The 230,686-nt window shown below is 35.8% G+C and carries 235 protein-coding genes, 2 pseudogenes and 2 other annotated features (2 of these 239 cut by a window edge); of the genes and pseudogenes, 163 read left to right on the top strand and 74 right to left on the bottom strand.

Features of this window, described 5'->3' with window-relative positions; translation table 11 throughout:
• From MKZ17_RS13060 to MKZ17_RS13045, 4 genes are all read left to right on the top strand, one after another.
• On the top strand, positions 1-94 hold the 3' end of the coding sequence (locus MKZ17_RS13060) for a LytTR family DNA-binding domain-containing protein (RefSeq protein WP_340724171.1). 350 nt of this gene lie to the left of the window's left edge; the window shows 94 of its 444 coding nt (coding positions 351-444); its start codon lies beyond the left edge, outside the window; the stop codon is at positions 92-94.
• A 3-nt stretch (positions 95-97) separates the two neighbouring features.
• Positions 98-520 (top strand): DUF3021 family protein, encoded by a 423-nt coding sequence (locus MKZ17_RS13055; protein WP_340724170.1) that lies wholly within the window; start codon positions 98-100, stop codon positions 518-520.
• Positions 521-604: 84 nt separating this feature from the next.
• Positions 605-1,144 (top strand): ATP-dependent exonuclease, encoded by a 540-nt coding sequence (locus MKZ17_RS13050; protein WP_340724169.1) that lies wholly within the window; start codon positions 605-607, stop codon positions 1,142-1,144.
• Between the two features lie 20 nt (positions 1,145-1,164).
• Positions 1,165-2,127 (top strand): phosphotransferase, encoded by a 963-nt coding sequence (locus MKZ17_RS13045; protein ID WP_340724168.1) that lies wholly within the window; start codon positions 1,165-1,167, stop codon positions 2,125-2,127.
• Positions 2,128-2,437: 310 nt separating this feature from the next.
• Here the strand turns inward: MKZ17_RS13045 and MKZ17_RS13040 are convergent, their stop codons facing one another.
• Both MKZ17_RS13040 and MKZ17_RS13035 read right to left on the bottom strand, forming a co-directional pair.
• On the bottom strand, positions 2,438-3,721 hold the full coding sequence (locus tag MKZ17_RS13040; RefSeq protein ID WP_340724167.1) for an alkaline phosphatase family protein: 1,284 nt from the start codon (positions 3,719-3,721) through the stop codon (positions 2,438-2,440).
• A 4-nt stretch (positions 3,722-3,725) separates the two neighbouring features.
• Positions 3,726-4,973 (bottom strand): MFS transporter, encoded by a 1,248-nt coding sequence (locus MKZ17_RS13035; RefSeq protein ID WP_340724166.1) that lies wholly within the window; start codon positions 4,971-4,973, stop codon positions 3,726-3,728.
• 169 nt (positions 4,974-5,142) lie between these two features.
• Here MKZ17_RS13035 and MKZ17_RS13030 point away from each other — a divergent pair, with 169 nt between their 5' ends.
• The gene (locus tag MKZ17_RS13030) at positions 5,143-7,170 is read left to right on the top strand and encodes a HelD family protein (protein WP_340724165.1); all 2,028 of its coding nucleotides are present in this window, start codon (positions 5,143-5,145) and stop codon (positions 7,168-7,170) included.
• On the opposite strand, the gene MKZ17_RS13025 is transcribed toward MKZ17_RS13030, so the two are convergent.
• Complete coding sequence (locus MKZ17_RS13025; protein WP_340724164.1) at positions 7,159-7,881, bottom strand: MerR family transcriptional regulator; 723 nt, start codon at positions 7,879-7,881, stop codon at positions 7,159-7,161. The genes MKZ17_RS13030 and MKZ17_RS13025 overlap by 12 nt on opposite strands.
• A 111-nt stretch (positions 7,882-7,992) precedes the next feature.
• Between MKZ17_RS13025 and MKZ17_RS13020 the strand changes: the two genes are divergently transcribed.
• The 7 genes from MKZ17_RS13020 to MKZ17_RS12990 all read left to right on the top strand — a co-directional run bounded on the left by MKZ17_RS13020 (position 7,993) and on the right by MKZ17_RS12990 (position 15,054).
• Positions 7,993-8,274, top strand: a complete 282-nt coding sequence (locus MKZ17_RS13020; protein ID WP_340724163.1) for a hypothetical protein — start codon at positions 7,993-7,995, stop codon at positions 8,272-8,274.
• Positions 8,275-8,280: 6 nt separating this feature from the next.
• The gene (locus tag MKZ17_RS13015) at positions 8,281-8,787 is read left to right on the top strand and encodes a DUF5412 family protein (protein ID WP_340724162.1); all 507 of its coding nucleotides are present in this window, start codon (positions 8,281-8,283) and stop codon (positions 8,785-8,787) included.
• A gap of 348 nt (positions 8,788-9,135) precedes the next feature.
• On the top strand, positions 9,136-10,041 hold the full coding sequence (locus MKZ17_RS13010) for a GNAT family N-acetyltransferase (RefSeq protein WP_340724161.1): 906 nt from the start codon (positions 9,136-9,138) through the stop codon (positions 10,039-10,041).
• 101 nt (positions 10,042-10,142) lie between these two features.
• Positions 10,143-11,090 carry a M23 family metallopeptidase gene (locus MKZ17_RS13005; protein ID WP_340724160.1) on the top strand — a complete coding sequence of 316 codons (948 nt, stop codon included), beginning with the start codon at positions 10,143-10,145 and terminating at the stop codon, positions 11,088-11,090.
• A 43-nt stretch (positions 11,091-11,133) separates the two neighbouring features.
• Entirely contained in the window at positions 11,134-11,886 is a 753-nt protein-coding gene (locus MKZ17_RS13000) for a polysaccharide deacetylase family protein (protein ID WP_340724159.1), read from the top strand.
• A 246-nt stretch (positions 11,887-12,132) separates the two neighbouring features.
• A complete protein-coding gene (locus tag MKZ17_RS12995; RefSeq protein ID WP_340724158.1) occupies positions 12,133-13,314 on the top strand; it encodes an endonuclease Q family protein in 1,182 nt (393 codons plus the stop codon).
• 249 nt (positions 13,315-13,563) lie between these two features.
• Positions 13,564-15,054 (top strand): methyl-accepting chemotaxis protein, encoded by a 1,491-nt coding sequence (locus MKZ17_RS12990; RefSeq protein ID WP_340724157.1) that lies wholly within the window; start codon positions 13,564-13,566, stop codon positions 15,052-15,054.
• A gap of 65 nt (positions 15,055-15,119) precedes the next feature.
• On the opposite strand, the gene MKZ17_RS20610 is transcribed toward MKZ17_RS12990, so the two are convergent.
• Together MKZ17_RS20610 and MKZ17_RS12985 are read right to left on the bottom strand one after the other, a co-directional pair.
• Positions 15,120-15,236 carry a TetR-like C-terminal domain-containing protein gene (locus MKZ17_RS20610; RefSeq protein ID WP_445326951.1) on the bottom strand — a complete coding sequence of 39 codons (117 nt, stop codon included), beginning with the start codon at positions 15,234-15,236 and terminating at the stop codon, positions 15,120-15,122.
• Between the two features lie 286 nt (positions 15,237-15,522).
• The gene (locus tag MKZ17_RS12985; RefSeq protein WP_445326916.1) at positions 15,523-17,274 is read right to left on the bottom strand and encodes a multicopper oxidase family protein; all 1,752 of its coding nucleotides are present in this window, start codon (positions 17,272-17,274) and stop codon (positions 15,523-15,525) included.
• 247 nt (positions 17,275-17,521) lie between these two features.
• Between MKZ17_RS12985 and MKZ17_RS12980 the strand changes: the two genes are divergently transcribed.
• The 6 genes from MKZ17_RS12980 to MKZ17_RS12955 all read left to right on the top strand — a co-directional run bounded on the left by MKZ17_RS12980 (position 17,522) and on the right by MKZ17_RS12955 (position 20,844).
• Positions 17,522-18,082: a GNAT family N-acetyltransferase gene (locus MKZ17_RS12980; RefSeq protein ID WP_340724155.1), complete on the top strand. Its 561-nt coding sequence runs from the start codon at positions 17,522-17,524 to the stop codon at positions 18,080-18,082.
• 65 nt (positions 18,083-18,147) lie between these two features.
• Entirely contained in the window at positions 18,148-18,447 is a 300-nt protein-coding gene (locus MKZ17_RS12975) for a hypothetical protein (RefSeq protein ID WP_340724154.1), read from the top strand.
• Between the two features lie 230 nt (positions 18,448-18,677).
• Positions 18,678-19,052: a GntR family transcriptional regulator gene (locus MKZ17_RS12970; protein WP_340724153.1), complete on the top strand. Its 375-nt coding sequence runs from the start codon at positions 18,678-18,680 to the stop codon at positions 19,050-19,052.
• Position 19,053: 1 nt separating this feature from the next.
• Positions 19,054-19,911 carry an ABC transporter ATP-binding protein gene (locus tag MKZ17_RS12965; RefSeq protein WP_340724152.1) on the top strand — a complete coding sequence of 286 codons (858 nt, stop codon included), beginning with the start codon at positions 19,054-19,056 and terminating at the stop codon, positions 19,909-19,911.
• Positions 19,912-19,915: 4 nt separating this feature from the next.
• Positions 19,916-20,524: an ABC-2 transporter permease gene (locus tag MKZ17_RS12960; protein WP_340724151.1), complete on the top strand. Its 609-nt coding sequence runs from the start codon at positions 19,916-19,918 to the stop codon at positions 20,522-20,524.
• A gap of 11 nt (positions 20,525-20,535) precedes the next feature.
• Positions 20,536-20,844: a YfzA family protein gene (locus MKZ17_RS12955; protein ID WP_340724150.1), complete on the top strand. Its 309-nt coding sequence runs from the start codon at positions 20,536-20,538 to the stop codon at positions 20,842-20,844.
• A gap of 95 nt (positions 20,845-20,939) precedes the next feature.
• Here MKZ17_RS12955 and MKZ17_RS12950 read toward each other — a convergent pair whose 3' ends face one another.
• The gene (locus MKZ17_RS12950) at positions 20,940-22,331 is read right to left on the bottom strand and encodes a DHA2 family efflux MFS transporter permease subunit (RefSeq protein WP_340724149.1); all 1,392 of its coding nucleotides are present in this window, start codon (positions 22,329-22,331) and stop codon (positions 20,940-20,942) included.
• Positions 22,332-22,541: 210 nt separating this feature from the next.
• Here MKZ17_RS12950 and MKZ17_RS12945 point away from each other — a divergent pair, with 210 nt between their 5' ends.
• Together MKZ17_RS12945 and MKZ17_RS12940 are read left to right on the top strand one after the other, a co-directional pair.
• Positions 22,542-23,039: a TetR-like C-terminal domain-containing protein gene (locus tag MKZ17_RS12945; protein ID WP_340725556.1), complete on the top strand. Its 498-nt coding sequence runs from the start codon at positions 22,542-22,544 to the stop codon at positions 23,037-23,039.
• A 35-nt stretch (positions 23,040-23,074) separates the two neighbouring features.
• A complete protein-coding gene (locus MKZ17_RS12940) occupies positions 23,075-23,596 on the top strand; it encodes an NUDIX hydrolase (RefSeq protein ID WP_340724148.1) in 522 nt (173 codons plus the stop codon).
• Between the two features lie 65 nt (positions 23,597-23,661).
• On the opposite strand, the gene MKZ17_RS12935 is transcribed toward MKZ17_RS12940, so the two are convergent.
• From MKZ17_RS12935 to MKZ17_RS12925, 3 genes are read right to left on the bottom strand one after another with little or no spacing between them, the layout of a single operon-like run.
• A complete protein-coding gene (locus MKZ17_RS12935; protein WP_340724147.1) occupies positions 23,662-24,054 on the bottom strand; it encodes a hypothetical protein in 393 nt (130 codons plus the stop codon).
• A 53-nt stretch (positions 24,055-24,107) separates the two neighbouring features.
• Positions 24,108-24,551 carry a hypothetical protein gene (locus MKZ17_RS12930; protein WP_340724146.1) on the bottom strand — a complete coding sequence of 148 codons (444 nt, stop codon included), beginning with the start codon at positions 24,549-24,551 and terminating at the stop codon, positions 24,108-24,110.
• Between the two features lie 22 nt (positions 24,552-24,573).
• On the bottom strand, positions 24,574-25,026 hold the full coding sequence (locus MKZ17_RS12925; RefSeq protein WP_340724145.1) for a helix-turn-helix transcriptional regulator: 453 nt from the start codon (positions 25,024-25,026) through the stop codon (positions 24,574-24,576).
• Positions 25,027-25,175: 149 nt separating this feature from the next.
• Positions 25,176-25,414 (top strand) — a binding site (T-box leader).
• 101 nt (positions 25,415-25,515) lie between these two features.
• On the opposite strand from MKZ17_RS12925, the gene metG reads away from it, so the two are divergent.
• On the top strand, positions 25,516-27,150 hold the full coding sequence (gene metG / locus MKZ17_RS12920; RefSeq protein WP_445326915.1) for a methionine--tRNA ligase: 1,635 nt from the start codon (positions 25,516-25,518) through the stop codon (positions 27,148-27,150).
• 462 nt (positions 27,151-27,612) lie between these two features.
• On the opposite strand, the gene MKZ17_RS12915 is transcribed toward metG, so the two are convergent.
• Entirely contained in the window at positions 27,613-28,782 is a 1,170-nt protein-coding gene (locus tag MKZ17_RS12915) for a DUF418 domain-containing protein (RefSeq protein ID WP_340724143.1), read from the bottom strand.
• 157 nt (positions 28,783-28,939) lie between these two features.
• Positions 28,940-29,776 (bottom strand): MerR family transcriptional regulator, encoded by an 837-nt coding sequence (locus MKZ17_RS12910; RefSeq protein WP_340724142.1) that lies wholly within the window; start codon positions 29,774-29,776, stop codon positions 28,940-28,942.
• A gap of 136 nt (positions 29,777-29,912) precedes the next feature.
• On the opposite strand from MKZ17_RS12910, the gene pssA reads away from it, so the two are divergent.
• The 7 genes from pssA (at position 29,913) to MKZ17_RS12875 (ending at position 35,646) form a co-directional block, all read left to right on the top strand.
• Entirely contained in the window at positions 29,913-30,464 is a 552-nt protein-coding gene (pssA, locus tag MKZ17_RS12905) for a CDP-diacylglycerol--serine O-phosphatidyltransferase (protein WP_340724141.1), read from the top strand.
• Positions 30,439-30,915 carry a DedA family protein gene (locus tag MKZ17_RS12900; protein WP_340724140.1) on the top strand — a complete coding sequence of 159 codons (477 nt, stop codon included), beginning with the start codon at positions 30,439-30,441 and terminating at the stop codon, positions 30,913-30,915. Before pssA ends, MKZ17_RS12900 begins: the two co-directional genes overlap by 26 nt.
• A gap of 20 nt (positions 30,916-30,935) precedes the next feature.
• The gene (locus MKZ17_RS12895; protein ID WP_340724139.1) at positions 30,936-31,490 is read left to right on the top strand and encodes a GNAT family N-acetyltransferase; all 555 of its coding nucleotides are present in this window, start codon (positions 30,936-30,938) and stop codon (positions 31,488-31,490) included.
• Positions 31,491-31,658: 168 nt separating this feature from the next.
• A complete protein-coding gene (locus MKZ17_RS12890) occupies positions 31,659-32,873 on the top strand; it encodes an MFS transporter (protein WP_340724138.1) in 1,215 nt (404 codons plus the stop codon).
• A 287-nt stretch (positions 32,874-33,160) separates the two neighbouring features.
• A complete protein-coding gene (locus tag MKZ17_RS12885) occupies positions 33,161-33,478 on the top strand; it encodes a hypothetical protein (RefSeq protein ID WP_340724137.1) in 318 nt (105 codons plus the stop codon).
• Between the two features lie 3 nt (positions 33,479-33,481).
• A complete protein-coding gene (locus MKZ17_RS12880) occupies positions 33,482-33,910 on the top strand; it encodes a DUF4279 domain-containing protein (protein WP_340724136.1) in 429 nt (142 codons plus the stop codon).
• A gap of 353 nt (positions 33,911-34,263) precedes the next feature.
• Positions 34,264-35,646, top strand: coding sequence for a methyl-accepting chemotaxis protein (locus MKZ17_RS12875; protein ID WP_340724135.1), 1,383 nt, complete (start codon positions 34,264-34,266; stop codon positions 35,644-35,646).
• Between the two features lie 109 nt (positions 35,647-35,755).
• Here the strand turns inward: MKZ17_RS12875 and MKZ17_RS12870 are convergent, their stop codons facing one another.
• Positions 35,756-37,129 carry an aminotransferase-like domain-containing protein gene (locus MKZ17_RS12870; protein ID WP_340724134.1) on the bottom strand — a complete coding sequence of 458 codons (1,374 nt, stop codon included), beginning with the start codon at positions 37,127-37,129 and terminating at the stop codon, positions 35,756-35,758.
• 148 nt (positions 37,130-37,277) lie between these two features.
• On the opposite strand from MKZ17_RS12870, the gene MKZ17_RS12865 reads away from it, so the two are divergent.
• The 15 genes from MKZ17_RS12865 to MKZ17_RS12795 all read left to right on the top strand — a co-directional run bounded on the left by MKZ17_RS12865 (position 37,278) and on the right by MKZ17_RS12795 (position 50,731).
• Positions 37,278-38,156, top strand: a complete 879-nt coding sequence (locus MKZ17_RS12865) for a DMT family transporter (protein WP_340724133.1) — start codon at positions 37,278-37,280, stop codon at positions 38,154-38,156.
• A 520-nt stretch (positions 38,157-38,676) separates the two neighbouring features.
• Positions 38,677-39,123 (top strand): GNAT family N-acetyltransferase, encoded by a 447-nt coding sequence (locus tag MKZ17_RS12860; RefSeq protein WP_340724132.1) that lies wholly within the window; start codon positions 38,677-38,679, stop codon positions 39,121-39,123.
• Between the two features lie 409 nt (positions 39,124-39,532).
• Positions 39,533-40,234 carry a GntR family transcriptional regulator gene (locus MKZ17_RS12855; RefSeq protein ID WP_340724131.1) on the top strand — a complete coding sequence of 234 codons (702 nt, stop codon included), beginning with the start codon at positions 39,533-39,535 and terminating at the stop codon, positions 40,232-40,234.
• Between the two features lie 193 nt (positions 40,235-40,427).
• Entirely contained in the window at positions 40,428-40,850 is a 423-nt protein-coding gene (gene phnG, locus MKZ17_RS12850; protein WP_340724130.1) for a phosphonate C-P lyase system protein PhnG, read from the top strand.
• A gap of 10 nt (positions 40,851-40,860) precedes the next feature.
• Complete coding sequence (phnH, locus tag MKZ17_RS12845) at positions 40,861-41,424, top strand: phosphonate C-P lyase system protein PhnH (RefSeq protein ID WP_340724129.1); 564 nt, start codon at positions 40,861-40,863, stop codon at positions 41,422-41,424.
• A complete protein-coding gene (locus MKZ17_RS12840; protein ID WP_340724128.1) occupies positions 41,424-42,506 on the top strand; it encodes a carbon-phosphorus lyase complex subunit PhnI in 1,083 nt (360 codons plus the stop codon). Before phnH ends, MKZ17_RS12840 begins: the two co-directional genes overlap by 1 nt.
• On the top strand, positions 42,506-43,351 hold the full coding sequence (locus tag MKZ17_RS12835; RefSeq protein ID WP_340724127.1) for an alpha-D-ribose 1-methylphosphonate 5-phosphate C-P-lyase PhnJ: 846 nt from the start codon (positions 42,506-42,508) through the stop codon (positions 43,349-43,351). The genes MKZ17_RS12840 and MKZ17_RS12835 overlap by 1 nt, the downstream gene beginning before the upstream one ends.
• Positions 43,348-44,187, top strand: coding sequence for an ATP-binding cassette domain-containing protein (locus MKZ17_RS12830; RefSeq protein WP_340724126.1), 840 nt, complete (start codon positions 43,348-43,350; stop codon positions 44,185-44,187). Before MKZ17_RS12835 ends, MKZ17_RS12830 begins: the two co-directional genes overlap by 4 nt.
• A 12-nt stretch (positions 44,188-44,199) precedes the next feature.
• Complete coding sequence (gene phnM, locus MKZ17_RS12825; RefSeq protein ID WP_340724125.1) at positions 44,200-45,372, top strand: phosphonate metabolism protein PhnM; 1,173 nt, start codon at positions 44,200-44,202, stop codon at positions 45,370-45,372.
• 12 nt (positions 45,373-45,384) lie between these two features.
• Positions 45,385-46,083, top strand: coding sequence for a phosphonate C-P lyase system protein PhnL (gene phnL / locus MKZ17_RS12820; protein ID WP_340724124.1), 699 nt, complete (start codon positions 45,385-45,387; stop codon positions 46,081-46,083).
• Positions 46,080-46,901: a PHP domain-containing protein gene (locus MKZ17_RS12815; RefSeq protein ID WP_340724123.1), complete on the top strand. Its 822-nt coding sequence runs from the start codon at positions 46,080-46,082 to the stop codon at positions 46,899-46,901. The genes phnL and MKZ17_RS12815 overlap by 4 nt, the downstream gene beginning before the upstream one ends.
• A 117-nt stretch (positions 46,902-47,018) precedes the next feature.
• Complete coding sequence (locus MKZ17_RS12810; RefSeq protein WP_340724122.1) at positions 47,019-48,065, top strand: PhnD/SsuA/transferrin family substrate-binding protein; 1,047 nt, start codon at positions 47,019-47,021, stop codon at positions 48,063-48,065.
• A gap of 210 nt (positions 48,066-48,275) precedes the next feature.
• Positions 48,276-49,085, top strand: a complete 810-nt coding sequence (gene phnC, locus MKZ17_RS12805; RefSeq protein ID WP_340725555.1) for a phosphonate ABC transporter ATP-binding protein — start codon at positions 48,276-48,278, stop codon at positions 49,083-49,085.
• 12 nt (positions 49,086-49,097) lie between these two features.
• Entirely contained in the window at positions 49,098-49,886 is a 789-nt protein-coding gene (phnE, locus tag MKZ17_RS12800; RefSeq protein ID WP_340724121.1) for a phosphonate ABC transporter, permease protein PhnE, read from the top strand.
• Positions 49,886-50,731: an ABC transporter permease subunit gene (locus tag MKZ17_RS12795; protein WP_340724120.1), complete on the top strand. Its 846-nt coding sequence runs from the start codon at positions 49,886-49,888 to the stop codon at positions 50,729-50,731. Before phnE ends, MKZ17_RS12795 begins: the two co-directional genes overlap by 1 nt.
• A gap of 141 nt (positions 50,732-50,872) precedes the next feature.
• On the opposite strand, the gene MKZ17_RS12790 is transcribed toward MKZ17_RS12795, so the two are convergent.
• Complete coding sequence (locus MKZ17_RS12790) at positions 50,873-51,736, bottom strand: DMT family transporter (protein WP_340724119.1); 864 nt, start codon at positions 51,734-51,736, stop codon at positions 50,873-50,875.
• A gap of 351 nt (positions 51,737-52,087) precedes the next feature.
• On the opposite strand from MKZ17_RS12790, the gene MKZ17_RS12785 reads away from it, so the two are divergent.
• The 3 genes from MKZ17_RS12785 (at position 52,088) to MKZ17_RS12775 (ending at position 54,562) form a co-directional block, all read left to right on the top strand.
• Entirely contained in the window at positions 52,088-53,023 is a 936-nt protein-coding gene (locus tag MKZ17_RS12785) for an ATP-grasp domain-containing protein (protein WP_340724118.1), read from the top strand.
• A gap of 143 nt (positions 53,024-53,166) precedes the next feature.
• On the top strand, positions 53,167-53,316 hold the full coding sequence (gene rpmG / locus MKZ17_RS12780; RefSeq protein ID WP_340724117.1) for a 50S ribosomal protein L33: 150 nt from the start codon (positions 53,167-53,169) through the stop codon (positions 53,314-53,316).
• Positions 53,317-53,395: 79 nt separating this feature from the next.
• The gene (locus MKZ17_RS12775; RefSeq protein ID WP_340724116.1) at positions 53,396-54,562 is read left to right on the top strand and encodes a GTP-binding protein; all 1,167 of its coding nucleotides are present in this window, start codon (positions 53,396-53,398) and stop codon (positions 54,560-54,562) included.
• Between the two features lie 199 nt (positions 54,563-54,761).
• Here the strand turns inward: MKZ17_RS12775 and ssuC are convergent, their stop codons facing one another.
• From ssuC to MKZ17_RS12760, 3 genes are read right to left on the bottom strand one after another with little or no spacing between them, the layout of a single operon-like run.
• The gene (ssuC, locus tag MKZ17_RS12770; RefSeq protein ID WP_340724115.1) at positions 54,762-55,535 is read right to left on the bottom strand and encodes an aliphatic sulfonate ABC transporter permease SsuC; all 774 of its coding nucleotides are present in this window, start codon (positions 55,533-55,535) and stop codon (positions 54,762-54,764) included.
• Positions 55,536-55,547: 12 nt separating this feature from the next.
• Positions 55,548-56,486 (bottom strand): aliphatic sulfonate ABC transporter substrate-binding protein, encoded by a 939-nt coding sequence (locus tag MKZ17_RS12765; protein WP_340724114.1) that lies wholly within the window; start codon positions 56,484-56,486, stop codon positions 55,548-55,550.
• A gap of 37 nt (positions 56,487-56,523) precedes the next feature.
• Positions 56,524-57,303 carry an ATP-binding cassette domain-containing protein gene (locus MKZ17_RS12760; RefSeq protein WP_340724113.1) on the bottom strand — a complete coding sequence of 260 codons (780 nt, stop codon included), beginning with the start codon at positions 57,301-57,303 and terminating at the stop codon, positions 56,524-56,526.
• 239 nt (positions 57,304-57,542) lie between these two features.
• On the opposite strand from MKZ17_RS12760, the gene MKZ17_RS12755 reads away from it, so the two are divergent.
• From MKZ17_RS12755 to MKZ17_RS12745, 3 genes are all read left to right on the top strand, one after another.
• On the top strand, positions 57,543-57,989 hold the full coding sequence (locus MKZ17_RS12755; RefSeq protein ID WP_340724112.1) for a GNAT family N-acetyltransferase: 447 nt from the start codon (positions 57,543-57,545) through the stop codon (positions 57,987-57,989).
• A gap of 121 nt (positions 57,990-58,110) precedes the next feature.
• On the top strand, positions 58,111-58,629 hold the full coding sequence (locus MKZ17_RS12750) for a sigma-70 family RNA polymerase sigma factor (protein WP_340724111.1): 519 nt from the start codon (positions 58,111-58,113) through the stop codon (positions 58,627-58,629).
• Positions 58,622-59,746 (top strand): hypothetical protein, encoded by a 1,125-nt coding sequence (locus MKZ17_RS12745; protein ID WP_340724110.1) that lies wholly within the window; start codon positions 58,622-58,624, stop codon positions 59,744-59,746. Before MKZ17_RS12750 ends, MKZ17_RS12745 begins: the two co-directional genes overlap by 8 nt.
• A gap of 125 nt (positions 59,747-59,871) precedes the next feature.
• On the opposite strand, the gene MKZ17_RS12740 is transcribed toward MKZ17_RS12745, so the two are convergent.
• The 3 genes from MKZ17_RS12740 to MKZ17_RS12730 all read right to left on the bottom strand — a co-directional run bounded on the left by MKZ17_RS12740 (position 59,872) and on the right by MKZ17_RS12730 (position 61,982).
• On the bottom strand, positions 59,872-60,372 hold the full coding sequence (locus tag MKZ17_RS12740; protein ID WP_340725554.1) for a DUF3231 family protein: 501 nt from the start codon (positions 60,370-60,372) through the stop codon (positions 59,872-59,874).
• Positions 60,373-60,516: 144 nt separating this feature from the next.
• Entirely contained in the window at positions 60,517-61,470 is a 954-nt protein-coding gene (locus MKZ17_RS12735; RefSeq protein WP_340724109.1) for a hypothetical protein, read from the bottom strand.
• Positions 61,467-61,982 (bottom strand): RNA polymerase sigma factor, encoded by a 516-nt coding sequence (locus tag MKZ17_RS12730; RefSeq protein WP_340724108.1) that lies wholly within the window; start codon positions 61,980-61,982, stop codon positions 61,467-61,469. Before MKZ17_RS12730 ends, MKZ17_RS12735 begins: the two co-directional genes overlap by 4 nt.
• A 95-nt stretch (positions 61,983-62,077) precedes the next feature.
• On the opposite strand from MKZ17_RS12730, the gene MKZ17_RS12725 reads away from it, so the two are divergent.
• The 4 genes from MKZ17_RS12725 (at position 62,078) to MKZ17_RS12710 (ending at position 64,964) form a co-directional block, all read left to right on the top strand.
• Positions 62,078-62,590 (top strand): hypothetical protein, encoded by a 513-nt coding sequence (locus tag MKZ17_RS12725; protein ID WP_340724107.1) that lies wholly within the window; start codon positions 62,078-62,080, stop codon positions 62,588-62,590.
• A 143-nt stretch (positions 62,591-62,733) separates the two neighbouring features.
• Positions 62,734-63,480, top strand: coding sequence for a methionine ABC transporter ATP-binding protein (locus MKZ17_RS12720; RefSeq protein ID WP_340724106.1), 747 nt, complete (start codon positions 62,734-62,736; stop codon positions 63,478-63,480).
• Positions 63,473-64,135: a methionine ABC transporter permease gene (locus tag MKZ17_RS12715; protein ID WP_340724105.1), complete on the top strand. Its 663-nt coding sequence runs from the start codon at positions 63,473-63,475 to the stop codon at positions 64,133-64,135. The genes MKZ17_RS12720 and MKZ17_RS12715 overlap by 8 nt, the downstream gene beginning before the upstream one ends.
• A gap of 10 nt (positions 64,136-64,145) precedes the next feature.
• On the top strand, positions 64,146-64,964 hold the full coding sequence (locus tag MKZ17_RS12710; protein ID WP_340724104.1) for a MetQ/NlpA family ABC transporter substrate-binding protein: 819 nt from the start codon (positions 64,146-64,148) through the stop codon (positions 64,962-64,964).
• Positions 64,965-65,151: 187 nt separating this feature from the next.
• Here MKZ17_RS12710 and MKZ17_RS12705 read toward each other — a convergent pair whose 3' ends face one another.
• Positions 65,152-65,559, bottom strand: a complete 408-nt coding sequence (locus MKZ17_RS12705) for a VOC family protein (RefSeq protein ID WP_340724103.1) — start codon at positions 65,557-65,559, stop codon at positions 65,152-65,154.
• 135 nt (positions 65,560-65,694) lie between these two features.
• Between MKZ17_RS12705 and MKZ17_RS12700 the strand changes: the two genes are divergently transcribed.
• Positions 65,695-65,862, top strand: coding sequence for a hypothetical protein (locus tag MKZ17_RS12700; RefSeq protein WP_340724102.1), 168 nt, complete (start codon positions 65,695-65,697; stop codon positions 65,860-65,862).
• Between the two features lie 76 nt (positions 65,863-65,938).
• Here MKZ17_RS12700 and MKZ17_RS12695 read toward each other — a convergent pair whose 3' ends face one another.
• Positions 65,939-66,505 carry a GNAT family N-acetyltransferase gene (locus MKZ17_RS12695; RefSeq protein WP_340725553.1) on the bottom strand — a complete coding sequence of 189 codons (567 nt, stop codon included), beginning with the start codon at positions 66,503-66,505 and terminating at the stop codon, positions 65,939-65,941.
• Positions 66,506-66,818: 313 nt separating this feature from the next.
• Here MKZ17_RS12695 and MKZ17_RS12690 point away from each other — a divergent pair, with 313 nt between their 5' ends.
• Positions 66,819-68,030 (top strand): ABC transporter permease, encoded by a 1,212-nt coding sequence (locus tag MKZ17_RS12690; RefSeq protein ID WP_340724101.1) that lies wholly within the window; start codon positions 66,819-66,821, stop codon positions 68,028-68,030.
• A 115-nt stretch (positions 68,031-68,145) separates the two neighbouring features.
• Here the strand turns inward: MKZ17_RS12690 and MKZ17_RS12685 are convergent, their stop codons facing one another.
• Positions 68,146-68,955, bottom strand: coding sequence for a zinc-dependent metalloprotease (locus MKZ17_RS12685; RefSeq protein ID WP_340724100.1), 810 nt, complete (start codon positions 68,953-68,955; stop codon positions 68,146-68,148).
• A 145-nt stretch (positions 68,956-69,100) separates the two neighbouring features.
• Positions 69,101-69,538, bottom strand: coding sequence for a FosM family fosfomycin resistance protein (gene fosM / locus MKZ17_RS12680; RefSeq protein ID WP_445326914.1), 438 nt, complete (start codon positions 69,536-69,538; stop codon positions 69,101-69,103).
• Between the two features lie 122 nt (positions 69,539-69,660).
• On the opposite strand from fosM, the gene MKZ17_RS12675 reads away from it, so the two are divergent.
• The 13 genes from MKZ17_RS12675 (at position 69,661) to MKZ17_RS12615 (ending at position 79,855) form a co-directional block, all read left to right on the top strand.
• A complete protein-coding gene (locus MKZ17_RS12675; RefSeq protein ID WP_340724098.1) occupies positions 69,661-70,278 on the top strand; it encodes a stalk domain-containing protein in 618 nt (205 codons plus the stop codon).
• A gap of 181 nt (positions 70,279-70,459) precedes the next feature.
• The gene (locus MKZ17_RS12670) at positions 70,460-70,918 is read left to right on the top strand and encodes a hypothetical protein (RefSeq protein WP_340724097.1); all 459 of its coding nucleotides are present in this window, start codon (positions 70,460-70,462) and stop codon (positions 70,916-70,918) included.
• A gap of 992 nt (positions 70,919-71,910) precedes the next feature.
• Positions 71,911-72,279 carry a hypothetical protein gene (locus tag MKZ17_RS12665; protein WP_340724096.1) on the top strand — a complete coding sequence of 123 codons (369 nt, stop codon included), beginning with the start codon at positions 71,911-71,913 and terminating at the stop codon, positions 72,277-72,279.
• Positions 72,280-72,302: 23 nt separating this feature from the next.
• Positions 72,303-72,644 (top strand): hypothetical protein, encoded by a 342-nt coding sequence (locus MKZ17_RS12660; RefSeq protein ID WP_340724095.1) that lies wholly within the window; start codon positions 72,303-72,305, stop codon positions 72,642-72,644.
• 850 nt (positions 72,645-73,494) lie between these two features.
• Complete coding sequence (locus tag MKZ17_RS12655) at positions 73,495-73,893, top strand: MarR family winged helix-turn-helix transcriptional regulator (protein WP_340724094.1); 399 nt, start codon at positions 73,495-73,497, stop codon at positions 73,891-73,893.
• Positions 73,893-74,234, top strand: a complete 342-nt coding sequence (locus tag MKZ17_RS12650) for a DUF3147 family protein (protein WP_340724093.1) — start codon at positions 73,893-73,895, stop codon at positions 74,232-74,234. The genes MKZ17_RS12655 and MKZ17_RS12650 overlap by 1 nt, the downstream gene beginning before the upstream one ends.
• A 197-nt stretch (positions 74,235-74,431) precedes the next feature.
• Positions 74,432-74,698, top strand: a complete 267-nt coding sequence (locus MKZ17_RS12645) for a YesK family protein (RefSeq protein ID WP_340724092.1) — start codon at positions 74,432-74,434, stop codon at positions 74,696-74,698.
• Between the two features lie 256 nt (positions 74,699-74,954).
• Positions 74,955-75,176: a transcriptional regulator gene (locus MKZ17_RS12640; RefSeq protein WP_340724091.1), complete on the top strand. Its 222-nt coding sequence runs from the start codon at positions 74,955-74,957 to the stop codon at positions 75,174-75,176.
• 1 nt (position 75,177) lies between these two features.
• Positions 75,178-75,546, top strand: a complete 369-nt coding sequence (locus MKZ17_RS12635) for a hypothetical protein (protein ID WP_340724090.1) — start codon at positions 75,178-75,180, stop codon at positions 75,544-75,546.
• 144 nt (positions 75,547-75,690) lie between these two features.
• Positions 75,691-76,125, top strand: a complete 435-nt coding sequence (locus tag MKZ17_RS12630) for a BrxA/BrxB family bacilliredoxin (RefSeq protein WP_340724089.1) — start codon at positions 75,691-75,693, stop codon at positions 76,123-76,125.
• A complete protein-coding gene (locus tag MKZ17_RS12625; protein WP_340724088.1) occupies positions 76,113-76,898 on the top strand; it encodes a class I SAM-dependent methyltransferase in 786 nt (261 codons plus the stop codon). The genes MKZ17_RS12630 and MKZ17_RS12625 overlap by 13 nt, the downstream gene beginning before the upstream one ends.
• 169 nt (positions 76,899-77,067) lie before the next feature.
• The gene (locus MKZ17_RS12620; RefSeq protein WP_340724087.1) at positions 77,068-78,759 is read left to right on the top strand and encodes an FAD-dependent oxidoreductase; all 1,692 of its coding nucleotides are present in this window, start codon (positions 77,068-77,070) and stop codon (positions 78,757-78,759) included.
• 61 nt (positions 78,760-78,820) lie between these two features.
• Entirely contained in the window at positions 78,821-79,855 is a 1,035-nt protein-coding gene (locus MKZ17_RS12615; protein ID WP_340724086.1) for a TlpA family protein disulfide reductase, read from the top strand.
• A 99-nt stretch (positions 79,856-79,954) separates the two neighbouring features.
• Here MKZ17_RS12615 and MKZ17_RS12610 read toward each other — a convergent pair whose 3' ends face one another.
• The 3 genes from MKZ17_RS12610 to MKZ17_RS12600 form a co-directional block, all read right to left on the bottom strand.
• Complete coding sequence (locus MKZ17_RS12610; RefSeq protein ID WP_340724085.1) at positions 79,955-81,631, bottom strand: S-layer homology domain-containing protein; 1,677 nt, start codon at positions 81,629-81,631, stop codon at positions 79,955-79,957.
• Between the two features lie 407 nt (positions 81,632-82,038).
• Positions 82,039-82,215 (bottom strand): hypothetical protein, encoded by a 177-nt coding sequence (locus MKZ17_RS12605; RefSeq protein ID WP_340724084.1) that lies wholly within the window; start codon positions 82,213-82,215, stop codon positions 82,039-82,041.
• Positions 82,216-82,416: 201 nt separating this feature from the next.
• Positions 82,417-83,331 (bottom strand): M23 family metallopeptidase, encoded by a 915-nt coding sequence (locus MKZ17_RS12600; RefSeq protein ID WP_340724083.1) that lies wholly within the window; start codon positions 83,329-83,331, stop codon positions 82,417-82,419.
• A 465-nt stretch (positions 83,332-83,796) separates the two neighbouring features.
• Between MKZ17_RS12600 and MKZ17_RS12595 the strand changes: the two genes are divergently transcribed.
• From MKZ17_RS12595 to MKZ17_RS12580, 4 genes and pseudogenes are all read left to right on the top strand, one after another.
• Positions 83,797-83,991 (top strand): hypothetical protein, encoded by a 195-nt coding sequence (locus MKZ17_RS12595; protein WP_340724082.1) that lies wholly within the window; start codon positions 83,797-83,799, stop codon positions 83,989-83,991.
• A gap of 102 nt (positions 83,992-84,093) precedes the next feature.
• Positions 84,094-85,134 (top strand): DUF1835 domain-containing protein, encoded by a 1,041-nt coding sequence (locus MKZ17_RS12590; RefSeq protein ID WP_340724081.1) that lies wholly within the window; start codon positions 84,094-84,096, stop codon positions 85,132-85,134.
• A 504-nt stretch (positions 85,135-85,638) separates the two neighbouring features.
• Positions 85,639-86,022: pseudogene (locus tag MKZ17_RS12585) on the top strand (GNAT family N-acetyltransferase); the annotation flags it as partial.
• Positions 86,023-86,082: 60 nt separating this feature from the next.
• The gene (locus MKZ17_RS12580) at positions 86,083-86,484 is read left to right on the top strand and encodes a YybH family protein (RefSeq protein ID WP_340725552.1); all 402 of its coding nucleotides are present in this window, start codon (positions 86,083-86,085) and stop codon (positions 86,482-86,484) included.
• A 129-nt stretch (positions 86,485-86,613) separates the two neighbouring features.
• Here the strand turns inward: MKZ17_RS12580 and MKZ17_RS12575 are convergent, their stop codons facing one another.
• Together MKZ17_RS12575 and MKZ17_RS12570 are read right to left on the bottom strand one after the other, a co-directional pair.
• Positions 86,614-87,318, bottom strand: a complete 705-nt coding sequence (locus MKZ17_RS12575; protein ID WP_340724080.1) for a DUF3169 family protein — start codon at positions 87,316-87,318, stop codon at positions 86,614-86,616.
• Positions 87,315-87,521, bottom strand: coding sequence for a helix-turn-helix transcriptional regulator (locus tag MKZ17_RS12570; RefSeq protein ID WP_340724079.1), 207 nt, complete (start codon positions 87,519-87,521; stop codon positions 87,315-87,317). The genes MKZ17_RS12575 and MKZ17_RS12570 overlap by 4 nt, the downstream gene beginning before the upstream one ends.
• Before the next feature lie 190 nt (positions 87,522-87,711).
• Here MKZ17_RS12570 and MKZ17_RS12565 point away from each other — a divergent pair, with 190 nt between their 5' ends.
• The 3 genes from MKZ17_RS12565 (at position 87,712) to MKZ17_RS12555 (ending at position 90,746) form a co-directional block, all read left to right on the top strand.
• Positions 87,712-88,035, top strand: a complete 324-nt coding sequence (locus MKZ17_RS12565; protein WP_340724078.1) for a metal-sensing transcriptional repressor — start codon at positions 87,712-87,714, stop codon at positions 88,033-88,035.
• A gap of 19 nt (positions 88,036-88,054) precedes the next feature.
• Positions 88,055-88,261 carry a copper chaperone CopZ gene (gene copZ / locus MKZ17_RS12560; RefSeq protein ID WP_340724077.1) on the top strand — a complete coding sequence of 69 codons (207 nt, stop codon included), beginning with the start codon at positions 88,055-88,057 and terminating at the stop codon, positions 88,259-88,261.
• A 79-nt stretch (positions 88,262-88,340) separates the two neighbouring features.
• Positions 88,341-90,746: a heavy metal translocating P-type ATPase gene (locus MKZ17_RS12555; RefSeq protein ID WP_340724076.1), complete on the top strand. Its 2,406-nt coding sequence runs from the start codon at positions 88,341-88,343 to the stop codon at positions 90,744-90,746.
• A gap of 89 nt (positions 90,747-90,835) precedes the next feature.
• Here the strand turns inward: MKZ17_RS12555 and MKZ17_RS12550 are convergent, their stop codons facing one another.
• Together MKZ17_RS12550 and pgeF are read right to left on the bottom strand one after the other, a co-directional pair.
• Positions 90,836-91,444 (bottom strand): copper amine oxidase N-terminal domain-containing protein, encoded by a 609-nt coding sequence (locus MKZ17_RS12550; RefSeq protein WP_340724075.1) that lies wholly within the window; start codon positions 91,442-91,444, stop codon positions 90,836-90,838.
• 175 nt (positions 91,445-91,619) lie between these two features.
• Positions 91,620-92,378: a peptidoglycan editing factor PgeF gene (pgeF, locus tag MKZ17_RS12545; RefSeq protein WP_340724074.1), complete on the bottom strand. Its 759-nt coding sequence runs from the start codon at positions 92,376-92,378 to the stop codon at positions 91,620-91,622.
• Positions 92,379-92,470: 92 nt separating this feature from the next.
• Between pgeF and MKZ17_RS12540 the strand changes: the two genes are divergently transcribed.
• The 7 genes from MKZ17_RS12540 to MKZ17_RS12510 all read left to right on the top strand — a co-directional run bounded on the left by MKZ17_RS12540 (position 92,471) and on the right by MKZ17_RS12510 (position 97,672).
• Positions 92,471-92,872, top strand: a complete 402-nt coding sequence (locus MKZ17_RS12540; RefSeq protein WP_340724073.1) for a hypothetical protein — start codon at positions 92,471-92,473, stop codon at positions 92,870-92,872.
• 64 nt (positions 92,873-92,936) lie between these two features.
• A complete protein-coding gene (locus tag MKZ17_RS12535; RefSeq protein ID WP_340724072.1) occupies positions 92,937-93,197 on the top strand; it encodes a metal-sensitive transcriptional regulator in 261 nt (86 codons plus the stop codon).
• Positions 93,198-93,267: 70 nt separating this feature from the next.
• Entirely contained in the window at positions 93,268-93,939 is a 672-nt protein-coding gene (locus MKZ17_RS12530; RefSeq protein ID WP_340724071.1) for a reverse transcriptase-like protein, read from the top strand.
• A gap of 180 nt (positions 93,940-94,119) precedes the next feature.
• The gene (locus tag MKZ17_RS12525) at positions 94,120-94,713 is read left to right on the top strand and encodes a biotin transporter BioY (protein ID WP_340724070.1); all 594 of its coding nucleotides are present in this window, start codon (positions 94,120-94,122) and stop codon (positions 94,711-94,713) included.
• A gap of 14 nt (positions 94,714-94,727) precedes the next feature.
• Positions 94,728-95,723: a biotin synthase BioB gene (bioB, locus tag MKZ17_RS12520; protein WP_340724069.1), complete on the top strand. Its 996-nt coding sequence runs from the start codon at positions 94,728-94,730 to the stop codon at positions 95,721-95,723.
• A gap of 163 nt (positions 95,724-95,886) precedes the next feature.
• Positions 95,887-96,186, top strand: coding sequence for a DNA primase (locus tag MKZ17_RS12515; RefSeq protein ID WP_340724068.1), 300 nt, complete (start codon positions 95,887-95,889; stop codon positions 96,184-96,186).
• 304 nt (positions 96,187-96,490) lie between these two features.
• Complete coding sequence (locus MKZ17_RS12510; RefSeq protein ID WP_340724067.1) at positions 96,491-97,672, top strand: MFS transporter; 1,182 nt, start codon at positions 96,491-96,493, stop codon at positions 97,670-97,672.
• A gap of 120 nt (positions 97,673-97,792) precedes the next feature.
• On the opposite strand, the gene MKZ17_RS12505 is transcribed toward MKZ17_RS12510, so the two are convergent.
• The gene (locus MKZ17_RS12505; protein WP_340724066.1) at positions 97,793-98,008 is read right to left on the bottom strand and encodes a hypothetical protein; all 216 of its coding nucleotides are present in this window, start codon (positions 98,006-98,008) and stop codon (positions 97,793-97,795) included.
• A 172-nt stretch (positions 98,009-98,180) separates the two neighbouring features.
• Here MKZ17_RS12505 and MKZ17_RS12500 point away from each other — a divergent pair, with 172 nt between their 5' ends.
• The 5 genes from MKZ17_RS12500 to MKZ17_RS12480 all read left to right on the top strand — a co-directional run bounded on the left by MKZ17_RS12500 (position 98,181) and on the right by MKZ17_RS12480 (position 105,108).
• Positions 98,181-99,449: a M48 family metallopeptidase gene (locus MKZ17_RS12500; RefSeq protein WP_340724065.1), complete on the top strand. Its 1,269-nt coding sequence runs from the start codon at positions 98,181-98,183 to the stop codon at positions 99,447-99,449.
• Positions 99,450-99,718: 269 nt separating this feature from the next.
• A complete protein-coding gene (locus MKZ17_RS12495; RefSeq protein ID WP_340724064.1) occupies positions 99,719-100,336 on the top strand; it encodes a class I SAM-dependent methyltransferase in 618 nt (205 codons plus the stop codon).
• A gap of 104 nt (positions 100,337-100,440) precedes the next feature.
• Entirely contained in the window at positions 100,441-101,286 is an 846-nt protein-coding gene (locus MKZ17_RS12490; RefSeq protein WP_340724063.1) for a DUF2785 domain-containing protein, read from the top strand.
• Between the two features lie 336 nt (positions 101,287-101,622).
• Positions 101,623-103,239 (top strand): S-layer homology domain-containing protein, encoded by a 1,617-nt coding sequence (locus tag MKZ17_RS12485; RefSeq protein WP_340724062.1) that lies wholly within the window; start codon positions 101,623-101,625, stop codon positions 103,237-103,239.
• The gene (locus MKZ17_RS12480; protein WP_340724061.1) at positions 103,240-105,108 is read left to right on the top strand and encodes a FecR domain-containing protein; all 1,869 of its coding nucleotides are present in this window, start codon (positions 103,240-103,242) and stop codon (positions 105,106-105,108) included.
• A gap of 257 nt (positions 105,109-105,365) precedes the next feature.
• On the opposite strand, the gene MKZ17_RS12475 is transcribed toward MKZ17_RS12480, so the two are convergent.
• The gene (locus tag MKZ17_RS12475; RefSeq protein WP_340724060.1) at positions 105,366-106,520 is read right to left on the bottom strand and encodes a tyrosine-type recombinase/integrase; all 1,155 of its coding nucleotides are present in this window, start codon (positions 106,518-106,520) and stop codon (positions 105,366-105,368) included.
• 215 nt (positions 106,521-106,735) lie between these two features.
• Between MKZ17_RS12475 and MKZ17_RS12470 the strand changes: the two genes are divergently transcribed.
• Together MKZ17_RS12470 and MKZ17_RS12465 are read left to right on the top strand one after the other, a co-directional pair.
• Positions 106,736-107,545 carry a hypothetical protein gene (locus tag MKZ17_RS12470; RefSeq protein WP_340724059.1) on the top strand — a complete coding sequence of 270 codons (810 nt, stop codon included), beginning with the start codon at positions 106,736-106,738 and terminating at the stop codon, positions 107,543-107,545.
• Positions 107,546-107,564: 19 nt separating this feature from the next.
• Positions 107,565-108,092: a hypothetical protein gene (locus MKZ17_RS12465; RefSeq protein ID WP_340724058.1), complete on the top strand. Its 528-nt coding sequence runs from the start codon at positions 107,565-107,567 to the stop codon at positions 108,090-108,092.
• Positions 108,093-108,243: 151 nt separating this feature from the next.
• On the opposite strand, the gene MKZ17_RS12460 is transcribed toward MKZ17_RS12465, so the two are convergent.
• Positions 108,244-109,374: a tyrosine-type recombinase/integrase gene (locus MKZ17_RS12460; RefSeq protein ID WP_340724057.1), complete on the bottom strand. Its 1,131-nt coding sequence runs from the start codon at positions 109,372-109,374 to the stop codon at positions 108,244-108,246.
• 18 nt (positions 109,375-109,392) lie between these two features.
• A complete protein-coding gene (locus MKZ17_RS12455; protein WP_340724056.1) occupies positions 109,393-109,641 on the bottom strand; it encodes a helix-turn-helix domain-containing protein in 249 nt (82 codons plus the stop codon).
• Positions 109,642-109,831: 190 nt separating this feature from the next.
• On the opposite strand from MKZ17_RS12455, the gene MKZ17_RS12450 reads away from it, so the two are divergent.
• Positions 109,832-111,829 carry a hypothetical protein gene (locus MKZ17_RS12450; RefSeq protein ID WP_340724055.1) on the top strand — a complete coding sequence of 666 codons (1,998 nt, stop codon included), beginning with the start codon at positions 109,832-109,834 and terminating at the stop codon, positions 111,827-111,829.
• 997 nt (positions 111,830-112,826) lie between these two features.
• On the opposite strand, the gene MKZ17_RS12445 is transcribed toward MKZ17_RS12450, so the two are convergent.
• A complete protein-coding gene (locus tag MKZ17_RS12445; protein ID WP_340724054.1) occupies positions 112,827-113,237 on the bottom strand; it encodes a hypothetical protein in 411 nt (136 codons plus the stop codon).
• Between the two features lie 270 nt (positions 113,238-113,507).
• Complete coding sequence (locus MKZ17_RS12440) at positions 113,508-113,969, bottom strand: hypothetical protein (RefSeq protein ID WP_340724053.1); 462 nt, start codon at positions 113,967-113,969, stop codon at positions 113,508-113,510.
• Positions 113,970-114,326: 357 nt separating this feature from the next.
• Between MKZ17_RS12440 and MKZ17_RS12435 the strand changes: the two genes are divergently transcribed.
• Positions 114,327-115,568, top strand: coding sequence for a replication-relaxation family protein (locus tag MKZ17_RS12435; protein ID WP_340724052.1), 1,242 nt, complete (start codon positions 114,327-114,329; stop codon positions 115,566-115,568).
• A gap of 44 nt (positions 115,569-115,612) precedes the next feature.
• On the opposite strand, the gene MKZ17_RS12430 is transcribed toward MKZ17_RS12435, so the two are convergent.
• Positions 115,613-115,852, bottom strand: coding sequence for a hypothetical protein (locus tag MKZ17_RS12430; RefSeq protein WP_340724051.1), 240 nt, complete (start codon positions 115,850-115,852; stop codon positions 115,613-115,615).
• 299 nt (positions 115,853-116,151) lie between these two features.
• Positions 116,152-116,619, bottom strand: a complete 468-nt coding sequence (locus tag MKZ17_RS12425) for a tyrosine-type recombinase/integrase (protein ID WP_340725551.1) — start codon at positions 116,617-116,619, stop codon at positions 116,152-116,154.
• A 344-nt stretch (positions 116,620-116,963) separates the two neighbouring features.
• On the opposite strand from MKZ17_RS12425, the gene MKZ17_RS12420 reads away from it, so the two are divergent.
• The 6 genes from MKZ17_RS12420 (at position 116,964) to MKZ17_RS12395 (ending at position 127,848) form a co-directional block, all read left to right on the top strand.
• Positions 116,964-117,893: an LAGLIDADG family homing endonuclease gene (locus MKZ17_RS12420; protein WP_340724050.1), complete on the top strand. Its 930-nt coding sequence runs from the start codon at positions 116,964-116,966 to the stop codon at positions 117,891-117,893.
• Positions 117,886-118,188 carry a hypothetical protein gene (locus MKZ17_RS12415; RefSeq protein WP_340724049.1) on the top strand — a complete coding sequence of 101 codons (303 nt, stop codon included), beginning with the start codon at positions 117,886-117,888 and terminating at the stop codon, positions 118,186-118,188. Before MKZ17_RS12420 ends, MKZ17_RS12415 begins: the two co-directional genes overlap by 8 nt.
• Positions 118,189-118,922: 734 nt before the next feature.
• Positions 118,923-120,791 (top strand): N-6 DNA methylase, encoded by a 1,869-nt coding sequence (locus tag MKZ17_RS12410; protein WP_340724048.1) that lies wholly within the window; start codon positions 118,923-118,925, stop codon positions 120,789-120,791.
• Positions 120,792-120,964: 173 nt separating this feature from the next.
• Positions 120,965-123,529 (top strand): type I restriction-modification system subunit M, encoded by a 2,565-nt coding sequence (locus MKZ17_RS12405; RefSeq protein ID WP_340724047.1) that lies wholly within the window; start codon positions 120,965-120,967, stop codon positions 123,527-123,529.
• A complete protein-coding gene (locus MKZ17_RS12400; RefSeq protein WP_340724046.1) occupies positions 123,526-124,749 on the top strand; it encodes a restriction endonuclease subunit S in 1,224 nt (407 codons plus the stop codon). Before MKZ17_RS12405 ends, MKZ17_RS12400 begins: the two co-directional genes overlap by 4 nt.
• A 15-nt stretch (positions 124,750-124,764) precedes the next feature.
• Positions 124,765-127,848: a type I restriction endonuclease subunit R, EcoR124 family gene (locus MKZ17_RS12395; RefSeq protein ID WP_340724045.1), complete on the top strand. Its 3,084-nt coding sequence runs from the start codon at positions 124,765-124,767 to the stop codon at positions 127,846-127,848.
• A gap of 78 nt (positions 127,849-127,926) precedes the next feature.
• Here the strand turns inward: MKZ17_RS12395 and MKZ17_RS12390 are convergent, their stop codons facing one another.
• Complete coding sequence (locus tag MKZ17_RS12390; protein WP_340724044.1) at positions 127,927-128,304, bottom strand: hypothetical protein; 378 nt, start codon at positions 128,302-128,304, stop codon at positions 127,927-127,929.
• 80 nt (positions 128,305-128,384) lie between these two features.
• Positions 128,385-129,431 (bottom strand): hypothetical protein, encoded by a 1,047-nt coding sequence (locus tag MKZ17_RS12385; protein ID WP_340724043.1) that lies wholly within the window; start codon positions 129,429-129,431, stop codon positions 128,385-128,387.
• A gap of 162 nt (positions 129,432-129,593) precedes the next feature.
• Between MKZ17_RS12385 and MKZ17_RS12380 the strand changes: the two genes are divergently transcribed.
• The 5 genes from MKZ17_RS12380 to MKZ17_RS12360 all read left to right on the top strand — a co-directional run bounded on the left by MKZ17_RS12380 (position 129,594) and on the right by MKZ17_RS12360 (position 135,776).
• On the top strand, positions 129,594-130,700 hold the full coding sequence (locus MKZ17_RS12380; protein WP_340724042.1) for a nucleotidyltransferase: 1,107 nt from the start codon (positions 129,594-129,596) through the stop codon (positions 130,698-130,700).
• The gene (locus tag MKZ17_RS12375) at positions 130,693-131,550 is read left to right on the top strand and encodes an S-4TM family putative pore-forming effector (protein WP_340724041.1); all 858 of its coding nucleotides are present in this window, start codon (positions 130,693-130,695) and stop codon (positions 131,548-131,550) included. The genes MKZ17_RS12380 and MKZ17_RS12375 overlap by 8 nt, the downstream gene beginning before the upstream one ends.
• A 689-nt stretch (positions 131,551-132,239) precedes the next feature.
• A complete protein-coding gene (locus MKZ17_RS12370; RefSeq protein ID WP_340724040.1) occupies positions 132,240-133,736 on the top strand; it encodes a phytoene desaturase family protein in 1,497 nt (498 codons plus the stop codon).
• 351 nt (positions 133,737-134,087) lie between these two features.
• Positions 134,088-135,257 (top strand): glycosyltransferase, encoded by a 1,170-nt coding sequence (locus MKZ17_RS12365; RefSeq protein ID WP_340724039.1) that lies wholly within the window; start codon positions 134,088-134,090, stop codon positions 135,255-135,257.
• Positions 135,258-135,269: 12 nt separating this feature from the next.
• Positions 135,270-135,776 (top strand): glycosyl-4,4'-diaponeurosporenoate acyltransferase CrtO family protein, encoded by a 507-nt coding sequence (locus tag MKZ17_RS12360; protein ID WP_340724038.1) that lies wholly within the window; start codon positions 135,270-135,272, stop codon positions 135,774-135,776.
• A gap of 160 nt (positions 135,777-135,936) precedes the next feature.
• On the opposite strand, the pseudogene MKZ17_RS12355 reads toward MKZ17_RS12360, so the two are convergent.
• The 4 genes and pseudogenes from MKZ17_RS12355 to proS all read right to left on the bottom strand — a co-directional run.
• Positions 135,937-136,128, bottom strand: a pseudogene (locus MKZ17_RS12355) (alkyl hydroperoxide reductase subunit F); the annotation flags it as partial.
• A gap of 41 nt (positions 136,129-136,169) precedes the next feature.
• Positions 136,170-136,622, bottom strand: a complete 453-nt coding sequence (locus MKZ17_RS12350; RefSeq protein WP_340724037.1) for a HEAT repeat domain-containing protein — start codon at positions 136,620-136,622, stop codon at positions 136,170-136,172.
• Positions 136,623-136,865: 243 nt separating this feature from the next.
• Positions 136,866-139,739 carry an InlB B-repeat-containing protein gene (locus MKZ17_RS12345; RefSeq protein ID WP_340724036.1) on the bottom strand — a complete coding sequence of 958 codons (2,874 nt, stop codon included), beginning with the start codon at positions 139,737-139,739 and terminating at the stop codon, positions 136,866-136,868.
• A 334-nt stretch (positions 139,740-140,073) separates the two neighbouring features.
• Positions 140,074-141,510: a proline--tRNA ligase gene (proS, locus tag MKZ17_RS12340; protein ID WP_340724035.1), complete on the bottom strand. Its 1,437-nt coding sequence runs from the start codon at positions 141,508-141,510 to the stop codon at positions 140,074-140,076.
• 55 nt (positions 141,511-141,565) lie between these two features.
• Positions 141,566-141,778 (bottom strand) — a binding site (T-box leader).
• 178 nt (positions 141,779-141,956) lie between these two features.
• Here proS and MKZ17_RS12335 point away from each other — a divergent pair.
• From MKZ17_RS12335 to MKZ17_RS12320, 4 genes are all read left to right on the top strand, one after another.
• Positions 141,957-142,241: a hypothetical protein gene (locus MKZ17_RS12335; protein WP_340724034.1), complete on the top strand. Its 285-nt coding sequence runs from the start codon at positions 141,957-141,959 to the stop codon at positions 142,239-142,241.
• Positions 142,242-142,352: 111 nt separating this feature from the next.
• Positions 142,353-142,832, top strand: a complete 480-nt coding sequence (locus MKZ17_RS12330; RefSeq protein WP_340724033.1) for a hypothetical protein — start codon at positions 142,353-142,355, stop codon at positions 142,830-142,832.
• A gap of 1,213 nt (positions 142,833-144,045) precedes the next feature.
• Positions 144,046-144,867 carry an MBL fold metallo-hydrolase gene (locus tag MKZ17_RS12325; protein WP_340724032.1) on the top strand — a complete coding sequence of 274 codons (822 nt, stop codon included), beginning with the start codon at positions 144,046-144,048 and terminating at the stop codon, positions 144,865-144,867.
• Positions 144,868-145,338: 471 nt separating this feature from the next.
• Positions 145,339-146,187: an MBL fold metallo-hydrolase gene (locus MKZ17_RS12320; RefSeq protein ID WP_340724031.1), complete on the top strand. Its 849-nt coding sequence runs from the start codon at positions 145,339-145,341 to the stop codon at positions 146,185-146,187.
• 153 nt (positions 146,188-146,340) lie between these two features.
• Here the strand turns inward: MKZ17_RS12320 and MKZ17_RS12315 are convergent, their stop codons facing one another.
• Both MKZ17_RS12315 and MKZ17_RS12310 read right to left on the bottom strand, forming a co-directional pair.
• Positions 146,341-147,438, bottom strand: a complete 1,098-nt coding sequence (locus MKZ17_RS12315) for a DUF4179 domain-containing protein (RefSeq protein ID WP_340724030.1) — start codon at positions 147,436-147,438, stop codon at positions 146,341-146,343.
• Positions 147,435-148,001 (bottom strand): sigma-70 family RNA polymerase sigma factor, encoded by a 567-nt coding sequence (locus tag MKZ17_RS12310; RefSeq protein WP_340724029.1) that lies wholly within the window; start codon positions 147,999-148,001, stop codon positions 147,435-147,437. The genes MKZ17_RS12315 and MKZ17_RS12310 overlap by 4 nt, the downstream gene beginning before the upstream one ends.
• Positions 148,002-148,306: 305 nt before the next feature.
• Between MKZ17_RS12310 and MKZ17_RS12305 the strand changes: the two genes are divergently transcribed.
• Together MKZ17_RS12305 and MKZ17_RS12300 are read left to right on the top strand one after the other, a co-directional pair.
• Positions 148,307-149,323 carry a serine hydrolase domain-containing protein gene (locus MKZ17_RS12305; protein ID WP_340724028.1) on the top strand — a complete coding sequence of 339 codons (1,017 nt, stop codon included), beginning with the start codon at positions 148,307-148,309 and terminating at the stop codon, positions 149,321-149,323.
• Between the two features lie 165 nt (positions 149,324-149,488).
• The gene (locus MKZ17_RS12300; protein ID WP_340724027.1) at positions 149,489-149,959 is read left to right on the top strand and encodes a hypothetical protein; all 471 of its coding nucleotides are present in this window, start codon (positions 149,489-149,491) and stop codon (positions 149,957-149,959) included.
• A gap of 256 nt (positions 149,960-150,215) precedes the next feature.
• Here the strand turns inward: MKZ17_RS12300 and aspA are convergent, their stop codons facing one another.
• Positions 150,216-151,628, bottom strand: a complete 1,413-nt coding sequence (aspA, locus tag MKZ17_RS12295) for an aspartate ammonia-lyase (RefSeq protein WP_340724026.1) — start codon at positions 151,626-151,628, stop codon at positions 150,216-150,218.
• A 296-nt stretch (positions 151,629-151,924) separates the two neighbouring features.
• Between aspA and MKZ17_RS12290 the strand changes: the two genes are divergently transcribed.
• Positions 151,925-152,683, top strand: coding sequence for a GNAT family N-acetyltransferase (locus MKZ17_RS12290; RefSeq protein ID WP_340724025.1), 759 nt, complete (start codon positions 151,925-151,927; stop codon positions 152,681-152,683).
• 52 nt (positions 152,684-152,735) lie between these two features.
• Here the strand turns inward: MKZ17_RS12290 and MKZ17_RS12285 are convergent, their stop codons facing one another.
• Together MKZ17_RS12285 and MKZ17_RS12280 are read right to left on the bottom strand one after the other, a co-directional pair.
• Positions 152,736-153,578, bottom strand: coding sequence for a hypothetical protein (locus MKZ17_RS12285; RefSeq protein WP_340724024.1), 843 nt, complete (start codon positions 153,576-153,578; stop codon positions 152,736-152,738).
• Between the two features lie 263 nt (positions 153,579-153,841).
• Entirely contained in the window at positions 153,842-154,636 is a 795-nt protein-coding gene (locus MKZ17_RS12280) for an alpha/beta fold hydrolase (RefSeq protein ID WP_340724023.1), read from the bottom strand.
• Between the two features lie 212 nt (positions 154,637-154,848).
• On the opposite strand from MKZ17_RS12280, the gene MKZ17_RS12275 reads away from it, so the two are divergent.
• From MKZ17_RS12275 to MKZ17_RS12265, 3 genes are all read left to right on the top strand, one after another.
• The gene (locus MKZ17_RS12275) at positions 154,849-155,463 is read left to right on the top strand and encodes a DUF5052 family protein (RefSeq protein WP_340724022.1); all 615 of its coding nucleotides are present in this window, start codon (positions 154,849-154,851) and stop codon (positions 155,461-155,463) included.
• Between the two features lie 76 nt (positions 155,464-155,539).
• Complete coding sequence (locus MKZ17_RS12270; RefSeq protein ID WP_340724021.1) at positions 155,540-155,902, top strand: rhodanese-like domain-containing protein; 363 nt, start codon at positions 155,540-155,542, stop codon at positions 155,900-155,902.
• Between the two features lie 71 nt (positions 155,903-155,973).
• Positions 155,974-156,705: an alpha/beta hydrolase gene (locus tag MKZ17_RS12265; RefSeq protein ID WP_340724020.1), complete on the top strand. Its 732-nt coding sequence runs from the start codon at positions 155,974-155,976 to the stop codon at positions 156,703-156,705.
• Between the two features lie 75 nt (positions 156,706-156,780).
• On the opposite strand, the gene MKZ17_RS12260 is transcribed toward MKZ17_RS12265, so the two are convergent.
• Positions 156,781-157,164, bottom strand: a complete 384-nt coding sequence (locus MKZ17_RS12260) for an SET domain-containing protein (RefSeq protein WP_340724019.1) — start codon at positions 157,162-157,164, stop codon at positions 156,781-156,783.
• Positions 157,165-157,289: 125 nt separating this feature from the next.
• On the opposite strand from MKZ17_RS12260, the gene MKZ17_RS12255 reads away from it, so the two are divergent.
• Positions 157,290-157,670, top strand: coding sequence for an SLAP domain-containing protein (locus MKZ17_RS12255; RefSeq protein ID WP_340724018.1), 381 nt, complete (start codon positions 157,290-157,292; stop codon positions 157,668-157,670).
• Between the two features lie 26 nt (positions 157,671-157,696).
• Here MKZ17_RS12255 and MKZ17_RS12250 read toward each other — a convergent pair whose 3' ends face one another.
• Positions 157,697-158,782: a LuxR C-terminal-related transcriptional regulator gene (locus tag MKZ17_RS12250; RefSeq protein WP_340724017.1), complete on the bottom strand. Its 1,086-nt coding sequence runs from the start codon at positions 158,780-158,782 to the stop codon at positions 157,697-157,699.
• A 155-nt stretch (positions 158,783-158,937) separates the two neighbouring features.
• On the opposite strand from MKZ17_RS12250, the gene MKZ17_RS12245 reads away from it, so the two are divergent.
• On the top strand, positions 158,938-159,831 hold the full coding sequence (locus MKZ17_RS12245) for a 3-hydroxyacyl-CoA dehydrogenase (protein ID WP_340724016.1): 894 nt from the start codon (positions 158,938-158,940) through the stop codon (positions 159,829-159,831).
• A gap of 105 nt (positions 159,832-159,936) precedes the next feature.
• Here MKZ17_RS12245 and MKZ17_RS12240 read toward each other — a convergent pair whose 3' ends face one another.
• The 3 genes from MKZ17_RS12240 to MKZ17_RS12230 form a co-directional block, all read right to left on the bottom strand.
• Positions 159,937-160,503 (bottom strand): TetR family transcriptional regulator, encoded by a 567-nt coding sequence (locus tag MKZ17_RS12240; RefSeq protein ID WP_340724015.1) that lies wholly within the window; start codon positions 160,501-160,503, stop codon positions 159,937-159,939.
• A gap of 147 nt (positions 160,504-160,650) precedes the next feature.
• Positions 160,651-160,965: a DMT family transporter gene (locus tag MKZ17_RS12235; RefSeq protein WP_340724014.1), complete on the bottom strand. Its 315-nt coding sequence runs from the start codon at positions 160,963-160,965 to the stop codon at positions 160,651-160,653.
• Positions 160,966-161,313: a DMT family transporter gene (locus tag MKZ17_RS12230; protein WP_340724013.1), complete on the bottom strand. Its 348-nt coding sequence runs from the start codon at positions 161,311-161,313 to the stop codon at positions 160,966-160,968.
• Positions 161,314-161,752: 439 nt separating this feature from the next.
• Between MKZ17_RS12230 and MKZ17_RS12225 the strand changes: the two genes are divergently transcribed.
• The 23 genes from MKZ17_RS12225 to MKZ17_RS12115 all read left to right on the top strand — a co-directional run bounded on the left by MKZ17_RS12225 (position 161,753) and on the right by MKZ17_RS12115 (position 180,740).
• Positions 161,753-162,118: a DUF2089 domain-containing protein gene (locus MKZ17_RS12225; RefSeq protein ID WP_340724012.1), complete on the top strand. Its 366-nt coding sequence runs from the start codon at positions 161,753-161,755 to the stop codon at positions 162,116-162,118.
• Positions 162,119-162,131: 13 nt separating this feature from the next.
• On the top strand, positions 162,132-162,521 hold the full coding sequence (locus tag MKZ17_RS12220; RefSeq protein ID WP_340724011.1) for a hypothetical protein: 390 nt from the start codon (positions 162,132-162,134) through the stop codon (positions 162,519-162,521).
• Between the two features lie 10 nt (positions 162,522-162,531).
• The gene (locus MKZ17_RS12215) at positions 162,532-162,813 is read left to right on the top strand and encodes a hypothetical protein (protein WP_340724010.1); all 282 of its coding nucleotides are present in this window, start codon (positions 162,532-162,534) and stop codon (positions 162,811-162,813) included.
• Between the two features lie 270 nt (positions 162,814-163,083).
• Positions 163,084-163,470 (top strand): hypothetical protein, encoded by a 387-nt coding sequence (locus tag MKZ17_RS12210; RefSeq protein WP_340724009.1) that lies wholly within the window; start codon positions 163,084-163,086, stop codon positions 163,468-163,470.
• 222 nt (positions 163,471-163,692) lie between these two features.
• Positions 163,693-164,388 carry a response regulator transcription factor gene (locus MKZ17_RS12205; protein WP_340724008.1) on the top strand — a complete coding sequence of 232 codons (696 nt, stop codon included), beginning with the start codon at positions 163,693-163,695 and terminating at the stop codon, positions 164,386-164,388.
• Entirely contained in the window at positions 164,385-165,653 is a 1,269-nt protein-coding gene (locus MKZ17_RS12200; protein ID WP_340724007.1) for a sensor histidine kinase, read from the top strand. Before MKZ17_RS12205 ends, MKZ17_RS12200 begins: the two co-directional genes overlap by 4 nt.
• Before the next feature lie 137 nt (positions 165,654-165,790).
• On the top strand, positions 165,791-166,552 hold the full coding sequence (locus tag MKZ17_RS12195) for an ABC transporter ATP-binding protein (protein WP_340724006.1): 762 nt from the start codon (positions 165,791-165,793) through the stop codon (positions 166,550-166,552).
• Between the two features lies 1 nt (position 166,553).
• Positions 166,554-167,273, top strand: coding sequence for a hypothetical protein (locus tag MKZ17_RS12190; protein ID WP_340724005.1), 720 nt, complete (start codon positions 166,554-166,556; stop codon positions 167,271-167,273).
• A gap of 21 nt (positions 167,274-167,294) precedes the next feature.
• Positions 167,295-168,896, top strand: a complete 1,602-nt coding sequence (locus MKZ17_RS12185; protein ID WP_340724004.1) for an ABC transporter permease — start codon at positions 167,295-167,297, stop codon at positions 168,894-168,896.
• 139 nt (positions 168,897-169,035) lie between these two features.
• Positions 169,036-169,401, top strand: a complete 366-nt coding sequence (locus MKZ17_RS12180) for a VOC family protein (RefSeq protein ID WP_340724003.1) — start codon at positions 169,036-169,038, stop codon at positions 169,399-169,401.
• Positions 169,402-169,768: 367 nt separating this feature from the next.
• On the top strand, positions 169,769-170,908 hold the full coding sequence (locus tag MKZ17_RS12175; protein ID WP_340724002.1) for an acyl-CoA dehydrogenase family protein: 1,140 nt from the start codon (positions 169,769-169,771) through the stop codon (positions 170,906-170,908).
• Between the two features lie 14 nt (positions 170,909-170,922).
• Complete coding sequence (locus tag MKZ17_RS12170) at positions 170,923-171,792, top strand: ABC transporter ATP-binding protein (protein ID WP_340724001.1); 870 nt, start codon at positions 170,923-170,925, stop codon at positions 171,790-171,792.
• A gap of 11 nt (positions 171,793-171,803) precedes the next feature.
• Entirely contained in the window at positions 171,804-172,877 is a 1,074-nt protein-coding gene (locus MKZ17_RS12165; protein WP_340724000.1) for an ABC transporter substrate-binding protein, read from the top strand.
• Between the two features lie 17 nt (positions 172,878-172,894).
• Positions 172,895-173,665 (top strand): ABC transporter permease, encoded by a 771-nt coding sequence (locus MKZ17_RS12160; protein ID WP_340723999.1) that lies wholly within the window; start codon positions 172,895-172,897, stop codon positions 173,663-173,665.
• Positions 173,662-174,021, top strand: a complete 360-nt coding sequence (locus tag MKZ17_RS12155; protein ID WP_340723998.1) for a FixH family protein — start codon at positions 173,662-173,664, stop codon at positions 174,019-174,021. The genes MKZ17_RS12160 and MKZ17_RS12155 overlap by 4 nt, the downstream gene beginning before the upstream one ends.
• The gene (locus MKZ17_RS12150; RefSeq protein ID WP_340723997.1) at positions 174,018-174,512 is read left to right on the top strand and encodes a redoxin domain-containing protein; all 495 of its coding nucleotides are present in this window, start codon (positions 174,018-174,020) and stop codon (positions 174,510-174,512) included. The genes MKZ17_RS12155 and MKZ17_RS12150 overlap by 4 nt, the downstream gene beginning before the upstream one ends.
• 14 nt (positions 174,513-174,526) lie before the next feature.
• Positions 174,527-175,825: an O-acetylhomoserine aminocarboxypropyltransferase/cysteine synthase family protein gene (locus MKZ17_RS12145; RefSeq protein ID WP_340723996.1), complete on the top strand. Its 1,299-nt coding sequence runs from the start codon at positions 174,527-174,529 to the stop codon at positions 175,823-175,825.
• 14 nt (positions 175,826-175,839) lie between these two features.
• Complete coding sequence (locus tag MKZ17_RS12140; protein WP_340723995.1) at positions 175,840-176,211, top strand: chemotaxis protein CheY; 372 nt, start codon at positions 175,840-175,842, stop codon at positions 176,209-176,211.
• Positions 176,212-176,223: 12 nt separating this feature from the next.
• On the top strand, positions 176,224-177,351 hold the full coding sequence (locus MKZ17_RS12135; RefSeq protein WP_340723994.1) for an LLM class flavin-dependent oxidoreductase: 1,128 nt from the start codon (positions 176,224-176,226) through the stop codon (positions 177,349-177,351).
• A 12-nt stretch (positions 177,352-177,363) separates the two neighbouring features.
• Positions 177,364-178,686 (top strand): LLM class flavin-dependent oxidoreductase, encoded by a 1,323-nt coding sequence (locus MKZ17_RS12130; protein ID WP_340723993.1) that lies wholly within the window; start codon positions 177,364-177,366, stop codon positions 178,684-178,686.
• Positions 178,687-178,697: 11 nt separating this feature from the next.
• Complete coding sequence (gene ssuE, locus MKZ17_RS12125) at positions 178,698-179,231, top strand: NADPH-dependent FMN reductase (protein ID WP_340723992.1); 534 nt, start codon at positions 178,698-178,700, stop codon at positions 179,229-179,231.
• 121 nt (positions 179,232-179,352) lie between these two features.
• Positions 179,353-180,171 carry a hypothetical protein gene (locus MKZ17_RS12120; protein WP_340723991.1) on the top strand — a complete coding sequence of 273 codons (819 nt, stop codon included), beginning with the start codon at positions 179,353-179,355 and terminating at the stop codon, positions 180,169-180,171.
• Positions 180,168-180,740, top strand: a complete 573-nt coding sequence (locus MKZ17_RS12115; RefSeq protein WP_340723990.1) for a hypothetical protein — start codon at positions 180,168-180,170, stop codon at positions 180,738-180,740. The genes MKZ17_RS12120 and MKZ17_RS12115 overlap by 4 nt, the downstream gene beginning before the upstream one ends.
• Positions 180,741-180,767: 27 nt before the next feature.
• Here MKZ17_RS12115 and MKZ17_RS12110 read toward each other — a convergent pair whose 3' ends face one another.
• The 4 genes from MKZ17_RS12110 to MKZ17_RS12095 all read right to left on the bottom strand — a co-directional run bounded on the left by MKZ17_RS12110 (position 180,768) and on the right by MKZ17_RS12095 (position 184,626).
• Complete coding sequence (locus MKZ17_RS12110) at positions 180,768-181,826, bottom strand: LLM class flavin-dependent oxidoreductase (RefSeq protein WP_340723989.1); 1,059 nt, start codon at positions 181,824-181,826, stop codon at positions 180,768-180,770.
• A gap of 12 nt (positions 181,827-181,838) precedes the next feature.
• Positions 181,839-182,777 (bottom strand): ring-cleaving dioxygenase, encoded by a 939-nt coding sequence (locus MKZ17_RS12105; RefSeq protein ID WP_340723988.1) that lies wholly within the window; start codon positions 182,775-182,777, stop codon positions 181,839-181,841.
• Positions 182,778-182,798: 21 nt separating this feature from the next.
• The gene (locus MKZ17_RS12100; RefSeq protein ID WP_340723987.1) at positions 182,799-183,236 is read right to left on the bottom strand and encodes a MarR family winged helix-turn-helix transcriptional regulator; all 438 of its coding nucleotides are present in this window, start codon (positions 183,234-183,236) and stop codon (positions 182,799-182,801) included.
• 202 nt (positions 183,237-183,438) lie between these two features.
• Complete coding sequence (locus MKZ17_RS12095) at positions 183,439-184,626, bottom strand: MFS transporter (protein ID WP_340723986.1); 1,188 nt, start codon at positions 184,624-184,626, stop codon at positions 183,439-183,441.
• A 180-nt stretch (positions 184,627-184,806) separates the two neighbouring features.
• Here MKZ17_RS12095 and MKZ17_RS12090 point away from each other — a divergent pair, with 180 nt between their 5' ends.
• Positions 184,807-186,453 carry an SgrR family transcriptional regulator gene (locus tag MKZ17_RS12090; RefSeq protein WP_340723985.1) on the top strand — a complete coding sequence of 549 codons (1,647 nt, stop codon included), beginning with the start codon at positions 184,807-184,809 and terminating at the stop codon, positions 186,451-186,453.
• A 131-nt stretch (positions 186,454-186,584) separates the two neighbouring features.
• Here the strand turns inward: MKZ17_RS12090 and MKZ17_RS12085 are convergent, their stop codons facing one another.
• From MKZ17_RS12085 to mscL, 6 genes are all read right to left on the bottom strand, one after another.
• The gene (locus MKZ17_RS12085) at positions 186,585-187,001 is read right to left on the bottom strand and encodes a hypothetical protein (RefSeq protein ID WP_340723984.1); all 417 of its coding nucleotides are present in this window, start codon (positions 186,999-187,001) and stop codon (positions 186,585-186,587) included.
• A 27-nt stretch (positions 187,002-187,028) separates the two neighbouring features.
• The gene (gene cydC / locus MKZ17_RS12080) at positions 187,029-188,696 is read right to left on the bottom strand and encodes a thiol reductant ABC exporter subunit CydC (RefSeq protein ID WP_340723983.1); all 1,668 of its coding nucleotides are present in this window, start codon (positions 188,694-188,696) and stop codon (positions 187,029-187,031) included.
• Positions 188,680-190,395 carry a thiol reductant ABC exporter subunit CydD gene (gene cydD / locus MKZ17_RS12075; RefSeq protein WP_340723982.1) on the bottom strand — a complete coding sequence of 572 codons (1,716 nt, stop codon included), beginning with the start codon at positions 190,393-190,395 and terminating at the stop codon, positions 188,680-188,682. The genes cydC and cydD overlap by 17 nt, the downstream gene beginning before the upstream one ends.
• Before the next feature lie 106 nt (positions 190,396-190,501).
• Positions 190,502-191,665 (bottom strand): aminotransferase class I/II-fold pyridoxal phosphate-dependent enzyme, encoded by a 1,164-nt coding sequence (locus tag MKZ17_RS12070; RefSeq protein WP_340723981.1) that lies wholly within the window; start codon positions 191,663-191,665, stop codon positions 190,502-190,504.
• Positions 191,662-192,777 (bottom strand): methionine biosynthesis PLP-dependent protein, encoded by a 1,116-nt coding sequence (locus MKZ17_RS12065; protein WP_340723980.1) that lies wholly within the window; start codon positions 192,775-192,777, stop codon positions 191,662-191,664. Before MKZ17_RS12065 ends, MKZ17_RS12070 begins: the two co-directional genes overlap by 4 nt.
• Positions 192,778-192,907: 130 nt before the next feature.
• A complete protein-coding gene (gene mscL / locus MKZ17_RS12060; protein ID WP_340723979.1) occupies positions 192,908-193,303 on the bottom strand; it encodes a large conductance mechanosensitive channel protein MscL in 396 nt (131 codons plus the stop codon).
• 168 nt (positions 193,304-193,471) lie between these two features.
• Here mscL and MKZ17_RS12055 point away from each other — a divergent pair, with 168 nt between their 5' ends.
• On the top strand, positions 193,472-194,158 hold the full coding sequence (locus MKZ17_RS12055) for a lytic transglycosylase domain-containing protein (protein WP_340723978.1): 687 nt from the start codon (positions 193,472-193,474) through the stop codon (positions 194,156-194,158).
• A 67-nt stretch (positions 194,159-194,225) separates the two neighbouring features.
• Here the strand turns inward: MKZ17_RS12055 and MKZ17_RS12050 are convergent, their stop codons facing one another.
• Together MKZ17_RS12050 and MKZ17_RS12045 are read right to left on the bottom strand one after the other, a co-directional pair.
• Positions 194,226-194,483 carry a GlsB/YeaQ/YmgE family stress response membrane protein gene (locus MKZ17_RS12050; RefSeq protein WP_340723977.1) on the bottom strand — a complete coding sequence of 86 codons (258 nt, stop codon included), beginning with the start codon at positions 194,481-194,483 and terminating at the stop codon, positions 194,226-194,228.
• 112 nt (positions 194,484-194,595) lie between these two features.
• A complete protein-coding gene (locus MKZ17_RS12045; RefSeq protein WP_340723976.1) occupies positions 194,596-195,141 on the bottom strand; it encodes a cysteine hydrolase family protein in 546 nt (181 codons plus the stop codon).
• A gap of 376 nt (positions 195,142-195,517) precedes the next feature.
• Here MKZ17_RS12045 and MKZ17_RS12040 point away from each other — a divergent pair, with 376 nt between their 5' ends.
• From MKZ17_RS12040 to MKZ17_RS11990, 11 genes are all read left to right on the top strand, one after another.
• Positions 195,518-196,693, top strand: a complete 1,176-nt coding sequence (locus MKZ17_RS12040; RefSeq protein ID WP_340723975.1) for an alanine racemase — start codon at positions 195,518-195,520, stop codon at positions 196,691-196,693.
• Entirely contained in the window at positions 196,681-198,003 is a 1,323-nt protein-coding gene (locus tag MKZ17_RS12035) for a D-arabinono-1,4-lactone oxidase (RefSeq protein WP_340723974.1), read from the top strand. The genes MKZ17_RS12040 and MKZ17_RS12035 overlap by 13 nt, the downstream gene beginning before the upstream one ends.
• A gap of 338 nt (positions 198,004-198,341) precedes the next feature.
• Positions 198,342-200,012, top strand: coding sequence for a dihydroxy-acid dehydratase (gene ilvD / locus MKZ17_RS12030; RefSeq protein ID WP_340723973.1), 1,671 nt, complete (start codon positions 198,342-198,344; stop codon positions 200,010-200,012).
• A gap of 471 nt (positions 200,013-200,483) precedes the next feature.
• Positions 200,484-202,235: a biosynthetic-type acetolactate synthase large subunit gene (gene ilvB / locus MKZ17_RS12025; protein ID WP_340725550.1), complete on the top strand. Its 1,752-nt coding sequence runs from the start codon at positions 200,484-200,486 to the stop codon at positions 202,233-202,235.
• Positions 202,232-202,747 carry an acetolactate synthase small subunit gene (gene ilvN / locus MKZ17_RS12020; protein WP_340723972.1) on the top strand — a complete coding sequence of 172 codons (516 nt, stop codon included), beginning with the start codon at positions 202,232-202,234 and terminating at the stop codon, positions 202,745-202,747. Before ilvB ends, ilvN begins: the two co-directional genes overlap by 4 nt.
• A gap of 86 nt (positions 202,748-202,833) precedes the next feature.
• Complete coding sequence (gene ilvC / locus MKZ17_RS12015) at positions 202,834-203,847, top strand: ketol-acid reductoisomerase (RefSeq protein ID WP_340723971.1); 1,014 nt, start codon at positions 202,834-202,836, stop codon at positions 203,845-203,847.
• Position 203,848: 1 nt separating this feature from the next.
• Complete coding sequence (locus tag MKZ17_RS12010; RefSeq protein ID WP_340723970.1) at positions 203,849-205,393, top strand: 2-isopropylmalate synthase; 1,545 nt, start codon at positions 203,849-203,851, stop codon at positions 205,391-205,393.
• Positions 205,394-205,506: 113 nt separating this feature from the next.
• The gene (gene leuB, locus MKZ17_RS12005) at positions 205,507-206,607 is read left to right on the top strand and encodes a 3-isopropylmalate dehydrogenase (RefSeq protein ID WP_340723969.1); all 1,101 of its coding nucleotides are present in this window, start codon (positions 205,507-205,509) and stop codon (positions 206,605-206,607) included.
• 15 nt (positions 206,608-206,622) lie between these two features.
• Entirely contained in the window at positions 206,623-208,032 is a 1,410-nt protein-coding gene (leuC, locus tag MKZ17_RS12000; RefSeq protein ID WP_340723968.1) for a 3-isopropylmalate dehydratase large subunit, read from the top strand.
• A gap of 13 nt (positions 208,033-208,045) precedes the next feature.
• Positions 208,046-208,636, top strand: coding sequence for a 3-isopropylmalate dehydratase small subunit (leuD, locus tag MKZ17_RS11995; RefSeq protein ID WP_340723967.1), 591 nt, complete (start codon positions 208,046-208,048; stop codon positions 208,634-208,636).
• Between the two features lie 123 nt (positions 208,637-208,759).
• Positions 208,760-209,332, top strand: coding sequence for an ABC transporter substrate-binding protein (locus tag MKZ17_RS11990; protein ID WP_340723966.1), 573 nt, complete (start codon positions 208,760-208,762; stop codon positions 209,330-209,332).
• Between the two features lie 161 nt (positions 209,333-209,493).
• Here MKZ17_RS11990 and MKZ17_RS11985 read toward each other — a convergent pair whose 3' ends face one another.
• Positions 209,494-211,443 carry a helix-turn-helix domain-containing protein gene (locus tag MKZ17_RS11985; protein WP_340723965.1) on the bottom strand — a complete coding sequence of 650 codons (1,950 nt, stop codon included), beginning with the start codon at positions 211,441-211,443 and terminating at the stop codon, positions 209,494-209,496.
• Between the two features lie 132 nt (positions 211,444-211,575).
• Between MKZ17_RS11985 and MKZ17_RS11980 the strand changes: the two genes are divergently transcribed.
• Positions 211,576-212,793, top strand: a complete 1,218-nt coding sequence (locus MKZ17_RS11980; RefSeq protein ID WP_340723964.1) for an MFS transporter — start codon at positions 211,576-211,578, stop codon at positions 212,791-212,793.
• 1 nt (position 212,794) lies between these two features.
• A complete protein-coding gene (locus MKZ17_RS11975; RefSeq protein WP_340723963.1) occupies positions 212,795-214,213 on the top strand; it encodes an amidohydrolase in 1,419 nt (472 codons plus the stop codon).
• 68 nt (positions 214,214-214,281) lie between these two features.
• Here MKZ17_RS11975 and MKZ17_RS11970 read toward each other — a convergent pair whose 3' ends face one another.
• Positions 214,282-216,018, bottom strand: coding sequence for an ABC transporter ATP-binding protein (locus tag MKZ17_RS11970; protein ID WP_340723962.1), 1,737 nt, complete (start codon positions 216,016-216,018; stop codon positions 214,282-214,284).
• Positions 216,019-216,167: 149 nt separating this feature from the next.
• Between MKZ17_RS11970 and MKZ17_RS11965 the strand changes: the two genes are divergently transcribed.
• From MKZ17_RS11965 to MKZ17_RS11925, 9 genes are all read left to right on the top strand, one after another.
• Positions 216,168-217,571, top strand: coding sequence for an ABC transporter permease (locus MKZ17_RS11965; protein ID WP_340723961.1), 1,404 nt, complete (start codon positions 216,168-216,170; stop codon positions 217,569-217,571).
• A 13-nt stretch (positions 217,572-217,584) separates the two neighbouring features.
• Positions 217,585-219,081, top strand: a complete 1,497-nt coding sequence (locus MKZ17_RS11960) for an ABC transporter permease (protein WP_340723960.1) — start codon at positions 217,585-217,587, stop codon at positions 219,079-219,081.
• A gap of 19 nt (positions 219,082-219,100) precedes the next feature.
• Positions 219,101-220,915, top strand: a complete 1,815-nt coding sequence (locus MKZ17_RS11955; RefSeq protein WP_340723959.1) for an ABC transporter substrate-binding protein — start codon at positions 219,101-219,103, stop codon at positions 220,913-220,915.
• A 161-nt stretch (positions 220,916-221,076) separates the two neighbouring features.
• Positions 221,077-221,796 (top strand): ABC transporter ATP-binding protein, encoded by a 720-nt coding sequence (locus MKZ17_RS11950; protein WP_340723958.1) that lies wholly within the window; start codon positions 221,077-221,079, stop codon positions 221,794-221,796.
• Positions 221,777-222,535, top strand: a complete 759-nt coding sequence (locus MKZ17_RS11945; RefSeq protein WP_340723957.1) for an ABC transporter permease — start codon at positions 221,777-221,779, stop codon at positions 222,533-222,535. The genes MKZ17_RS11950 and MKZ17_RS11945 overlap by 20 nt, the downstream gene beginning before the upstream one ends.
• Before the next feature lie 71 nt (positions 222,536-222,606).
• On the top strand, positions 222,607-223,137 hold the full coding sequence (locus MKZ17_RS11940; protein ID WP_340723956.1) for a PadR family transcriptional regulator: 531 nt from the start codon (positions 222,607-222,609) through the stop codon (positions 223,135-223,137).
• 176 nt (positions 223,138-223,313) lie between these two features.
• Positions 223,314-223,763 carry a MerR family transcriptional regulator gene (locus tag MKZ17_RS11935; RefSeq protein WP_340723955.1) on the top strand — a complete coding sequence of 150 codons (450 nt, stop codon included), beginning with the start codon at positions 223,314-223,316 and terminating at the stop codon, positions 223,761-223,763.
• Positions 223,741-224,094: a DUF4260 domain-containing protein gene (locus MKZ17_RS11930; RefSeq protein WP_340723954.1), complete on the top strand. Its 354-nt coding sequence runs from the start codon at positions 223,741-223,743 to the stop codon at positions 224,092-224,094. The genes MKZ17_RS11935 and MKZ17_RS11930 overlap by 23 nt, the downstream gene beginning before the upstream one ends.
• Positions 224,095-224,114: 20 nt before the next feature.
• On the top strand, positions 224,115-224,429 hold the full coding sequence (locus MKZ17_RS11925; RefSeq protein WP_340723953.1) for a YrdB family protein: 315 nt from the start codon (positions 224,115-224,117) through the stop codon (positions 224,427-224,429).
• Positions 224,430-224,442: 13 nt separating this feature from the next.
• On the opposite strand, the gene MKZ17_RS11920 is transcribed toward MKZ17_RS11925, so the two are convergent.
• The 6 genes from MKZ17_RS11920 to MKZ17_RS11895 all read right to left on the bottom strand — a co-directional run bounded on the left by MKZ17_RS11920 (position 224,443) and on the right by MKZ17_RS11895 (position 229,100).
• Complete coding sequence (locus tag MKZ17_RS11920; protein WP_340723952.1) at positions 224,443-225,141, bottom strand: Type 1 glutamine amidotransferase-like domain-containing protein; 699 nt, start codon at positions 225,139-225,141, stop codon at positions 224,443-224,445.
• A 111-nt stretch (positions 225,142-225,252) separates the two neighbouring features.
• Positions 225,253-225,735 carry a GNAT family N-acetyltransferase gene (locus MKZ17_RS11915; protein WP_340723951.1) on the bottom strand — a complete coding sequence of 161 codons (483 nt, stop codon included), beginning with the start codon at positions 225,733-225,735 and terminating at the stop codon, positions 225,253-225,255.
• 13 nt (positions 225,736-225,748) lie between these two features.
• Positions 225,749-227,050, bottom strand: a complete 1,302-nt coding sequence (locus tag MKZ17_RS11910) for an NAD(P)-binding domain-containing protein (protein ID WP_340723950.1) — start codon at positions 227,048-227,050, stop codon at positions 225,749-225,751.
• 25 nt (positions 227,051-227,075) lie between these two features.
• Complete coding sequence (gene arsC / locus MKZ17_RS11905) at positions 227,076-227,507, bottom strand: arsenate reductase (thioredoxin) (RefSeq protein WP_340723949.1); 432 nt, start codon at positions 227,505-227,507, stop codon at positions 227,076-227,078.
• A gap of 7 nt (positions 227,508-227,514) precedes the next feature.
• Complete coding sequence (locus MKZ17_RS11900) at positions 227,515-228,804, bottom strand: arsenic transporter (RefSeq protein ID WP_340723948.1); 1,290 nt, start codon at positions 228,802-228,804, stop codon at positions 227,515-227,517.
• Positions 228,792-229,100, bottom strand: coding sequence for an ArsR/SmtB family transcription factor (locus MKZ17_RS11895; RefSeq protein WP_340723947.1), 309 nt, complete (start codon positions 229,098-229,100; stop codon positions 228,792-228,794). Before MKZ17_RS11895 ends, MKZ17_RS11900 begins: the two co-directional genes overlap by 13 nt.
• Before the next feature lie 211 nt (positions 229,101-229,311).
• On the opposite strand from MKZ17_RS11895, the gene MKZ17_RS11890 reads away from it, so the two are divergent.
• A complete protein-coding gene (locus MKZ17_RS11890; protein WP_340723946.1) occupies positions 229,312-229,632 on the top strand; it encodes a PadR family transcriptional regulator in 321 nt (106 codons plus the stop codon).
• Positions 229,625-230,686, top strand: partial view of a DUF2812 domain-containing protein gene (locus MKZ17_RS11885; protein ID WP_340723945.1) — the 5' portion only. The gene runs 132 nt beyond the window's last position; 1,062 of the gene's 1,194 nt are visible here — the first part of the coding sequence; it begins with the start codon at positions 229,625-229,627; the stop codon falls past the right edge of the window. Before MKZ17_RS11890 ends, MKZ17_RS11885 begins: the two co-directional genes overlap by 8 nt.

Here is a 230,686-nt window from a genome sequence, read left to right as displayed (position 1 = left end):
TAGCGGAACGTTGGACATTACGTTAGAGAATGGGCTAGAGGATGTAATTAGTCGTAAATATCGACCAAATTTTAAAAAGAAAATAGGGGTGTAACGTATGCAAAACGCAATTTCGTCGATTATTCAGTCCTTTGCAGTGGGGTGCATGATTTTTATGTTATCGCTATGTGTACCATATTGGAAAAATGGTGAAGTAATCTTTGATCAAATTAAAATGAACTATGATTTAATTGTATTGGGAATCTTTTTAGTAGCACTCGTTGCTGGGGGATTTGGAAGCATTATTTATCGGACAAGATTACATTACGAAAAAAAGATGTTTATTCATTATTTGACGACAATAGTGGTCCTTTTTATTGTTTCAATTTGGCTCAAAATTGTATCAATAACATCAAAGGATTTGATGACATATTTTCTATATACGAGTGTTATATTCTTTATTATTTGGTATGCAAATTATGTGAAATTGAAAAGGGAAGCAGAATTAATTAATGAGGCTATATTAAGAAGGAAAAATTAGTGAATTGAAGTTTAAATATAAATAAATTTAAAAATATACTAATATTGTTATATAATGGAAGTGTACTGGATAAGGGGGAGTTGTATGTTTAAAAATTTTTCACCACGCTTATTTTTTTCAATGGCAGCAATTGCATGCTTAATTATTTCACCACTTTTTGCAATTTTTGTACCAATTATACTCATTGACACTTTGTTTAAAGATGATACGAAATTATTTGTCTATTCCTTTGGAACAAGTGCATCAATAATTATTATTGCCTTTGCTGTATTTGCAGGGGCGAGTATGCTGCAATTTTGGAAACGGACAGCTTTGACAGCAGTAGCTAGTATTTTAATTGTACTTTTAGGATTTACTTTACTTTATAGTACGTCGCAAATCTATACGGTTATTGATTCAGAAAAAATTGTTTTTAAGAAGTTTATAACTGAAAAATCTTTAGATTGGGCAGATGTGAAGGAAGTTACGTTAGAATTTGTACCAAACGATCTTGGGGAACATATTTTTACTACAGTCGATGGTAAGGAAATTGTAATGAAGGAAAATAAATTTCACGTTACAAGCTATATTTACAATACGGCTCGAGAAAAAAATATTCCTTACAATGAAAGGCCAAAAAAATGATAGAGATAGAGGAGTAGAACATGGCATTTACTATTCCGATAAATCAAATACTCGATCACTGGAATATAGATATACAACAGTTTCGTGTCATACGAGATTCTGATAAGAAATTAATTGAGATTGAAAGTATTAATGGAGAACAGTTTATTTTAAAAGCTGAGAAATATACAAATTATCGTATAAATGATGTTTGTATATTTGCAAATCAATTGGCAAATATTCTACCTTGTACTAGCTTTTTAAAAACAACTGCCAATTCTTTTGTAGTACAGTTTGGAACGTTTATATACACATTAGAAAGAAGAGTCTATGGGGCAGAATTGCAATATGTTAATGATAGGGTTCTTACTAATATTGCAACTGCATTAGGAAAAATGCATCAGCTTTCTCTCCAACAAAATATTAGGCTATTTCAATCAACATCTTGGGCAATGTTTGGAGGTAATCAAACAGAAAAGCTTGGCGATTATGATGAAAATGAATTAAGCTTTTTAAAATTACAAGAGAGTTACCCCAAAGAAGAAATTACAGCACTCATTTCAACTTATTATAATGCTCATAGAGAAAAATTGAGGCTAATGTGGCCGTCTTTACCAAAAGCAGCTACACAGGGTGATTTTTGCTATTATAATATGTTGTTTAATGAAAAATATGAAATTAGTGGTCTGTTTGATTTTAATATAGCGGGGGATGAAGTGCTTGTTAATGAATGTATAGCTGTCGGCATTTATTTATGCTGGCATGTTGAATATAAAGGGCATAAGACACCTGAAGAGAGATTTATAAGTTTTATAAATCAGTATTGTACACAAAGAGAGTTTAATGCAATAGAAAAAGAAGCTGTGCTACATTTATTTGCTATTATTCGCGCATTTCGCTTTGATCGAATAGAAGAAGGTATTGCGAATGCTAGTACGATAACAAATTTTTTAGAAGAAACATTAAATTTACTAATGAAGCCTTTCGCATTATTTAGTGATTAAACAATCATATATTTGTACGATAACTGAGACTGGGACAGAAGTGAAAATTTCTCTATTTACGGTAAAATACAGTATTAAAAATTGGATACTTAATAAATTGGTTGTAGTGGAGGGGCGGCTCCTGGGGGAATAGTGTGACGCCTGAGACTACAGGCTCTGGCACGCCTCCGGAAAACGTCCCGCAACGGAAACCAATTACAAAAAACATCATTTTTCTCACTCGAGAAAAATGATGTTTTGGTTTTGTCCCACCCTAATTTTCCTTGCATTATATATAGGCGATACATTTTAATTTCAAGCGTCTCATATTTTAATTAAATATTTCAAATAATGTACGTCCATCGGTTTTGTTAAACGGAATATCTAAAATATGTGCAATTGTTGGTGCAATATCAACAACACTTACTTCCCCTATAGTCATGCCCGTTTTAATAGAATTACCTGAAACAATTAGATTACTTGTATAATTAGGTTTTTCAGGAGAGTAGCCATGGGTCGCGTATTTTTTACCGATGGCATGTAAATCCACAATAGCTTCTTTTTTGTAGTCATCTTCAAAGCAATAGCCTTCTTTCGCCTCAATCATATAGTCAAATGCATCATCTACATGTAATTGCTGAAGATCCTTTTTCTTATAAATTGCTTCTAGTCCATATTCCGCTTTTTGTAATGCTTCCTCTAATAGTGTTAGTGCTGCAGCCTTTGCTAATTCATCCCCTTGTTGTACATGTAAATAAGCTGCTCCACCCGCACCTTGCACATAGGCGCGCCATTTTAGCGTTCCCTTTTCCTCGTAAATTAAATTATTCTCATAAAATAAACGATTTAAATGTATTTTATAGCGGACATCTAGTTGACCATGATCTCCAACAATGATAAATGTTGTTTCATCCATAATGCCTGCATCTTTTACAGCTTCAACAATATCACCAATCCGACGATCCATTCGTTCGATAACATTGTTAATATGAGGTCCTTTCGTTCCGTATAAATGTTTTGAGTCATCTAAATCAATAAGGTGCATCAATAGAAGATTTGGCTTTTTTGTTTTAATTGTATCTACGGCACAAAGGGTAATGAAGTCATCCAAATGCGGCTGAGCAATACCTTGGCGTACTTTGCCATGTTTCAATTCCATAGCAAGGGTAAATAATTTACTTCCATTTTTTAGGATTTTCAATGCTTGGTTTTCGTTTTTTACCGCTTTTATTTCAGGTATATTAAAATCAATTTTTGCCTTTCCAGTGACAGGCCATAAAATACCTGCTGTTTTAAATCCTTTTTTCCTAGCTGCTTCATAAATCGTAGGAACCTTAATATTTTTTCTAAACCAATGCCAATTTTGATCTTCTTCCGGAATGAACGGTTGAAACGGATTATTATGAAAGACACCGTGTTTATTTGGATAAAGTCCTGTTACGTAGGAGCTGTGAACGACATATGTCAGTGTTGGATATACACTCTTTACACGGTTTGTTGAAGCACCATTTGCAATTAATTTTGCTAAATTCGGTTGGCTTTTGGCACTTTCCCAGTTATCTTTTGAAAAGGCATCGTAAGAAATGACGATGCAATATTTTTGTTTTTTAACCATCATTTTACCTCACAGTTTTTGCTCGATAGGTAGGGTCCTTTGGTAATAGTAAAAATACAACTAACCCGATTATGAACAAAGGAATAATCGATAAAATACTATATTTTGCTTCACCAGTCATAGTTGTCGTTAAGGCCATTAAAAAGGGTCCGACGATGGCTGCAAATTTCCCAAAAATATTATAGAACCCGAAAAATTCATTGGACCGCTCTTTCGGAATGATCTTTCCATAATAAGAGCGACTTAATGCTTGAATTCCGCCTTGAGCTGAACCAATCATTGCACCAAGGATGAAGATATGCCACATTTCAGAAATAAAGAATGCGGCAATACAGGAAATGATATAAGTTGTAATACCAATGATAATCATAAGTCTTGTTGAATATTTTTTCGCTAACGTCCCGTAAATAAGCGCACATGGAAACGCGATAATTTGAATTACTAATAAAATGGCGAGGAGCATAAATGTATTTAGACCATCACTACCTAACACACTTGTAGCATATGGTACGACCATTTTAATGATAGTATCAACTCCATCTATATAGAAAAAATATGCGATTAAAAAAATAAATACTACTTTATAATTTTTAATTTCCAAAAAAGTTGTTCCTAATCGTTTAAAGCTGTTACCAATTGGATTTGGCTCTGGCTCAATATAATGACGCTGTTGTACATCTTTAATCATTGGAATTGTTAATAACCCCCACCAAAGTGCGGTAATAAAGAACCCAATTTGATAGCCAATTGCCACATCCATCCCCATAAACAATATAACGCCCAAGCTAATCCCGAATGGTATAACACTTGAAATATAGCCAAATGCAAATCCACTTGTAGATACTTTATCCATTCGCTGGTCTGAAGCTACATCAACTAAAAATGAGTCATAAAAAATATTAGCACCTGCAAAGCCGATACAAGATAAAACATAAAGTACGATTAGTAACTGCCATTGCCCACTATCTGGAGAAATGAAGGCAAAGGAAAACGTCGTTAAAATTCCAAGTAATGCAAAGAAAGTGAAGAACCGCTTCTTTTTGTCTTTATAATCGGCAAATGCCCCAAGAATAGGGCTAAGCACGGCAACTAGTATACTAGCTAAGGAATTAAAATAACCTAAATCCATACTATTGACCCCATCAAACATACCGAAAACGATCGGGAAAAGTGCAGTTGTGATCGCCAAGGAATAAGCCGAGTTGCCACAATCATAAAGAATCCAAGATTTTTCTTCTTTCGTAAGCTTCAAGGGAATCCTCCTCAAAATGTAGAATTTTCTGTCATTATATCATTTCCAGAACAAATAAATAATATTGATAGTGTAAATTTTAGGTAATTAATATTGAAAACCCTCTACTGATACACCAGCCAGATTTAGTTCGTTAAAATAAGTTTTACTGTATAAAGGAGGGCTATTTATGTTGGACTCAAAAGAGATGAATTATTTTCAAAAAACGATAACGAAACTAAACGAAGCGTATGAACAACTAACAAAAGATATTAGTATTAAGGATCGAAGCTATAAAGATTTACAAAAATTTATGATTGACTACAATAGCGAGCTAGATAAATTTGAAGTATATGATTACCAGCAAACATTAAGCATGATAGACAAACGAGGTTTTGCACAAGTAAATGAGCGTCAGCAACTTGCAAAGTTGATCGATTCTCCCTATTTCGGGAAATTCAATTTTGTTTATGCAGGTGAAGCTATAAAGGATGCAGAAGCCTTCTATATTGGACGCTTTGGCTTTTCTGATGAAGAAGGGAATGCGCTCATTTATGATTGGCGAGCGCCAGTTTGTAATATGTACTATGAATTTGAACTAGGAGAAGCATCCTATGAAGCAAAGGGTCGACGATTTTATGGTGAAATAATTGCTAAAAAGCAATTTAAAATAGAACGTTCAAAAATTGAATATATAGTGGATAGTTCCATAACTATTCAAGATGAAGTATTACAGCAAACATTAAATCAGCATGCCAACGACAAAATGAAAACAATTGTCACATCAATCCAGCGGGAGCAAAATAAAATTGTCCGTAATGAATCCGCTTCTAATGTTATTATTCAAGGGGTTGCAGGTTCAGGAAAAACAGCGGTTGCATTACACCGAATTGCGTACTTATTATATAAATATCGTGAGACATTAAAGGCCGAAAGAATTTTTATTTTATCTCCGAATAAAGTGTTTGGGGATTATATTTCTTCGGTATTACCTGAATTAGGGGAGCAACCTATCCGTTCTTTAACAATGGATGAATTAACCGCGCAACTTATGCCTTCTTCGCTAAAATTTATGTCCTTTGAACAAGAAGTGTCGTATATTTTAGCAAATCCTACAAGCGACTATGCGAAACGTACCGCTATCAAATCGAATTATCAATTTGTAAAAAGGCTGCAGCGGTTTTTACAGGAACAAAGTAAAACAATGCTAAAGAATCAATCGGTGACAATTGCAGACTATGATTTTACAGATGAGTATTTACAAAGACGCTTTATGAATTATGTAAATGAACCCGTCTTAAATAGACTCGAATTAATGGCCGATGATATTCTTCAAGTTTTAAAAGGGAAGCGAAATGGTGAGCTAAAGCTTCCGAGTAAAAATGAAATTGTGAAACGTTTAAAGAAACGTTTGCAGCACAATTCTGCACTTTCACTTTATGAAGCCTTTATGGAACAGGTAGGACAGGAAGGTTTCCATTTCAAAAATAAGTGTTTTGAGTTTAATGATGTATACCCATATTTATATTGCCAACTATTTTTTGAAGGAATCAAAACTTATGAGCTCGTACAGCATTTTGTATTAGATGAAATGCAGGATTATACACCAATTCAATACGCCGTTCTTGAAAAAGTATTTGCTTGTAAAAGAACAATTATTGGCGATTTTAGCCAGGCATTACTCCCTTTTGAAACGATTACAAAGGAAGCGTTCTTGGATATTTTAATGAATTCAGAATATGTTGAGCTAACGACAAGCTATCGTTCATCCTATGAAATTGCTATATATGCCAAACAGTTTATGCGAAATTCCACAATCAATCCGATTGAGCGTCACGGCGAAAAGCCTGTTGAAATGTATTACAACTCAACGGAAGAAATGCTACAGCAAATTCGACAAGCTATAAAAAATTCCTTTAAAACGACTGCGATTATTTGTAAAACAGTAGAGGATTTGAGCATCATTAAACAGCATTTACACGATCAAGCATTCCACGTATTAGATGGACAGAGTGAAGTATTTGAAGCGGGTGTAGTTTTGACAACAATTCAGTATGCAAAAGGACTCGAATTTGATGCCGTAATTGTCCCGTTTGTTACAAATTCAAACTATATGACGACATTTGATCAAGGCCTTTTGTATATTGCTACAACACGAGCAATGCACAATTTAACGATGCTTGTGGATGCGAAAGATCCTTCCACTTTACTTATGTGATTGGATTAAGGTAATGATGGATTTAACATCCTTCATTGCCTTTTTTAAATTGATTTCGAGTTCATCAGTTACATGGAGAAAATCATCTACAAATTTCGGTGTATTTAAAAGTGTATGAATATCTTGAACATCTTCAACTTTATGAATGGATTGTAAAAATTGATAAATTGATGCAATGGAAAAATGAGCACTTCTTAATGTGCGAATAATATAAAGTGTTTGGATATCAGCTTCTGTATATTGACGTCGATTTTGTGCATCTCGTTTAATTGAATAAAGACCATTCCGTTCCCAATTGCGAAGTGTTTCTTCTGATAATTGTAATTTTTGCGCGATTTCCTTGTGGGTGTAGTTATAATCCGTAGTTAATTGGATGTGTAAGAAATTTTGTACGAGATGAACAGCCTTTATCGTATAGCTATGTTCATTATTCAAAAAGGATAAATAATTTTTTGCTTCTTCTAAAGCTTCACTGAATTTTTCTTTCCCGCTTAGCTGGACAATCCGAGTTGCCATTTTTCGTAAATTATTTTGAATAAATTCCTGCTTAAAGGCTAGTCTAGCGATTTGCATTTGCAAAAGGTGCATTTCTGAGTAATTGCGATAGCCATTTGCTTGTCTTGGAACGGAAGATATGTAACCCCATTCTTCATAAAGTCGAACCGTGTTTGGATGTACGTTCGTTAATTTTGCAATTTCATTTGTTCGCATGTTGTACCTCCCTAAATATTGATTAAGTTTATCAAAATTAAAATTGTTTAGGCAACTCGTTATAAAGGAGTGGCGTCAATTGTAAAAACTTTCAAGTGAAAAGGTGAAATAATGAAAAAAATAGGGCTCCTTATTTCGATTGTTTTGTTAAGTATTGTTTTTAGTTTCTTAATGATGAATTTTTGGCTACATCAAAAAATGAACGATGTTAAACAAAGTGTATTAGCTAAAAATACCGAAATAGAAAAAATTGAAATCATTAATAGGATTGGGGGTTGGGGGGAATGGTTTTCTGAATATACGTTGATCGTTATAATAAATGACCAAAAATATCGAATTTGGGTGAATGGAGCTGGAGAAGTTACTGATAGAGAGTTTACAGAGAGGAAGTGATATTTAATGGCTAAATTCGTTCATTATTTTACATTCTATTTCACATTGTTTTGTATTGGGGTATTCGTTTATTCAATTTATGCATGGATCGAGAAAACTTGGTTAATTGCTCCTTCCATTTTTATTTCACTAATCTTTAGTGTTGGTACATTTATTTTAAGTCTCATAGGTTTCTCCTATGCGAGTAATGGATGGGGATTAGTACGAAGTTGGTTAACCATTCTATTATCCTTCGCACTTTCAACAACTTTATTTTTCATGTTGCTATTTTCCTCTTTTGCTTCTTGGTTTGGTGGACATGAACTTATTAAGACAGTGGAGTATCCAAATAATAAATTTACGATTGATTTTATACGTTGGGATCAAGGTGCGACAGGAACATTTGGAATTAGAGGTGTATTAAATGGTCCACTTTGGTTTAAAAAACAAATTTATAATGAAGCAAGGGTAGAAGAAGTGAAAATTGAATGGAATGGAAATAATATTATTATTAATGGAATGGAAATAAAATGAAACTTATTTAGCAATGTATTGTTTTGAGAGTTAAAATTTTGTTGATTTATAATTTACAATAATTTGAAATTGAAAACACGAAATGCTATAATCATTTCAATCTATTAGAAGGGATGATGAATGGACGATGAGTAAATAATTCTATTTTTAAGAGAAAAATGTATATACATTTTCAAACAAAAATAGGATTAGTCTGCCCATTTATTATACCTCGATTGAGCTTACGATTTTTGTAAGTTTATTTCTACATAATAAATTTTAAATTCTAGTCCTTCTGATTTTCAGAGGGGCTTTTTGTTTGGAAAAGTATAGTGATAAACAATCATTATTTGTTGAGGAGAATGCGAGATGAATTACACAATCGAAAGAATGATGCCTACACAACTTAGAGAGGCTGCAAAGTTTATTGCTGCGCATAATAACATTAAAGAACACCACATTGGCTATTGTGGTCAACAGGAGCAGGAAATTTTTAATACACTAAACGAGGATTTTATCGATGGAGAAATGACTTCTTTATTTGTTGCTTATCAAGATGGGAAGATTGTTGCGTTAATTGGATTAGATATTGATGAAGATTGTGCAGAAGTTTGGGGACCGTTCTCTATTCCATTTAATGTACTGTTACAAGAAGAATTATTTTTTGAATTACTGCAATCATATGAAGAAATCCGAACATTTTATTTTTTTATTAATGAATTAAATAGTGAACAATCATCTTTTATGAATCATGTTCAAGCTCAACAAACAGGGAGACATTTAATACTGGAGGCAACAAGAGAAACGTTAATACCTAGTAAGAAAATGAGTTGTAGCCCTTATTTGCCAATAGACTTTGAACAGTTTGAAAAGATTCATTTAGCTGCTTTTCCTAATACCTATTATGATGCACAAACAATAGTCAGGCGATTACAGCAATCTAACGAGCATTTTTTAAAAATTTTAAAACAGGGGGAAATAGTTCAAGGCTATGCTTATTTTGAATTAGATTTACAGGAGAATGAAGCGCATATCGAGTATATTGCCATTGACCCAGCTTATCAAGGAACAGGGTTAGGAAAACGATTGCTTATAGAAGTGCTAACAGAAATTTTCAGTTTTGAAAATATCCCAAAAATTGTTCTTTGTGTAGAGAATGAAAATGATGTTGCAAACGCACTTTACTTTAAGGTTGGCTTTATAAAAAAGGATACGTTAGTAAGTTTCAAGCTTGAAAAAAATGATGAAAAACATTCCACTTCTTCCTATAGTTAATTTCATGAAAAACATGATTTCGGTCAAACTAAAGAGGGAAGAGAGGAGGTTAAATCATATTGTATCGGTTGGCCCTTTTTTCATGTTTCTTGTGTTTCAGTATGGTTTGTTCTACGACTGTATTTGCAAATGATAAGCCGTCTAAAGAACAAATTTTTCAGGAGCGTTTGTCCCTGTACAAGCAATATGAAAATGTGCTTGTCCCTTGGTATTGGCTTGCAGCAGTAGATCAATATGAGCGAAACATTCAAACTGTGCGGTCTGATATACCAAAACGTGATGGGATTACTGCTATTCAATTTGCTCCCGAATATTGGGTAGGTGAATTAAACCCGAACATTGAAGACGAAAACCCAGCCTCTATTCAGTATTTTGGAGGCTTTGGATTAGATGGAAATGGTGACGGTGTAGCAAGTTCTCAACAGGATGAAGATGCTTTGTTATCTCTGGCAAGTTATGTAAGCAGTTTTGGTACAACGGAAGAAGATTTTGAATTAGCTTTATGGTCTTATTATAAAAGTGAAGAAGCAGTTAAGCAAATAAGTACAATTTCAAAGCTATACGAGCATTTCAAAACAATTAATCTTGATAAGCATTATTTTCCCCTTCCTTTAAATTACGATTACAGTTACCGTGGAACATGGGGAGCGAACCGGGGATGGGGAGGAAGGCGTATTCATGAAGGGACAGATCTTTTTGCTCGGTATGGTACGCAAGTTTATTCAACATCCTATGGCGTTATAGAAATAATGGGGTGGAATGATTATGGTGGCTGGCGCATCGGCATTCGGGACCATTTAAATACGTACCATTATTATGCCCACCTCAATAGTTTTCATGAAGGTGTCAAATTGGGGGATATTGTAGAACCGGGTACGCTAATTGGCTATGTTGGCAGTAGTGGGTATGGTAAAGAAGGAACATCCGGTAAATTTGCCCCACATTTACATTATGGAATGTATAAATTCAATGGACGTGTTGAATGGGCATTTGATCCATATCCATCATTGCAACTTTGGGAAAAACAAACAAAAGCTTTAAAAGAGTAACGATACATGTATGCTATCTGTATGGGTGAAAGGTGGTGAACAGTTGAAACGCAATCATATTGTATTGTTAACGGCTTGTATCGCCATTATTTTTTTAGGGTATGCTTTTGAATCCAAGAGTGCAGCAGCTGATAAGGGCAGACAATATTATGAAAAAACCGGTCAAATTGTTTGGGATATTAAAACAGAGGAAAAAATAGTAGCATTGACATTTGATGATGGGCCACATCCAAAATACACAAAAGAAGTACTTGATTTGTTGAATAAATATGATGCAAAAGCCACCTTTTTTGTTGTAGGAGAGCATGCTGAAAAAAATGCGGACATTATATTTCGTATGCATGAAGACGGGCATGAACTCGCCAATCATACGTACACACATCCGTTTAATGGAAAAGTGCCACAGCTTATGAAAGAAATTAAGCAAACGAACGATGTGATTTTTAGTATTACTGGTTATGCACCTGTATTATTCCGGCCAGTAGAGGGACAATATACAGATGCTTTAATTGACGCTGTTACAAAAGAAGGTTTTAAAGTTGTAATGTGGTCTTGGCATCAGGATACGTTAGATTGGAAAAATCCGGGAGTAAAAAAGATAGTTAATAACGTTTTAAAAGGTACAAGGCAAGGAGATGTTATTTTATTTCATGATGGCGGAGGTAATCGCCAACAAACCGTCCAGGCATTGGCAGAAATATTGCCACAGTTACAAAAGGAAGGTTATGAATTCGTAACTATTTCTGAGCTGCTAAAAGTTCAGAAAGCAAATCAGAGTAAAGAAGCTGGTTCATAATGGTACAGCAAGATACAAATACACCTGAGATTTTTGTATAGGGTTGTTCGTAGTGGAATGTAACAATCTTGAGAAAAATACCATTTTTCCCTCGAGGAAAATGGTATTTTGTGCATTTTAATTTTACAGAGTATGGTAATGGTAATTGACGAGAGTAACTTATGGGGAAAGGGTAAAGGGAGTTACATCTAAGCGTCTGACTGTATCGAATGATTTTAAAAGCGCTAAAGGAGAGGGTGATGATAGATGAAGGATTTTTATGTGGATCTACATATACATATCGGAAGAACGGCAAGTGGAAAGCCAGTAAAAATTACGGGTAGTAAAACGCTAACATTGCAAGCCATATTACAATATGCAAGTAATCAAAAAGGGCTTGATATGATTGGAGTAATCGATTGTCATTCACCAGAAATATTAATGGAGATTGAGGACTTACTAAATAGAGGAGATATGATCGAACTAGCTGAAGGGGGTCTTCGTTTTCAAAAAATTACGTTGCTTTTAGGTTCTGAAATTGAGGTGTATGATTCATCATGCAATGGTCCAATTCATGTGTTAGCATACTTTCCTACAATAGAGAAGATGAGGGCTTTTTCGCAATGGATGAGCAACTATGTAAAAAATATAACACTTAGTTCGCAGCGCATTTATGTAGGGGGAAGAGAACTTCAATATAAGGTGAATGAATTGGATGGTTTGTTTGTGCCGGCCCATGTATTTACACCATTTAAAAGTCTTTATGGGAAAGGGGTTAAAAGAAGCTTAACAGAAGTATTTGACCCAAACTATATTGATGCGATTGAGCTAGGGCTAAGTTCAGATACGCAAATGGTTCGTAACATAAAAGAGCTACAGCTATATCCTTTTTTAACAAATTCCGATGCTCATTCTCTTGGGAAAATAGCAAGGGAATATCAAAAGTGTACACTGAAAGATGCTAATTTTAATGAATTAAAATTAGCACTTCTTCAACAGGATGGACGTAGAATTCGTGCTAATTATGGATTAAACCCGCTCCTTGGAAAATATTATCAAACAGTTTGCATAAATTGCGGTTATCAAATAACGAGTAAGCTGAAAACATGCCCTCATTGTGGAAGTGAATCGTTTATTAATGGTGTTTCTTCTAGAATCCAGGAATTATCTGATCAGGATGTAGCCATTGTTTCAAGGCCACCTTATATTCATCAAGTGCCACTCGATTTTATTCCAGGTTTAGGTCCGAAAACATTTGAACAGTTATTACATCATTTCGCAACCGAAATGAATATTTTACACAAAGTCACAAAAGAGGAACTTTTAAATGTTGTCCCAGAAAAATTAGCGCACTTAATTGATCAGGCAAGAAATGGTGAATTATCGATTGTACGAGGGGGTGGCGGAAAATACGGAAAAGTAGTTGAAGAGCGAGAGCGGGGATTGTGAAAATGGCTTTGTCCATATTGTAATTAATAAAAGTTTGTGGTAATTTCTGCGAAAATTAATGGCCTTGAAATGGAGGTGAATATTTTAAAACCATAGTGAAGCTTAATAGATAGTGGTGTGTAACAACCAAATAATATACTTGTTAAAAAAATCTATTTTTTAATTATTTTTTCCTATCTAAAGGTTTTTATTTGTAGTAGAATTGGTTTACAAAATAGAAAAAAGTAGGAGAGGGGTTGTTGTAAAAGTATGGATTCATCTACTTATAACACAAAAAAAGTACATAATATTAATTTGCTACTAACATATATAATTGTTGTATTAGTAGTAGCCCCATTAGTTTTATCGCGTGGTATAGAAAATACAAGTTTCTACATGATTGTTGGATTAGGGGTAGCTAGTATTTCAACAATTGTATACTTTATTCGTTTACCAGAGTTTTTAAAAAGTTTTTTATTTGCTTTCATTCCATTATTGGTCATTTGTAGTTTATTCTTTGTAGATGACTATGCACTTAATAAGCACTATATTTTATTTTTCTCACTAATTATGATCTCTCTTTACTTTAACGAGAAGTTAATTTTACTTTTTTCATTTTTTCAAGCAATATTTGTGTTAAGTATTTATTTAATTGTTCCTCACAAGTTTTTGGGTGAAAATGTAAGTGTATCTAACTTTGTTACAGTATTTGTTGTTTTATTAGGTGCATCCACTGCACTTTACTTTTTAACAAAGTCTGGAAAGAAATTATTGGAGCAAAGTTCCAAAAAAGAAAAAGAAGCCGAGGAATTGGCGCTACAATTGTCTGAGATTTTAGGAGGAGTAAAAACGGGCGCACTGCAATTAGATGCGAATGCCCATGAAGTGTTAACTCATGCTAGCGGAGTTAAAGAAGGCAGTGAAGTAATTTTGAATAGCGTCCATCAAATTATGGATTCAATTAGTGATGAAAACGATAAAGTCCGCGCTATTGATAGCATAATGGAAAATACAGCAGTCATAATGGAACAAACTGTACAAAATTCTGAACAAAACTTACAGGAGTCTCAAGTTCTACATGGACAAATGGAGGACAATTGGCAACGAGTTAGTCGGGTGAATCAGCACATGGAGACCGTAAACAGTGCTATTAATTTAACGACTTCTACAGTGGATCAGCTACAAGATAGCTTTACGCATGTTCAAAATTTATTAGGTGGTATCCAAGATATTGCGAATCAAACGAATTTACTAGCACTTAATGCAGCAATTGAAGCAGCAAGAGCAGGTGAGCACGGAAAAGGTTTTGCCATTGTAGCAGATGAAGTTCGAAAGCTTGCAGAACAAAGTAGTCAAATTGCAACTGAAATTACGGAAGTAACTCAACAACTAGTCGAGCAATCATTAGCCGCTCAAAAACAATCGCACGATGGGAATAATTCTGTTCAAGAAGGTCAACAGTTGTTATTAGAAATCGCCGAAACTTTCCAATCGATGAAAGAACGTTTTACTCAGTCAAATGAAAACTTATTAAAAAACGTAGCTATGATTCAGGAAACAACATCAGAAGTGACTGCTACACGTCAACATGTACAACAACTCTCAATTATTTCTGAACAAAATGCTGCTGCAACAGAAGAAATAGTTTCGACTTTAATGGTAGAAAATGAAGCAATTCATATGATTACAAGTTCAATTGAAGAATTAAAAGATTTAAGTACAGAACTTTTAGCTATTTGTGAAAAACCCAAATCTATTTAATAAGTATTTAAAAGCCGGTTAATGAATTTTCATTGAACTGGCTTTTTTCATTATTGGGAGCGATACTAAAGCCCACCGATGTTTCGTAAACCAGTTGCCATTTCTTCGATAGGATGTGCGCAATCTTCTTCAATCCATTTTGTTAAGTAACCAATTGTTCCGTATGCTGTAAATGTAAATATTCAATTGGTGATACAACATTCCAAATATAGCTTTATGGAACAAATGGAAGGCATTACTCAAGGGCAAAACAATAGTTCATACCTCATTTCAAAAATATCTGCGATCGTAATGGTATAGGATCGTGCTTGGGATTGGGGAGAAAAGGGTGCTCGTATTGTATCCATTTCTAATTAACACAATTGCCAATATGGCACGTTTGCGAAAAGCAATGCAACGATAAAAAAATGAAAGCTAGGAAGAAAAAAATGAGCTTCCTAGCTTTTTTATATTCACGCTTAATTTTTCCTAACTCGTTGTATCAAAATCAGTTTTGATAGTATTGTCTTCCGTAGGGGAGTCTGGGCTATTCGAAACCTCGACTTGAAGTCTTTCCTCTAATTTTGGTTCATTCAATAAACTTTCTTGTGATTGATGAGGTTCACTAGCATGTGGCGTTTGGACAGGATGCGCATCATTAATAACCGTTATCGGTCGCATCATATCATGATCTTCATGTTCTAAGAAGTGACAATGCCAAATGTAATTACCTGTGAACTCCTTCCAATGCATAATGATTTTCGTCACCATACCCCCATCTGTTCTAACGACGTCTTTCCAACCCCGCTCATATTCATGAGGAGGTATAGGGTCTCCTGTATATTCGAGCACACCTTCATTTTGATAGCGTTCTACATTAAACGGTCTTCGTTCTAATATTTTAAATTGAACTAAGTGTACGTGAATTGGATGAATAAATGGAGTAAGGTTAATAAAATTCCATGTTTCAATACTGTCTACAGCTGGTTTTTCTGTAGCTGGTTCATGATACATGCGATCATTTAAAAGTAACATCGGCCTTCCATATTGATCTAAAGTAAATGATAATGGTAAGTCTCTCGAAATATGGGCGTGGTCCTCATGTAGATCCATTTCAGGATAAAGCTCTTCTGGAATATCTGGACTATCACAGTCCTTTAGCTTAAGATCTACTCTAAATTGCATAATTACATTTGTATGTTCATCTGGAAACTCATCATCGGTGTTCATCAATGAAATGACTTCCCCTTTGTGCTGAGAGAAATCGATCACAAGATCTAATCTTTCTGCTGGGAGGAGACCAATTGAAGCGACATCTACACGTTTCGATAATAATCCTCCATCTGTCCCAATTTGTATGAAAGATTGATTATTTGAAAGTTCTAATCTATATCCTCTTCTGTTTGAAGCATTGACGACTCTAAATCTATATTTTCTTGGCTCTACTCGCATATAGGGCCATACTTTACCATTAACTAGGATTGTATTTCCAACAACTCCTGGTGTAATCGACGGGTGAACAGGTACTGGGAATGGTGGAGCATCCGGATAGAAGATAGATCCATCTTCGTTAAAGGATTTATCTTGAATCATTAAGGGCATTTCATAAGCTCCACTTGGAAGCTGCAACCTCTTTTCAAGAGTATCCCTAAGTAAGTAAAACCCTGCCAGACCAGCATAAACATTTAAACGTGTCAAAGCCATCGCATGGTCATGATACCATAATGTTGCGCCGGGTTGATGATTTGTGTAATGGTGGACTTCCTTCCTAAATTTAGGGCCAGTGAACTCAAAGTTATTCGTGTACCATGCTTCAGGGTGACCGTCACTTTCCCAATCAACATGAGCGCCATGAAGATGGACAACTGTTCGTACTTCTTGTGAATCTGTAGAGCTATGCAATGTATGATCAACTGGTAAAAAATGCTTAGTCGGGAGGTTATTAATGTATTTTACATAGGTAGGCTTATCTTTCGTTGCTTCGATGGTAGGACCGGGAACTATTCCGTTATAACCCCAAACTTTAGAGAGTGGAAAATGCCGATGAAAACGATGATAGGCAACTTGCATATCTAATTCGAAATAGGAATTAGGAGGGTATGATTTGTTAGGTGTAGGCTTTGCTACTGGGGGTTTTGATAATTTATCAACAAACTTCGGTATTGTAGCTGGGTCAGCTGGATTGACATGTTGCTCCACTAGGATCAACCTTTCTTTTATGTTTAAAACTAGAATATTCATTTCGTTTTTACATAGAAAGGGCAATTGTGTAGAAGAATTTAGTTATTTTATATGAACGACTTATTACCTATAAAATGCGTGTGATTAAATGAATATTAAAGAAGAGTCTTCCCAAATATGATTAAGTGTGTATTAGGAAATGTGTATAAGTGGTTGATTATCGGTTGCGTTTTGACATAAAATGGTTATTGCGGCGATGAAAATTAGAACAAATCAATAATAATAGTTTAAAAAAGGGAGTTAATCTATGTATAAAGATAATGAAATTACTATTCGACCTATGCAAGATGTTGATTTACCACGTGTGTGGGAACTAGAGTTTAAAGATGAAAATCCAGAATGGAAAAAATGGAATGCACCTTATTTTCCTTATCAATCAAAAAGCTATGAAGAATTTTTACCAACCGGTCAACAGTGGGTGTGCTCTGATAATAATTGGATAATTGAAGTGGATGGCATTGTTTGTGGCATCGTTTCATATTATTGGGAGCATGAACCTTCTAAGTGGCTAGAAATGGGTATTTGCTTACACCAATCGAACTCTTGGGGAAAAGGGATAGGAACACGTGTATTAAAGCTTTGGATTCAGCATCTATTTACAACTTTGCCAATTGTACGAGTAGGATTCACAACATGGTCTGGCAATGAACGAATGATTGCTGTTGGACAGAAGTTAGGTATGCAACTAGAGGCACGTATTCGTCGAGTGCGGTTGTATGAAGGTAACTATTATGATTCAATATGGATGGGGATTTTACGAGAAGAATGGGAACACGAGTATAAAAAAATACATAGTAATCAAATCTAATGAAGGCAAAGATATTTTTTAAATTAATTCACCAACAGTTAACTTTTAATAAAGGGAGGGTTTAAATGTTTGAATGCACCTTACTTGGAATTATTTTAGTACTTACAATTGTAAAGTTTTCTAAAAATAGAACGCTATTTTCTAAGTTAAATGCAAAAGAGTGGATGCAATACATAGTTGTGGTTCTTACTTCGATAGCAATTTGTATAAGTATCGTTATTGCTGGTAAGGGTTATGTTTCTAATTTGAACATAGGGGTCAGTGTGATAATAATAAATATCGTTTTTGTATTGATAGGGCTAATAGTAGCTGGTTTTATAATGAAAAAATTTTTGCCAGAGAAGGTGAAGTCATTTTATTTATAATTAATGGAGGTTGGATCGAACAGCTGTCCAACCTTTCATTTATATAGCGTTTCAAAACCATTTTGCCGATAGATCACTTAAATTAAATAAACTGTTCCTAATGAGCTTGGTATAGTACCTTGCTCATTTTTTTATGGCTAAAGTTTTTTGGGAATAGTTGACATTAAATGGTCGTTTGTATATATTGTATATAAAGTGTATATACAAAGAATATAAAGAGGGGTTCGATAATGCAAATTTTAATTTCACATAATTCGAAGGAGCCAATCTATGAACAAATTGTCCTCCAAATTAAACAGGGCATTTTATCGGGGGAAATAACCGCAGGCTATGCTCTTCCTTCGATGCGTCAGCTAGCAAAGGATTTGGATGTTAGTCTCATCACAACAAAGCGTTCCTATGAAGAGCTCGAAAAACAAGGTCTTATTTATTCCGTTGTTGGAAAAGGATCATTTGTCGTCGAGCAAAACAAGGAAATGATTATTGACCGCAAGCAAAAAGCAATTGAAGAGCAATTGCTCACGGCTATTCGAAATGGAAAAGAAATCGGTTTAGATATAGGGGATTTAACAGAATTATTAATGCTACTGTATGAGGAGGAGTAAGATGAAGAATGTTATTGAGCTTCAGCATGTACACAAAAAGTTTAAAGGCTTCGAGCTAAATGATTTATCTTTTAATGTGAAAAAAGGATATATTACAGGTTTTATCGGTGGGAATGGCGCGGGCAAATCAACTACGATTAAGCTCATGATGAATCTCCTCCAACCAAATGAAGGAGATATCACAGTATTTGGCTTAAAGTATAAAGAACACGAAAAAGAAATTAAAAACCGGATAGGCTTTGTTTTTGATGAGGATGTCTTTTATGAAGAGCTGACACTGAAGAAAATGAAAAAAATCGTCAGTCTTTCGTATTCAAGGTGGAATGAAGAGCTATTTCAACACTATGTAAAAATTTTTGAGTTGCCATTAAATAAACGTTTAAAGCAACTATCAAAAGGAATGAAAATGAAGGCATCATTAGCTATTGCACTTTCCCACGAGGCGGAGCTGATCATTATGGACGAACCAACTTCGGGCCTTGATCCAGTATTTCGTCGGGAACTTCTTCAATTATTACATGACATTATGCAGGACGGAGATAAAACGATTTTCTTTTCTACACACAATACGACAGATTTAGACCGGATTGCAGACTATATTACCTTTGTTCACAAGGGCAGTCACGTATTTACCAAGGATATGACGGAAATCGAGGAAAGCTATGTCGTTGTAAAAGGCGAGTTAGCGCTTCTTGATGAAGACATCGTACAAGAATTTATTGGACTTGAAAAATCACGTCACGGCTTTGTTGGACTATCAGATAATAAAGCAAGTGTAGAAGCACTTTTTGGAAATATGGCACTAATTGAGAAAGCGACATTGGAAGATATTATGTATTACACAAAAAAGGGGAGATAGGAGTATGCTGACGTTATTAAAAAAGGATTTTATTTTACATCAAAAGGTGCTTGCTGGGACATTTATTTTACTAATCCTATGTATGGTTTTTGATTTATCCGCTTTGTTTGTTGCTATTATTTTTATAATAACAACAAGTCATAGCTTTTTAAGTGTAGATGACAGGTCAAACATTCAAATACTCCTTAGTGCCTTGCCCTATACAAGAAAAGAAATTGTTACGTATCGTTATCTTTCGGTACTAGTCATAGCTTTTTTATATATTGGCTGTATCTTTATAGGGGATTGGCTATTTAATGCGCAGCTCATGTACTGGAAGGAAATATTTTTTGTTGTTTCAATTGTATGCATAATAATGTCCGTTATTTTCCCTTTTTCCTATCTGTTTAAAAGCATGTTTATTCATTATCTCTTTGGTGGTTTACTTGTGTTGTATTTGATTCTGGTCAGTACATTTATTCCGAATTTGAACGACCTGTTTAGAGAGGGAACAAAGAAAATAATGCAAACTTCAGATAGTCAACTTTTCGCATGGGGAAGTATTATTCTTTTAATTTTATATATAACTTCATGGTATATATCATTCCGAATATATGAGAAGAAAGTGTTTTAGGAGTTGTTATTATGAGAAAAAAATCCGTTGAATTGTTGAAATCTTCAGTTTTTGGTTCGTTTTTAGCGTTAGTACTTTCACAAATTCTATTTTGGGGTATGGAGGAAACAGGGTGGATACCTAATATGAGGGATATTGATGGGAAGCTAATCAATAAAATTATGAATCAGCCATTTGTAAAGGAATGGTTTGATAGTTACGAAACACCATATTTTAATTTAGTTACACTCGTTTTAGTTTTTGCTTTACTTGTTCAAGTAATTGTAGCCTGTATTCAAATGATTAGAGTGAATCGTCGTGGTGAAAAGAATACTTTATAATGGTTAGAGAGGATTATCCTAAGGTGCAGAAATAGGGGACATTTTTAAATTAAACTAAGCCAGCTACACATACGCAGCTGGCTTGATTGTATGAACTATTCATTTTTCTTCGTCTTTGGTACAAACCAAACAATGAGAAAGGCAATAATTGCAACGATTAACATATAGAAATAAGTTGTATTGGCAGCTAATGCATAGCTCTCCATAGAAATAATGGAATATTTTGTTAATTGCATCGAATAAATTGTGACAATTACTGCTGTTCCTACTGCTCCAGCTAATTGACGAACAGTATTATTAATTGCTGAACCATGAGATGCTATTTCTTTTGGTAGAGCATTTAATGCTGCCGTATTAAGTGGCATTGTAATAAATGCTAGACCAATCCGTAAAACAATTGTGCGAACTAGTAAATACGTATAGGAGGTTGTTTCGGATAAATCAATTACAGCCCACATCGAAGCAACAATAAATAGCATACCAACGATAAATAATGGTTTTGCTCCGTACTTATCAAACATCTTTCCTGTCACTGGTGAGAGCATTGCATTAATTATTGCCCCTGGTAGTAAAAGCAGCCCCGCTTCAAACGCTGTAAACCCACGCCCGCTTTGTAAAAACATTGGTAATAAAATTAAATCCGCATACATTAAAATTGTAATGGCGATATTCACGATCGTTGTCATCGAAAACATCTTATATTTAAATGCTGTTAAATTTAATAATGGCTCTTTAGATGTAAGTTGACGATGGCAAAACAGGATCGTTCCAACAATACCTAACACTATGGAAGTTAAAACAACCCAGTCGTCCCATCCACGATTACCAGCACTACTAAAGCCAAACAATAAGAAGCCAAAGCCAATTGTTGAATACGTGACGCTAAGCATATCTAATTTTGCTTTTGTCACTTCAGAAACATTCATTAAATATTTATAGGCTATTAGAATAATGATAAGTACAAAAGGAATTAGTCCTATAAATAGCCAGCGCCAAGATACATATTCAATAATAAAACCAGCTACAGTGGGGGCTATAGCCGGTGCAAAAATAATGGCAAAGCCTACTTTACCCATCATTGCCCCCCGCTGCTCAACTGGATATAAATAGACGATAACCGTCATCATTAAAGGGATAATAATGCCTGCCCCGACGGCTTGAATCATACGGCCTGTTAACATCATCGGAAAATTCATAGAACTAGCAGCAATTATCGAGCCTACTAATAAGAATAGCATCGAGCTAATAAATAATTGGCGCGTTGAAAAGCGTTTCATTAAAAAAGCAGTAATCGGCACTAATACCCCGTTTACTAACATAAAGCCTGTGGCTAACCATTGTATGGTCGTTGGTGACACATTAAAAATTACCATTAAATCGCTTAAGGCAACATTTAATAATGTTTGATTTAATGTTGAAAAGAAGCATCCTGCAATCATTACAATAAGCAACAGCTTCTTTGTTTTATCGGTTATTTCATTTTGCATACAGAAACTCCTCGCGTTAAAATAGTTTATAGACATATTGTCTACGAAATAGTTTAACAAGAAAATTCAATAATTGACCATGAACAGTTTAGGACATTTTGTATGCTAGTAGACAGAATAGTATATAACTGTCTAAAAAAATTATGATTATAGACAGGAGTTTGAAAATTGACGAAAAAAGTAGACCCCCGTACGATTCGGACTCAGGAAATGTTGAAAAACGGCTTATTAAATCTTTTAATCGAGGGCTATACATTGAATGAATTATCCGTCCAAAAGGTAACAGAAAAAGCCTTATTAAATCGAACGACCTTTTATTTACATTACGAGGATATTAATGCATTAATACACCAATTAACAGAAGAAGTACTTCAAGAAATAACGGGGAAAATAGAGGTTCTTAAGACGGAAAATAACATAAATAAAGAATACCCATTAGTTGAATTATTGGATTACTTATATACAAAAAGGCATTATTTGCTTGTTCTATTTCAGTTAGAACAATTTGAAAAGCATTTGTTCCAACTGATGAAGGAATTAATCGAAACGCGTCGAATTCATAGTATAAATCCAAGTAGAAAAATACTTGTCGATCTTGAAATCAAAACAGCTTCCCTTGTTGGCATCATTATGTGGTGGCTAAAGGATGGCTCGCATTTAAGCTCAGATTATATTGCTGGGCAAATCCAACAGTTATACCGATCTTAAGTACTAAACTGAAAAGCATCGAGAAGAGGAGACCTATGAAAACAATTTATGCGTATTGGGGCGGGGGCAAGCACTATGTCAAACTGACATGGCTGCCACAATTCCCTGTAAAGCAAACGGAGGTAACTAGTGCTCATTGTGTTTGTGTAAACGATGGGAAAGTGCTACTTAGCTATATTAAAGGCCGAGGCTTTAATCTTCCAGGAGGGCATATTGATGAAGATGAAACGGTCGATGCAGCTGTTCATCGTGAAGTATTGGAAGAGGCTTATGTGGAAGGAGAAATTTACTATTTAGGCTGCATAGAAGTAAGTCATGAAGAAAATAGTAATTTTGACCCGAACGGAAAATACCCTAAAATCGGCTATCAAGCCTTTTATCGTATGGATGTTACAGCGTGTTTGCCATTTTTACGAGAATACGAAGCAACAACAAGGGTATGGGTCGAGCCAGCGGAATTACCATTTGTGCTAGATGATCATGAATTAGCAATACATATTGTAAACGCGGCATTTGAAGGAAGCTTTGAAGTGAACGAGAAACTGGAGTTTAGTTGACAAGTACAGGACATTAAAAAGAGGCATAGCTTCATGGATTTTCCTAGCTTTTGCCTCTTTTACATTCAATCCCTGTTTAGTCGATGTAATAAATACTGGATGCTGTCTAGTACGAAGCCATAAAACGCACCAACTACGACACGTGCGATAACCCCAATAGTTGTTAGACGCTCATCCATTAAATTAATGTCTTCTAAATATAACAGCTTCACAAATAAAATATCCGTTCCGAAAAACGTTATTAAAAGCCCTTTATCATCTTGACCGATTACATTTAATAGACTCAAACCAAAACATAAAGCTGCAATACAAAAAGTAAAATTATTAAAGGGCTTTGGTAAGAATTTAATTCCGCTGAACACCAATGTAAAGGGAATTCCAATTAATGAAATGATACCAAGAAATATTAAACTTGGATGCCAAAACATATTCATCCCAATTATCGTGATTATATACAATAAGATAAATCCAATAAGCCAATAAAAATATGCAGATTTGAAGTACAGTGAAATTACCTCCTATTTGAAAGAGTCCATTTTTTGAATAGTGAGAATGCAAAGAGCAGTAAATAAAACAATGATGTACCGATTGAGAACATTTCGTAACGCACATCAAACCAATAGTTTATACCGAATAGTGGTACGACAAATACTATGTATAGTGGATTTACAATGCCCTGAATTACATCTAAAACTGCATACTCATAAGCTAGCCATTCTATTTTAGTTAATATAAAAATAACAATGCCAGCTATCATACCTCCAAGTGACAAAATCGAAGTAAGATTCTGATAGAGAACTGAAAGTATAAGACAGGCTATAATAAAAATTAAAGATGAAATAAAATGTGTCATTTCAATCGTTGTGTCTGGATGCTTTATCGCTGGTATAACATTGAGCGGAAGGACAAATAGATAAACAGCTATAAAGCTAATGGAAACAATTCTTTTTTTCATATTGAAGCCTCCACAGCCATTATTAATTTTTCGTTAACTCCTTTAGCCTAGTTAATGCTTCATTTTTGTCAAAGGTGCTAAACCAACGATAATTTTCGCTATCTAAAATGCGGTAATGATTACTAATTAAATTTTGCTGTAGTCGAAAATCACCGTCATGATCAATTTCTTTCCACCAAATTTTCCCGCCAAGTGTTTTTTCCCTAGAGGTCGCATCAATTTTTTCTGCAATCATTTGTGCAAAATCGACCGGATGATCCCCAAGTGTAGAAACTAAAATTTCACTTTCATTAAACAGTGCACAAAACGCTAAAACGGTTGTCCAGCTTGCTGGCATACGTCCTTTTTCGATTTGTACAAGGGTTTTCTTAGAAATGCCTAAAATTTCAGCCATCTTTTCTTGGGAAAAGCCTTGCTCAGTACGAACAATTTTCATTTTATTCGAAATTAATTGAATGAAATCTTCTTTTACCATGCCGTATATAAACCTGCCTTTTTAGTGTAATTTTACACAAAAGTTGTAAAATGTCAAAATTTAATTGTGAAATTGAGCAATCTTTTCTGTTGTATTAGAAATTAACTTGATAAGGAAATGATTAAATGCTAGGATAAATTTGTTATAATATTCAAGCATTGATAAGGAAGAGTAAGTAAGCAGCGTTTTGTAGAGAGCTTCTGATGGTGGAAATGAAGCAAACAAACCTTACCGAATATGACCTTTGAGCTTCGTACCGAAATTTTAGTAGGCTACGACGAGGTGGCACTCGTTACAACTGCGGCAGTATGAACACGTACTGGTGAAGGCAAATAGTGTGAGCTATTTGTGAATTTAGGTGGTAACACGAAATGTATTCGTCCTAATCGTTCTTTTACGATTAGGGCGTTTTTTGTGTTTTAAAACAAGAAGGCTTCCACATGCATTTATATTTAACAAGGTTACATTAAAAAGATGGAGGAATTGAAGATGAATATTTTAATTGGAGGGGCTTGGCCATATGCCAATGGCTCATTGCATTTAGGGCATATTGCAGCACTACTACCTGGGGATATTTTAGCCCGATATTACCGGTTAAAAGGGGACAATGTACTGTATGTGTCTGGAAGTGACTGTAATGGAACGCCGATTTCCATTCGTGCCAATCAAGAAAATACAACCGTCACGGCAATTGCCGATCGCTATCACGAAGAGTTTACTGAAACATTTCAACGCCTTGGTTTTACGTATGATTTTTATACGCGCACAGATGCAAAACATCATCATGAATCGGTGAAAAGTATTTTTCTGCAATTATTAAAAAATGGGCATTTATATACAAAGAAAATTGAACAAGCGTATTGCTCAATTGATCAGCAGTTTTTACCGGACCGTTTTGTAGAAGGCATTTGTCCTAATTGCGGGGCAAAAGCGCGTGGTGACCAATGTGATAATTGTTCGGAAATATTAGACCCATTAGATTTGCTAGAAAAACGCTGTAAAATATGTGGGAATGAACCAGAGATAAAAGAAACGGAACATTTTTATTTTGCTTTTAGCAAATTTCAAAAGCAACTAGAAACATTTGTTGAACAAGCACATCACGAAAAAAGATGGCACGAAAATGCGATTAATTTAACGCAACGATATTTACAGGAAGGCTTACCGGACCGTGCTGTTACGAGAGATTTACCTAATGGCATTGATGTACCAGTTGCGGGCTTTGACGGGAAGAAAATTTATGTTTGGATTGAAGCAGTTTCCGGTTATTATACCGCGAGCATCGAATGGGGCAAGTTGCATCAACAAGACGTATCGAATTGGTGGAATGAGCAAACGAAGGCGTATTATGTACATGGCAAGGATAATATTCCATTCCATAGTGTGATTTGGCCGGCTATTTTAATGGGAATCGAAAACAAAGGACTGCCAACAAATATTGTATCCAATGAATACTTAACGCTTGAGAAGCGGAAAATTTCTACTAGTCAAAATTGGGCAGTGTGGGCGCCATATATGTTAGAAAACTACCACCCCGATTCATTGCGCTATTTTTTAACAATTAATGCGCCAGAAAGTCGAGATGCCGATTTTTCATGGAGAGAATTTATTTATAGTCACAATAGTGAACTTTTAGGTGCATTTGCCAACTTTGTGAACCGCAATTTGAAATTTATTGAAAAATCTTTCGCAGGTCAAGTACCTCAAGTGGCAATTAACGCTAAAATGGAAAAGCTTGTTCAACAACAATATGAGCTTGTAGGTGAATTCATTGAACAAGGAAATAGTAAACCAGCCTTGGAATCCATTTTTGAATTAATTCGAGCATCTAATCGTTATTTTGATGATGAAAAACCTTGGATCACGATCAATGAACAACCTGAAAAATGCGAAGAAACACTAGCAACTTGTGTTTTTGTAATCCAAAACTTAGCACAATTATTGCAACCATTTTTACCATTTGCTTGTGCGGAAATTCAACAAATGTTGGATACTTCATTAGATACTTGGACTGTAAAAACGAAACTACCACAAGCTATTAACAACATACAGCCACTATATGAGCGTATTGATGTGAAGCGAATTGAAGAAGAATTATTGAAAATGCAAGAGAATGAAAGATAGATTATGAAGGGAAGTCATCATTTACTTCGAATGGTGAGTTGTATAAAAACTCCTTGTAGAAATTCTCCTATCGCAGCAGGGGGGAAATTCAAAAGCATAATATCTACAATTTGAGAGGGAATACAAATGAAATGTTTTTAGACCAACTTGTTGACTATATTAAGGAGAACGTTAAAGAGCAAAACCTAGTGGAGTTTTGGGCAATATGCTGTCACGATGCAACCAGCTTGTGGCTCATACTTGCGTAAAATGATTTCCCCGCCCTCAATAAAGATTTCAATGGGTCTTTTTCATTAAAGGTTCAAGGTTCTTCTTAATTCCATGCAAGAAAAGCATAAAGAAAAGTGATTAATAAGTAAAAGCCCTTTGATTTTTTAATATGAATCAAGGGACTTTTACTGTAAATAACTAGCTTTCAAAAGTAGAGGTTAATAATTAAAATTAGTATACAAATTTTAATTATTAATGGAGTGTTTTTTTAAATGTTGGTTTTTTTCCATAAGTAGCCCATCGCCAAACGAATTCAACTGGTCCAAAATGGAATCGCTTTGCCCACCATTTACTAATGAAAATTTGCAAGATGAAGAAGGCGAAAACTAGTACAAACCCTGTTGTATAAGAAATACTACCATATAAGCCAAGACCATAGCTATAAAAAATGAATGTCATACAGATTGATTGTAGTAAATAGTTACTCATCGATAGGCGTCCAACATGTGAAAGTGGGTGTAAAAGCTTGTGGCCAAATTTTGTTTGAGCTAGTAAAACAATCGTCGTCATATAAAATAAGGCAATAAATGCACCACTAAAATGTTCTTGTAAAATCATAAAGAAGAAATTATCTAATTGTAAGAAGAATGCTATTCTTGGTCCGAATCCAAGTAAGAATCCAACAATTAGTAACCCACGTAACAAATTTTTATGCTTGTCTACTTCTACTAATAATCGCAATTTAGAAAATGCAGCACCCATTAGCATTAGGCCAAACACCCCAACAGAAAGTGAAATCGCACTTACCTCAAGATTCATATACGCCCAGTCCGCAACACGTTGCTTAATGATTTCATTAATTGTGCCACTACTATACGTTTCAATCGATGTATGAACCGCGTTTGGATTGCTTATGAACTGCTGTTGTGCTTGTATAGTGAATAAATTAATCAATACAGGAATTGTGTAGACAAACATGCCTAATCGTAATAAGGCATTCCCACTTAGTTTATAGAAAAAAATAAAGAATACGCCAACAATTGCATACGTAATTAAAATATCGCCATTCCAAATTAAGAATGCGTGCGTGCAGCCAATGACAAGTAAAATGGCTAAGCGACGTGCAAAAAAGGTAGGGAAATAAATTCCCTTCATTTGAGAGCGCTCAGCAATAATCATGGCCCCGTAGCCGAAGAGAAAGGCAAATAATGGATAAAAGTTCCCTTGAGCAAAGAGTTCCACAAAATTCGAGAAAAACTGATCTACATGACTTGGCCAGTATTTAAATGAGTCCATGTAAAGAACTGGACTGTGGAAGTTCGACATATTAACAAGTAAAATGCCGAGTAATGCAAAGCCTCGTAGCACATCAATCGCGATAGTACGATTTTTTTCTTGCATAGGTGTAAATTTTGGTAACATAGTGTACCTCCAATTTCGTCTAGGTTGTTCAAAAAATGAACAAATGTAAGTATAGAGTGTGGAGTGACTCTAGGGTAAATAGTTTTTTGAAAAAATCTAAATAAGTTAATTTCAAATAAAATACGCCTATCTTAAAACGATAGACGTATGAGGTGTATTATTCTAAATGGCTTTCCTTCACTTTGACACTGATTTTCGTAATATAATGTTCTTCTTCTTTCGCTGCAATCGAATGCAGTAAGTACTCCTCATAAATATCCCCGTCGATTTCGAGCTGCTTAGTTTCTAAAAATGTCCGAAGAATTTGATAGGCTGTGTTTAAACTTTCATACGTACCTTGATGATAAAGGATTGCATAGTCACCAGCAGGCTTTATTTTCGCTAAAGGCGCATCGGCATGGCAGAAAAAGTAGCTTGGTACCTCCATTTCCGCATGCATCAAATCTCCTCGCAGAAAAGCTTCTTTCGGATAAACATCTCCGCCTGCAGCAATGCTTTTCAAACCAAGCGTTTTAAAAAAGGAATTAGATTGTTCCATCGTTTCTTCGTCTGATTTATTCCAATCTACTTGATCCACGCTATAGACGACAGGCTCTGCTGGTAATGACTTGATGAAGACTTCACCAAATGAAGCACTCTCCATTTCCATAGTTAAAACCACGGTCTGTTTGAGAAATTGTTGAATATCCTTTAATTTTTCGATTTCCATTTTTACCTTTTTATGCTGCTCTTCCGCCAATTCTCGCAAACTTTGAAGCGTTGGCGCGTCAAAATAAGTTTTCAATCTTTTAATTGGTAAGTCTACTGCTCGAAGAGATTGAATCGCCATAAACTGGTCGATTTGATCAAATGTATAGTAACGATAGCCGTTAGCTAAGGTACCAGCCGGCTTAAATAAGTCGATTTTATCGTAATAGAGGAGCGTGTCCTTACTGACTTCAAGCAGCTTCGCAAATTCGCCAGTCGAAAATGTCTTCTCAAGATTATTTTTCATCTTTTTCATTTCTCCCTTTACTCTAGAGTTACTCCATACATTACACTACTATTTGTGAACATAACACGAAAAGAAACAGGAGACAAGCCATCGTATATGGATGGAACTGTTGAAATAGAAGATAGGAGTCGATTTCATGCCACAGCAGTTATTCCCAACGATACTAACATTATGTAATTTTGTTGGTGGTGTATTAGCGATTTATGCGGTATTTGAACAAAAATTCGGCGTAGCGATAATTTGTATTAGTCTAGGGTTACTATTTGATGTATTTGATGGATGGACAGCCCGCAAGTTAAATGCTGTTTCCACATTTGGTCAAGAGTTAGATTCATTAGCTGATATTGTGACATTTGGCGTTGCACCAGCAATCCTAGCGTATCAACTTGTTTTATCTGACCTCGGGCAACTTGGTTTAAGCATTGCTCTGCTTTATAGTATCGGTGCAGTCCTACGGCTAGCACGTTTTAATGTAATGCAAAGTGATTTACCAACTTTTGTTGGGCTACCTGTTCCAGTTGCAGCGATTGGGTTACTGCTTAGTGTAGCCTTAATGTCACCGTGGTTAGTACTAATCAACTCGTGTCTTTTTGCTTGGTTAATGGTGAGCCACGTGAAATTCCCTCACTTTAAAAAAAATAAGTTAGACGGGGATGAAGTTCATGACGTTCATAAATCAGTTAATTGAAAACTACGGATACGCTGCCATCCTTATTGTGCTTGCTCTCGGATTGTTTAGCTTGCCGATTCCGGATGAGGTGCTCGTTCTACTCGTCGGGTATTTGACGAAAATTGGCTTGCTGGATTATAACTTATCGCTGCTAGCTGTTTTTAGTGGATCACTTATTGGGATGCTTGTAAGTTTCGGACTAGGTAAAAGAGTCGGTCGTCCGTTACTAGAGTGGTTTGCAAAATGGTTTAAATTATCAACTAAATGGAACAAGAAGGCGGAATACTGGATTGAAAAATACGGGGCACCTGCCATTATTGTGAGCTACTTTGTCCCTGGGATGCGACATGTAGCAGGTTACTTGTGTGGAATCTCGCATATGCCCATTAAAACCTATACGCTGTACGCAGGAACAAGTGCTTTACTCTGGAGTCTATTGTTTTTAACGCTTGGACACATTTTTGATTAGAAAATAGAAAGGATTTTTATATGACAATACACATTACATTAGCTCCTGTACCACAGGATGAGTTAAATAGTTTAAAACAAGAATTACAAGAAGCGTTTATGAAAGGTTTACAGGATAGCTTTATAGAAGCAGACGATCCGACGGAAATGGGTCCACTTCCGTCGGATGGAGAATTTGAACAATCACTTCATGATCCACATGCAGTCGTCCGCCAGCTTATGCTAAATGGCGAAAGAATTGGGGGTGTCGTATTAAAAATTAATGAAGAAACAGGGCGTAATGAAGTCGATTTCTTTTATACATTGACGTCTGCACATGGGAAAGGCATTGGCACAAAGGCATGGTTTGCGATCGAAGCAGCGTTCCCAGAAACGAAAGTCTGGGAGCTACACACACCGTATTTTGAAAAGCGTAATATTCATTTTTATGTCAACAAATGCGGCTTCAACATCGTTGAGTTTTATCACCGAGGCAATCCAGGGCCGAATGTCGAAGGAGAAGAGCCAGAAACAGTCGATGAATATGAATTTTTCCGTTTCGAAAAAATTATGCTGAAAGAGAGTTGCGAAGTGTAATGCAAATTGGATTGTAATTCTCTGGAAAGCATCCTTTAATTCCTTGTGTTAATTCTTCATCCTTAACTGGAAGGGTAAAACATTATTTTCTCACTTTAGTATGGGTTTACTCAATAGTTTACAATCGGACATGTTTAAGCAAATAGATTGAAAGGATAATTGTATAATATGAAAGAGTTATTAAAAAATAATGTATTTTTAATTGTTCAAAGTGCGGATTTACTACAGCAAATTGGTATTTGGACACGCAATATGGCACTGCTCTATTATATTATGGACCAAACGAATAATAACCCTGTTGCGGTTTCGTTATTAACCGCATTAGAGTATTTACCCATTTTTGTTTTTGCGATTATTGGTGGTGCATACGCAGATCGCTGGAATCCAAAGCGAACGGTTATTTTAGGGGACTTTTTAAGTGCTATTTCAATGATGGTAATTTTAGTTTTAATTTCAGGAGGCATTTGGCAATCTGTATTTGCCGCAGCCGTTATATCGGCAATTGTAAGCCAGTTCTCGCAGCCGTCGTCAGCAGTCATTTATAAAAAGCACATTCCTGATCACCTAGTTGGTAGTGCAATCGGTATTGGTCAAAGTATTGCGGCTTTATTTTTAATTATTGGGCCAATTTTAGGTACGTTTATTTATACGCAATTAGGTGTAACAACATCGATTACGGTTTTATTTGTCATCTTTTTATTGGCAGCCTTTATTCAGCTATTTTTACCGAAGACAGAACGTAATATTGCAAAAGAACAGCAACAATCTGTAGTCGTTGAAATTAAAGAAGGTGTGCAGTATGTGTTATCTCAGCTGAATTTAAAAATAATTGCAGCGATGTTTTTCATTTCAGGCTTAGCATTTGGTATTACACAGCCGTTGGATGTCTTTGTTATTATGGAGAGACTAGGGCTTGAAAAGGAAGATGTGCAATGGTTTGCTGCTGCCGAAGGAATTGGTATGCTCATTGGTGGTGGGATTGCGGTTGCACTCACAGTATTTGTAGAGCGTTATACGAAAATGGTTATGACTCTTTGTATGTTAATCTTCGCTGTAATTACACTATTAGAAGTAGTATCCGTATGGCCGGTGTTCACGTTTAGTATAAGAATTTTATCAGGCTTAGCGGCTGCGTTTTTCCAAGTTGTCTTTAGTACATTAATGATCAAACAGGTGGCCACTGAATATATCGGACGAACGAACGGTGTCATTATGCCGTTAATGATGGCAGGGATGTTAGGTGGCTCTCTTGTATCGGGTTTTATTGTGATTCAAATTAATTTATTTGGTGCTTATGTGATTGCAGCGATTCTTATTGCATCTTGTAGCATTTTAACGATTAAAATGAACAATCCAACTCCTGCAGAGGTGGTAAGTGATTAAAAGGTATAAGTGATTACGTATGAAAGTATTGGCGTATTAAACTAAAAATAGAATAATAGGAAAATCGATAGCAATTTTTTAGGCTATCGATTATTTTTGGTTAATATCGGACTGTACTCCGTACTTTAAACTTTGTAATATCGTTCAAAAAAATTAGGAAGCATAGGAGAAGGCTGGTAAGATTTTAGGTTATTTGGAACTTGAATAGCAGGAAAAATTCAATTTTCAATAAAATAAGAACACGGTGCTAAACAGTAGCGAATAAATGGTTAGAGGAGCGAACAAAAATGTGCAAGGAACTAAAAGTGATAAAAGTTGAGGCGGATTTCAGTGCGGATCCGTTATGGTGTAAAAAATGTTTTACTAACTTGGACCTAGAGGACTTTTTGTTACCGGCACCTTTAGTAAAAGAATTGTATGCCTGGATAGCAGATTACGGCACATGGATTGACTGGGAAGAAGATGGTACTGTAGCGGGAGCAATGGCCTTAGAAGCACAGCATAATGAGCGTGGAGAAAGGCTGACAGAGCAGTTAAAAGAGGCGTTTGCAGATCAATATGAGGTCGTATTCTCGCCGTCCATATTTACAAAAGGGGTGGTGTAGGGAATGGAGCAAACATCAATATATGCATACATACAATTTATTGGAAATGATGATTTTCCTTTAGAGATTGTGACAGAAAGTTTAGGTGTAGAGCCAACGCAAACGTGGAAGGTTGGAGATCTCGTGAATAATCATACTGCACTTGAACGTTTTTATACATGCTGGAAGTACAAGACAGCTAAGCTTGAGACTTTAGTAGTGGAAGAGGTCCTGGATCCTATTTATGACATATTCCATCAAAAAGTAGATACGATTAATCAGCTAAAGAAGCAATTCGATTTAAACGTCCAACTAGAGCTTGTCATTATAATGGAAAACGGTAACACACCTGGACTTGTCATTTCCCCTGAATTTAGCCGGTTTGCTAGTAGTATCAATGCATTGATTGATATTGATATGTATGTCCATCCGTTTAGTGGTGAGGACGAATAAATCAACTGTTTCTTCAGAATGAGCAGGGGCTACTGCCAGTTTTAAAGAATCTTTATATTAAGTAGGAGAGAGCTATAGCATAAAAATTTAGAGGAAATCGTCGCTACTTTAGCTTTAGGTGGTCAACCATGGAAGCGTATGATTTACAAGTGGAGGAAGAAGTGTGGTTCGCTTAAAAACAACAACATTTAGATTTTTGGGACTGACCTTTTAGAATGTATATATATATTTAAAATACAAGCTAATACAAAGCACTAGAATGTAATTTTTCATAATGTTAGAAAAAATAACAAATTATATGAATTTTCTGTATAATAATGTTATAAAAACTAACATATGAAGAGGGGATGTATATGATTAAATGGTTTTCAAAATCCGTAGATCATTCAAATGAAGCAATACATACTGAACAAGAAACTACGATAAATCTACAAATTCAAGTTTCCGTTGATCAACTGAATGCTGTTGTAGAACATCTTAAGTTAGCTACTACCTCGTTAAATGATACGTCATCTTCTTCGCAGCAAAGTATATTGCAGTTGAAGGAGCAAAGTGAAAAAACAAGTGAATTTACGATAAGGGTAAAGCAACAAATGGGTGCAATTGAAGCATCTTCAGTGGATGTGGCTTCAAATTCCAACCAAGTACTACAGGATAGTTTGGTGACACTTGATGATTTAACAAAGTCTTTAAATACAATCCAAATGCTTGAAAATAAAATTGAAAATCTACAACTTGGCTATCAACAATTATTGATGCAAATGAATAATTTAGTGCAACATTCGGTTCAGACAAAGCAAATTGTTGATACAATCGGCGTTATTTCGAATAAGACAAAAATCCTTGCGCTAAATGCTTCTATTGAAGCAGCGAGGGCAGGGATACATGGGCGAGGTTTTAATGTCGTGGCGAATGAAGTAGGGACATTAGCAAATTTAACAACAAATGCTGTTGCAGAAACGACGCAAAATATTCATCTAATTCAGCAAGAAATACGTAAGTCAACGGAAATGGTTCATAATGAAGAAAAGCAGGTTGAGTTAAGTGTTCAGGAAATTGGCAATGTATTGACGAGCTTTCATACATTACAAAATCGAATCCAACAAATACAATACTCAATTACAAATACGAATGAAGCGGTCAATTCACAAAAGAATAGTATTTCAGAAATTAGTAGATTGTTAAATGATATTTCTGAAATGGCTTTATCAAATGAACATCAAGTTTATCAAGTAACGACTGATACAAATAAACAACATGAAAGTATCACAGATATAATTGAAATTATGAGCTCATTAACAAATACATCAAAAGAGCTTCAGAATATAGTTCAGGCTACTGATGACAATAGAGACTATTTAATTGTTGAAGAAAGCGAAATCGAATTTATAAAATGTCAATTGACTGAACTATTAGAATTGCAGTCATTAAATGAGTTAGATGATCACTTACATAAAAATGTGCTATTAAATTTTGCACAGTCCAACCAAAATATTGAAGCAATCTGGTCAAATGATGAAGACGGGACGTTTATTTTTTCGAATCCACCAGCAGGCCTCGTAAATGCAAAAGCACGCCCATGGTTTCAGCATGCATTGCGAGGGGAATTCTTCGTATCCGAAGTCTATGTTTCATCTTTAACAAAGAAACAGTGTTTAACAGTATCGTGTCCAATCAAAAACGGCGATGTCATTGTAGGAGTTGTTGGAGTAGATTTAGCGATAGTAGGAAAATAATTTTATAAAAAGTTAAGTTTTTTAAGATTAAATATATAAAAAAAGTCGACTCCTACATTAAGGAAACGACTTTTTTAATTTGTCTTGTATAAAGGCTCTTTGGATGATATTAATGGTAGGATTTAAATGAGAGTGGGGTGTATTTCTTTTTTTCACTCATATCATTTAATGTTGATGCTAATTGCTGAATACCGTACCTTATCTTATCTTCGTTTACTTGTGAAATACTTAGTCGAATTGCTCTTTGTTCGTTTCCAGTTAAATACATTCTCGAAGCATTGTCTACATAAATATGTTTTTCATGTAATCGGTAAATCAATTGATCGACATCCATGTAGGAAGGCAAAAAGATGGTGAGATAAAAACCACTCTTTGGCTTTGTGAATTGTACATAGTTTGGTAAATACAATGAACAAGCTTCTAATAATGTATTCATTTTTTTTATGTACAATTTTTTTACGCTTTCTAAATGATATTGAAACATACCGTTTTTTAAATAGATTTCTAATGCTCCTTGTGAAAGTGGCGATGTATTGAAATCAGTGCTAAATTTGTAGTGAATGAAGGAGGAAATCATTTTTTCAGGTAGTACAACAGTAGCAATACGTAACCCCGGCAAAAATACTTTCGAAAAACTCTTAACATAAATAACTCTTCCGTTGGGTTCATAGGCAAATAAAGGGTCTACTTTTGAATCCGTATCTAATTCTGCTAAGTAATCATCCTCCACAATGTATACATCGTATTTTTCTGCAAGAGCAACGATTTTTTTCTTTTCTTCATTCGTATAATGATGTCCTAGTGGATTATGGCATCTTGGAATGATGTAAAAGAATTTAATATCATTTGTTCGAAATATATTTTCAAGTCTTTCAAAATCAATGCCCTCCATTGTCAGTTGAATTCCTAAAGTTGTAATCTGATTTAACTGTAAGGAATCTATCATACCAAAGTAAGTAGGCTGCTCAATTAATACATTGTTTTTCCCATTTGGAAATGGCATAACTGAAAGAATATGAAGCGCTTGTTGTGAGCCAGAAGTAATGACAAGTCGCTCAGTTTTTGTGAAGACTTGTAAATTCTGCAAATACTTCACAAGTTCGTTACGTAAAGAAATAAGTCCCTGTTGCTCACTATAAGTAAATAAATGCTCTTTATAATGGTCAATTGCTTGATTAATACAGTGCTGAAAGTCTTCATAAGGCATTATTCGTTTATCTGGACCTGCAGATAAAAAATCAATAATATTTTCATGTGTATTAGGTGTTTGATAATAATCAACAACGTAATAACCGCTTTTTGGTTTTGCATAGACAATATGCTGTTTTTCCAATTCAAGCAAGGCCTTTTCAACCGTATTTTTACTACATTGAAATTGTTCAGCGAGCAGCCGAATTGACGGTAATTTATCTCCTGTTTTTAACTTCCCACCCTCAATTTGCTGTTTCACCCATTCTAAAATCCCTCGATATTTTGTAACCATATATTCTCCTTTGTATCTGTCCCATGACAGATGTAGAATTCACATGTTTCAAAAAGTGTAAGTATTCAATACAATCATTTGTAATTAACAAAATCATATTATCCATGATTATGTAACACATTTGTATGCTTGTGAAGGGGGAATATTAATGGAAAACAATACATCAAAAGGAATGCTTCTCGGCTTTATTGGCATAGTCTGTTTTAGCTTTACACTACCAGCAACAAGTATATCCGTCCCTTATTTTGGTGCGACAATTGTTGGATTAGGTAGGACAGTTATTGCAGCGATTATTGTAAGTATAATTTTTATCATAAAAAAAGAATCATTACCTAATAAGAATCATTTGAAAAGTTTGTGTATTGTCGCTTTTGGTGCTGTGCTTGCCTTTCCTTTATTGACAACATTCGCAATGAAATCACTGCCTGTCTCCCATGGCGCAATTGAACTGGCTCTCCTACCACTTGCGACAGCAGGCTTTGCTATGTGGCGTGGAGGAGAGAGACCCTCAAAACGCTATTGGTTTGCGAGTATTATTGGTGCTGTAACAGTGCTTGTTTATGCCATATATTTAGGTTTAGGTCAAATACAAAAAGGTGATGTTGCACTAATTGCAGCTGTTCTAATACTTGGATTAAGTTATGCAGAAGGCGGAAAACTATCAAAAGAGCTTGGTAGTTGGCAAGTTATTGCTTGGGCTATATTAATTGGTGCGCCGTTTTTTATTATTCCCGTTGGCTTAAACATATCAGTTGATATTTTACAAGCACCTATCGAGGCTTGGATTAGTTTGTTCTATTTAGCTATTGTAAGCCAGTTTCTAGCGTATGTCGCATGGTATGGTGGAATGTCTTTAGGAGGGATTGCAAGAGTAGGACAGATTCAATATATACAGCCCTTTATAATGATTACATTTTCTGTATTATTCTTAGGAGAATCGATTACATGGCTAACGATTATTTTAGCAATTATTGTTGTGATATGTGTGATAATCGGAAAAAATACCCCTGTAATAAAAAAAGAATGAAATTTATTATGAAGAAATGTACTTAAACTAGTAGATTAGTTGAAGAAGGTTAAATCTTCATTTTGCGGAATCAAATATAAATTTATTAATGACAATTTGTATTTTTCGCCTAGTCCGCAGCATGATATTGCACAGGATTTAGTTCAGGGGATTTTTACCAAAGTTTTTGGCCCCTACACAAATACCAAACATCGCTTTGGGAATTTTTTATGGTATAATTTAACATTCTATGAACTCAAAGTGATGAGGTGAGGCAAATATGGAAATATCCGAGTTTCAAAAAAATATATCCATTATAACGGTCAATTTAAGCAATCCTTATAAATTACTAGATTAGGCACTTAGATTCTTAGATGAACAGCGTTAAGAAGCAGATGTGCGGCCGAGCCTAGGTCGGATCAGTATGGTGTACAAGGGATAATAAGCAAGGAAGCCAAATGCCGATGGACTAAAGGTTGTTACCAAAAGTTGAATTATACATATTAAACAGTCATAACTATATTTGGAAGGTGAGATTGCTTTGCTAGAGTTAAGAAAAATTAATAGTGACAATTATGAAGAATGTTTAAACTTGCGTACAACTGATATAAGTGTGGATTTTGTAGATTCTGTGGCGTTTTCATTAGCCGAGGCGTGGGTATTTTATGAGGAGTCACGCCCTTTTGCAATTTATGCCGATAATGTGATGGTAGGTTTTGTTTCAATGTCTATTGTTGATAATAACCCCCAAATCATAAATTTTATGATAGATAGCCGTTTTCAAAAAAGAGGCTATGGAACAGCAGCGGCGAAGCTTTGCGTTGATTATTTGTGTAAAGAATATAATGCAAGTAGGATTTCCTTACCAGTTAATTTAGAAAATAAAACCGCACTAAAATTTTGGAGTAGCTTAGGCTTTGAGCGATCAGACAATATAGAAAATGGTTATCTTTATATGCGGTTGTATATACCAGAAAAATATGTCTGAGTATATAAAAATGGAACCTATCTCCATATACAGTCACGATTGTTTCATAAGCGTTTTTGTTTCACTAACTGGGCTTTATATAAAGCTTTTTTCTTATTAAAATAAAGGAAGATCTACAACGTCCTTTATTCCAAGTCAACTGTTATAATGAACCATTTATAAAAGGACACCTAATGTATAATTTCTTGTACTTAATCTTATAGAGTAAACCATTTGTTTCTTTTGTAAAGAAGGTTGATATTACATTGATTTTAATTCACAAAATATTTATTTAATTTATACAATGGACTACTCAAGTAGTTCAAGCCGTTGGTATCACTTATTTCACCTCGATTCCTTTCAAAAAAGTTACATAAGACAAGTAAGTATAATGTAAGAAAGGAATTATTTTATAGGTGGGGTGTATGAAATGGATAAGCAGGAATTACTCGTGAAGGATTATTTATTACAAGGTATTTTTTCAGGGCAATTTGAGGAAGATGGCAAGATGCCAAGTGAATACCAGCTAGTAGATCAATTCAAGCTTTCTCGTATTAAAGTCCGTCATGTTTATAATCTCCTTGAAAAGATGGGGATAATTTATTCTCAAAAAGGGGTAGGACGCTTCATCAAACATCGCCAAAAACCTTTAGCGGTTGTAATGTCTGGGGATATAAGTTTCAGTGAAAAAATGATACAGCAAACATCGAATTATAAATCAATTGTAACAAAATTAGAGCAATTACCGTTTGACCATGCGATCTATAGTAAACCTTATGTAAAACAGCATACATTATATTTAGTAGAACGGCTTCGATTTATCGATCATGAGCCTGCTGCGATTCATCGTTCGTATATAGTTGTAGATCATATGCCATATGTAAAACAAATCGATCACCGGTTAACATCGATGTATCAATTTTACCAACGAAATGGGGTTCAGCAGTTTGAAAGTACATTTTCACAATTGACCGTTTCTTTTCCGAGTGAGCTTGAGCGTACTTTACTAAACTGTGAAGTTTTAGTTCCATTAGTTAGGGTTGAATCGGATAATTGGGATGCAGAGCGTGACGTTTTACTTGAATATACGGAAATCCTTTACAGGACAGATCGTTTTCATTTTCAGTTTTAACATCTGGCATCACATGCATTTACGATAAAAACACTTCAAACATAACTTGTTTGGAGTGTTTTTTTTGTATTTTAACAGGTAATTTCAATAGCTGGGCGCCACTTTTGTAAAGTAGCTTTACAAGAACTTTATGAAACCTTTTCACTACGTAGCTTGGCAACAAGATAACTTAAAGGTGAAAGGGGCTGAAGGAATGAATCGAGCTACTCGAACGAAATTATTAATTAATGTAGGGCGTAAGCAAGCAATCGACATGGCTCAAACAATGATCGAAAACTATGAGGTGTTCGATTTGCAACCGGCTAGAGAAGGTCTTGTCATGATTAAGTTGCGTGAATCTGCTCAACAATCACTATTTTATATTGGAGAAGTGCTCGTAACAGAGGCAAAGGTTAAATTACAAAACGCATTAGGTGTCGGATTAGTCATTGAGCATGAACCAGAGCTTGCGAGAGCATTAGCCATAATTGACGCAGCCTACAATGCAAACCTTCCAGAAATAGAGGAATGGGAAGTTATTTTAAATGAGCTTCAACTTTTACAGCAGCAAGCGCAGCAAGAAGTGAAACGATCTATAGAACGAACAAAAGTACAGTTCGATACGATGACGACTTAGGAGGGTATGCATGGAAACAGTTCATTTTACACAACAAACTTTTCGAGCGATAATGGAATGCTTTGCTTCACCGGGTGAACTAAAAAAGCTAGATGTACAGCTTTCGATGGCTGGCTTGTATGATGCAACAGCATCCTTATGTATCACTTTATTAGATGGTGAAGTAAGCTATTTTTCTTTTTCAGAAGGAGACATTGATATTCAAGCATGGACTGGGGCAAAAAAAGCTGCTATCGAGTTGGCGGATTTTATTATTGTTTCGTCGGATGCAACAGAAGAGCAAGTCATCCGAGCAATTCATTCAGCAAAAATTGGCAACTTAATAAACCCGCAGCAATCCGCAACAATCATTATTGAAATTTCTAATGAAACGCAACCTAAAACTTATAAGCTTACAGGTCCAGGCATACAAACAAAACGAATCATTTCATGTAATTTACCAACTTCCTTTATTAAGGAACGAGCGCACAAAAATAAAGAATTCCCACTAGGGGTAGACGTAGTTATTGTCGACAGCTCGGCCAATCTATTTGCGCTCCCTCGTACAACACAAATAGAAGAGGTGGAAGAATAATGGCATATGTTGCAGTTCGTGGTGGCGCAGAACCCATTCAGGCATCGTTAGAGCATTTAGAATATGAGCGGGTCAAATATGGGCAGCATATTGCCTTGGACACAATCCAAGCGACGATGCGTGGGTTTATTGACCAGGTTATGTCTGAAAGTAGTCTGTATAGTGAGCGCTTAGCTGCTTTAGCGATGAAGCAAAGTGAAGGGAATCAAGAGGAGGCGGTCTTTCTATTACGAGCTCATCGTTCAACACTGCCTCGTCTTTACTATTCAACAGTAACAGATCCGCGAGATATGTTTGTTATTCGTCGAATATCTTCAAGCTTTAAGGACATTCCAGGTGGGCAACTATTAGGGGCAACCCATGATTATTTCCACCGCTTATTAAACTTCGATTTAATTGATGAGTGTGAAGCAGATGTGCAAGCGAAAAAGGTACAATTTGAGCAAAAGGATAAACCAGAAACGAGCAATTTAATGCTCGAAAATTTACCGAAAGTAATGGACTATTTACGTTCAGAAGGGTTAATACGGACGTATCCAAATAATGATACCGAGCCGAGCGATGTGACGAAGCAGGCGATTTCGTTTCCAACGAACCGATCTCAGCGACTACAAACCTTAACGCGAGGCCAAACAGGTACCGTTACATCCCTAGGCTATGCAGGGATTCGTGGCTACGGTGCGTCGCATCCAAATGTGGGAGAGGTGCGCGTAGGGTATCAACCAATTCATGTGGCCATCGATGATGAGGAAGATCCGTATTTCATAGGAGAAATCAAGCTTACGGAAGTAGAATCCTTTATTCCAATGAATGTAGATGATGAACAACAGCAAGTTTTAGAATTTGATGTAGGCTACGGTGCATGCTTTGGCCAAAACGAAACGAAGGCAATTGCGATGTCAATTGTTGAGCATGCTCTTGAAACAGGGGGCAATACAGCACTTCACGACGAAGAGTTTGTTCTTTTACATGTGGATATTATTGAATCGACAGGCTTTATCTCACATTTGAAAATGCCACATTATGTCACATTCCAATCAAAGCTCGAACAAATGCGTGCGATAAAACGGGAGGTCAAATAATGCGACAATTACCATTTGCACTATTAGATGAACAATCAAAACGTGAAATTCGTAGAGCAATTTTAAAAGGGATTTCAATTCCAGGCTATCAGGTGCCCTTTGCTTCAAGAGAGTTACCGATTGGTCGAGGTTGGGGGACTGGAGGCATTCAATTAACATTAGCGCTAATTGGGAAAGGCGACATACTAAAGGTTATGGATCAAGGAGCAGATGATTCAGTAAATGCGGTGAATATTAAAAGCTTAGTAACAAAAACGACTGGTGTAACAACGACTACACGTACACAGGATGCGACGATCATACAGTCACGTCACCGTATTCCAGAAATCCCACTTCGGAAGGACCAGTTATTAGTGCTACAAGTACCAGAGCCAGAGCCACTTCGAAAAATTGAAAAGAGCGAATATAAAACGAAGCGTTATCATGCGGAAAAAGAATATAGTGGTGCCTATTTAATGCTATTTGAGCAAATTATGCGTTACAACCAAACATCTCAAGGTGCAGATTACCCTGTCATGGTCAACAATCGCTATGTCATGAATCCAAGTCCAATCCCTCGCTTCGATAATCCAAAAATCCATCAAAGTGATGCACTGATTTTGTTTGGTGCGGGGCGTGAGAAAAAAATATACGCAGTGCCTCCCTATACAAATGTAGCAAGCTTAGCCTTTGAAGACTATCCATTTGTTGTAGAGCAGTTCGAAGGAAAGGCTTGTCGTGAAACGGGCTTAACGAATGTGTATTTAGATGAGCTAACCGATGAAGCGACAGGTGAAACGTATTATGTATGCAATGATACGAGCTATATGCAAGAGATTTTACAGCAAAGGGTGGGAGCAAAATGAAAAACGAGCAACCTGTTCTTTCATTACGAAATTTAAATAAGCAATATGGCAAAGGGTGCAAGTATTGTGTAGACACTCAGCCAGCACTAGAAAAGAACTTTTGTCCGCATTGTAAAACGGTATTTGCCTGTCGTAATGTGTCCTTTGATTTATATAGAGGAGAAATTTTAGGCATTGTAGGCGAAAGTGGCAGTGGAAAATCGACATTTATGAAGAGCTTGTATTTTGATGAGCCAATTACGTCTGGAGAAGGCTATTTAGCAGATTATGAGGACGGAAAGGTTAATATTTTTACAGAGTCTTCTCAAATGCAACGGTTTATACGGAATACCATTTTAGGCATGGTTTATCAAAATCCGATACTTGGTTTGAAAATGAATTTTTCATCCTTAAGCAATATTGCGGAAAAGCAAATCGCAGCGGGCAATCGACATGTAGGCAGTATGGAAGGACGCAGCTTATCCCTTTTACAACATGTTAAGATTCCCGTACATCGGAGTAAGGAAGCACCGCAAAATTTTTCTGGTGGGATGCAGCAACGGGTACAAATTGCAAAGGCATTATCCAATAATCCACCAATTTTACTATTAGATGAAGTAACGACAGGACTTGATTTATCCGTGCAAGCAGATGTGCTCGATTTAATTAAATCGATTCAACGAGAATTAAACATTTCAATGATTGTTGTCTCTCATGATTTAGCTGTCATACGAATGCTTGCGGATCGAACAATTGTCATGCTCAATGGAGAAATTATTGAACATGGCTTAACGGATCAAGTATTAGAAGATCCACAGCATGCGTACACACAACAATTGGTTTATTCATTACTATAGGGAGGCATATGGATGCTTGCGATTAAAAATGGAATTATAGTGACGGAAAAGCAGTTTTTAGAAAATCATGTTGTACTAATAGAGGGAACAAACATTCAGGCAATCATCGCTGAGGATGAAGCCAATTTACAAGGCTACGAGGTAATTGATGCTAAGGGAGGCTACGTGTCCCCAGGTTTTGTTGATATTCATTCCGATTATATTGAAACAATTATGAGTCCACGTCCAACGTCAATTATGAGTACTGAAATTGGGCTACGTGAAAGTGAACGTATTTTAATGACCCATGGCATTACGACAATTTTCCATTCACTTTCTTATTACGGAGATGATAAATATTCACATAAACTCATTAGAAATCCTGAAAATGTACAACGAAGTGTAGACGCTATTCACGCGACACATTTGGAACCGCATTTAATTCGACATCGCTTACATGCGCGATTTGAAATTGATTCGATCGATCAAATTCCTGTTCTAGAAAACAATATTTTAGATGGGAAGGTACACTTACTATCGTTTATGGATCACACACCAGGACAAGGCCAATATCGTAATTTAGAAATTTATAAGGAGATTATGCGCGGCTACCGAGACATGAGCAATCAAGAGGCGGATGTTTTAATTCAAGAACAGGTAGATAAATCGAAAATGTCGTTAGAAGAAATTGAACGTTTGAGTCGTCTTGCGATTGAACGAAATATTGCCGTGGCGTCACATGACGATGATGATATTGCAAAACTCGAGTTAGTCCATTCCTATGGTACAACCATTAGTGAATTCCCGATAACGTTAGATGTGGCAAAGGCAGCAAAAAAAATGGGTCTTCAAACAATTGCGGGGGCACCAAATATATTAATTGGTGGTTCCCATTCGGGTAATTTAAGTGCAAGTGAAGCGATACAAGCTCGTGTCATTGATATTATTTGTAGTGATTATTATCCACCTGCTATGCTCCACGGTATTTTTAAGCTTGCGAAAGAATATGAAGAAGATTTACATCGTTTATTCCAGCTTGTAACGATTAACCCTGCGCGTGCTGTCAATATGGCGAATGAAATCGGATCTATTGAAGTAGGTAAAAAAGCGGACTTAATTATTATTGAGCAAATGGCAGATGACTATCCGGTTGTGACGACGACGATTGTTGACGGCAATGTCATTTTACAAACAAATTATCGATGAGGAGATGCTGGCATGCTAACAATTCAAAATTTGCATAAATCTTTTACAATTCATCATCTAAACAAAACGTTTCAAGCATTAGAGGGGATTTCTTTACAGGTTGAACGAGGTGGTTTTTTAGGGATTGTTGGAAAAAGCGGCAGCGGTAAATCGACAATTTTAAAAAGTATTTATCGGACGTATGAGCCGCAAAGTGGAAAAATTCTTTTTCAATCAGAAGCTTTTGGTGAGATTGATTTATTATCAGCGACACCAAGACAAATTGTATATTTACGAAAATATGAAATTGGTTATGTTTCGCAGTTTCTCAGTGTTATGCCAAGAACAACTGCGTTACAACTAGTAACGCAATCTCTTTTGGATATCGGAATTGAAATGGATCATGCAATAGAGAAAGCAAAAGATGCACTACGACATTTTGACTTAGATGAAAAGCTTTGGAATAGTTATCCGAATAATTTTTCTGGTGGTGAAAAGCTACGGCTTAATATTGCTAGAGCCATTGTAAAAGAACCACGCTTACTTTTATTAGATGAGCCAACAGCAAGTTTAGATCAAGCTTCAAAAATAAAAGTTCGCGAATCCATTGAAAAGTTAAAGGCTCAAGGGACGACTCTTATTGGTATTTTTCATGATTTAGAATTTATGGAAGGGTTATGTGATGATGTGTTTACAATGAAAATCGTTGAAAAAGAGGATGTACTTCTATGAAAATCGATTTGCATACACATAGCCGTTATTCAGATGGTAGTGAATCTCTTGAAGCATTGTTTCAACAAGCAAAGGCAGCAGGCATTTCCCATCTAGGTGTTGTCGATCATGATACGACGAAGCACCATGAGGAAGGGAGGCAACTTGCACGTCAATATGAAATGACGTTTATTCCTGGTGTTGAAATATCAGCCTATGATTTTAAACGCAAGCGGAAGGTGCATATGCTAGGCTATGGTTTTCGAGGTGCTTGCCCAGCTATTAATGCATTATGTAAACCATTATTGGCTAGAAGGCACGCGCATTCATTATGGCAGCTAGCATGCATACAAAATGCCGGATTCAATGTCAAGGAGGAGGACGCATTACAATTTGCTCACATTAGTGGCACCCTCTATAAGCAACATATTATGAATGCTCTTATTGAAGAGTCGTATGATGAAAAAAACTACCAAGCGCTGTATCGTTCACTGTTTAAAGGAGCGGGGGTTGCTGCAGGCGATATATACTATATTGATGCCTTGGAGGCACTACAAGCGATTAAGAAAGATGGTGGAATTGCAGTCATCGCTCATCCAGGTCAACTCGATTCTTTTGACATCGCTGAGGAGTTAGTGAGAGAAGGATTAGATGGAATTGAGTATGTTCATCCCGATCATACAGCAACCCATCGAGAACGAATAGAGAAGTTGGCTGACAAGTACGACTTATTGTTAACAGGCGGCTCCGATTTTCACGGTAAATATGGATCAACGGTACAACTTGGCCAATACTTAGCAAAGGATTTACCAAATATCGATTTATTAATGAAATGTTAAACATTATTAAGCTCGTTTCCAAACTATTTTCATTCGATTCGATAGATGTTTTAATGATTCGTGTAGAAGTCATCTACAAAAAATTCTTATTATTCAAAACAAAGAAGGAGACTTTCAATGACAAATCGGTGGAAATTATTTCTGTTAGGAATTTTTAGTGCTTTAGTTTTGGCTGCATGTAACTCAACTGAAATAGGAGATTCTAATGAACCAGCATCTACTGGAGCAAATGAAAAAGATCCTCTTGTTATCGTCTGGTATCCAAATGAATCCGGAGCAGAAATGGGACCATCTCGAGATGCATTTGGCGAATTATTAAAAGAGGCTACAGGAAGAGATGTGGAACATAAATTAACGACAGATTACGCGATTGCGATTGAAACAATTGCAAATGGAAATGGGCACATTGCGTTCATGGGTGCGCAAGGCTATATTGAGGCAAAAAATAAAAATGAAAACATCATACCATTAGTTGTACCATCAGGTGCTTCAGGTACATTAGAAGATGCACGTTACTTCAGCTGGTTAGCCGTTCCAAAGGAAAAAGCTGAAGTGTACAAAGATAATGGTGAATTTTCATTAAATGCAACAGCAGGGAAATCCATTTCATTTGTATCTGCGTCTTCAACTTCAGGATTTAAAGTTCCAACAAGTTCGATTATTGCACATTTTAGTGATAAAAATTTAACACAAGAACAGTTAATGGAAGGCAACGAAGTTTATCCAACGGTTTTATTCGGAGATTCTCATCAAGGCTCTGCAGTTAATATGTTAATGGGTCGTTCAGATGTTGCAGCATTTTGTGACACATGTGTTTCATCTTACGTGGAACTTATAGAAGGCGAAGCAAATAAACCAGGATCAATTTATAAAGTACGTGATGATGCGGCAGCACCATTTAACACGCTAAAAGGGAAAGAATTTACATTAATTCAAGTAACCCCAGTATTAAATGCGCCATTCGCGGCAAACAAAGATGTTTTAACACAAGAAGAAATTGATCAAATAGTTCAAGCGATGACATCGGATGAAACTGCAAATAATACAGATATTTTCAAACCAAAGGAATTAGAAGAGCCAGCGTTATTTACGAAATCAGAGGAAGAACGATTTGTACAAGTTGAAGATGCTTGGTTCAACCCAATTCGCGAACTATCTAAATAACCACTTCGGAAATATTGTTTGGAAAAATGGAAACTTAAAGTCATAGGGAAATTATGCTGTACAAGCAGGCTGTACTAAAATTGAAAAATTTTAAGTGCAGCTTTTTTTCAGAAAATACAATTTGAAAGGGAGTTTGTATCGATGTCCACTTCGGTATTAGCAAAACCAATTCAACAGGAGCATATGACTGGAAATAACCCGGTACCATCTATGCCACCAAAGGATCAGAAAAAAGTGCCAACTCCAAATCAATCCTATTCAATGCTACAACTAAACTCCATTCATAAAAGCTACGATCATCAAACAAATGTATTAAATGATGTTTCATTTTCTTTAAAGGAAGGCGAATTTGTCTCCATTATCGGTCCTTCAGGTGCAGGGAAATCCACACTTTTACGATGCATTAATCGAATGATTGAGCCATCAAGAGGTGAAATCATTTTTAATGAGCAAAACATCAGGCTGCTCAATAAAAAAGATTTACGAAAAGAACGAACAAAGATTGGGATGATCTTTCAGCACTATAATTTAGTTTCGAGATTGACAGTATTTGAAAATGTTTTACACGGACGATTTGGTTATAAAAACACACTGCAGGGCGTTTTTGGAATGTATACAGAAGAAGAAAAATTGCTTGCACTATCGATATTAGAAAAGCTTGGAATGAAGGAGCATATTTACAAACGCTGCGACCAATTAAGTGGAGGTCAGAAGCAACGTGTTGGGATAGCACGTGCGCTTGTTCAAGAACCAAAATTATTACTTTGTGATGAGCCCATTGCCTCCCTTGATCCGAATGCTTCAAAAATTATTATGGAACATTTAAAGGAGATTTCAACATCGATGGGCATCACGGTATTAGTAAACTTACATCAAGTTGAAGTTGCGATGAAATATTCTGACCGGATTATTGGACTAAGTAAAGGAAATAAAGTGTTTGATGGAGCGCCAGAAAAATTAGATGCATCAGCTATTAAAGCAATATACGGTACATCAATCGATGAATTAATTACAGAATAGTCGGAGGAAAGTATGACAGGATCAAATATTTTACGAAGAAAGAAGTGGCAAGCAACAGCGATCTTTATCGTATTCATCGTATTAACATATAGTTCTGCTAAAATGACGAATTTTAGTTTTTTAGAGTCAATTCAAGCAATTCCCGGGACAATTGTATGGATGTTCTCGAATTTGATCCCTACTTCTGAAGCGATAGCAAATTTACCAAAAGTGTTAGAACGTCTTTGGGAAACGATTGTTTTATCGGTATTTGCGACAACTTCAGCAGCTATTTTTGCGCTATTCTTTGCAATGCTAGGTGCTAAAACAACAGAAGTGAATTCATATTTAGGTTATGTAACACGAATAATTGCTTCTATTTCACGCAATATTCCAGTTGTAGCATGGGCTTTAATTCTTGTTATTTCCTTTGGTCATAACGTAATTACCGGCTATTTTGCGCTGTTCTTTTCAACTTTCGGTTTTTTAGTGCGGATGTTTATCGAAACGATTGATGAAGCAAGTTCAGACGGAGTGGAGGCATTAACTGCTTCGGGATCTACTTACTTACAAATGGTGTTAAAAGGTGTACTTCCTGAAACGATGCCACAAATGCTCAGCTGGGTATTTTATATGATTGAAACAAATATTCGAAGTGCAACCCTTGTGGGGATATTAACAGGTACGGGTATCGGCTATTTATTCGATTTGTATTATAAAATGCTGAACTATGAAATGGTCGGTCTTATTACATTAACAATCATCATTGTAGTATTTGCGATTGAATTTACTTCTAATTCAGTTAGGAGGGCGATTTCATAATGCATTCAGTACCTTCGTTAACAGATGTAACAGTAAAAAAAGGACGTATCCTCATAAAAAAACGTACAAGAGCTACAATGGTTATGCAATTCACACTGTGGAGCTTAGCAATTTTTACAATGATTAGCCCATTTTTACTAGACTATGGGAAGATTGATTGGCAAACTGCTCTCACAATGACGTTAGGCAATTTAAAAATGATGTTTTTACAGCCAGTCTTTAACCAAATTACTTTTGGGACAGCCATACTACAAATTGGAATGACAATCGCTCTTGCATTGCTTGCAACTTTATTAAGTGCGGTAATTTCCTTTTTCCTTGCGATATTAAGTGCGAAAAATTTAGCACCAAGTAAAGTTGCAACTATGATAATTGCGTTTAATTCCTTCATTCGGGCTGTGCCTACTGTATTATGGGTTTTAATCTTAGCAATTGTTGCAGGCTTAGGGGCAGTTGCCTGTGTACTAGGGATGATGCTCCATTCTATCGCCTATTTGACGAAGGCATATGCGGAATCCTTTGAGGAAATTGAGGAAGGGACAATTGAAGCATTACGGGCATCTGGCTCCAATTGGTGGCATATTATACGCGCGGTCGTCCTGCCACAATCCTCTTCATTCTTAGTATCATGGACTTTCTTACGATTTGAGACAAACTTTGATGTGGCAATTGCTATGGGTGCAGCAGCAGCGGCAGGAGGAATTGGCTTTGAATTATTTATGGCCTCAAGCTTTTATTATGATTTACATGAGGTTGGGGCTATTACCTATTGTGCGTTAATCGTTGCGCTTATGTTAGAGTTCATTTCTGTACGAATAAAACGGAAATTAATGATGCATTCATAGAAGAGAGTACAATGTTTTATTAAAAGGAAGTTACCACTAAAAGGATTTTATATACTCCGCCAAATGATTCCTCTTATTATCAAAACTTCTCCTTTAAAATTTAAGCCTCGTGGGCAATATTATTTGCACACGAGGCTATTATTAATTCCTTTTAAAATGTATTTCACTTGCAAAAGTAGAACCAAGTAATAGAAAACCACCGATAACCTGCAATATGGTAAGCGGTTCAAGTAATAGAACACTTGAAATGATAATCGCTACAAATGGGTCGACGTAGCTGAGCATGGCAATGCTTTGGCCTTTCATATTTTCCATTCCTGAAAAGTAAAGCCAAAAGCCAATTCCTGTATTGACGATTCCGAGCAACAAAATGAACGGAATGGAAGCACGTGGTATGGATAAAAAATCGATTCCCTCTGTTGCTAATACATACGGAAGTAAAATGAGCGCCGTCAGTGAAAGCTGAACGATCGTCAATTCTAATCGATCAAATCCTTTAATAAATTTGTTAATGAGCATTAATGCTGCATAAAAGGAAGCGGCCATTAATCCAAAAAGTATCCCTACTAAATCACGCTTTTCAGAGGCGTTAAAACCATTGCCAATAATGAAAACCATCCCGATAAGGGCAACGCAGATGCACGCAATTTTTTTTAGTGACAACGGTTCTTTCAACACAAATGGAGAAAGCATCATTACAATTACAGGCGCGAAATAATAGCCTAATGTTGCGTTAGCAAGACTTGTGTAACCATAGGATTGGTATAGAAAAATCCAGTTACCAGCGAGTGCAATTGCGGAAAAGAACAAAATAGCAGCACTGCGCTTAATTTTATCCGTTGAGAATCTTTTCTTTTGTCGTAAAAAGACGAACAGCAGAAATATGCAACCAATGCAGCTGCTTAAAAAGGCGATTTTACTTGAAGATATTTCAATAAAACGTACGACTAATCCAATCGTACCGAAAATAATCATAGATAATAAAAATTGTATGCTTGATTTCATGTTTGTCTCCTTCGAATCTACGAAAGAGCATATATTTCGCAGATTCTTAATCTGTTAATAAATGCTGTTTAATTCGTAGAGCTGGTGGTGGAGACGTTGCTAGTAGTACAGCGAAATTAATAGAGAATGGCATGGTATTTCCCCCTTATCGTTATTTAGAGTACATCTAGTATAAGTTTAATAATCAGAACATTACAACATCTTTTCGTTACCTAACGAGTTTCTTACGGAATTTTATGAGAAACTGCTAGGTAATTATAAGAAAATCATTTATACTATCTTTAATCCTATAAACTTACTAAGGATTCAAGTGTAAGTTACTAAATAGTTCGCGAAAGAAGGAGAAATAGCATGACGAAGAAAATATATGTAATCCATGAAAATAATGAATGGACAATTCATCTTGAAAAACGTTTACAGGAATTAAATTTACCTTATGAACTATGGCATCTTAATGAGGGTACGGTAAACCTACAGGAAGCGCCACCAGAAGGTGTTTTTTATAGCCGAATGAGCGCATCTTCCCATACACGCAATCATCGTTATGCACCAGAATTGACAGGTGCTGTACTTGATTGGCTCGAGTTTCATGGTCGAACAGTGTTTAATGGAAGCCAGGCACTTCAGTATGAATTAAGTAAAGTGAAGCAATATACACAATTAGAGCGATTAGGCATTCAAACGCCAAAAACGGTTGTAGCTGTTGGGAAATCTAAAATTGTTGATGCAGCTAAGCAACTAAATATGGTGCCGTTCATAACGAAACATAACCGTGCAGGAAAAGGACTTGGTGTCCAATTATTTTATTCGATTGAAGGATTAGAGGAATATTTAAATAGTAAGCGTTTTGAAGAGCCAGTCGATGGGATTACACTAGTGCAACAATATATCCAATCACCAGGGCAGTTTATTACACGCGCGGAATTTATCGGTGGGCGTTATATATACTCTGTACGTGTTGATACGTCCGAAGGGTTTGAACTATGTCCTGCAGATGCTTGTCAAATTGGGGATTTATATTGCCCGGTTGGGGAGCAACCAAAGCAAAATATGAAATTTGAAATTGTGGAAAATGCACATCCAGAGTTAATCACTAAATTTGAACAATTTTTACACGAGAGCAAAATTGCGATTGCCGGAATTGAATTTATCGTTGATGAACAGGGCAATGCTTATGCTTATGATGTGAATACAAATACGAATTATAATGCAGACGCAGAAGAGGCGTATGGAAAATATGGTATGCTCGAGCTTGCCAAGTTTTTAGGAGAGCAGTTACATAACTAAAGTATTAGGAAGTGTAATGCTGGGACGATTGAATTTTCAACTGTCCCAGCAGTTTTTTTAGGATAATTAATAGTATTTGACAGAAAGGATAATTATATGTTAGTTTATAAATCGTAATTATTACTATTTATGGAGGTGTGGAAATGCGAGTAAATATCACATTAGCTTGTACAGAGACAGGGGATAAAAATTACATTACAACAAAAAATAAACGCAATAATGCAGAACGATTGGAATTGAAAAAATATTGCCCTCGTCTAAAACGTGTAACGATACATCGAGAGACGAAGTAGAATGATAGTACCACTATAAATTTAGAGTAAAATTTTTTACGTTTTTTAAAATCGTAATTATTACTATTTGGAGGTAAGAATGAGTAAAATTCCTGTTTCAGTATTGAGCGGCTATTTAGGAGCTGGAAAGACGACATTATTAAATAGCATGCTTACACAAGCAACAGAACGAATAGCAGTTATTGTCAATGACATGAGTGAAGTGAATATTGATGCAGCCCTTCTTGCGCGCTCAACAGAAGAACTAGTGGAACTCTCGAATGGCTGTATTTGTTGTACACTACGAGAAGATTTATTACGTGAAGTTGAAAATCTAGTAGAAAAGGGGGGGATTGATGCAATTGTCATTGAATCGACAGGTATAAGTGAACCAATACCAGTAGCTCAAACCTTTACTTATATCGATGAAGAAACCGGGATTGATTTGACAGAAATTTGTGAATTAGATGCAATGATTACAGTTGTAGATGCGTATCGCTTTATGAATGATTATGCCAGCGGTGAAACGTTACTTGAACGCAAGCAAACAGACGATGCAACAGATCAACGAGATGTGTCAGACTTATTGGTTGATCAACTTGAATTTGCTAATATTTTTGTGATTACGAAAAGTGATTTAGTCAATAAAGATTATTTGCAGCAATTCCAAGCTTTTTTAGCTCGTATAAATCCTAAGTCAGAGCAACATTTAGCAGTGAATGGTGAAATTGACCTTACAAAGTTAATGCATCGTCAATTATTTAATTTTGATGAAGCGTCGACTGCTGCAGGTTGGATCCATGAGCTAGAGCATGAACATACACCTGAAACTGAGGAATATGGTATTACTTCCTTCGTCTATCGGCGTAAACGTCCATTTCATCCTCAGCGGTGGCATGATTGGTTAGCAGAAATGCCGGTGGAAATTGTTCGTTCAAAAGGATTTTTTTGGCTTGCTACACGCGATATGCCTGGCTTAATTTCACAAGCAGGAGTATCGATCCAATTTTCAGGAGCTGGCGAGTGGGTGGCGACATTATCTGAACATGAAAAGCAACAGATTTTAATTGAGGACAATGAATTACGTGCAAAGTGGGATGAAACTTACGGTGATCGTGCGTCAGAAATTGTCTTCATAGGTATTGATATGGACGTAAAGCAAATGATTGAGGAGCTTGATTCATGCCTTGTAAATGATGAAGAGTGGGCTACAAGTGAGCACTTAGCAGATCCACTTCCGCAATTCGTAGCAGCAATGCAAGAGTAGTATTGAAAAGAGTCTGAGAAACAATTAACTTGAACTGATTGTAGTGCAGGGTCAACTCCTGGGGAAACAGCACGGCCTGAGACATTCATGTAAGGCCGTGCCCGTAGAAAAATGCCCCCTGATCAAAAAGTGATACCTTCAATGGCAGCAAATATTATGGCTAGGGTTTATTTTTTATTTGGTTAATCATATTGCTAGTTTAACGATATGCAGGGTTCCATTTTAATAATTTTTTCTCTAATAGTTGCGCAATTAAATCGGCCAATTTTCCGAGTAGGGCATATAACAAAATCGCTAATACAACAATGTCAAGCTGCATATATTCTCTAGCATTCATAGACATGTAGCCAATTCCAGAGCTTGCCGCTACTGTTTCTGCAACTATTAATGTAAGCCACATAACCCCTAATGCATAACGAATCCCAACTAGAATGGAAGGGAGCGCACCTAATAAAATGACTTTTGTAAATAAATGAACACTGGATAAGTTGTAGATTTTCGCCATTTCTATTAGTTTAGGATCTACATTGCGAATGCCATGATACGTATTTATATATACGGGGAAAAACACACTGATTGCGACTAAAAAGATTTTCCCTTCTTCTCCAACTCCAAACCAGATGATGACAAGGGGGATTAATGCTAGGTTTGGGATATTTCGAAACATTTGAATGGACGTATCCAAATATCTTTGAGCAAATGGGAAGGCACCATTTACGATACCGATAAATAAGGCTAGTCCGCTTCCGATGACAAAACCGATAGTGGCACGGGTAAAACTAATTTGTAAATGGTCCCATAAAACCCCTTTTTGCGCTTGTGTAATACCTGCCTGAATCACTTCAGAAGGTGCTGGCAAAATCGTATTCGATATCCAGCCTAACTTCGCACTAATCTGCCAGAAAACAATGATTGTAATTGGTATAATCCACGGTGCAATTATGTTGTGTAGCTTCTTACTTTTTTCTTTCATTTTAACTACCTCCTAAGGCTGCCAAATATAGTCCGTAAAATCTCCCACTGGCTGTTCAAGTAAGTTGATTTTGTGTAAATCGTCACTTAACTGTTGTAAATCTTCTAACACCGTGTTATCGATATAGGTCGGTGCGGAAGATTTACGATTTAATGCCGTTACCCAAACGGCTGCCTCAATACCCGTGTTTTCCTCCAAAATATTTGCGGCATCAGTCGGATCCTGATCAATTCCAGCTCCGATTTCAATTACATGATCTACATAGGCTTTTGCAACCTCAGGATGATGATCAACTAGATTATTGGAAGCAAAATAAAAGCTACGGTAATTTAAAATTCCTTCAGCTGTTGTTAAAATCGTATTTCCCTTTTGTTCAGATACGGTCATAAAAGGGTCCCATGTAACCCAAGCATCGACTTCTCCTTTTTCAAAAGCAACACTTGCATCAGCAGGGCTTAAAATAACAGATTCCACATCATCTAATGTTAAATTGACGGATTCTAATACTGTAGCAAGTAAATATTCCGCAATAGAAGCTTTGTTATAGGCAACTTTCTTCCCTTTTAAATCTTCAATTGTTGTAATCGAATCATTGTTTTTTACTAAAATTCCTTCTGCTTGAGGTGCAGATTGCTCCGCTGCAATATAGTTGAAATTCATTCCTTTTGTAATGGCCATGACGGATGGAGCATCACCACCATTAGCGATATCAATAGCCCCAGCATTTAATGCTTCTAAAATAGAGCTTGCGGTATTGAATTCAGACCACTCTACTTTATAGCCTAAGTCATTTAATTCCTTCTCTAAATCGCCATTGTTCTTTAGTAGCAATGTAGTAGCACCTTTTTGGTAGCCAATACGTATTTTTTTGTCCTCAGCACTAGATGAATTACAAGCTGCTAAAACCAACACTATACTTATTAGAAAAAAAATTGATCGTAATTTTTTCATTGTGCACCTCGTTTTTTGTATTTTCAGATAATTATTTTTAAATAAATACATCATTAAGTGAAGTTGCATATTGATGAATTTTCTCTTGTTCAATATTTTGACCTAAAAGACGTTTCAGTAATAATTCCTCAAGCTGAATAAATGTTTCATTTGATCGTATGCGTGGACGAGGTAACGGAACTTCAAGGTCTACTGTTACCTTTCCATCCTCAATAACGATGATTCGATCAGCTAAAGCAATTGCCTCTGATACATCATGTGTTACAAGAATAGTTGTGTATTTTTTTGAAAGCCATAAATCTTCAATTAAACTTTGCATTTCTAAACGAGTTAACGCATCTAATGCGCCAAGAGGTTCATCTAATAATAACAATTTAGGGTTCGCTGACAATGCTCTTGCTAGTGATACGCGCTGTTTTTGCCCCCCAGATAAAACACTTGGCCACTCATTCGCTCGGTCAATTAATCCTACTTGCTGTAGGGATCTATTAGCTAATACTTGCCAACCTTTAGCGAGTTCTGTACCAACTCCGACATTTTCCAGTACGGATAGCCACGGAAGTAGTCGGTCCTCTTGAAACATGACACGAACATTTTTTGCTTCACTATATTTTTGACCATCCTGCAAAATTTCACCGCCTGACTGTTGCTCAAGTCCAGCTAATAATCGAAGTAATGTACTTTTACCACAGCCACTTTTCCCAACAACCGCTACAAATTGACCTGAGGGAATAGTTAAATCCAATTGTTTTAAAACTTCCTTTTGACCGAAATGCTTTGAAAGCTGATTTATTTCGAGATTAAGTCCATTTGTCATACATTCACCTTCCATTAAATCCTAAATTTGTTTCTAACCTTAACATAGTGCAAAATAATCCGTCAATACAAACATGATTTATTTTTCTTATTGATTTACTAAGGATTAAAAAGACGAGAGTTTTCTTTGTTTTACCTTCATAGAAAGAATGGAATATTTGTAATCGAATTAACGCTATGTATTAATATCCGTTTATAATAAAATTTGAATAATCAATATAATGAGAGGAAGAACTTGTCTTGGAATTTAAACTATTAGAAGAAAACGATTTAATGAATTGTACAAAAACATTTATCGAAGTATTTAATGATGAGCCATGGAATGATAAATGGACATATACTAAAGCACACAAGTATTTACTAGATTTTTATCATACACCTGGATTTTTAGGCGTTTTAGCAGTAGAAAACGAAGAGATTATCGGATTTATATTAGGTGTAAATAGAAGTTGGTGGAGCGGAGATGAGTATTTTATTAACGAAATGTGTATAAGTTTGCAGCATCAAAATAAAGGGATTGGAAAGGGACTCTTAAACTATTTAATAAAAGAGCTAGATCACAATATTAGTAATATTACACTACTTACAGATAGAGGGATACCAGCCGAAGCATTTTATAAGAAGAACGGTTTTGAAGAAATAGAAAGATTAGTATTCCTAAGTAAAAATCTTAAATCTCGTGTGTAATAAATGAAAAGTTAACCGCTAAACGCCCATCAAAGTCCAAGGCTGTTTAGCATTTTTTTATTTTTAACTATTTTTTCGTCTTTTTTACATATAGCATCGTTTATGAAGAGAGAGGAGGGAGATGGAATTGCAATCTTCCCAATTGGTTGAACAAGTAATGGAGGCGTACACCGATTTACTGTACCGCATTGCTTATTATTATGTGAAAGATCCTTATGTTGCCGAAGATATGGTACAAGAAGCATTTATTAAGTTTTATCATTCAAATTATGATGAAAAAGGGGAGCTCCGTGCGTATTTATCACGAATCACGGCCAATACGTGTAAAGATTATTTAAAAAGTTGGACATATAAGAAGGTGAAAATTTCCGAATTGATACTTCAGAAAGAAAGAATCATACATACGGATCGGCTCGTTCATCAAGAGGAGTTAACGTTATTAGACGAAGCCATTTTGTCTTTACCAATAAAGCACCGTGAGGCGATCGTTTACTTTTATTTGGAAAGCTTATCTGTAAAGGACATTTCGTTATTAATAGATGCCCCTGAAAGTACGATCAAATCACGTTTGAAAAAGGGCAAGGAATTATTAAAGCAAAAGCTTGAAAAAGAAGTATGGGAGGTGCTTTTAGATGACTAAATATCAATTAACACCGTTAAGAAATACAGCTGCTCATAAAAAAAATATTATTGAAAAAACAAGAAGTGCAATGGAAACACCACCAAGTAAAAAGAAAAAAGCATATGTATTACCAGCATTAATAGCTAGTTTAGCCTTTGTATTAACTATATTTATAGCTGGCCCGTCAATTCAGCAGGCTCTATGGAGTAAGCAAAACATTACAGTTGAGAAAGTAGTTATTCCAAATGTCCCATATGAATCGCTTATTACTTCTACCTACGTGGAAGAATCAAATGAATTTGTCTACAACACTGCAGAAGGTTTTTTTAGTTTTGATGTAACTGAGAAACACGAGAGACTAATAGTGAATACTTCAGAGGTAGGTCGAATTTTTGATTATGCGGTTTCAGAAAACTGGCTCGTTTGGGCACAGCCCGTGGAGGACGTAGAAAAAATCCACGTTTACGATCGTAAACATGATGAACTTACAGTGCTAAATAATGACTATTTTTATGGCATAGAATTAAAAGATAATACGATTATTTATATGGCATTAAACGATGATAAACCATCATATATGAAAGCAGATTTATTAACCGGAGAAAAAGAAAGCTTGCGCGAATTTGAAGAGGGCAGTAATAGCCGTCCTGCAATTGATGGTAGTAAGATTGCGATTTCTGAAAGCGTCGAACTTGATAAACAAACGAGCACGACAGTTTCAGTGCATAACTTTGAAACGCTACAAAATACGGAAAGCTATATATTGCCTTATGAAATAGCGCAAAATGTTTTGTTAAAGGGCAATCATATTTTTGCCTTACTGTGGAATTCAGATGAACAACAGCCTGCGATTATAGGTACTATAGATACAAATTCAAATGAGTTTAACATTATTGAAACTTCTGTAGGGGTAGATGCTTACGCAACAGATGGGCGACATTTTGCACTATCTGTCCAGAAGGGTGATAGTAATACGGTGCAGCTGTTTGAGCTGGAAGAAGGAAAACTTAAGCGAACATCATCCTTACCAAAGATTAAGGAAAGGTTAGTAAAACCTCGCTTTACCGAACAGGGTACACTCGTAGTAAATGGGGAGGGGCAGGACCGAGCGATGTATTTAATTCGGTTTAAATGACAAAGCGTGTATAATAAAAGGAGCCAAGTACAGGACATAGGGAAATGTCAGCTGTACTTGGCATATTTTTCGTTAAAATCTAAGGCGGGAAGTATATACTCACACCTCAAAGATTTAAATTACCTTTACAAAGGAACGTGCAATGGAGGTGGGATTAACCAGCCTTTATTTTTGTTAAGGTGTAAAAGCTTCGCGCCTAGCTGGGCTTTATTCATATGGAACTGCCCATACATCATCGCGATATCTTCTCTCGTGCACATGCCCATTGCTGTGCTACAAGCAATTAAGCCGGCTGCAATATCCGCAGAAAAGACAGCGCTAATTTCAGGATCATAAAATCTTGCCCCAGGTGGGATATTTTCTGATTTTGCAATTGGGCGCTCAGGAGGTGATGGTGGTAAGCCAACCCCATTTGCTTTTAAAACTTTTTCTAAAATGCCGACTTCATGTTTTAATTGTTGAAGCGCATCTTCAATCAATTTTTTTAAATCCTCATCACCCGCATGATTGTAAAAAGTTTGATAGCCTGCAATCTTTCCATAATTTGTGATTAAGTGAGTCCAAATGTCAAAAACTTCTCCGTAATGTAAAGGTTCATCTTTAGGATTTCCGCCAAGTATGCCCATAGTGACACGTCCTTTCTTTTTTTGCATTTGTATGCACTGCTATTATGGGCAAAGTTTGTTGGAAACATTCAAATTTTAAATTAAAATGGTTTAGATAATTAGCCTCAAAAATATCAAAAGTTAGTAATTCATTGACAAGTGGTGTTACTCTTTTCCATGCACTAAGTGTTTAGCAACATCAATAAAACGCTGTAGTTCAATATTTCCCTCAGAAATGACAGGATTACGAACCGATATTAAATAATTTTTATGGTCATCTTTAGTGACAACGAGTAGCTTTCTTTCATCTTCACTATAATAAACATTGTCTCCCAGCTCACTATTTATCTTTGTAAAGCTAGATAAATCCTCACTAGTTTTCACATTCCTATTTATGGATTGTATAGTTATCTCAAAACTTTTGAAGAACGGAAAATCATTCGTTTCATACCAAAGTGAAACAGATCCGATATCTTGAGTCAAATCTCCTTCAAGGATGCCGTAATATTTGTTCGATTCCTTAGCCTGCTGCTGGAGCTTCTTTGCTAGGTTTTCTAAATCATCGATTGTACTATGTGGTGTATTATAGATTATAGTTCCATTTTTAATTTCATAATCGTTTAGTATGGAGTTTTGCAAGTTTATGTTTTTGGCGAAAGACCGTGGTATTTCATCTACATTTTTAATCGATTGATGATTGTATAGATGAAATATATTAATCTCACCTGTTTGTTCATATACATTCACATCTAAAAAATAGAGAAACTTCCCCTCAGGTACTGTTTTCCTTAGTTCATCCATTAAGTTTAAATTCTTCTTGATGATTTTATTTGAAACAAGATGTGGCCTCATCTCTTCTTCCGACATTGTATCCATTTCGATTATCGTAGAACCATCGTTTTTAAAAAAGGTAAGCCCAGAAAAACCTCCAGCTCCGGCAGCTGCAACAGAAAACAGTAAAAACATGCTAATAATCAACACGAAGGATAGACGTTTTGTTTTCGGCTGTGAATAAGTTGCCAATCGCTGAATTAGTTTTTGTTTTTGCATGGGTTGCATAGCTATCGGCTCATTTCTTAATCGTTTTTCAAACTCCTCAAAGTTCTTGATTTTATTCATGAACGCACATCCTCTTCTAGTATACTCTTGATTTTAGCCTTCAGGCGTTCATATCGCTTTCGGATGGTGGCAGAAGGTTTTTCGATAATAAGAGCGATTTCTTCAAAACTATATCCTTCTATAATCCTTAATACGACTAATGCCCTTTCTTCAGGCTTTAAACGCACCAAGATGAATTGAAGCTCGTCTTCATATTGATTTTCAACAACTAAACTAGAGTCATTTTGATCGGTAAATGGAATGAATGCTAATATCCTTTGTCTTTTTATTTTATTTAGACAATGAAAATAAGAGATTTTAAATAACCATGCACTCTCATTTTCCACCTTCGACAACTTTCCACTATTAATTGCTTTCATAAATATTTCTTGAACTGCATCTTCTGCATCTTGTATATTCCTTAAAATACGAAAGCAGTATTTGTAAATCCTGTCGTAATGTACTTGTACAAACAATTCGATTTCTTTATTTTCTTCTTTTATAAAATTTATTGCACTTGTTTTTTGGTACATGCCATTCCCTCCTTTCAAAAAGTAAGACAATTGAATAATATGAAATGTGACGAATAATTTGTAAAATAAGGTAAAAAGTTGGGAGAGTGAAAAATATGTTAAGAAAGTTCATATCAATTATAATTTTACTTTTCGTAATAAGTGTAATTGTTACTGTTTCGTTATTTATGTCAAATACTACTGATAAAAAAGTAATTACCTCATCATCTAACGAAGAATCCTTGTTAGATGTAGAAACAAGTACTAGTGAATTTAGTAATACGAATTTGGAAGCAATAGATCATGATCGACTTCGAGAAACGTTAAACTTGTCATTGAGAGTGATTGAAGCCATGTTAAATAAAGACTATGACTATTTAGAGAAGGTTATTGCCCCTTCAGTTAGCATCAATAAAGAGAATAATTCCATTACATATGGTGATGCTGCCAATGAACACCCAATAATGGATGATTTTGATTATAAACATTTTGAATTTAGAGCTTTCATTCCCGAAAAAAATGAAGTCATTATTATTTTGGGTATTTATAACATTTCTTACGAATTTATTTTTGTTGAAGGTAAGTCCGAACATGGTAACTATTTATTAAAATCTCTTTATACGAATTAACTCTTATTATACAAATTTTTAGTAACACCAATTCATTTATATAGTGAACTTAAATTCATTAGTGGAAAGCACACTTTCAATGGTGACAGTTGAAACCTCTTCTACTATAATAAGAGTCGTTATGCATGGAAGGGTGTTTTAAAGTGATTCAATTACAGCGCATCTCTAAACGTTTTGGGTCTTTTGAGGCAATAAGAGACGTGACGTTACAAATTGAAAAGGGAGAGGTTCACGGGTTAATCGGTACGAGTGGAGCGGGGAAATCTACGTTACTTCGCTTAATCAATTTACTGGAAGTTCCTGATCAAGGGAAAGTTTTTGTTAATGGCCAACAACTAACTAGTTTTAAAGGGAAGCAATTACGTGAGGCAAGAAAATCAATCGGAATAATTTTTCAGCATTTTCATCTCGTTTCAAATAAAACTGTTTATGCCAATGTGGAAATTGCATTAGTGTTAGCGGACCATCCGAAAAAAGCGCGTCATGCTCGTGTAATGGAGTGCCTACAGTTTGTCGGGCTTGATCATTTAGCCCAGCAATATCCCGCCCAATTAAGTGGGGGACAAAAGCAACGGGTAGCTATTGCGCGGGCACTTGCCAATGAACCAGCTGTATTACTCTGCGATGAGCCGACTTCTGCATTGGATACGAATACGACAGCTGAGATCTTACAGGTGTTACAAAAAATAAATGAAACGTTAGGGGTTACGATTGTTCTTGTAAGCCATGAGCTTGGCGTTATTAAAAGTATTTGTCACCGGGCAACCGTATTGGATAGGGGACAAGTTTATGAAACGCTCGAACTTGAACGGACAGGCATTCAAATGAAAGAGCCGCATCCACAAAGCTTTGTAGATCAGCTTGTGAAGGGAGGCGATCATGATGCCTGAAGTATTAGTGCAATATGAGGCCGAAATTTGGGGAGCAATTGGCGAAACATTTTTTATGGTTGGTATCTCAATTGTTGCAGCGATTTTCGTGGGCTTGCCCATAGGAACATTTTTGTATCTTTGTGGCAAAGGGAAGTTGCTTGAAAATCGATTCGTATATCATGTGCTCAGTCTCGTTGTGAATGTAATTCGTTCTTTTCCGTTTTTATTATTAGTTGTATTTTTAATTCCATTCACTCGGTTAGTTATTGGAACTGCGATAGGCACAGTTGCTGCCACAGTGCCATTGTCCATTATTGCCATTGCCCATTATGCACGTCTTGTAGAACAATCATTACTCGATGTCCCAAAAGGTGTAATTGAAGCGGCAATCTCAATGGGGGCATCTGTCAAACGGGTCATTTTTAGTTTCCTGTTCGTAGAGGCTCGTTCGGGGCTTGTCCTTGCATTAACGACTTCCATTGTTAGCTTTATATCGTACTCTACGATTATGGGTGTCGTTGGAGGTGGCGGTATCGGGGATTTTGCGATTCGTTACGGCTATCAGCAATTTAAAACAGATTTAATGCTTTACATGATTTTCATTATGATCATATTCGTACAGCTCATTCAAATGTTTGGAACAGCAGTAGCGGGATGGTTGGACAAAAGATAGGAGAAGCAACATGAAAAAAAAATGGATGTTAACTTTATTTGCTGCTTTCACATTAGCAGCTTGTGGACAACAAGAAGAGACAGTAGAGAAAAAACAAGAAAGTGAAGAAGCAGTTACATTAAAGGTAGCTTCATTAATCCCACCAATGACCGAAATTTTAGATTTAGTGGAGCCTCAATTAGCAGAACAGGGGATTGATTTAGAGGTGGTTGTACTAAGCGATAATGTACAGCCGAATAGTGCCCTTGCTGCGAAAGAGGTAGATGCTAACTTCTTCCAACACGTACCATATATGGAGGAATTTAATCGTAATAATGACGCCAATTTAGTACCAATTCAAGCGATCTACTTTGCAAACTACGGTGTGTATGCAAAAAACTTTGATTCAATCGACGCTCTACCAAACGGGGCAACAGTGGCCATCGCAAATGATATTTCAAATGTCGATCGTTCATTATCATTACTAGCGCAGCACGGTGTAATTACGTTGAAGGAAAAATCAGATGTGTACTATACATTAGCGGACGTAGCAGAAAATCCAAAAAACCTGCAATTTAAAGAGGTTGATTTATTAATGCTTGCACGTATGTATGATGATGCTGACGCTGTTGTGATGACACCAGCTTACGCTGCACCACTTGGCCTAACACCAAAAAGTGACGCGTTACTAACAGAAGGAATCGACAATAATTTCGCAATTACGCTTGTTGCACGTGAGGACAATCAAGATGATGAAGCAATTCAAAAGCTTGCAGAAGTGATGACAAGTGATGCAGTACGTAAATTCTTAGAAGAAAATTATGATGAGACAGCAATCCCAGCATTTTAATGGATAAGGTGGGCTGCTGTTTTGATTTGAAAGACGAGACGTTGAGAAATTGGCGTCTCGTTTTTTTTGTGGTTTTGAGGGGATTGTATGATTGAGGAAGGGGATGAGGAGTGTGGGATGGAAATAGCACTTAAAACCATACAAAACAATCAGCTTTTCATGTTGTCCTCCTGGTGATTCAGAAAAATTATAATTCGTATTCATCTAGAATATTTGTTGCACTTAGTAAATTTCCGTTTAGATCTTTAAAGCTAAATCCACCAAAGCCATGGTTTGTATCTATATTTAATGAACCAGTCTCAACATTTTGCTCATTTAACCAGTTGTAGAATTCAATTAAAGAAGGCGTGTAAAAATCAATGATCGTATGTGTAATTTCATTGTTTGTATTTTGAAACGATAAGCTCGCATTATCATACGTTTGCACTAAGTAAATTGTAGGTAAGTGTTTCGACTCAAACCGGAGCATAGCAGTACGATCATCTGTAAATAAAACTTTTACGCCTAAAATTGTTTGATACCAGTCAACAGATTTTTCAATATTGCGTACAGGAATTTCAATCGTCGCGATATGTGAGATAAATGGATTCACCATAGCCTTAACCTCCCAAAAGTATTTTTCATAAATGTATTCGCTATAAAGAAAATTTTCCCTTTGAAAATAAACATTAAAATGCAATAAGTATAAAACGCTTCAAAAAGGAAAATTTATTAAATGGAGGTGGGTAAATTGGCAAAAGAAAATCAAAAAAATTCACAAATAAAAAAAGAAGAATTTGGTGTAGAACTTGGACCGGATGATTTGGATCTAAGGGAGGATAATGATCTTACAGAAGAACAAAAGAAAAATTCGCAACAGGCGAAACTGCAGCAAAATGAAAAACCTAAAAAGAAATAAGTAATGGAGATAGTCACATTAAGAGGCTGTTGGCAAAGTTTTTGATTTGCCAACAGTTCTTTTATAAAAGGCATAATTAGTTTGAACATTTCACATAAATTAAATGATCGGTCCACGCTTCGTTTTCATAGATAAAACCTTTTCTTATACATTCAAATTCCATACCTACACTTTCAGCTAATTTAACAGATGATGGATTATCAAGGTTAATATGGGCTTCGATACGATGGAATTTTAACTGTTTGCATGCCATTTCAAGTGCTTCCTTTACAGCTTCTCTTCCATATCCATTGTTCCAATACTGATTATGGAGGGTATATCCTAGCCTTCCCCATTGAAAATCCTCTCTTGCTAAGGTAGAAAAATCAATCATACCTATTTGGGCGCCATCTTCCTTTCTAAATACACTAAATATGTAAGCAGTATCTGTTAGTGCTAACGATTGATGTTTTTCAACCAAATTATAAAACCACTCCCGAGTACATTCACTCATATCGATTTTCCCAATATCATGTCTGTTTTGAGAAGGATAACGATTTTCAAATGCCAATAACCAATTTTCATAATCACTATTGTTTAATGGTCTAATCACTAATCGATCTGTTTCTGAAATAAATTGAAATTTTTCCTTTGCAAAATTCAAAAGAACATCTCCTTTGTATTGAATTTCCTGAAAAGAAATTCTTTTACCGTATAATTGTAGTTTTTTGTTTGATTTAGAAAATTCATACTTTAAGAGTTTATCATAAGTCTCATTCTTCAAAATTATTTTCTTTACGATAGTTCCTTCAAAACAGTGTTTAATTGAAAAAAAGTTCAAATCTTTCAAGAAGAGAGTAATTTAATAAGCATCACTGTTCTATTAATTGTAAAAATATTGAAAAAATAGAGTTATTAGTTTAATCTAATAGAATAGATAATAAGAACAAAGTTTACAACAAAGAGGAGGGGAGCACATGTGGAGCTTTTTTAAATTTGAACTGAAGCAATTCTTTATGAATAAGAAAAATATTGCCATCTATTTATTACTCACAATTGCTACTATTTTTTACGTGTTTAAAATAGTGCCAGCCTATGATCCGATAGAAAAGGTAGATTCCGATGAAATCGAAGCGCGCTATTTAACACGTCAAGAATTTATGGATAGTTTAATAGGAAAAGATATGCAAGGTACACATGCATCGGTTTATTATGCAATAGAAATCTATAGCTTTATCAATCCAATAGAGAAAGAGCGTTTAACTGCATTAGAGGAAGGGGATTTGAGGAAATATGCAGATTTAACAAGGGATTGGTACTATTACACAAATGCGTTTACATATAAAAATGAATCTATATCATACAATCCAGGCTATTTTGTTAATAATAATCGTTATGCTGAAGAGGATGCGTTTTATGCCTATTTAGAACAAGCAGTGCGTTATGATGCATATGCAAAAGCAGACTATGAATTATCGTTGGAACTATTTGAGCAACGAACGGCCCTCCAAACATTGGAACGCTTATTAAAAGGACCGTTACCTATTGTTTTAATAATATGTGCATTGCTTTTATCAATCGATATCATTTCAAAAGATCGACGACATCCCTCAATTGTAAAAGGCTATCCGATTAGTGATTGGAAAAAGCTGCTTGTAAAAATGTTTGTTGCACTAATTGGTTGCATCGTATTATTTATGCCACTTTTAGTTGGCTTCATTATAATCGGCCTGCAGTCAGGCTTTGGAAATTTTAATTTACCTTCACCGGTGTATGCTTATCACTTAGAGTGGCGTAAAGACGGTAAATTTGAAATGATGACATTAGGAAAGTTTTTAGGTCAATCTTTCACGCTTTTATTTGCATGGTTTATGGTTATTATAAATGTCGTGTTGTTATTAAGTATTCTATTCCGTCAAGAAATGATTAATTTTGTTGCGGGTGTATTTCTTATTTTTGGTGAAAATTTTTATTTCAGTCGGGGTGTCGGTTACTTTTGGGATATCCATAATTTTCCTACCTCGTATATTCAGGTTGGACAAATTGCTTCCAAACAACGGAATTTTTATTATACGAGTAAGCAATTGGATTTTAGTTTAGGGCTACAATTATTGCTTGCTAGCGTGTTTGTTATGCTATTAATCATGCTACTCATGACATATAATAAACGGTTTAAGCTAATTCGATAGAATAACAGCGATGAACGGAAAAAAGACCACTTCAAATTGATGAAGTGGTTTTATATTTAAGGGGACTATTGAATTTTTAAGAATATGATTAATAGCTTGTTAGCTTTTCAAAAGTCTAATTTCCATACCAAGATTTGTTTTGTTGGATTTGACTGCTATGTGATGCATGCCAATAATCCACAGTGTATGCAAAATCATAGTTCATGACGCAGCGGATGCCACTTCCCTGGTTGTCATGACCTAAGCCATAGTTGTGCGAGAATTCATGCTGAGCTGCTTTTGCAGTATTTGTCATACCTTGGTCTAAATTGACACTAAATGCACTACCTACAGGATCTGAAGAATAAACGTAGGCAATACCACCAGCTTCAAAGTTTGCGTCTCGAGTAAATCCAACGACGAAATCATAGTTTCTGCCACTCCAATCTCGACTCAAATCTGCTAAAATTTGTGAACTATTCGCTCCTTGTGAACTCCAGCTCCCTACTGCTTTTACTTGGAAATCGATTCCTTGGTCTCGGATGAATGCATCATCGGATTGTTCAACGATTGTTTGTATACGAGTTTGCCAATCAGAATAGGCACTTCTATATTCCTCATCGGCTACGGCTAGTACCGTTACGATACGGTTTGCTGCCAATGCACTATTTTGTGCATCAGCGATGTTTTGGTACGTCGTAAGTGTATCAACGGTTTTTCCTAATTCATTTAAGACGGTTACTTGAGTAGTAGATTCAATGTTGGTGAATTCTTTATCTGGCTGGTATTCAGGTGCGATTGGAAGTGAGTGAACAACGGGTGCTGAATTAGCAGAGATTGCGTGCGAATGATCATGAGCATCATGTAAATCTGTAAAGCTATGTCCTGCTCCTAGTAGCGGGATGGCAAGTGACAGGGAAGCAACGATAGACTGTAATCTTTTCATATAAAACCTCCTAATATTTAGTGTAATTTATTATTCTATTAATATTAGGAGATTCCTTTTATTAGTTTATTGATATTTGAAAAAAGGTAGTATTCTACTAGGTATAATGAGACATGATAACAATATAAATGTGTAGAGTAGGTTTTTATTCATAAAATTCCATATGTGTTTTTTCTTCTTTGTAATATTTGATTCGGTCTTGTAGGGTGCCTGTATGAAATTCAAATTTATGTCCATCGAGGTCGGTGAAATAGATTGATTGTTTATCTTTTATATCTCTAGTACGTCCTGAAAGAATGTTGATATTTAAGCTTACTAATTTAGTATAAATCGTTTCAAAATCACAATCATCAATGGAAAAGGCAATGTGTGTATACGATTGTGAAATTTCATTGCGTGGAATATCTTTTTCTTCATTTAGAGCAAGCCAAATCCCGTTTAAATCAAAATAAGCCGTTGTTTTACCTTTCACAAGCAATGTCGCGTCAAATACATTTTGATAAAATTCAATCGCGTTTTCTAAATTCGAAACTGAAAATAAAAAATGATTAATTCCTTTAATATTCAAAATAATTTCCTCCATTGAATTTCTTTTTTGCCTTTCACAGCATATAGAGGGAGAGGCCTTTTCCATTATTTTATCATTGATGTAATTTAAAAATAGTTACATAATAAATTGTTAAATAGATTTAATAGGAGAGAAATATGAAATACTTAAAATTAATAGTATCAATGATGTTATTTGTATCAGTAATGTCATTTGCAAAAACGAATAATGTAGATGCAGCGACTAATATTACAATTTACGTAAATGGTACAAAACAGTCATACAGCAACAAAGCAATGATCAAAAATGGTGCAACATTAGTGCCTTTACGTGGGATTTTTGAGGCATTAGGAGCGAATGTGACATGGAATCAATCGACTAAAACAATTGATGCAACAAAAGGCAGTACGAAAATTTGGTTAAAAATTGGTTCGACAACAACGAAAGTAAATAATAAAAATGTAACGATTTCAGTGCCTGCTCAAGTAGTGAATGGAAGCACATTAGTTCCTCTACGTTTCATTGGGGAGTCATTAGGTGCGAAAGTGGAATGGATACAAGCATCAAAAACAATCAAAATTACAACGAATGGTTCATCAGGAACGGTAACAGGTGATGTAAATTCAGGGACATATGTAAAACCTGGTGCAGCTACAGTGTTCAAAAACTGTACGGAAATGCGTAAAGTCTATCCAAACGGTGTTCAAAAAAGTCATCCTGCTTATGAATCAAAACATGATCGAGATAATGACGGCTGGGCATGTGAACAAAGTTAATTAATTAAATAATTAATATGTACAAAAAGCCTGACGCACGCCGTCAGGCTTTTATGTTTCGGGAAAACACGTATGCGGTGGGGCGAATAAGCCCATACTAGAAAAGGGCTAAGCATCACGACTTACCATAGCTATAATGGAATGTTCATATTATCTTTTATGATTGGATGTGAGGGGTTAAATGACAGAAAATACAGGGGAAAAGTTTTTAGAAAAATTTATGGGGATCGAGGACCCAATTTCAAAGCTAATCGTCATCCATTTATATTGTGAAAAAGCCATAAATAAACTAGTTGAAGTAAAAGCAAAAAGAAGCGAAAAAGTGTCGGAGTGGAAGAACGGTAACTATTATCCATTAAAAAAAGCAAATTTCGTAACACAAATATTTTTTGTTTATAACATGGGCTGGATTGAGGAAGAGCTGTATAATAATTTATTTTTACTGAATTCATGGCGAAATATTTATGCTCATAATATTGATGTTGATTTAGATAAGATGAATTATGATTTTGATATGCTAAAAAGTGGGTTATCATTTCAAGACAAAGAAGACATTAAATCAAACGCCGAAATTATTGCCGTTGTAACAATTGCAGCACTACATAACTGTTTAACACAACAGCATAAATTAAATTACTAAAAACTAAAAGATGGGTTGCGGTATTTTAAAGTTGGAAATATCTCACAGAGTAAAGATGGGAATCAAGGAGTAGTGAACCTTCAATTATGAAAAAGTAAAAGGAAATCTGTCTAAGGTTGAGGACCAAGACAGATTTTTTGAGGTATTGTGCTTTTGTTCGAAGTTTAATTAGGATGGGATTTCTTTTGCAGGCAGTGGATTAATAAATTATCCTCTTTGTGATTGAACCTTTTTCATCATAATCTCCCTGGAGATTTTTTCTGTTTTTTAAAATCAGAACGAGTAAAAGTGTCTTGGAGATACCCTTACAGAAACTATTTTAAAGGCTCGATAAGGTAATATATACTGACAAATGTTAATATTTGTTACTTTTTTAGAATGCATAAGATTATAAGCACTTATCTGTAGCTTTAGGTAAGAATGGCGATGAAATAACTTCAGTTCGTTCCGGTTGTGATAAGTTGTCGAGTACATTTACAACTTCAGCGCAACCGTGCTCGCATTTCAGAAAACAGCGAGCTTTAACTTTTTATGAAATATTCTCAGAAAGATCCTGATTTTTGCGGGAATAAATATACAGAACTTTATACAAAGTGAAGAACAAACCTAGCAAGCCCAAACAGCGCTACATCAACTCTTTAATCCATTTGTATAAATACTTCATAGATATTGTGCCACATAAAAAATCATTAATTACTGATTTAACAGCATTCGTGGCTTTTTAGTACGTGTCCAAACTTTGATTTGGGGGCGTTATTTTGATTGCTAAACTCAAAATTATTTTATATTAGGACGTACTATCATACCTAGAAATATCAATCCACTGCCTAAAATCAGAAGGAATTTCAAATGAAATTTATCTATGAATCCTAGAGAGTACAAGATCCCTATGCATATATGAATAAAAGCGACAGTCGATAGAAATATGGTATATAATGGAAATGAGTTCTATATGATACTCAAAAAAAATCGGATTTGTAAGGAGGATAAAAATGAGCAAAAAATTATTTTATTTTGTGTCAGCTATTGTATTTGTGATTTCGTTTGGTTTAGTTACAACACAATCACAAGCAACAAATATTCAAGTTGATGTAAATGAAAGTAAAGGCGAACAAATTGGTGATATGTCTGGTAACCTTTACGAAAAAGATGGTGAGGCTACTACTTTCGGATGGCCTTGGACTGCAAAAGATAAAACTGTAAAAAAAGAATATGCTACTGCTTCAGCAGTCCCAGAATCAATATATTACGAAGAGTATATTGATGGTAAATGGTATAGTGGAACACTAAAGAGAACTGGAGAGATTGAAAAGCTTCAATATACTTGGAGAGCAACTTTCACAGGTAAAATTAATTACTAAGAGTTAAGAGGAGGGCTTGTCATATGAAAAGTTTGTTAAACAAAGGTTTACTATCGTTATGTGCTGCTGCTTTTATTTTTGCACTATCCCCAGCATTCGCAAGTGCTTCTGAAGTACCAGTGACAGAAGAATCGGCACTTTTGACAGAATATTCTGAAATATCCCCAATGTGGGTTTATACTCATACACAAACAATCACACACGAATATTCTACTGCTTCAAACATTCCTGATGTGTTTTATTATGAATATTATCATGAGACCTTTGGAATGATGAGAGGTTCATTAAAATATGTCTCTCATAAAGCTGTAAAAGGTAAATATGTAGCTACATTTACAGGCACAATGTATAGTAATCCTCTATAAAATAGTACCTATAGACAGTTAATATATTATGGGACGTTCTCTCAAATAAAAAAAGCACCATTAAGTGGTGCTTTTTTTATACTGCTTTATTAGTAAAAAAAATTTCTATTTATACGTTACAGTCATTTAGAACAAGTGGAACAAACAGACCTCTTTAAAATAATTTCTCACAGCATATCAGAGCCTTATTTCTATACAAAAAAAACGACAAACGCCGTTAAATCAACTTGTATCAGGTAAAAACATAACCCATACATCCCCATTTTTAAAGCGAGAAATTTTCCAGTGACTTATCAATTTCTTTCGTCATTTATTTGCTCTAAGTTACCATTCTGTCTGCTTTTTAAGTAAATTGTAATGCCAAATGAGCTGAAGCAAATTCTTCTTAAAATACTCGATGTAAAAATAACATATGTATCCAGTGATACTCTCCTTTACCGATAGAGCCGATACGAGGTGCGAAGAATACTTTGTAAATGCAGAGCAATGCCAGGCATAAAATCGTAACATTACCGAAAATGGCTATAAGGATTGTATTTTCATTTTGCCTCTCCTTTATTCTTTTTTACGATTTAAAAAGGGGGTTAGAGATAAAATAAAAAATCTCTAAACATGTCATTTGGTAGCTGCAATTATAATCCAATCCTGTTTCCAAAATCGTTTTTGGTAAATGTTTAGTGCTTAACGTTGTATATTGCATGGAGCCATCCCTTATTACAACAATCGGGAGCTTTTCTTGTATGTAATAAAATCTCAGAAACGCTTATACAAGTTATATTATTTCCGTTGATATTATATCGTTAATTACGATATAATCGGTTTAAACGATGTAAAATGAGGTGTGCTTATAGTGATACAAGAAATTAATCAATACTTTACTGACATTTATTTTAATTTACATCCTACACAAGAAGAAGTAATTTCACATCAAAGTGTCCGAATCTTACAAATGGTTCAAAAACAGCAATATGTCGTAATTCGTGACATTGCTGAGCAATTATCAATTTCACACAATACAGCATCGGAACATGTGAAAAAATTAGTGAGTAACGGATGGTTGTATAAAGAGAGATCAGATGAAGATCAACGTAAAGTGTATTTATATTTAACAGACCTAGGTTCAGTAATATTAAGGAAGAATACAGAATTAGATGAAAATAAGCTCCAAGTTGCACTTAGCAAATTATCGACAAATGAAAGAAAGAAAATAGTTGAAGCATTTCGGCTTTTAAGTGAGGTATCAAAATAATGTATTTGCTAATAAAAATTATAAGTTCGGCAGCCATTATTGGTATCGTTACGGAAGTAGCAAGAAGATTCCCTGTATATGGAGGTATTATTGCTGCCTTACCGTTAGTTAGTATATTAAGTATTATTTGGTTGACGGTTCAGGGAGAGTCTACTCAAAATATCAACAAATTTACACTCGGTGTTCTTGCAGGATTTCCAGCCACGATGTTTATGCTGTTTGTGATTTATTTCACATTGAAGCAATCTGTTCATTTAGCGCTAGCGATTTCATTAGGAATAGTCGGTTGGGCAATATTTTTAATTGCTCAAAAATACATAATGGCAGTATTTGTTTCGTAAAAATTCTGTAGTACTTGTTAATTAACAAACGGACGTGTTTCTGAAAAAAGGGCAGTGCAGAAACTGAAAAAGGAGATATAAAATCTATTTTTATGTAGTAATACTTTAACTAACGGGGCAGTTTAGTTGAATAGTATAGTTTAATTGTGTTCAATAATCGGGCAAGTTTGCAGAAAAACACAACAGGGGGTAATTAAATGGATGCTTTGATGTTAGAGGGATGGACGCCTATATTGCTTAGTGGAATTATTTTTGCAATTGGGATGTTTATTACGTCCCGTAAAGTTTCAAGAAAATCTTTATTTTCCTTTGCTACTGTATTAAGTCTAATTTGTATTGGAGTAATTATTTTTAGCATAATTGCAGTTGGTGGCTGGGAAGGTATGGGACTGGGTTTATTTTCGTTTACTATTCTATTAGGAATATGGATAGGTACTGTTATTGGGGATATTTCATTGAGTTAAAATGTTTAAAATGTCTACTTGTTTTCAGCTTTTCTCTATTTAAATCGTTGCTGTGGTACATTCTCATATTAGATTTATATTTAATTTTGTATAAAACGAAGCCCATTACCCAAATAACGGGAGTAGGCTTTTTTACCTTTATTCATTAATTTACCAATTTAATTAAATTTTTTATGTTTTAAAATAAGAACAATTGTTCTATAATGATTAAAAATGAGAACAAACGTTCCTGTTTGTATTGAAAGGGTTAATTATTATGAAAGAACAATTAATGCGAGCGATGCAGCGCAATCAATTAGTGGATATAATCTATGTGGCGAAAGATAGGTCAATTACTAAACGTCGCATTAAAATTATAGCGATCGCTGGAAATACCTTGCAAGCTTATTGCTTTGTTCGCCATGCCAAACGTGAATTTAAAATCGATAACATATTAGCGATTACTCCTGTTATCCACAGAGAGCGAGTGGTGATTTAATATGAATGCACTTATGGAATTAAGTAACGATATTCATCGATTCATCATTCTCGAAGTATTATTGAAAACGTTAGAGCGCGATCAACAGTATTTGAATGTTTTGAAGATGGGTGATGTATTTACTGAATGGTACACACTGAAAAACAATGAAACCTTTGAGGAATTTAAAAATGTAAAAAGCAAATTAAATAAAGCTGGATGCAAGATTGAAAAAGTAAATAATGATGGCGTGTTTACTGAATATATGATAGTTATTAGAGGGAAAACCGACAAGAGAACGTATTCTAATATTGCTTTACGGAAATGGGTAAGAGAAGAACTGAAACGATTATTAAATATGAGTTATCAAACACCAGGTGATAGGAAGTAATGAAAAAGCAACTAAAGCAACATAAAAACAACCAAAATTCCGGATTAATATGAATTTTAATGAAGTTCAAACATTATACAAGGCTAAAAAACATTGCTATAATGGGCGTTGTGAATATATATAAAATGAAACGAGGTTTTTTAAATGACAAATGCTTATGATGAATATATGAGACAAGTTACACAACCGATGCGTGCGGAGCTTGAAAATGCAGGATTTACTCAATTAACGACGGCGGATAATGTGCATGAATTTATGGCGGAAACAAAAGGGACTTCTTTAGTTGTGATCAACTCGGTTTGTGGTTGTGCGGCTGGTTTAGCACGTCCTGCTGCCCGTGAAGCAGTGGCAGAAGTAAAGCCGGATAACTTAGTAACCGTTTTTGCTGGGCAAGATCCAGAGGCAACTGCTGCAATGCGCGGGTATTTTGATGAAGTACCACCAAGCTCACCATCAATGGCGATTTTAAAGGACGGCCAATTAGCGTACTTTATCCCTCGTGAGCAAATCGAAGGTTTCCCAATGGAGCAAATTCGTGACCACTTAGCTGATGTACTAAAGCAAGTATGTGCCGAGTAACAATTGTTACTACAGCTGGCCGACCTGATAAGGAATCATTAAGGTTTGCCCAAAGAGCAAGCAATGCGCTACAGGCAGAAATTGTTCCACGAAAAAAACGTTCAGTCAATAAAATGATGGAACAATATGATGCGAATGTAATTGTTGCTGGCAAAAATCGTTATGAATATTACACATACGGTGCACAATCACCGTTCTTTTTTCATCCAAATTCTGCTGCATTTCGCCTAAAGCGTGTTGCTCGTGGAGAGGAAGAACCACTTCTACTTGCGTGCAATTTACATAAAGGCGATACCTTTTTAGACTGTACACTTGGCATGGGTTCGGATAGCTTAGTTGCAGCATTTGCAGTAGGTGATGAAGGAAAAGTAATGGGGCTAGAAGCGGATAAAAACGTCGCATTTATTGTGGAAAACGGCATGCAAGTATATGATACGTCTGAGCTACCATTGACTGAATGTATGCGAAATATTGAAGTAGTTCATGCGAATGCAATCGAATATTTAAAAAAGCAGCCAAATGAAAGCTTTGATGTTGTTTACATGGATCCGATGTTTGAAGAAACGATTGAAGAGTCGACAAACTTTGAAGCCCTGCGTCATGCTGGGAGTCATATTTCTTTGTCAGACGAATGGGTGAATGAAGCATACCGCGTTGCTAAAAAGCGCGTTGTGCTAAAGGCGCATTATAAATCCAATTGGTTTGACCAGTACGGTTTTGAGCGTACGATTCGCTTAACTTCTAAATTTCATTATGGGTTCATAAAAAAATAGATTGTATAAATGGTGACTAGTTTAATATAATTGGTAACTTAAATAATAATTATGGCAAAATGGTTTCAGATCAAATTCTGAAACCATTTTTTATTCGTTTATTTCATTGACAATTATACCTAGTGGGGTATATATTGAGGTTAATAAACAATAGATGGGAGTTTTACATATGAAGAAGGTAGTTATTGTTGGTGGCGTAGCTGGTGGTGCAACGGCTGCAGCTCGAATTCGTCGATTAGATGAGCAAGCTCAAATTGTTATGTTTGAAAAAGGTCCACATGTGTCATTTTCAAACTGTTCATTACCATATCATTTAAGTGGAATTGTAGCGGATAGTCAGCGTTTATTATTAATGAATCCGGATTCCTTTGAGTCAAAATATCATATCGATGCACGCGTAAACAGCGAGGTTGTATCGATTAATCGTGCTGAAAAAACGGTAACGGTGCAAAATGTTGTCACTGGTGAGAAATACAATGAAGAATACGATACACTTATTTTATCACCAGGGGCGAGCCCGATCGTTCCAAATTTAGAAGGGGTTAATTTGCCACATGTATTTACTGTCCGAAATGTAGTGGATATCGAACGTTTACAAAAGGCCATTGTTGAAAAGGATGCAAAAAATATTGCGGTAATCGGTGGTGGCTTTATCGGTGTTGAAGTGGCAGAAAACTTGCGCTTAGCAGGCCGTGGGGTGTCATTAGTGGAATTTGCACCTCAAATTTTAACGCCATTTGATGAGGATATGGTGCAAATTTTGCATAAGGAAATGGTGGATCAAGGCGTTGAGCTTATTGTAAATGATGGCTTAGCAAAAATTTCAGAAACGGTCGTAACATTAAACTCGGGTAAGGAAATTCATGCAGACATCGTGGTATTAGCCATTGGTGTACGTCCTGAAACGGCGTTAGCAAAAGAAGCGGGCTTAGATATTGGGGAAACCGGCGCAATCAAGGTAAACCAAAATTATCAAACAAATGACCGTCATATTTATGCAGTAGGAGATGCGATCGAAGTATATCATCGACTATTAAATAAGCCGACAAGACTAGCATTAGCGGGCCCTGCGCAACGTCAAGCGCGTGCAGTCGCAGATCATATTTATGGGAGAATGGTCATAAATAAAGGGGTTATTGGCTCATCGAGCATACAGGTTTTTGACTACAATGCGGCAGCAACGGGCTTAACAGAGCGAATTGCAAAACAAGCTGGCTTTTCTGTTGAAGCGGTATATGTTATTGCACCAGACAAAGTAGGCTTAATGCCTTCAAGTAATCCATTGCATTTCAAGTTAATTTATGAGGTGCCAACGGGCCGTATTTTAGGGGCACAGGCAATTGGGAAAGGGAATGCAGACAAACGTATTGATGTCATCGCTACATTAATTACGATGAATGGGACAATTGAAGACTTAAAAGAGCTTGAATTATCGTATTCACCGATGTTTAGTACAGCAAAAGATGTCGTAAATATGGCGGCATTAGTAGCAACAAATATTATGAGCGGTCGCTTTAAACAAATTCGAGTTAGTGAAGTGCGACAATTAGTAGAAAGTGATGCAGTCATAATTGATGTTCGTGAAGAAAATGAATTTGCGAACGGGCATTTAAAAAATGCGAAGAACATTCCATTAAGTCAATTCCGTGAGCGTATGCATGAAATACCAAAGGATGTTCCTGTTTATATTCATTGCCGATCAGCACAGCGCAGCTACAATGCGGTGATGGCATTAGAAAATAGTGGTTATGACAATGTGTATAATATTTCAGGCTCATTTTTAGGTATTTCCTTGTATGAGTATTACCAAGATATTACGAAAAACCGTGAGCCAATCGTGACAACTTATAATTTTAAATAAATAACTGAATGACAATAGAAGGGCAGGCGATGATGGCTTGTCCTTTTTTAAAGGAGGTAAAATGGATACTTTAACAATTGGTTCCATCCATATTCCCTATACATGGGTCGCATTTTTAGCTGCCATTTTTGTCCTAGAAATCGTAACGAAAAAGAGGGCGACATGGCAAATTGATTCTTTTCTTTTTCAATATATACTAATTTGGAAGCTTAGTTATGTGCTGTTTTACTTGAAGGCATTTATTCAAGCACCACTATCCATTTTGTACTTTGATGGGGGTTGGAAAGGACATTTACTTGCACTCTGTATAGTAATGATCACGCTTATTATGAAGCGACAACAGATTCAATTTGAAGACTTATGGAAAGGGTTTATACTATTTTTAGCAAGCTATCACATTGTCATTGCATTACTAAATGTGAATATTGTTTTAATCATTTTGTCGCTGCTAGCAAGCATTGTACTTTTTAAAAAAATATCATGGGCAACAGCGCTAGTAGGTGTCATTATTTTCTCCCAGTATGATTGGACAAGTCCATATTTATGGAGCTTTGTATTTCTATTTGTACTGTTTACATTCATGAAACGAAATCAAGAATCAAAGCAATTAATCGGACTTGTATTCGTTTCACTATTAATCGGTATGATGTGGGATTCATCGCTAAAGGAAATGAAAACTACGGAAGGGCATACAACGATTATGTTGCAATCCGTTGATGATGAAAAGCGAACGCTACACAATCCCGAGAAGTCACTGACAATTGTTAATTTTTTTGCTACATGGTGTGGTCCATGTAAAGCAGAGATGCCTCACTTACAAAGCTTTTCACAAAAGCTCCCGGATAATGTGGAGTTAGTTGGTGTTAACTTAGCTTCCCGTGATCACGGAGAAACCGCTTTGAATGGATTTTTACAACAATATGAAGTGAGCTATCCCATTTTAATTGATGAAAACGATTTGGCCGGTAAAGCATATCGTATTCTTTCTATCCCGACAACGGTGCTTTTAAATGAAGAAGGGGAGGAATTAACCCGTATAGTTGGGCCATTAAGTGAAGAAAAGCTCCAAAATCTTGTTAAGAAATACGCGGAATGATAGGGATTTTACTTTTACATGTAAAGTTGAGTCTACTAAATATAAAAATGCCTCGATGACGTATACATCGAGGCATTTTTCTTTTCAAGGAGTTTTACTTTACGATTTTTTCAACTGTTCAAATAAACGATATAAAAATACAGAAAAATGTTCACGGCTTACTGGCTCGTTTGGCATGAAATTACCGTAACTTCCTTGCGTAATTCCATTCGAAGCTAAAATTTGAATATATTCATAAGCATAATGTTTTTGCGAAACATCATTAAACGTAGTTGAAGTGTCTTGCATGTTTAAGTCAAATGTATTTACTAAAATTTTTGCAAGCTGTGCCCGCGTTAAGTTACTACTTAAATCCATCATTCTATTTGTCGATCCATCAACAATTCCAGCCTGATAAAACGGAGAAATTAGCTGATAATCCGTACTATACCTCATCAAATCTTTGAATTGAATCATTTCACGTAATGGCAGTAAATTTAAATCATCATAACGCGATAACATCGTAAACACTTGTCGGCGTGTTATAGGATTTTTTGGTTTAAACCGACCATCTTCATGTCCTTGAATAATCCCCATTGATGAAAGTGCCAAAATTTCATTCGCATATCGATAATTTAGTGGAACGTCAATATACAACACTTCTTCATATTTAATCGTATAATTTACTTCGTAAACTTGTTGCCATTTCGTACTCGGTTCAATTATATATTTCCCTGGCTTTAACACCGCTGTCATTGTAAAGAGGCCTTTTTTTTGTTCATATTGATAATCGAAAATTTGTCGATAATCACCTTCCTCATCCTCTTTAGTTAGGATGGCAGACATTAACTCGGATGAATCGGTCTTAATAGTAAAATGCACCTTTTGTTCATGATCTAACGTAAAAGAATATTCATCGTTAAGACTTAAAAAGCCTCGAATTTCTTTTTCTGGTAATAGAGTTGTACCAAAAATACTATTTTTAAATGTTTCTGGCTGATTAATTGCTTCTGTTTTTAAAATAAATTGATAATCGGACCTATAACCCGTATCACTAGCACTTACTTTTACCGTATATGTTCCAGGTAATAATACTTCCACGTCCGATTTGGAAAAAGCATGATTTGTTAATGTTGCTAAATAACGATGACCTTTGTCGTCGTCCACATCTACATACAATAATTGTGAAGCACCATCTGATAAATGTGGCATATATTTCTCTGTGTGCAACGTAACTTTACTTGTTTTATCTAATGAAAATGTATAATAATCTGCCAAGGCAGCTACAGTTCCTACACTTTTAATAGGTGTGTTAAGTGGGATTGGATTGGCAGTCTTTGCTGTATTGTTCGGTTCTACATCAATAGACGATTGAGTAGGTGCAACTGTATATACGCCATTGTATGGTTGCCCATCTGGTCCATCTATTCTTACATAATACATCCCAGCGCGTAGTTGTATTTGCTGAACTGTTTTTTTGTCATCACCGTCATCTTTCGTCGTTCGAATAAACGCAAAGCTTGGTGGGTCTTGAGAGCCATCATTTTGTAATAACGCAACTAAAATCGAACCTTGTTTTGGATCATCAAAGGTAAACGTCACAAGTGAATCTTCCGCTAATTGCAACTGGTAATAATCATTAGAATAATCTGGTACTTTTTCGATTCGTGTATTCGCTGGCCAAAACGGTGCATCTTTCATAAAAGTATCAAAATAGGATCCCGATACTGCCTCCACTTTATATTGGGGCGACAACAATAACCCTACAAACCCACATAGTAATAACCATTTTTTCAAAAGTTTTTCCCCCATATCAAATATTCATTAGTTATTGTACAGTAATAATATTATTTAGCTATATTTGTTGTGAAAACAATAGAATATACCTATTTAAGATCACTTGTTTAATAGAATAAATAACCTATGGGGATATTGCATATCATGACGTTTGTTGTTTCTATAATAGAAAGAGCAAAAACGAAGAGAAACAAGTTGCAACAGACATTATAAAAAAGAATAACTTTGACCCTAATCTATTTCAATTCAATTTAATCTAACAAGTTATATAAAAAAATCAACAAAATGACTAAGCACCTTTAACACAAAATAACCTTGATAAATGAATTATCAAGGTTATTTCCTATTTCGCTATAAATGAAGAAACGTCAAGCAAAATGAAATATAACGAGGATGTTGTAATATTATTACAACTCCAAATCTTTTGCTCGATTCCTTTTTGATTTTTCAACGAGCTGATGGAGCTCATCGATTTCACTCGCTATTTCTTCTCTCGCCTTGTTAGGAGCGATTTTTTGGTTTTTTGGTGTTTGTGGTAATGAGCCTTTATTGGTTCCTTTACTTGAGCTATCGTCTCTACCCATCGGAATTCTCCTTTCAAATCGATTCCTTCTTAATATGGCATTAGAGCGATTTTTTATCACAAGAAAATACTTTTCACCTATTTTTTATTTCATTTTCTCCACTCAACGTTCTTAAATCTGTGTAATGAATTAACATAAAAAGACTGTAGACAAACTTTTAAGTTTATTTACAGCCTTAATAGTATAGATTTGGCAATCCTTTTAATTTTTTGTTACTAAAACTTGATTAGCATTCACCCAAGTATCTGTACCCAAGTTATACCAACCATCTTTCGCAGCGTGTACTTTATAAGTTCCAGGTGCCAATGAACGATTAAATGATCCATTTGGCGCATTATACGTACTTATTGTTGACGAAACAGTAGCATGGTGATTTGCAATAGTGCCATAAGCATGATGTACGTAACCACTACCTACATTATAGAAAAGAACTCCATCCGCTGAATATTCTCTTTGACCATATACTTTGTACTTTCCACCAGCTGGTAGTTGATCAATAATACCATATCCTACATATTGGAATACATTGGCTGTACTTGTAATTGTGATTGTAGCCCACGTTCCATCATAAGTGTGGTAAGAAATTGTTGGTTTCGTACCATTTAAATAAGGCATTGGATCGACAGCTTGAGATTGAGCAGTACGGTCTCGCTCATATATTTCGAAATGTAAATGTTGAGCTGATGAATCGCCGCTATTCCCCATAACTCCAATTTGAGTACCCTGACTTACTGATTGACCTACATTAACATTAATAGATTTTAAATGGGCATACAATGTATTATAAGTTTGTCCTGCAATACTATGTCGAACGATTATATAATTTCCATATCCACCATTACATGTATTTCCCCTATAGCCATTATTTGAACAACCATCAGCTACTTTACTAATTACTCCCGTTGCAGAAGCGTTAACAGCCACACTTGATCCAGATGCTGCAATATCAATACCATAATGCATTACACCATCTCTCATACCATAAGGGCTTGTGTATGTACCATTTGCAGGTTTAATAAACACCTGAGCAGCAGCTACATTATTTACTTGTCCTAAAATGAAAATTGAATACAACACTACAAAACTAACAATTATTCTACCTAGTTTTTTCGACATTATACTTCTCCTTTCAATTTGTATTTCAACATAAAACTACCACTAAAATTTATAATTTTGAATAAGTTCAAGTAAAAACAGATAATAAGATTTGATTCAAAGGATTTTAGATAAGAAAATATATTCCGATATTTTGCAAATTTCGACTTTATTAGACACATTTCTATAGTAACAATAATTTTCCATTGTCCTGTATACTACTTTTTTACGAAGTGAGATTAAGAGAAAAGTTATTGATCTATCATCTGAGAGCTTTAATAGGGAGAATCGGCTATTGAAGATTCTATAAGGAAAGTTTGGCTTATTGATACCGCAAATTGATATAATTTAAGAAAAAACCAAGAAACGCTGTTTTCATAGCGTTCTTGAATTTTAGTGTTTTTCAATTTTATTGTTATATTTTCTTCGCTAATTGTTACGTTTTTCAATTGTAAAATACTTTATAACGTTTGGGAGGTGGTAGAGATGTTTTTCATTTTTATGGCAGTATATGGAACACCAGTATTAGCGATTATATTTTGTTTAAACTTAGCACTTATAATTGATAAATCCCGTAAAGAGATAGATTTCAGGTTAAATGTCTATTTTATGACTGGAGCATTTACGATAATGATCTCCTGTATAACAATGGCTCTTCTGACTGTTTTAGATGGCGTTTAATTTATAAAATTTTTCTAAAAGAGGGTTTAAAGGCGCTCACTTCAACAAAATAGTTAGTTCTATTAATGTTACTAGTAAAAAAATCTAAAGGGAGAGATTCAATTGTTTGATGATATGAAAGGTACGATTAATCAATTGGAAGAAAAAGAATTGAAATCATTATTACTTCAAGTCTTTTTACGTATGCAAGTGGTTGAAGAAAGAAAGGGCTATTCAGAGCAGCAATTCTTTTTAGATATAAAAAAAACATATAACGACCTGTTGAAGTATAAAAAAAATCAAGCTAGTGTCGAAGAGCACACCCAATTTCATACTACTCATATTGTATTTGGCGATTCACCGGCTGGTAGCTTAAAAATCGCTTTAAATAAGTTAGGATTAAATCAACATGATAAGATTATTACCTTTTCCGATTTGTTTTCAATAGGTTCGATTTGGAATTTACATGACTCACAAGGTATTAATAAACGCTATGAATGGTTAAGAACACATTTAAACATAGATGATGAGGTGCTTTTCAATTATGAAGAGCGCTTTAATCGGACTCTATTAGATATTGAACAGATCCCAAGTTACCATCCGATTATTATTTGGGCCGGAGAAAATGCACATGAACAAACAGGTTTAAGATTTGTTCTGTATTTACTAAAAGGGAAAATAAACAACATCTTTATCATTAATACAAATGAAGCAAATAAAAGCCATTTTAATAGAATCGACATTGATTTTATGCCATTAAATATGGGCGAACTCTCATCCGAACAATTAAAAAAAATATATGAACACGAGAAAAATGGTCATGCATTAACTCAAACAGAACGTAAAGCATTTGAACAACAATGGGAGCAACTATGTGAGAATAAAGAAGTTTTACGAATCTGGGAAAGTAGTAAAATAATGAGTGTACCTGAAACTTTCTTTGATGGATTCATTATCAATACAGTTGAAAAGTCTCATCAGAAGAAAAAACATAATGATTTTATAAAAACAGCTAGAATAATTGGAGAAGTACTAGGTCATCTTAATCAATACATTGGCGACCAATTTATAGAATACCGCGTCAGAAGATTAATCGTCGATGGCATTTTTGACATGGAAGGTGTTCCGAAGGCAATGCGGTACTACAGCATAAAAATGAAATGAGCTTTGGTAATTTTCTTATGCTTCATATTATCATTTACAGGATAATCAATTGAATGATTTTTTTGATTTCTATGAACGAAACAGTAAAGAATTAGATAGCTATATTCGTACATACAAAATAACGTTCTCAATTCTAATTTTGTGAATACACTTAAAGCCAAGAAACGCTGTAAAAATAACGTTCCTTGGCTTTTTCATAGATTACTTCAAAAATCATGTATCAACACACCCATTCTAATAATTTCTCTTCTTCCTCACTAATTTCAACGGTACAATAACGTTTTGGCTGTCTATAAGCATTTTTTATGTAATATTTAATTATTTGTACATTTATTATTATTTTTAACTAATATGTATTTAATTGTATTTAATAATTTTTATATTTAAATATGTATAATTTTGGGATATAAAATATTTTTGAATACGATTTTAAAATATTTAATAGTTTGAAAATTCAATAGATAACGTTATAATAGGAACAAATGTTCTTTTGGAGGGGTATGAGTGGAATTAGTTGTATTCAAAGAATCGTATCGAAATTTAATTGATGAATATCAATTAGTTGAGAGTCAGCTTCAATTTACTGGGCATCCACAGCAATGTCTAGAATTAGTAAGCGCTAGTCGAACGCCTATTTTAGGAATTGTGGATGGTAATTTAGTAACGTATTTTGATTTACATAAGGAGGAAGGGGTCGAACCCTATTCAGACAACCAGAATGCTATTTTAGTCCGTGCGTTTTCGACCGATTTTCGTAAACAAGGAAAGGGCTATGCCAAACAGGCGCTTAAATTGTTACCGGCATTTGTGAAAAAGAATTTTCCGCAGGTTGATGAAATTGTGCTCGCAGTGAATGTTAAAAATGTAGCTGCACAAGAGCTGTATAAAAAATGCGGATTTATCGATCATGGGGAACGTCGCCAAGGGACTAAGGGCGAATTAATTGTGATGAGTTATTCGTTAAATACATCTGATACCGTTGGAGATGTTAAACAAGCATTGAAGGCTTATATTGATGCAACAAATACCCATCAATTTCAACAAGTACAAAAGCTATTACATGAAAAGGCAGCATATATCTTTAGTGATCAATCATGTAAAAGCATGGTTGATATTCAAGCTTATTTTGAGCGTGCATGGAAGCTAATTGAACAAGAAGTATATAGCATTTCCAATGTAGAATGGTTGTTTATTCATGAAACATCAGCTACCTGTACATATACGTATCATTATGAAGGGTATCATCAAGGACAATTTGTTCAAGGAAGTGGACGAGCTACGAATGTATTTGTCGTAGAGCATAATGAGTGGAAACTTATTCATGAACATTTAAGTACACAAGTACAATAAGTTTGGGTGGACCGAATTTTTCGCTCTATACTATATTATAAAATCGGAACTAAAAAGCATGACCCATTTGTATGGAGGGGCATGCTTTGTTTCAGCTATTACGTCAACTATTTTCCGATTATTTACTTTTTAGTTCACGTGTTTTGTCAAAGATTCTTTTGTAATTTTTGCTGGCTTTAAACTTCTAGATAAGGCATTCATCATGATTAATAAAATAACGCCGATCCCAAGGATGCTAACGGTTTGATTATTACCTGAGAAGATCGAATAATACATGAGACCTAAAATTAGTAAGACAAATGCGAAAAGGATGAAAAAGTACAATCGATATAAGGACTTCAACAATAGATACTTTTGCCCGTCGTCGTAATAGGCAAGTGTATCAGCTACTGGATCCTTTGATTTTGGATCTGGTATTTTATAATGTGGGTAAGTTAGTGTCATCATTTTAGGGTTTGGCAGAAAGAAAAAGAGTGCCAAAAAACAAAGAACAAATGCAATTAATACAAGCTTAGGATTTGAATCTCTAAAAAAAATAAAGCCGGTTGTAAAACCTAAGAATGAAAGCACAACGGCTGATTGTACATAATAGGATGCATGATACGTTTTTCTTTCAAGCGTATTGTAATAGAGATCTTCATCGATGTTTGTAGCTGCATTTGATAAGGAACGTTCAATCGTTCGTTTATAGCGAGCGGCGATCATTAAGAAAAGACCACATATTATGTTGCAAACAAGTAGTAAAATTTCCTCAATTGAAGCGAGCGTGTATGAATGCCAAAGAAGCTGCGCGCTATAAAAAGTAATGAGTGCTGAAATTATAAACAAAATCATTCCAATTCCTCCTTCTCGAACATAAAAATTTGTTCTATTGGTTCGTTAAATACATGGGCAATTTTCGTTGCGATTAATAAAGATGGCATATACTCGTTTCTCTCGATCAAACTAATCGTTTGACGGGAGATTTTTGCTTTCTTGGCCAGCTCCGTTTGATTCAGTCCATCTCTTGCACGCAACTCCTTTAAGCGGTTTTTCATGTTCTCACCTCATTCAAATTGTAAACGATTAATTACAAAATGACAATGATATTAGTCAAAAAATATACGATCATTGTCAAAAAAAGTCCTTCTAAAATTTCTTTAGTATATTTATTTTTCAGAAAACAATCTGCTTTACATACCCCTATGTGGTATGTTAATGTAGAAATACGTTAGGAGGATTGATCTTATGGTGAGTAATGATGAGCAAGTAGAAAATCATGAAGTAAGCTGTCGAAAAAGTCATCATCCTGAGCATATTAAAAAAGACTTAACAACAAGGCTTAATCGGGTAGAAGGTCAGATTCGCGGCATTAAAGGCATGATTGAAAAAGATGTATATTGTGATGATATTATCACCCAATTATCAGCGACTCAATCTGCTTTAAATAGTGTGGCAAAAATATTGCTAGAAGGGCATCTGAAGGGCTGTGTCGTCGATCGTTTAAATGACGGCGATGTGGAAGTGCTCGATGAACTAGTTGTAACGATTCAAAAATTAATGAAAAAATAGCTAAAGGAGCGATTATAAGATGGAAAATGTAACATTAAATGTTCAAGGTATGTCATGTGGTCACTGTGTGAAAGCAGTAGAAACGAGTGTTGGTGCATTAGCAGGTGTAGAACAAGTAAACGTGGATTTAGCAGAGGCGAAGGTAACGGTTGCTTATGATGAATCAGCGGTTACAGTTGAAAAAATTAAAGAAACAATTGATGAGCAAGGCTACGACGTTGTGTAATGATGTTTGGGTTCTCTATACGAATAGAGAGCCTATCTTTTTCAAAAATATATACCCCTTATAGGTATAGGAGAGGTGATTGAACGTGAATACAAAAGAAACGACCGTCCAAGTGACAGGTATGACTTGTGCGGCCTGCGCGACCCGTATTGAAAAAGGGCTAAATCGTATGGATGGTGTAGAAAAAGCAACGGTCAATTTGGCATTAGAAAAGGCAACAATTCAATATGAAGATGGCACAGTTAAGCCAAAAGAAATTGAGCAAAAAATACAGGCGCTCGGCTACGATGTTGTAAAAGAAAAAGTGGAGCTGAATATTACTGGCATGACCTGTGCTGCTTGTTCTGCAAGAATAGAAAAAGTTCTCGGAAAGCTGGACGGTATTTCAACAGCCAATGTCAATTTAGCATTAGAGAAGGCAACGGTTGAATTTAATCCGTCGCAAGTTTCGATATCTGAAATTATTGCACGTATTGATAAAATTGGCTTTGGTGCGGAACCTGTAAAACAAGATACGCCTGTTGATCATCGTGAAGTAGCGATTAAAAAACAGACGCGCAAATTTATTGTATCGGCTATTCTATCCTTACCATTACTATGGACGATGGTTGGACACTTTTCTTTTACAAGCTTTTTATACGTACCCGATTTTCTAATGAACCCGTGGGTACAGCTAATATTAGCAACGCCGGTTCAGTTTATTATTGGCTGGCAGTTTTATGTAGGTGCGTATAAGTCCTTAAAAAATGGGGCAGCAAATATGGATGTACTTGTCGTTATGGGTACAAGTGCAGCTTACTTCTATAGTATTTATCAAATGTTGACGCATTCCGGTCATCATATGCCGCATCTGTATTTTGAAACGAGCGCAGTGTTAATTACGCTAATTTTATTAGGGAAATTATTTGAAGCCCGTGCAAAGGGGAAATCGTCACAAGCCATTAAGCAATTAATGGGCATGCAAGCGAAAAATGCGCTTGTTGTGCGAGATGGTGTGGAGCAAACGGTTCCATTAGAAGATGTTCGAATTGGAGATATTCTTCGCGTGAAGCCAGGTGAAAAAATTCCGGTCGATGGGGAAGTATTATCCGGTATGTCCGCAGTTGATGAATCTATGTTAACAGGTGAAAGTATTCCTGTAGATAAAACGGTTGGCGATGTGTTATATGGCTCAACAATTAATAAAAACGGTGCACTAGAAATGAAAGCATTGAAGGTTGGTCATGAAACAGCGTTAGCTCAAATTATACAAATTGTTGAATCGGCTCAAGGCTCTAAGGCGCCAATTCAACGTTTAGCCGATAAAATATCGAGCATTTTTGTACCAATTGTTGTAGGCATTGCTGCCTTAACCTTTATTTTATGGTGGGCCATTGGTGGGGAATTTACCCCAGCATTTGAGGCGACGATTGCGGTACTTGTTATTGCCTGTCCTTGTGCATTGGGTCTTGCAACGCCAACTTCAATAATGGCGGGTTCAGGTAGAGCTGCTCAGTTTGGGATTTTGTTTAAAGGTGGCGAGCATCTTGAGCAAACAGGCTTTATTCAAACGGTTGTCGTAGATAAAACAGGCACCGTAACAAACGGAGAACCAGTGTTAACGGATGTCATCATATATAGTGAAGAACTAGCAGAAAAGGATGTTTTAGCAAAAGTAGCTGCGGCTGAAAAAATGTCGGAGCATCCATTAGCACAAGCAATTGTGAATGGGGTAGTTGATCGACAAATTGATATTCCTACTGCAACGGATTTCAATGCCATTCCAGGTTACGGGATCGAAGCAACGGTCTCAGGAACGCATGTTGCAGTTGGTACACGAAAATTAATGGGCGAGCGGAATATTGCAGTAGCGCCTAAAGTTGAGCAACAGCTTGTCAGCCTTGAGGAGCAGGGGAAGACGGCAATGCTGATTGCAATTGATGGAAAGCTTTCAGCGCTTGTTGCAGTGGCAGATACAGTGAAGGAAACATCTAAAGCTGCAGTTCAACGTTTACATGATTTAGGGTTAAAGGTCATTATGTTGACTGGGGATAATGCCCGTACAGCTCAGGCAATTGCTGCAGAAGTTGGTATCGATGATGTCATTGCCGAGGTACTACCAGAGCAAAAAGCTCAGGAAATCGAGAAGCTTCAACAAGCCGGAAATAAGGTTGCTATGGTTGGTGACGGAATTAATGACGCACCTGCTTTAGCGGTAGCTGATATCGGGATGGCGATTGGTACAGGAACGGATGTCGCAATGGAAGCAGCAGATATTACACTTATTCGTGGGGATTTAAATAGTATTGCAGACGCCATTTTAATGAGTCGCAAAACGATGAAGAATATTAAGCAAAACCTATTTTGGGCATTTGCCTATAACACAATTGGTATTCCTATTGCGGCATTAGGCTTTTTAGCGCCATGGCTAGCAGGCGCGGCAATGGCCTTTAGTTCAGTTTCAGTTGTACTAAATGCACTACGATTACAGCGTGTGAAGCTGTAAATTTTATGAAAAATAAAATGATCCCTCTGGCAGTAGAAGGCAGGGGGGTCATTTTTTTGCATTTGAAATTTATCATTTACAAAAGACGATTACGAATGAATGAAGACTTTTAATGCGGGTTCATCAAATGTAATGCCAGCGCCTAAAGCTTGGCCGATAAAACGTAATGGAACCATTGTTGTCCCTTCATACACTTCTGCAGCATGGTTTAAGTCAATAGCAGATGTAGTACCATTTGACTGAATATAAGCCTTTTTATTGCCGATTGTAATAATAATCGTTGTCTTGTTTTTATAGGCTGTTACCTTTTTTGTTGCCGCATCATAAGTAACAGTTGCACCTAATGATTCGAAAATATTTTTCATCGGTACTAAAGTTGTCCCATTTTTCAAATAGGCTTTAGGGTTATAATTTTGTAAAACATCGTCAATGTAAACATTGACTGTAGTTAGCGCGGGTTTAGGTACAATTTTCTTAACGGGAGTAATATTTTTAGTACTACTTGATTTTGTTGTAGTTGATTTTGTTGCGCTACCTCCATTGTGATAATGATAGCCAGTACATAATCCTTTAGCAATCGATTTATCCGAGCAATTGTGTCCGCCATTACTGTCTGTTCTACCAGAATGTGCATCAGCGATAAGTGCGGGTGAAAAACATAGCATGAACATTGTAAGTAAAGTAATAATTCGTTTCATAATAAATCCTCCTTTTCATTGGTTATTATACTAATTTTTGTAAATTAGTAAATACATAACAAAAAGTTGTTTAATTTGAAATTTTCGAACTTTTTAGCCTCGGAATTTTATGTTTTTCTTTAGGAGTATTGGCTTATACAAAAAAGGAACTTCCATAACTGGAAGCCCCTTTACACTATTTCCTCATTATAAAGCTTAAATGTCTACCTGTTCCTCTATCTTCACGGTAAGAGAATCCATGCTCACTTTTAAACGTACACATTGGATCAATGACGATATTTCCACTTGGTACACCTGCTAGTTCACATTGCTTTTTCACGGTTTGTTGATTATCGATATGGTACTTGTTTGTGTCCGCATTCCAATACATAAATTCATCAGCATAGCCTAAGGCAACAAAACGATCGTATACATCTGCATCCACTTCAAATTTTTCCTGACTAATCGCGGGTCCAATAATGACCTTTAAATCATTCATGTGACATTTTTCTTCATTTTTCAGCTGTTCAAATAACTTTAATGTAATTTCTTTAATTGTCCCTTGCCAGCCAGAATGAATGGCACCGATTAAATTTGTTTTTTCGTTATAAAACAATACAGGGACACAATCGGCTGTAAAGCTCGTAATGCATACATTTCGTTCATATGTGTATAGTGCATCGGTATCTGAAATGGCCGATTCAGAGGTTGTGCCACCTAAGCCAATATGTTGCTTCTCCACTTGAAAAAAATTAGCACTATGTGTTTGATTGGCACAAACAAATTGCTCGATATCAGTGTTTAACAATTGTGCAAGCTGTTCACGATTTTCAATTATATTTGCTTTGTTTTGACAGACGTGAAGCGCCATATTATTTTCTTCAAAATGATTGGCATCTTTTAACGTGACCCCCGCAATTCGATGCTCGTTGTTTTCATAAAATTTAATGTTCATTATGCCACCACCTGTAGTTGTTATAATTATTGTACGATTTTGTAGGATAAAACTCAATTTGGTATAATGATGGAAATAGAGGGAGTGATAGGATGAAGCTTTGGCAAATGGTCATCACAATTATTATGCCATTTGTAGTGATGCTTCTCGTTGGCCTTTTGGCGCAGGGGAGTCTGGAAGATGTGAATGTCCGTGATCGTATGTTTTATGGAGGACTCATTTTTGTCTTTGTTTCGTATGTCATTTTACTCGTGCCATGGTATATTGTTCTGTATATCATCCGAAGCCATTATCATGTAAGAGCTTTTTTAAAAATGGGACTTTTATTTTCAATTGTACAACCAATTATTATATCAATATTTTTAAAGGTTCGAATTGGAAGTGAGGAATTTTTATATCCGATTTTGCCTTTGTTGGCTTTAGGGATTGTCATTTCAATGATTTGTATTGCTCTTTTTTATCGTGAAAAAGGAGAAAAAATTTCGTTGAATTAGTTTAAATTACTATATAGAAACTACCGCGTAGGGTATAATGAAATATAGTTAAGGAGTGAAACATATGCAATATGATGCAAAAACAAAAAGTCGCTTGAAACGCATTGAAGGTCAGATGCGCGGCATTCTTCGTATGATGGAAGAAGGCCAAGATTGTAAGGATGTTATTACACAACTTTCAGCCGTTCGCTCTGGTGTTGATCGCACAATTGGCGTGATCGTAAGTGAGAACTTAGTGAGCTGTGTACGTGAAGCAGAAGGCGATGAAGAAAAAATGAATGACTCAATTCAACAAGCAGTGAATTTATTAGTGAAAAGCCGTTAATCCAAATTAGCGGCTTTTATATTTGGTAAAAAGGGTATACTACTACTATTCAAATTTGGGAGTGGATCATATGAAATTAATGATTGAGTGGCACTATGAGACACAAAAAAAGCAGCAAGTAACCTTTAAAAGTGATTTTTTACCTGCAGCCCATGTGTATACATTACTTGAAGATATGAAAAAAACCGGACGGATAAAAAACGTAATTTTACTAGATGAATATGACAGTACATGGACGTTAAAAGAATTAAAAAAATACCTAGAGTCTCTTGAAACTGAGCCTCATGATGTAACCCTTTATTTTGATGGCAACTTCAATCGAGAAGAGCGTTTTGCTGGTCTTGGGGCAGTCATCTATTTCAAGCAAAATAATCAGGATTATCGTCTTCGTGTCAATAAAGAAGCTGACTTTTTATTGTCTAATAATGAAGCAGAATATGCAGCGTTGTATATGGCATTAGAACAGTTAGAAGAATTAGGCGTTCATCACCAAGAAATCGAAATACTAGGGGATTCGCAAGTAGTAATTAATGAATTAAATGGTGAATGGGGTGTTAGCGACGGTGTTTTAACAAAATGGGCTGATAAAATTGATCAAAAATTACAGCAGCTACATTTAAAGCCTCATTATACGCATATAGAACGAAATAAAAATGCCGAAGCGGATCAGTTGGCAAGTCAAGCGTTACAGGGGAAGGCGATCCATGCAAAAAATGCATTAGATAAAAATAAAAAAATGTGAGAAAAGAATGCCTCACATACATAAAAAATGTTATGAAAACACCGAGAACCCAACTCTCGGTGTTTTTTTCGTGTAAAGGTTTTAGTTAACCTATTTTCAAAAAATAGTTGACGTAAAGTATTTGATTTTATATATTTACGTTAACCTTATAAAAAACTAGGTTAACAAAAGGAGAATAATATGCAATCTATCACACAATCAAACAGTGCATTAAAAACAATTGATTTAGTTTACTGTGGATTATTTGCAACACTGATGATGATTGGAGCAAATATTACATCGTTCGCACCATTTTTAACAGTTGGTGGTGTACCCATTACATTACAAACATTTTTTGCGGTACTTGCAGGCTTAGTTCTAGGTAAAAAAAGAGGGGCATTAGCTTGTGCAGTCTATATGCTTATCGGACTAGCAGGGGCACCCGTTTTTGCAAAGTTTAACGGGGGATTCTCTATGATTGTTGCACCTACGTTTGGCTTTATCGTGACATTTATTTTAATTGCCTATATTGCTGGAGTTATCGTTGAAAAATATCAAACACGTGTTGCTTATATAGCAGCCGCATTAATAGCAACGATTTTAAACTATATTTTAGGTACAAACTGGATGTATGCAGCATATCAACTATGGGCTGGAGCGCCAGACGGATTTACTTACAGCATGGCATGGCTATGGATGATTCCACCAATGCCTAAGGATTTTGTTTTAGCTATTTTTGCAGGCGTATTTGCATACCGTCTTCAAAAAACATTGAAAATCTTACCGATTAAGTAGGGGGAACGAATACGATGAACTGGATTCAATTAGCCGAAGAAGTGATTGCAGGGAAATTATTAACGAATGATGAAGCACTTGCCATTTTACAGTCATCAGATGATGAATTATTGTCACTCATGCAAGGCGCATTTACAATTCGAAAACATTACTACGGAAAAAAAGTGAAGTTGAATATGATTATGAATGCGAAAAGTGGCTATTGCCCTGAAAATTGCGGCTATTGCTCTCAATCATCTATATCAACGGCACCGATCGAAAAATATCCTTTCATCACGAAAGAGGAAATTTTAGCGGGTGCAAAGCAAGCGTTTGAAAATCAAATCGGTACATTTTGTATTGTTGCCAGTGGGCGTGGTCCAACGCGTAAAGATGTAAATGTTGTAACAGAAGCCGTACAAGAAATTAAAGAAAAATATGGCTTAAAAGTATGCGCTTGTTTAGGCTTATTAAAGGATGAGCAAGCAGAAAAATTAAAGGATGCTGGCGTGGATCGCTACAACCACAATTTAAATACATCCGAAAAGCATCACGATTATATTACAACTTCTCACACCTATCAGGATCGTGTGAATACAGTTGAAATTGCCAAAAAACATGGTATGTCTCCTTGTTCAGGAGCCATTATTGGGATGCGTGAGACAAAGCAGGATGTTGTGGATATTGCGTATGCATTACATACGCTTGACGCCGATTCGATACCTGTTAACTTTTTAAATGCCATTGATGGGACGAAGCTTGAAGGCACAAAAGAACTAAATCCACGGTATTGCTTAAAGGTGCTCGCATTATTCCGCTATATTAACCCGTCGAAGGAAATCCGAATTGCGGGAGGACGCGAAATAAACTTAGGGTCACTACAACCACTCGGATTATATGCGGCAAATAGTATCTTTGTTGGAGACTATTTAACAACAGCTGGTCAAGAGGAAAATGCGGATTATGCCATGCTTCGAGATTTAGGATTTGAGATTGAAGTTGGTGCAAAACAGGCGTTGTTACAAAGCTAAGCAGAGCCAATTGATAAAATAAGCCCTTCTACAATACGATTTACAATATTAATTTTCACGAAAATAGCCCTTTTTCATCTTGTTTGAGAGAAGAAAATACGTATAGTTAAAAGGGAATATATGAAAAAAATGAGAGTATCTAAAAAGTAGAGGGGTATTGACAATGATTCGTTCCGTTGGAGCAGGCAATACTGGGTTAAGTAATCAAACTCGTCGCAAAACACAGCCTGAGCAAACTATACCATTTCCAAAAATCGATCAAAGCGGGGTTTCTTTAGAAAAGGAACAGCTTCAAGGTGTAGAAGGTGGTCGTCCACAAATGATGGTTGGGGTAAAGGCGAAGGCCCAGCTAAAATCTATCTTTGATGAAGAAAACGGTGTCGTAAAACTTAATGCAGACGGTGACCGTTTAGAAGTAAGTAAACGCGCGATTTCCATGGCGAAGGAAAGATTATTTGGATAACAGTTTATGTTAAGCACTGGAGTGTAGTCTCTAGTGCTTTTTTTGATTTTAGAGGAAAGAGTTTTTTTCAATGCTTCTATTTTTTAATTGATGTATCTGTATGAAATTGATTTTTAGCTTGACGATTAGTGAATGCACAATGATAAGATTAACTTACGATTTTCATCTTCCTACCAAAAATGTTTAAAAAATAAAATTATGAATATTAAAGACGTCAATCTGTGAAAAATGAGTTGGAGTGGAGGAGATACGAGTGTAATTTTAGCTACCTTTTTAAAGCGTTAAAAAAGAAAGGGTAGTGAAGATGAGAAAATCTTTTCAATATTTATGGATTAGTCAGTTGTTTGCAAATCTAGGTGATGTATTTTATATTGTTGGCTTAATTTCGATTATATATCATTCGAGTGAATCTGCGTTGTTAATGGCACTATTACCATTTCTAAATATGGTAGGCCGCATGATAAGTAGTAGTTTTGCACCGCTTATGTTTAACCGTTACCGTTTAAAGCAATTACTTGTAATTTCACAAGGGATAAAAACCATTTTATTGTTAATTTTAGTCGTAGGGTTAATTTATACGGATTCCTTTATTTTTGTTTTTATCCTAGTTTTTTTTGTCGCATTACTAGATGGTTTAGCACAACCTGCTGGTACAGCACTAATTCCTCGTATCGTAGAAAAGTCAAAGCTTTTACGGGCTAATAGTATTTTATCTATAGTAAATGAAACTACACAGCTTGCGGGATGGGCGCTTGGTGGGATACTCGTTGCAGTTACGAATGGGAACTTTATCATTTGGCTAACATTGGTGTTTTATATCATTTCTACATTATGTATGGCATTCATTATTGATCGCACACCATTTGAAAGAAAAATTACCGTCACGAAAAAACAAGAACTAAGTGAAGGATTTAGACTAATTTGGGATAATCGTTCATTTCGTTCCATTCATTTCATGCTCGTTGCTGAATCGATTGCCAATGTTGTTTGGGTCGCAGCCATTATGTATATTTTTGTTGCAAATGTTTTACATGTATCTGAAGTTTGGTGGGGATATATAAACACTGTCTTTTTTATAGGATTGGTGATCGGGGGCTTTGTTTGTACGAAATTTGAGCATATTTTTATCCAACACATTAAAGTGATTGTCCTGTTTACAGCATTTGCAGTCGCACTTGTCATGTTAGTATTTGGACTAAATCAAATTGCTATGATGGCGCTACTTTTAAGTTTATTGTATGGGGTGTTCGACCAAGTTAAAGGGATTGTCCTCGGTACTTGGTTACAAGTAAAAGCATCCGATCAAGAGCTTCCAAAGGTTTATAGTGCACAAGGTGTAATCACGTCATTAATGTTTGGTTTAGCTACATTAATGGCGGGAGCTTTTGCTAATATGATGTCTGTCCACTGGCTTTTTATAGGTGCAGGGTTACTATTACTAGTGTCCGCCGTTTATTTTAGCTTAATACAAAAGCGATTTGAATAGTCTAGACGATGCACTTAAATAATCCCCTTTTGAAAAAGGGATTGTGTCATTTTTAGTTAACCTACAAACAGCCGTACGCGGAAAATGAGCGTAACGGCTGTTTTTGTTTCCATTCACTAATTAGCGTTTCTTCTTATTATCCTTTAGCAATGGTTCCTTTTTTACGATTTTTTCTAATTCGATATGAACATGGTATTTGTCTTCGGCAATTTGCACGACATTTACTACCTTTCCTTTACGGCCTTTTAAACTGACCGCTTCTTCGATTTCCGGGATACGTCTTAAGCATTGACTTAATGCAGGTGTGTTATTTTCAAAATAATGAATAGCGTACATTTTTATAGTCTCCTTGTAAACTCAAATAGATTATTGAGTGAATTTTTTTCAATTTATGATGTGTCTCACATATTTATAACTTGAAAAATAGAGAAGAAAAAAACTAAAGAGAAATGGTTTCGGGATTTCAATAATAGGATAAGGTAATCGAATGAATTGAGGTGGAAAGGAAATGGCGAAAAAAGTAGGCTTAATAGCTGTTTTAGCCTTTGGAGTATATGTAGTGGCGATGTATTTTTATTTTTTCCATGGTCAGAATAGCGGAATACCGACATCGCTGAAAGGCACAGTCGCAGATCCAACTACTTTCATGACAACGCAGGAATTAATGTTAAGTAAGGAGCTTTCGGAATTAAGGAACTTCCTGTTTTTTGTTTCAACGCCGTTTGAATGGTTGATTTACTTTATCATTTTAATAACGGGTATTTCACGAATGTTTGAACGCTGGAGCCCAACGGAACAAAAATGGGCCATTTGGAGAAATGCGGTGTATTTATTTTTCCTTTCACTTTTACTATTTGTCGTGCAATTCCCATTAGCTTATTACCGGTATACTTTGAGCAAGAGCTATGGCATTAGTACGCAACTTTTCTGCTCTTGGATGCGGGAGAATGTCATTTCATTTTGGATGGATTTTGGTATGTCGGTTATTACAATAACGGTTGTTTACTGGCTCATGAAAAAAAGTGTGAAACGCTGGTGGTTGTATGCTTGGTCGTTAACAGTGCCGTTTACGATTTTCCTAATGTTCATCCAACCCGTCGTAATCGCACCGATTTACAATGATTTTTATCCACTTCAAGATAAAGAGCTAGAGACGAAAATTCTTTCACTAGCAGCACAAGCAGATATCCCGTCCGAGCACGTGTATGAAGTGAATATGGCGGAGAAGACAAATGCATTAAACGCTTACGTGACGGGAATTGGGAGCAATTCAAGAATTGTACTGTGGGATACGACATTAAATCGACTATCAGATGATGAAATCCTCTTCATTATGGCGCATGAGATGGGCCATTATGTGATGAAGGATATATATATAGGCATCGCAGGCTATTTGTTTATGACGCTAATTGGCCTATGGTTCATCGCAAAAATTATGCCGTGGATGATTCGTCGTTATGGAAAAGTTTTGAACATTAAAGAAATGAGCAATATTCACTCGTTGCCATTGTTTTTATTCATTTCATCTATTTTATTATTCTTCTCAAGCCCTTTATCGAATGCGGTTTCCCGTTATCAGGAAGTAAGAGCCGATGAATATGCGATGGCATTAGTAGAAGATCCAGAAGCAGCCGTCTCATCATTTCAACAGCTGACAAAGTCAGGACTTAGCGAAGTCAACCCATCTACTCTTGTAAAATGGTTCCGCTATACCCATCCGCCAATGCTAGAAAGGATCAATCATGTAGCGGAAGAAATGCAAGGGGAAGAGCAGTAACTAGCATAATAAATCATCGTTTTAATAGAAGCTGTATTTCGTAATTTGGAATACGGCTTTTTTATTTTTTTCGGTAATCTCATTTTGAACTAAAACAAGTTTGACTAAAAATCCGGGTTGTTTCACGATTTTCTCTGTTCAACAAACGAATCAATATAATAAATTAAATGGTTGCTCAAATCACACGGATTTGAAATAATTGGAATTAAGTTGAAAAGTTATTTAATAATACTTACATATTTAAATCATTTGAGGAGAGAAAAGTAAAATTGAATAATGCATGGAATAAAGTAATCTATAAAATTTGGTCACCAGTTTACGATAAATTTTTCAATTCAGGTGCTTTTCTTAATGCCCGTACACAAATATTTCAAGAAACGCATTTTAATAGCAAGCAAAAAATACTATTCGTCGGCGTAGGAACAGGAGCTGATTTAGAATTAATTAATCACACTGAATTAAATATTACAGCCATCGACTTTTCACCCGATATGCTTAAGAATGCAAAAGCAAAATTCAAAAATTCAACTATGAAGTTTTTAGAAATGGATGCTCAAAATATGAGTTTTGAAAATAATGAGTTTGACTTCGTTATAGGCAGTTTAATCTTATCGGTAGTACCTAACGCGGATCAATGTTTTCAGGAAATGGAAAGGGTACTAAAACAAGATGGGGAAATCATTTTATTTGACAAGTTCACATCAAAAGAGAATAAGTTACCGCTTTTAAAAAAACTTATGAGACCGCTGATTAAAGTGCTAGGAACCGACATTGGATTGAACTTTGAAGAATTATATAAAAAAAATACTCAAACATTAATTGTAAAAGAAGACAAACCAGTGATGTTTAATGGCATGTACAGAAAAATAGTTTTGAAAAAAATATAGTAAGTAACGGTTAAAATGTGCGATTGTGCAATGATCAACATTTATTCCAAATGAAAAGAAATAACAATCGACTGAAACGAAAGAATGAGTAGAGGGATGGGGAAATGAGCGATACAAGAACTAAATTGATGTTGGATTTGCAAAGAATTGAGAAGGATGCGTATCAGTTACGCGAAGGTGAAAAGCATCAAGATTTTTTACCTTTGTTACTTCAATATATTGGCGATCCTGAAGCAGAATTACGGGATAACCTAATTTACCCGATGTTTTATATGTGGATTAAGGAAGAGAAAAGGTTTAGTGAAGAGGAGTTGCGCAGACTTGTAACTGTACTCACTAATGAGGGCCATTTGTTCTATAAAATTGGCAGCGAGGATGACCCGTCCGTTTTTACAAGGACGTTTTCTGCATTGCCTATCGCTTTAATTGTGCAACGTCACAGACAAAATCCATTCTTCAATCAAGTGGATTTTGAGCAATTAATGCATGCAATGCTACGTTATTATAAAGAGGAGAAGGATTTGCGGGGGTACATTTCAGAAGGAGGCTGGGCTCACAGTGCGTCTCACGGTGCGGATGTTTTTGTTGAGCTGGTGCAGTGCAAGGAGTGCAGTCTCCAAATGCTGCGTCAGGTTCTTGGCGCTATCTCAGGCATGCTCCATAATGGTAAACACATTTTTAGCGATGAAGATGATGAGCGAATGGTAAACATCGTGGACATAATGATTGACAAAGAGTTACTCCCACAGCAGGAAATCGCGAATTGGATTAGTGACTTAGCGGAATGCTGCAATTTGCCAAAAAGTCGTAGTCAGGTGATTGCCCGTGTGAATAGCAAGAATTTTTTACGCAGTCTCTATTTTAGAAGGGGACATGAGAGCCGAGAGAATGAGCTTAATACAATCTTGCTTCGTACGGAATCAAAATTGAACAGGTTTTCTATCAGTTAATAAAGATTAGAGGGACTAGCCCAAACGCCTGAATGCTAGGCGATAGTCCTTTTTATTTTTGCATAGATTTTCATGATGAATTATAGCGAATATTAACATTCCTCAGTATTGCATATATAATTTATCGTTTATTGTAAAGTTGAGTGCTTACAAAATGATGTGGTCAAAACGGATAAGCTTCATTAAGTCACATAGACGAAGTAAAAAAACATACTTATCATTTTTTCACATCATCAACAAACACTGCCACAAAGTGTTACGTGACGCCCTTTGTTTAAGGGGAACGCGTCCAAAAATTTTGTGGAATTTTACATAATTTTGAGGAGGCATGTATAAATGAAGAAAACAATCTCGCTTATTTTGACAGTATTCGTATTTGTGTTTACAGCAGTAAACGTACAAGCAAATGAAGAAAATGAACGTGCATGGCTTTATATGAATGAATTGCGCGGCTTACTAGAAAATAGTGAAGTGTGGGAGAAGAGTGAGCCTATTAGCCGTGCGGAAGTTGCGTATATTTTAGCGCAATTAGCAGAGGAGGCACCACAATCTACGATTAACTATATGGATGTTGATCATGCGCATCCTTACTACAATGAGATTATTCAATTATCAAATCTCGGTATTTTTACTGGCTATGGCGATCAAACATTTCGTCCAGATGGGCATTTATCGCGTGCAGAAATGGCCAAAGTGATTGTACAGTTTTTTCATCTAAATGCAGAACTAAAAACACCTACATTTAAGGATGTTCCGCCAAATGCTTGGTTTTACGACGATGTTGAAAAGCTAACTGCATTACGGATAACGAACGGTACGTCTACGGCAATGTTTTCGCCACATGCGACAGTAACAAAAGAGCAAATTGCCTTATTTATATACCGTATCAAAAATAGTGAGGGGTTAACACACAGTGAGAAACCAACAATTTCTTTAGCAAATTACAAAGTGCTTGCAGGGAATGGGTATGGATTTAAAAATGGCGAATCGACACAAGCACTTTTCCGTTTCCCTCAAGGCATTGTGAAAGTGGATCATACGTATTTGGTTGCCGATTCAGAAAATAATATGATTCGAGCTTTACAAGGGAATACAGTGACAACCTATGCTGGAAATGGATTTTTCTTTGATGCGACCCAACGTCCGGCAAGTTATTTAAAAGATGGGGCATTAAATGAAGCGCTTTTCCAAAACCCAACAAACATTGTCGTAGCAAAGGACCGTACGCTTTTCGTTGCGGATAGTGAAAATCACGTCATTCGAAAAATTACGCCAGCAGGTGAAGTGACAACGTATGCAGGAACGGGCGCGGCCGGGCTAGTAGACGGGAAAGTAAATGAAGTAGCCTTCTACATGCCACAAGGTCTTGCGTTAGCAGATGATGGGACGCTTTATGTGGCCGATACGTTGAATCATGTCATTCGAAAAATTAAAGACGGCCAAGTGACAACATTAACGAATAGTGATTTACGTGTTGTTGACATTGCTGAAAATTATTCGGAAATTGCGGGTAGCTACCGAGATGGTGCAATTAGCAAAGCGCAGTTTAATGAACCAACTTCAATAGTATTAGATCCAGCAGGGAATTTATATGTAAGTGATAGCGGAAACCATGTCATCCGTTATGTTAATTTTTCAACAAACGAAGTATCGACGTTCGCGGGGAAATTTATGGACAATGGCATGTATGGGAAACCGGGTATGCAAGACGGGCGAGCACCTGCATCCACATTTAATTATCCGAGCGGGCTAGCGTTAGTACAAACGGGTGAATTACTTGTTGCAGACCGTGCAAATAATGCGATTCGTCTTATTTCGAATGAAGTAGTATCAACCATTTCTGTAGCAGAACATCAACCAACAGCATTACTCATTGATGGGGATAAATTAATGGTTGTTCAAAGTGGAACGAGCCAAATCGGCCAATACACACTCATGAAAGGAGCAAAATAAATGAGGCAAACATTCACGAAGCGATTGATCATAGCAAGTAGCTTTTTACTCCTGCTTTTATTTTTACCAGTAGATAAAGGATTCGCAAAAGAACAACGCCATTATATTGCGCTTGTGCCACAAGGAGAAGTATTTATTCAAAAAGCGAATAGTCCGAAGCGCATCATTCTAACAGAAGGAATGAAAATAGAACAAGGCGACCGTGTCATCACAAATGCCTATTCATCGGTTACATTAATTGCCCCAGATACGAATGATCAACTAATAGTGCTCGATCATTCGATGCTATTTTTTAATCAATTATATAAGGACGAAAAACACTACACAGATGTCCATGTCGTTTCAGGAAATGTACAAACGTATGTTACGCCAATCAATGAAACCGGGGATTATTTTTATATAACCGTCAATAATTTACCTTACCAAGTTAAAGGAACTCAATTTTTTGTTACAGTTGATCCGGTGACGGGAAAATCTATTTTAGGCGTATTTTCAGGGGTAGTTGCATCAGCATTGTCTGGAACAGGTTCTTCATCAAATGGATCTGGCCTTATTTACCCTGCACAACCTATAACTATTAACGCTGGAGAAATACTAAATGCGAATCCAGGAAATGTAGATTTAGAATCGATGTTGTCTAATACAAGTCCACAAGTATTACAAGGCATACTTAATAATTTTGAAAAAATAAGAAAAGAAAATGAATTATTTTTGAACAACCTTTTAAACAATGGAAATGAAACGCCTAATGTGAATAGTGACCAGCTTATGAACAATATGAATAAACTTATTGAATCGTTGATCAATGCGAATTTGAGTTCAAATCCGCTTAATACTCAGCTGAATCCTATAACAAATTTATTAGGAAATAATCAACTTAATAATCCAAATAACTTAGAAGCCCTTCGTCAAAAGCAGGAAGCGGCTAGATTGGCTGCATTACAACAACAACGAAAGCTAGAAATAGAAAATAATCGCATTCTACAAGAGCAGGAAAATCAAAAGAAAAAGCAGCAAGAGCTGTTAGCAAAGCTACAAGAGCAAAAGAAGCAAGAGGCAGTAAACCAACTACCTCAAGATTCATTTAACGAACAATTAGAAGCAGAAAGACTGCTCGCCCTTGAAATCGAGCGCTTGAAAACAGAAAAGGCGAGCTTGAGTCAAGAAATTGCGCAACTAACAAAGCGCAAGACCGACTTCTTCTCACAATTTGAAAGTGTTGAAAATCTTAAGTCCATGCTAGCGGAAGTGAAAATTCAATTGACTGAATCTAAGGAACAATTAGCTTTGGTAAAAGCCGAAGCAGAGGAAAAAAATACGAATTATAATGAACAGCTAATAAATCTAAGAAATACAATTCGTGAGCAATTCGATGCAATTAAACAATTACAACAGGATATTGACACATATGAAAAGAGAATTGAAGAATTACTAGCGCAATTAAATGGAAGTGATGTAAATCAGCCTGTTGGTTCACTGGATCGAGCGATTAGAATAAATCAATATCGACTAGCTTCCATTGTACCAGGGCTATATGCAATGACATTAACACCAGCGCAAGAGCGCAATCAGCTACAGTTGGAGGTCAATAGTTTAAAAGGAGAAAAGAGCCGACTCCTTATAGAAGTTCAATCCTTTGAAAAGCTACTTTCTGAATACAATTTGGCGAATGAGCAAATCGAGAAAAATGCTGCCGAATTGGAAGCGCTATACAATTCCGTGAGTGAAAATGAAGCGCTTTTAGCGCAATTGCAAAGCGAGGAAGCGGAAAATTTTGAGACGATGGGAATGTTAGAAAGTGAAATAAATGAGCTTTTAGCTGAGATTGAGCGGTTGGAAGAGTTGATACGAGAAAGAGAAGAACAATAGGCGTCAAATAATGAAAGTCAGTTCTTATTTTGGAAGATTATTTGAATTTTCTTACGTAGAAGCTTATGTATGGAAGTCTTTGAACGCGGGTTCGACTCCCGCCGTCTTCATAAAACAATCATCATATGATTTCACGAAGTGTCAAAATCCTTGATATATAAGGGTTTTGGCACTTTTTGATTTTCAAAATGTTTCATAGAGTTTCAACTTATTTTGGGTCATTTTTGGGTCAAACTAGGTCATTTTTAGGTCAGCATTTAGTCGTTTTTTAAATATGCCTCGAATTTATCAACAGTGCTAGCCTTAGTTTTCTTCGTAACGTGTGTATAAATGTCCATAGTCGTTTTCACATCAGTATGACCTAAACGTTCTTGAACTTCCTTAATACTTGCCCCAGCCTCAAATAAAAGAGAGCAATGTGTATGGCGTAAACCATGTGTTGTAATTTTAGGAAGAGCAAACTTTTGAAAAATCTGGTGAAGCCACTTTTGCGTTTGGACCGGCTGAATGAATTCGTTATTTCGATTAGTAAAAACAAGTTGTTTATTTGCTGATTTCGTCTTAAACTTTTGAGCCTGTTCCTCTTTCCATGCAGCAAGTAAGTTCATTGATTGTTGATCCATGCTAATCGTACGAATAACCCCATTTTTAGTGGTTTTTAAATAGAGCTGACTATCTCGACCACGGGAAATTGCTTTATTAATTCGAATTTCATTTTCCTCGAAATTAATGTCATTCCATGTTAAAGCTAATGCTTCACCCTTCCGCATACCTGAAAATGCAAGAAGGTGAAAGAGTGTATAGATCATTAGAGAACTAGTTTGCTTGAAAGCATCAAGTAATTGAAGCAACTGCCCGCGCTCATAAAAGTTAGTAAATTCATCATCATCCTCTAACGAAATATGCTTTTTAGGTTTCGGCATTTCAACTAAGTCAAAAGGATTTTTATCAATGTAACCATTTTTAATAGCATAGTTTAATACCTTTGCAGCATAAGCCTTTACTTTACGAAAATGAACTAATTTCTTTGACCATTCATTTACATGCTTTTGACATGTAGCGATGTCGATTTTATCTATTTTATAATCGCCCATTTTAGGTAAGATATGATTTTTAAAAATACTCATCGTTTTTACATACGTACTTTCTTCAACAGTATTTTCGTAATGCTCAACCCAGATGTCATAAATGTCGCGATAAGTTTCTGCTTGACGTTTTTTATACGAGTTTGTATTCACTTCGAATTGAAGCTGCTTAAAAGCATCTTGGGCCTCTTTACGAGACTTAAAACCGCGACGAGTAGTGCTTAATGGTTTACCAGTCAATGGGTCCGTACCTAAATAAAATTTAAACATAAAGCGTTTGCTACCATCTTTGTAGGTATACTCCTGGATAGGATTTTTTTTGCTCATTAGTTATTCCTCCTGTAGGCTTACGGAGACAGGAGTGTAGGAATATTTCCTACAAGCTTATTTTAATATTTTTTTTTGCCTATGACAAATGTTAAATGTTGTTTCTGTATTCGAGGTAGAAATAAATTTCTACTTTTAGTGTATAGTTTGTAGAAAAATGTTGATATTATTTTCTCTTAGTGGTATTTTTGTGGAAAGAGTACTGGAGGGGTAAAATGAAATACTTGAGTAATTTATTTTTATTTGTTGATGAGTCTGCTGAAACGAAAAGCTATAAGGTTTGGGCATCGGATAATGAAGTTATTAGTACTTTATCCAAAATTAAAGATAAATCAAAAGCTTCAATAATACATGACCTATTGTTGATGGCTCAGAAAAATGATTTCTATTTCGAAGAACGTGTGAAATTTGAAACAACAGAGGAATTTTCGCAACTATTTGAGCATTTTAAATCAGCGGTGAAAGGTAGTGAATTTTTAAATGATTTTGATGATAAATATTTTTTTCAGCAAGACTTTACCAAACAATATCTTGAACTATTAGACAGTATATTAACTGAATTAAAATTAGATGATGTTTGGAATGCTAAAAGTATTATTTATATGTTCCCACAGAAATTTAGTGTTCATTATAATGAAACAATTCAACCTCTTTTGAGGGATATACCTATAGAAATAGAACCTATTGAGTGGCGATTTGTATTAGCGACACTTTGGGAGATGCTACCTAATAAGTATTTTAGATTTGAAATTTCATTTGACGAGGATCTGAAGAAACTACTTGAAATAAAAGTAAATGAGCATGAGCAATTGTGGTTTCAATTTATAACATTGATAGTAAATGCATTCGACAGTGAAAAAAACTATTTCATGTCTGTATATGATGAGCGTTTAGAAGAAAAATTTTTCCCTATTGCAAAATTTAAAGATTTTATTCATGAAAAAAAATCGGAATATCAAGATCTGTTAAGTCAGATTTGCGATATAGCTGATGAAGTTATAGAGGAAATTCGTCAACAAAACTAATAGGAAGGTGCGGGTATTTATGAAAATTTTAAAAATTGCATTAAACGATTTAGCTTATTTAGAGGAAGATTTCGGGAGCTTAGTAAAAAGTACTCGACGCAAGAAAAAGCCAAAAAAGAATCAATCACATCTTATTGATATTGAGTTCTTAAAAACATTAAATGAGTTAGAAAGAGAAGAAATTGATAAAAAGCGTAAAGATAGAAAATATGCCTCGTTTGTAGTAGAAGTATATGCTATTGTTGAACAAGCTTTAGAGGAACTATACGAAAAAACGTATAAGAAATCATTTAAAAGTAAAGTCAAAGATAATGAAAAAAAGTTAAATAAAGTTATTGAGCTGGAAGAAGCTTTAAATGACAAATTTGAATTTGGTAAGACATTAGATGGTTCAGAAATATTAAAGGTGCGAAATAAAGTAGTTCACAAAAAGTACTCTTTGAAAAAAAGTAAAGAAATTTTAGGAATTAAAAAGCGTAGTAAGGATCTTTTAGAAGAATTAATAGATGAAATGTACGATTATTTAAAATCTATAAGCAAAAACTAAAGAATACAAATATACGGTATTTGAATTTTATAATATATAGAAGGAAAGTACCCACCGTTTGTTTAGATTGATATTGTAAATTCAGAAACGAACTATATTCGAGGTGGTTAATTCTCCAATATAGTTCGTTTGAGTATATGAATTACAAGTATCAGTAATTCATATACATAACAAACTTCATAAATGCCTCATATTTTAGTTCCTCAGCTTCCATGATATAGGACTTAGAAGTCACATCATTAAAAGAATGCCCTAAACGTCTCTTAGTGTCATAGTAATCAGCACCACTTACCCGATATAGAGTTGCATGAGTACGGCGGAGTCCATGGGGATTGATGTATTTTAGTTTATATTTTTCTACGATTTGTGAACACCAATCATATGCTTTTGATGGATAGGCGATTTCGTTAAATTTATTAGGGAAAATAAGTTGCTCGGTATCAAGTGTTCCAAGGACATCGGTCTGTAAGGTGCGCCATTCCTTTAAAATTTCTAGTGTTTTATCATCTACGTGTAATATACGTTCTTCGCCAGTTTTGGTTGGTCCTAAAATTAGCTTACCTTCAGAATCTCTAGTCACAGCTTTATTAATTGAAATCATTTTTTTATCGAAGTCAACATCAGACCATATTAAGGCAAATCCTTCAGCTCGACGAAGTCCTAAATAGCTAATAGTTCGTAAATACGCATATTTCTTTAATGACTCGTTTTTAGCGGATTCTAAAAAATCTATAAGTTCTTGTCGAGTATAATAATCAATCGTGTTAGTTTTAAGTTTTTTAATAGGTGTTTCAACGGGTAGCAAGGGATTATAATCTATGAATCGTGCATTAAGAGCGTGAACGAAAACTTTGTTAGCATAATGTTCAATTTTTTTATTATATTTTAACTTTTCATACCAGACGTAAGCAGCTTCTAAGCAAATATAATAATCAATTTTAGTGATTTTTAAATGACCAAATTGAGGTAAAATATGGTTTTTAAAATATTGTTCAGTTTTTTGTACGGTAGTGGGTCGAAGATTGCCTTTTTTATAAATCTTTAACCAATCCTCATAAATGTCTTGATATGTGAGGTTGTTCACGAAAATATTTTTGCGACCATTTGCTTTTAATTTTTCATATTCGATTTCTGCTTCACGATAAGTTAGGAATCCGCGACGTGTTGTTTCCCGACGTTTTCCTGTCTTTGAATCCATGCCTTGGTAGACTTTAAACATATACCGAAGTTCTCCGTTTTTAAGCTTATATTTTTTAATTGCTTTATTTTTAGTACGTGCCATTATGAGTCCTCCTTAGTATTATAGGCTATTATTTTTGATGAATTCATCTAATTCCTTTTTGTAAATACGTTTAATTCCATCTACCTCGAAAAATTTCAGTCCATTATAGCGGAATTTTTGGAACGTATTATAGGAAACACCAACGTATTCGGCAGCTTCTCGAAATGTTAATAACTGTTTTTCTGGTTTGTTTAGCTGTTGTTCAATAACCTCGATTAACTCCTTTTTGAAATTTTCAAGGTATGCATTTAAGTCTTGTTCATTCATTTGTGTTACTCCTTCCAATCAATTTGAAATATATTACTCACTGAATCGGAATATTTTAAGTAGCAAACAAAAATAGAAACAACTTTTTTTTGGAATTAAAATAAATTAAGAAAAAAATAAAATGGAAGTTAAAACGATTGAAATCATCTGTTATAGTGTTTCAAATAATTTTGGAATGAGGTAATATCAGATGGGAAAATCTAATGAAATTCAAACAACGGAAGTGGATGTAATTGAAAATGACTTAATAGAAAGTAAAGCTACTACGACTCATTTAGAAAGTTTAAATAACGTTGGGGAAAACAAATTAAGTGATGTAGAAGTTAATCCAACTAAAGTGGCAGAAGTTGGACCTGAGGCGTTAGCTTTTTTTGAGGAATTAAAGTCTAAACTATCAGATGAAGATACTGAGGGCAATAGTAACATCGATGATAAAAAAGCAGAAGAAAAAGGATTTTATAGCCCAATTGCATATGAAAAAGACTACATGACATATAAAGATCCGGAAAAATACAGCCCGGTTAAAATTAGTAATTTTATTTTAAAACCACTTTATAAGATCCGGCAGAATGATAATGAAATATATTATCGTATGCAATTAAAAAATAAAAAAGAAAGTATTAATGTATTAATGAACGCAACAATATTAACTAGTAATAGGCTTTTTCGTCAATTTGTTAGAAGTAAAGGTGATTTTGCTTGGCTGGGCAATCAATACAAACTCGATTATTTGAATGAGTATTTAATTGAAGCTTTTGAATGTAACGAGGTAATCGAACTTAATTTTGTTGGATATCATGAGTTCGAGGATTCTGAAAAATCTAATGGGCTATGGGTGTTTCCGACATTTGCATTTTATGAAGGGAATGTCATCTTTCCAGATGTGGATGGAATTTTCTTTACTCCAAAAAAAAGTTTTATGTTAAATAAACAACTGTTGGATAATTTATATCTAAATGCTAAGTATATTGATAAAGAGTTTGATGGAGAACAAGTGAAGTTAATTTTGAACAAATTATTTAAAATGTATAGCTATAATATTTTTCTTGGAATCGGCTTCACAATTGCTACGATGCAAGTAAATTTAGTTGAAAAATTAACCAATCAATTTCCTTTTTACAGTCCTTCAGGTATTACTCACTCAGGAAAAACGGAATATTTAAGTATTCTTTCTAAATTTGCAGGAGTTGAAGTGAATTTTGTATCTCCACCTGAAAAAATCGATGTTTTACGTAAAGAGGTTTCGTATTACTCACATTTAATTTTCGGATATGATGAGGCACAGGATGATGGAAGTACAAGCTTTTATAAAAAACATGAAGCTCCATTGAAGGCCTATTTCAATCGGAAAAGCCAGCACCGTGGAGATAAGGATATTTTTAAAGTGCATAAGTTTCCTATCAGATGTGGACTATTATTATCTGGAGAAATAAGCACAAGTAATAGTGCGCTATATACAAGGTCGATTTTAGTAGACTCGGCAAGCTTCGTTCATGATAAAGAAGCTTTTAATCATGTTAAACGAAACAAGGATTTAATTTTATATCTTGGACAAGTAATGATGAAGGACTCTGAAAATTGGTGTAGTACTTTTAAAAATGAGTTTAAAAGCTACGAAGTTTTAATTGATCAATTTCTAAATGAAAAGGTACAATCACGAGTAAAAACGAACTATGCTATTCTATTAGCTGGAATAAAGGTGTTTCTAGAAAAGATAGAAGTTTATTTTGATATCGATTTAACCTTAGATCAATTTTTACAAGAGTTATTCACTTTCGCTACTAAAGAAATGATTAATGCTTATCTAGTTGCAGATGAAAATAAAAACGTGACAAATTATTTAGCAAACATTGCTTATTTATCAAGCAAAGGTGTATTACTTGAAGGTGTTCATTATAAAGTTGAATACGATATTTATAAGAATCCAAAAATTTTAAGTTTGGCATTTGGGGATGCTTGGTCGGCACTACAGGATTCAAGACTCAATACTATATATACATCAAAAAATCAGGTTTCAAATGATGTTAAGACATTGACCTATTTCTTGCCGAATTTTAGCGCTCAAAAGAAAATTGGAAACAAAAATTTACGAGTTTGGAACTTCGATTTGCAGCACCAAGATATCCCGGAATTCTTCCAACACTTTACAATGAATAAACCGTCACATATTGATAACGAACATCTTTAAAAGCAGCGAATGAGCTGCTTTTTTAATTTGAGTACTGCGGTGTATTTGAGCCAGCAGTGGGGAACTTTAAGATACCGATACGAATATTTGAGCCACCTGTTGCGGAGTACTATACCATCCTCATATTTAGCAGGGGATTTCCCGGTCTCTTTAGGTCTTACGGTAAGCTCAAATGGCTTATCATCGAGCCTTGGTGGGCATGATTCTTGCGCCAGAGTAGAGAACCAACTGAACATATGCAAGCTCTGCTAATCGAGGCTACCTTGCCCGTTTCTCGGTATAAAGCGCGAATTCGTTCGAGTTAGCTTCATCTCTTTATTCCCAATGAATCTAAGTTTTGGCTCTATGCCCTCACGAAGTGGCTCATTTGTTCGCATTGAATGGCTTAATGTAACGCACTAATGGTCTTTTTTCATCCGCAATAATCATATTTTCAATAAAATATGTCACAAAGTATCAAAGTAGTGAAGTAACAGTTTAATAAGTACCTTAATGATTTAATATTAGGTTTGGAAATAGTGAACAAGATAATTATTTTTTATTAAATAAACAAATTGTAATGCTACTTTGTTACTTTTTAAATAAAATACATAATTACATGTTGTTGATCAGTGTTTATTTAGGTAGCATATCAAAGTAACAATTTTATGATTTAGGTACTTAGATTTTGAAAGGTAGCCATTTAAACGACTATTACGGAAGTGCTAACATGCGTTTTAGGGTTAGGTGAATACTTTGAAACAAATAGTATGTTTGCCAATTTAGAGAGGAATATTAAATGAAGGATTTCATATTGCATGCATTTAGTAACAATGTAGACCATGTTTAATGGGTGTTTTAATTAGAGTCGGTTAGTAGTTTTGTTGGTTGAATTATTACTTCAATACTTTAATTATGTAAACTTTTAGATATTATCAAATCCAATCGTTATTGAAATACAAAAAAGCTACAACGAGGGGAGTTAAATAGCTCGTTGTAGCTTCAATAATAGCCTAATTTAAGAAAAAAACTTGCAAGCTAATGGATTAACGACAATGTATCGTTGTCGCGCATTTTTCTGTAAAATCACATAGTTTTTATCATATAGATATTGTAATAATGTATTTAAATTTTTTGCAGATGATTTCGTTATTAGGCGTGAATTAGTATAGACTTCACCACGTTTGAGTTGAATTTTTCGTTTGAATTTCGCCAACTTAACTAAATTTAATAATAGATCATAAGCCAGAATTTCTAATTTACCTGATTTATCGAATTTCTTTAATTCAGGCCATTTCTCATTTGTTGTTTTCAAATCGCCTTCATCATTGAAATAGAAGAAATGCTGGTATTGATGATTTAAAGATAGTGTATCGAATAATAGTTTTTCAGCAGAAAATGCCTCAATTAATAGTTGATCATGATTCATTGTAATATTCCTCCTAAAAATTTTTAATATTCTACACTAAGAAGAATCGTATTCTAATAGCTAATTCGGAAATAATAAAAATAAAGTTTATAATATTAGTTTTAAGATTACTTTGACTTGGAAAGTAAATATTAAAAATCAGAAAAGGAGTATTTAAATCAGCAAAATGTTGAAAATCAATCAAGTGAACTTCTATTAGAATTTGTCAAAAGTTCAATTTTAAGCATGGTATTAAGATGGATACAAATACCAAATAAAAAGGACAAGTCATCAAGACTTGTCCTTTTCAGCATTTAAATACATAGCATAACGTTCTAATAATTGTGCAATTGCTAATGAATACACATCATTTAATCGGAGACGGGTATTATCAGCTAATGTCTTCATCATTTCAAGATGATGACTTCGAAGAGAAATAGTAGTTCTCTTCTCATTTTCAGTTAAATCAAGGTCCATCAAAGCATCATGAATACTTAAATTCGGCTTGGGTACTTCAGGGCGGGGTACTTCTTTAGCTACAACAACACGCTTGCTAGTTACTACGTCTACATCTGCGGATTCTAATAAATCATCACCTTGATACGCCCAAATACCATCTTGAAGCTCTTCATATCCAAGCTTTAGCAGCCTTGCACGCAATGTTGTTCTCCCTAATCCCAGTCGCTCACTCAACTCATAAATATTGCAACGTGTTTCATTTAAATGCATTACAATTTCTCCGGCTGTTCGCATTTACTTCATCCTCCTTTGTAGATCCTGCATCAGTTTGATGAAGGATTTCATAAATCAATATACACGCAATGTACCTATATTCTAAGTCTAAATTAATTTATTTTTCTTTCATCATCTATTCGAATATTAAGCAGGACAGATTAGAATATTAAAAAGCGTTACAACATTCACCGTGTTAGTCACTAAGCAAATCAACTAGTGATTCGTTCATTCAAAAAATCATTGAATAAATGTAAGTGAATTAGCTCGTGAATATCGCTAGATAGCAAGATTAGCGCGCAATCTTTTATCTAGCTCTAAACGCTTCGCAACAAACCTGACTTAATTAAAATATTTTTATTTGAAGGAGGACATCTCATGAGTATAATTCATGACTATCGACTAACTCATTGCTCGATGAAGATTTTAGCATTTTTAATGTATTATCGAGGGATGACAGCGTTGCAATTAACGCAAATGTACTATGAAGTACAGCTACCACTGAATACTCAGAAATCTAGCATTCACAATTATTTAAGCAAATTGAAAAATCAAGGTCTTGTAGCTTCGAAGAAAGTAAATGATCCACTGCATCCTGGCTCGTTATATTGGTTAACAACACTCGGGCTAGATACAGCTAAAGATCTGTTAAATATTGATATCGGAGCAGCCGGAACTGGCTATATCTTTTCAGATGACAATCAACAGCAATCACAAGCAGACTTACCCTATGAAATTTATGCACCACCGAAAATGCAAGTTGAGCATCATTTATCACTTATCGATTTCTTTAATATTTTACGTTGGAACTTTTTTGAGGATGAGCATATTACGCATCGTCTTTCGATGTATTGTTCCGTTGAATATTCAGTAGGTAATAAACAAACAAAAATTCGGCCGGACGCTGAAATTGTTTTACCAAATGGCGACATTTATTGGATCGAAATTGACAAAGCTACAGAAAGCCATTCAAAGCTCTTAAATAAATTTAATAACTATAAGCATTACTTCGATTATTTAAAGCAACAAAAGTTACCATTGCCGATGAAAGCAATTTTATTTGTTACAGATACGAAGCAACACAATGGAGGCGTAAAGCGACGATGGTCTAGCCTTTTATCTGCATATTTAAAAGTAATGCATACAAATGATGTAGATGTTCGACTTTTACTCACACCATTGAACAAATTAGAGCAAACATTGCGCTTTGAGATGCAGCGAAAGGAACTTGAAGTTACAGCAAAGCAATTTTTAAGCACAAAAGCGCAGCTAGAAGATTATCCACAGATGCAACGATACAGTAAATTATCATCCGAACAGCTATTGTTTGCACTTGCTATAAACAATAATGCATACAAGATCATCTATGCGAATATTAGTAATACATTTGATTCTTCAGCTTATACAAACTTTCAACAATTTTTAACAAATGAAGCGAGGATTAAAAAGAAAAATGAAGTACAAAAACTAAAATTCCAGGGACTTGAGCGAATCATATTTTATCAAGATGATCCACCGCAACTATTGCAGCGTCTGCATGGTAGTGAGAATTATCCTGAAATTGAAGATTTGTTAAAGCAACTATCTAGTAACATTGAATTTGTTGAACTTATTTACTAAATAAAAAACAGCTCTTGCATTAATTGCAGGAGCCGTTTTTTGAATTAAAACTTATAAAACATATTCATATTGCCACTTGTAACTACTAGTCGATGATTGTTATCAAATACAACATCACCATCTACCTCAGCAATAATCATGGCATCCCCGCGCTTCATCGATTCTTTCTCATTACGATAAGACTTGTCAAAAATCATTTGTGCTTCATCTAATGAGTTCGCCTTAATAGATGCCACATGCACATCCTTTTCAACCAATCGCTTTACAACCTCAAACTTTTTCATTTCTAGCACTCATCCTCTCTTTAAATTGATAAATATAAAAAAACATCTACTACGATACAGTACGATTCATTCGTAACCACGCATCATAGTAGATGATTTTTTCAAAGTATATGACCCAAAAGGTCTATCAATTGATATTCAATTAGTTAAATCAAAAAGTATAATATTGAACCTAACTATATTTTAACGCCTGTTAACAATCATTTTAACTACCTAGCTAAATATTTGTTAAAAAAATTATCATAGATGCTATTAACGGTTTCCAGATATTACGAACAAAGCATAAAAGGTTTATTAATTTATAAATCTAATGAGAGTATAGCTCGATCCTTTTCGTCTTGTGTAATACCAATGTACCGAAGCGTAATTGCAGCAGAACTATGATTGAGCATATCTTGAATAATAACAATATCAGTTCCAGCTTTAAAGCTTTGATACGCCCAGGTTTTTCGTAATGAGTGAGTGCCAATGTCTTTTACTCCAACCGCATCAGCAGTGCTTTTAATTATTTTCCATGCCATCGCTCTTTGAAGGGGCTTATTTTTACCTTTTCGGCTATAAAACACATAGTCCTCTAAATTTCCTTTATAAAAATCTTGGACATAGCTGATGATTGCTTTTTTTACACCATTCGAAATCGCAATTTTATTATGTTTTCCTGTTTTTGTTTCTTTCAATTTTATATGCTCGAGTGGTGTGAGCTTTTCATTTATCAAATCTTCAAATTTTAAGTTTAACAAATCACTAACGCGTAGTGCAGAATTAATTCCAAGTACAAAAAATAATTAGTCCCGCTTATTCCCTTGTAAATATTTCTTCATATCATTAATTTTTTTACGATCACGAATCGGTTCTACAAATTCCACTCTATTCAACCTCCAATGATTCTTTTTATATTAAATTCGATAGTTATGTATCATTAGAATACAGGATTATATAAATTTTTAATAAAGTGTTCGAAAGCTTGATATATCAAGGTTCATGGCTATTTGACGAATGATACAAAATAGAATTGTGTATCATTGAGGTGAATGGTTAAAACGATTGAATAAATTATATAACCTTTACTCATACTTAAAGTAAATCATACGAGTTAGGGAAGGTACTGCTTATGAGTAAGGTTCTTACTAAAGAGGAAATTATTTTACTTTATTATTCTGGAGTGTCAGTGGAGGATATTGTGAAACAGTCTCATTACAAAGCTAGAAGTACCATATACAGAATATTGGGTAAATATGGTATTTATCCGAACAGAAATCCCAAAATAGAACTTTCAAGCGTCGAAGTTAAGGAGATTATATCTATTTATAAATCTTCTCCAAAAATATCTGCAGTTAAAATAGGGAAGATGTATGGTATATCTGGTGATTCGGTGTTGCAAATCCTAAGAGAGAATTTTGTTTCGATAAGAAGGCAACCTAGAAAGCATATAATAAATGAAGCTTATTTTGATTCATTAAATCCAAGCGTCATGTATATTGTTGCACTTATACAAACGGATGGAACCATACATAAAGATCTTCTAGGTTTCTCCATCATACAAAAAGATTATGATTTGCTTAAAAAGGTTGCAGTAGAAATGGGTGCAGATGAACATATTATTTATGAATATGGTAACGGTGTTCCTTCCCTAATTGTTAGAAGCAAAAAAATGGTCCGTTCATTAATGGAAAATTATAAGTTACATCCAAATAAATCTAAAACTTTGGAGATGCCAAAAGTTCCTGAAGTCTTAATCCCTTCTATGTTAAGAGCGCTTTTTGACGGGGACGGACATTTTTCAAAAAGAGAAGCTGGTTTCGTTACTGCTAGTGAATCTTTTGCTTTAGCATTTTATGATATTCTCCAAGAATATGGTTTGGAACCCAAATTAAATCTTGAGAAACCTAATCAAACATGGTTATTTAGAGTATATGTTCGAGGGATAGATAAGCTCAAAATGCTAAATGATATCCTGTATAGTGACGGAAGTACATTATATAGGGAAGATAAAAAGAGTAGGCTTTCAAATGCATATAAAAAAGGTGATATAGATGAATAGCATTCAGAAGTTAGGAAGGGCAGTAGTAGAGAAAAAGGTTATTCAAATGTATATAATGGAAAAATTGGGCGCACCGACTATTGCTAAGGAGTTTGGTATTAGTAAAACCGAGGTTTATCGGATTTTAGAACGTAATAATATAGAACGAAGGCAAAGAAAAGCAATAATTGCTCAAGAAATTATGAAGTTATATGAGAAACAAATGAGTATACCTGAATTGAGTGAACATTTAGGATTACAAGAAGTGACTATTAAAATAGTCATATCACAGAATAAACTAGAAGATATATTGTAATTATAAGGGTAAAATTATATCAGTCCAATTCCACCTTCATGCCGAAGACTTTCTACGATATTCCAGATTTCATCTTGTTAAATATACAATTACATGTTACTAGATTTAAGCCCAGGTGCCAAGTACCTTCATCAAATTATTCAGATATTGAGGTTGAAATAGATACTGTACATGGGGGGAAAGGGGAAACGCATACAGCAACATTATATTTAGAGACTTACTTTAATTAAATATGTGATCTGGAAAAAATCATTCCGTTCATAAAAGGAACATACGAAAAAAAAGTTGCTGCTCAAAAGACCGCGCAGGAAGCTTTGAAAGTTGCATACGTGGGAATGAGTAGACCTACCCATCTATTATGCTTAGCGATGGTGTGAACCAATTGGATATAGAAGAGCTGGAGAAAAAGGGATGGAAAGTAGTGTATATAAAAGAACCTTCGATTGTTTAATCTAAATAATTATATGGATATGAACCTTGAAATATAAAACTAATATGAAAGTACAACAGCGATTGAAGCTTTGTAGCTTAATACCCCACAAAATATAAGTTAATTGGATTACTTTTTAAATTAATTATTATTTTTTCTATAAAATGTATTTACTTTTATAAAATTGTCTGTTATCTTATTATCAAGGCAGAAAAAAGTTGGTGCTAATATAGCTTCTCTTTTTTTATCAATAAAAATAAATTAATCCAATTACTTTTTAGGGTAATTGGATTGGGAGGTAATTATGGGTGATTTAAACATAGCTTTTGGAAAGCTTACAAATGTGTTAAAGGGTCATATTGATGTTTTAGAATACAAACATGTTATAGGATCAGCAATGACTCTGAAGCAAATTGAAATTGAAAAAAAATTTGTAGTTAGTGAAGCAGCAAAATGGAGTAACATCGTTTTTCAAAGACAGGATTTAAAATCGGTATTAATAAATGCTTTTATAGAAATTGAAAAAGCTAATCCTGGATTACAGCAAGTATTCGCAATCGAACATGTAACAAAGCTAGATGAAAAAACAGTTGAATATTTAATATCGGTTATCAATCAAATTCCAGTAACACCAGAAACCTTTAAAGAGATGTTATATCACTTTGCCTCACAAGAAGGTAAAGCTGGCGGCGAGTTTTTAACGCCGAAATCGTTGGCGGAATTATTACCATCACTTTTAAATATAAGAGGCGGAGAAGTATATGATGGAACAGCTGGTGCAGCGCTGCTATTAACAGAAGCAGCTAAATACGCACAGAAACACGGGCAAAACGTTTGTTTATACGGACAAGAAATTAATCCGTCAATTTACGCATTAGGGAAAATGAATTCAATTATTCATGGTGTTGATCATCAATATGCTTTAGGAAATACATTATCGGAACCTGCTTTTGTTGAAGGTCAGTTAAAGAAATTTGATTATGTTTTGATGAATTTCCCATTTTCGTTAAAGAATTGGGGAAGTGAAAGAGCTGAGTACGACTTATACAATCGATATAAATATGGTATTCCGAGCAATTCTAATGCAGATATGGCATTTGTACAGCATGCTATCGCGTCATTAAAGGAAGATGGTAAAGCAGCGCTGATTGTTACACATGGTACGTTATTTAGAGGTGGTGCGGATAAAAAAATACGACAAGCTCTTTTAGAGGAAGATTTAATTGAAGCAATCATTGGCCTTCCTCAAAACTTATTCTTTACTACTAACATCCCTGTAGCGATTCTTATTTTAAATAAAAAGAAGTCTGTTGAAAGAAAAGGCAAAATTCAATTCATTAATGCACAAGACCATATTGAAAAAACACGAGGTCAAAACGTTTTAAGAGCAGAGGTTCAAGAAAAAATCATTAGTGCGTATCACAATGCTGAAGAAATGAAGCAATACAGCATGTTTGTTTCAGTTGAAGAAATTGAAGATGCCAACTTAAATATTGCACATTACTTTACTGAGGATAATGTAGAAAGTATTTTTGGCAATGTTTTAGTAAACAAAAATACGTATGAAAATGATTCTACTCCAAAGGCTGAATTGAAAGAATTGGCCACTATCATTAGAGGAATGAATACACCACCAAAAAAAGATTTAGAACAGCAAGAAGGGGAGTATCACTTGCTACAATTGGCTGATGTACAAGATGGTAAAATTCAGTTCCAGCAGTTAAATACAATCGATTTAGAGCGAGATAAGGCGAATGGGTATGAAGTAAAAGAGGGAGATATTTTATTATCTAGCCGAGGCACAGCAATTAAAATTGCCATCGTGCCAGCATTAGATAAAAAGCTTATTGCTTCGCATAACTTTATCGTTATTCGTCCTAATAATAACGTGAATTCGTACTTTATTAAGTCGTTTTTAGAAAGCCCAATTGGTACGTATTATATTAACTCTAAGCAGAAAGGTACTGTTGTGGCAGTATTAAGTGTTAAAGACATTGAATCGATTCCTGTTCCTAAAGTAGATGCTGAAATGCAAAATAGATTAGGAGCAGCGTTTGAAGAGGTTGATAAGGAATTGGAAAGAGCGATTCAGCAGGCGAAGGAAAAATATAGTTCCAATTATTATGAGCTTTATGAGAAAATAGGGTTAACTAAAGCTTTTAAGACTTTTTAAGTTTTGAATATTAGAAATAAGAACTCTAAAAAATATGGGTTCTTATTTCTAAAGAAACTTTAAATATAAAAATCAATAAATATTTCGCACTCAGTACCATTAAGATAATGTTATAAAAATAAATTATTTCATTAAAATATTAAATTTATATAGGAAGTTAAATGGAGGTTTATATGATTACATCAGAAGAAATTAAACGCAGATTATGGGATGGAGCCAACGAACTTCGTGGTTCAATGGATGCAAGCCGTTATAAAGATTATATGCTTGGGTTAATGTTCTATAAGTTTCTTAGTGATAAAACTTTAGAAACATTCAGAACAGCCAGCGGTTTAGGGCAAATATCGGAATCGGAATTGGTTAATGAATATAAAAAAGCGCAAGAAGAGTATGGAGAAGAATTAGAAAAAATGATTCAAGACGTACTTGGTTACTATGTAACTCCTGCGTATCTATATCAGACGTGGTTACGAGATATTGATTCGGGTGAGTTTGAAGTTCAAAAAGTAACAGATAGTTTGAATAATTTTGAGCGTACTATTGCCGTTTCGAATGATGCAGATGACTTTAAAGGCTTATTTTCAAGTTCAACGTTGGATTTAACAGATACAGCTTTAGGTAGTAACTTAAATGAACGTAGTAAAAATATTAAAGCACTTATTTTATTATTTTCAGATTTAAACATGGTGGCATTACAAAAAGGGGATATTCTTGGTGATGCTTATGAATACCTTATAGGTCAGTTTGCAATGGAATCGGGGAAAAAGGCGGGTGAGTTCTATACACCTCATCAAGTTAGTGAGGTTATGGCACAAATTGTAGCAAAAACAACAAAGGTTACATCGATTTATGACCCCACTGTTGGTTCGGGTTCGTTGCTACTAACAGTTAAGAAACATTTAAGCGAAGATGCTCAAGCGAACTTAAATTACTATGGTCAAGAAAAAAATACAGCGACTTATAACTTAACGCGTATGAATTTGCTACTTCATGGTGTACGTCCGGATAAAATGACGATTAAAAATGGCGATACACTATCACATGATTGGCCGGAAGATCCGGACCGTCCAAACGAAGGTGTACAATTTGATGCGGTTGTTATGAATCCTCCTTATTCTGCTAAAAAATGGAATAAATCGAATTTAAAAGTAAGTGACCCTCGTTTTGAAGTAGCGGGCATATTACCACCCGATTCTAAAGGAGATTTCGCTTTCCTTTTACATGGATTATTCCACTTAGGTACAAATGGAACGATGGCTATCGTATTGCCTCATGGTGTGTTATTCCGTGGGGGCGCGGAAGGTGAAATTCGTGAACGTTTACTTGAGAAAAATTACATTGATACCATCATTGGTTTACCGAGTAACCTATTTACGAATACAAGCATTCCTGTAGCTATCCTTGTTTTGAAAAAAAATCGTCAAATTAATGATTCGGTGCTACTTATTGACGCTTCTCGTGGCTTTATCAAAGTAGGAAAGCAAAATGTGTTACAGGAAAAAGATATTGCTAAAATCGTGGATACGTATGTGGAACGTAGAGAAGAAGCTGGTTATAGCCATTTAGCTACTCGTAAAGAAATACTTGAAAATCAATACAATCTGAACATCCCTCGTTATATTGAGTCGATTGACGAAGAAATACCACAAGATGTAGATGCCCATGTTTTTGGAGGTATTCCTCAACAAAATATAGCTGATTTGAAAATTTTACAATCTATGGTGTCTGATATTTTGGGACAGTCTTTGAAACAAGTTCGTGAAGGCTATGTTGGACTGATAAAATCAGTGGATGACATAACAGTCGATGTCTTAAACGACGCACGAATTATTGAACTATCAAAAAAAGTGGAAGATAAAGCGAATGTTTATATCGATAAATATTGGGATACTTTACGAAACGTGGATGACCAAACGAATTTGACACATTTGATGGAAAAAATGCTTATTGAAATTAAAGAAATTTTATCTACATTTGATTATATTGATGTGTATGACGGCTATCAAATTGTAGCTGAAATTTGGAAAAAATCACTAACGCATGATACAGAACTTATTAAACTAAGTGATTTCTATACAGTAGGACGTACTCGTGAGCCGAATATGGTTACAAAAGGAACAGGAAATAAAAAACGTGAAGAACAAGACGGTTGGGTAGGAAGTATTGTACCGAATGAGTTGATTAAAAAACATTTATTTAGTCAAGAAGTAGAAGAAATTGAATCAAAGAAAACACAAATTCAAAAAATCGAAACAGAATTGTCCGAATTGGTAGATGCTGCAAAGATTGAAGATAGTGATGAAGCCAATGCTTTAGGCGATACGTTGAATGAAGCGGGAGAGGTCTTTGAGAGTAAAGCTGTAAAAGCAGAGTTAAAAGCAGCAAGCAAAGAAACAGTAGAATATCAACTATTAAAAAAAGTCAGTCAATTAATAGATAATAAATCAGCACTTAATAAGGCTGTTAAAATCGAGGAAAAAGCACTTAAAGAAGCGGTACAAGAACGGATTTTAATTCTAACAGATGAAGAAATTGATTGCTTGATGTATGAAAAATGGTTTGGTAACACAGTAGCTATGATAGTTAATCTGGTAGAAATGCCACTTAAAAAAGAATTAAACACATTAAAAATGCTACATGATCGTTATGCAGATACTTTATCGGTGATTGACGAGCAAAGTCGAAACTTGGAATCATCATTTGAAGTAATGCTGAAAGAACTGGTGGTGATATCATGACGAAAACAAATAATTTAGTACCCAAAAGACGATTTCAAGAGTTTCAAAACACTAATAGTTGGGAACAGTGTGAGTTGGGTAAAATAACCAATTCTTATTCGGGTGGTACACCATCAGTAGGTAGATCTGAATATTACGATGGTGATATCCCATTCATTCGTTCTGGTGAGATTAACAGCGATAGTACTGAACTTTTTATATCTGAGAAAGCTCTTAATTCATCATCTGCAAAAATGGTTGAAGTTGGAGATATACTTTATGCGATGTATGGTGCAACTAGTGGAGAAGCTGGAATATCAAAAATTAATGGTGCAATTAACCAAGCAATATTAGCAATTAAGCCAATAGAAGGATATGATTCAAAATTTATTATGCAATTGCTACGCAGTCAAAAACATAAAATTTTAGATAAATATCTCCAAGGTGGTCAAGGGAACTTATCAGGCTCGATTGTCAAAGGATTACAAATCAAGGTTCCGAATTATGATGAGCAGAATAAAATTGGTAGATTTTTTGAAGAATTAGAGAACAATATCATTTTTCAAAAGCGTAAGTTAGAAAAAGCTCAAGCTTTAAAATTTGCTTATCTGTCTGAACTATTTCCCAATGAGGGTGACCTTGAGCCAAAAAGGAGATTTGCAGGATTTACTGGTGCATGGAAACAAGGTACTATTGGGGAATTTGGCTATTTCTATTATGGAAAAAGCGCTCCAAAATGGTCAGTAACATCGGATGCAACAACGCCATGTGTAAGATATGGAGAACTTTATACGAAACACAAAGAAAAAATTGATACAATTTATTCTTTTACAAATATTCCAAGAGAAAATTTGAAATTTAGTACCGGAAACGAAGTTCTTGTTCCCCGTGTAGGCGAAGATCCATTAGATTTCGCAAATTGTAGTTGGCTTAGCATACCTGGAGTTGCAATAGGCGAAATGATTTCAGTTTACAACACACAACAAAATCCATTATTTACTGCATACATGTTCAACGCCCTTTTCAAATATGAATTTGCAAAACGTGTCGAGGGAGGGAATGTATCAAATTTATATTACACAAAATTAGAAAATATTCCTGTTTCCTATCCAAGTATAGAAGAACAGAATAAGATAGCTTCTTTCTTAGATAATTTAAGTAATCTCATTGTTCTGCATCAACGCAAGTTAGAAAAACTGCAAAATTTGAAAAAAGCTTATTTAAATGAAATGTTTATTTAGAATGGGGGGTATGTCATGAGCAATGCACCGAAAAGCGCTTCAGAAAAAATTTTTCAAGAGAAATTTGTAAAAGAATTAGAAAAGTATAAATGGGAAGCACCGGATTTTTTGGACGGTAATAAACAAAAAATTACTGTTAATGATTTAATAAATCACTGGCGAAGTGAATTAAACCGTATAAATGCTGATATGTTGGAAGGCGTGGAATTGACGGATAACGAATTTAAACAAGTCGTGGCGAAAGTTAATCAAATTAATAATAGCTATGAAGCTGCGAAGATTTTAGCTATCGAAGAATCCACAGGAAAGATTGATGGTATTTATCGTGATGATCATCCAGATGTTACGAGAAAACAAATCACATTGACGATTTTTAAAAAGGCTGCGGTACGAGGTGGAGATTCTAGTTATCGAATTGCACGAGAAGTGCAAACACCGAATAACAACCGATTTGATATAGTCCTGTTGATTAATGGTTTACCTTTAATCAACATCGAGCAAAAACGCACAGATAAAACGCTAGATGAAGCGTTCGGACAATTCATGCGTTATTATCGTGATGGCGAATACAGTAACAACTTTATGGCTTTTTCACAGATGATGGTAATGACATCTGAAATTGCTACTCGATATTTTGCGACACCTAAAACTATTAACGATTTTAATCAAAGTTTTATTTTTCATTGGTCCGATAAAGAAAATCATATCGTCAATGATTGGGAAAAAGTGATCGGACAATTCTTAATGATTCCGATGGCACATCAGATGATTGGAGATTATTTAGTAATTGATGAAGCTCGTGATGAAGAAAATAGACGACATATGTTAATGCGCCCTTATCAAGTACACGCTTTACAGGCGGTAGAAGGTGCTGCATTTGGTTGGGATAATAAAGAGAAATTACCGCATGGTGGTTATGTTTGGCATACTACGGGTTCGGGTAAAACGATTACGAGTTTCAAAACCGCATTATTTTTATCCACAAGAGCTGGTTTTGATAAAGTAATCTTCCTTGTAGATAGACGTGAACTCGACAATCGTACTAGCGAAAACTTTAAAGCCTACGCTGCGTATGAGCCTGTTTCTGTTGATGATACAAAACATACATATCAACTAAAAAAGATACTCAAATCTGCTAAAAAAGGTATTGTGGTAACAACTACGTTCAAATTAAATACCTTAGTTAAAGAGTTAGAAGAATCGAGTGATGCTAGTTTATCCGAAAAGAAAATTATTTTTATCATTGATGAAGCCCATCGTACAACAATGGGACAGATGATGGGAACTATTAAGCGTTATTTCAAGAAAAATGGACTTTTCTTCGGCTTTACGGGTACACCTTTATTTGATGAAAATAATATAAAAGGGAAAATAAACGAAAAAAGTGAAGTCATCAATACAACGGAAAAGTTATTCGGACCGGAATTACATAAATACACTATCGATGAAGCTATTGCTGATAAAAACGTATTAGGTTTCCATGTTGATTATATAAACACAGGGGAATTCAAAAGTTATGAAGATTTAAGAGAGCAAATAGCAGAAGATATAAAGGCCGAAAAACCTCATTTAACTGACAGAGAAATTGAACGCGAAGTACAAGAAATGTCCGAACTTGAACTCGAAAAGGAAGCTGTAAAACGTGAATTACTAATATATCAAGATGAAACACATATCCCGCGTGTAGTAGAAGAAATTTTGAATAATTGGGAATCACAATCACAAGGTAGAGAATTCAATGCTATTTTGACAGTTGCTTATAAACCTCGTGTCATTGCTTATTACAATGAATTCAAAAAACAATTAGCCGAACGTAAAGAAAACTTAAATGTGGCAATGACATTTAGTTTTGGGAACGAAAATGATACTACACCGCTTGATCCGGAAATTGTGAAGGGCATGTTTACAGATTACGCTACATTTACAGGTATCCAATTCATTGCGGAGGATAAAAAACATGGTGAGGATGCTTACTTTGAAGATGTCGTAGAACGTGCTACGAGAGGTGGTAGTGGGCGAAATCCTAAAAATATAGACCTTGTGATTGTAGCTGACCAATTACTGACAGGGTATGATTCTAAGCGTTTAAATACATTATATGTTGATAGATCGCTTAAACTTCAAAATTTAATTCAAGCTTATTCACGAACTAATCGTGTATTTGGTTCAAATAAGGAATTCGGGACAATTATCAATTTCCAATATCCTCGAATTACTGAGGAATTAGTAACAGTCGCATTGAAGCTGTATGGAAGTGGCGGTAAGAGTAGCAAGGCGATTGTTGATACCTATGAAACTGCTGTAAATAAATTGGCTTTAAAAGTTGCAGAGATGATTCCTACATTACCAAATCCTACTGAATGGCAGACACTTGAACGAGATGAAGAACAAAAAGAAGTGTTTATTCTTGCTTTTAAAGATACGGCTGAACAATTAAATTTAGTGGAACAATATTATGAATTTAAGTGGGATGACGTAAGTTTCGGTATTGATGAACACACTTGGTTACAATATATTGGTGCGTATAGGAACTTAACTTGGAAAGAAGGAACGACACAAACTCCAACAACAATTAATACACTCGTTGGAAAAACGAAGTTAGCTGGAACACAAGTAATTGATGCGAATCATATCCTTAGTTTAATCGGTTCCAAAGTTATCACATCTAATGGTGTGCAAACAGTCGATAATGAAACACGCCGTATTATTTATGAACAAATTCAAGAATTAAGTAATATGGGTGAATTTGAACAAGCTAAATTATTAAAAGAATTCGTTGATACGGAACTCGTTTCCGGAAATTTAAGCGGGAATTTAAATTTTGACGAGGCTTTTGAAATTTGGAAAGATGATAAGCTACAAAAAGAGGTAGATATATTCGCTAGTGAATGGGGAATAAATAACGAATTATTATTAAAATCCGTGCGTTCGTATTCTATTTCACAACCTGATGTGATTCCATACAGAGAAGATATTACTCGTAGTGTAGATTTTGGAAAAGCGACAAATAAAACAGCGGGTATTCTGTTAAAACATAATATATCGCTATCTAAAAAACTTCCGGAATGGATTGCTGAAGTTCGACAAAAATATAATTAAAGTAAAACAGATAATAAGCTGGATTTTGAAATTTAAAAGCTTCCATTGCAGTTTTAATTGCAACGGAAGCTTTTGTTTTTATTTCTTACTGCGGACTAAATTCAACCCGTCGGGTAAAAAAGTAACAGAATTATTGAAGTAAAGAAGGTTAATTTTGTTACCCTGGTTGTTTTCTATAACATAGTTAAGCAACTTTGATGAAATCTTAGATTTCTGGTTAAGTTGTAGGATTAAGTCGCGAATATCGAAACTTACACATTTTTCTAATTCGTAAATATAAACCTTCATATCAATTGTAGTTCCGTAATATTCTGAGGCAGTTACATAAGTTCCGTTAGAGCCGCCAAATTGGTTATCATAATAATGTTGATCTTTTTTGCCAATTCCGGTAGTTAGATAGTTAATTCGATGGATATTTTTTTCGATTTCTACAATTCTTCCTTTTAACTTTTGCATAACGATAGCCTCCTAAATGTTTATGTTGATCATCGGGGTAAGATGAATAATTTAACATTACCATTAGGACTTAATCTTTGTTATGTACGAATTTTTGGATATTCTACATCTCGAATATATATTTTATATAAACTACGTATAATAGAAATCTTCTTTTGACTGCATTCTTTTTTATACGAGTAAATTGTTGTTAAATCATAGTTTTTAAACAAATGATTTTTTACATCATCTTCATCTAGTTGTAGAAATAGAGCATTTATTTGGCGTTTAAATTTAGTTGTTAGAACCGCTTTCATATAAATAATTTGAGCAAGGTTTTTATGTGCATAATTCTTTCTTTGTATTAGTTCTGAAATGTATGTATGTCGATGATACATAAATCTATTGGAAGCAGCAAAATTTATTGATGAATCAGTGATTACTAGCAACGGTGAAAGAATTGTTAAATCACAGTCTTTTACATTATTTTTTTCTAAGTAGTCAGCGATTTGATAGGCTAGGTTTGTAAAGTATGAGTTTTCAATATCATAAATTTTAATTAATATGTCCATAGAAGGCTCTTTTTTAAATGCTAGATTCAAGTCTCGGTAGTAATCATCTAAATGTGTGAACGCATCGATTAAATCTTTATTAGACACATTTTTACTTTTAGTAATTGTTTTTTTTAAGATATATTCAAATAATTTGAAAGTTCTGATATTGTTTAGTTCATCATAATTTAAAGCAGTTAAAGCATGTCCGTTTCTTTTTTCCTCCATAGTCTTTAACTCAGGAATATTTAATCCGTTAATTTGATTTAAATCAATTCCGTTATTTTTAAAATATTTCTTAGTATCATCTTTGTAATATTTTACAAGTTTCATCAGTCGTTTTTTTTGTTGATAGGTTGAATTCTTTATTGTTGCTGCAGTGTTAGGAAGTAGTGATGAAATTTCATTTTGAACGTGAGTTTGTAAAGGAGTTTTATGTTGGTAACGAAGGATGTAACTATCTTTATATAATTCAAATAGAATTTGTGTGCAAAAATCATCAAATGTAATTGGTCCATTAAACGCACTCGAAAAATCTGGATGGAAAATTTCAGCTAAAATTAATTTTATATTTGTTTGAAATTCGGTAATATTCATCATTGGTCTCCTTAAAATTGTCTAAATAAAATTTTGTATATATTTTCTGGGAATCTTTAATTCATATAGAAGAGAACCTTTGTTCTATTTTGTATTTGTTTTTATATTACACTTATATTATACTTAAAACACACTATTATTCCAAATAAAGGGTTTTATATAATGTCTACAGAAAACTTAAAAATATTATTGATAGATAGCAGAGGAAACCTAATTATTAAGGGAATTGAAGGAATCTTTGAATTGCGGGAGTATTTGAAAAAATATAGAAAGAGGCGGAATAGGATGACTACTTATACCAGGGTAAATATGAATGAATTCATAAAAAATAATATAAATTTAGATGTAGATGTTACTAAGAAAGCACGTTCAAGTAGGGATTTCTTGTATCAGCAATTAGAAGAGTTACCTAGTAAAGTAGAAGATTTTCCAAGATTATATCCAAACAAACATATATATAACTACGGATCATTTTCGAGGAAAACAAAAATTCGACCATTAGATGACATAGATTTTATGTTAGTTTTTGCAGCAGATGGGACAACATATGAAAATTTTGGTGATGAGGTAAAATTAACTGTTCCGAAAGAAGCAGAAAATCTATATAAGTTAAGAGACGAAAATGGATATTTAAACTCAAGAAAAATAGCGAATAAGATTAAGGATAATATATCAAAAGTTTCTCAATATAAAAAGGCAGATATTCGTTCAAGCCAAGAAGCAGTAATTTTAAGTTTAACTAGTTATGACTGGACCTTTGATATTATACCAGCATTTAAAACAACAGAAGAAAGTGATGGTAGGTCTTATTATCTGATTCCGAATGGAAAGGGTCATTGGAAGAAAACGGACCCTAGGATTGATCAGGCAAGGGTTACTGGAATTAACAAATCAACGGATTTTAATGTTATTGAATTTATAAGGATTATTAAGTATTGGAATAAAGTACAAAGAATCAATATTTCATCATATTTGATAGAAAATATAGTATTGAATTACTTTGAAACTAACTATATTTGGCCAAATAGAAAAAATCAATTAAACTCATTTTTTGCTTACTTGAAAGATGCTATTTTTGAATCAGTTTTAGATCCTAAAGGATTACAAGGGGATTTAAATGACTTAGAGTATAAGAAGAAATGTTTAATACAAAATAAGGCCATAGCAAGTGAATCTGCCGTAGTTAAAGCATTGAATTTCGAAGCGAGTCAAGATTATGAAAGTGCTGATGGACAGTGGCGAATTATTTTCGGTGATGATTATGAATAAACTGTTTCCCATTCAAGATAGACAAAATACTCCAGAAAGCATTATTTTTTTACGTGGGCAAAGACAAGCATATAAACAAGCTAAAAATTTTTATATGTTTAGAATGTTTTTAAGTATAGTTTGGCCGATTATAGCAGTTTTATTATATTTTATTTTTGATAATAAATTTTCTAATGTTGTTATAGTAATTAGTTCCTTAATTTTAGTTGTAACATTTATTATAGAATATTATGAAAAAAGCTTTTCAAAAGTGGGGGCAAATATTCAAGAGTGTTTTGATACGAGTATATTCAATTTAAAGTGGAATTCACATTTAGTTGGTGAAAAAGTTAGTAAAGAAGATATTGTTTTGTTAGCAGATAAAGAAAGAACGGAAGAATGGAAATTAAAAGATTGGTACACTGGAATAGAAACTGAGAACGAAGTCGAATATACATTAAAAGCACAGCGTATGAATACAGCATGGTCCATAAAACAAAAAGAAAAGTTTAGTAAATTTCTTTTGTTTTCAGGTATTTTAATATTTATTTCTTTGGTTGTAATAGGGTGTTATCATGGATTCAAGTTATATGATTTTTTAATAATGTTATTTTTCCCAACGATTTCATTATTCATTTACTTATTTAAAGCCTGGTTTGATTTTCTTCAACAAGTAAATGAGTTAAAAAGAATTACACAATGTATAGATGATTCATTAAATAACAAGGCTAAGGTCACTAAGCAAGAACTACGAGCTATTCAAGATTCTATTTATATTCATGGTCGGATACCTAATAATATTATTCCAGATGTACTATATAATAGAATGAGAAGTAAACTTGAAAATTTATTTAAATACACAAATAAGTAACTGTCTCCGTAAGCAAAATTTCGATACAAATCCTTTTTGGGTCAAATTTGGGTCAGTCTCCAAAAATGAGTATTAAAAATGGCGTGGAAACGTTGGTATATAAGGGTTTTACCAAATTATCATTCTTTCCCCCGCCGTCTCCATATACATTATTCAATGATTGTCAAAGAGTGAGAGAAACCTTGTATTTTAAAGGTTTCTTTTTTGTATGGTTTGAACCCCACCTGTTCACTAGCAGCAGCGTTACCACCTTCATTTGAATATTAGTACAACATTATACAAATTTCACAACTTTTCAATGAGATTTGTATAATGACTTTCACTTTGTGACCTGGCGTAAAGAACTGTGAACTAAGAGATAACACTTGATAATATAATCTCTGGACAGATAAAAATCCCTGCTCCCTAAATTTCCCCTAAACAATACATTGTACAAAAAAACAAAGAAGTGTATAATGTTTGTAAAATTATAGGATAATGATGTACATTTTGGGGCTTGGGTGAAAGTTGGATTCCACGGGAGGAATTTACAAGAAGCTGATGATAAAGGCGTATAGAGGATGGAAAATGCACGTTTCTTACTTGGTGACGAATAAAAGTAAACATTGTACAAAAGCAAGTGACAGAACATGAATTAGTAAGAGGAGCGGCTGAGAGCGTGACAAAGAAGCAGGCAGGGGGAGGACAATATGTCGAATAAGAAAAAAGTGATCGTAGTAGGGGGCGGGCTTGGGGGCTTGTCAGCGGCGATATCGCTCCAGCAAAAGGGGTACGATGTGCACTTATATGAACAGAACAATCATCTTGGGGGGAAGTTGAACCGTTTGGAACAGGATGGCTTCGGCTTTGATCTAGGACCATCCATCCTGACGATGCCCCATATTTTTGAGGCGTTATTTCAGCAAAGCGGGAAGCGAATGAGTGAGTATGTCCAAATTCAGCGACTGAACCACCAGTGGCGCTCCTTTTTTCCGGATGGAAATATACTTGATTTATACGAGAATCTGCAGGAAATGGAGGAGTTGAACACTTCCCTCACGACAAAAGACATAAAACAGTACAAGGAATTATTGCAATATTCCGAAAAACTGTACGACATAACGGAGCAAGGCTATTTTAATCAAGGGCTAGACAATCTAAAGGAAGTGCTCAAGCATCACGGCATATTCCAGTCGCTGCGTAAATTCGATTTATCCTCGACGATGTTTGAGGCTATTGATGAAAGAATCAGCAATCCGCAATTCAGAGATATGCTGAGCTATATTGTCAAATATGTTGGGTCCTCTGCATATGATGCGCCTGCAGTCCTTAATATGATGATCTATATGCAGCATGCACAGGGGATCTGGTATGTGCCCGGCGGAATGCATCATTTAGCGGATGCGTTGGTAAAATTGGCGGAAGAGGCAGGCGTCACGTTTCATCTGGGGAAAAAAATAGTGAAGTTCGAAAAAACGAATAAAAGGATTGCAGCGGCCTATGCAGATGATGGCATGAAATTGACGGCGGATTATTTTGTTTCCAACATGGAAGTCATTCCGGCATACAAGCAATTGCTCGAGGAGAAAAAGACGTATGTAGACAACTTGAACAAAAAATTCGAACCGGCAAGCTCCGGTCTTGTGCTGCACCTGGGGGTGAAAAACAGTTATCCGCAACTTGCACATCATAACTTCTTCTTTTCGGGCAATATGAAACGGCAGATGAATGCGATTTTCCATAAGCACGAACTTCCTGATGATCCGGTCATTTATGTCGTGAATGTGAATAAGACGGATTCGGAACAGGCGCTGCCTGGCCACGAGAACCTTAAAATCCTTCCGCACATCCCCTACCTCCAGGATAAACCGCTGACTCGGCAGGACTATGCCGCCTTTGCTGAAAAGGTATTGATCAAACTGGAGAACATGGGGCTCTATGGGCTTAGAGAAAGCATCGTCACACGGGACATGTGGACACCGCATGATATCGAACGGAACTATTCTTCAGACCGCGGGGCCATTTATGGGACGGTTTCTAATAAAAAGATGAATAAAGGATTTAAGCATGCAAAACAAAGTGAACGCTATGAAAACCTATATTTCGTCGGGGGTACAGTCAATCCGGGTGGCGGCATGCCGATGGTCACGCTTAGTGGTCAACAGGTGGCAAAGAAGCTGATGGAGAGAGACCGGATGGATGGATAATAAAATCATCCCCCTGACAGAGAGGACAATTGTCCCTTACCCGATCTTGGAATGGCTGCTCGCTTCAGGGCTGATCCAGAAAGATTCGTTGACAACCTATCTATTCACGGAAAAAGGGGAGCAAAACGAGTTGCTTCGACAATGCGTGAGGGGAGTGGTCATTGTTAATAAGGTGATCCACCATGCAGGGAGCAGTCGGGTTTCGTTCGGCGGGATTGGTTGAAGCGGCTTCGGTGCCTATCATGGGGACTCAGGGTTCGCCTCCTGCAGCCATCTGCAAACGGACTATCGGGCATTCACCAATAAATACCTGCGTGAAAAATACCCGCCATATTCAAAACGGGTGTTTGTATGGGTGAAGAGGCTGCGGAAGTGGCTATTTTAACAGAAGGAATGGTGCTCATGGAAATTTTATATAGTATCGTACAAATCCTGTCCTTAAGCGGCTTATTAGGCGGCCTGCTCATGTTCTGGTCCACCATAAAGCTGCCGGTGCAAGAGGAGAATCAATCATTTCCGCTCCTGTCGATTATTATACCGGCCAGAAATGAAGCGCTTCGTTTGCCACCATTGTTACAATCGCTGCAAATGCAAAGCTGGACGGGTTTTGAAGTAATCGTAGTCGATGATGGCTCCTCGGACCAGACGTCTGAAGTGGCCTTATCATACGGGGCGAAGGTGGTAAAAAGTAAACAGGTAGGCCGGATGAAGCCTGGTAAAGCGAATGCCTGCGCCTATGGGGGACGATTTGCTGAAGGGGAATGGCTTCTTTTCTTAGATGCGGATGTACAGCTTGAAGATGAGAAAAGCCTCGTGAAGATGCTTGCCGGCTTCAGCAAACAAGAATGCAAGGGTATCTTGTCCATTCAACCGTATCACCGCATTGTAAAGCCATACGAAAATTTATCCGTCCTATTCAACATCATTGTCCTGACAGGAATGAATGTATTTACCGTTTGGAAAGAAAGGTATAGGACTGCAGGGTCATTTGGACCTTGCATCCTTTGCGATAAGGAGAGCTACATTTCAACAGGAGGGCATGAGGCTGCGGAAGAATCGATTATGGATGACTTCGCACTGAGCGACCTTTTTTTAGAAAGGGACCTGGCAGTTACGAACTATGTGGGCAGAGGCATCATTAACATGCGGATGTATGAAGAGGGAAGGAAGCAATTAATTGAAGGATGGACAAAAAATCTGGCGACAGCCTCCCAATCAACCCATAGATTTGTCATGTTCCTTATTCAACTATGGATTTTTGGCGCCCTCATGGCAACCGTGGCACCCATACTCGCTTTTTTAACGGAATCCAATGTGACGTTCTCGTGGAGTGTCGCCATCTACCTATTCTATGGCGCCCATGTGTATTTTCTGGCGAGAAGGGCAGGGAATTTCCGAATTATCGTCCTCTTCCTCTATCCTTTCTTTGTGCTGTTCTTTACAGCGGTATTTTTGTATTCTTCCTTCCGAACGCATGTCCTGCATTCGGTCATGTGGAAAGGCAGGAAAATCAACGTTTAATGGGGGAGGGATATGATGCTTATCGGGCTTCTTGTTGTTAATACAGTGGCATGGCTCGTTCTGCATTTTGCAATTTCAGCGCTGTGTTTCAACATTCCTTTGCGCTATTTTCTCAAAGATGTAGCATTTCTTCGGATTGCCCCCTGGGAGAAGAATGGGGAGGTATGGAACCGTTTATTGTTCGTGAAGAAATGGAAAAGGTACTTAATAGATGGTTCTTCCATTGTGAAGAAAAGTTATGATAAGCGCCGTCTACATGGAACGAAGCAGGAGGATTTACTGATTTTTGCAGCTGAAACGAAAAGAGCCGAGCTCACCCATTGGCTGTTAATGTTGCCGGCCCCTCTATTTTTCTTGTGGAATCCAGATTGGGCAGGCTGGATCATCCTTGCCTATGCACTCCTCGCAAACATACCGTTCATCATCACACAGCGCTATAATAGAGGAAGAATCGAATCCATTGTAGGTTCGTCCCGTTATGGTAAAGGGAGAAGGCGCAAGGAACGAAAAAGCCGATGATTCATGAAGGTGTACCCCATTTTACAGAGCTGGGGTTCCGGGGATAAACAGATGCTAGGAATAAAAAAACCATCTGGAACGTTGATTCAACTACGTCCCAGATGGTTTTGCCGTGTAGAAAGACGGAAAGTTTATCCCGCCGTTGCATCATTTCAACTGCTTAATTCCGGATGAGGTAGTCAAACGTACCAAGTGCTACGGTAGCGCCTGATCCCATTGAAATGATGATTTGCTTATAGGGGATGTCTGTGCAATCGCCAGCAGCAAATCCGTCCGGCATGCTGGTAGCCCCGCGCTTGTCTACAACGATTTCACCTATTCTAGTACGCTCGAGCGCCTCGCATAGCCATTCAAGAAGGGTACGGATTCACCGCACCCTCCATATTTCAAAACCTATTTTTTTGTACTTGCCTTAGCCCACATATCTTTTAACCAAGCATCAAAATCTGCGCCTTTTTCACCTTCGTACGTGTTATAAATATCACTACGCATTTTTTCTACTTTAAGTTTGAAGTCTTCGTACGTATGCTCTGCAGGTAAGCTTTTCTTAATTCTTAAGAAAATTTTACGAAGATCTTTGAATAATTCGCCTTTCGGGGCTTCAGATACGGGTACGACTTGTCCCATTTTCTTTAACTGACTTGCTGCTGTTTCGCGCACTTTTGTTACTAAATCCGCTTTCGCTACATATTGTAAAATTTTAATCGTTTCATCAGATTTAAATTTTGCTAATTCATTTACCGCTTGTAAACGTTCTTCCCAGTCTGCTGTACGGTTTACAGCTTTCTTTAACTCATTGAAATTTTCAGGTAACTGGTTTACCGTTTCTTGTTTATGATTGCTCACTCTTTTATCTCCTTTATCATTTGCCTTCATAGCAAATGCTGCGTTTCGTACGCATACCCGTAATTATAACATGAAAGTGAATGAATCAGGCATGAAAGTATTTCTATGTTAATTATAACTCATGCGGGCTTATTTCTATTCTATACTTATTTCCAATCCAGTATTAAAAAAACCTCCCACTTGGCTTTTTGTCACCGAGTGGGAGGTTCTATCAATTTCTATAAAGCAATCATTTTCCTAGCATTAATAACTCGTTGCTGCCTTCACAATTTCCTCTTTCGCCCAATGACGATCAATGTCGGAAAACTCACGTGGCGTTACATTAGCTGGAAGGGCAGGGCGGTTAAATACGCCGTTTAATACTTTGACAGATTCTGCGCGGGAGATATTGTTAGTTGGCTTGAACGTTCCTTCAGGGTAACCGATCATCGTGCCAATTTGAACAACATGCATAATCGCATCCTTTGCCCAAAATCCATTCGCTACATCGCTAAAAATAGAAGGGCTAACAGGGTTGCTACATGGCTCAGTTCCGTTTTCTTCTATACATTGCTTCGCTACATAGCGTGAAACAACAGTTGCCATTTCGGCACGTGTCATATTGCCTTTTGGATCAAAGCCATTTGCTGTTTTCCCGGTCATTAAGCCGTTTTGATTTACATAGTTAATCGCATCTTTTGCATACGAATTTGAAATATCCGTAAATGGCGTTGACGAATGTGTTGGCACATTATAATTCGTTAAAATGTTCGCCAGCATTAAGGCCATTTGTTCCCGTGTAACAGCGGCATTTGGTTTGAATGTCCCGTCTGGGAATCCGTTAATATACGCTTGTGTTCCCGCATTATCAGTCCATTTTGCAAAAACTTGGAACGTCTCTGTTACAGGAGTATTTGGGTTCCAGCGCTTTGTATAGGTTGGATCTAAATACCAACCTTCAAAACGATAGCCTTCGCGCGTTGGTTGTACAGGCATTTGTGCCAGTTCGCCTTCCTCTACTGATTGAGCTGTCAGTAACTCTCCAGGTAAACGCATAAATTGAACGTCATACGTAGGAATCGGTTCATACATGGCGGTAAAGGTTAAGTTGCTCTTTACTACGTCCTTATTAAAATCCCATTCCTTGTTAGTCGTTTCCAACCAGCGAATGAACTTATAACCAGGGCGGCTTTCCGCAGTAGGTGCTGTTACGAAATCGCCATGTAAAACAGTTACTTTGTTCGTGTTCGTTGCATGAACAAATGTTACTGTATACGTGTTTCGCATAAATTTGGCATATAGCTTTAAATCACCCGTTAACAATTGATTATGAGCTGGGTCGGTGAAGTGTACGTTTTTATACCAGCCTATAAATCGGTGTCCTTCCCATTCAGGGGTAGGGAGGCTTGCCACTTTAAATTCATCATATACTTGCATGCTCTCCATTGGTGGTGCACCATTCATTTCGAAGGAAACAGTAAACTTTTGCATTTCCCGCCACTTCGCATATAACGTTAGATCGCTGTACATTTGAGTCGCAAAACTTTGATATTTCGCAGTTAATGCCTCATCTGTATACCAACCTTCAAAACTATAACCTTCTCTTGTAGGAACGGCATTATTGTAAAAGTTTTTGCCTTCCTCTACTTGTACGCTTGGAAGTTCTAAGCCACCATTCGTCACATAATGAACTTCATAATATTTAATGGCAGTCCATTTTGCATAAAGGGTTGTGTCTTGTTTAACCGATGTTATGAGCGGATAAAAGCGCTGTTTCAATGCTTCATCCGTATACCAACCGTCAAATTTATAACCGTTTCGACTCGGGGTATAATTTACGTCGAGACTTTTGCCTGACTGAACTTGTACAGCTGGGAAGGTAGTGCCACCTAAGCCCGTCTCGAATGTAACCGAATAGAATGGTAAATCAAATTTCGCATAGAGCGTTGTATCCTCTGTTACAACATCTTTTGTGATAGACCATTTATGGGTAAATTGTTTATCTTTATAAAGTCCTGCAAATACCAAACCTTCTTTTGTAGGGTTGATTGAAGAGGGAAGAACTGTTTGTTTTTTATGCTCGAAATACTGCACTATTTGATCGTCTTTATCCTTAATACTCACGGTAATATCAGATGCAGTGCCCCATTTAGCAAAAAGCTCGATATAGCTAAAAGGCATTGTCGCAAACTGACCTGGATAGTAATTTTCACCGCTTCCATCACGCTTCGTATTCCAGCCTAAAAACTTCCTATCTGGCTTTACTAAAGGTTCACTTGGCATTAAAACCGCCACTTGAGCAGAACCAGAAACCGTGTTCCGTTGAATCGGTGCAACACCTGAAGTTGCGCCGTTCACATCATAAATAAACGAATATTGATAATCGATCCCTTTCGAATAAATACGCTGTATGTTTTCCGTTTTTTTCGTATAAACGGTTGTTAATGTTGGATCTGTGTACCAATAGCCTGTCGATGTATAAGGTAAATTGTCTAAGCCAGATAAAGCACTCACATTAAAATTTGTTACAGAATCCGCAAAATCTACATAGCGAATTGGGTTCGATGCAAAGCTATTCGATGCGATCGATGAAATATTGCCCATTAATTTAAAGGTAATCATTTCATTGTTACTAAATGCAGACGATTCAATTTTTTTAACCGATGAAGGAATCGTCACAGCTACTAATTCATTATAGCCAAATGCGGATACGCCAATATGTTCTAGGCCATTAGGCAACATCAATTTTGTTAAATCATTAAAGCCAAATGCCCGTTCTTTAATCGATTTTAGTGAACTTGGGAGCGTCAGTTCAGTTAGATCATTGTTGTAAAAAGCCTTATATCCAATTGTCGTAATCGTATGAGGCATTTTAACGGAAGTTATTTTTTTATCTAAAAAGACACCTTCTCCAATTTCTACTACTGGCATTCCATTAAAAGTATTTGGAATGGTAATCTCTTTTTTTGTTCCTGCATAGCTTATTAATTTTGCGCCAATAACTTGTCCTTGACCATCTAATACCTCATCAAAACAAAGCTGCTCCGAATCACATGTGATTGCTGCTTGTATATTTTGAATAGGTAAGCATGAAAGGGTTAGTACTAGCGCCAATAAAGTGGAAATGATTTTTTTCAAATCAAATCCCTCCTTTCTATCCTCATAAATTATACGAGTTCCCCGTATAATACTCTATAATAATTTGATAAAAATGATGATATATTTTAAATTTAATCATTTTTTTACTATTTTAGGAGTGAGTGATAAGAAAATGAGGGATAAAAGGGGGAGTTGAAGACGTTCATCTCCCGTATAAGGGTTGCGCCCAAATTTCGGGAAAGCTTCTACACGATATACAATGTGGTAGGTAATAGACTAATAAAAAAGCGATAATAAGTAGGAAATGCTACTCATTATCGCTTCATTTTATATATGCTACATCCAATAAAGAAGGGAACACCTGAGTCAGATTTTAGTATGCACGCGCAAACCAAACCGTATGTTTAGCTTCTTTCCCACAATTCAGGCATGTGTTCTTTGTTGTTGGTGGATTAAATGGGATGTTACGTGTTGTAAACTTTGTTTGTTCCTTTACGTTTTCTTCACAAGCATCCTCGCCACACCATCCCGCTAATATCCACCCAGGAATGGTCCCATTTTGTTCGGCTTGTAATAAATGTTGTTTTAACTGATCGATTGTCTCGATATGTTGGTGCGAATTTTCAGCACGAAATGCTTTCGCCTTTTCGAAAAGGCGTGTTTGCATTGTTTCAAGTTCTTGTTTAATGCTTTCAACAATGGCTTGTAAAGGGACAGAAACTTTCTCCGCTTCATCACGTGCCTTCATTAATACTTGCTTATTTTCTAAATCACGCGGACCTAGTTCAATGCGCACAGGTACACCTTTTAATTCCCATTCGTTAAATTTATAGCCTGGTGATTGATCAGAATCATCAAGGCGAACGCGAATGCCTTCCGCTTTTAAGGCTGCATAAATGTTATCCAATTCGTTTATAATTTCAGGATTTTTTTTCCATGGACCGACTGGAATCAAAACGACTTGAGTTGGTGCAATTTTTGGTGGTAAGACAAGCCCTTGTTGATCGCCATGAACCATAATGACGGAACCGATTAAACGTGTAGACGTTCCCCAAGAAGTTGTATGCACATATTCATGAGTATTTTCTTTATTTAAATATTTAATATCAAATGCTTCTGCAAACTTTGTACCTAAGTAGTGCGAGGTACCGGCTTGTACGGCTTTTCCGTCTTTCATCATCGCTTCAATGGAGAATGTATCAACTGCTCCAGCAAAGCGCTCGGATGGTGTTTTTTGTCCATCATATACTGGAATGGCCAGTAATCCTTCGACCACTTCTTTATAAATCGTCAGCATTTGCATGGTTTCTTTACGTGCATCTTTTTCATCCACATGCGCGGTATGCCCTTCTTGCCATAAAAATTCAGAAGTACGGATGAATGGAAGAGTTTTCTTTTCCCAACGGAATACATTTGCCCATTGATTAATTAAAACTGGAAGATCCCGATAACTTTTAATCCAGTTTGAATATAAATGTCCGATCATTGTTTCAGAAGTCGGACGTAGTGCTAAACGTTCTTCTAATTTCTCTCCTGCAGCTTCAGTTACCCAAGGCAGTTCTGGAGAGAATCCTTCAATATGCTCTTTTTCCTTTTGGAAGAAGGATTCCGGAATTAGCATTGGAAAATACGCATTACGATGTCCAGTTTCTTTGAACCGCTTATCCATCTCTGCTTGAATATGCTCCCATATTTCATAGCCATCAGGTTTAAAGGCAATACAACCGCGAACAGGGGTGTAATCCATTAAATCTGCTTTTTGAATTGTATCAATATACCATTTAGAAAAATCGTTTGTTTTTTGCGCCATTGTCTATTCCTCCTAATAAATTTAATGATGTAAATAAAAAAAGCATAAAGAGTCCAAAAAGGACGTCTTTATGCTCATAGACGTGGTACCACCTTAGTTCGACCTAATAAATATTAAGTCCTCTAAACGTTTTTAACGAAACAACCCGGTTAGTTTTAGCTAACATCTCCGTGCTAGGTTTCAATAAGAAGGGGTGATATAGCTCTCAGCCAAGGCTATATTTTCTGGTTCACAATTCTTATTTACTTGGACACATCATTGATTACATATTTGTACATTAATATAACAATTCAGTAAATTTAAATCAATATGTAACTTAGAGAATATTTCAAAACTCGAGGAACTGTGAATTTTCCGGAACATTCTTTGACGAAAGGTTACTAAACGAGGTTTCGGGAACCATATACTACCAATTGGTGTCTATATTTAAAAAGGGAGGTGTCATTATGTGGGTAATATTTGGTCTTATTGCTATAGTGGTAACTTTTATAAATCTTTATATGTATGCAACAGGAAAAGATTATAAACTTGCGATGGCCATGGGGTTATCATTTACAGCATTAACACTTTGTGCAGATTATAGTCTTGCATCACAGTGGGTAAAAGCAGAAGACTGGGCAGCTTTAATGGATGTAGTACCTAGTATGGAAAGGGCATTATGGTTTTTGACAATTGTTTCGATCTTATTAAACATAGCACCTGTCCTTTTAGAATTAAAAAATAAAAAATAAGCTTTTTTTGAATATGTTATAATTTACCTGTCAAATATGAGGAGGGTTCGTTTCGGAATGACAAACTCATATGAATAGCGAAATCGTAACTAGTTTGAGGTGATTATGAAAATGAAAAAAATAATAGTGGGGCTAATTATTGTTGTATGTATAGGTATTATAGCTTGGCTAAGACTAAATCCACCTTTAGAAAAAGGCACACTTGGTAGCAATTCTGAATCCACATCAGTTGTCATTGAATTGGGGAATAAAGGTTTAAGAGATATTCAAGTTACGGAAGTGTTTGTTAATTATGGAGAGATTCCCTCTGAAGTGAAAATGCAAATCAATCATCCTGATAAAGGTTTTATCGTAGTGGATGACTTTTCTTCTTCAGAAGCAGCTGCGTTTAACTTTTTTAATTTAATGGATGCAAAAATAAAAAAAGGAACAATTATTGGCGAGATTTATGAAAAACAAGATAAAAAGCAAGTAGAAGAAGACGATAGAATTTACGGTCTAACTATTTTAAATGAGCAACCGATTTATAAAGTCGAAGTACATTACCGTTATTTAGGAATGCCATATAAAATTGAAGTGAGTATGAAGTGATTTTTAATAAAACTAATAAAGCCTAAAAGTATATGAATAGTGCAATTTCAAACAGACAATGCACCTAAGTAATTTTCTATATCAAAGGTTATGGAATACAATTCAAAGCCACAAACGTTTAAAAGCGTTTGTGGCTTTTAGTAAGAATAAAATTCGAATTTATACTGTGTTCGAATGAGTATTTTTAAAATAAGTTTAGAAAATAGGTCCCATCTTCTCCGCGTACTTCAACTGAATAATCAGTGTCTTTTTTTAGTGATTCTAATTTATGACTTTCTCCAGGTTTTATTGAGAAATTTTCAACTATTTTATCGGTTTTTATATCAATCATGCGTATATCTATATTAGAGTCACTGTTTCCATCATTTAAATCGTGCTTCTTTTATTTTCTTTCCAATTGATGTCATCGTGTGATTTCTCCTTGGTAAATTGAATTTTATATTACGGTTTTCATTGCGTCTGTCACACTTTGTGACATTCTCGTTCGACTCTATGTTTGAATCGCTATTTCTTAAAAAACCATTTGACAGAAACTCTGGCATCTTTCATATAACAATTTTTTAATTCGAGCATTTTGAAAAAAGTGATTTTATTTCCTGGATAATAATGGTGCAATCTCGTCAATTTTTCAATCGAAGCTTTTTAACTAGATAAATCAAGTATTCTATTATTTTAATCAGTAATTCTACTAACCAAAAGAGCAAACCTATAAGTAGCGCATATTTAAAAACAGGGGATGTGGAGTACCCAGAAACATAGACACTATAGAACAACATAAACAAAAAACCTATAATCCAAAGAGTTCTTTTTAGTATTATCAAATCATTAGCCTCACTTTAAATGTTAAAAAATTCAATTGTTATCAGTGTATAGATTTAAAAGAACATAGTAAACAGTTAAACTTACATCGCCAAAGCAGGGTTTGGTAGCTTAAGGACTTATCGGATAAATCCGCATTTGTATATGAGACCCCAACTCTCAATTAGTTCGCAATTTTTATAATCTAAAAAAAATTTTCATAATGTCACAAATGCCCATTAATTTTAGTTATATATGTTAGAAAGGAGGGAGCCACTTTAGTTCCAAAAAATGCTTAGAAATGATCAAGCATATTCAGCCTAAATCCCGATAGGAACTTTAGTTTTTTTAATATATGATTTACAAATGAACACCCATAAAATGTAAAAAACAACATATGAAAGGTAGATTTGAGATGAATTATTTTGTTTGTGAAACGTGTGGGGTCCAATATGACAAATCCACTGTTGAACCTAGTGAATGTAAAATTTGTACGGAGGAAAGACAATACGTCAGCCTAAGTGGGCAGAAATGGACTACTTTATTTCAATTAGTAGCATCTAATCATTTTAATAATGAAATTATATTTGAAGAAGAGAGGTTGCACAGTATTAAAACTGTCCCTACGTTCGGAATTGGACAAAATGCTTACTTAGTTCAGAATCGCCATTTTAATTTGTTATGGGATTGTATTACCTATATTGATAATCAAACTATTGCCAAAATTAATGAATTAGGTGGGATTAATGCAATTGCGTTATCTCACCCCCATTATTATTCAAGCCAAGTGGAGTGGGCGGAAGCATTCGATGCTCCAATCTATATTCACGAAGATGATAAGGAATGGGTAACTAGACCAAGTGAACACATCGTTTTTTGGTCAGGGGAACAATTGATTTTACAAGAAGGTTTAGTATTGCACCGTATTGGAGGCCATTTTAAAGGAGCAACCGTTTTAGAATGGCAGAAAAATGAAAAAGAGGGCATTTTATTTGTTGGTGATATTATGCGTGTTGTGGCAGATCGAAGATGGGTAACTTTTATGTACAGCTATCCGAATTTTATTCCATTACCAGCTAATATTGTGAAACGAATTGCAAGTCAACTTGATACATTTAAATTTGAAAAGTTGTTTGACGCATTTCATCGAGTAATTGAAAAGGATGCAAAAGAACGTGTTCAAATTTCAGCAAAACGGTATATTGCAGCATTAGAAAATAAACTTTTTGAAACATAAATATTCATACACACTAAATTAAAAAGATCTAATCACCCTTGTGTTGAACTACATAGAAAAAATGATCCAACTATTTTATAAATCAATTTTATATTTACTTAATAAGACTCTCTTTTGATGAAACTTTTTCAAAAGTGAGTCTTATATAATTAATTGTAGTATTAGCTTTATTGAATGAACTATGTACTTATCCGAGCAATGGAGGGCTTTAGTGAGATGATTTAAAAATCTATATTTATAAATATCAAACACTATAATATATTCGGCTTTACAGAATTCGATTAGTTAACTAATGGTAATTATGGTAACTTTTAATTGTGTTGTGCTATACTTTTCTACAACAATATAAGGAGGTACAGGTCCAATGGTAAAAAATTAACATGAGAAAATCTTAAATTATTTTATATATTAGAATAAACATGTAGATTTTCTCTTTCTTATCATTCACTTTTAGAAACGAGGAGAAAGTTCATGTTAAATAAATTAAGTGATTCGATCTATTATTTAAGTAATCAAGATGAAAAAGAACGTCCGACATTAGGCTTAGTATGTGGTGACCAATATAGCCTAGTCATTGATTGTGGGAATTCTACGCAACATGCAAAAGATTTTTTGCTAGAAATAGAGAAGTTGAATGTGCCGCCAGTTAAATATGTCGTTCTTACGCATGCACATTGGGATCACTTCCTAGGAATGAATGAATTTAATGCAACGGTGATCGTTAATCGCCAAACAAACGAACTGTTAAAAGAATGGAAAAGTTATACATTTGATGATCATTCATTACAAAAGTATGCAAATGCGAAACAGATGAGTGCTAAATGTGTGGAGATTATACAAGCGGAAATCCCAAACAGAGAGAGTTTTAAGTTGAACTCACCGCATGTCATTTTTGATAATACATTATCGATTAATTTAGGGAATAAAGTTTGCATAATTGAAACAATCCAAAGTACACATACAGATGATTCTACAATTATTTATATTCCTGATGAAAAAGTTATTTTTTTAGGTGACTCTGTTTATGGTACAACGAAAAATTCACTTTATCATTTCAAGCAGTCTTTGTTATTGCCTATGATAAAGGACATTCAGAAATATGATGCGAAAATGTTTCTACTTGGTCATGAATCAATCTGTGATTTAAATGAAATGAATGTATATTGGGAAGAGTTAATTGCTGCAAGCGAAGCTGTAAAATCTGACTCACTAGAAAATGCTATTGAGTGCTTTAAAGCACAACATAATAAGGAACCTAGCGAGAATGAGCTATTTTTCATTCAAACATTTGTGAATGACCAGATCCTTCAATCGCAATAAGTTAATTCATTTATTGTGAAAATAAATTAGTACTCCATAAAAAACGGTCTTGCAATTACGTTTGCAGGACCGTTTTATAAGAAAAATGGATTCCCTAAAGTGTGGAATACGTTCGTTTGCTTCTTATTAAAGAATAAAATTTTTAGAGCATTTCTATTTTAGATCAACTATAATTTCTTCAAATTGCACTTTTTTTAAGTCTCCATTACTTTCAATGGAGCGGTAATTAGCCTTGAGCGGATTTCCAACTTCATCTTTACCTATTATGTCGTTTTCAGATAGTTCGATAATGGGTGTGATAAACAATTTGGTAGCATTCGGATCCAAACTTTCATAAGTAGCAGACCAATTATTTATAGCTTGAATACCCCAACCTCGAGTTGTTCCGTTAAGTGCTTTATATTTATTTCCTAAATCATCCATCACTTCCATTGACATAAAAAGATGATCCCATTTATTAAAGATGTCTAGGGGCGCAGAACCTTCATAAGATATAATAAATGACATCGGAGTAATTTTAATATGATTAGCTGTAAATGATAGTCCGTGATTGTTTAATGTTTTATTCACTAAAATAGTTTTACTGTCGACAGCAGATAAGTTGAAATCAAATGCCCAGTTTCCTTCATATACGGTGCCTGTATTGTTTATATGTGTTGAGATACTTTCAATTTGCCAATTAACATTGATATCATCTAAATTTTCAGGATGATAATCGTTGACTGACATTAAACTAATATATTTTCCATCTTCAATTTTAGATATTTGTTCACTACTAGTTAAACCACTGTCTCCATACATAGGCAAACTGTTGAGCCATGGTCGATCGCCTAAATCTTTGGTCGTTTCAATCATGTACGTAATAAACAAAGTTTCGCCATCAAAAATGGTATCCATAATGCTTATTTTTATCCCATTACTTTCCTGTACTAAGCCTAGTTTCTTTGCATGCTCTTCATAGTCAGCATATTTTCCATCACTACTACTAAAAAACTTAAAAATACTTCCAAGAAAAGGGCTCTCCTGTGCGTATGATGTAAAGGAAAGACCAATTAAGGAAGAGCATATAATTCCTAATGTCATTGCTGCCACTGTTAATGAACGTTTGAATTTGTTTTGTTTTTTTGTTTTTACTATACGATTTTGTAGCTCTTTCGAAAATCTTTTCTTTTCAAATTCTGAAACAGATGCAAAATCATCATCGGAAATATTTGTATGAATATCATTTAAAAGTTCATAAATATCTTTCAATTGAAGTTACCTCCTAAAATGATTTTTTGGGCTTGGTTATTTAATTTTTTACGCCCTCTAAACAGGCGGCTATCTACTGCTGATTTAGTTAAACCAAGCTTTTCTGAAATTTCATCAGATTTCATATCAAGAAATAAACGCATTACAATGATTTTTTGATCAATCGGATCTAACGTGTGAATAAACTCGAGTATTTCTTTTTTATTTTCAGAAAAAATAATGGCTTCTTCTACAGAATGGACCTTTTGTAATTCTAAATTATCTACTATTACTTCCGTATTTTTAGTAACTTTTCGATAATAATCAATGGCCTTAAACTTGGCAATGGATGCAATCCAATGTTTAAAATTACTAGTATCACCTTTGAATTTAGTTGCGTTGTTCCAAACGGATAGAAAAATATCGTTTATACACTCTTCAACAAGACCTTCATTTTGAATAGGTCCAAGTATTTTAAAAGATATCCCTTTAACGAGAGGTAAATATTCATATACGATATATTCAAGCGCATCTTCTTTTTCCATTTGGAGGCGTTCGACAAAATTCTTTTCATTTGATTTCATCTATAAAGAATCCTCCTAAATTTTTGTAAAAGCTTTTACACATTATAAGACGAAGTAGATAAATGTTTTTTGCATTTTATTCGGATTATTTTTAGAAATTGTATGATTATTTGATGTGAAGACGCCGATTAGTTAACAATTAGTATAATTAAAAGGGGATAATTTCCATAGTTTATTTTTCCTCTGTCTGATTTACATTTTCTATACGAGATACTTTTTTACTTCCGAACTAGAAATAAAGGGATAAATAAGAGAAAAGGCGAATAAATAAACGAACGTACATTCTAAGAAAGTGGGTTATAACATTGAATACACTGTTTTCTAAAACAACAAAAGCTGTTCAAAACACCTATGAAACGCTCAATTGTTCAGGTGGCTCTCTTATCATTTATCATCAAAATCAATTAGCCGTCGAACAATATTGGGGCAAGCAATCAAATAAAGAGGATGCGAAAAATATTCAACCTCATACGAGATTCCATTTAGCTTCTTGTCGGAAGACGTATGTGGGCTTTGCTGTTGCCTATGCAGTCATGAATGGTTATATTGATTCAATCGATGATGACATCACAAAACATTTGCCAATCGACAAACAGCATCCGTTATATAAAGGGACAACTATCCGACATTTATTAACACATACGCATGGATTAAAATTACATAATGACGGTGTTGAACGTGTTTTTAAGGCAGGGGAAGATTGGGGCTATCAAGGGATAAATATAGACATTTTGTCAGAGATTCTTCAGTTTACGACAAAGAAGACAATTGCTCAAATAGTAAAAGAGGAAGTTTTTATCCCTCTACAGTTTAAAGAAACAGGCTGGTATAACCAATTTGATGACAGCTTCGTAGAGGTCATTCGTCCAGAAAGCCAACCCCATTGGACTGCACCGATAAATATAGATGGTAGCGGAATGAATATGTATGCTTCAACACGAGAATTTGCAAAATGGGGGCTTCTTCATCTTAATCAAGGGATGCTTGATGGTCAGCAAGTCATTGACCCACTTATTATCCAACTTGCGACTTCATTTCAATCACCAGTATTAATGAATCCTGATCTTCCGGATAACGGATTTTTGTGGTTCGTTAAAAATTCGCCTGCTCAGCGGTCTGAGATAGGGGAGTTTGTGCCGGATGGATCGTATCAAATTTTAGGGTATACAACGGTGACGCTTCTCGTCATCCCACAAGAAAATATTGTTGCTGTTCGAGCGTTTAATAGCTTCGGAAATCCTGAAGGCTATAACTATTTACGAGATGTAAAGGACTTTGGAAATAACATTATGCTTGATATTAAACAGGCTATAGGCGTGTAGTCTATTGTTGCTTCATATGTTTTACAATAGATTTATTAATCATTCTCTAGGTCTACTCTTAATGAAATTATCTTAATACTACCTTTTATTTCATTTTTCTAGAAGTACAGGCGTATTGAAAAGGAGATGAATAGGATACTGTAATTGAAATAGGAGGTGAGTGTTATGTGTTTTTGTAGTAAATCTGAAGACATAAAAAACTACCGCTTCATCGCCTCAGAGTGGGGTGTTCCCAAAAACTACCGCTTTTCAACTTCAAAGTGTGGCACAAAAAAATTAACTATTTGTAAACTAAAAAGAGCTGCTTTTGAAGCGGGTAATGTTCATTTGTATGATAATCCGGATCCATTCGGTGTAGATTACGAGTACTATTTTATTAATCAACTGTTTCGTTTTGCACAACCGTGTACAGAAATACCAGGGTATAGAATACCCGCAGTAGATGAATTAGCAATTATTAGCTCATCTTTCCAAGTGAAGGGGGAATTTCTATGTCCTATGTTAGTTTGGGCAACTCTAGATGGTACGCTTCCTGTACTTGTAAGGGTAGATCCTTATAGTGTTAATCCGGTAACAATTGCTGATAATTCAGCATGTAAAGGATATAAAATCTGTGTTCGGCCTATACTTGTTTAAGTATAAGATTTTAGTAATATTATCAATTCCTTTAAAAGAAATATCCAATTGTCTTATAGTTGCTGTAAAAATATTATACAAAAGGTGACTTTCAGGTTGATGAAAGTAGAATAATACAATTTTGTAAAAAAGGTTCAAAAAGAATATTACTAGAGAAGTATCGATCATTTATTATCGTGTTTTAAAGAGATGCTGTAATAAGTAAAAACGCCAATGGGGTAGTCAACCTACCACATTGGCGTTTTAAATTTTCATCTTATTTCATTAAAGCTTTTTCCCCAGCAATACCTGGTTGTGTGAGCTCGAATGGGTTTAAGATAATATCTAATTGTTCGACTGTGAAGTAATCGTACTGTAAGCATAATTCACGTACTGATTTGCCGCTGTGTAGCGCTTCGCGGGCAATTTGGCTTGAACGCTCATAGCCTAAATGTGGTGCTAATGCTGTTACAACCCCAATTGAACGTTCTACAAAGTCATGCATGCGCGCTTCGTTTGCCTCAATATGATCTAAGCAGTGTGTCGTAAATACAGTGAAGCCATTTGTCATAATTTCAATTGACTGTAATAGGTTGAAGACAAGGACTGGTTCCATTACGTTAAGCTCGAATTGACCTGCTTCAGAAGCTAATGAAATCGTTACGTCATTGCCGACAACTTGGAAGGCAATTTGGTTAATTACTTCTGGCATAACAGGGTTTACTTTCCCTGGCATAATTGATGATCCTGGTTGACGCTCTGGTAGACGAATTTCACTGAAGCCTGTTTTTGGACCAGAGGCCATTAAGCGTAAATCGTTTGAGATTTTTGACATATTCGTCATCGCAATTTTTAGCATAGAAGACACTTCTGAATAAGTATCTGTGTTTTGCGTACCGTCAATTAAGTTCTCTACGCGCTCGAATGGGAAGCCACTGTATTCAGCAATATGCTCCACGGCAATTTTCATATACTCTGGGTCAGCGTTTAAGCCTGTACCAATTGCTGTCGCCCCGATGTTAATTTGTAACATTGTTTTTTGCGCATTTTTAATACGTTGAATGTCACGGCTTACAACGGCTGCATAGGCACCAAATTCTTGACCTAAACGAACTGGCACTGCATCCTGTAAGTGGGTACGACCCATTTTTACGATAGAATCAAATTGCACTGCTTTTTTCAGGAAGCTTTCTTTCATGCGTTCCATCGCTACAATTAACTTATCTAAAGTTGACACCGTTGCGATATGAATAGCTGATGGGAAAGCATCATTTGTAGATTGCGCCATGTTGACGTGGCTGTTAGGACTAATAATTGAATAAGTACCTTTTTCTTCCCCTAAAATTTCTAATGCGCGGTTTGCAATTACTTCGTTGGCATTCATGTTCATTGAAGTACCTGCGCCGCCTTGAATTGGGTCTACAACGAATTGATCGTGTAGCTGACCGTGAATGATGTCGTCTGCTGCTTGAGCGATTGCATTGGCAATTTTCGTGTCTAATTTACCAATCGCCGCATTGGCAAGGGCAGAGCTTTTTTTTACGATGGCAAATGCACGAATTAATTCAGGATGCATTGTCATTTTAGTAATTGGGAAGTTTTCTAATGCACGAGTTGTTTGAACGCCATAATAAACGTCCTTTGGAATTTCTAATGTGCCTAAAAAGTCTTTTTCAATACGTGTACTCATTGTGTACGAACCCTCCAAGAGAATTGTGTGATAGTTGGATAAACAATTACATTATACGCCAATTTTCATAGAAACCTTACTTGCTGAATTATTAGATTATTTAGAGGCTTTTAAAGTACTAATTTAAGCTCTTTTATAGCATAAACGACAATATTTACTATATAAATAGATTATCGCACCTATTATATTGTGTAATTTACAAACAATTTAAATAACGGTAGGACAAAGAATTTTTTGTCCTTTATAATAGTAAATTAGAACGAATAAGAAGATATACATATTCTAGGAGGGTACACATGAATTTATCATTTAATAATATCCAAATATTTGCCCAAGTTGAAAAGGAAACAGAATGGTTCAAGCACTATAAACTAGATGAACTAAAAGACCGTTATTATAGTAATTTTATTCAGTTTTTAAAAATGCCGTCCCTACAGCAATATAAAGAGATGGAACAATATTTAAAGGATTTTCATGAAGCGAAGGGGCAAACCCATGTTAAGTTTACATTCCCACAGGATAAAGAAATTCCAGACGAAGTGTTGGACTATGTGAAAAATGAAGGCTATACAATTGGAAGTTTAGAAATGTATGCCATTGAACCAAAGGACTTTGGGCATTCCGCTACATGTGAGCATGTTATTGTCGAATTCTTATCGGAGCATACTTTACCTCACTATTTAGCAATTCATTTTGAAGATGCGAAGCAATGGGGTGAAATTTACGCGGCTGGAAGGGAAAAAATGCTCGAGCGTGATTTTTTAATGCAGCGTAAAAAACAAATCATAGCACGTATTGACGAGCAAGTAGTTGGATCAGTAGATGTGATTATCGAAAGCAATACAGCTGAAATCGATAATTTTTTCGTTCTTCCGGCGTTTCAAAAAAGGGGAATTGGCACGAAAATTCAACAATTTGTTATGAGTGAGTTTGCCGATAAGACTATTATTTTAGTAGCGGATGAAGAAGACACACCACGTGAAATGTATGTAAAGCAAGGGTATACCTATATCGGGAAGCAATACAATGTGCTGAAGATGGATATCAATAAGTAGGAAAAGCCAACGGAGTGCTTATGATTTAAGTAACACTCCTTGGCTTTTTATATTATATTTTTTTCAACTGCTCAAGTATGATCTCTTTTAAATTCGTATGCTTCCACATCGTAATCGTTTCGAATTCCCCATGGAGTTCGATTAAACGACTAACGACTACATAGCCAATATAATAACCGAGGCGTGTCTTACCAAATCGTTCCCCACCGTTAATGGAAAACCATTCTTTAAAGATTTCGTCACTAGGCATTGTTTGAATTTCTTGAATAAAGTGGTTAACGATCATGTTTTCATTGTCTTTACAGAATTTTAGCCAATCTGCATCACGCTCAAAGGCAAAATAGACGTCTTCATGTGTGTTCACGACCTTCGTAGACAAATACGTAGCGCAACCTTCCTGCAAAAGCCATGTATACGGGCTTGTCCACTCAATTTGGTACATATCGACATTTTCACGAATAGACAATAGATGATGGGTTGCATGACCAAATTCATGGGCGATAATGACTTTTAAATGATCCTCTTCTGCGGACAATTTTTCTAGGCAAAATGTGATTTCTGGGTCGAATTGGCGATGTGTATAAGCATTGGAACCGTAAATGCCAACAAGAAGGTGGACATCCTTTGTAAAGTGAATTGGATAAAGTACCTCATACTGATCAACAATTTCCTGAATGAATAGTGGCATCGCTTCACACATTTTTCGAATATCTGCGAGTTTTAGCGGATGTCGTTCCAGTGCAAGCTGCATCTTTTCCTCTTTTCGTTTGCAATGATAACTAAAATAATAGTGATAGCTTGCTTCATGTTTAGCAAAAAAATTTTCTAAATATGAAAGGGTAGGCTCATAATTTTCTACGAATTCTGAAGCTAAGTTATGGATTTGCATTTGCATGAAAAAACACCCCTTTAGTTAATTCTAATACGATTTTTAACTTTAATGGTAGTATATAACAATATAAATAACTTATAAAGAAGTGGTAGTTTGCTTTGTCTTTTTATAAATTCTCAGAGCTAGCGGATCACTTTTTTCACGTTTTTGAAAATAATGATTTTGATACATTTGTGGCCCTAATTAAAATAAAGGAAAACCATATAATGATGTTAGAATGGCATCAATAAAAGAAGCAGCTAAATATTTAGCTGCTTCCTGCACATTCACACCAATTGAGGATTTTCATGAGGCTGAATGGTATTTAAAAAATTTAACGACAGCTCATTAAAACGACTTGGCTGATCTACATTACAAACATGTCCACTGTCTTCGATTATTATTAGCTCGCTTGTTTTTTGCGTCTTCACAAGCTCTGCTACTGTATGGGTAAACATATAATCCTCAGCCCCCATCAAATAAAGGGTTGGAATATTCGTATCCTTTTCATTGAACTTTATTAAATACTTTGCCACATTCGTCGTTAACGTTAACCAACGTATAAATTCACGATGCTGTACTTTTTTTGCCTCTTGAACAAATAAAGAACGTGAGCCTTCATGGGATTTTTTCGGCATTAATATCCATGCAAAGAAACGATACAACCACATATAAGGGACAATACGCTTAAATCTGTTTGCGATACTTAATAGAAACTGCAAGCGCGGCGTAATGCGAATGACTGCTCCTGCAAGCACCATACTTAACATTTTTTCAGGGTGTGTCTCTGCAAGCTGGCGAATTAAAATAGTTCCAAGTGAAATCCCAACAAAATGTGCTTTTTTTATTCCTACATGATCTAAAACTTCCATAATATCTTTACTTACAAGGTCGAACGTATAATGCTTTGGTGTACAGTTAAACTTAGACGATCCGTGACCTCTTAAATCGACAACGAGTACATTAAATTCTTTTCGATAAGCTCGTATTTGCTTATACCAAATTGTTGAACTTCCACCTGCACCGTGAACAAGGACAACCCATTCCTGTTTATCTTGGCTGTAAATTTTATAGTGTAGCAATTGATTCCATCCTTTTAAAATTCTATACATTTGTATATCTAGTTAGACGAAAGTGAGACGTAATGGTTTCAATATAACGTGATAGTTTTTATCTGTCTATGAAAAGCTACTAGTTTTGCTAAAATACTATTTTATATTTGAAAGGATGAAACCTTTTTCTTTATTTAATAGTAAATAGTAGTGTTTCTATACATAATGAAGGAGTGAGGTTGATGAAAAAGTGGTCATTTATTGCAATAATAGTAGCAGCGACACTTGTTTTATCAGGTTGTAATTGGTTGGAGATGAAATTTGGTAATCTCAAGGAGAATTTTGTCGGTCGTGAATTAACAATCCAAACATATGACGAAAACAGTCAATTAATTGACCGTGTCATTGGGAAAAGTGTAAGTATCGAAGCAGATGAAGAATTTAGCTTAAAAGATGTAGATGGGAATACTGTAGAGAAATCGGCCGTGCTGAATATTACGGTCGGTGGGAAGCAAATGCTACATGTTGGAAGTAGTTTAATCGCGTATGAAGATGGTTTAGTCGATATGTTTGATGCATATTCAAAACAAATTGATCTTCAAAGCTTTGATCGCTCAGTGCCATTTATTAATCGCATGGTAAATGATTTAGCGAATATGACAACTGGGAAAGATAAAATTGTATTAATACGCTCGCAATCAGGACAACCGCTTGCTACTTTTGCAGGAGAAGATGTAAGCTATTATTCGACAGAAATGGATAAATCAACAGGGCTATTAATTGACGGGCATTATTTATTCATTTACCGCTGTGATTATACAATTTATGATTTAAGCTTACTAGCATCAGGGGAATAATGGTCATAAAGTTATCTGAAGATAGCATTAATTCGTGATACAATAGACAAAATGAATGTTGTCGGAGGAACTACGCGTGATTGAATTAATCATTATTTTAGGTATTTGCGCAGCTATCGTTTTTTGGAAAATGCGTCCGGTCGAAGGGATTAAAACGATTTCAACAGACGAATTGCAAACGATGTTACGCGATCAAGATAAACTTTTTATTGATGTAAGAAGTATGAGCGATTTTAACAAAATGCATGTCGCACCATTTATTAATGATCCTCATGGAAAGGGAATTGCTGCTCTTCCAAAGGATAAGGAAATTGTGGTCATGTGTCGTTCGGGTTTGCGTTCGCTCGAAACATGTAAAGAGTTAAAAAAGTTAGGCTACCCTCGGATTACAAATGTTAAAGGTGGTATTACCTCTTATCAACAGCGTGGGGAGTTATAATCGGATGTAATGCCTGTCATACATATGTGGCAGGTATTATTTATTTTTGTTTACATTAAGGAGTATTTAACATGATGAACAACGTTGTAGAGGATATTTTTTTAAGTGCCGGTAATCAGGCAGTATTACTGTTACATAGCTTTACAAGTAACGCAAAGGAGATGCGTCATATTGCGACTGCACTTCATGAAGAAGGGTATACGTGCTATGCACCAAATTTAGCTGGACATGGAGCAAGTCCAGAACATTTATTTGCTTCTTCGATGGACAAAATATGGGCCGGTGCAAGGCGTGCTTTTGATTCGTTAGTGGAAAAGGGCTTTGAGGATATTACGATTGTAGGGCAATCCCTTGGCGGGGTTTTAGGCATTCGTTTGGCAAATGAATATATGCAATGCACAGCACTATGTATTGTTTCTTCTCCAGTACTCGAGCGTCCTATTGATGGTCTAGAAAAGCGTGTTGAACAGTATTCCATTCGGTTTCTAAAAGGGAAATCAGAAGAGGAACTTCAGGCATTTTTACAGCATCATTTTCCACGTCCACCTGAAAAGCTTATTGCATTACAACAATTTATTGTGGGCGCAGGCAATGAAATGCATAAAATTCAACAACCATTATTTGTAGCAAAGGGCGCATTAGACGAAGTTGTTTTCCAGGAAAGCATTGATCTAATTGCGGATTCTGTACAAAGCACTTATGTAGAAAAAAAATGCTATGAGCAAAGCGGTCATTTGATATCCTTAGGGAAAGAACGTGATTTGCTAGCGAGGGATATTATTTCCTTTATTAAAAATAAATAAGGGCCACCCGCTCAAATAAAAAAGCTCGGGTATAGGATAAATACAAACCCGAGCTTCCTTGAGAGAAAGCACTACCTATTCTTCTTCTTTATTAAACCAAAGTGGATCTTGATCATCTACATCACCATTATAGTTAATAAAAATTTCTTCGCCGGCTTCAATGTCCGTATAGGCAAAGAAATCGAATGTAAAATTATCGAAATTAATTTCATATGTTGCGTTTGGTGTATAGGAATGGTTAAATAACATACCATACCCTAATAAAATAGCGGATTGTCCAATCCCAAATTCAAATGCATAATCGGCTAAAAGGGTTTTTTCGATATGCTCGTGTTGCTCGTTCGGATAACTTATTACTGGAGCTTGATGAAACAGCGTCCCTTTTTTAATATTTTCTGTGGAGAATACACCACGGTTAAATTCTCCTTCACTGATAGGAGATAGTTTTACTTCAATCATTTTCTTCGCCTACTAACTTATAAGATTCCTATTAACTGTAACATGTATTACGTGAAAACGTAAAAATTATTTATGATTTGAGGGAAATAAATTTTTTTAATATAAAAACAGAGAGGAGGAGAAACATGCAACAGCTACAATTTGAAGCTGCATGGGATAAAACTATTGCAGTAAAAGATCGAGTATTCATTGAACAGCTTTTTGAACAAACGAAAGACAATAGTCAAAATTTAATTCAATGTGTACCAGTTCGAGTCGCCGTCAATCACCGAAACCAATTACTGGTGACGGTTTTAATCCACAATTTTCAAGAAGATGTATTACGATTTATGAAAACCAAAGTAGGTTGCCACATTCAAGGGCATTACTTTACACAATTATTTACAATACCAGCACTTGTTATTCCTCCAAAAGCATCGATGCCATGGACATTTATTTTTGAGGTTGAAATTATAGAAAATGATCTAAATATGACGCCTCCATCTGTTCATATTGAAGAGAACTAGACTTCGGTTTTTTTTCCGAAGTCATTTTAATCGACTAATCCAATGCGAAAAGCTGTCGAAATGATTTGTGTACGGTTTTTTGCTTTTAATTTAAGCATGAGTTTTTGTACATAGTCCCGCACTGTAAATTCACTTAAAAAAATCATTTCGGCCATTTCCTTATTGCTATAGCCTTCCGCAAGTAAATATAAAATTGCATATTCTTTTTCGGTTAAATCGAAGCGATGATTCCAGTTATTCCGTAGTTGTTTGCGTGCTAAATACATGCCGATTCGATTACCCGCCATTTCTAATAAGGATAGTTGTTCCTTACTACATTCAAATTTTTCACCTACTTGATCGAATGATACCCAGCCGTATAATTGCTGCTCAAATAATACGGGGATAAAGATAACAGAAGATAAGCCGAATAAATCGATGGCCACTTGCTGTACATACGGCGCAGGATCCTTTAAGAAAATAGGCTTTTTCATCGCAAATACAAGTTCTAAGTCAATTTTACCTTGCATCCGTTGAATTTTAGGGAGATCAAATCCGATAACACCAGAAAACTCATTGAGCCAAGGGTTGTAACTATAAAAGATACAGCGTTTAAATTGAAAAATCTCTTCAGCCTTTGTTAATAAAATTGGTAAATCTTCCGTCCCATTTAATTGGATTAGTTGAAGGCTAAAGGCATCTAATTGGCTATTCAATTGTGAAGATAACGAGATCGTTTGTTGGGGCTCATCGATCCATTTTGAAAAGGACTTCATAATTTGCTGCATTATTTGAGCATTCAATTCTAGTATTTGTGACGTATGAGAATGATTAATTTCTGTTAATACTTGATTTACTACATGCTCAATTGTTTGTGGGAAATATTTCGATTTTTCGATAGGGAACCCTTTATGGTGAACCTGTACCCAATATTGGAGAGCATCTGTATGAATCGCTTGTTTCTTCATTTGATTCGCTAAAAATTGAATGAACGACACACTAATCAAATGCAATGTTCTTTTTTCTTCGCCATTTAACGAAATTTGTTTTTCAATGTAAATGGCTGTCTCCTGTTGAAGCTCTCCTCGGTACATTTTAAAAAATAATAAATAAGGAAATTCGCTTGTTGTCATATAAATTACCTACATTCATAGTATTGTTTTAATAAAAAATCCATTCTTTTATATGTATATTATGTCATGTTTAATCATTAAAATAAATGGTGTAGCAAACAAAAGTAGTAACTATCAAACGAGAATTTGAACTCGAAAAAAGAGGAGAATGTCAAATGAATTTCAAAAAAGTAACGATTGCAGGTAGTGGTGTTTTAGGAAGTCAAATCGCATTTCAATCTGCTTTTCATGGCTTTGATGTAAGCGTTTACGATATTAACGAAGCAGCGATCGAAACAGCAAAAGGCCGCATGGAAAACTTAAAAAAGGTATACGGAGATTATTTTAAAGATGCAGAGCGTGCTGAAAAGGCATTTGCAAATTTAAGCTATTTCACAGATTTGGGTGAGGCAGTAAAGGATGCAGACTTAGTTGTAGAAGCAGTACCAGAACGTATTGAAATTAAACAAAGCTTTTACGAAGGCTTAGCGAAATTGGCACCAGAAAAAACGGTTTTTGCGTCTAACTCTTCGACAATGCTACCAAGTCAGTTTGCTGAATTTACGGGTCGCCCTGAGAAGTTTTTAGCGTTACACTTTGCCAACTCAATTTGGCAAAACAATACGGCTGAAGTGATGGGGCACCCAGGAACGGAAGTAAAATATGTAGAAGAAGTTACAGATTTTGCTCGTGCAATTGGGATGATTCCATTTGTACTGAAAAAAGAACAGCCAGGCTATATTTTAAATACATTATTAGTGCCATTTTTATCTGCTGCGATGGAGCTTTGGGTAAAGGATATTGCCGATCCACAAACAATCGATAAAAACTGGATGATTTCTACGGGCGCGCCACGTGGACCATTTGCGATTTACGATATTGTCGGTATGGAAACGCCATATAACTTAAACTTAATGCGCGCACAACATGATCCAGCTGCTAAATTTGTTGCAGATAAAATTAAACGTGAAATGATTGACCAAGGAAAAATGGGCATTGCTACTGGAGAGGGCTTCTACAAATATCCAAACCCAGCTTATATGGACCCTGACTTCTTAAAGTCAAACTAAAATAAATTAACTATATGTCCAATTGAATATAACCCACTCAAATAAGCTAGTATTTTTGAGTGGGTTATTCATGTAGGAGCAAATGAAATTGTCTTTAAAAAACGATTATTTTAATGCACTTTTAGTAAAAAGAATTAGTTCATTATATTGCGCTTCTATTTCATCTTCTGTAGGAGAATCATATAAATATAATTGCTCTGCTGTAGATTCAATTAATCCGATTAAAATTCTAGAAGTTCGTGCACAATCAATATTTGATCGAATTTCACCTTTTCTTAATGACTCCTCTAAAAAATTGTAAACCCAATCATAAAATGGGGAATAGATCGACTCCCATTGTTTTAAATGCTCACTTTGTGCTAAACCAGCATACAGAACGGCAAAAAGCTCTTTTTTTTGTTCAGTAATATGAAATACAGCTTTCACAAGTTGCTCTATTTTCTCATTGAAAGGGTCTGATAGATTGACACTTGAATGAATGCCTTTCATAATTTCCTCTACAGCATATTTGGCAATCTCAGGCATTACTGAGAATTTAGATGGAAAATACAAATAAAATGTACCTTGAGCTATACCGGCAGCTTTTACAATGTCAGATATTTTCGTACTTTCAACGCCTTTTGTCGTAAATTGATTAATCGTTGCTGCTACAATTTTTTGTTTTTTATCCAAAGAAAGACCACCTCATCGCATTCAATGATTTTCATTCATTAATTAGTTTTATCATAACGAAAGATGACAGAAAGAACAATAACATGCTACTTAACAGAAAAATTTCATTTAAAAAAGAGCAAGAAAATATTCTATGCTCTATTTCCATTATGAAACATATTTTAAGCCAGATACACCAATGACAATAATGAATACTGCAATAATTCTTCCAACACTTTTTGATTCGCCAAAAAATAGCATATTAATGATAACAGCTGCTGTCGTACCTATACCAATCCAAACGGCGTATGCAATACTTACTTGTAAATAATCAAATGACGCATATAAAAAATAAAACGCACCAGCAAAACCAGCTATTAAAGTAAAACCATTTTTTAAAGTTTTCGTTGTACTGAATTTTTTTAAGCCAATAACGCCAATAGTTTCTAAAATTGCTGCTAAAAATACATAGAACCAACCCAATTATGCCGCCTCCTTTTGCGTTTTTCGTTCATCTAATGTATCTGCAATATTTAACATCATAACCCCAAAAACAATGACACAAATAAATACGATTTTAATTGGAGTAAATGTTTCATTAAAGATGAAAATATCCATTAATGCCGTACCTACAGTACCAGCGGCTGCAAATATGGCATAGACCGTACCAGTTGGTAATCCTTCACATGCTTTAGAAAGGAACCAGAAATCTACTGCAATTAGAGGGATAATTATTGCCCAATGCCACCAAGTACTTGCAACATTAAAGCCAAAAATCCATAATAGCTCACAAATACTTGTCAAAATTACATAAAACCAAGACTTACTCATTATGAACCTCCTAAAATCCAAAAATTTAATATCGTTAATATTTCTTTTAAAATATAACAACACACATCAAAATGAATGACGTTCATTCATAATTTAACATAGAGGCAAATAAAAATCAAATTAATGTTTTTCCAGACAATTTAATAATGGCGATAAAAGTACGCCCTTAGTGGGTAACATTTGCCCGATCGCTAAAATGTCTTCGTATGTTATTGCCCGTGCAATATTAACGAGTAACTTAATGCTATATTAAGGGAGTTGTAAGATCCTCACCTCTGGAGTGGTTAGGCTAGTACGCCAAATAATTAAATTTAAATTTGATAATATTAATATTTTGGTGAAAATAATTAATTTTATTAAAGTGAAAATTAATTATTTTAATTTGTTTTTAGGGGATGCTGTTGTATAATCAAATTATCTTAAAGGAAAGGAGTATACTATGGCTTATAAAGTAATAACAGATTGTCCTGTCTGCAGTAATACTTTGAAAATAACAAAGTTACACTGTTCTCATTGTCACACTACGATTGAAAATGAATTTGAATTATCTAAAGTAGCTTCTTTATCAAAGGACCAGCTTCATTTTGTGGAAGTATTTTTAATCTGTAGAGGGAATATTAAAGAAGTTGAAAAGGAACTTGGAATTTCATATCCAACGGTACGTGGTAAGCTATCGGACATTATTTCAGCTCTTGGATATGAGCAGAAAAAGAAAAATGAAATTGATGAGAAAAAAGTAGTTACAATGTTGGAAAATGGTGAAATCACACCTGAGGAAGCGATCAAGCTTTTAAAAGAAGAATAGGGAGGGCTTAACTATGAAAGAAGAAATTAAAAGAGTGTTAACAATGGTTGAAGAGGGGAAGATTGATGCACAAATGGCATCAGAACTAGTTCAAGTATTAAAAGAGAAAGAAGAATCAGAGAATCAACCTTTTGAAAAAAAGAATAGTTACTTAGATAAAAAATTGAAAATACGTGTTGTGTCAGCTGAAAACGATAATGTCACGGTCAATTTGCCTATAAAACTTGTCAAGGCTGTTTTAGTAGCTGGCCATAGCATCGCAGCGAGTATTCCACAATCAGAGAAATATGTGAAAGATCTTGATATAAACATGATTATCGAAACAATCGAAAATGAATTAGAAGGTCAAATTATCGATGTGAAATCGGCAAACGGAGATACCGTTTCTGTCTTCATTGATTAGAGAAAAACTTATGTTACTTATAAAAGTGAAAACGGAAGACGTTCGGCTGAGCATCCCAATTCCATATGCTCTGTTAAACATTGCTATATCCATTTTTGTTTCATCTTTTTTCCAGAAAAAATTAAACAAATGGACAAACGAGTACTTTAAAAGAAGAAAATTTGACTTTACGTTACCATTAATAGATAAACAAACCGTAAAGCCGCTTGTTCAGGAGATGAAAAATTATAAAGGGCTCACGCTAATAGATGTTCAAGCAAAGGACGGTACTGAAGTAAAGATTAGACTATAATGTATTGACGATTTCGAAATAACACATTTTATTAACGATTTTTACTTAATTAAATAAATAAGCAAACAATATGAAGCCCAACTATAGGGTGAAAGTTGAGAGTTGAAGATCATGAAATCAATCGTCAGCTCTTTTTTTATTGTGCAAAAGTATGGTTTAATAAAAAAAGGAATTTCATTTCCAATTTGAAATAGTATATATAGTATTTAATAAGTGCATTTAAAATTCCCGAACTATTTAGTCAAATATACTATATGGCATGGAGGTTTTATGAAGAAAATAGTTTACCTACTCCTCATTATTACAGCTATTGGAATAATTGTTACTTATATATGGAATAGAGCTAGTCAAGACGAGATTGTTGCTAAGGAAATCGAGACTCTATTGAAACAAGGAGAAACACAAATTGATTTAACAAATATAGCTGTTTTCAGATGGACTCAAGTTGGTCTCTTTGGCCCGTATACAACAAATGAAATGATTGAAGAATCAATGGAAATAAAATTTAAAGGGGATAATGGCGGAATTGATATACTTGATGATCGTTTTTTATTAGTATTTGCGAATGAAAAATATGCTATCAAAACGGTTATAATCCCGAGGAAATTTGGTACCTATACTATAAAAGATAATACATTTTTAATTGTTAAACCGTAATTGAAAGAATTGAAAGACCTTAATCTTGCCAAACAATATTTTAACAATATTTACGATGAATTTCGTTTAATAAAGGAGAGAGTCCATGACTTTATATTTTGTAATTGTAGCCAATGAATCTTTACCAACAATTGAATGTAATGGGCATGTAGAACACCAGACGATATAAGCCTCATTTTTTAGTGAAACAAAGCATCTATTAAGTAAATGAGGAGAGTTAAAATGAAATTAGATTGCTTAATTGTTGATGATGAAATTGCTTTAGCTGAAACCACCTGTGAATATTTTAATATGTTTGATATTAAAACTGCATTTGTGACAAGTGCGGAGGCGTGTCGACATTTTTTGTTAGAAAACGAGCCTTCATTGATTCTTTTAGATATTAATCTTGGCAATGAATCAGGGTTTGATTTGTGTAAAAATTTACGTAAATCAACGCAAGTACCGATTTTATTTATTAGCGCTCGTTCTAGTGATGATGACGTTTTAATTGCACTTAATATTGGCGGCGACGATTACATTCAAAAACCATATACATTAAGTATTTTATTAGCAAAAGTTCGGGCAGTACTTAAAAGATATGGCAATGGCAGTGCCTCTATTAATCATCAAGATGTTTTACAGTTTGGACAAATCCAAATTGATACGAAGCTTCAACGTGTTCGTGTTAACGGTATTGATATTCAGTTGAAAACGATGGAATATAAACTATTGTCTTATTTGGCTAAAAATAAAAATCGCATTATTACAAAAGATGAACTATTTCAAAATGTTTGGGGAGATTCTTTTGTAGGGGATGGGACGCTAAACGTACATATTCGGCATTTACGTGAAAAGATTGAGCGTAATCCAAAGGACCCGCAATATATAAAGACTGTTTGGGGAACAGGCTATGTTTTAGAGGATACTAATCAATGAGAATAAAACTACTTATTGTTTTAATTTTAATTGTTTTTGTAACAGGAATTCCTTTCTCGATCAGTATAATTCACAATAAAAAAAGTATAGAAGTGGATTTAGTAGCCATTAACGAGGTAGTTAAAATTGCGGAGAAAAATTGGGGGAAAGTAAGTGAAGATACTTTTCAAAACAGCGACATTAAACAACCATTTTCCATTATAGATCAGTTAGGTAACGTGATTTACAAAACACCAGGGAATCAATTCAATAATGTGTACGATGCCATAAAAAATAGGGACACAATTATCGATTTGAAGCTACATGACGAAGTTGTTGGGAAAGTAATTATTCTTAATAATGAACAACAATTAGTGGAGCAAATGAAAAGTGAACTTGGCACCTTTATAATTTTGGTTTTTAGTCTCTTAATGATTCTTTGTATTCTTTATATTATCTATATTTACAGAACGGTATTGAAGCCTTTTCAGCAACTACAATATTTCGCAGTGAACGTGGCTAGAGGGAATTTAAACATGCCATTAAATATGGATAAGAACAATACCTTTGGTGCTTTCTCGGAAAGTTTTGATATACTGCGTGAAGAACTAAATGCTGCTCGTCAAAGAGAGTATGAATCTAATCGTAGTAAGAAAGAGCTTGTGGCTACATTAAGTCATGATATTAAGACACCAGTCGCTTCAATCAAGGCAGTTAGTGAATTGATGCTAATGCGAGCAAAAGATGAAAAGGTTATAAAGCAAGTGAATACGATCTATTCGAAAGCAGAGCAAATTAACTTGCTTGTAACAGATATGTTTCACGCCACATTAGAAGAACTGCAACAATTGAAATTAACTGTAACCGAAGAATCGAGCGAATTACTTATTGAGATGATTGAAAATGTTAATTATGATCACCAAATTAAATATGAACCCATTCGACAATGTATTATTTTAATGGATCCGCTACGTATGCAGCAGGTAATCGATAATATTATAAGCAATTCATATAAATATGCCGGTACAAAGATAGAGATTACGTCTCAAATCAAAGATGGCTATCTTGAACTTCACATTTTAGATTTTGGCAACGCAATTAGTGAAGAAGAATTACCTCTATTATTCAATAAATATTATCGTGGAAAAAATGTTGAAGGCAAGAGTGGTTCGGGTTTAGGGCTCTATATTTCGAAGTACTTTATGGAAAATATGAATGGCGAAATTCATTGTAACATTCGAAAAGATGGTTTTACTGTAGTTTTAAAAATCAAGCTTGCATCATAATTAAGGTTTAGTTAAGAATTGCACAAAGATTTAATAAGAATTCATTTTGTATGATAAGACTGTAATCTTCATTACGGTCTTTTTTCGTTTATTCGAAAATACAAATATGAACTTAATAATGGGAGAGTGCTAAAAACATGACAAAGACAATTATCAAGACGGAGAAGCTGTGTAAAACCTTTTCGAGCGGTGGAATTCAGCAGCATGTTTTAAAAAACCTTGATATCAGTTTAATAGAAGGCGATTTCACAGTCATAATGGGGAGTTCAGGCTCTGGAAAGTCAACTTTACTTTATGCTATAAGCGGAATGGATAAACCGACATTAGGTGAAATCGATTTTGGTGGAAAAAATTTAGTGAAATTAAATAATGATCAACTCGCGATATTTAGAAGAAATAATTGTGGATTTGTTTTTCAGCAAATTTATTTATTAGACAATATGAGTGTATTAGATAATGTACTAGCAAGTGGTCTTTTAGTAAATAAAAATAAGCGTGAGCTCGTTAAACACGCGAAAGAGCTCCTAAAACAGGTAGGAATCAATGAAAACTCATGGACTAAATTTCCGACACAACTTTCTGGTGGGGAGGCACAACGAGTTGGGATTGTCAGAGCATTGATTAATAATCCGAGAATACTATTTGCTGATGAACCAACGGGAGCTTTGAACTCGGCATCTAGTGAAAATGTATTAGATGTATTCACAAATGTAAATCGCAATGGGCAAAGTATTGTCTTGGTAACTCATGATATGAAAACCGCATTGCGCGGAAATCGAATTTTATATTTGCGAGATGGCGTGATCTGTGGGGACTTGCCGTTAGGTGTATACAGCGACCAAGAGAATTTTGAGCGTCATGAAAAGCTTGGGGCATTCCTTGACGAAATGGGGTGGTAAGATGAAACTCATGAATCTCGCAATTGCTAATATTAGAAGAAGTAAATCTGCAACAGTGTCTTTATTTATATTTATTCTAGTTGCTGCATTGCTATTGAATATCGGTCTAATGGTGATTACTCAAATAAATACGTTTTTTGATAATAAAGCTGAACAATTAAAAGACCCTCATGCCATCATCATGATGGATTATGCGAGCTATCATGATGATATTGGAGAATTCATAACGAACTATGCTGGGGTAACTGAAAAAGAAACAGAAGAGGCCATTATCATGAATGCCAAATATAAATTTGGAAATAGTGATTTAACGAGTAGTACAGTTATTTTTAATGCAGATGATCATCGTAATATAGGGACTTTGAAACTTGTTGAAAAACTAAATTCTACAAGTGCCAACGATATTTTTATTCCGTATATTTTCAAAACAAATGGTGGTTATAAATTAGGTGATAACTTCACAATTACGTATCAAAATAAAGACTATGCCTTTCAAATTGCTGGATTTTTCGAAACAACCATGTTGGGTACAACGAATATTGGTGTCATGAAATTCATGTTGCCTACTGCTCCTTATCATAAATTAGCAGGTGAATTAGATGAACTGACAGAAGGAATCGTCCTGTCAGCGGTGATGGATGACCAAACACAATCACCTATGTTACTAAATGATTTTACGATGGAATTCCCTCAATCAGCAGTAGGAGGAACAACTTCATAAATTTGGGGTTTAGATATTGAAATGGTTAAAAATGTAAGTACATTGACCATTAATGTCATTTCAATGATATTAGTAGCTTTTGCCTGCATTATCGTATTTGTTTCACTTATTGTCATTAAGTACCGTGTATCAAATAGCATTGAAGACGGAATGACGAATATAGGTGTACTTAAAGCGATTGGCTATACTAATAAGCAAATTATTACATCTTTTATTTTACAGTTTGTGTTAATTGCTAGTAGTGCAAGTGTGATCGGAGTTGGATTATCATATAGTCTTATGCCCTTCATTGGAAGTATTGTTTCAACGTTATCTGGGTTATTATGGCATCAAAAATTCGATATGCTTATTAATTTAGTTACTATTTTCACTGTTGTTCTTTGTGTTGTTATTGTTACATTGATTTCCGCCTTTCGGGTTCAAAAAATTCAACCTATCATGGCACTTCGTGGCGGCATTTCTACACATAGTTTTAGAAAAAACCACTTTCCATTGGAAAATACGAGAGGCAGCCTTCATTTTTTACTTGGGATTAAATCGATGCTGACAAATGTAAAACAGAACTTTATGATACTTTTAATAATTGTCGCATTAACATTCGCATCTGTATTTTCAGTCGTCCTTTATTTTAATATCGCTTCCGACAAAACCGCATTTGTTAACTTATTCGGCTCTGAACCTGCAAATGTGCTGTTATATGTTAAGCCAGATACAGATACAAGGGAGCTAATGAGTCATGTTAAACAAATGGACCAAGTAAGGAAGGTGAATGTACTCGACCTTATTACAACAAAAATGGATGGTCAAACCGTATATACGAATGTTACTGAGCAATACGATCAGTTAGAAAATAATACTGTCTATGAAGGGCGTCAGCCAAAATATGAAAACGAGATATCCATCTCCTGGGTTGTATCCAATCAAATTAATAAAGGAATTGGAGATACAGTTGAGATAGCATATGGGGCAGAAACAGGTAGTTATCTAGTAACGGGGCTTAGCCAATCAATTGGAAACTTAGGACAAATAGGTGCTTTAACGATGGAAGGAATACAGCAATTACATTCAGATTATAAAGGCACGACTCTTTATGTATATTTGGATGGTATATCAAACAAAAGCTTTATAGAAAACGTACAGGAACAGTATGGGGATGCAATAGTTGAAACATTAGATATTGATGAAAATATCGAGAGCCAAACAGGTATGTATACAGCAGCAGTGTTCGCAGTTATGGTAATGGTTTTGACAATTACTGTTCTAGTAGTTGTAATGATTTTGTATTTGGTTATTAAAACAATGATTATTAAACGTAAACAAGAGTTTGGTGTAATGAAAGCAATAGGTTATTCGACAATTCAGCTGATGCATCAAATGTCCATTAGTTTTTTACCAGTAATTATTTCCGGCGTGACCATTGGTGGTGTACTAGGGTATTTTTACACAAATCCAATGCTTTCAATTTTACTATCAAGTGCAGGGGTTAAGCGTTTAGATTTTCTTGTTAATTTACCGAGTATTGTAATGCTATGTTTAGGAATTCTACTATTAGCTTACATTGTCTCCATGTTTGTATCTATAAAACTTAAAAAAATTTCTGCTTACAGTTTAATTACGGAATAGAATAATTTAAGCACAATCAATGATAAGCTCACCTTATTAATGTGTATAGGAAATAGAAAACGCACTTTCTAATTGAATATGCTACCCTTAAGAAAAGAAACGATTTGTAAAATTATTCAAATTAAGGGGTGGCAGCAATATGATTAAAGGTTTACATCACGTTCAACTAACAATTCCAAAGGGAACTGAAGAAGCTGGCAGGAAGTTTTATTGTAGCATTTTACAGTTACAAGAAATTGAAAAACCCGATTCGCTTAAAGGGCGTGGCGGTTTTTGGATTCAAGTCGGTGATCGAGAAGTGCATATTGGAACAGAAGATGGTTTTGACAGAACGCAAACGAAGGCACATATCGCATATGAAGTAGAGGATCTTACTTATTGGAAAAATAAATTAGTAAATGAGGGAATACAACTAATGGATGCTGTCCCGATTCCTAACTTTGACCGTTTTGAATTTAGAGATCCATTTGGCAACAGGGTAGAAATGATTCAACATTTAAAATGAGGATGAATAGAAGCTAGGACAAATCAAAAATACAATTTTTCTCTGTGGGGAAATTGTATTTTTTTTGCGCGTAAAACTGGTTTCTATTCCGGGTACGCTTTCCGAGGGGGCGACCCTTCACTTCAATAAATACAAAAGCTTTCTACTTATGTCGCAGCGTCTTTTTAACTGGACAATTTATAAAAAACAACAAAAATTGTTTTTATCCCAAAATTTACTTAGTTAATGCGTTACTTCGTTAAAGTTTACTATTCCTGTAAGAATTATTTAAATTGTGGGTTGACTTCGTTTTTTTCTACGTGTAATATTACGAATTAAGATTACTGAATTGAAAGAAAATTCTATTTTTAAAAGAGGAGTGCATCCTATGACGGCAGTTGCATACATTGAAGAAATCGCTCAGGAGTTGGCTATAAAGTTTGCTGCAACAGCAGTTGAACGTGATAAAGCTGGAGGTAATGCAAAATTTGAGCGAGATTTAATCCGTGAGAGCGGGCTTTTAAAGCTTTTAATTCCTACTGAATATGGTGGTTTAGGTGGTAATTGGCTTGATCTATTTAAAGTAATTCGCACATTTGCAAAAGTAGACAGCTCATTGGCCCACGTGTTTGGCTATCACTTTATTAACTTAGTAACACCTCATTTATGTGGAACAGAAGCACAAAAAGAGCATTTTTACCGTGAAACAGCGAGCCATAATTATTTCTGGGGAAATGCCTTTAATCCTGTAGATATAAAACTAAAGGCAGAAAAGACGGCAGATGGTTATCTTCTCAATGGTACGAAAACATTTTGTTCAGGCAGTGTTGATTCGGATATTTTACTTATATCGGCATTAGTAGAAGGACAGGATGAGCCTTTGCTTGCTGTAATTCCTACTAAACGAATAGGTGTAGAGGTAAAAGAAGATTGGGACAATATGGGGCAACGGCAAACGGATAGTGGCACAATCATTTTTGAGCAAGTAAAAGTAGAAGATGATGAAGTATTGAAGCGTGGATTTAATGATAGTGAATTTTCTAAATTAAGATTAAACATTGCAACCTTTGTGTTAAATCACCTGTACTTAGGAATTACAGAAGGTGCACTTGAAACAGCTTTAATTTATACCCGTGAACAAACGAGACCACGTTCACCCATTCATGTATCAGCTATTGAAGATCCAATAATTCAGCATCATTATGGAACTTTTTATGTGAAGGTTGAAGCTGCTAATTTAGTAGTTGAGAAAGCAGATAACATTCTACAAAGTTTGTGGGGGCGACCACATTCGATAACTGCACAGGATAGAGATGAGCTTGATTCAGCCTTACATACAGCAAAAATTATTACGACGCAAGTAGGCCTTGATATTACGTCTAGAATTTTTGAAGTAATGGGTAGTCGCGCCACAACAAGTCGTTATGGTTTTGATCGCTATTGGCGAAATTTAAGAACGATGACGTTACATGTTCCTGTCGATACAGCCATTCAACATTTAGGTCGCAAATTTTTAGTGAATGAATAAAAAGGAGTGAGTAAATGGTTCAGCTATTAGAAAGAGAGAATGAAGTAGGTAATAAGGGAACACTGGAAAAAAATGAGCGCCAAACAAAAATAAAAGCTCAAAGCATACATTTTAGCTATGACACGACAAAAATATTAAACGATATCAATCTAGATGTAAAAGAAGGTGAATTTTTAGTATTTATGGGGCCTTCCGGTTGTGGGAAAAGCACATTTTTACGAATGATTGCGGGCTTAGAGGGATTTACGGATGGTGACATTTTCATCAATGAACATTCTGTTAAAACAAAGCATCCAGATTGTGGTGTAGTTTTTCAGGATTATTCATTGTTTCCTTGGTTGAATGCACAATCCAATGTGATGCTCGCATTAAAGCAACGTAATCCAAAAATGACTAAAAAGGAATTAGCTCATATTGCAGAACAGTATTTAACACTTGTAAATTTGGGCCATGCCATTAAAAAGTATCCTGGACAAATGTCTGGAGGCATGAAGCAACGGGCAGCAATTGCACGGGCATTATCCTATGGTTCAGACTTACTCCTTATGGATGAGCCATTTGGGGCGCTAGATCCAGTAACACGAATCCAGCTACAAGATTTGCTCGTTCAAATAAGCGCAGAGCAAAATCGAACAGTTGTGTTTGTAACACACGATGTGGATGAAGCGATTTACTTGGCAGACCGTATCGTTATATTTGCGCCTAGTAAGGAGGGCGCCGTTACGAAAAGCATTGATGTCCCTTTCCGTCACAAAACGAAGGATCGTCAAAAATTGTTTGAAAGTACAGAGTTTCGTTCGTTCCGTGAGTCCTTATTAAATGAAATGAATGAACAAATTTTAAATAGCTTAAATGCAGAAGTTTCAGATGGAGCAGGCATATAGGGGGAGAAGGAATGATAACTTTGAAAAAAGTAAGAATACTAGCACCAATAATCGTCGTAGCTGGATTACTGGGGGCATGTGGTAGTGAAAAGGATGTCACATCATCTAATGTAAAAGGAAAATATGAAATTACAGTTGGTCTGAGCCAGTCCGCTGGTGGGACACTTGTCGACATTGCCCATCAGGAAGGATATTTTAAAGATGAAGATTTAACGGTTAATCGCGTTGGTTTTGCCAATTCTGCTGATGGATTAAATGCGTTACAAGCTGGAAAAGTGGACGTTGGTGTATCATTCGGTACAGCAGGACCATTAACGTTCATTGCAAATGGTTCGGATTTTTCAATTATTGGTGGTCATTTAGAGGGAGGTCATCCAATTTTAACGAAAAAAGAAAATGCGGAACAGTATACCTCTCTAGAAGATTATAAAGGGAAAAAGGTTGGAACAATTCGTATTTTCACATCTGATATCGTATTCCGATCTGCATTAGAAAAGGCCGGCATCGATTGGGAAAATGAAGTAGAAATTGTTGAATTTAAAACGGGAAGTATGCTTCTAGAGGCTGTTGCTTCTGGGAAGGTAGATGTTGCTGTATCAGCGAATTCCTTTTACGCGCAGGCTGTAGATATGGGACTTGAGGCAGTTGCTTGGAGTAATGATTTGCAAGACGGGCATGTTTGCTGCCGTGTCGTAACCCGTTCAGAGTTATTAACAGATGAAGATGGAGAAGCATATAAACGATTTTTAAAAGCTTTAATTCGTGCAGAACGAAAAAAAGTTGAGGATCCTCAAGCTGCTGTGACAGCTGCCAAGGAATACATGAAAGTAGATGACAATGTAATTAACAAAATTGTAAATGAAGGACATTCCAATTATTCATCTGATCCAAGCAAAGAAAAGGTAGCAACAATGTGGGAGCAAATGAAGGAGATCGGCTATGTAGAAAATGTAGACGATATTAATATTAATGATTATGTCAATATAGATTTATACGAACGGGCTTTAAATGAGCTAATTGAAGAAAATCCTGAAGATCAATACTATGCAAAACAATTGGTTCGCTTTAATGAACAAAATATTTAAGTAAGGAGTGAGAGGTGATGCTCACATTTTTTAAACGCTATAATCTTACTATTTTGATAGGAATTATAATGATTGCGATTTGGGCGCTTGTAACAAAATACGCAACATGGATAAACCCGGTTATATTTCCGCAGCCACATATTGTAGTTGAATCATTTGTTTCAAAATTAAGCGAGTTAATTGGTGGTGTAGGAAGTTCAATGAAGCTTCTCATCCCTGGATTTTTTGGAGCGTTACTTGTCGGGATTGCAGGCGGGCTATTTTTTGGCTTGAATAGACGTTCGCGTGAAATTTTAATGCCTTATTTTCATGCGTTAAGTCCGATTCCACCAACATTATTTATTCCTTATGCAATTGCCTTGTTGCCGACGTTCCAAACTGCTTCGATTTCGCTCATTTTCATTGGCTCGTTTTGGCCAATCTTTTTAGGAACGATTCATGGGGTGTTGCTAATAGAAAAGCATTATTTAGATAATGCCAAATCATTAGGATTAAAAGGCCCGACATTTTTATTTAAGGTTGTGCTGCCTGCAAGTGCTCCTCATATTTTGAGCGGTGCAGGTACTTCACTTGGAATGGCGTTCTTAATTTTAACGATTGCTGAAATGTTTGGGGCATCATCTGGTATGGGCTTTTTCATCCAGTATTATAGTGATTTTTCTCAATACCATTACGTTGTGGCTGGCATTATTTTTAACAGTGTCATCATTGTAACGGTCATGATCGCCTTTGAAAAAATTAAAAAGCGTCTGCTGTTCTGGACAAATTTAAAGGCGGATAGCAAATGATCCGGATCGTATTTCTTACAATGCTTCTACTCGTTGGTTGTAGTGCTCAAGCAAGTGAAGATGGGTTACAAGTTACATTTAATGCAAGTGACGATCATGTGGAAGCTTTTGAACCAGTCATTTTTACGGCGAAGCTTCGTTATGATGGATCGCCAATAAAAAACGGAGCAGAAATTGAGTTTGAATTTATTAACCCACAAGGACAATCGCTAGGATCAGTAATCCCAACAAATACAGGAGATGGCGCCTACACAATTGAAACGAGCTTTGACTTAGTGGGCACCTATAAGGTGATTGCCCATGTGACCTATGAAAACCTTCATGAAATGCCCGAAGTAGAGGTGACATTGCAATGAAAAGATATATCCAAATCGTCATTATAAGCCTAATCGGTGTCGCTATTTGTTCGGTTATTCTTTCAACTGTGTTAAAGAAAAAAGAAGCACAAGCAAAGCGAGATACATTTGCATTACTAAATACGGAAAATGAGAAGGTAACGATTGATCAGCAAGGGAGTGTTATTTTAAATTTTTGGGCCACGTACTGTCCGCCCTGTGAGCGTGAAATGCCAGCCTTAGAAGCAGCATATCCCTCTTTACAGGAAAAAGGGATTGACCTATATGCCATAAATGTCGAGGAGCCTACAAAGCTTGTTAATCATTATTTATCCAAATTTAAATTAAGTTTTCCAATTTTACTTGACCGAGATGGGGATGTAAAAAATCATTTTCACATTATGGCTTTACCAACGACGCTGTATATAAAAAATGGTGAAATTGTTCATACAGTCAAAGGTGAATTGACAGAAGAACAGCTTCTCCATTTTGCGAAATTAATGGAAGAATGAAAGGAGAGATTGATATGACACATTTAAATCAAGAAACGATTGCTTTACATACAGGGCAAACCGTGGATCCGATAACTAAATCCCGTGCAGTTCCTTTATACCAAACGACTTCTTATGTATTTGATGATACGGAGCATGCAGCTAGCCTATTTAAACTACAAGCGAGTGGTTATTTATATTCTCGTAATGCCAATCCAACAAATGCCGTTTTTGAAGAACGGTTAGCCGCACTAGAAGATGGTGTAGCTGGATTTGCAGTTTCCTCAGGCCAAGCAGCGATCTTAATTGCCATATTAACTTTGGCTCAGGCAGGTGAAGAAATTGTTGCGACAAATGCTCTTTACGGTGGAACATATACGTTGTTTTCTAAAACATTACCTCGTTTTGGTGTAACGGTACGCTTTGTTGAAGGAACGAATTTACAAGAAGTGGAGGCAGCAATTAACGAAAAAACGCGTGCAGTATTTACGGAAACGATTGGCAACCCAAGTTTACAAATTGCTGATATTGAAGCGTTAGCAACAATCGCTCATCGTCATGATGTACCGCTCGTTGTAGACAATACGTTTGCGACACCATACTTATCAAAGCCACTTACATTTGGCGCGGATATTGTCGTTCATTCGACAACGAAATTTATTGGTGGTCACGGTACTTCATTAGGTGGCGCAATTATTGATGGTGGAACGTTTGAGTGGAAGGCACCACGCTTCAAAACATTCATTGAACCGAATGAATTAATTGGGGATCGTTCATTTGTAGAGGCTGCTGGCGAGAAGGCATTTATTACAAAGGCACGGTTTGAATTAGGTCATGATTTAGGTGCAACATTATCCCCCTTTAATGCATGGTTATTTATTCAAGGGTTAGAATCGTTAGCGGTACGTGTGCGTCAGCATGTAGTAAATGCACAAGCGGTAGCAGAATTTTTAGTACAGCATGATCAAGTAGAGTGGGTCAATTACCCAACATTACCTGAAAATAATCAGCTTCATTTAGTGGAGAAGTATTTACCAAAAGGAGCAGGCTCCATCTTTAGCTTTGGTATTAAAGGTGGTTTAGAGGCAGCAAAGGCGTTTATTAATAACGTTGAGCTATTATCTCATGTGGCGAATGTAGGGGATTCGAAATCCCTTGTTATACACCCAGCCAGTACATCGCATTCACGTTTAACTGCTGAACAACAGCTTGCAAGTGGGGTCACGCCCGGATTAATTCGATTATCCATTGGTTTAGAAGATATTGAAGATATTAAAAACGACTTAACGCAAGCATTACAAAAGGCAACAAATGCTGTGGGAGTCTTGAAATAAGAGGAGGGATTATAATGGCGATTGCCGTTGTAGTAAATGATGAAGGAATTGTAACACCAATTGTAGAGGGAACAATTTTACGAATTGTTCATAAAGATCATTCAGTTGATGATCACAGAAATCCAGCACTTGATTTAACGGAGGGGCGAAGAGGAGCAACATTACGTAAAGTAATTGAGCTTGGTGCAACTACTTTTATTGCGCCGCCAGCAACATTTTGTGAGCTTTCGTATAAAAAGGCACAGGAAGAAAATATTTCATTTTATAATATTGAACCTAATCAAAGCTTTGCGCAAGTGGCACAGGCTTTAAAGGAAGGAAGCATTCAAATCTCAGGAAAATTGCCAGCAGATCAAGTAGTTGCTAGTAGTCCAATTACAATTTAAGGAGGAGTTTTAATGACAAAGGTAGAGTTTATTACAATGGCACCAACTTCTGGTGATAGTGAATATGTAGGGAATTCAGCTGTATCAAAAAATGCACAAACATGGTCTGGCGTAGGCATTGATTCAGATCGCGAGCCATCTGTTGAATATATTACGCAAATAGCACAAGCAGCAGAAAATGCAGGATTTTCGACATTACTTTTACCAATTGGCGGGAGCTGTGTAGATTCTCTTGTGGCAGCGTCACATTTAACGGCGCATACGGAAAAAATCAAGTTTTTATTTGCTGTACGTCCAGGCTCTACAGCACCGACACAACTAGCTAAGCAGTATGCATCGATCAATTATTGGACGGGGAATCGTGTACTTGTCAATGTTGTGACAGGTGGTGCACCGAAGGAGTTAGAAAACGACGGTGACTTTTTATCCCATACTGATCGATACAAACGTACACGTGAATATATCGACATTATAAAACGCTTATTTGCTGGTGAAACATTTGATTATGATGGTGAGTTTTACACGCTAAAAGGTGCAAACTTACCGTTACCTTTAAAGGAAATTCCACCAATTTTCTTTGGTGGCTCTTCACCCATTGCTAAAGAAGTTGCGACCGATGTGGCCGATGTTTACATGCTTTGGGGGGAAACGTTAGAGACGACAGGGGATGAATTACAATCGGTTGTCAAATTAGCAAAAGAAAAAAATCGAGATTTATCTTATAGCGTGTCATTCCAGGTTGTTTTAGGTAATACGGAGGAAGAAGCTTTTGCTAAGGCAAACAAAATCATTAGCCAAGTAGATCCTGAAGTATTAGCTGCGAAGCACGAAAATACGTTGAAAAATGGTGCCGTTGGTGTTGGTCGTTTACATCAGTTAATGGTGGAATCAAAGGACAATAACTTTGTCATCGCACCAAATATTTGGGCAGGCTTAACGCAAGTATTATCAGGGAACTCGATTGCACTTGTAGGAACGCCTCAGCAAGTTGCAGAACGCGTTGTAGAATTTGTTGAATTAGGCTTTGATAAAGTATTGTTACGTGGCTTCCCACATTTAGAGGTGATTCAAGAGGTTGGTGAAAAAGTAATCCCACTTGTGCATCAAATTTTAGAACAGCGCGAAAAGCAAGTCGTTTAAGGAGGCGTAATTATGACAAAAAAACAAATGAAACTAGGCTTGTTTTTGATGGGAACAGGACATCATATTGCGTCTTGGCGTCATCCTCAAGCACTGGCAGATGCGAGTGAAAATGTGGAATTCTTCAAGGAAGTAGCCAAAAAGGCAGAAGAAGGGAAGCTCGATATGCTGTTTTTAAGTGATGGCTTATCGTTTAATGAACTATCCCACCCAGCAGAGCAAGTTCGTTTTGAACCATTGACGCTATTAAGTGTGCTATCAACTGTAACGAAGCATATCGGTTTAACAGCAACCGCTTCAACAACGTATAATGAGCCTTTCCATATTGCACGTAAATTTTCGTCCTTAGACCATTTAAGTGCAGGTCGAGCTGCATGGAATATCGTCACTTCGTATTACGAAGCAGAGGCAAGTAACTTTACTCAAGACAAACATTTAGATCATTCGCTCCGTTATGATCGGGCGGATGAATTTGTAGAGGTAGTAAAGGGTCTTTGGGATAGCTATGACGATGATGCGCTAGCTCGTAATAAAGAAACTGGGGAATATATTACAAAAGGGAAGTTGCATACCCTTCATCATAAAGGACAGTATTATTCAGTTCGCGGACCGCTTAATTCATCTAGGCCACCACAAGGGCGACCAGTGTTAGTGCAAGCAGGTTCCTCAGAAGCTGGTACTACACTTGCAGCGAAGCAAGGGGATGTAATCTTTACGGCGCAGCAAACGCTAGCAGATGCGCAAAGCTTTTACAAAAAGTTAAAGGATAAAGCAGTAGCAGCGGGTCGTGAGCGTGATGATATTAAAATAATGCCAGGGGTATCTGTTTATGTCGCAGAAACTGAAGAAAAAGCGCGGGCGAAATATGAAGAGCTGCAGCAGTTAATTACACCTGAAATTGGTTTAGATTTCTTAGCGGATTATTTAGGCGTTGATTTATCAAAGTATGACTTGGATGGTCCTTTGCCAAAGGATATTCCAGCAACGAATGGAAATCGTAGCCGTCAGCAACTTATTATTGAATTGGCTGAGCGGGATAATTTAACAATCCGTGAATTGTATTTACGTATTGCAGGCTCACGAGGTCATCGCATTATTTTTGGAACACCTATACAAATTGCAGATCAGTTAATGGAATGGTTTGAAAATGACGCTGCGGATGGTTTTAATTTAATGCCACCCTATTTCCCAGGAGGATTTACGGATTTTATCGATTTAGTCATTCCAGAACTACAACGTCGTGGTGTTTTCCGAACGGAATATGAAGGCACAACTTTACGAGAAAATTTAGGCTTGAAGCCAGTGCCATCCAGCTATGATGTACAGCACGTATAGGAGGTAGAAACATGACAAAGGCAATTATTATTAACGGTGGAAATAGTGTACAGTCACGTTTAACGGGAATACAGCAAGTGATTGAGCAATTGCTAACAAAGGACGGAATTAAAAGTGAAGTCATTCACGTGCATCAACTGCCTGCTGTAGATTTAATTACAGCGAATTATGCAAGCGAAGCAATTGCAAAAGAAATCGTGAAAGTAGGAGAAGCGGACATTGTCTTTTTCCTAACACCGATTTTTAAAGGATCGTTCACTGGTATTTTAAAGACATTTATTGATTTATTACCACAAAAAGGACTAGAAAATAAGCTAGTTGTACCAGTGGCCATTGGTGGCTCAATTGCCCATTTACTAGCATTAGAATATTCGTTAAAGCCCGTATTATCCATTTTAGGTGCAACCCAAATTGCAAGCCCAATTTACATTGTCGATTCACAAGTTTCGCGTACAGAAACCGGATTTGAACTTGAAGCAGAAGCCATTCAGCGCATTGATAAAGTATGGGAAGCAGTAGCACCAAAGGAAAAAGTAAACGTGTAATAGTTAAGCTCCTGATCACTGTATTTGTGATTAGGGGCTTTAATAATTCTGTTAACATATAACGCCACATCTAATCCAATATTTTCTATTTTATGGTACGATATTGGTTAGGGGTGATAAATTGAGTAAACGTTTTATTATTTTATTGGGATTAACCCTGCTTTTTGTTGCGGGAAGTATTTATTTAGTGGAAAGTAAGAAACTTGAGCAACCGATCCTCATTCCTAGTGGTGAGCAAGTAATTTATAGTAGTTCAGAGAGTAATGAATTTATAGTTAGCTATATTACAAATCAAAAGGAATATGAAGCAATTCAATGGATCAATATAGGGGATATCCAACTCTATCCAATTTCATATTTTCAAACTGATTTTTTCATGAACACTCCTTCTACTGATAATTTGTATACGAAACGTTATACATATTACGACTTACATGAAGCGGTTTTTAGATTGCCAAAAGAACAGTTGGCACAGGTACAAAATACATTGAAGCAGAACGAGGTCGTAACTGTTGTTTTATCAAATGGTTTCCAAATTCCTTATACCCTAAAGCTCTATGTAGACGAAAAAAATGAACCAGAATTTACTTTTGGTCATGTTTCAGAGAGAACAAGTGATTTTTCAAGTGTCACTTTTTCAATACAACAAGGGGGGACGATTGAAGAACTTTCGACTTCTTTTCCAATGGCAACATTAAAGTTGTATAAAGATAAGGAACAAGTAACGTTACCCTATAAGACGGTGGAGGGGGAGAAGCTGTCCGTTAGATTATGGGATAATTTTGATACGAGTAATTTTTCAGATCACCGTGTGTTTATTCAAGGAAAATTAGACAACGGCAAGCCTTTTTATGAGCCAATAAGTGTAGGAGCAATTGATCTCCCATCTAATGAATGGATCAATGATTATGTAGATAAAGTGAGGGGGAAAGTTCATTGAGCAACTTCTTTTCTCGGTTGCTATGGGGATATGTTTTTATACTATTAGATATCAATATTTTCATAGATATACTTCCAGATATTATTGGTTACTTATTAATAGCTAGTGCGCTAGCAAAGTTATCAAATGTACCGTCAGCACCGTTCACAAGGAAAATGGCTATTATCGTCGGCATAGTATCTATATTGGAAATGGCAATTTTCGAAAGTCTTATCGCAACTTTACCATCGGTGTTTGAATTTTTAGTAAGAATAATAGTAATTCTCTCTCTTCTTATTTACTATTACTATATTTTTAAGGTCTGTCTAGAATTACTTAAGGATTCGGCTTATATTGGCTATACAAAGAAGGTGAAGTACTTCTATTTAATTAGTCTATGGTTTACAATAATGGCACCTTATATCGCCATTCATTTATATGAAGCGGAAATTCTAATTGTTAGTATGATTGTCATCTATTTTATCGCATTTGTTACCTTCCTTATTTATCTATATAAAATGAAGGAATATGCAAGGGTTGAAGAAAAGAGAAAGACTGAAATTTTATTGGATAAAGAAGAACAGTCCTAAACGTTTTCAATTGTTTAGGACTGTTCATTATTGTTTGGTCGTATATTTCTTAATGGCAGGTAATATATCGTTGCCGATAATTTCGATATTTTTCATCAGTTTATCAAATGGCACGCCACCGAAGTCAATTTGTGCCATGAAACGTTGCATGCCAAATAGCTCATGCTGATACAGTAGCTTTTCAACAATTTCACTCGCACCACCGACCATGAGCGCATCATGAACATCGAGTGCATTTTCTACTTGTTGCTTTGGATAACCACTTCCTCGAATCGCTTGGAAGCCTGTATTTAAATGAGGATGCATTTCCTCTACGGCTTGCTTTGCTGTTTCTGCAACATAAAACAGACTTGTTGTTGCAATTGGTAACGATGCTGGGTCATGTCCGCTACGCTCTGCTGCTTCCCGATACGCATCTGCAGATGGCTTAAAGTATGCTGCCGGTCCACCTAACGTTGTTAACATCATTGGAATTCCCATATAACCAGCTTTAATCGCACTTTGTGGCGGACCACCAACAGCTCGCCAAATTGGTAATGAGCCATTTAAAGGCTGTGGTAAAATACGAGCATTTTCTAATGATGGGCGGAATTTCCCTTCATAGTTTATTACTTCTTGTTCATTTAGTTGTTTTAATAGTGCTAATTTTTCCTCGAAAATATCTTCATAGTCTCGTAAGCTAACACCAAATAATTCATGCGCACCAACCCGTGAACCACGGCCAGCTACGATTTCAGCGCGGCCATTTGAGATTAAGTCAATTGTTGCAAAATCCTCATATACTCGTACTGGATCGGCAACACTTAATACTGTAGCAGAGCTCGCCAGTTTGATTGTATTTGTAGCTTGTGCAATCGCACCTAGAACGACTGAATGTGCCTGCGTTGTAAAATATTGCTGATGACTTTCTCCGACTGCGAATACATCGATCCCAGCTTGCTCCGCTAATTGACTTAGCTCGATAATTTCTTTAATACGTTGCTGAGCGCTAATGCGGTGACCTGTTAGTGGATTTGGAATATGATCTCCTAACGTATAAAGACCGAATTCTAATCCTTTTTCTTTATGAATACGATATTGCTCCATTTTAACCACTCCTTAGTCAATAGGTTTTAATTTTGTCATAATTTCTTCGCGCCTTACTTCTAAAAAGTCAGGTAAATCTAATTGCTCACCAAGTGTTTCAATGTCACCATCTCTTAGGAAACCAGGACCATCTGTTGCAATTTCAAATAATATTCCATTGGATTCGCGGAAATATAAGCTTTTGAAATAATAACGATCAACAATGCCAGATGTTTGGAAGCCACGTTTTTTTACTTGCTCATTCCAAAAATTGAGTTCCTCATCATTTTTAACGCGGATGGCTAAATGATGGATACTACCGCGGCCTGGCTTTTCCGATGGACCATCCTGCTTAATGGCATAAATTTCACCAAACATTTCACCAGCTACAGATTGAAATAGCTTCGTATTTTCTGTTTGTTCGATAGCTGTATAACCAAAAAGCTCCGTTAATGTAGCTGTCAGCTTTGATAGATTTTTCACAGTGATTTCTACTGTACCCATTCCTAGAATTTGATGTTCAGTTGGAATTGGTGATTTTTCATACGTCTCCCAATGGTCAATTTTATTCCCATACCCAGCTATTAAGGCCATACGTAATCCTTCTTTGTCTTCAAACAATAGGGCAGGTCGGTTTGCAAAGGTTGTGATCCCTTCATTTGCAACGCTAAATTCATTCAAGCGTTTTTGCCAATAATGTAAGCTTTCCTCGGACGGAACGATCAATCCGATTTTCGTTATTGCATTCGTACCACGATGTGTTCGTCCGACAAGTGGAATTTCAAAAAAGGATAATTCAGTACCGGGACTGCCTGTTTTGTCCCCATAAAATAAGTGGTACATTGATGGATCATCTTGATTGACAGTTACTTTAACGCGTCGTAAACCGAGCACTTCACGGTAAAAATAGTTATTGTCATTGGCGTTTTTTGTAATCATTGAAATATGATGATGCCCTGGAATTGTATACATATTCTTTACCTCCACTAGTAGTTATTGTTTTATTCGTTTTTCACTATTTTTTTGAACGCGAGACATGAGATTTAATAATACTTTTTGTTCTTCTTTTGATAAGGCTTCATCGAAAAAGGATGATTGGAAGGCTAACTGTGCATCAAATGCTTGATTCAATAGCTGTTCACCTTGTTCGGTAAGTGAAATCTTTTTTGTCTTCCATTCTTGCTGTCGCTTAATTAAGCCGTCTTTTTCAAGGCGAGAAAGCATACGTGAAATTCCGCCTTCCGTAACTGTCACCTTTTCTGCCAGTTCAGCTTGTGTAATTGGTGAAAAAGCTGAAATTTGCAATAATACATCAAATTGTGCCGTTGTTAAGCCAAAGTCTTTTAAAAATTCATTTGATAGCAAATTGCTTTGATGCGTAAAGCGCATAATTCGAAGCCAAATAAGGGAACCAAGTGTGTTGTTTTTCATAGGCAACATCCTTTCGTTAATATCACTTTACTACTCAAGTGAAGAAATTGCAATAAAAATATCTTGAATTCGAAACAAAATAAATGCAAGAGAAAAAACCCTGCACACGTAAAAGATATTTTACGCATGCAGGGTATGACCATCACATTTAGTTTATAATTTTGCCATTAAGCTAAATGTGATGAAGAAAATACTCTACTATCTATTCAACCGTTGTAAATTTAACTTTTATAAGTAGGAAAAAATTAAATAATATTATCGCTGCACTTATGAGGAAAATAGGTTGTATTGGAAGGGTATCTGCCCAAATACCACCAATTAACAAGCCAATCGGTAGGGCGAGCTTCATAATCATAGAAGATGTACCTGCGACACGCCCAAGTAAATGATTCGGTGTTGTTTCTTGACGAAGTGCTAAATAAACAATATTTGTCATTGTAGAAATTGCAGTACGTAAACCAAGAAGTACGCCAAGGAAAATCCACTGCTTTGTAAAAAACATCATAGCTAATATGATTACCTCTACAAGTGTACTATATGTATAGATTTGTCCACGTCTTAATTTTTTGCGTAAAGGTTGAATAACTTTTGCTCCCAAAATACCTCCACACGCAGCAATTGTTAACATAAGACCAAGCTGTTCTTTTGTTAGTTGTAGCTGATCGAGTGCATAGAATGTCAGTATGCCAATAATAAGGGACGAGGCAAAATTTGAAAAAAAGATTGTCCAAGTTTGAATAAATAACGAGCGATTACCAATAAGTTCGATGATTCCCTCTTTTAAATCTTGAATAAGTGTTGCTTGTTTTCGAACAGGAGTCGGTACGCGTTCAATAAATTGAACAAGTATTAATGTGACAACATGACACGTTAAAAATAACCATAAAAACATATCATTGGAGACCCATAGAAGCATTGCCCCTAGTAAACCGGGCCCAATGATCGATACAAGCGTATACATCATCGCAAACTTGGATTGAATATCCGTCATATATTGCTTATCAAAAAGCTGTGGCAGTATGGCGTTTGTTGCACTACCTATCATATAACCTAAGCTAGAAAGTAAAAATCCGAGTACATAAAGTGTCCAAAGAGAAAGATCTTGGCTTGTTAGGAAAAAGACAAATAATGCGGCAATAATAACACGGGTTGTATTTGCATATTGCAATACTAGGCGACGATTCATTCTATCCACAAATACTCCGATGAGCATTCCAAGTAGCACGTTTGGCAAAAACTCCACCATTCGCATCATACTCATTGCAAAGGCCGATTTCGTGTACTCGTATAAAATAATAGGAACAATAAATGTAAAAATGACAGATGATACATTGGATAAAAGGTTAATTGCGTAAATCTTTTGGAATGTTTTGTGATGGTATAAATTCATGACGTTTCCTCCTTGTTAAAACAACACCTTTTGCGCCAAAATAGTACGAAATGATGTATTTTTTTATGTGGATTTCCTTGAAATACTTAAACTTTCTTCACTAAAGTAGTGTAAAATAAGAAAAGAGGAACATAAAGTGATTGATTGGTAAAAATAAGTTCACCTTTTAGGAGAAAAACGATGCATTATGAATTAGTTTTACATCAGTATTTCGAAGAGCAAAGAAGAACAGAAACGTCAATTGACCAGCTCGCATGTCTTTGGCAATGTTCTGACCGATATGCGAAAATTGTAATAAAGCAATTACATGAGCAACAAAAGGTACTTTGGGAAACGTCGCGTGGGAGAGGGAGAAAGCCATTTTTGACACTTCTCCACTCAAAAACCGATGCTGTGCTTCAAGCGCTACAGCCGCTGTGGCAACAGAAAAAATATGATAAGGCATTTCAACTTGTGAAGGAGTTTCAATTGCAACAACATCCTAGTATACAAGCATGGATGAACGAGCAATTTGGCCTGCATGCGTATAATGAAGAACATGTTTTCATACAGCCAACATATTATGTTGAACTATTTTTAAATCCATTAAAGGCTGTTTCCCGACATGATATGCATATTTTAGAGCAGTTGCATGAATCGCTATTTAGTATAAATGATCGGCAAGAGATTGAAAAAAATCTTCTTTTTGACTTTAGTACAGAAGACTATAAAACATGGCATTTTGTCCTTCGAAAAGGAGTATTGTTTCACAATTTAGAGGAGCTTACAGCTAATGATGCAGTTGCCTCTTTACGCTATGTTCAACCATTTTATAAAAACATATTTACAATTGAATCGATGGGCATCATTAGTCGCTACGCGTTTTTAATGACATTGAATCAACCATTTGCACTATTGCCGAATTTTTTGGCGAGCATTCGTTTTGCTATTTTTTATAAAGGACAGGAGCCAACAATTGGTTGTGGTCCATTTCAGCTAGCTGTACATACAGAGGAGCGGATGCGCCTCCAAACTTTTACGCGTTATTTTAAACCACGGCCATGGATAGATGCAGTAGAGCTTATTTATCAAGAATTTGAGGCTGATATTGTGAGGAAAATTCCTTTCAATGCGCACATTCCATATCGTGAGATTATTTCACAAGAACAGGGAGCTGATTTTGTTGCGTTAAATAGTGCTTTTGGGGAGTTAAAAGACACCGATCGGCGTGCTTATATTTGGCACTTATTAGATCCCGTTCAATGCCTCATAGATCAGGAACGAGAGACGATTGCAGAGAGCTGGATAGTGGGGGAGCACAATAAACTACCATCAGAAAAACCAAAAAAACCTCAATTTTCACGTCCCCTCGTCATTGGTTATCAGGAAATTCGTCAAGGGGTTAACCATATGTTCAAGGTAGAACCAATTCAGCAGCTTCTTTTTGAACAAGGAATTGAAAGCACTACAATATGTGTTGACTTAAAACTTCAACATGAACAATTACATGAAAAAATTGATATCTTCGTAGGAGGAAATGCTCTGAATGATAATTTGTTATTATCGTATTTTATGATGTATTTTAGTGAGCCTCGAATTTTCCTGAATTTTTTACATTACAATGCGCGTCAACAAGTTGATCGTTTATTACAGCAAGCATCAAGACAGGAGAACGGTTTAGAGAGCTTCAAGCAAATTGAACAGTTGTTAATTGATGAATACACGTTAAAGTTTATGACGCATCGCAAGCATAATTTTTACGTGAGGGAAGATACGCAGTATAAACATGTTGAATTTGATCAGCATGGTCGTGTCAATTATCGGAAAATCTTTTACAAAGAAATTTGAGGGGTTAACGAGAACGTTTTATAACGGTAAGAAAATGATAGGAAGCTGCAATTTATCTGTTGAAATTAATGAAATTGAAGAAAAATAAAAGATGAAAAAACGCCTGATGCGATTGCGTCAGGCTAGCAGTATTACATAGTTGGTACTACTTTCGATCGTTTGCATTTAGAATGCATAAATTCATCAATGAAAAAAGCAATTATGGCGAGCGGGAGGGCTACGATTAATGTTAAATCAACAGCTATTGTAGAAAATTGAATTTTCATTTCAGCGGGGAAAATAACTACTGTTGCAAATGCTAGAATAAGGATAAGCACAAACTTACCTATATTTTTAACAGAATGGTTCAAACGACGTGATAATAGTTCTGCTAAATAAAATGAGGCGGTTCCGTACAATAAAATAATTGGTAAAAATAGAAAAGTAAAAGTGACTACCATCAGAATTAACTCTACTGGATACTTCCATTCCCCAAATAAAATGCCAAAGACCCCAGTTAAAGTAATGAAAGTACTAATTAACAAGGCGATGACAATCCGAAATAACATAAAATCTCCTTTCGTAAAAAGACTAGATCAGCTACGTCGTGTCCACATTTCATAAAATAAACCTTTCTGGGCAATTAATTCATCAAAATGGCCATTCTCACCAATTATACCTTCCTGCATGACAAAAATTCGATCCATCTTTTCAAGTCCTGTTAGCTTATGGGTGATCAAAATGACTGTTTTATCTTTTGTACAATCGAGCATTTCTTGAAATAATACTCGTTCTGTATCGTTGTCTAAGCTAGTAAAAGGTTCATCGAGCAACCAAATCGGGCTATTTTTTAACAATACACGTGCAAATGCGAGTCGCTGTTTTTCGCCACCGGATAAATTTTCACCTTTTTCATATACAAGATGGTCTAATGAGAGGGGGAGCTGCGCACGTTGTAATACTTTTAGTAGTTTTTCATCTTCTTCCTGTTCCCCAGCAATTTTTAAATTGTCCCGGATAGTACCAGAGAAAAAGTGGTTGTGTTGTAATTGTACGCTCATAAGTTGCCATAAAGATTGCGAATCAACCATACTATAAGGAAAATTATGAATGGAAATCGAACCTTTAGTTGGCTTTAGTCCATTGATTAATAATTGAAATAACGTTGATTTTCCAGAGCCACTTGGACCAACAATGGCGATTTTTTCGGCCTTTTCAATTGTAAAGGTAATATTGCGAACGACTTCGTTTATTCCTTCTTCATAATGATAAGCTAGTTCTTTAGCGTTCAGTACATATGGCTCGCAATATTCCAGATAGATCGAGCCATCGTCGTAAGTAGTAGGTATATTTTGGAGACGAGTCATTGCCTGTTCAGACTGTTTATAGTGATAGGGTGCAGTAGCTAGTGGTATTGCCGTTTCAAAAACAGTTAATGTAATTAGTATAAGCATAGCTAAATAGAGTCCCTCCATCGATTCGATGGATACAAAATACGCACCAATAAAGATGACGACAAATACAGTTAACAATGTTGCAGCTTGATTGACAAATTGCATCTGGATGATTTGATGATGTTCTTTTCTTTTATCAGAAGAATAATTTATGCTTAACTGTAATAATTTCTCTTTTTTGTGTTCTAGTAAATGGAAATGCTTTAATTCCTTAAAGCCATATAAAAATTCTGCAGTGTCATTCATTAGCGCGTGTTTCGAAGATGACATATGCTGTTTTTTTAAGGTAAATATTGCGGGAATAATTACAGCTACTAATAAAAAGCCTCCTAATAAGGCAAAAGCAATCCAGACTGAGAAAAATGTAGTAAAAATAACGGTACATATAAAGACGAGCAGTGCTACAAGTGGGGGATAGACTACTCTTAAAAAGAAGTTTTGTAATGTTGCGACATCAGCGGTAATTCGGGCAAGCAAATCACCACTTTGATAGCGATTGAATAGTTTACTTGCGATTGGCTCAAGTCGATCGAAAAATTGGAGTCGTATATGTGATAATATGCGAAATGTTACTCGATGAGAAAGGAAACGTTCGGCATATTTGCTCGTCGACTTTACAACACCGAATACTTTTAAAAAGGCAGTTAATATTAGAATAATATAAAAGGGGGGCATTAAGGCGGCTTGCGAAATAAGTAGACCACTTTGGGCAAACAGTGCTACTGCGGTAATACCACTTACTGCTCCAGCAAGAAGTGCAAGGGCAATCTCTTTTTTTTCGTGCAAAATAATGTTAAAAAGCTCCTGCATTTTGATCCCCTCCATACCGCATCGATTGATAAAATGGATTTTCATGTAGCATATAATGTGTACCACTCGTGGAGATTTTTCCGTGCTCAATATAATACAAATAATCGGCAAACTTAAGTGTTTCATAGCGATGGGTTACAACAACAACAGTCGCATGCTTTGATAATTGCTTAATAGCTGTAGTAATCATTTGTTCTGTGAAAACGTCTAGCCCTGCTGTTGGCTCATCGAAAAATACGATACGAGGTTGTCGAATCAATGCCCGGGCAATAGCAATTCGTTGCTTTTCTCCACCTGAAACACCTAGGCTACCTTCTCCGATAAGCGTATCAAGTCCGTTCGGTAATTTTTCTAACCAATTACATAATTGTGCTTTATCTAAAGAAGAAACGATTTGTTCGTCGGTGAAATACTTGCCCATTGTTAAATTGTCTCGTACTGTTCCAGCAAAGACAAAAGGATGCTGATTAATAAAAATCATTTCGTCATACCAGCTTTGTTCACTTACATTTTGTCGTTTTTGATCATTAATTATTACGGATCCACTAAAGAGCTCAACCATACTTGAAAGCATAAGAAGGATTGTTGTTTTACCATGACCTGTAGGACCAATAAGCGCAATGACTTTGTTAGCAGGTATGTTCATCGTTATAGGACCAATTGTTGTACCATCCCCGTATTGAAATACAGCTTGCTGAAGTGATAACGAAGGGATACCGGATACCTTTTCTTGACCAAATTGAACATTGTGCGATGGTTTACATAACTCATCTTCCAGCATTTGCATTGCGGCTAAGCTACCTTTCCCAGTATGAAAGGCAGCGCCAAGCTCCTTTAATGAATTATAAAACTCAGGTGCTAAAGTTAGTACAAAAAAAGCAGGCGCAAATGTAAGCGTTTGGAAGACAATCATTTGAAAGCCGATTTCGAGTGCTACTAAGCCAACGCCGAGAGTAGTAATGAGTTCAATAAATAATGTGGAGGCAAAGGCAATTTTTAAAACGGACAAGGTCGTATCCATAAAGCGTGCATTATAATGCTTTAAAACGTTACGTTGTTGCATCGTTTTTGAAAATAGTTTTAATGTTTGTAAACCGTGTAGTAAATCTAAAAATTTTCCTGAAAAGCGGTTCATGGCATCAAGCTGTTGCTCTGTCTTTCTTTTCGTTTGTTGCCCAATAATGACATAGCTTAAAGGAATAAAAGGGGCAGTTATAAGTAAAATGAGCGCGCTTAATGGATGTGCAAAAACGATACAAACAAGTAGTACAATCGGAACAATTTGAGATTTCATTTTTTGTGGCAAATATTCACGGAAATAGCCATCAAGCTCATCAACAATATCAACATATAGAGATATTTTCTGTCCAGCTTGTTTTTGTTTCATTGTTTCAGTGGCGTGCATTTGCCATTTCGAAAGAAGCATTTGGCGAATGTCATTTTTTGCGGTCATTGCGAATGTATTTCCGATACGTTGTAATAAATAGCCTGCGAACAAACGAATAGCAAATGCAATAAGCAAAATACCAAAATAGGGAAGTAGTGTATGGAAGGCGATTTTTTGTATAAATACACCTTCTACAATTTTTACGATACTAAATCCTTGTAACACAATAGAGCTGGCGATCATTAATGAAAGGAGGGCAAATATTAGCTGATACTGTTTAAATGATGGGAATAACTTCAAAAAACTTCGCATATTTATTACCCTCCAATTCCATTTCTTTACTTCTAGTTATTGCACGTTTATTGTCGTACTAAACAAAAAACGCTGAAATCTGTTCGTTAGATTTCAGCGATTAATATTATTTTACGTTTGATGCAATTTCTAATGCTTGTGAAAAGTCTTCAATTAAGTCGTCTTCATTTTCTAAGCCTACTGAAAAACGTAATAACCCGTCTGTAATACCACGCTTCGCTCGTTCCTCTGGTTCCATCGCTGCATGGCTCATTTTCGCAGGGTAGGAAAGAATGGACTCTACTCCTCCTAAGCTGACAGCAAATACCGGTATTTTCATTGCTTCCACAAAAGCTTTAGCCACTTGATAGCTCGGTAAACTAAATGATAATACCGCACCAGCAGAAGTTGACTGTTTATTATGAATTTCATACCCAGGGTGAGTAGCGAGTCCTGGATAATACACTTTTTCTACAAGTGGGTGATTGTCTAAAAACTGCGCGATACGCATTGCTACACGGGATTCCTCGTTGAACCTTACAGCTGTTGTTTTCATATTTTGAATAAGCGTATAGCTATCTTGTACACCTAAAACAGACCCGAATGAATTTTGTACAAAGTAGATGTCATTTGCTAACTTTTCATCGTTTGTTACAACTAAACCTGCTACTATATCTGAATGCCCGGATAAAAACTTCGTTGCAGAGTGAATAACAACATCTACTCCTAAATCAAGAGGTCGTTGATGGAGTGGTGTCATAAAGGTATTGTCTAAGAACGTTAAAGCCTCTTGTTGTTTTGCAATGTTTACGATAGCACGAATATCCGTAATGCCGAGTGTCGGATTCGAAGGGGTTTCGATGTAAAGGAGCTTTGTTTCTGGACGAACTGCTGCCTTAACTGCCTCAACATTTGTAAAATCAACAAATGTATGTGTAATGCCGTAGCGCGGTAATACTTTTGTGACAAATCGGTACGTACCACCATAAACATCTTCAGTAATAACAATATGATCACCTTTCGATAAAATCATAAAGCAAGCCGATACAGCAGCCATTCCTGTTGAGAAGGCAAAGCCACGGTTTCCTCCTTCTAATTCTGCAATAGCTTTTTCAAGTGCAGCGCGGGTAGGATTCCCAGAGCGTGCATAATCATATTCTCCAAATTCATCAATTGATTGTTGATGAAAGGTAGAAGATACATACATCGGTACATTGACCGCCCCTTTTTTATCGGCATATCCTTCACGTATTGCACCGTGGATTAGGGCTGTTTCTAAACGATTGCTCATGCGAATTCACCTCGTAATGAATCAAATACTTGTTGTAAATCAGCAATTAAATCATCTGCTTCCTCTACACCTACAGAGAAGCGTAATAAGCGGTCACAAACACCACGGGCTAAACGCTCGTCATAGGGCATATCCGCATGCGTTTGAGTAGCGGGGTAGGTAATAAAGCTTTCAATACCTCCTAAGCTTTCGGCGAATGTGATCAGCTTCATAGCTTTTAAAAACGGATTAATCATTGCAGCATCTTTAACACGGAATGATAGCATACCGCCTTTACCCGTATATAAAACATCGGTTACAAGAGGCTCCGTTTTTAAGAAGGTAGCAATCTTCTTCCCATTGGCATCGTGCTGCTTTAGGCGTAAATGCAAAGTCTTTAGTCCGCGGATTAATAGCCATGAATCCATTGGTGAAAGCACCATTCCGACTCCGTTATGGTAGAAGGAAAGCTTTTCACAAAGCTCGGCTCCTTTGGCAACAACGAGGCCTGCTAATACATCATTATGGCCACCAATATATTTTGTTGCACTATGTATGACGATGTCAGCACCAAGCTCAATTGGACGTTGGAAATATGGTGTATAAAATGTATTGTCGATAATTAAAAGAAGGTTATGTTTTTTTGCAATTGCGGCATACGCTACTATGTCAATTTCCTGCATTAAAGGATTCGTAGGTGTCTCAATAAATAAAGCTTTCGTATTTTCATTAATTAAATATTCTACTTCCTCTACATTTGAAAATGAATTATATACTGGTTTAATATTGTAGTTTTCAGCAAAAGTTTTAAATAAACGATACGTACCGCCATACAAATCCTCTGGAACGATTAATTCATCGTTAGGCTTAAACAATGATAACACTAATTGGATGGCTGCCATGCCGGAGCTACAGGCAAAACCTGCATCACCAGACTCTAAGTCTGCAATTCCATTTTCTAAAATTTCACGTGTGGGATTTTTAGTACGTGTGTAATCATAGCCAGTAGATTCGCCAATACCTGAATGTTTATAAGCAGTCGACATATAAATAGGGGGATTGACTGCACCAGTTTTTGGGTCGCTTAAATTTCCTAGTTGCACTAATTTTGTTTCAATCGAACGTTGTGACATGAAAAACACTTCCTTTGTAAATTTACGAAACATTATGAATGAATCGATTATTAACTCAATTTAACACGTTCAAGTATCTGGGACAATAACAAAAAAACCTAACACACTTTTTAGCATGTTAGGTAATCGATTATTTTGCTTCGTTTTCTTTTTTTAATAAATCACGAATTTCTTTTAGTAATTCTTCTTTTGTATCTAGTTTTGGTGTTGGTTGTTCCACAACTGCTTCTTCCTTTTTACGGTTAAACTTTGAAATGACGCGTAAAACGATAAAAATAACGAAGGCAATAATTAAGAAATCAATGATTGATTGAACAAAAACGCCAAGTGCTACTTGTGCGTCACCTGAACCAAATTTCCATTCATTTGTTAAATCAATGCCGCCAGTTAAAATCCCTACTAAAGGCATAATAATATTTTTTACTAATGAGTCTACAATTTTCCCAAATGCAGCACCAATTACTACCGCTACTGCTAGGTCCATAACATTGCCACGCATGGCAAATTCTTTAAAGTCTTTCCACATATAACATTACTCCTTTTAATGTAAATTCCTGCAACTTCTTATTGTACCGAGTCGTTTTCTAAATTACAACTATGAAAATAGGGAGTTTTCCCCTTATAATAAAAGAATAGTAAAAATATTATCGTGATATCTATAATTGAAATTATGAAAATAAGATTGGTGGCACATATGGCAACAAAAAAGAAAAAACCGATGATTTCCCCAAATACAAAACTATTTTTAATCCTACTTCTCATTCCGATTACGCTAACAATTTATATTTTTGCCTATTTTAGTTGGAAGGAATTCCGCTTTCCATTTAGTGATTTTTTTGCTGAAAAGTCGGTATATCAGCAAATTCAAGAACAATTTGATATGGAAATCCCGATAGAATACATACCTGTATATGTTGAGGCTGAACAGAAATATGGTGTACCATGGACATTACTAGCTGCACACCACCGTGTTGAGACTCGATTTTCGTCAATGAAATCTCTTGTATCACCAGTAGGGGCTGAAGGACATATGCAATTTATGCCATGTACATTTGTAGGATGGAAGCATCCTTCATGCAAAGGGCTTGGCCAGGGTGAGATTTCGGAAAAAGAAAAAACGAACCCAGCAGTCATTCAAAAATACGGGGGCTATGGTGTTGATGCAAATGGAGATGGGATAGCTGATCCATTTGATATTGAGGATGCAGTACATAGTGCTGCCAAATTTTTGGCCCGAGCGGGTGTGAAAGATGGTCAATTTAAAAAGGCAATCTTTCAATATAACCATAGCGATAAGTATGTAGAAGATATTTTATATTATTATAATCAATACAATGACTACGGCGAGCAATTAAAAGAAATCGCGTTACAAACAAAATAAAAAGTGTGACAATGTCACACTTTTTATAATAGATGCGTATAAAATTTACATAATGTGGCAACAATGTTTATGTTGCTTTACGCATTGATCTTAAGATAAAGCTTACAATAAAGATTAATACAATGGCACCAATTAAGGCTGGGAATACGTAAAAGTCAGAAACTTTCCAGCCCCAGTTTCCTAATATCATACTACCAATCCAAGAACCGACGATACCAGCAATAATATTACCAATAATCCCTCCTGGTACATCCTTACCTAAAATGACACCTGCTAACCATCCTAGTAAACCTCCGATAATTAAAAACCAAATGAAACTAATCATGTTGTCTTCACTCCTTTGAAAAGTTAAAAGATAATTGCATCTACTTAAGTATTTCCTAACTCCCAAAAGCCTAAACATTTTTTTGAAAATTTTTTGTGATTAATGTTCGCGGTTATTTAATATATGCACCTAATGTCGATTCAAAATGACTTAATGCCCAATGATGCCCGATTTCGTTAAAGCTTGCTACTGCATTTGCTGGAACAGCAATTTTATAACCTAAATTATAAGCATCTACTGCAGTATGTAATACACAAATATCCGTACACACGCCAACTAAAACGACTTCTTCAATTTTACGTTCACGTAGCAATAGGTGTAAATTTGTACCAGCAAATGCACTATAACGTGTTTTGTCGAATGAAATAACAGATTGTTTATATTTTTCATATACATCTTTGACAGAACCATACAATTCACGACCAGCTGTACCTGCAATATTATGAGGTGGGAATAATTTTGTTTCTGGATGATACGGATCATTTTCTACGTGAATGTCGTTTGCAAATACAACAATTTCATTTTTTTGTATAAACTGTTCAATTAATGCGGTAATATTTTTTTCAATCGCTTGGCCAGGTTCGCCACAAGTTAATTTTCCATCAGTCGCTACGAAATCATATGTGTAGTCAATGACGATTAAAGCTTTTTTGGACATGCTAAAACCTCCTTGAATTGTCATATTACTATTATGCCATGCTACCGTGAAAGTTGTGCAATGAAAATATTAACAAAATTTTCAGATTATTTTGATTTTGGATGTTGCATATTGTATAGTTAGTTTAAATTAAATGAAGAGGTGATTCAGATGGATATGACTTTAATGAAAAAATTGAATCGTCAAGGCCTTATTTTTGTTGGCATCCACACGTTAATCATGTTGAATTTTGCTGTTGAGTTATTATTACTATAGTAAGAGATTACTTGAATACAGATGCCTAGCCGATTTAAAAGAGCTAGGCATTCATTATTTTTATTCATATATGGAAGGAATTTTTAATTAAAACGAGAACGAAAAATCAAGGGGTGAAAGAATGACTGGTTATGACGAGGTTTTTAAAAATCTAGAGCGTCCTTTTGGATGGGTAGATTTAGATGCATTACAGAAAAATATTGATTTCATTAATAATGCTTGTGGAAACAAAACTATTCGAATTGCTACAAAATCTGTTCGTTCTGTGCCATTGCTTGAATACATAGCAGCGAGAATCACACATTTTAGCGGTTTTATGACCTTTACAGCAAGCGAATCTGTTTATTTGTTTGAGCGAGGTTTGGATCAGTTGCTTATCGGTTATCCGGTCGTCGAAAAATCATCGATTGTCAGGTTAGCGGAGTGGGTAAAAAAGGGGAAATCACTCACATTTATGATTGATTCTGTTAGCCAGATCGCCTTACTTAATGAAATTGCAAAGCAAGAAGCGGTACAATTTCAAATCTGTATTGATTTAAATGTCTCTACTGATTTTCGTGTGATTTATTTTGGGACAAAACGGTCACCTATATCAGATATAAAAAAACTAGATTTACTCCTACAAGAAATTAAAAAATACCCACATGTGAAAGTAGTCGGGGTAATGGGGTATGATGCACAAATTGCTGGTATTGCTGATCGTAATACACAATTGTACGGCCTAAAGGGGGCGCTAATTCGAACATTAAAGCGACAATCTATGAAGAAAATAACAGCTTTCCGTCAATTTGCTGTCGCCCATGTAAAAAGTATATATGATTTACAGTTTGTTAATGCAGGAGGTTCAGGTAGTATGCATTGGACGTCCTTACAAAAGGATGTATCAGAAATTACTGTTGGCTCTGCCTTTTATGCGCCAGCACTATTTGATCATTATGACCAATTAAAACTACAACCAGCAGCTGGATTTGCAGTACGAGTTACACGGAAGTTTTCAAATCACATTGCAGTTTGCCATGGTGGTGGATATGTCGCATCAGGTGCGGTAGGCAAAGACCGTTTACCGGCATTTTTAAATCGTGAGCAATTTGCCCTTTTACCGCTAGAAGGTGCCGGTGAAGTGCAAACACCCATTGTTGTAAAAAACGAACAAGTAAAAATTGGCGATACGATTTATATGCGTCATGCCAAGGCAGGGGAATTATGTGAGCGGTTTCAAGTGCTACACGCAACGCAAGGCGGTCACTATATAGGGCAACTAAAAACATATCGGGGGGATGGGCAATGTTTTCTATAAAAAATTGGCGCGAAGGTAATAAATGGACAAATTGGTCAGGCAGCTATACTTCGTACCCTAGTCAATATTTTGCGCCTCATAGTATTGAAGAAGTTTGTGAGATTGTAAAAAAACATGTCATTTCAAAGCAAACAATTCGGGTAACAGGTGCTGCTCATTCCTTTAGTCCGGTGGCAATGCCTGAGCAATCTGCGTTAACGTTGCATCACTTACGTGGATTAATTTCTGTGGATAAAGAAAATTTTACAGCTACATTTTATGCGGGCACTTATTTATACGAAGTTGGTCCAATATTAGCTGAATATGGCCTGGCATTGATTAATATGGGAGATATTCAACAGCAAACTTTAGCAGGAGCTATATCTACAGGTACTCATGGTACAGGCATTACGCTCGGTTCATTTTCTTCAATGGTTAAAACGTGGGGAATCGTAACCGGGGAAGGAGAATATATACAACATGAGCGCGGGTATGACGCATTGTCTGAAGCTTTGCACGTATCAATGGGCTTACTTGGGATTTTAATTACGGTGACACTTCATGTTGTCCCATTATACAGTTTGGAATACACGTCGGAACGAAAGCCATATCAAATCGAAATAGAAAATTTCCAGCAAACGATCCGGGAGCATCGGAATGTTGAATGGTATTACTTTCCAAGTAGTAGTCAAATTCAAGTGAAGAAAATGATTGAAGTTACACCAGTGGAACAGTCTAAATGGCAAAAGTATTTGGAACTGGCTAAACTAAACGTACTAGAAAATGGTGTGTTTTACGTTGCATCGGAAGTTTGTAAAAGAAAGCCTTCCGTTAGCTTAGCGGTAAGTAGACTAGCTTCTAATATAGTGGGAGAAGAAGTACGTACTGGTGTAAGCTATGAAATTTACCCCTCACCTAGGAGTGTAAAATTTACAGAGACGGAATATGCCATTCCAGTGGAAAGTTTTGAAGCCTGTATGGAAGAAGTACATACAATGTTTTTACGTAATCCTTTCGATGTACATTTTCCGATTGAGTGCCGTACAACAGCTGGAGAACAGGGGTATTTAAGTCCAACACAAGGAAAGGAAAGTGCTTTTATCGCATTCCATATGTATAAAGGGATGGATGATACTAAATATTTTGCCTGGGTACATGACATGATGATGAAATATAGTGGCCGTCCTCATTGGGGGAAAATAAATACGTATCACAAAGAGAATATAAATGTTTTTTATCCTCATGTAGACAAATTTAATGAGCAACGGAAACAATTTGATCCTCATAATATATTTTTAACAACTTATTTTAAGAAGATTTTTAATAATTAACTTGGCGAAGTCACACAAATAACACTGTGTGACTTTTTTGATTTAAAATATTTAAAATAATTTAAAAATTCAAATTTTCGAAAAAAAGTGTTGAAAGAGAATAAATTGAACAGCAATCACAATGAAAGCGATTCCAACATTACCGAATGTTTTGAATTGTATAAAAAATTCAAAAAATAGTGTTGACGACAGATGTAAATTCGTACTATGATAACAACAATTTAGTACACCACTTCGTAAAACTTCATAGCGATGTAAACTTGAAGTGAAGCGAAATAATAGGTTGTTAGAATTACAGTGCGAAAAGTAAATGCATTGCGTTGAGGGGCGTTTGAGAAATGAGAAGTGATATGATTAAACTGGGGGTTGACCGAGCTCCACACCGTAGTCTTTTATACGCTACAGGGAAAGTTAAGGCGAAAGATTTAGAGAAGCCGTTCATTGGTGTTTGTAACTCGTATATAGATATTATTCCTGGTCACGTTCACTTACGCGAGTTTGCTGATGTTGTTAAGGAAGCAATTATAGAAGCAGGCGGAATTCCATTTGAATTCAATACAATTGGTGTTGATGATGGAATTGCAATGGGACACATCGGAATGCGTTATTCATTACCATCTCGTGAAATCATTGCAGATTCAGCAGAAACAGTTATTAATGCTCACTGGTTTGACGGTGTGTTTTATATTCCAAACTGTGACAAAATTACGCCTGGGATGTTGATGGCAGCTGTTCGTACGAATGTACCTTCAGTATTTGTATCAGGCGGTCCAATGGAAGCAGGTACATCTGCTTCTGGTAAGCAATTATCATTAACAAGTGTATTTGAGGGTGTAGGTGCCCATAAAGCAGGTACAATGACAGCTGAAGAATTACTAGATATCGAAAATAACGCATGTCCGACATGCGGTTCTTGTTCAGGGATGTTTACAGCGAACTCAATGAACTGCTTAATGGAAATGCTAGGCTTAGCACTTCCAGGGAACGGAACGATTGTAGCTACGAGCGATAAGCGTAAAGAATTAATTTACGAAGCAGCAAAGCATCTTGTTCGTATGATTAAAGAGGATGTTAAGCCTCGTGATATTGTAACAAAAGAAGCAATTGATGATGCATTTGCGCTCGATATGGCAATGGGTGGTTCTACAAATACAGTACTTCACACATTAGCAATCGCAAACGAAGCAGAAATTGACTATAACATTGAAGATATCAATAAAGTCGCTGAGCGCGTACCGTATTTAGCAAAAATTATGCCAGCATCGGATATTTCGATGGATGACATCGCAAAAGCGGGTGGTGTGCAGGCGATTATTAATGAATTAACGAAAATTCCAGGCGCCATTCACCCAGATCGACCAACAATTGCTGGTGTAACAATGGGTGAGCTTGTAAAAGATTATGTCATTTCAAACGAGAAAGTCATTCGTACGAAAGATAATCCATACAGTCCAGTTGGCGGGCTTTCTGTCTTATTCGGAAATATCGCCCCTGAAGGCTCAGTTATTAAAGTAGGGGCCGTGGATCCTTCCATTAAAAAGTTTGTCGGTGAAGCAATTGTGTTTGATTCACAAGAAGAAGCACAAAAGGCAATTGATGATGGGATTGTTCGTGAAGGGCATGTAGTCGTCATTCGCTATGAAGGACCAAAAGGTGGTCCAGGAATGCCAGAAATGCTTGCTCCTACATCTGCAATCCAAGGTCGTGGTTTAGGTACGAAAGTTGCTTTAATTACGGACGGACGATTTAGCGGTGCATCACGAGGAATTTCCATTGGTCATATTTCACCAGAAGCAGCAGAGGGCGGTCCAATCGCATTAGTTACAAATGGCGATACGATTGAAATTGATTTGCCAAGTCGTACGATTAATTTACAAGTATCTGATGAAGTACTTGCAGAGCGTCGTTCGAACTTACAACCTTTTGAACCAAAAATTAAGCGCGGTTGGTTAGCACGTTACTCAGCTTTAGTAACAAATGCTTCTCAGGGTGGCGTTATGAAAATTTAAAAAAGTAAAAACGTTGATGAGGTTAAAGGTTGCAGAGCCTTGTATTTACCAGAGAGCCGGTAGTGGTGGAAGCCGGCGATACAACTGCATCCGACATCCCCTCGGAGTGAGTTATTAAACGCGTATAACGCCATTAGATAACTCCGGGCATATTCGAAATGCTCGTTATTAATGAATCGTCAGCTAGATTTAGTTGCACAATTTACGTTTAAAAAAGCTTTTTAAACAATAATTGTAAATCTAGTACTACGTGGCGATTCACGAGGTGGCAAAGTATGCTGAATACTCTTTGGAGTTTGGCAAATTACGGAGCTGCAAACAAGGGTGGTACCATGAAAAGTCTTTTTCATCCCTACGCATAAAGTTTTCTTTTGCGTGCGGAGAGAAGGCTTTTTATTTTGCAATTTTTTTCACCATTTCAATGAAATGATAGATTAATTTTAAAAAAAGGAAGGAGAATTCAATATGAGTATGAGTGCAAACGTTTCAGCAAATCAAGCGTTCGACAATCAACTAGAAGAAAAACAACAAGTAAGAAAACCGAGAGACGGTGCAGATATTTTAGTTCAAGCTTTACATGAACAAGGTGTAGATATCATTTTTGGTTATCCAGGTGGAGCAGTGTTACAAATTTATGATGCCATTTATCGTAATCCGATTCGTCACATTTTAACTCGTCATGAGCAAGGTGCAATTCACGCAGCTGAAGGTTATGCCCGAGTTACAAATAAGCCAGGTGTGGTAATTGCGACGTCTGGTCCTGGAGCAACAAACTTAGTTACGGGTATTGCGGATGCAATGATAGATTCAATTCCATTAGTTATTTTCACTGGTCAAGTAGCGACATCTGTGATCGGTACAGATGCATTCCAGGAAGCGGACATTATGGGAATCACAACACCTATTACGAAACACAACTACCAAGTGCAAGATGTAGCGGACATCCCGCGTATCGTTAAAGAAGCATTCCATATCGCTAATACAGGGCGCAAAGGTCCAGTTGTAATTGATTTCCCTAAAAACGTTTCTCAGACGTTATTCCAAGAGGACATTAAAACACCTGATGATATTTACTTACCAGGATATCAACCAACAACGAAGCCGAACTATTTACAAATTCAAAAGGCAATTCAGGCACTAACATTAGCAAAAAAACCTTTAGTACTTGTAGGTGCGGGTGTTTTATTTGCCGATGCACGAGAGGAATTAACTGAATTTATAGAAAAATATAAGTTACCAGTCGTTAGTACGTTATTAGGTCTGGGGAGTATTCATGGAAAACATGAACAATTTTTCGGAATGGCCGGTATGCACGGTTATGCAACAGCAAATGATGCCATTACAAAAAGTGATTTATTAATTAATATCGGTGCTCGTTTTGATGACCGATTAACAGGCAATTTGGCCACTTTTGCACCGAATGCAACGATTGTTCATATTGATATTGACCCAGCTGAAATCGGTAAAAATGTACCGACGGATATTCCAATTGTTGCGGATGCAAAAGAAGCGTTAAAAGCACTGCTGAAAAAGGATTTTGTTGGTCCTGATACTTCTAATTGGTTAGATTTTTTAAATGACAGTCGAGAAAAGTATCCACTTTGGTACGAGGAAGCGGGAGAAGAAATATTACCGCAACAGGCAATAGAAATCATTCATAAATTAACGAATGGTGATGCAATTGTTACGACTGACGTTGGTCAACATCAAATGTGGGCTGCTCAATACTATCATTTAAATAATGATCATGGTTGGGTTACATCAGGTGGTTTAGGAACAATGGGCTTTGGATTCCCGGCAGCAATCGGTGCTCAATTCGCCCGTCCAGATAAAAAGGTTATTTCTATTGTAGGGGATGCAGGTTTCCAAATGACGAACCAAGAGCTTGCCTTACTAAAAGAGTTTAATTTACCCGTAAAGGTAATCATCCTAAACAACAGTTGCTTAGGAATGGTACGTCAATGGCAAGAAACGTTCTATGAAGAGCGATATTCTCAATCATTAATGCCGATTCAGCCAGACTTCGTTAAATTAGCAGATGCTTATGGTGTGAAGGGCTATAAAATCGAAAAACTGTCTGAAGCAGAAGCAATATTTGCAGAAGCGATACTTTCAGACGAGCCAGTCGTAATTGACTGTCGAGTAAAGCAATTAGTTAGTGTATATCCAATGGTAGCACCAGGTAAAGGATTACATGAAATGATTGGAGTGGAAAAACCATGAAACGTGTAATTACAGTAACAGTAATCAATCAAAGTGGCGTATTAAACCGAGTAACAGGCCTATTGATGAAACGTCAATTCAATATTGAGTCTATTACAGTTGGTCATACAGAGCAGCCGAATTTTTCTAAAATGACATTCGTCGTTAACATTCAAGATGAAAGTAAGATTGAACAATTAATTAAGCAATTATCAAAGCAAATTGATGTATTAAAGGTCAATGATATTACAGAAAAATCGATCGTACTTCGTGAGCTAGCACTTGTTAAAGTAGTGTCACCACCGAATTTACGATTAGAGATGAATGCAATCGTGGAGCCATTTCGTCCACAGGTAGTTGATACATCAAAAAATGTTGTCACATACGAGGTCGTAGGTCACCCAGAAAAAATTGATGCCTTTATCGAGCTTATCCGTCCTTATGGCATAAAAGAATTAACACGAACTGGTGCAACTGCATCTGTTCGAGAAGCACAAAAAGTCGAAGGTCCCCAATTATCGATTTTGAAATAAATGTTGCAATAAATCTGGGTGGATGATGACATCGGAAGCCCACATTTCAAAAAAATATAACTTTTACTTAAATGGAGGAAATGAAAATGTCAAAAATGTATTATGAAAACGAAATTAACGAGCAAGCACTTAAAGGTAAAAAAATCGCAATTATCGGTTATGGTTCTCAGGGCCATGCACACGCACTTAACTTAAAAGAATCAGGATTTGATGTAGTAGTTGGTATCCGTCCTGGTAAATCTTATGATGCAGCAAAAGAAGATGGGTTAGATGTAAAAACGGTTGCCGAAGCAGCTGCTGAAGCCGATGTAATTCAAATCTTACTTCCAGATGAGCGTCAAAAAGCGGTATATGAAGCTGAAATTGCGCCGCATTTAACAGCTGGTAAAGCACTAATGTTTGCTCACGGTTTCAATGTACACTTTGGTCAAATCCAACCACCAGCCGATGTTGACGTATTCTTAGTAGCTCCAAAAGGACCAGGTCACTTAGTACGTCGTCAATTTACTGAAGGAGCAGGTGTACCAGGATTATTCGCAATCCACCAAGATGCTACTGGAGAAGCACGTGACTTAGCACTTGCTTACGGTAAAGGAATTGGTTCGGCACGTGGCGGTTTACTTGAAACAACTTTTGCTGAAGAAACAGTAACAGATCTATTCGGTGAGCAAGCAGTTCTTTGCGGTGGTACAACTGAATTAGTAAAAGCTGGTTTTGAAACATTAGTAGAAGCGGGCTACCAACCAGAGCTTGCATACTTTGAAACATTACATGAACTTAAATTAATCGTTGACTTGATGTTTGAAGGTGGTATGGCAACAATGCGCTACTCAATCTCAGATACTGCTGAGTGGGGAGACTATGTATCAGGACCACGTATTATCGATGCTTCAGTTAAAGCGCGTATGAAAGATGTTTTAACGGATATTCAAGACGGTACTTTTGCGAAACGTTGGATCGAAGAAAATGAAACAGGTCGTCCAGAGTATACGAAGTTCAAAGAAGCTGGTGCAAACCACCAAATCGAAGAAGTTGGTGCAAAATTACGTGCAATGATGCCATTCATCAATCAAGGAAAACAAAAGGTTACAGTGAAATAATATGAGAAAAATAGATATTTTTGATACAACATTACGCGATGGAGAACAGTCAGCTGGCATTAACTTAAATACCGCTGAGAAAATTGAAATCGCAAAGCAACTAGAGCGTCTAGGTGTCACAATTATCGAGGCGGGTTTTCCTGCCTCATCTCCTGGTGACTTTGAAGCGGTATCTTTAATCGCAAAAACCGTGAAAAATTCAATCGTTACTGGGTTAGCACGTGCAGTACGAAGTGACATTGATGCGGTATGGGAAGCAATAAAGCATGCTGAGCAACCACATGTGCATACATTCATCGCAACAAGTCCGATTCATATGGAATATAAGCTAAAGAAAAATCCTGATCAAGTTGTGGAGCAAGCCGTCGCTGCTGTTAAGTACGCAAAAGAAAAGTTTTCTTTAGTTGAGTTTTCAGCTGAAGATGCATTCCGATCAGATAAAGAATTTTTAGTTCGAATTCTTGGTGAAGTCATTGCTGCTGGTGCAACGACAGTCAACATTCCAGACACAGTTGGCTACGCATCTCCTGAAGAATATGGTGCGCTTTTCCGTTACTTACGTGAAAACGTAAAAGATGCTGAAAAGGTGAAGTTTTCAGCTCACTGTCACGATGATTTAGGGATGGCCGTTGCTAACTCCATTGCAGCAGTGCAAAATGGTGCGGATCAGGTAGAATGTACGATTAACGGCATTGGGGAACGCGCAGGTAATGCAGCGCTTGAGGAAATCGGTGTGGCGTTACACATTCGTAAAGATATTTACGGTGTCGAAACAGGTCTCAATTTAAAAGAAATTAAACGTACATCACAAATGGTAAGCCGTTTAACAAATGTTGTCATTCAACCAAACAAAGCCGTTGTTGGTAAAAACGCATTTGCCCATGAATCAGGCATTCACCAAGATGGTGTATTAAAAAATCCTGAAACATATGAAATTATTTCACCTGCATTAGTAGGCGAAGATGAAGTCCCATTAGTACTAGGGAAACATTCTGGTCGCGCAGCATTTAGAGATCGTGCAGAAACAATGGGCTTCCAGCTTTCAGAAGAAAAGCTCAATAAAGCATTTGCAGAGTTTAAAAAGCTTGCAGATCGAAAGAAGGAAGTAACGGAAGAAGATTTAGTCACAATATTAACGGAGCAGCAAGTTTCGGTAGGAGATGTACCGTTATTTGAATTGAAATGTGTTCAAGTTCAGTATGGTACAGAAAATATTCCAACGGCAACAGCTTCTGTAGTGACACCTGAAGGAGATGTGAAAACATTAGCAGCAACAGGCTCTGGCTCCGTTGAAGCAATCTTTAATACGCTTGAGCAGCTTGTTAATGGCACAGTAAATATTTTAGATTACCGCGTAAAATCAGTAGGTAAAGGACGCGATGCACTTGGAGAAGCAGTAATTAATTTGAATTACAACGGCTACACATCAACAGGTCGTGATTCAGCGCTAGACGTATTAGAAGCATCTGCAAAAGCCTACTTAAACGCGATTAATCGACATTTGATTCAACAAAAAGTAAGAGAACAACAACCAGTCGTTCAATAAATGAGGGGAGTGTCATAAGAAAGCGATTATGGCGTCTCCCACCATTTTAAATAAACGAGCAGTAATAATAGAACAACTTATGCAATTTCACGTAGAAAGAAAGGTGTTTTCAAATGGAAAAGAAAATTACGGTACTGCCTGGTGACGGCATTGGTCCAGAAGTTGTCGCAAGTGCAGTAAAAGTATTACAAGTAATCGGGAAACGATTTAATCATACATTTCATTTAAGCTATGGCACGATTGGCGGTGCAGCGATTGATCAGCATAATAATCCACTACCAGAAGAAACGATTGCAATGTGTGAACAAAGCGATGCGATTTTATTAGGGGCAGTAGGTGGTCCGAAATGGGATAATAATCCACCAGAATTACGTCCTGAAAAAGGTTTGTTAAAAATTCGTAAGCATTTTGATTTATTTGCTAATTTACGTCCTGTGAAAGCTTTCCCAAGTTTACTTGCTTCTTCTCCATTAAAACGTGAAGTTGCGGAGAATGTAGACTTAATGATCGTCCGCGAACTAACAGGAGGGCTATATTTTGGTGAGCCACGTAAAAAAACAGACGCCGGTGCTATTGATACATGTGTGTATTCACGTGAAGAGATTGAGCGAATTGTAGACAATGCCTTTGAGCTAGCAAGACTTCGTCGAGGAAAACTATGCTCAGTTGACAAGGCAAATGTATTAGATACATCACGTTTATGGCGAGAAATCGTAGAGGAAAAGAAAAAGCAGTACCCAGATGTAGAAACAGAACATAACTTAGTTGACTCGGTTGCAATGAAATTGATTACAAACCCTGGTCATTATGATGTTGTCGTGACAGAAAATTTATTCGGTGACATTTTAAGTGATGAAGCCTCTGTTATTACAGGTTCACTAGGTGTATTACCTTCTGCATCAATTCGCGGAGATAACTTTGGATTATACGAGCCAGTTCATGGTTCAGCACCAGAAATTGCGGGTCAGGGAATTGCCAACCCAGCAGCGACGATTCTTTCGGTAGCAATGATGCTACAATACTCATTTGGTTTGAAAGAGGAAGCAGCAGAAATTGAACGAGCAGTAAGTGCTGTGTTTGAAGATGGTTATTATACGGCTGATTTAGCACAAGAGCAAAAACGTACACTATCTACTGTTGAATGGACAGAAAAAGTGCTAAACGAAATAGACGCAAGCTTCGTTTCAGATAGCATTATGATTTCATATAATTAAGGAACGGTGAATACTATGGGGAAAAATATTATTGAAAAAGTGTGGGAGCAACATGTCGTACATCGTGAAGATGGTAAGCCAGATTTACTTTACATCGATTTGCACTTAATTCATGAAGTAACTAGTCCGCAAGCGTTCGAGGGACTACGCTTAGCTGGACGAAAAGTACGTCGTACAGATCTTTGCTTTGCTACAATGGATCACAATGTACCAACAAAAAATTTGCCAACGATTAATGATCCCATTGCCAAAAAGCAAATTATGACATTAGCTGAAAATGCGAAAGAATTTGGCATTGAGCTTGCTGATATCGGCCATCCGGATCAAGGAATTGTTCACGTTATCGGGCCAGAACTTGGATTAACACAGCCTGGTAAAACTATTGTTTGTGGGGACTCACATACAGCAACTCATGGTGCATTTGGCGCAATTGCGTTTGGTATCGGTACATCAGAAGTAGAGCATGTACTTTCAACACAAACACTATGGCAATTAAAGCCACCAACTATGGAAATCCGCGTCAATGGAGAGCTTGGCATTGGTGTTACCGCAAAGGATATCATTTTAGCCATTATCGCAAAATGGGGGATTGGTGTCGGTACTGGTCATATTGTAGAGTACACGGGTGAAGCAATTCGCAAGCTTACAATGGAGGAGCGCATGACCATTTGTAACATGTCTATTGAGGCTGGTGCGAAAGCTGGTTTAATTTCACCAGATGAAACTACTGTAGAATTTTTACGTGGTCGTAGATATGCGCCTCAAGGAGAGAAATTTGAAGAGGCAGCGAAATACTGGTTAAGCTTAGCATCTGACCATGACTGCACATACGACGTAGTACTAGAAATTGATGCATTAGAAATCGAGCCAATTGTCACTTGGGGTACGAACCCGGCAATGGGAGTAGGCGTATCAAAAACAGTGCCAACTGTAGGAGATTATAATAACGAAGCAGATAAAGCAGCCTTACAAAAGGCACTTGAATATATGGATTTACAGCAAGGGCAAAAAATTACCGATATTGAAATTCAACATGTATTTATCGGGTCTTGTACGAATTCACGTATTAACGATTTACGTGCAGCTGCCGCTATTATTGAAGGTAAGAAAATTGCATCTGGCGTAAAAGGAATTGTTGTTCCAGGTTCTTGGTCAACGAAAGCTCAAGCTGAAAAAGAAGGTCTAGATAAAATTTTCCTTGATGCAGGCTTTGAATGGCGCGAGTCAGGATGCTCCGCTTGCTTAGGGATGAATGAAGATGTTATACCTTCAGGTGAGCGCTGTGCATCAACTTCAAACCGTAACTTTGAAGGACGTCAAGGAGCAGGTGCTCGTACGCACTTAGTATCGCCAGCGATGGCTGCAGCAGCCGCAATTCATGGTCGCTTTGTAGACGTTCGTCAATATCAAAAGCAAGAGGCGTAAGGGGAGACATGACATGAAACCAATTAATATCGTAAATAGCATTTATGCGCCACTTGATCGCAAAAATGTGGATACAGACCAAATTATTTCAAAGGAATTTTTAAAGCGTATTGAACGTACTGGATTCGGTCAGTTTGTCTTTTATCATTGGCGTTTTGATAAAGACGGAAATCCAATTGAAGATTTCGTTTTAAATAAGCCACAATATATTGGGTCAGAGATTTTAGTGGCACAAGACAATTTTGGTTGTGGCTCTTCGCGAGAGCACGCTCCGTGGGCCATTCTAGATTATGGATTCCGTGTAGTAATCGCACCAAGCTTTGCAGACATTTTCTACAATAACTGCTTCAAAAACGGAATCTTGCCGATTAAACTTACTGAAGCAGAATGTGATGAGCTATTAGAAAAAGGAATAGCAGAAGCGCAAGCAATTGAAGTGAATCTTGAAGCGCAAACAGTAACAACTTGTTACGGCAAAGAGTATACATTTACAATTGACCCATACTATAAAGAAATGCTCCTAAATGGCTGGGATGAAATTTCACTTACATTTAAATACGAAGATCAAATTACAGCTTACGAAAAAAATCGTATTGCCTATTAAATAAAGAGTCTGTTGCATAGGGGAAACGCCTATGTAGCAGGCTTTGTTATTTTTTGTGTATTGTTGTCGAATATTGTGAATGCTATAATTTCATGTAAACTTTTTTGTTAGGAGTAAGTGTTCATGAAAAATTTCGGAGGCTGGCTAGGTATCGGTTTTGTAGTGCTTTTAATAATTGGATTTATCGTGAGTTATTGGATGTATATAGTAGGTGCTATAGCACTTTATTTCGGAGTGAAATGGCTTATAAATTATTCAAAAGATAAACAGCTGCAAAAAGTAATAGGGGATAAACAACAGCAAATATTAAAAAATCAATCGACAATAGAGTATAAAATGGAAAGACTCCTAACGTTATCAAACCATACAGATCCAAACGGTTATAAGCGTCAACAATACAAAAATAAACAACAATTGGATTTATTAGATTACTGGTATAAGTATTTAGATTTGCGTGCCAAATTAATTTTAAATAATACGACTACATACCGTGAAGAGGAAGTACTGCATTTAATGTGTGATGAATTGCTTGTTCGTATGGATAATTTAGAAATTGAAGTGACTGATTCGGTAAAAAAAGAGTTTATCGAAGAAAACTTAACACCATTATTACGAGATGTTGTTGAAATTATGGAAGGTATTAATCCAGTAAAATCAATTAATATCCAAGCTTATCAATTATTAAAAGTCCGATAATAAATGATCATAAAACGAGTGTCTCGAATTTTGAGTCACTCGTTTTTTGCATGGAAAAATGGATTTCTAATCCGAGTATGTTTTAAAGGGTGTGGCCTTATTTTTGAAGGTGTATTTCATTATTGGTTTGTTGGATCAATATTTATTGTTCGAACTTACTTTCAATGTTCATACGTACTATATAAATGTAGTGCAAGTGTGAGCTCTAAAAAATGTGCGGGGTCACTTAAGCTTCGATTCGTAAGTTGTTCGACACGCTGTAAACGATGATAGAGTGTGTTTTGATGTATATGAAGTACATCGGCTGTTTTTGAAATGGAACGATTTTGTTGAATATAGCAGGCAAGCGTGTCGAGTAACGTATAATCTTTTTTTTGAAATAACGGATCCAATACTTGGGTAATAAATTGTTGAATATCGCCTCGTGTATGCTTTCTAAATAAACGATTAATCCCAATTTCCTCAAAGCGTACTATTGTAATACCGGTTATTGATTTTGATTGATGAGGTAATGCGTGATCACTTTCAGTAAAGCTTGTTTCAACCTTTAATAAATTTTGCTGAATGGTGCCAACCCCTATGGCGACAAATTGTTGATGAAATTGTACCCAACTTTCTAGTACTTTAGGAAGTTGAATTACGATATTTTGTCTGAATGTTTCATCACCTTGTAAAATCCAAACAACTTGATCACTTTGCGTAAAAATAAAAGGGTGTGAAGGATAGTATTGGGTTAAATGCTCAATAAACTGTACAACATGCCAGTTAGTAAAATGACTAATTTTCAATGTGATACAAAAAGTTTGCCCGTATACATCTAAATGTAAATCTTCATAGCGAGGGTCTATAAACTGTGCTTGTCCCATCAAAATATGCTGAAATAATTCAAGTCGCTCTTTAAAGCTCATTTGACTTTTTGCTTGAAATTGAATCGCTTTTAAAGCAAGGCTAATACTGGCATTTTCTATTATGCGTTTTTCATGTGCCTCGATTTCTTTTAGTATTTCGAAAAGCAAATAGCCGAAAATTTGATGTTCATTTTTCACAGGATAAATGTAAAAGGATTTATGAATTAAATAAATGCCAGGTTCCGTAATGGTTTTTAATTGATTCAACATAAATTCATCAGGATAAGTTTCTCGGTCGATTAAATTTACATAATGTATGGATTTCTGTAATAAACCTTTTGTTTGTTCGATAATAATTGCTTCATCGACATTTTGCAGTGTTAGATTTAAAAAAAGCTGATGAATCGTATTATTTTGTTCATAATCTTCATTTAGATGCTCGATTTGTTCATAGGCTTCAGCATTTTTTAATGCGACAGCAGCTTGCGATGCAATACTTTTTAATAATTGCAAATCTCGATTTTGAAACGGCATTTTGTTTGTAAATTGATGGACGATTAAAATGCCAAATTTCCTTGTATCAGAAAAAATTGGAACAGCCATTGTCGTTATTTTTTCTGACGTACTGCCACTTAAAGCCCCTTGAAGTGCAATGTTATTTTTAGGTGAAATGTTCCACATTATTTTAACTGCTTCATTTAAATTATAAATCCCCGATTTTCCCGACTGGAAAGTATAGCCAGCAATACCTTCGCCAATAGAGGGTGAATAACTGTAAATGGCATCGGTTGTCCCTTTACTTGCAACCGTGTGAAGACGCTGATCTTCGTTATCAAACAGCATTAAAAAACCACGGTCAATGGATGGGATGGCCTCTAATGAATAATCCATAATTTTTTGAAGTAAAGGCTTAATTTTTAAATCTGAATTTAATGCAATCATTAATTGGCCAATCGCCAATTGCTGTTCCTGTTGTTTTGTATACAATTGCTGAAAAAATAGTTTTTCGACTTGTAATTGTACCAATTCAACATCATAGTAGCGCAAGTCCAACGCGATACTGCAATAGACAATATAGCGCTCAGGGATAGTTGTTTCAAACGTGGTAGTATAAAAGCCTGTCCGCTCATCAAGAACATATTGTTGAGAAAGCGTCTTCACGATGGTAGGTTTTCCACTAAATAAAAACCACTCTTGATTAGCACTATATATATAAAAAGTACAATGTTCATGTGAAATATATTTGCTCTTTTGTACGCTCAAAATGGACACACCCTTAAGAAATATTTGATTTTGGAACTTACTACAATTTTCAGTTAATAAAATTGTAACTTTCCCCAATGAATAAGTCACTAATTTTTTGTAATATTTAGATAATTATAAGGAGGCGATTACATGGAGAGTAGTATGAAAGACAAAGGTGGCTTGATTTTAGCTGTTTTGTACTTTGGATGGATAGTATCTTATGTGGATCGAACAGCGATTACACTGGCTTTAACAAATATTGGAGACGATTTAGCATTAAATGCTACACAACTTGGGTTTGTATTAAGTGCATTTTTTATGGGATATGCCTTTATGCAAATTCCTGGAGGCTGGCTTTCAGATCGTTTTGGAACAGTGAAAATATTAATAATTGCCGTGTTATTTTGGTCAGTTTTTACTGCGCTTACAGGTCTCGCTTGGTCGATCGTATCATTAATATTCATTCGTTTCTTATTTGGTGTAGGAGAAGGGGGATACCCAGCTGCAAGTACGAAAGCGATTGCCACATATTTTGAAAAATCGCAGCGTACAAAAGCGCAAGCAACGATGATGTCATCAAATATGTTAGGTGCAGCACTAGCACCCATTCTATGTGCGCCATTATTATTACTATTTGGCTGGCGTTCCGTATTCTTTATAATTTCAGCATTAGGAATTATTTTCGTGTTAGCTTTATTGTACTTTACGCGAAATGCCAAAACATATATGGAAGTAAATGGTGAACAACAGAAGGGCTCGTTTAAAGCTGTTTTATCGAATCCATACTTATTAAAAGTATTAACGATTTTTTTCTTTATTAATATTGCAAGCTGGGGCTTAAGTTCTTGGATGCCAACATATTTAATGCAGGTTCACAATATTGATATGAAAAGCATTGGTTTAGTTGCAGCTATTCCAGCATTATGTTCTGCTGTCGGAATGGTTGTAAGTGGTCGAATTATTACGAAGTTAGGTGAAAAATCCAAATATGGTGTGATTCTAGGTGCAGCTGTTCTAGCTGTTTCACTATTTTTAATGGCTAGTGCGTCATCTATTATTTTGATTATTCTGTATCAGTGCATCGCCTTCACATTTGTAGCGTTTGTTATTTCGTTCATCTTTACTACGCCACACCGTGTCGTGGAAGAAAGTAACGTAGCAACTGCATTTGGTGTTGTTAACTTTGGTGGTCAAGCAGCCGGTATTGTTTCGCCATCGATTATGGGCTATTTAATTAACGCATCAGGTGGTTCGTTTAATACATCATTTATCTTTTTAGCAATCGTATGCGCGATAGCAGCATGTATTGCAATTACATTACCACTAAAAAAATCAGGTTCGGTTAGTTTAGATCCAGTGGAGGGATAGCATGAAACAACAACTGTTTAAATCGATGGAACAAAATGAGGCTATTTTTGCAAAAATGGCGAAGGATATTTGGGACCATCCACAAGTAGGCTATGAAGAGACATATGCATCTGAAGTGCAGAGAAACTTTTTACTCGAACAAGGTTTCCGTATTTCAACAAATACTGGCGACGTGGCAACAGCTTTTATGGCGGAATGGGGTACAGGAGCACCAATTATTGGATTTCTAGGTGAATTTGATGCGTTACCAGGTTTGAGTCAGCAAACAACGACAACTCATTTACCAATCGTAGAAGGTGGTCCTGGACATGGATGCGGACATAATTTATTAGGAACTGCTGGAGTGGAAGCAGTTGTAGCATTAAAAAACATGATGGAGAAGGAGAACATTGCCGGTACAATTCGCTATTATGGCTGTCCAGCAGAGGAATTATTATCAGGAAAATCATTTATGGCACGTGAAGGGGTATTTGATGATTTAGATATCGTCTACACATGGCATCCTGGCACATATAATATGGCGGTTCATCCGTCTATGCAAGCATTAACTGGGGTGGAATTTTTCTTCAAAGGTCGCACGGCACACGCTGCAGCTGCACCTCATTTAGGGAGAAGTGCATTAGATGGGGTGGAAATAATGAACGTTGGTGCAAACTATTTACGTGAGCATGTTCCTGATGGCTCTCGTATTCATTACCAAATTACAAATGGGGGATTAGCGCCGAATATCGTTCCTGATGAGGCAAGTGTGTTTTATTTTTTGCGAGGTGCAACACGCGAAGCAGTGGATGATTTATTACGCCGTTTAATTCGTGTAGCAGAAGGCGCGGCCCATATGACAGAAACAACTGTTTCCTGGAAGATAAAGTCGGGTTGCTATGATTCGCTACCAAATATGACGTTAAATAATCAAATGTTTGCCCAATGGCAGGAGTTACCGCCACTCCAATTTTCAGAAGAAGAGGAAGTATACGCGAAAGAGCTTCAACAATCAATAGATCCATCTGTTTTTGCGGGAGCGAATCAGCAGCTTGCGATGATGGGGGGCGATGTGGGCAATGTTTTAATTAAAGATCAGTTAAACCTCCCTCAACTATTCCGTCAATCTATGCCGGGTTCAAGTGATTTAGGTGATGTCTCATGGATTGCACCACTCGGACAAGTGACAACAGTTTGTGCCCCTCATGGAGTACAGTTGCATACATGGCAGGCGACATCTTCTTTTGGGACTTCTATCGGAATGAAGGGCATGCACTATGCTGCGAAAACAATGGCGGGTGCTGCACTTGATTCATTAGTAAATCCACAAGTGATTGCGACGGCAAAAGCAGAATTTGACCGGTTACGTGCAGGGAAAGAATATATTTGTGCAATCCCAGCTGAAGTGAAGGCACCAAAGCCAACTACAAATTTACAATAATAGTAGGTTTTCATCTTGTGTCAATTACAAAAAAGATTCCCGAAAAAACTTCGAGAATCTTTTTTTCATTATATTGCTACCCAATGTCCATCTGATACTTCAACTAACTTTGCATTTTCTACATCAAATCGATTTGACATAAGCTGTTCTTCATTCATCACTTCGCGTTTTTTCTTCTTTTCAATCGCTGGATCAGGGATTGGAATCGAGTTAAGTAGCATTTTTGTATATGGATGCTTTGGGTTGCTGTATAATTCTTCACTTTCGGCAAGTTCGACAATTTTACCACCGTACATAACAGCGACACGGTCACTAATATGTTTCACCATTGATAAATCATGCGCGATAAATAAATACGTTAACCCAAGACGTTGCTGTAAATCTTTTAATAAATCAACGACTTGCTTTTGAATCGATACATCGAGTGCAGATAATGGTTCATCGCACACAATAAATTGAGGCTCTACAGCAAGTGCGCGAGCGATACCGATGCGCTGGCGTTGACCACCACTGAATTCATGCGGATAGCGTAGTGCATGTTCTTTTTTCAAGCCGACGAGCTCTAACAATTCCTCTACACGAGAACGACGCTGTTCTTTTGATGTCGTTAACTTATGTAAATCTAATGCTTCTCCAATAATATCGAGCACCTTTTTCCTTGGATTTAAACTCGAATATGGATCTTGGAAAATGATTTGCATATGTCGACGCATACTTTTTAACTCATTTTTCGTAAGTCGACTTACCGGAACACCTTTATACAACACTTCGCCATCAGTTGGTTCGTGTAATTGTAATAGAGTACGCCCGGTAGTTGATTTTCCAGAACCAGATTCACCAACAAGACCTAATGTTTCACCAGGATAAATTTGAAATGATAAATCATCAACTGCCTTTAGCACATTGCCTTTTGCCATTTCAAAATGCTTTGATATGTTTTTCACTTCAACAAGTGGCACAGTCATATCGAGCTCAGGCGCTAAATTTGGGATTACTTTTGGTTCTTTCTTTTCATGCAATTTTGGTAGAGCATGTAGTAAACGCTTCGTGTAATCATGCTGCGGATTGGCGAAAATTTCTTCGGTTGTACCTTGCTCAACTACCTCGCCCTCTTTCATAACGATCACGCGATCACACATACCGGCCACAACCCCTAAATCGTGCGTAATTAAAATAATTGACGTGCCAAGTCGTTGTTGCATTTCTTTCATTAATGAAAGAATTTGTGCTTGAATTGTAACGTCTAACGCGGTTGTTGGTTCATCTGCAATGAGTAGGGAAGGGTTACAAGCTAACGCCATCGCAATCATTACACGTTGGCGCATTCCACCACTAAATTCATGCGGATATTGATTGTAACGTTCTTCGCTATTTTTAATGCCGACTAATTTTAATAGTTCGATTGTTTTGGCGAACGCTTCTTTATTCGATAAGCCTTGGTGTTTAACTAAACCTTCTGCAATTTGTTCCCCAATACGAATCGTTGGATTTGTTGACGTCATCGGATCTTGGAAAATCATACTAATATCTTTTCCTCGAATTGCTTCCATTTGTTTTTCAGATTGTAACACGAGATTTTTGCCGTGGAATTCGATCGTTCCCGACTTCAAAAAAGAGGGGGGGGAAGGTAATAAACGCATAATTGATCTTGCTGTTACACTTTTACCACTTCCAGACTCCCCTACAATTCCGACAGTTTCACCTGCATTTATATGGAAACTTACACCTTTCACGGCTTCAAATTCCGACTCATCAGTTATAAATGAAACGCGTAAATCCTTTACCGTTAGTAGTTTTTCACTCATTTTTTTCTCATCCTTTAAAAATTTTGAATATTAATATTGACGAAACGGTGTTACTAATACATACTGTACTAAACAGGTAGGAATTATGCAATATAAAGTTTTGAACTATTCCATTAAGAAAGCAAGAATAGTAGAAAGGAGTTGCATCGATGAAAGTATGGCACATCTTTCAGGATAGCTTTGAAAAAAATACGTCGAAAAAAAGCTATTACTTCGCCTACATTTTATTAGGCTTCATCGTGCACATTGTCACTTATGTCATGTACATTCGTGGTAGTTCGAATGCGAAAAATATCCAGTTAATAAAGCAATTCGAGGAGCAACTAATTGAGGAAGGGCAAGTACTTACATGGACACGTGAATACGAAACGCAGGAGCGTGCAAAGGCCGCATTTTTCAAACAAGCAATTGATGAAAAAAGAATAAAAGCAAATGCACAGCAACTAGCACAACAAAAATTACAGCGTACGGTTGATAAGCTACTCGCTGCACACGGTGTAGAAAATAATACATATACAAATTACTTTAGCCAGCTTTTGAAAACACCTAAGTTTTTAATCATTAGCTTAATTCCGGGTATTTTTATGTATATTCTATTGTTTATTTCGAGTAATCCATTTATTCGCTTCATCTTTGAACGATTAATTCAAAGTGTGTTTGTTATTTTGGGTGTGGCAACGCTAGTATTTACGATTTTGTATATTTCTCCTTTTGACCCAGCGCGAAATTTATTAGGCATTGAGGCAACACAAGAGCAAATTGAAAACTTTAATCGTTTGTACGGATTAGATCAGCCGTATTTTGTACAGCTTTGGCATTCTCTTACGGGCTTATTTACGTTTGATCTTGGTACATCCTTTGCAGGTAAGGAGGATGTAACACAAAGTATTTTGAATAAATTCCCTGTCACATTAGAAATCGCGTTATTTTCTTTATTAATGGCGATCGCGATTGCGATTCCAGTGGGGATTATTTCAGCAGTTCGCCCAAATTCTTTTATTGATTATGTATTTATGTTAATTGCGCTAATTGGTTTATCGATTCCAAGTTTTTGGCAAGGGTTAATTTTTATTTTAACGTTCTCAATCGATTTAAAATGGTTCCCTGCAACATACAATCCGAACAATTGGATGTCATTAGTTCTGCCAATTGTTGTTCTTGGTACATCGATTACAGCATCCATTGCGCGGATGACCCGCTCGAGCATGCTCGAAGTTATTCATGAAGATTATATTATTACCGCAAAAGCGAAAGGGTTAAGTGGACGTAAAGTGATTACCAAACACGCCATTCGAAATGCGATGATTCCGATTATTACCGTGATTGGACTATTATTCGGGGGGATGCTTGGTGGGGCGTCTGTTACAGAAAAGGTTTTTAATATTAGTGGTATAGGGAGTTATATCGTTGATAAGCAATTTATTCCAGATATCCCCGCAATCTTAGGCGGGGTCGTATATATTGCCATTACAATTTCAATTGTGAATATGTTAATTGACATTTTATATGCATTCTTTGATCCTCGTATTCGATCAAAAATGAAAAAATCTTAGGAGAGAGTAAGTCGTGAAATTCATTTCAGATGTAAAACTGCTTTTGAAAATAACACAAGAATATGTCAATGCTCAGTTTACGATTGCTTTTTCTGCTATCTTTTCAATGCTGTTTTTACTTTATAGTTTTAATTTCTCAGAGGGTGTATGGCGACCTGCTGTATTGATGATGTTTGCAATCTATTTGATTACGACAATCTATGTATGGTTTGTTTCCCACCTCATTAAAAAGGATTTAGCAAGTGAACGCGAAATCCAAAAGCGATCACGCTTACTTGGGTTTCCTCTTATTTTATCAATTTTTGTAGGAAACGTTTTTGCAGCAGGATTTGGCTTTATGCTTGCAACAAAAAACAAAACGGCAGAGTACACCTTTGCTGTGTATGCGTTTAATACGCAAATTTTTATCTTGGTCGTATCGGCAATGAATCTATTTAAGCCTTATGTAGTAGATACTTTTTTACTCGCTATGGGCGGTTTTATAGCATTAGCGATACTATATCTAATCGTTGCAATTCTTATTGCACGTCATGTCACGCTTAGTAATGCGCCGAAATGGATGTTACCGGTAGGAGTCATTATGTGTATTCCGGTGTTAACAGGAAATATTTTTTCTTTATTACTAGGTATAACTCTAATTCGGAAGGCGCGGAATGCGGATCCATCTGCTGTTGAGAAGTGGCAAAAAATGTGGAATAAAATTTTACGAAATTCGATGGCTGTATTTGGTTTGTTTTTTATCGTCTTTATGTTCTCATTATCTGTCGTGAGTAGTTGGACGTTTGATTATGATTTTGCAGTAGAGAACAATTACGCTGCACTTTTGCAAACACCATCTTTACAGCATCCATTAGGTACAGATAATTTCGGTCGAGATTTATTTTCACGTATTGTATTTGGGGCACAAATCTCCTTAATCGTAGGTTTTTGTGCAACAATTATTCCGGCTCTTATCGGAGGGGCACTTGGCGCAATCTCAGGCTACTATGGAAAAAATACCGACAATCTTATTATGCGTAGCTTAGATGTGCTCTATGCGATTCCAGGTATTTTACTTGCGATTGCCATTATTGCGGCATTTGGCGCGAACACGTTGAACTTAATTATTGCATTAAGTGTTGGCGCAATTCCAACGTATGCACGGACGATGCGTGCAAATGTGCTACAAATATCAAACTATGAATTTGTTGAATCTGCGCGCGCATTAGGTGCTTCCGATGGAGCCATTATTTTCAAACATATTGTACCGAATGCTCTTGCGCCGATGATTGTAAAAGCGACTTTAACAATTGGTGGAGCTGTCATTTCGACAAGTAGTTTAAGCTTCTTAGGTCTAGGTATTGAGCCGCATATTCCTGAGTGGGGCAATATTTTAAAAGTAGGAAGCACTTATTTAGAGTCTCACTCTTATTTAGCTATTTTCCCCGGTCTATGCATTATGCTGCTCGTTCTATCGTTTAACTTTTTTGGCGATGGACTTCGTGACGCATTAGATCCGAAATCAAATTAACTTTTTGGAGGAAATCAACATGAATAAAAAATTATTTACATTAGCATCGACTGCAACAGTTGCAGCGGTAGCATTAGCAGGCTGTGTTGAAACAAAGTCTGATGTAGAAGAGTCAAAAACAGATATTACGGAAACAGCCGGTGCAAAACCTGTCATTGAATTATTAGGTATGTCTTCAGGTGAGCAAGATATGAACATCGTACGTGATCAATTAGTGAAAAACGGCTTCGATGTGAAATTAAATATTCAACCAGATTATGGCTCATATACAGCGCAACAAGATGCGGGTAACTTTGATATTGCGATTTCAAGTTGGACTACTGTAACAGGTAACCCTGACTATGCGGTACGTGGTTTATTCAAAACAGGTGGGGACTATAGCCGTACTTCAGATGAAACAGTCGACCAATTAATCGATGAAGCGAGTACATTAACGGGCGATGAAGCAAAAGATAAGTATAAAGAATTAGAGCAAGCGTTAGTATTTGATAATGCATATATCGCACCACTTTATATTTCACAAAAATTCCAAGGAATTTATTCAAAAGAAATAAATCCAGATACAGTACGTTTACCAAAGTCACGTGCACAGGCATGGGAAACAATTTCCTTTAATGATGAAGCGAAAAATGATACAGAGACATTAGTATTACATCAAGCGATCGCTTCATTAACTTCACTTGACCCAGTGAAAGGAAATGACGGTTCAATTAATACATTGAATACAAATATGAATGTCCGTTTAGTAAACTTATCAGATACGGATGAAGTTGTTTCAAAAGGTTCATTATCTTATAATCATGCGATGTCGGAAGATGCAAAAGAATATTATTTCGTATTACGTGACGATATTAATTTTGCAAAAGTAGAAAACAAAACTGCGGTTGATACAGGCGATTTAGTATCTGCAGAGGATGTTGTCTTCTCATTAAACCGTGCCAAAGATCAAAATGCTGTTCCAGATCACCGTACTTATTCGATTCATGAAAACATTGAATCCGTAGAAATCATTTCGGATATTACGTCATTACAGTCAGTGAAAACAGCGGATGGTAACACAGTATTAGAAGCATTGTCGGAGGATTTACCTGCAGCGGTGGCCGAAGTCGTAGCAGATGAAGCAGATGTAGATAATGCAGCTGGAAAATACCAAGTAGTGAAAATTACGACATCAACAGCATTCCCACAAGTATTAAACTACTTAGCGCACCAATCAGGTGGTATTGTATCAGAAGCAGCAGTGACTGCAGTCAATACATTTGATGTTGCAAGCTATGATCCTAATAAAGATGTCGCTTACGGTGACCAAGCAACAGTGACGGAAGGTGCTACTTATGCCAATCACTTAGCCGCATCTGGACCTTACATTTTAGTACAAAAAAATGACTATGAAGCACAATTCGTGAAAAATCCAGCTTACCAAGTTGGTACAGAGAACGAACCAAAAATCAAAAAAATTAACGTACGCTTTATTGCAGATAACGACAGTGCATTATCAGCATTACGTAACGGGGAAATTCATGTATTACAATCAGTACCTGAAACAAAAGTAGATGTAGTGGAGGGCGACCAAAACTTAACATTAAAAACGGCAGATTCTAATGCAGTAAGTTACTTATTATTCAACCAAAACGGTCGCGAAGTATCGAAATCAGTAGATTTACGTAAAGCAGTACTTTACTCAATCAACCAATCAGAGTTCATCAGCTATTACCAAGATAAGAAAAAACCAGCTGTATCAACAGTTTCTCCATTAGTAGATACAGGATTAAAGCTAGAAGCAGATAGCGCGAAAGTAAAAGAGTTCTTAAAATCTTATCAAGAAAGTAAATAATTTATTTTGAATAATTAATATTAGGTAGAGTCCGAGATTGTTTTAATTCTGGCTCTACTTTTTTATTTACGAAAAGCCTTTACAAATTTAGTTATTTTCCATAATATATACATACAAATACTCAACGTTGAGTGTTTTATGTTGACTAAAGGAGGTAGGCAATGTTTATTCAAGCAAGAAATCTGCATAAGTTTTATGGCAGAAGAAAAATTGTTAGTGGGGTTAATTTAGATGTTCATGAAAATGAAATTTTAGCTGTAATTGGTTCGAATGGGGCGGGAAAATCTACAACGATCGAAATGTTAATTGGTTTACGAAAAGCAGATGCAGGACATATCAAGTATTGGCTTGAGACCTATAAGGAAAAAATGGGTGTTCAACTTCAAACAGCGCCATTTTTTGTTGGCTTAAATGCAAGTGAGAATTTAAAGCTATTTGCTTCGTTTTACAGAAAAAAGTTAACGGATGAAGAAGTACAGGGTGTGCTTAAAATGTGTGGCTTAGCTCATGTAGGAAAAGTAGAGGCATCAAAGCTTTCCGGTGGGCAACAAAAGAGGTTGGCCATTTGCATTGCGCTTATTCATAATCCAGAACTCATTTTTTTAGATGAACCAACTGCAGCACTTGATCCACGTGCTCGACAAGAAATTCATGAACTAATAAGGGAACTTCAATATCAAGGAAAAACAGTTGTATTTACTTCTCATGATATGGCAGAAGTTGAAAAATTAGCGACACGTATTGTTATGATTGATCAAGGACAAATCATTGTAGAAGGAAAAACTGACCAATTGTGTAAAGCGTATAATATAGAAAGTTTAGAAACTTTGTATTTACAGTTATCAGAAGGGAGGCATCAGCATGTTCCAAGTAATTTTTAAATCGATGCTTGTTATCGCAATTAGGGATAAGGTAACATTGTTTTATTCATTCGCCTTTCCGATAGTACTAATGATTGCTCTAGGCTCTTTTTTCAATGAAAATACTCAACAGTTACAAATTGTCGCAGGAGTAACAGCAATTAGTACAATTTTTTGGGGTATGCAAGGTATTGCTTTCCAAGTACATGCACAGCGGAATAAAGGCGTATATAAATTGTTAAAACTAACCCCAATGCCACTTTTTACATTTATTTTAATTATGGTACTCGCTCGGACATTTACCGGTGTTTTAATAAATTCTATTGTTTGGTTACTAGGTATTCTTCTATTTACAATTGATGTTTACATGCCTACAGTTATCAATACGTTTTTACTATTAATAATTGGCTCACTTTGTTTTACAACGATCGGATTTGTTATAAGTAATCTTGCTCGAAATGAAGCACAAATAAGTATGTATTCAAATTTAATCCAACTGCCGATGATCTTTATGAGTGAAGCTTTTTATCATTTGAAAAATGCACCAGAATGGTTCGTTCTTATTGGCAAACTATTCCCATTCGAACATTATGTAAAGGCATTACGAGGCTTAATGATGGGAGAAAATAATGTATTACTTTTGGGATATGGAATACTCCTTATTTACTTCATACTAGCAATACTGCTCGCAATTCGAACATTTAAATGGGATAGTAACCAAATGGATATAAGATTTAAGGAAGGAAAATATGCATCCTAATGTAAATAGTTTGATGTAATTTCATGTTATAATACTCAATATTGAATAGTTAATATTGAGGTGCATAAACAATGACGAGATTAATGGTATTAGGATTATTAAAAACAAAACCGATGTCCGGCTATGAAATCCAACAGCTTTTAATAAAAAGTCAGGCTGATTCATGGGCAGGGATTTTACCAGGTTCGATTTATCATGCATTGAAAAAGATGCAGACTGAGGGTCTAGTCGAAATCAATTCTATCGAAAAAACAGGAAATCGTTCGAAAGCGATTTATAAAATTACGACATATGGAGAGATGGAGTTTGTTAAGTTACTAGTAGAGTCGTTACAAGTTTCATCTGTTCATCTACCAAGTAATTTATATACAGGGCTTAGTTTTATTCAACATTTATCAAAAGATGAGATAATTCAATCATTACAAGGTCAACAAGCAATATTAGAAGAACAATTAGAAAAACAAAGATCTGGAATTGAAATTAAACGTAATCATATGCCAATGGATGATGTAACAGAGCTGCTCTTTCAAAATGTATTTAGGCAATATGAATTACAAATTCATTTACTAAAAAATTTGATTCGATATTATAATAATATTTAAAAATAAACATCCGCATCTAAATAGGATTAAAGATGGTAAACGAATGAAACGAAATATGGTTTCATTCGTTTTTTTGTAAAAGTAAGAACAAACATCATTTATTCAAGAAAATTGTTTAAAAATTGCATTGACATTAGAGTTCACTCCAATGTTAGCATGATGGAAGGGGGGAGATTATGTATATTAAAGAATTTGCTTTGAAGTACCATTTATCAAATGATGCGATTCGATTTTACGAAAAGGAAGGATTATTACATCCAGTTCGTTTAAATAATGGGTATCGATTTTATGACCAACAATGTGAAAGTACGATTAAGTTTATTTTAGTATTAAAGAAGCTTGGTTTTTCGCTTCAAGAAATTAATTCGTTGCTTAAGTTAGGCCAACAATCCTTTAGTAATGAATGTAATATTGCAACGGCTTCTCTTTTTGCCAACAAAATTACTGCGATTGAAAAACAAATAGAATTGTATAGTGCTGCATTAGTTGCATTAAAAACAGTGGAGCAATTAATAGATGAAGGGAAGTATGAAGAAAATAAAAGCAAGACAGAAGAAATGGTTGAAGAGATGTATAAAAAAATGAGCCAAGAGGAGGATAATCATGTATTTACGAAACTGGATTAAATGGGAGTATATTATTGGCCTCATCTCAATTATTGTTCTATACATCTATTTAGATTATTCCATATTAGTATTCTTTTTATTTTTATTAGTTCCTGATTTATCAATGATTGGTTATTTTGTTAATCCGAAAATAGGTGCGATTCTCTATAATAGTGTGCATCATTTTAGTTTACCTATCATTCTTTTAAGCATTTGTATTTTATATCATCAAGAAGCGATACTTCCTTATGCTATGATTTGGATTGCGCACATTTTGATGGATCGTACATTTGGCTTCGGACTAAAATATGCAAATGATTTTAAGGAAACACATTTACAAAAGATTGTCTAATACGACTGAAGGGTGAACAAATGAACTTCCACATGGCGCTACGTTTTCTTTTAGAATTAATGATGTTGGTTGCAATTGGGTTTGGTTTTTACAATATGGGCAATAGTTTTTTTACTAAGCTTTTATTATGTATCGTATTTTTAGCAATAACGATTATTACATGGGGAACATTTGGTTCACCGAATGCTCCCTTCGTCCTTCAAGGATATCGTCGTTTTCTATTGGAACTTGCTATACTTTTTGTAAGTATAGGTTTCATGTGGACTTTATTACACCCAATTGTCATTCTTAGTTTTGCAATCATATTCCTATTAAACTGTTATTTTATAAGTTGAACCAAAAGTAATTTCATTTTCCTAAATAAATTGTATCAAGTTCTTCTTCAATTATTTTTTCCCCTATGTTTTTTATATAGTAAGTCCTCGCTTTAATTCTGGAACTAACTGAAGTAAATAGTGCTTCATTTATAAAGTGAAGCGCGGCACCATCGTCGGCTGCATAACCTTCTTTTATTTTGCCTTCCAAAATTAACCGGTGATAAGAGGGCTTTCTTTTATTTTCGCCATCATAATGAGGGCAATTACTGCCCTTCAAAAATCCTAGACAATCTAACGTATATAATGGTCCATTTAATGGGTCAGTTAATCCTTCTTCAAACCAACAGATTGAACCAGCACTTAACCCGGCAAGTATAATTCCATTGTTATAGGCCTTTTTCAAAATACGATCTAAACCCCATTCTTTCCACAAAACAAGCAAATTTCTTGTATTTCCACCGCCAACATAAATAATATCCTGCGACAAAACGTACTTTTCTAAATCTTCAAATTCTGGTTCAAATAATGACAAATGAGACGGCTGACAAGGCAGTGTTGTAAAAGCTTTATAAAACCTTTCTACATAATTCGTTTGATCTCCGCTCGCTGTTGGAACAAAACAAACCCTTGGTAAATCTGTCTTTACTTGATTTAAAATATATTTATCGAGTAATAGGTTTTCTGGTTCCATTGAAAAACCACCGCCACCCATTGCAATAATTTGCCTCAATTAAATCCCTCCAAATTAACCTCACTTAATAATAAATTAAAACTCCTGTTACAACACAAGTAACAGGAGTAACATGTATATATTTAGACAACGAAAGGGAATACACCTTTTTTAAAATTCTAAAATAAGATGTTTCTCCATAATCACGGTGTTTTGCCATTGTCCATTTCTTTGGGCAATGCCTTTTCGAATACCAACAGTACGGAAACCTGTTTTTTGATGTAATTGGATGCTTGCTAAGTTATTTTGAAAGATTGAAGATTGTAGCATCCAGTAGTTTTGAGCCTTTGCTTGTTCAATTAAATATTGTAAGAGCATTGTGGCAATACCTTTCCCATGTGCTTCTGGAAGTATATATACACTCACTTCACCAACCCCTTGATAGGTTGCTCTTGAAGAAATAGGAGTAATAGAAATCCAGCCAAGAATTTTTTGATTTTCTTCATATAAAAATCTTAGGGAAGAATGGTATTTCTGATGCCATGTTGCAATATTTGGAACCGTTGTTTCAAAAGTAGCGATCCCAGTATTAATTCCAGCTTGATAAATGTTGAGGATTTCAGAAATATCTTCTTGTTCAATATTCCGTATCATGTTGCTCCCTCCATTATTGACAACAGCCGTCAATACCTGTGTGGCAGACACCTGTTTCAGGTAGTGTCAATTTTACATTTAGGGCAGCTTCTATATCACCAGCAATATAGGCAACAATAGAACGCACTTGCTCATAACCTGTTGCCATTAAAAATGTTGGGGCACGCCCGTAAGATTTTGAACCAACAATATAAAATCCTTGTTCATGTTGGCGTAGCTCTTTTTCGCCATGTGCTGGAACGGTTCCACAACTATGCAAGTTAGGATCAATCAGTGAAGCAATTGCGAATACCGCTTCTGTTATTGCATCTACTTGATAGCGAAGTTCCTTATGGAAAGAGAAGTCTGGACGGTTTCCTGTATTCACAATGATCTCATCAAACGGACCGATTTTCTTTTTATTGTCTTTTAAGAATATTTCCTCTTCTTTATCTAAAATGGATTGAATGTAGAAGGGGGTTTCCACTTTAATAACTTGATTATCAATGATTTGCTTCATCTGTATGCCTAGTTCGCCTCGAGCTGCCAATTCATCCGATGTTCCACCACCTAGAGCATCTTCTACACGATGTTTTCGTAAAACCCAAGTGATTTCTGTTTCTGGATCTGCTTCTTTAATCGCAAGGAGTTGTAGCAAAGAATTGATTGCCGAATGTCCAGCACCAATAACTGCAATCCGTTTATTTGCATAACGCTTTTTGTTTTCGGCTACATTTGGAATTATATATTGGGTTTTTGAAGCAATGCCTAATTCAGCCGGGAGCCAAACACCATGACTAATCGCGGGGTTAGGGTTCCCCCATGTACCGGTTGCATCAATTACGGCAAGGGCCTTATAAGATTTTGTACCAAGAGGACCCGTTGTAAAAATTAAAAATGGTTTCTCTTCACGGTTTTTTGACTTCATTTTATCCGTATCTTGCTTTGTGATCGCTACGACCTCTTCGTTTGTATGAATTTTATCTTTCATTAATTCGCTTAGTGGCAATAAATATTCCTCACGAAGAGCTTTACCTGTTGGGATTATTTTTTTATCTGGCATTACCCAACCGGTTTCTTCAAGCAAGCTTTTTGCAGCAGCATCAACATTAAATTCCCAAGGAGAAAACAGTTGAACATGTTCCCATGATTGTACATTGGATGCTATTTTGCCTCTTTCTAGAATGAAGTAAGGGATATTATTTTTTTCTAAATGTGCTGCTGCAGCTAAGCCGATAGGACCCGAACCTATAACCGCTACGGGATAAGTTGGCTCGCAGCAATCGTCATTAGGGGAGCAGCAAGTTGATGAATTGGATAAAATGTTAAGTTCCATTAGAATTCCTCATTTCTTTTTGATTTTATAATTCAGCACGTGCTTGCTGTTCTTCAGCAAAGAGCTTTATTCGTGCTTCAATCGCATCACGAACTGTTTGGAATATAACCCATTTCTCTGCGTCTGTACCAGTTGCTTTAGCTGGGTCAACAAATCCCCAATGTTCACGACGTACGCTTTGGGGCGTAATAGGGCATTTATCTGCTGCATCCGCACAAAGTGTTACAACGAGAGTAGCACTATTTAATAAATCTTGACTGATAAGATCAGAAGTTTGATTGGTAATATCAATCCCTATTTCAGCCATTACTTTTACAGCATTCGGGTTTAGCCCATGTGCTTCGATTCCTGCACTTTTAACTGTCCAGTTTGGTAAATATTTCTTCGCAAAAGCTTCAGCCATTTGTGATCGACAAGAATTTCCTGTACATAAAAAGTAAATTGTATTGTTCATCATAATGCTCCTAATATAGTAAGAATGAAATGTAAAGCCCCATTAGTGTTATAAATAAAATAGGGATTGTTAAAGTAATTCCGGTTTTAAAGTAAGTACCCCATGAAATTTTGACACCTTTGCCGCTTAGTACATATAACCAAACAAGTGTTGCAAGAGAACCAATTGGTGTAATTTTAGGACCTAAATCCGAGCCAATAACATTCGCATAGATAAGTGCTTCTCTCAAAGCCCCTGATGTAGAAGTTTCAGCTATTGCTAACGCATTGACCATTACTGTTGGCATATTGTTCATCACACTCGATAAAGTTGCTGCTAATAATCCCATACTAACGGTTGCGACGAATAGCCCTTTGCTCGCAGTCCATTCGATAAGTTGTGATAAATAATTTGTTAGACCAGCATTTCCTAAACCATAAACAACAACGTACATGCCAATAGAAAAGAATACAATATTCCAAGGTGCACCTTTGATGACCATTTTTGTATCAACTGCATAGCTGTTCCGAGCAAGGATTAATGTAAAGAGGGCAATTACACCAGCAATCAATGACACAGGGATTGCGAGCCATTCACTAGAGAAATATCCAATAACAAGTAAGGTTAGGATAGGCCAAGACCAAGCGAAAAGTTTTGCATCTCGAATCGCTTCTTTTGGTTCTCTTAACATGTTTTCATCAAACTGCTTTGGAATAAACTTGCGGAAGTAAATAAGTAGTACCGTTATTGTTGCAATAATTGAGAAGATGTTTGGTAGTACCATACGCATGGCATATTCAACAAATCCGATACTAAAGAAATCAGCGGAAACGATGTTCACTAAATTACTGACAACGAAGGGTAAGCTTGTTGTATCGGCAATAAAGCCACTCGCCATAATGAATGGGAACACCATTTGTTCTTTAAACTGTAAGTGCCGTACCATTGCTAAAACGATTGGCGTTAAAATGAGTGCTGCTCCGTCATTGGCAAACAAAGCGGCAACGACTGCCCCTAATAAACTGACATAAATAAAGAGTTTTACGCCATTGCCATTTGCGATTTTTGCCATATGTAATGCAGCCCATTCAAATAAACCAATTTCATCTAGGACAAGTGAGATGAGTATAATCGCAATAAATGACAATGTCGCATTCCATGTGATACCTATGACTGTAAAGACATCATCTAATGTGACAATGCCGATTAGTAAAGCAACAACAGCGCCGGCCATAGCAGACCAACCGATATTTAAGTTCCTGGGCTGCCAAATGACAAATGTAAGAGTAATAATAAAAACGATTAAGGCTAAGATGAACATGATGACCCCATACAACGACAAGTGTCATTCGCCTCAAGTGATTTAATTACACTTGATACGACAAGCGGTAAATCCTCAGCTAAGCGATAATATTTCCATGTGCCGTCTTTTCTTTCTAAAATAATGCCTGCTTCTTTTAGTTTCTTCAGTTGTTGGCTAACAGCAGGCTGTGATATGCCTAATACCTCAACAAAATCACAAACGCAAACTTCGCCATTTTTCAAACATGAGAGTAGTGTTAGACGATTCTTATCAGCCATAGCTTTTAATTGAACCTCAAGTAATTCAAGTTCCATATGAATCCTCCTTATATAAGTGTTTACTTATGTATAATAACGTAATTTTCAATATAAGTAAATGCTTATATTGGAAATTTAGTCCTTAATATTTGGTAGATTAATTGTGGAAACCATTTTGGTATCAATTAAATAACTTTACAATTATTTGAATTAAATTTACTATTATGTCATACGATATATCGCGTGACATAATAGTGAGGTGTTGAGTTTGTCTTATAGTGGTGGGCCGATGACAGAGGCAATGTATTATGTGCTACTAGCATTAATGCGACCTAACCATGGTTATCAATTAATGCAATCCATTACAGAAGTGTCAAAAGGACGTGTGAAAATGGGTCCAGGCACGTTGTATGGTGTTCTTTCTCGCATGCAAAAAGATGGGTTAATTGCGTTATCAAAAGATGATGGGCGAAGGAAAACATATGAAATTACACGTGAGGGTGAGCAAGCATTACGGGTAGAATATGCACGTTTAAAATCAATAATTGTTGATAGCAGACTATTAGAGGAGGATGAAAACCATGGGTAAAATCGTACGCAAAGTTCGACCAATAGACTACTGGCGAATTGGAGAACATGAAAGTTGGTTTTCAGACATGTCCTTAAAAGGGCTACATCTTTGTAAAATGGGTAATCATTTTGCGAAATTTGTAAAAAGTACCCCGCAACGGATAGAGTATCGAATTGAGGTCACAGAAAAGAAAGAAATTTCTGATGCCCAAATTATTTTGTATGAAGATCATGGCTGGCAATATATAACTAGCTATCAATATTTCCATGTATTTGCTGCACCTGAAGAAAAGAATGCACCTGAGATACATACAGATCCTGCAGAACAATCTTATACGTTAAGTAAACTGAATAAAAAACTAATTATTAATTTAATCTTAGTTACATTCGGGGTTGCATGGATTGTTGGAATGCTATCCGCGGTTTGGTTTTTAGATGATACACCTGTTTTACGATTGGTTGAAGGACATATCATTCAACAAACCGTTTTAGCTCTTTTTTATTTGTACTATATTTATTCTTCAATGAGAGCGTTGTTAGCAATTCATGCTTTAAGGAGAAATTTAAAAGAAGGAAAAGCGATAAACCATCACGCTCCGTGGGAAAAGAGCCTAAGAAAAGGGAAGTTCGTATCAATAGGTTTTATAATCGTTGCCATAGGTAGTATTGGCATTCCAATTATGCAGTTAATAAAGATGGATACATTAACTTTACCAAAAGACTCGTCAAGTTTACCGTTAATTCGCCTAGCGAATCTAGAACAAAACCAAATGCTCGTACGTGATGAGTTTTATATAGACGGTGAAGATTGGGCGAATCGCTACTCAATTAATTGGAGCCCATTTGCACCAGTGCAATATGAATCAGGAGAAAGTGGGACGATTAATAATATGAAATGGCAGGATCAAAGTGGAATCTATTCACCAAGCATTTCTTCAGAAGTATACCAATTGAATTTTGAAATACTAGTAAAGCCATTAATTTCAGACTTAATAAAATGGCATTCATATGATGAAAAAGAACCGTATATTGAGAAAAACCACCCTGAATTTGACCAACTTATTGTTCAAGAA

The organism is Solibacillus sp. FSL R7-0682 (genome assembly GCF_038005985.1).
Classification (GTDB): domain Bacteria; phylum Bacillota; class Bacilli; order Bacillales_A; family Planococcaceae; genus Solibacillus.
Note: the sequence above shows the minus strand (reverse complement) of the source record. Positions and strands in the feature narration are given on the sequence as shown.

Bases quoted from the DNA above. Each gene is read 5' to 3' on its own strand.
- MKZ17_RS12810 (WP_340724122.1), top strand. From the start codon at position 47,019: ATGACAAATCGGTGGAAATTATTTCTGTTAGGAATTTTTAGTGCTTTA.
- MKZ17_RS12180 (WP_340724003.1), top strand. From the start codon at position 169,036: ATGATTAAAGGTTTACATCACGTTCAACTAACAATTCCAAAGGGAACT.
- metG (WP_445326915.1), top strand. From the start codon at position 25,516: ATGAATATTTTAATTGGAGGGGCTTGGCCATATGCCAATGGCTCATTG.
- MKZ17_RS12540 (WP_340724073.1), top strand. From the start codon at position 92,471: ATGAAGCTTTGGCAAATGGTCATCACAATTATTATGCCATTTGTAGTG.
- MKZ17_RS11910 (WP_340723950.1), bottom strand. From the start codon at position 227,050: ATGGAACTTAACATTTTATCCAATTCATCAACTTGCTGCTCCCCTAAT.
- MKZ17_RS12830 (WP_340724126.1), top strand. From the start codon at position 43,348: ATGAAAAACGAGCAACCTGTTCTTTCATTACGAAATTTAAATAAGCAA.
- MKZ17_RS12915 (WP_340724143.1), bottom strand. From the start codon at position 28,782: ATGTTACCAAAATTTACACCTATGCAAGAAAAAAATCGTACTATCGCG.
- MKZ17_RS12865 (WP_340724133.1), top strand. From the start codon at position 37,278: ATGGAAAACAATACATCAAAAGGAATGCTTCTCGGCTTTATTGGCATA.
- MKZ17_RS12925 (WP_340724145.1), bottom strand. From the start codon at position 25,026: ATGGTAAAAGAAGATTTCATTCAATTAATTTCGAATAAAATGAAAATT.
- MKZ17_RS12930 (WP_340724146.1), bottom strand. From the start codon at position 24,551: ATGAAAAAAAGAATTGTTTCCATTAGCTTTATAGCTGTTTATCTATTT.
- MKZ17_RS12190 (WP_340724005.1), top strand. From the start codon at position 166,554: ATGAAACTCATGAATCTCGCAATTGCTAATATTAGAAGAAGTAAATCT.
- MKZ17_RS12880 (WP_340724136.1), top strand. From the start codon at position 33,482: ATGGAGCAAACATCAATATATGCATACATACAATTTATTGGAAATGAT.
- MKZ17_RS11940 (WP_340723956.1), top strand. From the start codon at position 222,607: ATGACGAGATTAATGGTATTAGGATTATTAAAAACAAAACCGATGTCC.
- MKZ17_RS12275 (WP_340724022.1), top strand. From the start codon at position 154,849: ATGAAAAAGTGGTCATTTATTGCAATAATAGTAGCAGCGACACTTGTT.
- MKZ17_RS12285 (WP_340724024.1), bottom strand. From the start codon at position 153,578: ATGCAAATGCAAATCCATAACTTAGCTTCAGAATTCGTAGAAAATTAT.
- MKZ17_RS12645 (WP_340724092.1), top strand. From the start codon at position 74,432: ATGGATGCTTTGATGTTAGAGGGATGGACGCCTATATTGCTTAGTGGA.
- MKZ17_RS12855 (WP_340724131.1), top strand. From the start codon at position 39,533: ATGGATAAGCAGGAATTACTCGTGAAGGATTATTTATTACAAGGTATT.
- MKZ17_RS12900 (WP_340724140.1), top strand. From the start codon at position 30,439: ATGACGTTCATAAATCAGTTAATTGAAAACTACGGATACGCTGCCATC.
- MKZ17_RS12500 (WP_340724065.1), top strand. From the start codon at position 98,181: ATGGCGAAAAAAGTAGGCTTAATAGCTGTTTTAGCCTTTGGAGTATAT.
- MKZ17_RS12790 (WP_340724119.1), bottom strand. From the start codon at position 51,736: ATGAAATCAAGCATACAATTTTTATTATCTATGATTATTTTCGGTACG.
- pssA (WP_340724141.1), top strand. From the start codon at position 29,913: ATGCCACAGCAGTTATTCCCAACGATACTAACATTATGTAATTTTGTT.
- MKZ17_RS12715 (WP_340724105.1), top strand. From the start codon at position 63,473: ATGCCTGAAGTATTAGTGCAATATGAGGCCGAAATTTGGGGAGCAATT.
- MKZ17_RS12775 (WP_340724116.1), top strand. From the start codon at position 53,396: ATGAGTAAAATTCCTGTTTCAGTATTGAGCGGCTATTTAGGAGCTGGA.
- MKZ17_RS11965 (WP_340723961.1), top strand. From the start codon at position 216,168: ATGAAAGTATGGCACATCTTTCAGGATAGCTTTGAAAAAAATACGTCG.
- MKZ17_RS12465 (WP_340724058.1), top strand. From the start codon at position 107,565: ATGAAAATTTTAAAAATTGCATTAAACGATTTAGCTTATTTAGAGGAA.
- MKZ17_RS12945 (WP_340725556.1), top strand. From the start codon at position 22,542: ATGTTGAAAAACGGCTTATTAAATCTTTTAATCGAGGGCTATACATTG.
- MKZ17_RS12300 (WP_340724027.1), top strand. From the start codon at position 149,489: ATGTGTTTTTGTAGTAAATCTGAAGACATAAAAAACTACCGCTTCATC.
- MKZ17_RS12615 (WP_340724086.1), top strand. From the start codon at position 78,821: ATGGATACTTTAACAATTGGTTCCATCCATATTCCCTATACATGGGTC.
- MKZ17_RS12595 (WP_340724082.1), top strand. From the start codon at position 83,797: ATGTTTTTCATTTTTATGGCAGTATATGGAACACCAGTATTAGCGATT.
- MKZ17_RS13045 (WP_340724168.1), top strand. From the start codon at position 1,165: ATGGCATTTACTATTCCGATAAATCAAATACTCGATCACTGGAATATA.
- MKZ17_RS12160 (WP_340723999.1), top strand. From the start codon at position 172,895: ATGCTCACATTTTTTAAACGCTATAATCTTACTATTTTGATAGGAATT.
- MKZ17_RS12100 (WP_340723987.1), bottom strand. From the start codon at position 183,236: ATGAAAAACAACACACTTGGTTCCCTTATTTGGCTTCGAATTATGCGC.
- phnM (WP_340724125.1), top strand. From the start codon at position 44,200: ATGCTTGCGATTAAAAATGGAATTATAGTGACGGAAAAGCAGTTTTTA.
- MKZ17_RS12620 (WP_340724087.1), top strand. From the start codon at position 77,068: ATGAAGAAGGTAGTTATTGTTGGTGGCGTAGCTGGTGGTGCAACGGCT.
- MKZ17_RS12795 (WP_340724120.1), top strand. From the start codon at position 49,886: ATGCATTCAGTACCTTCGTTAACAGATGTAACAGTAAAAAAAGGACGT.
- MKZ17_RS12155 (WP_340723998.1), top strand. From the start codon at position 173,662: ATGATCCGGATCGTATTTCTTACAATGCTTCTACTCGTTGGTTGTAGT.
- MKZ17_RS12640 (WP_340724091.1), top strand. From the start codon at position 74,955: ATGAAAGAACAATTAATGCGAGCGATGCAGCGCAATCAATTAGTGGAT.
- MKZ17_RS11980 (WP_340723964.1), top strand. From the start codon at position 211,576: ATGGAGAGTAGTATGAAAGACAAAGGTGGCTTGATTTTAGCTGTTTTG.
- MKZ17_RS12625 (WP_340724088.1), top strand. From the start codon at position 76,113: ATGTGCCGAGTAACAATTGTTACTACAGCTGGCCGACCTGATAAGGAA.
- cydC (WP_340723983.1), bottom strand. From the start codon at position 188,696: ATGCAGGAGCTTTTTAACATTATTTTGCACGAAAAAAAAGAGATTGCC.
- MKZ17_RS12890 (WP_340724138.1), top strand. From the start codon at position 31,659: ATGAAAGAGTTATTAAAAAATAATGTATTTTTAATTGTTCAAAGTGCG.
- MKZ17_RS12505 (WP_340724066.1), bottom strand. From the start codon at position 98,008: ATGTACGCTATTCATTATTTTGAAAATAACACACCTGCATTAAGTCAA.
- MKZ17_RS13005 (WP_340724160.1), top strand. From the start codon at position 10,143: ATGGTTTGTTCTACGACTGTATTTGCAAATGATAAGCCGTCTAAAGAA.
- MKZ17_RS12045 (WP_340723976.1), bottom strand. From the start codon at position 195,141: ATGTCCAAAAAAGCTTTAATCGTCATTGACTACACATATGATTTCGTA.
- MKZ17_RS12390 (WP_340724044.1), bottom strand. From the start codon at position 128,304: ATGCAAAAGTTAAAAGGAAGAATTGTAGAAATCGAAAAAAATATCCAT.
- MKZ17_RS12580 (WP_340725552.1), top strand. From the start codon at position 86,083: ATGAGTTATTCGTTAAATACATCTGATACCGTTGGAGATGTTAAACAA.
- MKZ17_RS12765 (WP_340724114.1), bottom strand. From the start codon at position 56,486: ATGAAAAAATTACGATCAATTTTTTTTCTAATAAGTATAGTGTTGGTT.
- MKZ17_RS12725 (WP_340724107.1), top strand. From the start codon at position 62,078: ATGTTAAGAAAGTTCATATCAATTATAATTTTACTTTTCGTAATAAGT.
- MKZ17_RS13050 (WP_340724169.1), top strand. From the start codon at position 605: ATGTTTAAAAATTTTTCACCACGCTTATTTTTTTCAATGGCAGCAATT.
- leuB (WP_340723969.1), top strand. From the start codon at position 205,507: ATGGAAAAGAAAATTACGGTACTGCCTGGTGACGGCATTGGTCCAGAA.
- bioB (WP_340724069.1), top strand. From the start codon at position 94,728: ATGAACTGGATTCAATTAGCCGAAGAAGTGATTGCAGGGAAATTATTA.
- MKZ17_RS12870 (WP_340724134.1), bottom strand. From the start codon at position 37,129: ATGGTTACAAAATATCGAGGGATTTTAGAATGGGTGAAACAGCAAATT.
- MKZ17_RS12210 (WP_340724009.1), top strand. From the start codon at position 163,084: ATGAAGAAAATAGTTTACCTACTCCTCATTATTACAGCTATTGGAATA.
- MKZ17_RS12565 (WP_340724078.1), top strand. From the start codon at position 87,712: ATGGTGAGTAATGATGAGCAAGTAGAAAATCATGAAGTAAGCTGTCGA.
- MKZ17_RS11915 (WP_340723951.1), bottom strand. From the start codon at position 225,735: ATGATACGGAATATTGAACAAGAAGATATTTCTGAAATCCTCAACATT.
- MKZ17_RS12225 (WP_340724012.1), top strand. From the start codon at position 161,753: ATGGCTTATAAAGTAATAACAGATTGTCCTGTCTGCAGTAATACTTTG.
- MKZ17_RS12750 (WP_340724111.1), top strand. From the start codon at position 58,111: ATGGAATTGCAATCTTCCCAATTGGTTGAACAAGTAATGGAGGCGTAC.
- phnE (WP_340724121.1), top strand. From the start codon at position 49,098: ATGACAGGATCAAATATTTTACGAAGAAAGAAGTGGCAAGCAACAGCG.
- MKZ17_RS12175 (WP_340724002.1), top strand. From the start codon at position 169,769: ATGACGGCAGTTGCATACATTGAAGAAATCGCTCAGGAGTTGGCTATA.
- rpmG (WP_340724117.1), top strand. From the start codon at position 53,167: ATGCGAGTAAATATCACATTAGCTTGTACAGAGACAGGGGATAAAAAT.
- MKZ17_RS12135 (WP_340723994.1), top strand. From the start codon at position 176,224: ATGACAAAGGTAGAGTTTATTACAATGGCACCAACTTCTGGTGATAGT.
- MKZ17_RS12250 (WP_340724017.1), bottom strand. From the start codon at position 158,782: ATGACAACAAGCGAATTTCCTTATTTATTATTTTTTAAAATGTACCGA.
- MKZ17_RS12550 (WP_340724075.1), bottom strand. From the start codon at position 91,444: ATGAAACGAATTATTACTTTACTTACAATGTTCATGCTATGTTTTTCA.
- MKZ17_RS12690 (WP_340724101.1), top strand. From the start codon at position 66,819: ATGTGGAGCTTTTTTAAATTTGAACTGAAGCAATTCTTTATGAATAAG.
- MKZ17_RS11935 (WP_340723955.1), top strand. From the start codon at position 223,314: ATGTATATTAAAGAATTTGCTTTGAAGTACCATTTATCAAATGATGCG.
- MKZ17_RS12950 (WP_340724149.1), bottom strand. From the start codon at position 22,331: ATGCAAAATGAAATAACCGATAAAACAAAGAAGCTGTTGCTTATTGTA.
- MKZ17_RS13030 (WP_340724165.1), top strand. From the start codon at position 5,143: ATGTTGGACTCAAAAGAGATGAATTATTTTCAAAAAACGATAACGAAA.
- MKZ17_RS12055 (WP_340723978.1), top strand. From the start codon at position 193,472: ATGGCAACAAAAAAGAAAAAACCGATGATTTCCCCAAATACAAAACTA.
- MKZ17_RS12365 (WP_340724039.1), top strand. From the start codon at position 134,088: ATGGGTGAAGAGGCTGCGGAAGTGGCTATTTTAACAGAAGGAATGGTG.
- MKZ17_RS12910 (WP_340724142.1), bottom strand. From the start codon at position 29,776: ATGAAAAATAATCTTGAGAAGACATTTTCGACTGGCGAATTTGCGAAG.
- MKZ17_RS12385 (WP_340724043.1), bottom strand. From the start codon at position 129,431: ATGAATATTACCGAATTTCAAACAAATATAAAATTAATTTTAGCTGAA.
- MKZ17_RS12435 (WP_340724052.1), top strand. From the start codon at position 114,327: ATGAGTATAATTCATGACTATCGACTAACTCATTGCTCGATGAAGATT.
- MKZ17_RS12535 (WP_340724072.1), top strand. From the start codon at position 92,937: ATGCAATATGATGCAAAAACAAAAAGTCGCTTGAAACGCATTGAAGGT.
- copZ (WP_340724077.1), top strand. From the start codon at position 88,055: ATGGAAAATGTAACATTAAATGTTCAAGGTATGTCATGTGGTCACTGT.
- MKZ17_RS13015 (WP_340724162.1), top strand. From the start codon at position 8,281: ATGGCTAAATTCGTTCATTATTTTACATTCTATTTCACATTGTTTTGT.
- MKZ17_RS12985 (WP_445326916.1), bottom strand. From the start codon at position 17,274: ATGAATATTCTAGTTTTAAACATAAAAGAAAGGTTGATCCTAGTGGAG.
- MKZ17_RS12785 (WP_340724118.1), top strand. From the start codon at position 52,088: ATGACGAAGAAAATATATGTAATCCATGAAAATAATGAATGGACAATT.
- MKZ17_RS12410 (WP_340724048.1), top strand. From the start codon at position 118,923: ATGGGTGATTTAAACATAGCTTTTGGAAAGCTTACAAATGTGTTAAAG.
- MKZ17_RS12650 (WP_340724093.1), top strand. From the start codon at position 73,893: ATGTATTTGCTAATAAAAATTATAAGTTCGGCAGCCATTATTGGTATC.
- MKZ17_RS12600 (WP_340724083.1), bottom strand. From the start codon at position 83,331: ATGTCGAAAAAACTAGGTAGAATAATTGTTAGTTTTGTAGTGTTGTAT.
- MKZ17_RS12290 (WP_340724025.1), top strand. From the start codon at position 151,925: ATGAATTTATCATTTAATAATATCCAAATATTTGCCCAAGTTGAAAAG.
- MKZ17_RS12630 (WP_340724089.1), top strand. From the start codon at position 75,691: ATGACAAATGCTTATGATGAATATATGAGACAAGTTACACAACCGATG.
- ilvC (WP_340723971.1), top strand. From the start codon at position 202,834: ATGTCAAAAATGTATTATGAAAACGAAATTAACGAGCAAGCACTTAAA.
- MKZ17_RS12400 (WP_340724046.1), top strand. From the start codon at position 123,526: ATGACGAAAACAAATAATTTAGTACCCAAAAGACGATTTCAAGAGTTT.
- arsC (WP_340723949.1), bottom strand. From the start codon at position 227,507: ATGATGAACAATACAATTTACTTTTTATGTACAGGAAATTCTTGTCGA.
- MKZ17_RS12490 (WP_340724063.1), top strand. From the start codon at position 100,441: ATGAGCGATACAAGAACTAAATTGATGTTGGATTTGCAAAGAATTGAG.
- MKZ17_RS11950 (WP_340723958.1), top strand. From the start codon at position 221,077: ATGTTTATTCAAGCAAGAAATCTGCATAAGTTTTATGGCAGAAGAAAA.
- proS (WP_340724035.1), bottom strand. From the start codon at position 141,510: ATGGCGCAAAAAACAAACGATTTTTCTAAATGGTATATTGATACAATT.
- MKZ17_RS12420 (WP_340724050.1), top strand. From the start codon at position 116,964: ATGAGTAAGGTTCTTACTAAAGAGGAAATTATTTTACTTTATTATTCT.
- MKZ17_RS12740 (WP_340725554.1), bottom strand. From the start codon at position 60,372: ATGGGCATACTTGGCGGAAATCCTAAAGATGAACCTTTACATTACGGA.
- aspA (WP_340724026.1), bottom strand. From the start codon at position 151,628: ATGAGTACACGTATTGAAAAAGACTTTTTAGGCACATTAGAAATTCCA.
- MKZ17_RS12360 (WP_340724038.1), top strand. From the start codon at position 135,270: ATGATGCTTATCGGGCTTCTTGTTGTTAATACAGTGGCATGGCTCGTT.
- MKZ17_RS12895 (WP_340724139.1), top strand. From the start codon at position 30,936: ATGACAATACACATTACATTAGCTCCTGTACCACAGGATGAGTTAAAT.
- MKZ17_RS13040 (WP_340724167.1), bottom strand. From the start codon at position 3,721: ATGGTTAAAAAACAAAAATATTGCATCGTCATTTCTTACGATGCCTTT.
- MKZ17_RS12150 (WP_340723997.1), top strand. From the start codon at position 174,018: ATGAAAAGATATATCCAAATCGTCATTATAAGCCTAATCGGTGTCGCT.
- MKZ17_RS13025 (WP_340724164.1), bottom strand. From the start codon at position 7,881: ATGCGAACAAATGAAATTGCAAAATTAACGAACGTACATCCAAACACG.
- MKZ17_RS11945 (WP_340723957.1), top strand. From the start codon at position 221,777: ATGTTCCAAGTAATTTTTAAATCGATGCTTGTTATCGCAATTAGGGAT.
- MKZ17_RS11895 (WP_340723947.1), bottom strand. From the start codon at position 229,100: ATGGAACTTGAATTACTTGAGGTTCAATTAAAAGCTATGGCTGATAAG.
- pgeF (WP_340724074.1), bottom strand. From the start codon at position 92,378: ATGAACATTAAATTTTATGAAAACAACGAGCATCGAATTGCGGGGGTC.
- MKZ17_RS11970 (WP_340723962.1), bottom strand. From the start codon at position 216,018: ATGAGTGAAAAACTACTAACGGTAAAGGATTTACGCGTTTCATTTATA.
- MKZ17_RS12145 (WP_340723996.1), top strand. From the start codon at position 174,527: ATGACACATTTAAATCAAGAAACGATTGCTTTACATACAGGGCAAACC.
- ilvN (WP_340723972.1), top strand. From the start codon at position 202,232: ATGAAACGTGTAATTACAGTAACAGTAATCAATCAAAGTGGCGTATTA.
- MKZ17_RS12040 (WP_340723975.1), top strand. From the start codon at position 195,518: ATGACTGGTTATGACGAGGTTTTTAAAAATCTAGAGCGTCCTTTTGGA.
- MKZ17_RS12995 (WP_340724158.1), top strand. From the start codon at position 12,133: ATGAAGGATTTTTATGTGGATCTACATATACATATCGGAAGAACGGCA.
- MKZ17_RS12320 (WP_340724031.1), top strand. From the start codon at position 145,339: ATGTTAAATAAATTAAGTGATTCGATCTATTATTTAAGTAATCAAGAT.
- MKZ17_RS12455 (WP_340724056.1), bottom strand. From the start codon at position 109,641: ATGAATGAACAAGACTTAAATGCATACCTTGAAAATTTCAAAAAGGAG.
- MKZ17_RS12375 (WP_340724041.1), top strand. From the start codon at position 130,693: ATGAATAAACTGTTTCCCATTCAAGATAGACAAAATACTCCAGAAAGC.
- leuC (WP_340723968.1), top strand. From the start codon at position 206,623: ATGGGGAAAAATATTATTGAAAAAGTGTGGGAGCAACATGTCGTACAT.
- MKZ17_RS12670 (WP_340724097.1), top strand. From the start codon at position 70,460: ATGACAGAAAATACAGGGGAAAAGTTTTTAGAAAAATTTATGGGGATC.
- MKZ17_RS11900 (WP_340723948.1), bottom strand. From the start codon at position 228,804: ATGTTCATCTTAGCCTTAATCGTTTTTATTATTACTCTTACATTTGTC.
- MKZ17_RS12515 (WP_340724068.1), top strand. From the start codon at position 95,887: ATGATTCGTTCCGTTGGAGCAGGCAATACTGGGTTAAGTAATCAAACT.
- MKZ17_RS12965 (WP_340724152.1), top strand. From the start codon at position 19,054: ATGAAGAATGTTATTGAGCTTCAGCATGTACACAAAAAGTTTAAAGGC.
- MKZ17_RS12440 (WP_340724053.1), bottom strand. From the start codon at position 113,969: ATGCGAACAGCCGGAGAAATTGTAATGCATTTAAATGAAACACGTTGC.
- MKZ17_RS12050 (WP_340723977.1), bottom strand. From the start codon at position 194,483: ATGATTAGTTTCATTTGGTTTTTAATTATCGGAGGTTTACTAGGATGG.
- MKZ17_RS12090 (WP_340723985.1), top strand. From the start codon at position 184,807: ATGCATTATGAATTAGTTTTACATCAGTATTTCGAAGAGCAAAGAAGA.
- MKZ17_RS12475 (WP_340724060.1), bottom strand. From the start codon at position 106,520: ATGAGCAAAAAAAATCCTATCCAGGAGTATACCTACAAAGATGGTAGC.
- phnH (WP_340724129.1), top strand. From the start codon at position 40,861: ATGGAAACAGTTCATTTTACACAACAAACTTTTCGAGCGATAATGGAA.
- ilvB (WP_340725550.1), top strand. From the start codon at position 200,484: ATGAGTGCAAACGTTTCAGCAAATCAAGCGTTCGACAATCAACTAGAA.
- MKZ17_RS12735 (WP_340724109.1), bottom strand. From the start codon at position 61,470: ATGAATAAAATCAAGAACTTTGAGGAGTTTGAAAAACGATTAAGAAAT.
- MKZ17_RS12815 (WP_340724123.1), top strand. From the start codon at position 46,080: ATGAAAATCGATTTGCATACACATAGCCGTTATTCAGATGGTAGTGAA.
- MKZ17_RS12380 (WP_340724042.1), top strand. From the start codon at position 129,594: ATGTCTACAGAAAACTTAAAAATATTATTGATAGATAGCAGAGGAAAC.
- ilvD (WP_340723973.1), top strand. From the start codon at position 198,342: ATGAGAAGTGATATGATTAAACTGGGGGTTGACCGAGCTCCACACCGT.
- fosM (WP_445326914.1), bottom strand. From the start codon at position 69,538: ATGGAGGAAATTATTTTGAATATTAAAGGAATTAATCATTTTTTATTT.
- MKZ17_RS12325 (WP_340724032.1), top strand. From the start codon at position 144,046: ATGAATTATTTTGTTTGTGAAACGTGTGGGGTCCAATATGACAAATCC.
- MKZ17_RS11930 (WP_340723954.1), top strand. From the start codon at position 223,741: ATGTATTTACGAAACTGGATTAAATGGGAGTATATTATTGGCCTCATC.
- MKZ17_RS12395 (WP_340724045.1), top strand. From the start codon at position 124,765: ATGAGCAATGCACCGAAAAGCGCTTCAGAAAAAATTTTTCAAGAGAAA.
- cydD (WP_340723982.1), bottom strand. From the start codon at position 190,395: ATGCGAAGTTTTTTGAAGTTATTCCCATCATTTAAACAGTATCAGCTA.
- MKZ17_RS12265 (WP_340724020.1), top strand. From the start codon at position 155,974: ATGATGAACAACGTTGTAGAGGATATTTTTTTAAGTGCCGGTAATCAG.
- MKZ17_RS12875 (WP_340724135.1), top strand. From the start codon at position 34,264: ATGATTAAATGGTTTTCAAAATCCGTAGATCATTCAAATGAAGCAATA.
- ssuC (WP_340724115.1), bottom strand. From the start codon at position 55,535: ATGAAAGAAAAAAGTAAGAAGCTACACAACATAATTGCACCGTGGATT.
- MKZ17_RS12205 (WP_340724008.1), top strand. From the start codon at position 163,693: ATGAAATTAGATTGCTTAATTGTTGATGATGAAATTGCTTTAGCTGAA.
- MKZ17_RS12170 (WP_340724001.1), top strand. From the start codon at position 170,923: ATGGTTCAGCTATTAGAAAGAGAGAATGAAGTAGGTAATAAGGGAACA.
- MKZ17_RS12525 (WP_340724070.1), top strand. From the start codon at position 94,120: ATGCAATCTATCACACAATCAAACAGTGCATTAAAAACAATTGATTTA.
- phnC (WP_340725555.1), top strand. From the start codon at position 48,276: ATGCCACCAAAGGATCAGAAAAAAGTGCCAACTCCAAATCAATCCTAT.
- MKZ17_RS12450 (WP_340724055.1), top strand. From the start codon at position 109,832: ATGGGAAAATCTAATGAAATTCAAACAACGGAAGTGGATGTAATTGAA.
- MKZ17_RS12480 (WP_340724061.1), top strand. From the start codon at position 103,240: ATGAGGCAAACATTCACGAAGCGATTGATCATAGCAAGTAGCTTTTTA.
- MKZ17_RS12105 (WP_340723988.1), bottom strand. From the start codon at position 182,777: ATGTATACAATTCCAGGGCATCATCATATTTCAATGATTACAAAAAAC.
- phnG (WP_340724130.1), top strand. From the start codon at position 40,428: ATGAATCGAGCTACTCGAACGAAATTATTAATTAATGTAGGGCGTAAG.
- MKZ17_RS12635 (WP_340724090.1), top strand. From the start codon at position 75,178: ATGAATGCACTTATGGAATTAAGTAACGATATTCATCGATTCATCATT.
- MKZ17_RS12840 (WP_340724128.1), top strand. From the start codon at position 41,424: ATGGCATATGTTGCAGTTCGTGGTGGCGCAGAACCCATTCAGGCATCG.
- mscL (WP_340723979.1), bottom strand. From the start codon at position 193,303: ATGTGGAAAGACTTTAAAGAATTTGCCATGCGTGGCAATGTTATGGAC.
- MKZ17_RS12960 (WP_340724151.1), top strand. From the start codon at position 19,916: ATGCTGACGTTATTAAAAAAGGATTTTATTTTACATCAAAAGGTGCTT.
- MKZ17_RS11925 (WP_340723953.1), top strand. From the start codon at position 224,115: ATGAACTTCCACATGGCGCTACGTTTTCTTTTAGAATTAATGATGTTG.
- MKZ17_RS12730 (WP_340724108.1), bottom strand. From the start codon at position 61,982: ATGTACCAAAAAACAAGTGCAATAAATTTTATAAAAGAAGAAAATAAA.
- MKZ17_RS12485 (WP_340724062.1), top strand. From the start codon at position 101,623: ATGAAGAAAACAATCTCGCTTATTTTGACAGTATTCGTATTTGTGTTT.
- MKZ17_RS12215 (WP_340724010.1), top strand. From the start codon at position 162,532: ATGTTACTTATAAAAGTGAAAACGGAAGACGTTCGGCTGAGCATCCCA.
- MKZ17_RS12140 (WP_340723995.1), top strand. From the start codon at position 175,840: ATGGCGATTGCCGTTGTAGTAAATGATGAAGGAATTGTAACACCAATT.
- MKZ17_RS12255 (WP_340724018.1), top strand. From the start codon at position 157,290: ATGCAACAGCTACAATTTGAAGCTGCATGGGATAAAACTATTGCAGTA.
- phnL (WP_340724124.1), top strand. From the start codon at position 45,385: ATGCTAACAATTCAAAATTTGCATAAATCTTTTACAATTCATCATCTA.
- MKZ17_RS12310 (WP_340724029.1), bottom strand. From the start codon at position 148,001: ATGAAATCAAATGAAAAGAATTTTGTCGAACGCCTCCAAATGGAAAAA.
- MKZ17_RS12940 (WP_340724148.1), top strand. From the start codon at position 23,075: ATGAAAACAATTTATGCGTATTGGGGCGGGGGCAAGCACTATGTCAAA.
- MKZ17_RS12065 (WP_340723980.1), bottom strand. From the start codon at position 192,777: ATGTCACAACGTTCGATTGAAACAAAATTAGTGCAACTAGGAAATTTA.
- MKZ17_RS12705 (WP_340724103.1), bottom strand. From the start codon at position 65,559: ATGGTGAATCCATTTATCTCACATATCGCGACGATTGAAATTCCTGTA.
- MKZ17_RS12405 (WP_340724047.1), top strand. From the start codon at position 120,965: ATGATTACATCAGAAGAAATTAAACGCAGATTATGGGATGGAGCCAAC.
- MKZ17_RS12460 (WP_340724057.1), bottom strand. From the start codon at position 109,374: ATGGCACGTACTAAAAATAAAGCAATTAAAAAATATAAGCTTAAAAAC.
- MKZ17_RS12370 (WP_340724040.1), top strand. From the start codon at position 132,240: ATGTCGAATAAGAAAAAAGTGATCGTAGTAGGGGGCGGGCTTGGGGGC.
- ssuE (WP_340723992.1), top strand. From the start codon at position 178,698: ATGACAAAGGCAATTATTATTAACGGTGGAAATAGTGTACAGTCACGT.
- MKZ17_RS12035 (WP_340723974.1), top strand. From the start codon at position 196,681: ATGTTTTCTATAAAAAATTGGCGCGAAGGTAATAAATGGACAAATTGG.
- MKZ17_RS13010 (WP_340724161.1), top strand. From the start codon at position 9,136: ATGAATTACACAATCGAAAGAATGATGCCTACACAACTTAGAGAGGCT.
- MKZ17_RS12245 (WP_340724016.1), top strand. From the start codon at position 158,938: ATGAATTTCAAAAAAGTAACGATTGCAGGTAGTGGTGTTTTAGGAAGT.
- MKZ17_RS12660 (WP_340724095.1), top strand. From the start codon at position 72,303: ATGAAAAGTTTGTTAAACAAAGGTTTACTATCGTTATGTGCTGCTGCT.
- MKZ17_RS12605 (WP_340724084.1), bottom strand. From the start codon at position 82,215: ATGGGTAGAGACGATAGCTCAAGTAAAGGAACCAATAAAGGCTCATTA.
- MKZ17_RS12760 (WP_340724113.1), bottom strand. From the start codon at position 57,303: ATGACAAATGGACTTAATCTCGAAATAAATCAGCTTTCAAAGCATTTC.
- MKZ17_RS12195 (WP_340724006.1), top strand. From the start codon at position 165,791: ATGACAAAGACAATTATCAAGACGGAGAAGCTGTGTAAAACCTTTTCG.
- MKZ17_RS13020 (WP_340724163.1), top strand. From the start codon at position 7,993: ATGAAAAAAATAGGGCTCCTTATTTCGATTGTTTTGTTAAGTATTGTT.
- MKZ17_RS12835 (WP_340724127.1), top strand. From the start codon at position 42,506: ATGCGACAATTACCATTTGCACTATTAGATGAACAATCAAAACGTGAA.
- MKZ17_RS12095 (WP_340723986.1), bottom strand. From the start codon at position 184,626: ATGAATTTATACCATCACAAAACATTCCAAAAGATTTACGCAATTAAC.
- MKZ17_RS12685 (WP_340724100.1), bottom strand. From the start codon at position 68,955: ATGAAAAGATTACAGTCTATCGTTGCTTCCCTGTCACTTGCCATCCCG.
- MKZ17_RS12200 (WP_340724007.1), top strand. From the start codon at position 164,385: ATGAGAATAAAACTACTTATTGTTTTAATTTTAATTGTTTTTGTAACA.
- MKZ17_RS12885 (WP_340724137.1), top strand. From the start codon at position 33,161: ATGTGCAAGGAACTAAAAGTGATAAAAGTTGAGGCGGATTTCAGTGCG.
- MKZ17_RS11975 (WP_340723963.1), top strand. From the start codon at position 212,795: ATGAAACAACAACTGTTTAAATCGATGGAACAAAATGAGGCTATTTTT.
- MKZ17_RS12970 (WP_340724153.1), top strand. From the start codon at position 18,678: ATGCAAATTTTAATTTCACATAATTCGAAGGAGCCAATCTATGAACAA.
- MKZ17_RS12230 (WP_340724013.1), bottom strand. From the start codon at position 161,313: ATGAGTAAGTCTTGGTTTTATGTAATTTTGACAAGTATTTGTGAGCTA.
- MKZ17_RS12085 (WP_340723984.1), bottom strand. From the start codon at position 187,001: ATGTTATTTCGGATTGTCATCGCCTTGTTAATTAGTACTTTCATTACT.
- MKZ17_RS12010 (WP_340723970.1), top strand. From the start codon at position 203,849: ATGAGAAAAATAGATATTTTTGATACAACATTACGCGATGGAGAACAG.
- MKZ17_RS12070 (WP_340723981.1), bottom strand. From the start codon at position 191,665: ATGAGCAATCGTTTAGAAACAGCCCTAATCCACGGTGCAATACGTGAA.
- MKZ17_RS12530 (WP_340724071.1), top strand. From the start codon at position 93,268: ATGAAATTAATGATTGAGTGGCACTATGAGACACAAAAAAAGCAGCAA.
- MKZ17_RS13055 (WP_340724170.1), top strand. From the start codon at position 98: ATGCAAAACGCAATTTCGTCGATTATTCAGTCCTTTGCAGTGGGGTGC.
- MKZ17_RS12260 (WP_340724019.1), bottom strand. From the start codon at position 157,164: ATGATTGAAGTAAAACTATCTCCTATCAGTGAAGGAGAATTTAACCGT.
- MKZ17_RS12975 (WP_340724154.1), top strand. From the start codon at position 18,148: ATGTTTGAATGCACCTTACTTGGAATTATTTTAGTACTTACAATTGTA.
- MKZ17_RS12445 (WP_340724054.1), bottom strand. From the start codon at position 113,237: ATGAATCATGATCAACTATTAATTGAGGCATTTTCTGCTGAAAAACTA.
- MKZ17_RS12575 (WP_340724080.1), bottom strand. From the start codon at position 87,318: ATGATTTTGTTTATAATTTCAGCACTCATTACTTTTTATAGCGCGCAG.
- MKZ17_RS12335 (WP_340724034.1), top strand. From the start codon at position 141,957: ATGTGGGTAATATTTGGTCTTATTGCTATAGTGGTAACTTTTATAAAT.
- MKZ17_RS12980 (WP_340724155.1), top strand. From the start codon at position 17,522: ATGTATAAAGATAATGAAATTACTATTCGACCTATGCAAGATGTTGAT.
- MKZ17_RS12570 (WP_340724079.1), bottom strand. From the start codon at position 87,521: ATGAAAAACCGCTTAAAGGAGTTGCGTGCAAGAGATGGACTGAATCAA.
- MKZ17_RS12745 (WP_340724110.1), top strand. From the start codon at position 58,622: ATGACTAAATATCAATTAACACCGTTAAGAAATACAGCTGCTCATAAA.
- MKZ17_RS12510 (WP_340724067.1), top strand. From the start codon at position 96,491: ATGAGAAAATCTTTTCAATATTTATGGATTAGTCAGTTGTTTGCAAAT.
- MKZ17_RS12470 (WP_340724059.1), top strand. From the start codon at position 106,736: ATGAAATACTTGAGTAATTTATTTTTATTTGTTGATGAGTCTGCTGAA.
- MKZ17_RS12165 (WP_340724000.1), top strand. From the start codon at position 171,804: ATGATAACTTTGAAAAAAGTAAGAATACTAGCACCAATAATCGTCGTA.
- MKZ17_RS11990 (WP_340723966.1), top strand. From the start codon at position 208,760: ATGAAAAATTTCGGAGGCTGGCTAGGTATCGGTTTTGTAGTGCTTTTA.
- MKZ17_RS12130 (WP_340723993.1), top strand. From the start codon at position 177,364: ATGACAAAAAAACAAATGAAACTAGGCTTGTTTTTGATGGGAACAGGA.
- MKZ17_RS12990 (WP_340724157.1), top strand. From the start codon at position 13,564: ATGGATTCATCTACTTATAACACAAAAAAAGTACATAATATTAATTTG.
- leuD (WP_340723967.1), top strand. From the start codon at position 208,046: ATGAAACCAATTAATATCGTAAATAGCATTTATGCGCCACTTGATCGC.
- MKZ17_RS12675 (WP_340724098.1), top strand. From the start codon at position 69,661: ATGAAATACTTAAAATTAATAGTATCAATGATGTTATTTGTATCAGTA.
- MKZ17_RS12185 (WP_340724004.1), top strand. From the start codon at position 167,295: ATGGTTAAAAATGTAAGTACATTGACCATTAATGTCATTTCAATGATA.
- MKZ17_RS12665 (WP_340724096.1), top strand. From the start codon at position 71,911: ATGAGCAAAAAATTATTTTATTTTGTGTCAGCTATTGTATTTGTGATT.
- MKZ17_RS12110 (WP_340723989.1), bottom strand. From the start codon at position 181,826: ATGGAGCAATATCGTATTCATAAAGAAAAAGGATTAGAATTCGGTCTT.
- MKZ17_RS12430 (WP_340724051.1), bottom strand. From the start codon at position 115,852: ATGAAAAAGTTTGAGGTTGTAAAGCGATTGGTTGAAAAGGATGTGCAT.
- MKZ17_RS12330 (WP_340724033.1), top strand. From the start codon at position 142,353: ATGAAAAAAATAATAGTGGGGCTAATTATTGTTGTATGTATAGGTATT.
- MKZ17_RS12955 (WP_340724150.1), top strand. From the start codon at position 20,536: ATGAGAAAAAAATCCGTTGAATTGTTGAAATCTTCAGTTTTTGGTTCG.
- MKZ17_RS12710 (WP_340724104.1), top strand. From the start codon at position 64,146: ATGAAAAAAAAATGGATGTTAACTTTATTTGCTGCTTTCACATTAGCA.
- MKZ17_RS11955 (WP_340723959.1), top strand. From the start codon at position 219,101: ATGAATAAAAAATTATTTACATTAGCATCGACTGCAACAGTTGCAGCG.
- MKZ17_RS12220 (WP_340724011.1), top strand. From the start codon at position 162,132: ATGAAAGAAGAAATTAAAAGAGTGTTAACAATGGTTGAAGAGGGGAAG.
- MKZ17_RS12415 (WP_340724049.1), top strand. From the start codon at position 117,886: ATGAATAGCATTCAGAAGTTAGGAAGGGCAGTAGTAGAGAAAAAGGTT.